Annotated in this window: 208 protein-coding genes, 5 tRNA genes and 1 other RNA gene; 75 read left to right on the forward strand and 139 right to left on the reverse strand. The window is 64.9% G+C overall.

Annotated elements, in window-relative coordinates; genetic code table 11:
- Positions 1-108 precede the first annotated feature (108 nt).
- The 5 genes from K7H93_RS00890 to K7H93_RS00910 form a co-directional block, all read right to left on the reverse strand.
- Positions 109-306 (reverse strand): hypothetical protein, encoded by a 198-nt coding sequence (locus tag K7H93_RS00890; RefSeq protein WP_230781969.1) that lies wholly within the window; start codon positions 304-306, stop codon positions 109-111.
- A gap of 59 nt (positions 307-365) precedes the next feature.
- Positions 366-1898 (reverse strand): acyl-CoA carboxylase subunit beta, encoded by a 1533-nt coding sequence (locus K7H93_RS00895; RefSeq protein ID WP_230781971.1) that lies wholly within the window; start codon positions 1896-1898, stop codon positions 366-368.
- Between the two features lie 139 nt (positions 1899-2037).
- On the reverse strand, positions 2038-3393 hold the full coding sequence (gene gorA, locus K7H93_RS00900; RefSeq protein ID WP_230781973.1) for a glutathione-disulfide reductase: 1356 nt from the start codon (positions 3391-3393) through the stop codon (positions 2038-2040).
- A gap of 76 nt (positions 3394-3469) precedes the next feature.
- A complete protein-coding gene (locus K7H93_RS00905) occupies positions 3470-4171 on the reverse strand; it encodes a CDP-alcohol phosphatidyltransferase family protein (RefSeq protein WP_054525806.1) in 702 nt (233 codons plus the stop codon).
- A 47-nt stretch (positions 4172-4218) separates the two neighbouring features.
- Positions 4219-5604 carry a DEAD/DEAH box helicase gene (locus K7H93_RS00910; RefSeq protein ID WP_054524070.1) on the reverse strand — a complete coding sequence of 462 codons (1386 nt, stop codon included), beginning with the start codon at positions 5602-5604 and terminating at the stop codon, positions 4219-4221.
- A gap of 260 nt (positions 5605-5864) precedes the next feature.
- Here K7H93_RS00910 and K7H93_RS00915 point away from each other — a divergent pair, with 260 nt between their 5' ends.
- Positions 5865-6992 (forward strand): mechanosensitive ion channel family protein, encoded by a 1128-nt coding sequence (locus tag K7H93_RS00915; RefSeq protein WP_230781974.1) that lies wholly within the window; start codon positions 5865-5867, stop codon positions 6990-6992.
- Here the strand turns inward: K7H93_RS00915 and K7H93_RS00920 are convergent.
- Complete coding sequence (locus K7H93_RS00920) at positions 6989-7471, reverse strand: TspO/MBR family protein (protein WP_230781976.1); 483 nt, start codon at positions 7469-7471, stop codon at positions 6989-6991. The genes K7H93_RS00915 and K7H93_RS00920 overlap by 4 nt on opposite strands.
- Before the next feature lie 68 nt (positions 7472-7539).
- On the opposite strand from K7H93_RS00920, the gene K7H93_RS00925 reads away from it, so the two are divergent.
- Positions 7540-8016 carry an MgtC/SapB family protein gene (locus tag K7H93_RS00925; RefSeq protein WP_230781978.1) on the forward strand — a complete coding sequence of 159 codons (477 nt, stop codon included), beginning with the start codon at positions 7540-7542 and terminating at the stop codon, positions 8014-8016.
- Positions 8017-8163: 147 nt separating this feature from the next.
- Here the strand turns inward: K7H93_RS00925 and K7H93_RS00930 are convergent, their stop codons facing one another.
- Together K7H93_RS00930 and pgi are read right to left on the reverse strand one after the other, a co-directional pair.
- Complete coding sequence (locus tag K7H93_RS00930; RefSeq protein WP_230781979.1) at positions 8164-8832, reverse strand: EF-hand domain-containing protein; 669 nt, start codon at positions 8830-8832, stop codon at positions 8164-8166.
- A 256-nt stretch (positions 8833-9088) separates the two neighbouring features.
- Entirely contained in the window at positions 9089-10630 is a 1542-nt protein-coding gene (gene pgi, locus K7H93_RS00935) for a glucose-6-phosphate isomerase (protein ID WP_230781980.1), read from the reverse strand.
- A gap of 51 nt (positions 10631-10681) precedes the next feature.
- Between pgi and lepB the strand changes: the two genes are divergently transcribed.
- From lepB to K7H93_RS00955, 4 genes are all read left to right on the forward strand, one after another.
- On the forward strand, positions 10682-11530 hold the full coding sequence (gene lepB / locus K7H93_RS00940) for a signal peptidase I (RefSeq protein WP_230781981.1): 849 nt from the start codon (positions 10682-10684) through the stop codon (positions 11528-11530).
- Between the two features lie 13 nt (positions 11531-11543).
- Positions 11544-12215, forward strand: a complete 672-nt coding sequence (gene rnc, locus K7H93_RS00945) for a ribonuclease III (protein WP_226660501.1) — start codon at positions 11544-11546, stop codon at positions 12213-12215.
- Between the two features lie 113 nt (positions 12216-12328).
- Positions 12329-13243 (forward strand): GTPase Era, encoded by a 915-nt coding sequence (era, locus tag K7H93_RS00950; RefSeq protein WP_230781982.1) that lies wholly within the window; start codon positions 12329-12331, stop codon positions 13241-13243.
- 141 nt (positions 13244-13384) lie between these two features.
- A complete protein-coding gene (locus K7H93_RS00955; RefSeq protein ID WP_230781983.1) occupies positions 13385-13822 on the forward strand; it encodes a hypothetical protein in 438 nt (145 codons plus the stop codon).
- 19 nt (positions 13823-13841) lie between these two features.
- Here the strand turns inward: K7H93_RS00955 and K7H93_RS00960 are convergent, their stop codons facing one another.
- From K7H93_RS00960 to topA, 3 genes are read right to left on the reverse strand one after another with little or no spacing between them, the layout of a single operon-like run.
- A complete protein-coding gene (locus K7H93_RS00960; RefSeq protein WP_230781984.1) occupies positions 13842-14279 on the reverse strand; it encodes a hypothetical protein in 438 nt (145 codons plus the stop codon).
- Between the two features lie 13 nt (positions 14280-14292).
- A complete protein-coding gene (locus K7H93_RS00965; protein WP_115492459.1) occupies positions 14293-14475 on the reverse strand; it encodes a hypothetical protein in 183 nt (60 codons plus the stop codon).
- Positions 14475-17063 carry a type I DNA topoisomerase gene (topA, locus tag K7H93_RS00970; protein WP_230781985.1) on the reverse strand — a complete coding sequence of 863 codons (2589 nt, stop codon included), beginning with the start codon at positions 17061-17063 and terminating at the stop codon, positions 14475-14477. The genes K7H93_RS00965 and topA overlap by 1 nt, the downstream gene beginning before the upstream one ends.
- Before the next feature lie 126 nt (positions 17064-17189).
- Here topA and K7H93_RS00975 point away from each other — a divergent pair, with 126 nt between their 5' ends.
- Positions 17190-17663: a hypothetical protein gene (locus tag K7H93_RS00975; RefSeq protein ID WP_230781987.1), complete on the forward strand. Its 474-nt coding sequence runs from the start codon at positions 17190-17192 to the stop codon at positions 17661-17663.
- 84 nt (positions 17664-17747) lie between these two features.
- Here K7H93_RS00975 and K7H93_RS00980 read toward each other — a convergent pair whose 3' ends face one another.
- From K7H93_RS00980 to plsY, 3 genes are read right to left on the reverse strand one after another with little or no spacing between them, the layout of a single operon-like run.
- Complete coding sequence (locus tag K7H93_RS00980; RefSeq protein WP_230781988.1) at positions 17748-18491, reverse strand: hypothetical protein; 744 nt, start codon at positions 18489-18491, stop codon at positions 17748-17750.
- A gap of 55 nt (positions 18492-18546) precedes the next feature.
- Entirely contained in the window at positions 18547-19638 is a 1092-nt protein-coding gene (dprA, locus tag K7H93_RS00985; protein ID WP_230781989.1) for a DNA-processing protein DprA, read from the reverse strand.
- Complete coding sequence (gene plsY, locus K7H93_RS00990) at positions 19635-20246, reverse strand: glycerol-3-phosphate 1-O-acyltransferase PlsY (RefSeq protein ID WP_230781990.1); 612 nt, start codon at positions 20244-20246, stop codon at positions 19635-19637. Before plsY ends, dprA begins: the two co-directional genes overlap by 4 nt.
- 123 nt (positions 20247-20369) lie before the next feature.
- On the opposite strand from plsY, the gene K7H93_RS00995 reads away from it, so the two are divergent.
- From K7H93_RS00995 to K7H93_RS01020, 6 genes are all read left to right on the forward strand, one after another.
- Positions 20370-21143 (forward strand): sigma factor-like helix-turn-helix DNA-binding protein, encoded by a 774-nt coding sequence (locus tag K7H93_RS00995; protein WP_230781991.1) that lies wholly within the window; start codon positions 20370-20372, stop codon positions 21141-21143.
- Positions 21144-21177: 34 nt separating this feature from the next.
- A complete protein-coding gene (gene murI / locus K7H93_RS01000; protein WP_230781992.1) occupies positions 21178-21972 on the forward strand; it encodes a glutamate racemase in 795 nt (264 codons plus the stop codon).
- 75 nt (positions 21973-22047) lie between these two features.
- A complete protein-coding gene (gene hemA / locus K7H93_RS01005; RefSeq protein WP_338080262.1) occupies positions 22048-23280 on the forward strand; it encodes a 5-aminolevulinate synthase in 1233 nt (410 codons plus the stop codon).
- A 56-nt stretch (positions 23281-23336) separates the two neighbouring features.
- A complete protein-coding gene (locus K7H93_RS01010) occupies positions 23337-24137 on the forward strand; it encodes a hypothetical protein (RefSeq protein WP_230781993.1) in 801 nt (266 codons plus the stop codon).
- 98 nt (positions 24138-24235) lie between these two features.
- The gene (locus tag K7H93_RS01015; RefSeq protein WP_230781994.1) at positions 24236-25456 is read left to right on the forward strand and encodes a cell wall hydrolase; all 1221 of its coding nucleotides are present in this window, start codon (positions 24236-24238) and stop codon (positions 25454-25456) included.
- A 76-nt stretch (positions 25457-25532) separates the two neighbouring features.
- Positions 25533-26231 carry a nitroreductase gene (locus tag K7H93_RS01020; protein WP_230781996.1) on the forward strand — a complete coding sequence of 233 codons (699 nt, stop codon included), beginning with the start codon at positions 25533-25535 and terminating at the stop codon, positions 26229-26231.
- Positions 26232-26270: 39 nt separating this feature from the next.
- Here K7H93_RS01020 and K7H93_RS01025 read toward each other — a convergent pair whose 3' ends face one another.
- A complete protein-coding gene (locus K7H93_RS01025) occupies positions 26271-26843 on the reverse strand; it encodes a glutathione S-transferase family protein (RefSeq protein ID WP_230781998.1) in 573 nt (190 codons plus the stop codon).
- A gap of 91 nt (positions 26844-26934) precedes the next feature.
- Here K7H93_RS01025 and K7H93_RS01030 point away from each other — a divergent pair, with 91 nt between their 5' ends.
- Positions 26935-27708, forward strand: a complete 774-nt coding sequence (locus K7H93_RS01030) for a helix-turn-helix transcriptional regulator (RefSeq protein ID WP_230782000.1) — start codon at positions 26935-26937, stop codon at positions 27706-27708.
- On the opposite strand, the gene K7H93_RS01035 is transcribed toward K7H93_RS01030, so the two are convergent.
- A complete protein-coding gene (locus K7H93_RS01035; protein ID WP_226660517.1) occupies positions 27654-28856 on the reverse strand; it encodes a type III PLP-dependent enzyme in 1203 nt (400 codons plus the stop codon). The two genes, K7H93_RS01030 and K7H93_RS01035, sit on opposite strands and share 55 nt — an antisense overlap.
- A 227-nt stretch (positions 28857-29083) precedes the next feature.
- On the reverse strand, positions 29084-30256 hold the full coding sequence (locus K7H93_RS01040; protein ID WP_230783136.1) for a carboxynorspermidine decarboxylase: 1173 nt from the start codon (positions 30254-30256) through the stop codon (positions 29084-29086).
- 127 nt (positions 30257-30383) lie between these two features.
- Between K7H93_RS01040 and K7H93_RS01045 the strand changes: the two genes are divergently transcribed.
- Positions 30384-31799 (forward strand): serine hydrolase domain-containing protein, encoded by a 1416-nt coding sequence (locus tag K7H93_RS01045; RefSeq protein ID WP_230782002.1) that lies wholly within the window; start codon positions 30384-30386, stop codon positions 31797-31799.
- 13 nt (positions 31800-31812) lie between these two features.
- Here K7H93_RS01045 and K7H93_RS01050 read toward each other — a convergent pair whose 3' ends face one another.
- The 5 genes from K7H93_RS01050 to K7H93_RS01070 all read right to left on the reverse strand — a co-directional run bounded on the left by K7H93_RS01050 (position 31813) and on the right by K7H93_RS01070 (position 35712).
- Positions 31813-33108, reverse strand: coding sequence for a S41 family peptidase (locus K7H93_RS01050; RefSeq protein ID WP_230782003.1), 1296 nt, complete (start codon positions 33106-33108; stop codon positions 31813-31815).
- Positions 33109-33212: 104 nt separating this feature from the next.
- Positions 33213-33560, reverse strand: a complete 348-nt coding sequence (locus tag K7H93_RS01055) for a DMT family protein (protein ID WP_082385048.1) — start codon at positions 33558-33560, stop codon at positions 33213-33215.
- Complete coding sequence (locus K7H93_RS01060; protein WP_230782004.1) at positions 33557-34078, reverse strand: O-acetyl-ADP-ribose deacetylase; 522 nt, start codon at positions 34076-34078, stop codon at positions 33557-33559. Before K7H93_RS01060 ends, K7H93_RS01055 begins: the two co-directional genes overlap by 4 nt.
- Before the next feature lie 99 nt (positions 34079-34177).
- Positions 34178-34501 carry a hypothetical protein gene (locus tag K7H93_RS01065; protein WP_230782005.1) on the reverse strand — a complete coding sequence of 108 codons (324 nt, stop codon included), beginning with the start codon at positions 34499-34501 and terminating at the stop codon, positions 34178-34180.
- Complete coding sequence (locus K7H93_RS01070; RefSeq protein WP_230782006.1) at positions 34501-35712, reverse strand: saccharopine dehydrogenase family protein; 1212 nt, start codon at positions 35710-35712, stop codon at positions 34501-34503. Before K7H93_RS01070 ends, K7H93_RS01065 begins: the two co-directional genes overlap by 1 nt.
- Before the next feature lie 250 nt (positions 35713-35962).
- Between K7H93_RS01070 and K7H93_RS01075 the strand changes: the two genes are divergently transcribed.
- Genes K7H93_RS01075 through K7H93_RS01095 form a run of 5 tightly spaced genes read left to right on the forward strand, consistent with a single transcriptional unit; the run spans position 35963 to position 39746 of the window.
- A complete protein-coding gene (locus K7H93_RS01075; protein ID WP_230782007.1) occupies positions 35963-36922 on the forward strand; it encodes a threonine ammonia-lyase in 960 nt (319 codons plus the stop codon).
- Positions 36923-36947: 25 nt separating this feature from the next.
- On the forward strand, positions 36948-38162 hold the full coding sequence (locus K7H93_RS01080; RefSeq protein WP_010237182.1) for a BtaA family protein: 1215 nt from the start codon (positions 36948-36950) through the stop codon (positions 38160-38162).
- Positions 38162-38824, forward strand: a complete 663-nt coding sequence (locus tag K7H93_RS01085) for a class I SAM-dependent methyltransferase (RefSeq protein WP_230782008.1) — start codon at positions 38162-38164, stop codon at positions 38822-38824. The genes K7H93_RS01080 and K7H93_RS01085 overlap by 1 nt, the downstream gene beginning before the upstream one ends.
- 50 nt (positions 38825-38874) lie before the next feature.
- Complete coding sequence (locus tag K7H93_RS01090) at positions 38875-39312, forward strand: MAPEG family protein (RefSeq protein ID WP_230782009.1); 438 nt, start codon at positions 38875-38877, stop codon at positions 39310-39312.
- A complete protein-coding gene (locus K7H93_RS01095) occupies positions 39309-39746 on the forward strand; it encodes an MAPEG family protein (protein ID WP_230782010.1) in 438 nt (145 codons plus the stop codon). Before K7H93_RS01090 ends, K7H93_RS01095 begins: the two co-directional genes overlap by 4 nt.
- A 54-nt stretch (positions 39747-39800) precedes the next feature.
- Here the strand turns inward: K7H93_RS01095 and trxB are convergent, their stop codons facing one another.
- Entirely contained in the window at positions 39801-40784 is a 984-nt protein-coding gene (gene trxB, locus K7H93_RS01100; protein ID WP_230782011.1) for a thioredoxin-disulfide reductase, read from the reverse strand.
- A gap of 63 nt (positions 40785-40847) precedes the next feature.
- Positions 40848-41633, reverse strand: a complete 786-nt coding sequence (locus K7H93_RS01105; protein WP_230782012.1) for a tyrosine-protein phosphatase — start codon at positions 41631-41633, stop codon at positions 40848-40850.
- Between the two features lie 130 nt (positions 41634-41763).
- Here K7H93_RS01105 and K7H93_RS01110 point away from each other — a divergent pair, with 130 nt between their 5' ends.
- Complete coding sequence (locus K7H93_RS01110; RefSeq protein WP_054524041.1) at positions 41764-42555, forward strand: enoyl-CoA hydratase-related protein; 792 nt, start codon at positions 41764-41766, stop codon at positions 42553-42555.
- 33 nt (positions 42556-42588) lie between these two features.
- Here the strand turns inward: K7H93_RS01110 and K7H93_RS01115 are convergent, their stop codons facing one another.
- The 8 genes from K7H93_RS01115 to K7H93_RS01150 all read right to left on the reverse strand — a co-directional run bounded on the left by K7H93_RS01115 (position 42589) and on the right by K7H93_RS01150 (position 52550).
- Positions 42589-43506, reverse strand: coding sequence for an HpcH/HpaI aldolase/citrate lyase family protein (locus K7H93_RS01115; protein WP_230782013.1), 918 nt, complete (start codon positions 43504-43506; stop codon positions 42589-42591).
- Positions 43507-43551: 45 nt separating this feature from the next.
- The gene (locus K7H93_RS01120) at positions 43552-43875 is read right to left on the reverse strand and encodes a hypothetical protein (RefSeq protein WP_010237169.1); all 324 of its coding nucleotides are present in this window, start codon (positions 43873-43875) and stop codon (positions 43552-43554) included.
- A gap of 194 nt (positions 43876-44069) precedes the next feature.
- A complete protein-coding gene (locus tag K7H93_RS01125; protein WP_230782014.1) occupies positions 44070-46988 on the reverse strand; it encodes a M10 family metallopeptidase C-terminal domain-containing protein in 2919 nt (972 codons plus the stop codon).
- 42 nt (positions 46989-47030) lie between these two features.
- Positions 47031-47411, reverse strand: a complete 381-nt coding sequence (locus K7H93_RS01130; protein WP_230782015.1) for a hypothetical protein — start codon at positions 47409-47411, stop codon at positions 47031-47033.
- 145 nt (positions 47412-47556) lie between these two features.
- Positions 47557-48996: an HlyD family type I secretion periplasmic adaptor subunit gene (locus K7H93_RS01135; protein ID WP_230782016.1), complete on the reverse strand. Its 1440-nt coding sequence runs from the start codon at positions 48994-48996 to the stop codon at positions 47557-47559.
- Positions 48993-50732: a type I secretion system permease/ATPase gene (locus tag K7H93_RS01140; RefSeq protein WP_230782017.1), complete on the reverse strand. Its 1740-nt coding sequence runs from the start codon at positions 50730-50732 to the stop codon at positions 48993-48995. The genes K7H93_RS01135 and K7H93_RS01140 overlap by 4 nt, the downstream gene beginning before the upstream one ends.
- The gene (locus K7H93_RS01145) at positions 50729-52111 is read right to left on the reverse strand and encodes a TolC family protein (RefSeq protein ID WP_230782018.1); all 1383 of its coding nucleotides are present in this window, start codon (positions 52109-52111) and stop codon (positions 50729-50731) included. The genes K7H93_RS01140 and K7H93_RS01145 overlap by 4 nt, the downstream gene beginning before the upstream one ends.
- Positions 52112-52367: 256 nt before the next feature.
- Entirely contained in the window at positions 52368-52550 is a 183-nt protein-coding gene (locus K7H93_RS01150; protein ID WP_054524035.1) for a helix-turn-helix domain-containing protein, read from the reverse strand.
- Between the two features lie 270 nt (positions 52551-52820).
- On the opposite strand from K7H93_RS01150, the gene K7H93_RS01155 reads away from it, so the two are divergent.
- The 3 genes from K7H93_RS01155 (at position 52821) to K7H93_RS01165 (ending at position 55366) form a co-directional block, all read left to right on the forward strand.
- Positions 52821-53159, forward strand: a complete 339-nt coding sequence (locus K7H93_RS01155; RefSeq protein WP_010237152.1) for a P-II family nitrogen regulator — start codon at positions 52821-52823, stop codon at positions 53157-53159.
- An 11-nt stretch (positions 53160-53170) separates the two neighbouring features.
- Positions 53171-54526, forward strand: coding sequence for an ammonium transporter (locus K7H93_RS01160; protein WP_054524034.1), 1356 nt, complete (start codon positions 53171-53173; stop codon positions 54524-54526).
- 105 nt (positions 54527-54631) lie between these two features.
- Positions 54632-55366, forward strand: coding sequence for a TorF family putative porin (locus K7H93_RS01165; RefSeq protein WP_054524033.1), 735 nt, complete (start codon positions 54632-54634; stop codon positions 55364-55366).
- Between the two features lie 98 nt (positions 55367-55464).
- Here K7H93_RS01165 and K7H93_RS01170 read toward each other — a convergent pair whose 3' ends face one another.
- Entirely contained in the window at positions 55465-57108 is a 1644-nt protein-coding gene (locus K7H93_RS01170; protein WP_230782019.1) for an acyl-CoA dehydrogenase family protein, read from the reverse strand.
- Positions 57105-58307: a CoA transferase gene (locus K7H93_RS01175; protein ID WP_230782020.1), complete on the reverse strand. Its 1203-nt coding sequence runs from the start codon at positions 58305-58307 to the stop codon at positions 57105-57107. Before K7H93_RS01175 ends, K7H93_RS01170 begins: the two co-directional genes overlap by 4 nt.
- Before the next feature lie 162 nt (positions 58308-58469).
- Between K7H93_RS01175 and puhA the strand changes: the two genes are divergently transcribed.
- The 3 genes from puhA to puhC are packed head-to-tail and all read left to right on the forward strand — an operon-like array spanning position 58470 to position 60410.
- Positions 58470-59249: a photosynthetic reaction center subunit H gene (gene puhA / locus K7H93_RS01180; protein WP_230782021.1), complete on the forward strand. Its 780-nt coding sequence runs from the start codon at positions 58470-58472 to the stop codon at positions 59247-59249.
- Positions 59250-59260: 11 nt separating this feature from the next.
- Positions 59261-59965: a photosynthetic complex putative assembly protein PuhB gene (gene puhB / locus K7H93_RS01185; RefSeq protein WP_230782022.1), complete on the forward strand. Its 705-nt coding sequence runs from the start codon at positions 59261-59263 to the stop codon at positions 59963-59965.
- Positions 59958-60410 carry a photosynthetic complex assembly protein PuhC gene (puhC, locus tag K7H93_RS01190; RefSeq protein WP_230782024.1) on the forward strand — a complete coding sequence of 151 codons (453 nt, stop codon included), beginning with the start codon at positions 59958-59960 and terminating at the stop codon, positions 60408-60410. The genes puhB and puhC overlap by 8 nt, the downstream gene beginning before the upstream one ends.
- A gap of 102 nt (positions 60411-60512) precedes the next feature.
- On the opposite strand, the gene pufC is transcribed toward puhC, so the two are convergent.
- The 5 genes from pufC to K7H93_RS01215 form a co-directional block, all read right to left on the reverse strand.
- The gene (pufC, locus tag K7H93_RS01195; protein WP_230782026.1) at positions 60513-61661 is read right to left on the reverse strand and encodes a photosynthetic reaction center cytochrome PufC; all 1149 of its coding nucleotides are present in this window, start codon (positions 61659-61661) and stop codon (positions 60513-60515) included.
- Positions 61658-62716, reverse strand: a complete 1059-nt coding sequence (gene pufM / locus K7H93_RS01200; protein WP_230782027.1) for a photosynthetic reaction center subunit M — start codon at positions 62714-62716, stop codon at positions 61658-61660. Before pufM ends, pufC begins: the two co-directional genes overlap by 4 nt.
- On the reverse strand, positions 62716-63564 hold the full coding sequence (pufL, locus tag K7H93_RS01205) for a photosynthetic reaction center subunit L (RefSeq protein WP_230782029.1): 849 nt from the start codon (positions 63562-63564) through the stop codon (positions 62716-62718). Before pufL ends, pufM begins: the two co-directional genes overlap by 1 nt.
- Positions 63565-63818: 254 nt before the next feature.
- Complete coding sequence (locus K7H93_RS01210; protein WP_338080264.1) at positions 63819-66419, reverse strand: YbcC family protein; 2601 nt, start codon at positions 66417-66419, stop codon at positions 63819-63821.
- A 14-nt stretch (positions 66420-66433) separates the two neighbouring features.
- Positions 66434-67996 (reverse strand): proton-conducting transporter transmembrane domain-containing protein, encoded by a 1563-nt coding sequence (locus K7H93_RS01215; protein WP_230782031.1) that lies wholly within the window; start codon positions 67994-67996, stop codon positions 66434-66436.
- 107 nt (positions 67997-68103) lie between these two features.
- Between K7H93_RS01215 and K7H93_RS01220 the strand changes: the two genes are divergently transcribed.
- Positions 68104-68994 carry a LysR family transcriptional regulator gene (locus tag K7H93_RS01220; protein ID WP_230782033.1) on the forward strand — a complete coding sequence of 297 codons (891 nt, stop codon included), beginning with the start codon at positions 68104-68106 and terminating at the stop codon, positions 68992-68994.
- Here the strand turns inward: K7H93_RS01220 and K7H93_RS01225 are convergent.
- Both K7H93_RS01225 and K7H93_RS01230 read right to left on the reverse strand, forming a co-directional pair.
- Positions 68982-70466: a PepSY-associated TM helix domain-containing protein gene (locus K7H93_RS01225; protein ID WP_230782035.1), complete on the reverse strand. Its 1485-nt coding sequence runs from the start codon at positions 70464-70466 to the stop codon at positions 68982-68984. The two genes, K7H93_RS01220 and K7H93_RS01225, sit on opposite strands and share 13 nt — an antisense overlap.
- Positions 70467-70537: 71 nt before the next feature.
- Positions 70538-71083, reverse strand: a complete 546-nt coding sequence (locus K7H93_RS01230) for a hypothetical protein (protein ID WP_230782037.1) — start codon at positions 71081-71083, stop codon at positions 70538-70540.
- Between the two features lie 113 nt (positions 71084-71196).
- On the opposite strand from K7H93_RS01230, the gene K7H93_RS01235 reads away from it, so the two are divergent.
- Together K7H93_RS01235 and K7H93_RS01240 are read left to right on the forward strand one after the other, a co-directional pair.
- A complete protein-coding gene (locus K7H93_RS01235; RefSeq protein ID WP_230782039.1) occupies positions 71197-73425 on the forward strand; it encodes a TonB-dependent receptor in 2229 nt (742 codons plus the stop codon).
- Positions 73426-73691: 266 nt separating this feature from the next.
- A complete protein-coding gene (locus K7H93_RS01240; RefSeq protein WP_230782040.1) occupies positions 73692-75452 on the forward strand; it encodes a DEAD/DEAH box helicase in 1761 nt (586 codons plus the stop codon).
- 50 nt (positions 75453-75502) lie between these two features.
- On the opposite strand, the gene K7H93_RS01245 is transcribed toward K7H93_RS01240, so the two are convergent.
- From K7H93_RS01245 to K7H93_RS01270, 6 genes are all read right to left on the reverse strand, one after another.
- A complete protein-coding gene (locus K7H93_RS01245) occupies positions 75503-77743 on the reverse strand; it encodes a TonB-dependent receptor (protein WP_230782041.1) in 2241 nt (746 codons plus the stop codon).
- Between the two features lie 175 nt (positions 77744-77918).
- Positions 77919-77995, reverse strand: a tRNA-Met gene (locus K7H93_RS01250).
- A 114-nt stretch (positions 77996-78109) separates the two neighbouring features.
- A complete protein-coding gene (locus K7H93_RS01255; RefSeq protein ID WP_230782042.1) occupies positions 78110-78631 on the reverse strand; it encodes a 2'-5' RNA ligase family protein in 522 nt (173 codons plus the stop codon).
- A 9-nt stretch (positions 78632-78640) separates the two neighbouring features.
- Positions 78641-79603, reverse strand: a complete 963-nt coding sequence (gene mltG / locus K7H93_RS01260) for an endolytic transglycosylase MltG (protein WP_230782043.1) — start codon at positions 79601-79603, stop codon at positions 78641-78643.
- Positions 79603-80862 (reverse strand): beta-ketoacyl-ACP synthase II, encoded by a 1260-nt coding sequence (fabF, locus tag K7H93_RS01265; protein ID WP_230782044.1) that lies wholly within the window; start codon positions 80860-80862, stop codon positions 79603-79605. The genes mltG and fabF overlap by 1 nt, the downstream gene beginning before the upstream one ends.
- Before the next feature lie 108 nt (positions 80863-80970).
- A complete protein-coding gene (locus K7H93_RS01270) occupies positions 80971-81207 on the reverse strand; it encodes an acyl carrier protein (protein ID WP_010239367.1) in 237 nt (78 codons plus the stop codon).
- Positions 81208-81464: 257 nt separating this feature from the next.
- Here K7H93_RS01270 and K7H93_RS01275 point away from each other — a divergent pair, with 257 nt between their 5' ends.
- Complete coding sequence (locus tag K7H93_RS01275) at positions 81465-82271, forward strand: CsgG/HfaB family protein (RefSeq protein ID WP_010239366.1); 807 nt, start codon at positions 81465-81467, stop codon at positions 82269-82271.
- A gap of 95 nt (positions 82272-82366) precedes the next feature.
- Here K7H93_RS01275 and K7H93_RS01280 read toward each other — a convergent pair whose 3' ends face one another.
- Both K7H93_RS01280 and aspS read right to left on the reverse strand, forming a co-directional pair.
- Positions 82367-83290: a tetratricopeptide repeat protein gene (locus K7H93_RS01280; RefSeq protein ID WP_230782045.1), complete on the reverse strand. Its 924-nt coding sequence runs from the start codon at positions 83288-83290 to the stop codon at positions 82367-82369.
- A gap of 78 nt (positions 83291-83368) precedes the next feature.
- Positions 83369-85189, reverse strand: a complete 1821-nt coding sequence (aspS, locus tag K7H93_RS01285) for an aspartate--tRNA ligase (RefSeq protein WP_230782047.1) — start codon at positions 85187-85189, stop codon at positions 83369-83371.
- A gap of 181 nt (positions 85190-85370) precedes the next feature.
- Here aspS and rnd point away from each other — a divergent pair, with 181 nt between their 5' ends.
- The 3 genes from rnd (at position 85371) to K7H93_RS01300 (ending at position 88609) form a co-directional block, all read left to right on the forward strand.
- Positions 85371-86546 (forward strand): ribonuclease D, encoded by a 1176-nt coding sequence (rnd, locus tag K7H93_RS01290; RefSeq protein WP_226660550.1) that lies wholly within the window; start codon positions 85371-85373, stop codon positions 86544-86546.
- A gap of 6 nt (positions 86547-86552) precedes the next feature.
- A complete protein-coding gene (locus K7H93_RS01295) occupies positions 86553-87449 on the forward strand; it encodes a hydrogen peroxide-inducible genes activator (RefSeq protein WP_230782049.1) in 897 nt (298 codons plus the stop codon).
- A 194-nt stretch (positions 87450-87643) separates the two neighbouring features.
- A complete protein-coding gene (locus K7H93_RS01300; RefSeq protein WP_230782051.1) occupies positions 87644-88609 on the forward strand; it encodes a division plane positioning ATPase MipZ in 966 nt (321 codons plus the stop codon).
- A 1-nt stretch (position 88610) separates the two neighbouring features.
- Here the strand turns inward: K7H93_RS01300 and K7H93_RS01305 are convergent, their stop codons facing one another.
- Positions 88611-89645 carry a GGDEF domain-containing protein gene (locus tag K7H93_RS01305; protein ID WP_230782052.1) on the reverse strand — a complete coding sequence of 345 codons (1035 nt, stop codon included), beginning with the start codon at positions 89643-89645 and terminating at the stop codon, positions 88611-88613.
- 238 nt (positions 89646-89883) lie between these two features.
- Entirely contained in the window at positions 89884-90453 is a 570-nt protein-coding gene (pgsA, locus tag K7H93_RS01310; RefSeq protein WP_054525867.1) for a CDP-diacylglycerol--glycerol-3-phosphate 3-phosphatidyltransferase, read from the reverse strand.
- Between the two features lie 126 nt (positions 90454-90579).
- Between pgsA and K7H93_RS01315 the strand changes: the two genes are divergently transcribed.
- The gene (locus tag K7H93_RS01315) at positions 90580-91893 is read left to right on the forward strand and encodes an MFS transporter (protein WP_230782053.1); all 1314 of its coding nucleotides are present in this window, start codon (positions 90580-90582) and stop codon (positions 91891-91893) included.
- On the opposite strand, the gene K7H93_RS01320 is transcribed toward K7H93_RS01315, so the two are convergent.
- Entirely contained in the window at positions 91890-92081 is a 192-nt protein-coding gene (locus K7H93_RS01320) for a hypothetical protein (RefSeq protein WP_010239351.1), read from the reverse strand. The genes K7H93_RS01315 and K7H93_RS01320 overlap by 4 nt on opposite strands.
- A gap of 137 nt (positions 92082-92218) precedes the next feature.
- Between K7H93_RS01320 and K7H93_RS01325 the strand changes: the two genes are divergently transcribed.
- On the forward strand, positions 92219-93898 hold the full coding sequence (locus tag K7H93_RS01325) for a thiamine pyrophosphate-dependent enzyme (RefSeq protein WP_230782054.1): 1680 nt from the start codon (positions 92219-92221) through the stop codon (positions 93896-93898).
- 77 nt (positions 93899-93975) lie between these two features.
- On the opposite strand, the gene K7H93_RS01330 is transcribed toward K7H93_RS01325, so the two are convergent.
- Together K7H93_RS01330 and K7H93_RS01335 are read right to left on the reverse strand one after the other, a co-directional pair.
- Positions 93976-94146 carry a CsbD family protein gene (locus K7H93_RS01330; protein ID WP_054524554.1) on the reverse strand — a complete coding sequence of 57 codons (171 nt, stop codon included), beginning with the start codon at positions 94144-94146 and terminating at the stop codon, positions 93976-93978.
- Positions 94147-94335: 189 nt separating this feature from the next.
- On the reverse strand, positions 94336-94728 hold the full coding sequence (locus K7H93_RS01335) for an EVE domain-containing protein (protein WP_010239348.1): 393 nt from the start codon (positions 94726-94728) through the stop codon (positions 94336-94338).
- Positions 94729-94930: 202 nt separating this feature from the next.
- On the opposite strand from K7H93_RS01335, the gene K7H93_RS01340 reads away from it, so the two are divergent.
- The 5 genes from K7H93_RS01340 to K7H93_RS01360 all read left to right on the forward strand — a co-directional run bounded on the left by K7H93_RS01340 (position 94931) and on the right by K7H93_RS01360 (position 100359).
- Positions 94931-96613, forward strand: a complete 1683-nt coding sequence (locus tag K7H93_RS01340) for a putative bifunctional diguanylate cyclase/phosphodiesterase (protein ID WP_230782055.1) — start codon at positions 94931-94933, stop codon at positions 96611-96613.
- 79 nt (positions 96614-96692) lie between these two features.
- On the forward strand, positions 96693-97502 hold the full coding sequence (gene dapF, locus K7H93_RS01345) for a diaminopimelate epimerase (RefSeq protein WP_230782056.1): 810 nt from the start codon (positions 96693-96695) through the stop codon (positions 97500-97502).
- Complete coding sequence (locus K7H93_RS01350; RefSeq protein WP_230782057.1) at positions 97499-98674, forward strand: MiaB/RimO family radical SAM methylthiotransferase; 1176 nt, start codon at positions 97499-97501, stop codon at positions 98672-98674. Before dapF ends, K7H93_RS01350 begins: the two co-directional genes overlap by 4 nt.
- The gene (gene ftsY / locus K7H93_RS01355) at positions 98671-99612 is read left to right on the forward strand and encodes a signal recognition particle-docking protein FtsY (RefSeq protein ID WP_054524005.1); all 942 of its coding nucleotides are present in this window, start codon (positions 98671-98673) and stop codon (positions 99610-99612) included. The genes K7H93_RS01350 and ftsY overlap by 4 nt, the downstream gene beginning before the upstream one ends.
- A gap of 90 nt (positions 99613-99702) precedes the next feature.
- Positions 99703-100359 carry an inner membrane-spanning protein YciB gene (locus tag K7H93_RS01360; RefSeq protein ID WP_230782059.1) on the forward strand — a complete coding sequence of 219 codons (657 nt, stop codon included), beginning with the start codon at positions 99703-99705 and terminating at the stop codon, positions 100357-100359.
- Between the two features lie 11 nt (positions 100360-100370).
- On the opposite strand, the gene K7H93_RS01365 is transcribed toward K7H93_RS01360, so the two are convergent.
- The 11 genes from K7H93_RS01365 to K7H93_RS01415 form a co-directional block, all read right to left on the reverse strand.
- Positions 100371-101606 carry a potassium/proton antiporter gene (locus K7H93_RS01365; protein ID WP_230782060.1) on the reverse strand — a complete coding sequence of 412 codons (1236 nt, stop codon included), beginning with the start codon at positions 101604-101606 and terminating at the stop codon, positions 100371-100373.
- A gap of 90 nt (positions 101607-101696) precedes the next feature.
- Positions 101697-103625 carry a potassium transporter Kup gene (locus K7H93_RS01370; protein ID WP_230782063.1) on the reverse strand — a complete coding sequence of 643 codons (1929 nt, stop codon included), beginning with the start codon at positions 103623-103625 and terminating at the stop codon, positions 101697-101699.
- Positions 103626-103746: 121 nt separating this feature from the next.
- A complete protein-coding gene (locus K7H93_RS01375) occupies positions 103747-104490 on the reverse strand; it encodes a tetratricopeptide repeat protein (RefSeq protein WP_010239332.1) in 744 nt (247 codons plus the stop codon).
- Positions 104487-104879: a cytochrome c-type biogenesis protein gene (locus K7H93_RS01380; RefSeq protein WP_230783138.1), complete on the reverse strand. Its 393-nt coding sequence runs from the start codon at positions 104877-104879 to the stop codon at positions 104487-104489. The genes K7H93_RS01375 and K7H93_RS01380 overlap by 4 nt, the downstream gene beginning before the upstream one ends.
- Positions 104880-104905: 26 nt before the next feature.
- Complete coding sequence (locus K7H93_RS01385; protein WP_230782064.1) at positions 104906-105433, reverse strand: DsbE family thiol:disulfide interchange protein; 528 nt, start codon at positions 105431-105433, stop codon at positions 104906-104908.
- The gene (locus K7H93_RS01390) at positions 105430-107391 is read right to left on the reverse strand and encodes a heme lyase CcmF/NrfE family subunit (protein WP_230782066.1); all 1962 of its coding nucleotides are present in this window, start codon (positions 107389-107391) and stop codon (positions 105430-105432) included. Before K7H93_RS01390 ends, K7H93_RS01385 begins: the two co-directional genes overlap by 4 nt.
- Entirely contained in the window at positions 107388-107870 is a 483-nt protein-coding gene (ccmE, locus tag K7H93_RS01395; RefSeq protein ID WP_010239323.1) for a cytochrome c maturation protein CcmE, read from the reverse strand. The genes K7H93_RS01390 and ccmE overlap by 4 nt, the downstream gene beginning before the upstream one ends.
- Positions 107867-108022 (reverse strand): heme exporter protein CcmD, encoded by a 156-nt coding sequence (locus tag K7H93_RS01400; RefSeq protein WP_156313776.1) that lies wholly within the window; start codon positions 108020-108022, stop codon positions 107867-107869. Before K7H93_RS01400 ends, ccmE begins: the two co-directional genes overlap by 4 nt.
- The gene (gene ccmC / locus K7H93_RS01405; protein WP_029140593.1) at positions 108022-108750 is read right to left on the reverse strand and encodes a heme ABC transporter permease CcmC; all 729 of its coding nucleotides are present in this window, start codon (positions 108748-108750) and stop codon (positions 108022-108024) included. The genes K7H93_RS01400 and ccmC overlap by 1 nt, the downstream gene beginning before the upstream one ends.
- Positions 108751-108864: 114 nt before the next feature.
- The gene (locus K7H93_RS01410; protein WP_230782068.1) at positions 108865-109929 is read right to left on the reverse strand and encodes a Leu/Phe/Val dehydrogenase; all 1065 of its coding nucleotides are present in this window, start codon (positions 109927-109929) and stop codon (positions 108865-108867) included.
- Positions 109930-110019: 90 nt separating this feature from the next.
- Positions 110020-110096: transfer RNA gene (locus K7H93_RS01415), tRNA-His, on the reverse strand.
- A gap of 195 nt (positions 110097-110291) precedes the next feature.
- On the opposite strand from K7H93_RS01415, the gene K7H93_RS01420 reads away from it, so the two are divergent.
- Together K7H93_RS01420 and K7H93_RS01425 are read left to right on the forward strand one after the other, a co-directional pair.
- A complete protein-coding gene (locus K7H93_RS01420) occupies positions 110292-110924 on the forward strand; it encodes a prolyl hydroxylase family protein (RefSeq protein ID WP_230782070.1) in 633 nt (210 codons plus the stop codon).
- Positions 110925-111038: 114 nt separating this feature from the next.
- Complete coding sequence (locus K7H93_RS01425; RefSeq protein ID WP_054525880.1) at positions 111039-111356, forward strand: TraR/DksA family transcriptional regulator; 318 nt, start codon at positions 111039-111041, stop codon at positions 111354-111356.
- 79 nt (positions 111357-111435) lie between these two features.
- On the opposite strand, the gene rpmE is transcribed toward K7H93_RS01425, so the two are convergent.
- The 10 genes from rpmE to pyrH form a co-directional block, all read right to left on the reverse strand.
- Positions 111436-111660 carry a 50S ribosomal protein L31 gene (rpmE, locus tag K7H93_RS01430; RefSeq protein ID WP_010239309.1) on the reverse strand — a complete coding sequence of 75 codons (225 nt, stop codon included), beginning with the start codon at positions 111658-111660 and terminating at the stop codon, positions 111436-111438.
- 101 nt (positions 111661-111761) lie between these two features.
- Positions 111762-112199 carry a 3-hydroxyacyl-ACP dehydratase FabZ gene (gene fabZ, locus K7H93_RS01435; RefSeq protein ID WP_230782071.1) on the reverse strand — a complete coding sequence of 146 codons (438 nt, stop codon included), beginning with the start codon at positions 112197-112199 and terminating at the stop codon, positions 111762-111764.
- 46 nt (positions 112200-112245) lie between these two features.
- On the reverse strand, positions 112246-112932 hold the full coding sequence (locus K7H93_RS01440; protein WP_010239305.1) for an OmpH family outer membrane protein: 687 nt from the start codon (positions 112930-112932) through the stop codon (positions 112246-112248).
- Positions 112932-115625, reverse strand: a complete 2694-nt coding sequence (gene bamA, locus K7H93_RS01445; protein WP_054525881.1) for an outer membrane protein assembly factor BamA — start codon at positions 115623-115625, stop codon at positions 112932-112934. Before bamA ends, K7H93_RS01440 begins: the two co-directional genes overlap by 1 nt.
- Before the next feature lie 165 nt (positions 115626-115790).
- On the reverse strand, positions 115791-116909 hold the full coding sequence (gene rseP, locus K7H93_RS01450) for an RIP metalloprotease RseP (RefSeq protein WP_230782072.1): 1119 nt from the start codon (positions 116907-116909) through the stop codon (positions 115791-115793).
- Entirely contained in the window at positions 116906-118060 is a 1155-nt protein-coding gene (dxr, locus tag K7H93_RS01455) for a 1-deoxy-D-xylulose-5-phosphate reductoisomerase (protein WP_230782073.1), read from the reverse strand. The genes rseP and dxr overlap by 4 nt, the downstream gene beginning before the upstream one ends.
- A gap of 5 nt (positions 118061-118065) precedes the next feature.
- Positions 118066-118791 (reverse strand): phosphatidate cytidylyltransferase, encoded by a 726-nt coding sequence (locus tag K7H93_RS01460; protein WP_230782074.1) that lies wholly within the window; start codon positions 118789-118791, stop codon positions 118066-118068.
- Positions 118778-119458, reverse strand: a complete 681-nt coding sequence (gene uppS / locus K7H93_RS01465) for a polyprenyl diphosphate synthase (RefSeq protein WP_156313775.1) — start codon at positions 119456-119458, stop codon at positions 118778-118780. The genes K7H93_RS01460 and uppS overlap by 14 nt, the downstream gene beginning before the upstream one ends.
- 121 nt (positions 119459-119579) lie before the next feature.
- Positions 119580-120137 carry a ribosome recycling factor gene (gene frr, locus K7H93_RS01470; protein ID WP_230782075.1) on the reverse strand — a complete coding sequence of 186 codons (558 nt, stop codon included), beginning with the start codon at positions 120135-120137 and terminating at the stop codon, positions 119580-119582.
- A gap of 29 nt (positions 120138-120166) precedes the next feature.
- On the reverse strand, positions 120167-120886 hold the full coding sequence (pyrH, locus tag K7H93_RS01475) for a UMP kinase (protein ID WP_010239297.1): 720 nt from the start codon (positions 120884-120886) through the stop codon (positions 120167-120169).
- Positions 120887-121103: 217 nt separating this feature from the next.
- Here pyrH and K7H93_RS01480 point away from each other — a divergent pair, with 217 nt between their 5' ends.
- Positions 121104-121901, forward strand: a complete 798-nt coding sequence (locus K7H93_RS01480; RefSeq protein ID WP_230782076.1) for a metallophosphoesterase — start codon at positions 121104-121106, stop codon at positions 121899-121901.
- On the opposite strand, the gene K7H93_RS01485 is transcribed toward K7H93_RS01480, so the two are convergent.
- From K7H93_RS01485 to rpsB, 3 genes are all read right to left on the reverse strand, one after another.
- Positions 121898-122326 carry a PAS domain-containing protein gene (locus K7H93_RS01485; protein WP_230782077.1) on the reverse strand — a complete coding sequence of 143 codons (429 nt, stop codon included), beginning with the start codon at positions 122324-122326 and terminating at the stop codon, positions 121898-121900. The two genes, K7H93_RS01480 and K7H93_RS01485, sit on opposite strands and share 4 nt — an antisense overlap.
- Positions 122327-122538: 212 nt before the next feature.
- A complete protein-coding gene (gene tsf / locus K7H93_RS01490; protein ID WP_230782078.1) occupies positions 122539-123465 on the reverse strand; it encodes a translation elongation factor Ts in 927 nt (308 codons plus the stop codon).
- Positions 123466-123554: 89 nt separating this feature from the next.
- The gene (gene rpsB, locus K7H93_RS01495) at positions 123555-124298 is read right to left on the reverse strand and encodes a 30S ribosomal protein S2 (RefSeq protein WP_054523990.1); all 744 of its coding nucleotides are present in this window, start codon (positions 124296-124298) and stop codon (positions 123555-123557) included.
- Positions 124299-124636: 338 nt separating this feature from the next.
- Between rpsB and K7H93_RS01500 the strand changes: the two genes are divergently transcribed.
- Positions 124637-124894 carry a hypothetical protein gene (locus K7H93_RS01500; protein ID WP_230782080.1) on the forward strand — a complete coding sequence of 86 codons (258 nt, stop codon included), beginning with the start codon at positions 124637-124639 and terminating at the stop codon, positions 124892-124894.
- A 14-nt stretch (positions 124895-124908) separates the two neighbouring features.
- Here K7H93_RS01500 and K7H93_RS01505 read toward each other — a convergent pair whose 3' ends face one another.
- The 3 genes from K7H93_RS01505 to K7H93_RS01515 all read right to left on the reverse strand — a co-directional run bounded on the left by K7H93_RS01505 (position 124909) and on the right by K7H93_RS01515 (position 127080).
- Positions 124909-125646 (reverse strand): phosphatidylserine decarboxylase, encoded by a 738-nt coding sequence (locus tag K7H93_RS01505; RefSeq protein WP_054525889.1) that lies wholly within the window; start codon positions 125644-125646, stop codon positions 124909-124911.
- A gap of 45 nt (positions 125647-125691) precedes the next feature.
- Complete coding sequence (locus K7H93_RS01510; RefSeq protein ID WP_230782082.1) at positions 125692-126849, reverse strand: beta-ketoacyl-ACP synthase III; 1158 nt, start codon at positions 126847-126849, stop codon at positions 125692-125694.
- Between the two features lie 145 nt (positions 126850-126994).
- A tRNA-Tyr gene (locus K7H93_RS01515) sits at positions 126995-127080 on the reverse strand.
- 127 nt (positions 127081-127207) lie between these two features.
- Between K7H93_RS01515 and rlmB the strand changes: the two genes are divergently transcribed.
- Positions 127208-128005, forward strand: a complete 798-nt coding sequence (gene rlmB, locus K7H93_RS01520) for a 23S rRNA (guanosine(2251)-2'-O)-methyltransferase RlmB (RefSeq protein ID WP_230782084.1) — start codon at positions 127208-127210, stop codon at positions 128003-128005.
- Between the two features lie 101 nt (positions 128006-128106).
- On the opposite strand, the gene K7H93_RS01525 is transcribed toward rlmB, so the two are convergent.
- The 4 genes from K7H93_RS01525 to K7H93_RS01540 all read right to left on the reverse strand — a co-directional run bounded on the left by K7H93_RS01525 (position 128107) and on the right by K7H93_RS01540 (position 133292).
- Positions 128107-128379 (reverse strand): HU family DNA-binding protein, encoded by a 273-nt coding sequence (locus K7H93_RS01525; protein WP_010239281.1) that lies wholly within the window; start codon positions 128377-128379, stop codon positions 128107-128109.
- 201 nt (positions 128380-128580) lie between these two features.
- Positions 128581-130977, reverse strand: a complete 2397-nt coding sequence (gene lon, locus K7H93_RS01530; protein WP_230782085.1) for an endopeptidase La — start codon at positions 130975-130977, stop codon at positions 128581-128583.
- A 147-nt stretch (positions 130978-131124) separates the two neighbouring features.
- Positions 131125-131466: a YbaB/EbfC family nucleoid-associated protein gene (locus K7H93_RS01535; RefSeq protein ID WP_010239277.1), complete on the reverse strand. Its 342-nt coding sequence runs from the start codon at positions 131464-131466 to the stop codon at positions 131125-131127.
- Positions 131463-133292 carry a DNA polymerase III subunit gamma/tau gene (locus K7H93_RS01540; protein WP_230782087.1) on the reverse strand — a complete coding sequence of 610 codons (1830 nt, stop codon included), beginning with the start codon at positions 133290-133292 and terminating at the stop codon, positions 131463-131465. The genes K7H93_RS01535 and K7H93_RS01540 overlap by 4 nt, the downstream gene beginning before the upstream one ends.
- A gap of 92 nt (positions 133293-133384) precedes the next feature.
- Between K7H93_RS01540 and K7H93_RS01545 the strand changes: the two genes are divergently transcribed.
- The gene (locus K7H93_RS01545) at positions 133385-133867 is read left to right on the forward strand and encodes a DUF4188 domain-containing protein (RefSeq protein WP_230782089.1); all 483 of its coding nucleotides are present in this window, start codon (positions 133385-133387) and stop codon (positions 133865-133867) included.
- On the opposite strand, the gene ffs is transcribed toward K7H93_RS01545, so the two are convergent.
- The 6 genes from ffs to K7H93_RS01575 all read right to left on the reverse strand — a co-directional run bounded on the left by ffs (position 133867) and on the right by K7H93_RS01575 (position 138364).
- Positions 133867-133961: signal recognition particle sRNA small type (gene ffs, locus K7H93_RS01550), an RNA gene on the reverse strand. The two genes, K7H93_RS01545 and ffs, sit on opposite strands and share 1 nt — an antisense overlap.
- Positions 133962-133990: 29 nt before the next feature.
- Positions 133991-134881: a class A beta-lactamase gene (gene bla, locus K7H93_RS01555; RefSeq protein ID WP_230782091.1), complete on the reverse strand. Its 891-nt coding sequence runs from the start codon at positions 134879-134881 to the stop codon at positions 133991-133993.
- Positions 134882-134885: 4 nt separating this feature from the next.
- Positions 134886-135164, reverse strand: coding sequence for an ETC complex I subunit (locus tag K7H93_RS01560; protein WP_029140583.1), 279 nt, complete (start codon positions 135162-135164; stop codon positions 134886-134888).
- Between the two features lie 15 nt (positions 135165-135179).
- On the reverse strand, positions 135180-137663 hold the full coding sequence (hrpB, locus tag K7H93_RS01565; protein ID WP_230782092.1) for an ATP-dependent helicase HrpB: 2484 nt from the start codon (positions 137661-137663) through the stop codon (positions 135180-135182).
- 51 nt (positions 137664-137714) lie between these two features.
- Complete coding sequence (locus K7H93_RS01570; RefSeq protein ID WP_226660593.1) at positions 137715-137933, reverse strand: helix-turn-helix transcriptional regulator; 219 nt, start codon at positions 137931-137933, stop codon at positions 137715-137717.
- A 26-nt stretch (positions 137934-137959) separates the two neighbouring features.
- Positions 137960-138364 carry a hypothetical protein gene (locus K7H93_RS01575; RefSeq protein WP_230782093.1) on the reverse strand — a complete coding sequence of 135 codons (405 nt, stop codon included), beginning with the start codon at positions 138362-138364 and terminating at the stop codon, positions 137960-137962.
- Positions 138365-138500: 136 nt separating this feature from the next.
- Between K7H93_RS01575 and K7H93_RS01580 the strand changes: the two genes are divergently transcribed.
- Entirely contained in the window at positions 138501-139265 is a 765-nt protein-coding gene (locus K7H93_RS01580) for a hypothetical protein (RefSeq protein ID WP_230782095.1), read from the forward strand.
- A 41-nt stretch (positions 139266-139306) separates the two neighbouring features.
- Here K7H93_RS01580 and K7H93_RS01585 read toward each other — a convergent pair whose 3' ends face one another.
- The 4 genes from K7H93_RS01585 to K7H93_RS01600 form a co-directional block, all read right to left on the reverse strand.
- A complete protein-coding gene (locus K7H93_RS01585; RefSeq protein WP_230782096.1) occupies positions 139307-140185 on the reverse strand; it encodes an IS1595 family transposase in 879 nt (292 codons plus the stop codon).
- Positions 140186-140273: 88 nt separating this feature from the next.
- The gene (locus K7H93_RS01590; RefSeq protein ID WP_230782098.1) at positions 140274-141467 is read right to left on the reverse strand and encodes an XRE family transcriptional regulator; all 1194 of its coding nucleotides are present in this window, start codon (positions 141465-141467) and stop codon (positions 140274-140276) included.
- Complete coding sequence (locus K7H93_RS01595; RefSeq protein WP_230782100.1) at positions 141451-142173, reverse strand: hypothetical protein; 723 nt, start codon at positions 142171-142173, stop codon at positions 141451-141453. The genes K7H93_RS01590 and K7H93_RS01595 overlap by 17 nt, the downstream gene beginning before the upstream one ends.
- 38 nt (positions 142174-142211) lie before the next feature.
- Positions 142212-143234, reverse strand: a complete 1023-nt coding sequence (locus tag K7H93_RS01600; RefSeq protein ID WP_230782102.1) for a polyprenyl synthetase family protein — start codon at positions 143232-143234, stop codon at positions 142212-142214.
- 192 nt (positions 143235-143426) lie between these two features.
- On the opposite strand from K7H93_RS01600, the gene K7H93_RS01605 reads away from it, so the two are divergent.
- Both K7H93_RS01605 and K7H93_RS01610 read left to right on the forward strand, forming a co-directional pair.
- Entirely contained in the window at positions 143427-143633 is a 207-nt protein-coding gene (locus tag K7H93_RS01605) for a hypothetical protein (RefSeq protein WP_010239259.1), read from the forward strand.
- A 213-nt stretch (positions 143634-143846) separates the two neighbouring features.
- Complete coding sequence (locus tag K7H93_RS01610; protein WP_010239258.1) at positions 143847-144074, forward strand: hypothetical protein; 228 nt, start codon at positions 143847-143849, stop codon at positions 144072-144074.
- A gap of 82 nt (positions 144075-144156) precedes the next feature.
- Here the strand turns inward: K7H93_RS01610 and K7H93_RS01615 are convergent, their stop codons facing one another.
- The 4 genes from K7H93_RS01615 to K7H93_RS01630 all read right to left on the reverse strand — a co-directional run bounded on the left by K7H93_RS01615 (position 144157) and on the right by K7H93_RS01630 (position 147564).
- Complete coding sequence (locus tag K7H93_RS01615) at positions 144157-145602, reverse strand: sensor histidine kinase (RefSeq protein ID WP_420840370.1); 1446 nt, start codon at positions 145600-145602, stop codon at positions 144157-144159.
- Positions 145603-145624: 22 nt separating this feature from the next.
- Complete coding sequence (locus K7H93_RS01620; protein ID WP_010239256.1) at positions 145625-146302, reverse strand: response regulator transcription factor; 678 nt, start codon at positions 146300-146302, stop codon at positions 145625-145627.
- Between the two features lie 104 nt (positions 146303-146406).
- Positions 146407-146742, reverse strand: a complete 336-nt coding sequence (locus K7H93_RS01625) for a PepSY domain-containing protein (RefSeq protein ID WP_230782104.1) — start codon at positions 146740-146742, stop codon at positions 146407-146409.
- A gap of 96 nt (positions 146743-146838) precedes the next feature.
- A complete protein-coding gene (locus K7H93_RS01630; protein ID WP_230782106.1) occupies positions 146839-147564 on the reverse strand; it encodes an SIMPL domain-containing protein in 726 nt (241 codons plus the stop codon).
- A gap of 101 nt (positions 147565-147665) precedes the next feature.
- Here K7H93_RS01630 and K7H93_RS01635 point away from each other — a divergent pair, with 101 nt between their 5' ends.
- Positions 147666-149465, forward strand: coding sequence for an ABC-F family ATP-binding cassette domain-containing protein (locus K7H93_RS01635; protein WP_230782108.1), 1800 nt, complete (start codon positions 147666-147668; stop codon positions 149463-149465).
- Positions 149462-150058, forward strand: coding sequence for a uracil-DNA glycosylase family protein (locus tag K7H93_RS01640; protein WP_230782110.1), 597 nt, complete (start codon positions 149462-149464; stop codon positions 150056-150058). The genes K7H93_RS01635 and K7H93_RS01640 overlap by 4 nt, the downstream gene beginning before the upstream one ends.
- Before the next feature lie 38 nt (positions 150059-150096).
- Here the strand turns inward: K7H93_RS01640 and K7H93_RS01645 are convergent, their stop codons facing one another.
- Positions 150097-150570: a DUF6456 domain-containing protein gene (locus tag K7H93_RS01645; protein WP_230782112.1), complete on the reverse strand. Its 474-nt coding sequence runs from the start codon at positions 150568-150570 to the stop codon at positions 150097-150099.
- A 97-nt stretch (positions 150571-150667) separates the two neighbouring features.
- On the opposite strand from K7H93_RS01645, the gene K7H93_RS01650 reads away from it, so the two are divergent.
- Both K7H93_RS01650 and K7H93_RS01655 read left to right on the forward strand, forming a co-directional pair.
- On the forward strand, positions 150668-151240 hold the full coding sequence (locus tag K7H93_RS01650; RefSeq protein ID WP_230782114.1) for a helix-turn-helix domain-containing protein: 573 nt from the start codon (positions 150668-150670) through the stop codon (positions 151238-151240).
- An 11-nt stretch (positions 151241-151251) separates the two neighbouring features.
- The gene (locus K7H93_RS01655) at positions 151252-152433 is read left to right on the forward strand and encodes a glycosyltransferase (RefSeq protein ID WP_230782116.1); all 1182 of its coding nucleotides are present in this window, start codon (positions 151252-151254) and stop codon (positions 152431-152433) included.
- 70 nt (positions 152434-152503) lie between these two features.
- Here the strand turns inward: K7H93_RS01655 and secF are convergent, their stop codons facing one another.
- The 3 genes from secF to yajC are packed head-to-tail and all read right to left on the reverse strand — an operon-like array spanning position 152504 to position 155434.
- Positions 152504-153481, reverse strand: coding sequence for a protein translocase subunit SecF (secF, locus tag K7H93_RS01660; protein ID WP_230782118.1), 978 nt, complete (start codon positions 153479-153481; stop codon positions 152504-152506).
- Between the two features lie 19 nt (positions 153482-153500).
- The gene (secD, locus tag K7H93_RS01665) at positions 153501-155099 is read right to left on the reverse strand and encodes a protein translocase subunit SecD (protein ID WP_010239241.1); all 1599 of its coding nucleotides are present in this window, start codon (positions 155097-155099) and stop codon (positions 153501-153503) included.
- A 20-nt stretch (positions 155100-155119) separates the two neighbouring features.
- On the reverse strand, positions 155120-155434 hold the full coding sequence (yajC, locus tag K7H93_RS01670; RefSeq protein WP_010239239.1) for a preprotein translocase subunit YajC: 315 nt from the start codon (positions 155432-155434) through the stop codon (positions 155120-155122).
- Positions 155435-155676: 242 nt separating this feature from the next.
- Between yajC and K7H93_RS01675 the strand changes: the two genes are divergently transcribed.
- Positions 155677-155753: transfer RNA gene (locus K7H93_RS01675), tRNA-Pro, on the forward strand.
- 283 nt (positions 155754-156036) lie between these two features.
- Here the strand turns inward: K7H93_RS01675 and K7H93_RS01680 are convergent.
- The 4 genes from K7H93_RS01680 to K7H93_RS01695 all read right to left on the reverse strand — a co-directional run bounded on the left by K7H93_RS01680 (position 156037) and on the right by K7H93_RS01695 (position 162102).
- The gene (locus K7H93_RS01680; RefSeq protein WP_230782120.1) at positions 156037-158370 is read right to left on the reverse strand and encodes a M16 family metallopeptidase; all 2334 of its coding nucleotides are present in this window, start codon (positions 158368-158370) and stop codon (positions 156037-156039) included.
- Between the two features lie 3 nt (positions 158371-158373).
- Positions 158374-158946, reverse strand: coding sequence for a M16 family metallopeptidase (locus K7H93_RS01685; RefSeq protein ID WP_230782121.1), 573 nt, complete (start codon positions 158944-158946; stop codon positions 158374-158376).
- A 68-nt stretch (positions 158947-159014) separates the two neighbouring features.
- Entirely contained in the window at positions 159015-159206 is a 192-nt protein-coding gene (locus K7H93_RS16055) for a hypothetical protein (RefSeq protein WP_338080266.1), read from the reverse strand.
- Positions 159199-162102 (reverse strand): TonB-dependent receptor domain-containing protein, encoded by a 2904-nt coding sequence (locus K7H93_RS01695; RefSeq protein ID WP_230782122.1) that lies wholly within the window; start codon positions 162100-162102, stop codon positions 159199-159201. Before K7H93_RS01695 ends, K7H93_RS16055 begins: the two co-directional genes overlap by 8 nt.
- On the opposite strand from K7H93_RS01695, the gene K7H93_RS16060 reads away from it, so the two are divergent.
- The 3 genes from K7H93_RS16060 to K7H93_RS01710 all read left to right on the forward strand — a co-directional run bounded on the left by K7H93_RS16060 (position 162056) and on the right by K7H93_RS01710 (position 164287).
- Entirely contained in the window at positions 162056-162937 is an 882-nt protein-coding gene (locus K7H93_RS16060) for an RNA polymerase sigma factor (protein ID WP_230782123.1), read from the forward strand. The two genes, K7H93_RS01695 and K7H93_RS16060, sit on opposite strands and share 47 nt — an antisense overlap.
- Entirely contained in the window at positions 162934-163896 is a 963-nt protein-coding gene (locus K7H93_RS01705; protein ID WP_230782124.1) for a FecR family protein, read from the forward strand. Before K7H93_RS16060 ends, K7H93_RS01705 begins: the two co-directional genes overlap by 4 nt.
- 97 nt (positions 163897-163993) lie before the next feature.
- Positions 163994-164287 carry a GNAT family N-acetyltransferase gene (locus tag K7H93_RS01710; protein ID WP_230782127.1) on the forward strand — a complete coding sequence of 98 codons (294 nt, stop codon included), beginning with the start codon at positions 163994-163996 and terminating at the stop codon, positions 164285-164287.
- Between the two features lie 107 nt (positions 164288-164394).
- Here the strand turns inward: K7H93_RS01710 and K7H93_RS01715 are convergent, their stop codons facing one another.
- From K7H93_RS01715 to K7H93_RS01730, 4 genes are all read right to left on the reverse strand, one after another.
- Positions 164395-167130, reverse strand: coding sequence for a TonB-dependent receptor (locus K7H93_RS01715; protein WP_054523963.1), 2736 nt, complete (start codon positions 167128-167130; stop codon positions 164395-164397).
- Between the two features lie 242 nt (positions 167131-167372).
- Complete coding sequence (locus K7H93_RS01720; protein WP_010239225.1) at positions 167373-168437, reverse strand: acyl-CoA dehydrogenase family protein; 1065 nt, start codon at positions 168435-168437, stop codon at positions 167373-167375.
- Between the two features lie 14 nt (positions 168438-168451).
- A complete protein-coding gene (locus K7H93_RS01725) occupies positions 168452-169663 on the reverse strand; it encodes an acyl-CoA dehydrogenase family protein (protein WP_010239223.1) in 1212 nt (403 codons plus the stop codon).
- Positions 169664-169773: 110 nt separating this feature from the next.
- The gene (locus tag K7H93_RS01730; protein ID WP_230782129.1) at positions 169774-170385 is read right to left on the reverse strand and encodes a response regulator transcription factor; all 612 of its coding nucleotides are present in this window, start codon (positions 170383-170385) and stop codon (positions 169774-169776) included.
- Between the two features lie 259 nt (positions 170386-170644).
- Here K7H93_RS01730 and K7H93_RS01735 point away from each other — a divergent pair, with 259 nt between their 5' ends.
- From K7H93_RS01735 to K7H93_RS01745, 3 genes are all read left to right on the forward strand, one after another.
- The gene (locus K7H93_RS01735; protein WP_230782131.1) at positions 170645-170791 is read left to right on the forward strand and encodes a hypothetical protein; all 147 of its coding nucleotides are present in this window, start codon (positions 170645-170647) and stop codon (positions 170789-170791) included.
- A gap of 152 nt (positions 170792-170943) precedes the next feature.
- The gene (locus tag K7H93_RS01740; protein ID WP_230782133.1) at positions 170944-171306 is read left to right on the forward strand and encodes a hypothetical protein; all 363 of its coding nucleotides are present in this window, start codon (positions 170944-170946) and stop codon (positions 171304-171306) included.
- A 15-nt stretch (positions 171307-171321) separates the two neighbouring features.
- Positions 171322-172626 (forward strand): SGNH/GDSL hydrolase family protein, encoded by a 1305-nt coding sequence (locus tag K7H93_RS01745; protein WP_230782135.1) that lies wholly within the window; start codon positions 171322-171324, stop codon positions 172624-172626.
- Between the two features lie 21 nt (positions 172627-172647).
- On the opposite strand, the gene K7H93_RS01750 is transcribed toward K7H93_RS01745, so the two are convergent.
- Entirely contained in the window at positions 172648-173058 is a 411-nt protein-coding gene (locus K7H93_RS01750; protein ID WP_230782137.1) for a DUF4915 domain-containing protein, read from the reverse strand.
- Positions 173059-173068: 10 nt separating this feature from the next.
- On the opposite strand from K7H93_RS01750, the gene K7H93_RS01755 reads away from it, so the two are divergent.
- Positions 173069-173209, forward strand: coding sequence for a hypothetical protein (locus tag K7H93_RS01755; RefSeq protein WP_230782139.1), 141 nt, complete (start codon positions 173069-173071; stop codon positions 173207-173209).
- On the opposite strand, the gene K7H93_RS16035 is transcribed toward K7H93_RS01755, so the two are convergent.
- The 11 genes from K7H93_RS16035 to K7H93_RS01820 form a co-directional block, all read right to left on the reverse strand.
- Positions 173202-176498 (reverse strand): FG-GAP-like repeat-containing protein, encoded by a 3297-nt coding sequence (locus K7H93_RS16035; protein ID WP_338080267.1) that lies wholly within the window; start codon positions 176496-176498, stop codon positions 173202-173204. The genes K7H93_RS01755 and K7H93_RS16035 overlap by 8 nt on opposite strands.
- Positions 176499-176682: 184 nt before the next feature.
- Positions 176683-177372: a YoaK family protein gene (locus K7H93_RS01775; protein WP_230782140.1), complete on the reverse strand. Its 690-nt coding sequence runs from the start codon at positions 177370-177372 to the stop codon at positions 176683-176685.
- Positions 177369-177767 carry a cytochrome o ubiquinol oxidase subunit IV gene (locus tag K7H93_RS01780; RefSeq protein WP_230782141.1) on the reverse strand — a complete coding sequence of 133 codons (399 nt, stop codon included), beginning with the start codon at positions 177765-177767 and terminating at the stop codon, positions 177369-177371. The genes K7H93_RS01775 and K7H93_RS01780 overlap by 4 nt, the downstream gene beginning before the upstream one ends.
- Positions 177764-178390 (reverse strand): cytochrome c oxidase subunit 3, encoded by a 627-nt coding sequence (locus K7H93_RS01785; RefSeq protein ID WP_230782142.1) that lies wholly within the window; start codon positions 178388-178390, stop codon positions 177764-177766. The genes K7H93_RS01780 and K7H93_RS01785 overlap by 4 nt, the downstream gene beginning before the upstream one ends.
- A complete protein-coding gene (locus K7H93_RS01790) occupies positions 178387-180492 on the reverse strand; it encodes a cbb3-type cytochrome c oxidase subunit I (RefSeq protein ID WP_230782143.1) in 2106 nt (701 codons plus the stop codon). The genes K7H93_RS01785 and K7H93_RS01790 overlap by 4 nt, the downstream gene beginning before the upstream one ends.
- Positions 180489-181430, reverse strand: coding sequence for a cytochrome c oxidase subunit II (locus K7H93_RS01795; RefSeq protein ID WP_230782144.1), 942 nt, complete (start codon positions 181428-181430; stop codon positions 180489-180491). Before K7H93_RS01795 ends, K7H93_RS01790 begins: the two co-directional genes overlap by 4 nt.
- A gap of 95 nt (positions 181431-181525) precedes the next feature.
- Entirely contained in the window at positions 181526-181945 is a 420-nt protein-coding gene (locus K7H93_RS01800) for a hypothetical protein (RefSeq protein WP_230782145.1), read from the reverse strand.
- Between the two features lie 70 nt (positions 181946-182015).
- The gene (locus K7H93_RS01805; RefSeq protein ID WP_230782146.1) at positions 182016-183731 is read right to left on the reverse strand and encodes a thiamine pyrophosphate-dependent enzyme; all 1716 of its coding nucleotides are present in this window, start codon (positions 183729-183731) and stop codon (positions 182016-182018) included.
- Between the two features lie 55 nt (positions 183732-183786).
- Entirely contained in the window at positions 183787-184593 is an 807-nt protein-coding gene (locus K7H93_RS01810; protein ID WP_230782147.1) for a class II glutamine amidotransferase, read from the reverse strand.
- 3 nt (positions 184594-184596) lie between these two features.
- Entirely contained in the window at positions 184597-185556 is a 960-nt protein-coding gene (locus K7H93_RS01815; RefSeq protein ID WP_230782148.1) for a mechanosensitive ion channel family protein, read from the reverse strand.
- Between the two features lie 7 nt (positions 185557-185563).
- Positions 185564-187189 (reverse strand): FMN-binding glutamate synthase family protein, encoded by a 1626-nt coding sequence (locus tag K7H93_RS01820; protein WP_230782149.1) that lies wholly within the window; start codon positions 187187-187189, stop codon positions 185564-185566.
- 269 nt (positions 187190-187458) lie between these two features.
- On the opposite strand from K7H93_RS01820, the gene K7H93_RS01825 reads away from it, so the two are divergent.
- From K7H93_RS01825 to K7H93_RS01850, 6 genes are read left to right on the forward strand one after another with little or no spacing between them, the layout of a single operon-like run.
- Entirely contained in the window at positions 187459-188754 is a 1296-nt protein-coding gene (locus K7H93_RS01825; protein ID WP_230782150.1) for an acyl-CoA dehydrogenase family protein, read from the forward strand.
- 4 nt (positions 188755-188758) lie between these two features.
- Positions 188759-190270, forward strand: coding sequence for an MFS transporter (locus K7H93_RS01830; RefSeq protein ID WP_230782151.1), 1512 nt, complete (start codon positions 188759-188761; stop codon positions 190268-190270).
- A gap of 13 nt (positions 190271-190283) precedes the next feature.
- A complete protein-coding gene (locus K7H93_RS01835) occupies positions 190284-191759 on the forward strand; it encodes an MFS transporter (RefSeq protein ID WP_230782153.1) in 1476 nt (491 codons plus the stop codon).
- Positions 191760-191807: 48 nt separating this feature from the next.
- Positions 191808-193016, forward strand: a complete 1209-nt coding sequence (locus tag K7H93_RS01840; RefSeq protein ID WP_230782155.1) for an acyl-CoA dehydrogenase family protein — start codon at positions 191808-191810, stop codon at positions 193014-193016.
- A gap of 32 nt (positions 193017-193048) precedes the next feature.
- A complete protein-coding gene (locus K7H93_RS01845) occupies positions 193049-194119 on the forward strand; it encodes an acyl-CoA dehydrogenase family protein (protein ID WP_230782156.1) in 1071 nt (356 codons plus the stop codon).
- 4 nt (positions 194120-194123) lie between these two features.
- Positions 194124-195437, forward strand: coding sequence for an MFS transporter (locus tag K7H93_RS01850; RefSeq protein WP_230782157.1), 1314 nt, complete (start codon positions 194124-194126; stop codon positions 195435-195437).
- Positions 195438-195448: 11 nt separating this feature from the next.
- Here the strand turns inward: K7H93_RS01850 and K7H93_RS01855 are convergent, their stop codons facing one another.
- The 3 genes from K7H93_RS01855 to K7H93_RS01865 all read right to left on the reverse strand — a co-directional run bounded on the left by K7H93_RS01855 (position 195449) and on the right by K7H93_RS01865 (position 199675).
- Complete coding sequence (locus tag K7H93_RS01855) at positions 195449-196681, reverse strand: TetR/AcrR family transcriptional regulator (protein ID WP_230782158.1); 1233 nt, start codon at positions 196679-196681, stop codon at positions 195449-195451.
- Positions 196682-196745: 64 nt separating this feature from the next.
- On the reverse strand, positions 196746-198497 hold the full coding sequence (locus K7H93_RS01860; protein WP_230782159.1) for a class I adenylate-forming enzyme family protein: 1752 nt from the start codon (positions 198495-198497) through the stop codon (positions 196746-196748).
- Positions 198497-199675, reverse strand: coding sequence for an acetyl-CoA C-acyltransferase (locus tag K7H93_RS01865; RefSeq protein ID WP_230782161.1), 1179 nt, complete (start codon positions 199673-199675; stop codon positions 198497-198499). The genes K7H93_RS01860 and K7H93_RS01865 overlap by 1 nt, the downstream gene beginning before the upstream one ends.
- A gap of 203 nt (positions 199676-199878) precedes the next feature.
- Here K7H93_RS01865 and K7H93_RS01870 point away from each other — a divergent pair, with 203 nt between their 5' ends.
- Positions 199879-201111: a serine hydrolase domain-containing protein gene (locus tag K7H93_RS01870; RefSeq protein WP_230782163.1), complete on the forward strand. Its 1233-nt coding sequence runs from the start codon at positions 199879-199881 to the stop codon at positions 201109-201111.
- Positions 201112-201126: 15 nt separating this feature from the next.
- Positions 201127-203163: a 3-hydroxyacyl-CoA dehydrogenase NAD-binding domain-containing protein gene (locus K7H93_RS01875; RefSeq protein WP_230782165.1), complete on the forward strand. Its 2037-nt coding sequence runs from the start codon at positions 201127-201129 to the stop codon at positions 203161-203163.
- 72 nt (positions 203164-203235) lie between these two features.
- Here K7H93_RS01875 and K7H93_RS01880 read toward each other — a convergent pair whose 3' ends face one another.
- From K7H93_RS01880 to K7H93_RS01890, 3 genes are all read right to left on the reverse strand, one after another.
- Positions 203236-204852: a carboxylesterase/lipase family protein gene (locus K7H93_RS01880; protein WP_230782166.1), complete on the reverse strand. Its 1617-nt coding sequence runs from the start codon at positions 204850-204852 to the stop codon at positions 203236-203238.
- A gap of 96 nt (positions 204853-204948) precedes the next feature.
- Positions 204949-207951: a TonB-dependent receptor domain-containing protein gene (locus K7H93_RS01885; protein WP_230782167.1), complete on the reverse strand. Its 3003-nt coding sequence runs from the start codon at positions 207949-207951 to the stop codon at positions 204949-204951.
- Between the two features lie 48 nt (positions 207952-207999).
- Complete coding sequence (locus K7H93_RS01890) at positions 208000-209349, reverse strand: carboxylesterase/lipase family protein (protein WP_230782168.1); 1350 nt, start codon at positions 209347-209349, stop codon at positions 208000-208002.
- Positions 209350-209773: 424 nt separating this feature from the next.
- Between K7H93_RS01890 and K7H93_RS01895 the strand changes: the two genes are divergently transcribed.
- Entirely contained in the window at positions 209774-210622 is an 849-nt protein-coding gene (locus tag K7H93_RS01895; protein WP_230782169.1) for a TetR/AcrR family transcriptional regulator, read from the forward strand.
- Here K7H93_RS01895 and K7H93_RS01900 read toward each other — a convergent pair.
- Complete coding sequence (locus K7H93_RS01900; RefSeq protein WP_230782170.1) at positions 210619-211212, reverse strand: TetR/AcrR family transcriptional regulator; 594 nt, start codon at positions 211210-211212, stop codon at positions 210619-210621. The two genes, K7H93_RS01895 and K7H93_RS01900, sit on opposite strands and share 4 nt — an antisense overlap.
- 129 nt (positions 211213-211341) lie before the next feature.
- Between K7H93_RS01900 and K7H93_RS01905 the strand changes: the two genes are divergently transcribed.
- Positions 211342-212847, forward strand: coding sequence for an MmgE/PrpD family protein (locus K7H93_RS01905; protein ID WP_230782171.1), 1506 nt, complete (start codon positions 211342-211344; stop codon positions 212845-212847).
- A gap of 60 nt (positions 212848-212907) precedes the next feature.
- Here the strand turns inward: K7H93_RS01905 and K7H93_RS01910 are convergent, their stop codons facing one another.
- Positions 212908-214086: an amidohydrolase family protein gene (locus tag K7H93_RS01910; protein WP_230782173.1), complete on the reverse strand. Its 1179-nt coding sequence runs from the start codon at positions 214084-214086 to the stop codon at positions 212908-212910.
- 243 nt (positions 214087-214329) lie between these two features.
- Here K7H93_RS01910 and K7H93_RS01915 point away from each other — a divergent pair, with 243 nt between their 5' ends.
- Both K7H93_RS01915 and K7H93_RS01920 read left to right on the forward strand, forming a co-directional pair.
- On the forward strand, positions 214330-215124 hold the full coding sequence (locus tag K7H93_RS01915) for an acyl-CoA thioesterase (RefSeq protein WP_230782175.1): 795 nt from the start codon (positions 214330-214332) through the stop codon (positions 215122-215124).
- Positions 215121-215522 (forward strand): VOC family protein, encoded by a 402-nt coding sequence (locus K7H93_RS01920; protein WP_230782177.1) that lies wholly within the window; start codon positions 215121-215123, stop codon positions 215520-215522. The genes K7H93_RS01915 and K7H93_RS01920 overlap by 4 nt, the downstream gene beginning before the upstream one ends.
- A gap of 45 nt (positions 215523-215567) precedes the next feature.
- Here the strand turns inward: K7H93_RS01920 and K7H93_RS01925 are convergent, their stop codons facing one another.
- Together K7H93_RS01925 and K7H93_RS01930 are read right to left on the reverse strand one after the other, a co-directional pair.
- Entirely contained in the window at positions 215568-217193 is a 1626-nt protein-coding gene (locus K7H93_RS01925; protein ID WP_230782180.1) for a carboxylesterase/lipase family protein, read from the reverse strand.
- Between the two features lie 18 nt (positions 217194-217211).
- Positions 217212-218357 (reverse strand): dihydrodipicolinate synthase family protein, encoded by a 1146-nt coding sequence (locus K7H93_RS01930; protein ID WP_230782182.1) that lies wholly within the window; start codon positions 218355-218357, stop codon positions 217212-217214.
- A 227-nt stretch (positions 218358-218584) separates the two neighbouring features.
- Between K7H93_RS01930 and K7H93_RS01935 the strand changes: the two genes are divergently transcribed.
- Positions 218585-220168, forward strand: a complete 1584-nt coding sequence (locus tag K7H93_RS01935) for a carboxylesterase/lipase family protein (RefSeq protein ID WP_230782183.1) — start codon at positions 218585-218587, stop codon at positions 220166-220168.
- 183 nt (positions 220169-220351) lie between these two features.
- Here the strand turns inward: K7H93_RS01935 and acs are convergent, their stop codons facing one another.
- The 6 genes from acs to K7H93_RS01965 all read right to left on the reverse strand — a co-directional run bounded on the left by acs (position 220352) and on the right by K7H93_RS01965 (position 226971).
- Positions 220352-222640: an acetate--CoA ligase gene (gene acs / locus K7H93_RS01940; RefSeq protein ID WP_230782184.1), complete on the reverse strand. Its 2289-nt coding sequence runs from the start codon at positions 222638-222640 to the stop codon at positions 220352-220354.
- Positions 222637-223671 (reverse strand): alcohol dehydrogenase AdhP, encoded by a 1035-nt coding sequence (gene adhP / locus K7H93_RS01945; RefSeq protein WP_230782185.1) that lies wholly within the window; start codon positions 223669-223671, stop codon positions 222637-222639. The genes acs and adhP overlap by 4 nt, the downstream gene beginning before the upstream one ends.
- A gap of 86 nt (positions 223672-223757) precedes the next feature.
- Positions 223758-225278, reverse strand: coding sequence for an aldehyde dehydrogenase (gene adh, locus K7H93_RS01950; protein WP_230782186.1), 1521 nt, complete (start codon positions 225276-225278; stop codon positions 223758-223760).
- A 139-nt stretch (positions 225279-225417) separates the two neighbouring features.
- Positions 225418-226365, reverse strand: coding sequence for a GAF domain-containing protein (locus tag K7H93_RS01955; protein WP_230782187.1), 948 nt, complete (start codon positions 226363-226365; stop codon positions 225418-225420).
- 117 nt (positions 226366-226482) lie between these two features.
- Positions 226483-226881 (reverse strand): autotransporter domain-containing protein, encoded by a 399-nt coding sequence (locus K7H93_RS01960; RefSeq protein ID WP_230782188.1) that lies wholly within the window; start codon positions 226879-226881, stop codon positions 226483-226485.
- Positions 226882-226971 (reverse strand) — tRNA-Ser (locus K7H93_RS01965).
- Positions 226972-227000: the final 29 nt, after the last annotated feature.

Raw genomic sequence — 227000 nt, forward strand, 5'->3', positions numbered from 1 at the left:
TCCTCCTGCAGTGCCCGCGCGTTCCCAAAGCTGGACCCTGAAACAATTTCAGGGTGACGGGATGCGGGGACTGTGTACCTGCGCAATGACGGTTGAGACTGCTGAGTTTCAATCGAGAAAACCGGTCAGTTCGAGGCCAATCGAGATGACAAAGAGTGCGGCGAAAAACCATGCCAAGACCGCCAAGATCTTTTGCCAGATCACCACATCCCGAAAACCCCTCTCGCCCAGAGAAACCGGCTGGGGCTCGGCTGCTTCTACCCAATCCTTGGGTATTTCACCGTTCGCCGACCAGCGATTTGCCATCCTCCAAAACCAGAGGCCCGTCGACACGAAGACCGCGGCAAGAAAGAGTTTAACGACAATCACAACGGAATATTATCGTGCTTCTTCCACGGGTTGCTCAGCTCTTTCCCACGCAGCTTGCGCAGCCCCAGCGCAATCCGCCGCCGGGTCGAGTGCGGGTAGATGACCTCGTCGATATAGCCGCGTGAGGCGGCGACGAAGGGGTTGGCGAAGCGGTCTTCGTATTCCTTCGTTTTCTCGGCGATCTTTTCGGGATCGTCGCGGTCCTGGCGGAAGATGATCTCCACCGCGCCCTTGGCGCCCATCACCGCGATCTCGGCAGTCGGCCAGGCGTAGTTGAGGTCGCCGCGCAGGTGCTTGCTCGCCATCACGTCATACGCGCCGCCATAGGCCTTGCGGGTGATGACGGTGATCTTGGGCACGGTCGCCTCGGCATAGGCGAACAGCAGCTTCGCGCCGTGCTTGATGATGCCGCCCAGTTCCTGGGCCGTGCCGGGAAGGAAGCCGGGCACGTCGACGAAGGTCACGATCGGAATGTCGAACGCATCGCAGAAGCGCACGAAGCGCGCGGCTTTCTTGGACGAGTTGATGTCGAGCACGCCCGCCAGCACCATCGGCTGGTTGGCGACCACGCCCACGGTGCGGCCCTCCACCCGGCCGAAGCCGCAGATGATGTTGCCCGCATGCTTGGGCTGGATCTCGAAGAAGTCGCCATCGTCGAGCGTCTTCGAGATCACCTCGTGCATGTCGTAGGGCTGGTTGGCGTTGTCGGGGATCAGCGTGTCGAGGCTGTCCTCGCGCCGGTCCCACGGGTCGTTGCTCGGCATTTCGGGCACCGGCTCGCGGTTCGACAGCGGCAGGAAGTCGAAGAAGCGGCGCGTGGCCATCAGCGTTTCGATGTCGTTCTCGAACGCGTCGTCGGCCACGCTGGTCTTGGTGGTGTGGGTGATCGCCCCGCCCAGCTCTTCCTGCGTGACGACCTCGTTGGTGACGGTCTTTACCACCTCGGGCCCGGTGACGAACATGTAGGAGCTATCCTTCACCATGAAGATGAAGTCGGTCATCGCAGGGCTATAGACCGCGCCGCCCGCGCACGGCCCCATGATGACGCTGATCTGCGGGATGACGCCGCTGGCGAGCACGTTGCGCTGGAACACCTCGGCATAGCCACCGAGGCTGGCCACACCTTCCTGAATGCGCGCACCGCCCGAATCGTTCAGGCCGATCACCGGCGCGCCGACCTTCATCGCGGTGTCCATCACCTTGCAGATCTTCTCCGCATGGCGTTTCGACAGCGATCCGCCGAAGACGGTAAAATCCTGGCTGAAGACATAGACCAGCCGGCCGTTGATGGTGCCCGACCCGGTGACGACGCCGTCGCCCATGATCTGCTGGTCTTCCATGCCGAAATCGGTGCAGTCGTGGACCACATAGGTGTCGAGCTCCTCGAAGCTCCCCTCGTCGAGCAGCACGTCGAGCCGCTCGCGCGCGGTAAGCTTGCCCTTGGCATGCTGTGCATCGATCCGCTTCTGACCACCACCCATGCGGGCGGCTTCGCGGCGCTTTTCCATTTCGGCAATATTGGCTGACATACGCGCGTGCGCTCCTGTGTTCCGCTTTGCCCAAGCGGTTAGGCATGGAGGTAACGCAGCGTCAAGCTGGGCGGCCCCGCAAGTCCGCTTCCCTGTCGAAACAGACAGTTCGATGAGGGAAGCGGACTTGCGGGCCGGATCAGCGCATCAGGACCAGTTCTTCGGCCATGGTCGGGTGGATCGCGACGGTCGAATCGAAGTCCGCCTTGGTCAGCCCGGCCTTCACCGCGATCGCGGCGGCCTGCATCATTTCGGGCGCTTCGGGCGCGATCATGTGGATGCCGACGATCCGGCCGGAATCGCCGTCGCACACCATCTTCATCAGGCTGCGTTCGTTGCGGCCGGCCAGCACGTTCTTCATCGGGCGGAAGTCCGACAGGTAGACCTTGACGCTGCCCAGCTGGTTCTTCGCCTCACCCTCGGTCATCCCGACGGCGGCGATCGGCGGGTGGCTGAACACCGCGCTGGGGACGCAGGAATGGTCGACCGCGACGGGATCCCCGCCGCCGAACACGGTGTCGGCAAAGGCTTGGCCCTCGCGGATCGCCACGGGGGTCAGCTGCACACGGTCGGTCACGTCGCCCACGGCGTAGATGTGGTCGACATTGGTCTTGCTGAACCGGTCGACCTTGATCTCGCCACCCTCGCCCAGTTCGACCCCGGCGTTTTCCAGCCCCAGACCCTCGGTGTTGGGAATGCGGCCGACGGCGAACATCACCAGATCCGCCTTCTCCTCGTCGCAATCGGACAGCTTCACGAAATAGCCGCCTTCGTCGCACGGCTTGATATATTCGAAGTGCGTGTTGAAGCGGAACTTGATCCCCTTCATCGTACTGATCTGCAGCAGACGGTCGCGCACCGCCTCGTCATAGCTGCGCAGCAGGCGGTCGCCCCGGTTGACGATGTGAACATCGCAGCCGAACTCGTTGAAAATACCCGCGAACTCGTTGGCGATATAGCCGCCGCCGGCGATGATGATCTTCTTGGGCAGCTCATCGAGATGGAAGGCTTCGTTGGACGAGATCGCGTGCTCCGCGCCCTGGCATTCGGGCATCCGCGGGCGCGCGCCGGTGGCGATCAGGATATGCTTTGCGGTGACCTGCCGCCCGCTCGCCAGCGTGATCTCGTGCGGGCCGGTGATTTCGGCGCGTTCCTTGAAGATCTCCACGTCATGGCTTTCAAGCGTGTTGGTATAAGCCCCCTCGATGCGGGTGACGTCGTCGAGCACGTTGTCGCGCAAGGTTTTCCAGTCGAACTTGCGCTCGCCGATGTCCCAGCCGAACCGCTGGCAGTCTTCCAGATCTTCCGCGAAATGCGCGCCATAGACGAGCATCTTCTTGGGCACGCAGCCCCGGATCACACAGGTGCCGCCGACCCGGTGCTCTTCGGCCACCGCGACCTTGGCGCCATGCGCGGCGCTGACCCGCGATGCGCGGACCCCGCCGGAGCCTGCGCCGATGGTGAAGAGGTCGTAATCATATTGGGTGTCGGGCATGTGCGCTCCTGCTTGCAAGAGCGCGGGATATGGCCCTGCGGATGGCGATTGCCAACCGGCAGCGTCCTGCGTTTGCCTAGCGCGGGTATCGAACCGGCGGTTCTTCCAGCGCAAGCTTGCGCGCCGTGGAGGCGGTCTGCGCCGCGAACAGGCCGATCAGCAGCACGCCTACTGCGCCCACGAACATGTCGAAACCCGTGAACACGCCGATCAGCGGAGTCGGCCCCAGGACGATCATGGCAAGCGTCAGCGCGATCAGGATCAGTCGCAGCTCGGTCGGCCCGGCCTTGAGGTAGGACAGGCGCAGTTCGCCCATAACCCTGACCGAAAGGAATGCGTGGATCGACATCAGCAGATACCCCGCCAGTGCCACCAGCGCGACTTCCAGCTGGACATAGCCCGACGCACCCAGCCCCAGCACGACCAGCGTGGTCGCCAGCCCGTCGCAACTATGGTCGAGAAAATAGCCGTAACGTGGCCGCTCGATCCGGCGAAAGCGCGCCAGGCTCCCGTCGAGCGAGTCGCCGAACCAGTGGACCACGTATCCGGCGATGGACAGCCACAGCCAGCCATCGCCAAGATTGCTGGCGGCATAGCCGGCAAAGATCGCCAGCGCGCCAACCATCCCGGTGAAGGTCAGCATGTCGGGCGTGACCCACCGGGGCATGCGGGCGCACAGGCGGTTGAGCACCCACCGCTCGCCGCGCGCGAGCATGTTTTGCTGCACGCGCTCGATCGGCTGCGCGTCGGCGGGAAGTCCGTTATTCTCTGGGTTCATCCCGAACGCCTATCAGCCAGCCGCGCGGTGCGTGCAAGCTAAGCAGTCTAGCCTTGGCCGCCCGAGCGGGCTCCGCCCGAACGGTTGTTGCGGCGGCGCTGGCCGCCACGGTTCTCGCCACCCGGACCGCCACGGCCCTGACCGGCACCCTGCGGCTTGCCCTTGCGTGCGGGATGCTTGGCCTTGGGCTTGCGCGCGCCGTCGCCGATCGGACGGGGCGTCACGCGCTGGCCGCGCTGCTGCTTGGGCGCAGGCTTGGTCGGGCCGACGCCTTCCACCACCGCGCGGAAATTATCCGGCAGCGGCAGACGCTCGAACTCGGCATCGGTCGTCTTGCGGATATCCTTGAGATACTGGCGCTCGTCCTCGGCGCAGAACGCGATGGCGATGCCATCGGCACCCGCACGTGCGGTCCGCCCGATCCGGTGCACATATTGCTCGGGCACGTTGGGCAGTTCGTAGTTGATGACGTGGGACACGCCCGGAATGTCGATCCCGCGCGCGGCGACATCGGTCGCCACAAGAACCGGAGTCTTGGCGCGCTTGAACTCGTCGAGCGCGCGTTCACGCTGCGGCTGGCTCTTGTTCCCGTGGATCGCGTTGGCGGGGATTCCGACCTGCGCCAGCTTCTTCACCACACGGTCGCAGCCATGCTTGGTCCGCGCGAAGACGAGCACACGTTCGAGCTTGCCAGGAATTTCATGGCGACCCGACAGGATTAGTTCGAGCAGACTCTGCTTCTCATCCTGCTGGACCATGAACAGGAACTGCTCGATCCGCTCCGCAGTGGTGCTTTCGGGGGTGACCGAAACCTGCGCCGGGTTGCGGCAATACTGGCTGACCAGATCCTTGATCGCCTTGGGCATCGTCGCGCTGAAGAACAGCGTCTGGCGATCCTTGGGCGTCAGTTCGTTGATCTTGCGCAGCGCGTGGATGAAGCCGAGGTCCAGCATCTGGTCCGCTTCGTCGAGCACCAGGATCTCGACCTTGTCGAGGGTGAAGGCGCGCTGGTCGATCAGGTCGAGCAGACGGCCGGGCGTCGCGACGAGGATGTCGGTGCCGCGGTGCAGCTTGTTGCGGTCCTTGTTGACCGAGGTACCGCCGACGATCGACTGCACCTTGAGGCCCGCGAGCGCGCCGTAATCCTTGGCGCTCTGCGCGATCTGCCCGGCCAGTTCGCGCGTCGGCGCAAGCACCAGCATGCGGCACGACTTGAACGGGGTCTGGTTTTCGGCCTCGCGCAGACGATCAATGCTGGGCAGCATGAACGCGGCGGTCTTGCCGGTGCCGGTCTGCGCGATGCCGAGCAGGTCGCGGCCTTCGAGAACGGGGGGAATGGCCTGCGCCTGGATCGGCGTGGGCTCGGTATAGCCCTTCATGTCGAGGGCCTGGAGAACGGGCTGCGACAGCCCGAGGTCTGTAAACTTGGTCATGTGAGGTATGTGACTCGCATTAAATGCGTTTCGCGCCGCACACCCGATACAAACGGAGTCCGCGCGCGATCGCAGGGGTTGTAACCGCCCGCGTGAAAAGGGAAGTCTGGAAATAATCGAAGCGCTGCCGGGGCCGCTCGCATCGCGCGGCGGACGCTTCACGCTGGCAGTTGCGCTTCGGTCTTGCGGCAGATGGTGCATCGCGGCAAAAAAGTCAATCGAAGACGTTGCCCGCGCGAAACGCTCGCACTGGCACCGCGTTGACAGGTCGAGACGCATCGAGGGAGGCGGGAGCCATCGGGTCCATCACCGACAGCATAGAGAACACGGTCGAACAAAGCGCCGGCCTGCTCGCCGATCCGCTCCACGCGGCGCTCGCCGCAGGCATCGCGGTGGCCGCTGCGCTGGGCCTGCACGCCCTGCTGTTTTTCGTGCTGCGCCGGATCGCGCGCCGGACCGACCAGTCGAGCGACGATATCGTGGTGCGGCACCTTTACCGCCCCACCCGGCTCGCCATCGTCGTTCTCGCGCTGATGGGCGCGGCGCGCTACGTCCCCGAATTGCGCGAGGTGTGGGCCGACATCGCGACCTTCGTTCTGCCCGCCGTGGTCGGCTGGATGGTGCTGGCGATCGTGCGTGCGCTGGTCGAGGCGGCGAAGCTGAAGGCGGATATTTCGGTCGCGGACAACCTCAAGGCGCGGCGCAAGCGCACCAAGCTGACGATGTTCAACCGCATCGCGACCTTCATCATCGTGTTCGTCACCGTCGGCCTGATGCTGCTGGCGATCCCCGGCGTACGCGATATCGGAGTGACGCTGGTTGCCTCGGCGGGTCTTGCAGGCCTCGCGGTGGGTGCTGCTGCCCAGCCCGCGCTGAAATCGCTGATCGCGGGCGTGCAGATGGCGCTGACCGAGCCGATCAATATCGACGACGCCGTGGTGCTCGAAGGCGAATGGGGCTGGATCGAGGATATCCGCACCACCTACGTGGTGGTGAAGATCTGGGACGAGCGGCGGCTGGTGGTGCCGACGAGCTATTTCCTCGAAAAACCCTTCCAGAACTGGACCAAGCAGACCGCCAACCTGCTCGGCACGGTGTTCCTCCATCTCGACCCCAAGGCCAAGATCGGTCCGATTCGCGAGGAGTTTTACCGGCAGGTCGAAGCGAACGAGCGCTGGGATGGCCGGGTGAAGGTGGTGCAGGTGACCGACACCACGCGCGATTCCAAGGAAGTGCGCCTGCTGATGAGCGCGAAGAACTCGCCCACTTTGTTCGACCTTCGCTGCGATATCCGCGAAGGGATGATGGAATGGCTGGCCGACAACCGCCCGCAGGATTTCGCCAAGCTGCGGCTGGTGGAGGCCGCCGACGACGCAGAGAACGCCTAAGCGGCAGCCTTGCGCCCGAATGGCCCGTTCAGCTTCACGATCTTCCAGTTGAGGATCGCCGCGAAGCTGACCCACACCAGATAGGGCACGATCATCCAGCTCGCCGCGACCGACCATTCGCGCAGGAAAATCGTCAGCGCGAGGACGGAGAGCCACAGGAACGGCACTTCGATCAGCGCCCAGTCGGGCCGCTTGGCAGTGAAGAACAGCGGCGACCACAGGAAATGGAACAGCCCGTTGGCAAGGTAGAGCCCGATCAGCAACGGGCGATCCGCCTCGGGCGCGCCATTCCAGCTCAGCACGAAGGCCCATGCGGCCAGCGCGAGAATGATCGTCCACGCAGGGCCGAACAGCCAGTCGGGCGGCTGCCAGCTGGGCTTTTCGAGGTTGTGATACCACTCGCCGATACTGGTCAGCAGCCCGCCGCCGCCAGCAAGGATCAGCGCCCAGACGACAGCGAAGATGATCGGGAAGGTCATGGACGCCAGCCTACGCCACATGGCGCAGGTTTGAAACCAAATGCGATGCAGCACGCTGGATAATCGTCATGGAGCTCAATACCCCCGTTCCCCTCGCCCTGCTCGACGCGGAGATCGTTCTTAGGCTTGGCGTCGCCGCCCTGCTCGGCCTGGTCGTCGGGTTCGACCGCGAATGGCGCGGTCATGCCGCCGGAATGCGCACGCACGGGCTGGTTTGCGTGGCCGCCGCCGGGATGGCGGTTTCGGTGATGGCGCTGCACAACCAGCTGGGCGGATTGCGGATCGATCCGCTCCGCATGTTCGAGGCTGCAGCGGGCTTCATCGGCATCGTCGGCGCGGGGCTGATCGTGTTCAGCCGGGGCAAGGTGCACAACCTGACCACCGCCGCGCACCTGTGGCTGGCGACCGTAATCGGGCTTGCGTGCGGGCTCGGCCAGTGGCCGCTGGTCGCGGTGCTGGCGATCATCAGCCTGGTGATGATCACGATCATGCGCTTCGTCGAAGGCTGGTTCGGCCACAACGACCGCACGCTCGACGGGGACTAGCCACCGCCACTCCCGGCGGCTGCACCAGGCAACCCGCCCCATGCAAAAAGGGCGCAGGTCATGAACCCTGCGCCCTCCTGTGTGGCCCGATGCGCCCGGTCGAAACCGAACTCACCGGACCCGGGGAAGCCCGTTATCGCATATCGCTTACGGCGTGCGCGCCGAATTGCGCGCGGCCTGGAATTCGGATTGCGAGAGGTAGCTGTCGCCGTCCTCATCGAAATAGAAGAAGGTCTGTCCCGCCTCGTTGATCTGGCTCTGCGTCAGATAGGGCGCCTTGGCATCGTTGCGCGCAGGCTCGCCCGGGTCGGTCGGCAGGGCCCAGATCGCGTATTCCGCGACGGAGAGTTCGCCATCATCGTTGCGGTCGAGGAAGGCGAAGTCCATTCGGCTGCGCGGCATCATCATTGACGCGCTGCCGGTGCTGCCCGAGGTGCCCGCATCGGCCATGTCGCCGCTGCTGTCACTGGCGTCGGCGCTGGTGCCACCGTCGGCCTGCCCGGCCATCGCGTCATCGCCCATCGAGCCATCGGCCATCCCGCCGCCCGCTTGCATTTCCTCGTTCATCGTATCGCGATTGCGGTCGTATTCGTCGCTGACCGCCTGACGGTCCATCTCGTCGTAGCGGGACTGCTGGTCCGTATCGAGATCCCCTCCGACCGGGTAGGCATCGTCGTCCATGCCCTGATTCGCGTCCTCGTCCACGATCTCGTCGATATCGTCGACTGGGGTGTTCTCGACATCCTCGGAATCGCACGCGGCCAGCGCGAGCGAGGCGGTGGAAATCAGCGCGGTGAGCGCAATACGATGCTTCATCGTGTCATCCTTCGAATTCGCTTGAGTACGTGCCCCCAACGCGCGGCACGCCAAGTCTTTCAAAAGATCACAATTATTAGGTTCTCCAGCGGTCGGTGCGATATCCCTGCTGAGCGCGTTTTCCTACCTCGGCATGATCCGCTAGGCCCTCTTCCGGCTCTTTGGATCGTCGAAAATCGCTCAGCAGAACCGCTGCCCAGGGTGCGGAGTTTTTCCTTCCCCTGGACAGTGTCTCAAGTGTGTCAGGCGCACGGCCTCACCCCAATCCGCTCGCCTCCAGCAGCGCCTTCGTGCTCGCATCGAACTCCGCCGCGCCGCCGTCGATGTCCTTGGCCATCTTCTTGCCCAGCTCGACGCCGAACTGGTCGAAGGGGTTGATCCCCATCAGCACCGCGTTGGCGAAGGTGCGGTGTTCGTGAAAGGCGATCAGCGCGCCCAGCGTCGCCGCGTCGAGATCGTCGCACAGTATCGTCGCGCTGGGGCGGTTACCGGGGAATTCGCGCGCGGGGTCTTTACCGTCGGCGCTCATGTTGCCGCCCGCCATCAGCGCCGCGCCTTGCGCGAAGCAGTTGGTCAGCAGGATGCGGTGATGCGCGGGGTTGAGCGCGTCTCCGGGCGCGATGCTGGCGATGAAGTCGACCGGGACCATGTGCGTGCCCTGATGCAGCAGCTGGAACACCGCATGCTGCGCGTCGGTGCCCACCCCGCCCCATGTGATCGGGGCCGTGGGCCCGTCGACCGGCTCGCCTTCGGAGGTCACCCGCTTGCCGTTGCTCTCCATCTCCAGCTGCTGGAGATAGCTGGGGAACAGCGCCAGCCGCTCGTCATAGGCGAACACCGCGCGGGTCTGGCAGCCGCGCACGCAGGCATAGTACTGGTCCGCGAACGCCGCACGCAGGCACAGGTTGTCGCGCCCGTCGGTATTGGCGAAATGCTCGTCGACCGCCGCCGCGCCGTCCAGCATCGCGGCAAACTCGTCCAGCCCGGCGGCCAGCGCGACGGGGAAGCCGATGCTCGACCATAGCGAGTAGCGCCCGCCGACGCTTTCCATAAACGGCAGCACGCGCGTTTCGTCGACGCCCCACTCGACCGCAGCTTCGGGATTGGCGGTCAGCGCGACCACCCGCCCGTGCGGATCGGTGACGCCGTTCTCGCGCAGCCAGGTGAGCGCGCTGTCGGCATTGGTCATCGTCTCGATCGTGGTGAAGGTCTTGCTGGCGACCGCGATCATGGTCGTCGCCGGATCGCACGCCTCGAACGCGGCCTCCAGCGCCACCCCGTCGATATTCGAGACCACGTGGCAATCGACATAGGACAGGTCGCGAGTCAGCGCATTGATCGCCAGTGCGGGGCCGAGCGCGGAGCCGCCGATGCCGATATGGATCAGGTGCTCGATCTGGCCCAGCGCACCTTCGCGGATCGCCTCGACCAGCATCTGCATCCGCGCGAGCAGCGCCTGCGCTTCCTCCACGCTCGCCTCGCTGCCGAAGCCGCGCTGTGCAGTATGTTCGGCGGCGCGGCCTTCGGTGACGTTGATCGGATCGCCCGCGAACAGCGCGGCGCGCTTGGCGGTGAAGTCGCTCGCCTCGGTCAGCTCCTCGAACCCTGCCAGCAGATCGTCGGTCAGGTGCGTCTTGGACCAGTCGAAGCGGATGCCCGCCGCGTCTTCGCCCTCGCCCCAGCCGATCCGGCCGGACAGGCGATCGACCCGCGCATCGTCACCGGCGAACAGATCGCTCAGGCTTTCCTGCGGCAAAGCTTCGATCTGCTGCCACGCTGCTGTCCTGCTATCGCTCATGTACTCAAAATCCTGTTGCCTGCCTGTCCGGCGGGACTAGGTGCTGGCGCGATGGTTGAAAAGGGCGAAGCAGGCGAGGCGCACCGGGCTGCGGACGACGCGGGCGCGGATAAACGTGGCTCGGATGGCGGGCTGGTCAGGCTGCTGCAACTGGTGCTCCTGGCAGTGATCGTCGCGCTGGCCCTGCGCACCTTCGCATTCTCCATGTTCACGATTCCCAGCGAGAGCATGATGCCCGGCCTGCTGCCCGGCGACACGATCATCGCCAAGAAATGGCCTTACGGCTATTCGAGCAACTCGCTGCCCTTCGACCTGCCGCTGATCCCCGGGCGCTGGTTCGCGCATCAGCCGCAGCGCGGCGATGTGGTGATCTTCAAGCACCCGGTCGACGGCAGCGATTACGTCAAGCGCGTGATCGGCCTGCCGGGCGACGAGGTGGAGCTGCGCAATGGGTACGTCGTCCTCAACGGCCAGATCCTGAGCCAGTCGGCGACCGATGATGCGATCATCCCGGTCACCCCCGATGCGCCATGCGGTTGGGGCGGACGCGAGGAGGCGAGGCCTGCCGGCGGCGCAGACTGCCGCTATCGCCGCAACCGCGAATATCTGCCGTCGGGCGTCAGCTACGAGGTGCTCGATTTCGGCCCCACCCCGCAGGACAACTGGGGCCCGCGCACCGTACCCTCAGGATCGCTGTTCCTGCTGGGTGACAACCGCGACAATTCGATGGACAGCCGCTTCCCCGCGCTGCCCGGCGGTGGGGTCGGCTTCGTCAGGCAGGATCTTTTGATCGGCCAGCCCGGCGCGGTGCTCTGGTCGACCGATGGCAGCGCGCGGTGGGCCGATCCGAGCAGCTGGTTCTCCAGCCTGCGAAGCAACAGGACCGCGCAAGCCCTATGAGCGTTGAGGCCGAATGACTGACTGGAAAGAGACGAAGGCGTGGCTGATCGCGAACGGTTTTGCCGCGCGCGACGAGGCCCTGTGGACCGAGGCGCTGACCCACGGCAGCCTGGGCGAAGGACGCGATTACCAGCGGCTGGAATTCCTCGGCGACCGCGTGCTCGGCCTCGCGATCGCCGAGTGGCTGTTCGAAAACCAGAACAGCGCGAGCGAAGGCACGCTGGCGCAGCGGCTGAACGCGCTGGTCAGCAAGGGTGCCTGCGCAAAGGTCGCCCGCAGCATCGGCGTGCCCGACCACCTGCGGCTGGGCCGGCAGGCGCGCGAGGATGGCGGGGCGCAAAGCAGCAATATCCTCGGCGATGTGATGGAATCGCTGCTCGGCGCGCAACTGCGCGAGGATGGCTTTGAAAGCGCGCGGGCGCTGGTGCGTGCGCTGTGGCGCGACGCGGTCGAAGGCGATGCGGGCCGGGCCAAGCATCCCAAGTCCGCGCTACAGGAATGGGCTGCGGGCAACCGCCGCCGCCCTCCCGAATACGCGCTGATCGACCGCTCCGGCCCCGATCACGCGGCGCGCTTTACCGTGCGCGTCTCGGTGAAGAATGTCGGCGATGCGGAAGCGACCGCTAACAGCAAGCAGGAAGCCGAGACGGCGGCGGCAAAAGCGTTTATGGAGCAGTATGGCTGACCGCTTCGACTCCCCTGTCTGTGCAGGAGATTGGCGGGGGTGGATATACCACCCCGCGAAGTGTGGGGCACACCTCCACCCGACCTCCCCTGAAGGGGAGCAGAAAAGGTTCTATGACTGATACATCTACCAAATGCGGCGTCGTCGCCGTGCTCGGCGCTCCGAACGCCGGCAAATCCACGCTGGTCAACGCACTGGTCGGCCAGAAGGTCGCGATCGTCAGCGCCAAGGCGCAGACCACCCGCGCGCGGATGCTCGGCATCGCCTTGCACGAGAACGACGACGCCAACACGCAGATGATCCTGGTCGACACGCCCGGCATCTTCGCGCCCAAGCGGCGGCTCGACCGCGCGATGGTCAGCGCAGCGTGGGAAGGCGCGGAAAGTGCGGATGCGGTGCTGCTGCTGGTCGACCCGATCAAGCAGCGCCGACACGAGCTGGAGCCGCTGATCGAACAGCTTGCCCAGCGGCCCGAGAAGAAGATCCTCGTCCTCAACAAGGTCGACATCGCCAAGAAGGAACCGCTACTGGCGCTGGCGCAGGAGCTTTCGACCAAGGTCGACTTCGCGGAGATCTATTTCATCTCCGCGCTGACCGGCGACGGGGTGACTGAGCTGAAAGACGCGCTCGCCGCCGAGATGCCCGAGGGTGAGTGGATGTACCCGGAAGACCAGGTCTCCGACGCCTCCGAACGCCTGCTCGCCACGGAAATCACCCGCGAGCAGCTCTATCGCCAGCTCCACGAGGAACTGCCCTACGACTCCATGGTGCGGCCCGAGAAATATGTCGAACGCAAGGATGGCAGCGTCGAGATCCACCAGCAGATCATCGTCGCGCGCGACAACCAGCGGATGATCGTGCTCGGCAAGGGTGGCAGCAAGATCAAGTCGATCGGTCAGGCGGCGCGCGAGGAACTCAGTGAGTTGCTTGGTCGCAAGGTCCACCTGTTCCTGCACGTCAAGGCGACGGAAAACTGGGCTGAGGACAAGGAAATGTTCGAGGAAATGGGGCTCGACTGGACCAAGTAGGGGCAGCCCCGCGCCTTGCCCGCGCGGAACAAAGGCATTCAGCTCTCGTCTCCGTCAGATCGGTATGAAAGCCATGACGTCTCGACCGGATGGACCGGGCGGGATAGCCATTGCTGCAATCCAGTTATTGGAGATCTGACCTTGCGCACCCTTGCTAGTCTCACCGGCGTTGCCGCCGCCACACTCTCGCTGTCGGCCTGTGCGCCCTACCCCGATGAGCCGGGCGATACGCCCCCGGCTGCGGGATGCCCCGCCTACAAGGCGCGCGACTTCAAGGCGTGGATCGATACCATGCCCGGACCCGGCGCGCGCCCGACGCTGCACATCACCGGCGAAGTCGACATGCCCACGCCCGGCTATTCGGTGAAGCTGGTGGCAGGCCCCGCCGACCGCATGCAGCCGCCCGGCTGGCGCTTCCAGCTGGATGCCAGGAAGCCCGACGGCATGGTGACACAGGTCATCACCCCCACCCCCGTGCGCTTCGACGGCCCGACCCCCTACCCCCAGATCCGCGAGATCATCATCACATGCGGCGGTGAGGCACTGGCGAGGATCGAGGATGTGCCGGTGGTGCAGTAAGGCGTCTCGGTCGCTCCGATTATCGGAGCGACCGGTCCTGCGCGTCTATGCGCGCTAAAAAAGCTTCTATCTCTGGATTGGTGAATTCCCTCACCGAATCTTCGGATCGACCGAAGTGATCAAATTCGCCCGCATCGAATGCATCATACACCTCCTGCCAGGCTTGGGGGGTATCGATGGTGGATGCGCCCGGCTGAAGTTGAATCATCAGCTCCAGCATATCGGTATCGATAGCGTTTGCGATCCAATCCGCAGTCTCGTAGTCGAGTTCGCCGGCGTGGTAGCGCCTCGCCAACAGCACCGCGACGGCATCGAAAGCAGCAATCGCGAAGTCTTTGGATTTCCTTAGTGGTTCGATCCGTCCCACATCGACGCCTCCGAACGCCGCGAGGTCACTTTGGACGCCAGCGAGGTACTCTTCCGCGACCGCTGTTGCTTCAGGGACCAGCACCACCACCCACCTCACCACGTTACCGCTTCTTCGCGATCGCGATCTTGTTCTTCTTCGCGAAATCCTTGGTCGATTCCTCGCTGCGGTTCAGCGCCTTGGCGATCTGCTTGAGGCCCTGGCCCTTGGAGGCGAGCGTCTTCAGCTGCCCCGCCTCCTCGCCCGTCCAGGGCTGCTTGTGCCGCTCGAACTTGTCCTTCGCCATCAGTCGTCCGCCTTCTTGGCGGCGGCTTTCTTAGCAGGTGCCTTCTTCGCTGCGGGCTTCTTGGCCGCCGCTTTCTTGGCCGGAGCCTTCTTCTTGGGCGCTGCCTTTTTCTTCTTCGCCGGTCCCTTGGCGGCGCGGGCGTTGATCAGTTCGATCGCCTGCTCCTCGGTCACATCCTCGGGCTTCACATCCTTGGGAATGGTCGCGTTGGTCGTGCCGTCGGTGACGTAAGGGCCGTAGCGGCCGGGCATCACCTTCATTTCGGCCTCGGAGGTCGGATGCTTGCCCAGCACCTTGATCGGCTCCGCCTTGGCGCGCCCGCGGCCGCCCTTCTGCGCCGCTTCGGCGAGCATGGTGACCGCGGCGTTCATGCCCGTTTCGAACACGTCGGCGGTGGTGGTGAGCTTGGCGTACTTGCCATCGTGCCGCAGATACGGGCCGTAACGCCCTATACTCGCTTCGATATCCTGACCGGTCTCCGGGTGCTGACCGACGATGCGCGGGAGCGAGAGCAGTTTGAGCGCCATCTCCAGGTCCAGCTCGGGCACATCCTTGGGAATGCTCGCGCGCTTGGCTTCCTTGCCCTCGCCCAGTTGCAGGTACGGGCCGAAACGGCCCGTCTTGCGCTCGACCGGCAGGCCCGTTTCCGGGTCGTTGCCCAGCACCGCATCCTCGGCGACTTCGTCCGCATCCGAACCCGGCTGCGCGAAGCGGCGGGTGAACTTGCACTCGGGGTAGTTCTCGCACGCCACAAACGCACCGAAGCGCCCGCCACGCAGGTGCAAGCGGCCACCGGCGCGCCCTTCCTGGTCGCACAGCGGGCAGAAGCGCGGGTCCTTGCCGTCGGCGCGTTCGGGGAAGAGGTAGTCGGACAGGAACGTGTCGAGCACCGCCGTGATGTCCGACGGCTTCTGCTCCATCACCTCGTCCGACTTGGGCTTGAAGTCCTTCCAGAACGCTTCGAGGATCGCCTTCCACTCGGCGCGCCCGCCGGACACGTCGTCGAGCTCTTCCTCCATCCCCGCGGTGAAGTCGTAGGCGACATAGGTGGGGAAGAAGCGTTCGAGGAAGGCGGTCAGCAGACGGCCCGATTCCTCGGCGAAGAAGCGGTTCTTCTCGATCCGGACATATTCGCGATCGCGCAGCGTCTGGATGGTGGAGGCGTAGGTCGACGGGCGCCCGATGCCCAGCTCCTCCAGCTGCTTGACCAGCGATGCTTCGGAATAGCGCGGCGGCGGCTGGGTGAAGTGCTGGTTCGCCTCGACAGACTTGCGCGCCGGGGCATCGCCTTCGCGCATGTGCGGCAGCAGGCCGCCGTCCTCGTCGTCCTTGTCGTCGAAGCTTTCCTGGTAGACCGCGAGGAAGCCGGGGAACTTCACCACCTGGCCGGTCGCGCGAAGCGAGTGCTGCCCGCTGCCCTCGGTCAGCGTGACCGTGGTGCGTTCGAGCTGCGCGGTCGCCATCTGGCTTGCGAGCGCGCGCTTGAAGATCAGGTCGTACAGGCGCGCCTCGTCGCCCGAGCCCGCCTTGTCCTTGCGGAAGTCGGTCGGCCGGATGGCTTCGTGCGCTTCCTGAGCATTCTTCGCCTTGGTCTTGTAATAGCGCGGTTGTTCCGGGCGATACTCGGCGGAGTAACGATCGGTGATCGCATCGCGGCAGGCGTCGATGGCGCTCTGGTCCATCTGCACGCCGTCAGTACGCATGTAGGTGATCGCGCCCGCTTCGTAGAGCGACTGCGCGCACCGCATCGTGTGGCTGGCGGAGAAGCCGAGCTTGCGCGCCGCCTCCTGCTGCAGGGTCGAGGTGGTGAACGGCGGCGCGGGATTGCGCTTGACCGGCTTGGTCTCGATCCCCTCGACCGTGAAGCGCCCTTCCTCGACCGCCGTCTTGGCGGCCATGGCGCCGCCCTCGTCACCCAGCGTCATCTTGTCGAGCCTCTTGCCGTCGAGCTTTACCAGCCGCGCGGTGAACGGCGTGCCGTCCTGCTCGAAATTGGCGATGATGCTCCAGTATTCCTCGGCCTTGAACGCCTCGATCTCACGCTCGCGGTCGACGATGATGCGCAGCGCGACCGACTGCACACGGCCCGCCGACTTCGCACCGGGCAGCTTGCGCCACAGCACCGGGCTGAGCGTGAAGCCGAACAGGTAATCGAGCGCGCGGCGCGCCAGATAGGCGTCGATCAGATCCTGGTCGAGCGCGCGCGGCTTCTTCATCGCCTCGGTCACCGCGCCCTTGGTGATCGCGTTGAAGGTCACCCGGTCGACCTTCGTGGGCAGGCTTTTACGCTTCTTGAGCATGTCCAGCACGTGCCAGCTGATCGCCTCCCCTTCGCGGTCAGGGTCAGTCGCGAGAACGAGGCGGTCGGCGTTCTTCGCGGCATCGGCGATCGCCTTGACCTGCGCACGCTTGCGCTGATCGGAGTAGATTTCCCAGTCCATCGCGAAATCTTCGTCCGGGCGCACGCTGCCGTCCTTGGGCGGCAGATCGCGGATGTGGCCGTAGGAGGCGAGAACCTTGAAGTCCTTGCCGAGATATTTCTCGATGGTTTTCGCCTTTGCGGGCGATTCGACGATGACCAGTTGCATAAGAGTGGGGGCGTTCCTTCACGTGTACGTACGCGCGAGAGTGGGAATCGGCTAGGCGGTTCGTCAAGGAGTGTTTAGGAATTGCTGGCCGCGCACTGGGCGGCGAGGCATTCAGGAGCGGGAGCGATGGGATTGGACCTGATTGGCATAGCGGCGCTAAGTTCAGTGACGACCGTGGCAGCGTTTATCGCGATTGCAAAAATCTTCGGAAAATCCCTTCTTGAAAACGCAGTGCGTCATCAATTCGATTTGGCACTAGAAGACTATCGAAATGAGCAAGAGATCAAGGCAAAAGCGGAGAAGATCGCCGAATATCTCGCTATCGCTTGTGACCTAAATGATAAGAGCTCTGAGGAAGATTATCGCGCGGCAACCCGACTCGCTTTCGAGCTCTATATTTATCTTCCCGCTGACATATATAGATCGCTAGTCTCCTCCCACCGACCCGGGGGAAACTTCTCCGACGCACTTATCAAGGCCCGGACCTACCTCTTGGATGAAAATGAACCGAGCTTAACTGCAGATGATCTCATGCGTCACGCCTCGCCAGAGGTTATTGCTGAGTTGCGAAGAGGGCCAGCCTCCCCGAGCAAGAATTGATCCGCCCCTTGATCGAATTTTGCTAAGCTAAGTATCTCACGACTTTATCTTTCAGCTCTTATCTTTGCGTTTCTGACACGTCCCCTACTCAAACACATCCGCCACGCTGGTGTCGGCAGGCGCGACGAGGTGGAACACCGCAATGCTGAAAGCGAAGCTGGCCGCGTTGTTGAATGCCTCGATCAGGCCGGACACGGTCATCGCAACCCCGAAGAGCGGCGAGAAACCGCCCGACGTCGTGAAGCCTGTCGCTGCGACGATGCCGACGACGATACTGCTCAGCACCGCGAGCCCGATCCACAGGACCAGCCCCGCGCCGAAGATCGACCAGCCGCGCCTGCCGGTCGCCTCCCAGCTGGCGCCCAGCGCGCCGGTAATGCCCTTGTAGCCGCTCAGCAGAAAGCCGTTGGCGGCCGACCAGCGGACCAGCAGGATCAGCCCGGGGATGACCAGCAGTACGAAGCCGATCATCAGCCCGATCATCGCGAGGACCGACATCGCAACATAGCTCAGCAGGTTGCCGCCGCGCGCTGGTCGCCCGATCTGCTCCAGCATCTGCCGCAGCAGGAAGAACGCCGCGACGACGTAGAGTACCAGCCCGAGCAGTTGATACAGCACGGCTGCAAGGCCGAGTGTTTGGGCATTCAGCACTCCGCTGCGGATGCCGACGGAGAAGACATTGTCGTCCATCTCGGCCAGCCCCGCGAGCCCGCCGATCCCGTTGAACAGCCCCAGCACCACCACGTAGATCAGCACTGCGCGGCCCGCCGCGCCGATCACGTCGACCGTCTGGCTCAAAATTCCACTTACGTCGGCTTCCCGTTCCATCGTCGCGTGCCCCCTTTCGCCCGATTTCGCCCGGGGCTTACCGCGAGGGGGAATGCTAGGAAAGGCTGACCTTGCCCCCGGCGTGCCGTTCCAGCCGCCCGGCGATCTCCAGCTCCAGCAGCGCCAGCTGCACGGCGGCGGAGCCTGCGCCGGACTGGCGGATCAGCTCGTCCACCGAAACCGGCGCGCTGGTGAGAAGCTGCGCGATTTCGGCAGGCTCTGCCTCGGCCAGATCCTCGGGCACGGCTTCGAACGCGGCGGAAGGTTCGCGGAAGGTGCTGCGCGGCGCGCCGTCGAAAGTGCTGAGCAGTTCGACCACGTCGGACGGCTCCTGCACGAGGACGGCACCCTCGCGGATCAGGTGGTTGCATCCATGGCTGCGCGCGTCGAGCGGGCTGCCGGGGATCGCCATCACCTCGCGCCCGTATTCGCCCGCCAGCCGCGCGGTGATGAGGCTGCCGGACTTGACCGCCGCCTCCACCACCAGCGTGCCCAGCGCGAGGCCTGCGATGATCCGGTTGCGGCTGGGGAAGTGGCTGCCGCGCGGCTCGGTGCCCGGCGGCTGCTCGGCGATCAGCAGGCCTTCGCTGGCGATCCGCTCCTGCAACTCGATGTGCTGCGGCGGATAGGCGATCTCGATCCCGCTCGCGATTACGCCGATGGTGTGCGGCATCGCGCCTTCATGCGCCGCCCCGTCGATCCCGCGTGCGAGCCCTGAGACGACCAAGAACCCTTCAGCAGACAGTGCCTGAGCGAAATCGCGCGCCAGCTTCACCGCCGCCGCGCTGGCGTTGCGCGCGCCGACCATCGCCACCACCGGCTTGCTCGCCAGCGACAGGTCGCCCTTGTAGGTGATGATCGGCGGCGCGCCGTCGCATTCGGCGAGCGCCTGCGGATAGTCCGGCTGGTCATGGAAGAGGTAACGCGCACCGTGGCGCTTCACCGCGTCGATCTCGCTTCGGACGGCGTCCTGCTTCGCGAGCGTATAGTGCCCGCCGCCCTTCTTCGCGATGCCGGGCAGAGCCTCGACCGCCGCCTCTCCGCTGCCATAGCGGGCGAGCAGTTGCGCGAAGGAAACCGGGCCGATGCGCGGGGATCGCAGCAGGCGGATGCGCGCGAACGCTTCTGCCTGCGACAGCGCGCTCATTTCTTGGCGCCGACCTTGGGTTCCTCACCCTTGGCGAGCCGCGCGATGTTGGCGCGGTGGAGCCAGATCACCAGCAGCGCGATCAGCACCAGCACCGGCACGAAGGCGGTGTAGCCCAGCAGCGCGGCGGCGATCGCGGCGCAGACCACCGCGCTCATCCCGGCGAGCGAACTGATCCGCAAGGTCGCGAGAACGCCGATCCAGACCAGCGCGTACGTCAGGCCCAGTGGCCAGGCGAGACCGAAGCACACGCCCGCATTGGTCGCCACGCCCTTGCCGCCCTTGAACTTGAGCCAGGCGGGGAAGCAGTGGCCGATGACTGCGAACAGCGCCGCGACAGGCACCGGACCGTAGGCCGCCTCCGGCATCAGATCGGGCTGGTCGAACAGCGAGCGCGCGATCAGCACCGGCGCGAGGCCTTTCGCCAGATCGAGCAGCAGCGTCGCCGCCGCCAGCTTCTTGCTGCCGGTGCGCAGAACATTCGTGGCGCCGATATTGCCGCTGCCCTGCGCGCGGACATCGCCCAGCCCCGCCGCGCGGGTGAGCAGGTAGCCGAAGGGAATCGAACCGAGGAGGTAGCCGAGCGCGGCAGCGAGCAAAACGTCCATGCCGGTTCCATAGCCCCTCGGCGCCGCTTGTCGAAGCCCACACCGCAACCACACCGGATAAATTCGGCGGTACCAGCCGACCGTACCTTGCCCTGAGCATCTCCAGCGGCAATCCTTCGCCCGATGCCAGCCGATCAGCCCTCCATCCCGACTTCCGCCATTGAGCGGCTGACCGAAAAGGAGCGCGAGTGCCTGCGCCTGTGGCTCGAACACAAGACGGCCAAGGAAATCGCGCTGCAACTCGATGTCTCGCATCACGCGGTGGAGAAGCGGCTGAAGATGGCGCGCACCAAGCTGGGCGTCGCCACATCGCTGGAAGCGGCGCGCGTTCTGGCCCGGGCCGAAGGGTACGACCGGCCCGTAACCGGCTCACCGGACCTTCCTCCGCCGCCCGTCACGCGCAAATCGAGGCAACTCCCAACCATTGTTTTTGGAGCTCTTGCCATGTTTGTCACACTCGTAGCCGCGCTCGCCCTCGCCCCGACCACCCCCGCTCCAGAAACCGTGGATCAGACCCGCGAGATCGAGCTGAACGGCAACTCGGAGAAGATTTTCGACGAGCTCGACAAGAACGGCAGTGGCTTTCTGGAAAAGCCCGAGTCGCCGTTCGTCACCCTCGTCTTCGAGGACCGGGACACGATGTCCGATGGCGGAGAGAGCACGACGGATGCAGCCGTTTTCACCGATGCCGAGCAGGGCGAGATGCTGACTGGCACAGCGACCTTGGGCGATGCGAGCGATCAGGTGCAGCTTGCCGAATTCTACGACGCTGCAGACACTGACAAAGACGGACGCATTTCCTTTCGCGAGTATACCAGCTGGAGCCGGGCGCGCCTGGCGGAACTCGGCATCGAGATCTCCACCGTGCTGAAGATCCAGAAACCTTCGGAGAATTGACCAAGAGGGCACGCGGGGCCATGCGATCCAGCGCATGAACCCCGCCGCCCCCATCCTGATCTTCGATTCCGGCGTCGGTGGGCTGACGATCCTCGCCGAGGTACGCAAAGCGCTGCCGCAGGCGCCGGTGATCTACGCCGCCGATTTCGCCGGCCTTCCCTACGGCACCAAGAGCGAGGCCGAGGTCGCCGCGCGCGTGTGCGGCCTGCTCGGCCGGATGGCGGAGCGCTATCAGCCGCGCCTGATCTGCATCGCGTGCAACACCGCCAGCACCATCGCGCTTTCGATGGTGCGCGACGTGTTGGAGGTGCCGATCGTCGGCACCGTCCCCGCGATCAAGCCTGCCGCGCTCGTTACGCAAACCGGCGTGATCGGCCTGCTCGGCACAGGCGCAACCGTACGCCAGCCCTATGTCGACCGGCTGGAGGCGGAGTTCGCTGCCGCCAAGCACCTGATCCGCCACCCCGCCGATGCGCTGGTCCCGCTGGCCGAGGCGAAGATGCGCGGCGAAACTCTGGCCGAAGGTGCGGTGGCGGAAGCTGTCGCTGGCCTTCGCGATGACCCGCAGGCGCAAGACCTCGATACGCTGGTGCTCGCCTGCACGCACTTCCCGCTGCTGGCGGACGAACTGCGCGCGGTGTTCGGGCAGGACATCCAGCTGGTCGACGGCGCACAGGGCATCGCCCGGAGGATCGCCTCGCTGACGCAGGGGCAGGATTTCGCCCGCGAGGGCAGCGATTTCGCGGTGGCGACGGGCAGCGCGGACAGCCTGACCACGCTCACCCCCATGCTCGAACGCCACGGACTGATGCACGCAGCGCAATTCTGATTGCAATATAACCGTCACCTTTGCGAATCACTCGCAAAGATCGCGCTGGAAACTGCCGTTTTTGACCATTAAACGGTGCCCACCGTGACGAACTACAGCCATATATTCGACAAGGCGATCGATCGCCTGCACGAAGAGGGCCGGTATCGGGTCTTCATCGATATCCTGCGCAACAAGGGTGCCTACCCCAATGCGCGCTGCTTCCATGGCCATAACGGCCCGAAGCCGATCACCGTGTGGTGCTCCAACGACTATCTCGCGATGGGCCAGCACCCCAAGGTGACCGAAGCGATGGAGCAGGCGCTGCACGATGTCGGCGCGGGCTCCGGCGGAACGCGCAATATCGGCGGCAACACGCACTACCATATCGAGCTGGAGGCGGAACTCGCCGATCTACACGGCAAGGAAGCGGCGCTGATCTTCACCAGTGGCTACGTTTCCAACGATGCGACGCTCTCCACGCTGGCCAAGCTGCTGCCTGGCTGCGTGATCTTTTCCGACGCGCTCAACCACGCGAGCATGATCGCGGGCATCCGCAATTCGGGCTGCGCCAAGCGCGTCTTCCGGCACAACGACCTCGAACATCTCGAGGAACTGCTGGCGGCGGAAGATCCCGACACGCCCAAGGTGATCGCCTTCGAAAGCGTCTATTCGATGGATGGCGACGTCGCCCCGCTTCACGCGATCTGCGACCTTGCGGAAAAGTACAACGCGCTGACCTATTGCGACGAAGTCCACGCGGTCGGCATGTACGGCGCACGCGGTGGCGGGATTTCGGAGCGGGACGAGGCCGCGCACCGGATCGACATTCTCGAAGGCACGCTGGGCAAGGCGTTCGGCGTGATGGGCGGCTATATCGCGGCGGACAAGCGGATCGTCGATTGCATCCGCAGCTACGCCCCGGGCTTCATCTTCACCACCTCGCTCTCGCCGGTGCTGGTCGCGGGCGTGCTCGCCTCGGTCAAGCACCTCAAGGCCAGCAGCGAGGAACGCGACGCGCAGCAGGCCGCCGCCGCCATGCTCAAGCAGATCATGCGCGATGCGGGCCTGCCGGTGATGGATTCCACCACGCACATCGTACCGCTGATGGTCGGCGATCCGGTCAAGGCGAAGCGGATCAGCGACATCCTGCTCGCCGAATACGGCGTCTACGTCCAGCCGATCAACTTCCCCACCGTCCCCCGCGGAACGGAGCGCCTGCGCTTCACCCCCGGCCCTGCGCACACCGAGGAAATGATGCGCGAACTGGTCGATGCGCTGGCCGAGATCTGGGACCGGCTGGAACTGGAACTGCTCAAGGCGGCATAGCTGCGGGCCAATTGCTGCATTGCGGAACCGAGCGGTTGTTTGATCGCTTGGCTACCATGGCAGAGATAACAAAAGTGAAGCCCGGAACTCTCACCGATTTCGGGAACGGGTTCTACCACATCCGCGGATCGTTCAAGCTGGGCGGCGTGGTCGACCTGGGCACGCATTGCGCGCTGGTCGAGCTGCCCGACGGGCGCTTCGTCTTCCTCGATAGCTACACGCTCGACGATGACCTGAAAGCGAAGGTCGACGCGCTGACCGATGGCGGCAAGAAGGTCGCCGCAATCATCAACGTTCACCCCTTCCACACGCTGCATATCGAGTGGATGGCAAAAGCCTACCCCGAAGCGAAGCTGTACGGCACCCGCCGCCATCACGAGAAGTTTCCCGGCCTGAACTGGGAAAGCGACTTCTGCGAGGCAGGCGCGCTCGACGGGCTGTTCGGCGATGCGCTGACCTTCTCCGTCCCCGAAGGCGTGCAGATGGTATGCGACGACGAGAACGTGCATTTCTCGTCCGTGCTGGCCTACCACCGGCCCAGCAAGACGATCTTCGTCGACGACACGCTGTCGTGCATCAAGGCACCCTTCCCGCTCTCGCTGCTGCCCTTCACCGGCAAGCTGGCGTTCCACCCGACGCTGGCCAAGGCGCTGGAGCCCAACCCCTATGCCGCCGACGCCTTCCGCGAATGGGCGATCGGGATGGCGCAGGACTGGGCCGATGCCCGCCGCGTTGCCACCGCACACAACACCACGGTGAGCTTTGCCGATGGCGAGTTTCCCGAAAAGATCGGCGCCGCGCTCGGCCAGGTATCGGGCACGTTGCAGAAGCATCGGGACCAACCCACGCAAAGCTAGGCAGATCGGCGCGACTGCCCGACGAAGTTCGTCGATGGATCGCGCAGGTTCGCACCATCGGCGATGGTATTGCCGTGGGCGCACTCTAAATAGGCGCAATGGATTTGCTGCGATCGGCTTGGTTTCGGGAGAATGTTCCGCTGGTCGGCGTGCTGGCGATCCTGCTGGCGACCTTTGCCGGTCTGGCACTGGCAGGCAGCCCCTCGGCTGAGCCGTCGCATGCGGTCGCACAAGCAGACGTCCCGCCGCCCGAGAGCGTCGAGGCCCTCCCCGCCAGCGGTGAAGAGGCGGACACGCTGAAATCGCAGCTCGCGCCCGACGATGCGCAGGCCCAGAATGCTGCGGTCGACATCGTCGAAGGCGGCCCGGGCATCGCCCTGCCCTTCCGCTTCACCGGCAGCGCCGCCGACCGCACGCGCGCGCGCGATTGCCTCGCGCTCGCCGCGATGGCGGAGGCGGGCTATGGCGATGCGGACCAGCGCGCGGTTATGCAGGTCATCCTAAACCGCACGCGCCACCCCGCCTTCGCCAACACGGTGTGCGGCGTGGTCTATCAGGGATCGCAGCGGCGCACCGGGTGCCAATTCACCTTTACCTGCGACGGATCGCTCGCCCGCAGCTACCCCGAAAGCCAGTGGCGCGCAGCGCGCCAGCGGGCGGAGGAAGCGCTCGGCGGACGGGTCGACAAAACCGTCGGCATCGCGACACATTACCACGCGAACTACGTCTATCCCTGGTGGAGCCCCAAGCTGGACAAGATCGCCACCGTCGGCCCGCACCTGTTCTTCCGCTGGCGCGGCTTCTGGGGCACCGGCACCGCGCTCAACGCGACCTATCGCGGGGGCGAGCCCGATCCGATGGCGCTGCGCAGCACGGCGCAGGCGGTCGTGCGCGACGAAACGCTGCTGCCCCACCTGCTGGGTGACGAGCGCGCGGTGCGCAGCATCACCGCCAAGCAGGATGTCGGCGGGGCGGACAAGACAGAGCTTTCCGCGAGCACCTCCGCCGCACCCGCACCAGCGGCCCCGCAAGGACCCGGCCCCGGCGCGCATTTCGTGCTGGTCGGCGCAGGCGACGATCCTGCGGCGATCGTCGCGCAGGCACGCACGCTGTGCCCGGGTGAAAGGTTCTGCCAGGTCTATGGCTGGAGCGAGGCGAGCGCGATCCCCAGCGAACTGCCGCTTTCGAACGAGGCACGCCGCCAGCTGCGCTTCAGCTACCTCGCGCCGCGCAACGGCAATCCGGAGGCGGTGTTCTTCGATTGCCGCCTGTTCGCCCAGCCCGCGACCGGCCGCTGCCTGCCCGCCGCGCGCCCCTGACCCGCGCTTCCGTAACGGATTTGCCGCGCCCTCACACCCGCGCTACCCGGACGGGCCGAAACAGGGAGAGACACGCGTGGGCGGCAATCGCAATCAGACGTATGACGAGGTCGTCACCGGCCGCCGAAGCATTCGCGGCTTTCTGGACAAGCCGGTGCCGCGCAATCTGATCGAGGAGATCGTCGCGCTCGCGACCCGCGCGCCGTCCAGCTACAACAACCAGTGCTGGAACTTCACCGTGGTGACCGGCGACCCGCTCGACGCGATCCGCCGGGGCAACACCGAGGGCATCCTTGCCGGCAATCCCGACACGCGCGAGTTCCGCCGGCCCGAGGGCGATCCGCCTGAGCATCATCGCCGCCGCCAGATCGACGTCGCCAAGCAGCTGTTCGGTGCGATGGGGATCGAGCGGGAGGACAAGGAGCGCAGGCAGGACTGGACGCTGCGCGGTTTTCGCCAGTTCGATGCGCCCGTCTCCATCGTGGTGACCTACGACCGCGCGATCCTCGGCAGCGACATTGCGCCGTTCGATTGCGGTGCGATCACCAATGCGCTGGTCAACGCGGCATGGTCGCGCGGGCTGGGCTGCGTGATCAACTCGCAGGGGATCATGCAGAGCCCCGTGGTGCGCGAGCATGCGGACATCCCCGAGGATCAGGTGATCATGATCTGCGTCGCGATGGGCTGGCCCGACCCGGATTTCCCCGCCAACGCGGTCGTCTCCGAACGCAAGCCGCTGGACGAAACCGTCCGCTTCGTCGGGTTCGACGGCTGAGGGGAGAGCCTGCCCGCGCAGGCCTTCCCCCCACCGATCCTAGGCGGTAACTTCGGCCATCTCGGCGGCGCAGCGCTCCACCCAGCTCTTCACCTCCGGCCCTGCGGGCAGCGCATCGCCGAACCACTGGAACGGCGAGCTCAGCAGCATGTCCGCCGCGCTGAACCGTTCGCCCAGCAGCCACGGGCCGACGCGCAGGGGAGTGGCGAGCGTCTCCAGCATCCGCTCCATGTCGCCGAGCCCGTCGGTGACGACCGGATGGTCGATGCCTGCCCACTGGAGGATCAGCAGCGGCTCCATGATGCCCTGATAGTAGGACAGCCACGAAAGATACGCCCCGCGCCCCGCCTCGCCCGGCAGCGGGCCCAGTTTCGCCTGCGGGTACTTGTCGGTCAGGTAGAGCATGATCGCCCCGCGCTCGCGCACACGCTCGTCGCCATCGACGAGGTAGGGCACCTTCTTTTCCGGGTGCGGATTGTCCGGGTCCGGCGCGCCAGAGCCATCCTGCCGCCGGATGGTGACCTCGCGAATATCGGCATCGGCGCCGAGCATGCGGACCAGATGGACCACCGTATCGGAGCGGCTCTGGGGCGAGTGATAGAGCGTAAGCATGTGCTTTTTCCTTTCCGTTTGCGATGACACAGGGATATGCCCGCCCTCCTGACAGAAAGAGGCAGCAGCGATGGCACGGCAGGACAGGTTGATGCGACTGCTCGCCGCGCTCAGGCGGCTGCCCTCGCCCGTCACGGGGGCGCGGCTGGCGGCGGAAACCGAAATCTCGCAGCGCCAGCTCTATCGCGACATCGCCACCTTGCGCGCCGGCGGCGTGCTGATCGATGGTGCAGCAGGCTTTGGCTACACGCTGACCGAAGACCCCGCGCTGCCGCCGCAAAGCTTCACGCGCCTGGAAACCGAGGCGCTGATGCTGGCGGTGGGCAGTCTGGACGAGCTGGGTGACGAGCGGCTCGCCAAGGCGGGCCGCGACGCAATGGCGCGGATCATCGCCACCCTGCCCGACCGTCAGGCGCGCCAGTCCATGCACGCGATCATGCGATCGTGGCGCATGCCCGCAGAGCGCCCGCAAATCGCGGTCGATGTCGATCTGCTACGCCAGGCCTGCTGGGACGAGATGAGCGTGACGATTACCTATCGCGACCGGCAGGACCGGCACTCGACCCGCGAAATCCTCCCGCTGGGCCTCTCCTACAGCCCGACGACGCTGATGGTCGTCGGCTGGTGCCTGCTGCGCGAAGGATACCGCACCTTCGAGGTCGCGCGGATGGAACGGCTGGAGCTGGGCGAGACGAGCTTCCGCCCCCGCAGGGTCGAGCTGCTGCGCCGCTATCAGGCGATGCGCATGGCGGAATGGGAAGCGCAGAAGGCGGCGGAGCGGCAGGCCATCCCACCGCCCCGCAGCACAAACTACCGCAGGTTGACCACGTTGTCCGTCTCGGGGCGCTCGCGGCGACCATCGTAGAGAGTCTGCATCGGATCGTCGCCGACCACGATCGCCATGTTCGCGCCGAAGCCGTTGAAGTCGGTCTTCATCGCCGCGCCATAGGCACCCAGCATGCCGATCTCGACATAGTCGCCCGCCTTGATGTCGGCCGGAAGCGCGAAGGGCCCTTCCATGTAGTCCGCATCGTCGCAGGTCGGGCCGTAGAGCGAGAAGTCTTCGCTAGCGGCATGCTCGTCATGGCCGAGCGCGCGGACCGGGAATTTCCAGCCCAGGTGCGCGGCATCGTACAATGCGCCATAGGCACCGTCGTTGATGTACAGCTCCGTCCCGCGGCGCTTTTCGACCTTCGCCAGCAGCGAGGAATATTCCGCGCACAGCGCCCGGCCGGGCTCGCACCACAGCTCCGCCGAATAGGAAATCGGCAGCGATTCGGATGCGCGGAAGATCACGTCGAAATAGTCTTCGAGCGGCGGCGGCTCCATCCCCGGGTAGATGCTCGGGAAGCCCCCGCCCACGTCGATGATGTCGATCACCACGCTGGACGAAGCAATCGCGGCGCGCGCGCGCTCGAGTGCCTGCACATAGGCAAACGGCGTCATCGCCTGGCTGCCGACATGGAAGCACACGCCCAGCCAGTCGCAATGCTGGCGGGTCTGCTGCAGCAGCACGGGCGCGTCGATCAGATCGGTGCCGAACTTGCTCGCGAGCGACAGCTCGGAGAATTCGGAAGAGACGCGCAGACGCACCAGCAGCTTGAGGTCTTTTGCCGGGCTGCCGTCGGGCGCGCGGCACGCATCGACGATCTTGGCCAGCTCTTCCTCGCTATCGAGGCTGAAGGTGCGGCAGCCGTGCTGGTGATACGCCTCGGCAATCGCGCTGCGCGGCTTGACCGGGTGCATGAAGCACAGCTCCGCATCGGGCAGCAGCCCGCGCACGAGGCGGACCTCGGCGATCGAGGCGACGTCGTAATGGGTGATCCCGTTGTCCCACAGGATACCGATCAGATCGGGCGAAGGATTCGCTTTTACCGCGTAGAGTGCACGCCCGCGAAAGCCGTCCACGAAGAAACGCGCAGCGCGTGCCGCAGCGTGCGGACGGTTCAGGATAACCGGTTCGTCAGGCGAAAGCGCCGCAACTACGGATCGAGCGTCGGGATAAGTGGCCAATTCAAGGGACCCCCAAAACGGTTAGGTTTCAGACAAGGGCTGCCTTGCGGTTAGAGTCCCCTTGGGGCAGCGGAGGCGCGCAAATAGGCGTTCCGCAGCATGATGCAAGAGAAATCGGTATGCGCAGCATCTGATGATTCAACGCTGCCCAGCCTAGGAGTTCCGAAGAGGGTTCCGCAACCCCGGTCGCCCCCGGCATGAGCGGGCAGGAAACCGCCCTTGTCGCGTTACGACAGGCGGTTGCGGAATTCCTCGTACCCGAAGCGTTTCACGCATTCGAGCACGTCGGTTTCGCTGTCCCACAGCCAGATCGAGGGAAGCGGAACGCCGTTGAAGGTGTTGGTCTTCACCATCGAATAATGCGCCTGGTCGAGGAAGGCGATCCGCTGGCCCGCCTCGTTGGGCACGGGCAGCGAATATTCGCCGATCACGTCGCCGGCGAGGCATGACGGGCCGCCGAGGCGCACGGGCGGCTCACCCGCTTTCTCGTGCAGCATGGCGGGCCGGTACGGCGCTTCGATCACGTCGGGCATGTGGCAGGTGGCGGAGATGTCGGTGATCGCAATCGGGCCGTCGTTCTCTCCGGTATCGAGGATCGTGCCCACCAGAATGCCGGCATCGAGCGCGACCGCCTCGCCCGGTTCGAGGTAGATTTCCGCGCCGGTATCGTCCTTCGCATCGCGCAGGAACTCGATCAGCTCCTCGCGCTCGTAATCGGCGCGGGTGATGTGGTGCCCGCCGCCCATGTTGATCCACTTGAGCTGGCCGAAATACGGCTCGATCGCGTCGAACACCCGGTCCCAGGTGCGGTGCAGCGGCTCGAAGCCCTGTTCGCACAGGTTGTGGAAGTGGATGCCCTCTACGCCCTCCATATGCTCTTCGGTGAGCTGGCTGAGCGGGAAGCCGAGGCGGCTGCCGGGCGAAGACGGGTCGTAGCGTGGCACTTCGCCGGTCGGCACCTGCGGATTGATCCTGAGGCCTACGTCGAACGCCCCGCCGCTTGCCCTCGCCTGTTCCAGGATCAGCGCGGCGCGCTGCATCTGGCCGGGCGAGTTGAAGATCACATGGTCGGAAAGCCGCGCGACCTCCTCCAGCTCCTCGGGCTTGTAGGCCGCGCAATAGGTGCTGATCTCGCCATCGTAGAACTCGCTGGCGAGCCGCGCTTCCCACAGGCCGGAGGTGCACACGCCATCCAGATATTCTCCGATGATCGGCGCTGTGCTCCACATGCTGAAGGCTTTCAGCGCGCTGAGCATCTTGATCTCCGCCTCGTCGCGAATCTCGGCAAGGATACGGCAATTCTCGCGCAGCTTCGCCGCATCCACCACGAAGGCGGGCGTATCCACGCGGTTGAGATCGAAATGGGCGAAGGCGCCCGGGTCACCGGCTTTTGTTTCCATGATCACCAGATAGGGAAGCTTTCGGGTGCTGTCATCGGGCGGCGTCATGCATCGATCGAGGATTTGTGACGCGCGCGCCGTGTGGTGCTAGACCAGCCTGGCTTTGGGGACCTGCGGGGGACGCGAGATGCTGCGCTTTTCGGCAATGCTGTTTTGCCTGCTGGCGCTGGTGGCATCGGCGGGCGCGAGCGCGGGCGAACTCGACACGTTCGTCGATGCGCAGATGGAGCGCACGCCTCTGCCGGGCGTCGCCTGGGCCGTGGTCGATGGCGACGCGATCACCACCGGCGCGCACGGCAAGATCGAGGCGGGCGGCAATGCCGCGGTGACCGAGGACACGCCGTTTCTGCTCGGCTCGATCTCGAAAAGCTTCACCGCGCTGGCGGTGATGCAGCTGGTCGAGGCAGGAAAGGTCGATCTCGACGCGCCGATCGCGCGCTATCTGCCAGAGTTTGCGGGCAAGCCTGCGGGGGCGATCACCGTGCGTCAGCTGCTCGGCCACATCAGCGGATACTCGACCCTGCAAGGCAACAGCACGCCGGATGACAGCGGCACAGGGGCCGCTACGATTGCCCACCGCGCGGCATGGTATGCAGACCAGTCGCCAGCCTACGCGCCGGGAGCGCGATGGGCCTATTCCAACGCCAACTACCTGATCCTCGGCCGTTTGATCGAGGTTGTCGGCCGCATGCCCTACCCCGACTATATCACCACGAAGATCTTCGGGCCGCTGGGGATGGAGCACAGCTTCGTATCGGGTGCCGGAGAGCGCCGCGCGATGGCCCGGGGGCATACGCCGTGGTTCGGGTCGATGCGCCCGGTTGCCGCGCAAGGCGCAACGCTGGCCTCGGCCCCGCAAGGCGGGATCGTCTCCACCGCAGGCGACACGGCGCGCTATCTGCGGATGATGATGAATGGGCGGGACGATATTCTGAGCGCGGCGGGTAAGGCGCGGATGTTGCAACCCGCGAGCGAGGCAACGCCCGGTTATGGCCTCGGCTGGATGCTCGATGGCGCGGAGGGCAGCGCCTATCACACCGGCACCAGCCCCGGCTTCGATACGATCGCCGCGATGATCCCGGCCAAGCGGCGCGGCGTGGTGGTGCTGACCAACGGCAGCAGCGGGATGGGGTTCGCCGAGAGCACCGACCTGCGCCTCGGCCTGATCGCCCGCGCGCTCGACCTGCCGCAGGCCGAGGATACCGGCGCCACAATGCGCAAGGCCAATTTCCTCGCCCTCGCCGCCGCGCCGGTGATCTTCCTGCTGGCGATCATCTGGGCGTGGTGGAAACGCGGCGCACTGCGGACGAAGCGAGCGAACCGCTTCGGCCTGTTCAGCCTGTGGTTCCCGCTGCCCGCGATGGCGGCGCTGGCGTGGGTCTGCATCGCGCTGATCCCGCAGCTATTCGGCGTCTCGCTATCGACACTGCGGGAGTACCAGCCCGATATGGCACTGCTGCTGCTGGCAACCGCGGTTCTCGGGCTGGTGTGGGCGGTGACACGGCTGGCAATAGGCTATAGCGGGCGTCCGCCAACCGGCTGACCAGTGGCCAGCGTCACCGCTTCTCCAGAACCTCCAGCGCACGTGTAATCGCGGGGTCCGAGCCATCGGCAGCCGTGCTCGCAGGCTCGATAGCAACATCGGCAACGTAGTCCTCTCGCGGGGTTCCGTCGACGTGGAACAGCGCCTCGCCGCCCAGATCGACGCGCGCGCTGCTCAGTTCGAGCTGCTCATTCCACAGCCCGCCCAGCAGATCGCCCATGTTGGAGCCGATCGTGGTCGCATCGCTGGCCGCGTCCATCCCGATGACGATCCCCTCGCCCATGCTGCCGGTCCACCGACCGTGGAGCACGACCACGGGGCCATCGAAGCGCGGCTCACGCGGGAAGACATATTCGACGAACTGGCGCGGCACGGTGAACTCGCGCTCCAGCGCAGGGATGCGATGCATCTGGTAGGGGCTCACCCGGTCGGTGAAGTGCCCGATGATCGAACGGCCGACCTCGGTGTTCCCGCCGCTGGGCGTCTCGCGCATGTCGAGGATGATCGCGCGCGCGCCGGCCCCGATGGCCTCTTTCATCGCCGTATCGAAGGCGGTGATCGTGCCGTTGTCGCCCAGCGAATTGAGCGGCGTGAGCACAGCAACATCGCCGCCGGTGCCGACGAAGGAGAGGTCGACCAGTTTCCGGTCGTTCAGCGAATTGGCCCAGTCGCGGGTAGAGGCCAGCTCAAAGCTGCGGACCTGCCCCTTGGCCGACCGAATCTCCAGCGTGCGATCGCCCTTGCGCCGCCCGTTGACCGCCAGCGTCAGCCCGTAGTCGAGCTGTGCGGCGGTGGGATCGGCCAGCACCTCGTCGAACGGAGCCTGTGCGGCAGTCTTCACCGGTTTGCCATCGACCGAGAGCACCTCGTCCCCCGGCCGCAACCCCGCGTCGAACGCGGGCGATCCACGCCGCACATCGACGATCACCGCCTTGCCATCCTCGAACCGGGCATCGAGATCGGCGGCGGTCATCACGATCGCGTAGTCGTCATCCTCGAACGGGCCGACGATCAGATGCGGGTCCATGAAGGTCAGCGCGGTACGGTGCATGATCCGCCGCAGCGCCGCCTTGTCGGGCGCCTTCGCGGCCAACGCGCGCGACCGCTTCAGCTGCGCCTCGACGTCGATGTCGTCGCGCTCGAGATAAGCGTATTTGTCACGCAGCAGCTGCTCGAACTCGTCCCACGCCGCAGCCGCATCGAAGGCAGCTACATTCGACGCGGACTCGCTCGCAGCGTCTTGCGCGGCAACGGGCATGGACGCGCCCAGCGAGGCGAGAAGCAGGCACCCGAGGGCGATCTTGCGCATGGTCTGAAAGTCTCCGGCTGTTTCGTTCGTTCGGCGGTCAGCCAAACGCAGTCGGCCAAGGGTGTGTCAACCGGCCCGAACCGGCCCGCCCACCGATTGCGCCATCACGGCTTGAAGATGAAGAACGACCCCGCGCCGATCAGCGCGAACCCGATCAGCTGGTTGAGACCGGGCTTCTCTCCGAACATGAAGAAAGCGACGATGACGAAGCCGACTAGCGAGAAGATAGTGGTGATCGTCTTGAGCTCGGCCAGCGAATAGGCCGCGATGCCGATCCGGTTCGCGGGAACGGCGAACACGTATTCGCCCAGTGCGATCAGCCACGACACGCCGATCGCCCACACCAGCGTTTTTTCCGGCGCCTTGAGGTTGGCGTACCACGCGACGTTCATCACGATGTTCGACAGCGCCAGCAGGGCGATCGGTGCCAGCAGCGCAAGTTTCGGGCTCACTGCACATTCTCCAGAGCAGTCTCGAAAGCGGCCAGCGCCTCGGCGTCGAAACAGACCAGCGCGATGCGGTCGAACGCGTCGGGTTTCTCCGCCACCACGTCCGCGACCGTTCGGGCCGCGACCTGCGCCGCGCGATCCAGCGGATAGCCGTAGATCCCGGTCGAGATGGCGGGAATGCCCACACTGCGCGCGCCGATCTCGACCGCGCGGGCGAGCGATTCCCGGTAACAGCTCGCCAGCTGCTCGGGCTCGCCATGATCGCCGCCGCGCCAGACCGGGCCGACGGTGTGGATGACGTGCGATGCGGGCAGGCGATAGCCCTTGGTGACTTTCGCCTGTCCTGTTTCGCACCCACCCAGCGAGCGGCATTCCTCCAGAAGGTCCGGCCCCGCCGCCCGGTGGATCGCGCCATCCACGCCGCCCCCGCCCAGCAGCGAGGAATTGGCAGCATTGACGATGGCATCGAATTGCATCGTGGTAATATCGCCCGCTTCAACGTCGATAGCGGTCAGACCCATAGCTCCGCCCATTGCAATTGCTCCCGTGCGAAGAGAGCAGGTTACCGGATTCGATCTGCGCGATCCATCCGCCGACCGGGTCAGCGAATGGTCTGTGCGTCACATCGCGCAGATCTCGCCGGACTGTTTCCCTTCATGCACGAGGTTGAAGCATCCCTGTGAAAAACCGTCAGAGGTGCAATAGCCATCGACCTCCTCGCCTATCTCCGCCGACGGATCGCGCGACCGACAAAAATGCTCGCAATCCGAACGGGATCGGCAACTCTTGTTAAAATCGGATGCCAGTCCGGCGCCAGGCATAGGTTCACCGGCCGGCGCCTGCGATGCTGGCGCCTGCTCGCTGAAGGTGGATGGCTGGTCAGGTGGATCGCAGGCCGCCAGCAGGAGGACCAGAAAAGCCGCCGCTGCCGACCTGCTGACCATCAGAATTTCACAGGCCCGTCCAGCTCCTTCACGTTCCACGGAAGGCCGTGCTGGTTCAGCATCTCCATGAAGGGATCGGGATCGAACTGCTCCATGTTGAACACGCCGTCGCCGTCCCACGTGCCCTGCACCATCATCGCAGAACCGATCATCGCGGGCACGCCGGTGGTGTAGCTGACCGCCTGGTTGCCGGTTTCCTCGTAGGCGGCTTCATGGCTGCAGATGTTGTTGATGTAGAACGTCTTCTCGCCGCTGCCGTCGAGCGCTTCGCCGGTCGCGATGACGCCGATATTGGTCTTGCCCTTGGTCGTCTCGCCCAGGCTTTCGGGCTTGGGCAACACGGCGGCGAGGAACTGCAGCGGGATGATCTCGCGGCCCTGATACTTCACCGGTTCGATGCTGGTCATGCCGACCGCCTGCAGCACGCTGAGATGCTTGATGTATTCATCGCCGAAGGTCATCCAGAAGCGCGCGCGCTCCAGCTCGGGGACGAACTTCGCAAGGCTTTCCAGCTCCTCGTGGTACATCATGTAGGCGTTCTTGGGGCCGACCTCCTCGAAGTCGAACTCGGTCTTCACCTGCATCGCGGGCGTTTCCACCCATTCGCCGTTTTCCCAGTGACGCGCGGGCGCGGTCACTTCGCGGATGTTGATTTCGGGGTTGAAATTGGTCGCGAAGGCCTGCCCGTGATCGCCGCCATTGCAGTCGAGAATGTCGAGCTGGCGGATGGTCTTCAGCTTGTGCTTCTTGAGCCACATCGTGAACACGCTGGTCACGCCCGGATCGAAGCCCGATCCGAGCAGCGCGGTCAGCCCGGCATCCTTGAAGCGGTCCTGATAGGCCCACTGCCAGTGATATTCGAACTTCGCCTCGTCCTTGGGCTCGTAGTTCGCGGTGTCGAGGTAATCGACGCCCGCCTCAAGGCACGCATCCATGATCGGCAGGTCCTGGTAGGGCAGCGCGAGGTTCACGACCAGTTTGGGCCCGATCTTCTTGATCAGGTTGACCATCGCGGGGACTTCCTCGGCATCGATCTCGTAGGTCGAAATCTCCACGCCCGTGCGATCCTTCACCGAGGCGGCAATCGCATCGCACTTCGATTTCGTGCGGCTGGCAAGGTGAATGTCGCTGAAGATGTCCTTGTTCATCGCCATCTTGTGGACGCAGACCGAGCTCACGCCCCCTGCCCCGATCACCAGAACCTTCGCCATGTGTGTCTTCCTTTCGAATACGAATCTTTGCGCGCGCCCTTAGCCAAACGGACGCGCGCCTCCAAACGATCCGGCGCGCATTGCGGCAAAGCGTGCTTTCCTAACCCGGTCGGGGGTTCTAACGGGGGCGCATGAGCGCGCCAAACCCCATCATCGACCTGCCTGAACCGGGGCGCCGTGACCCGGCCGGATTTTTCGCCTCAAGACACTGTGTCAGGTGTGTCAGCCGCCCCGCAGGAGCGACGAGCTGATGCCCGACATGCGCACCCCGACTCGCGATGGCGTGATCGCCGCTGCGCGCAGCATCGCGCAGATCCTGCCGCCCACCCCGCTGCTGCCGGTCGAGATCGGCGGCGTGCGCTGCTGGATCAAGGCGGAAAGCCTGCAACCGATCGGCGCGTTCAAGATCCGTGGCGGCTGGTGGCGGCTTTCGTGTCTGAGCGAAGAGGAACGCGCGCGCGGCGTGGTCGCGGTCTCCAGCGGCAACCATGCGCAGGGCGTCGCCTGGGCGGCGAGGAAGCTCGGGATCAAGGCGGCGATCGTGATGCCGCGCAATGCACCCAGAGTGAAGCTTGAAGCGACCAAAGCGCTGGGCGCGGAGATCATCCTCTATGATCGCCCCGGCGAAGACCGGGACGAGGTCGCCGCGCGCGAGATCGAAAAGCGCGGCGCAGTGCTGGTACACGCCTTTGCCGATGCCTGGGTGATCGAAGGACAAGGCAGTGCAGGGATCGAGTTTACCGAGCAGCTGGGCAAGCAGCCGCCGATGATCCTCGCCTGTTGCGGCGGCGGCGGGCTGACCGCGGGGCTGGCGCTGGCCTGCCCGGAAAGCAAGGTCGTGCCGGTCGAGCCCGAAGGGTGGGACATGGTCGGCCAGGCGCTGGCGCAAGGCGAGATCGTGCAGGTCGCGTCCGATGCGCCGACAACCATCTGCGATGCGCTCCAGCCGCCGGCGACCCAGCAGATCAACCTCGATGTGCTGCGCGGTCGTGCGCAGCCCGGCGTGACCGTTTCCGACGAAGACGTGCGCACCGCACAGCGCTTCGCCTTTGCGAAACTCGGCCTCGTGGCAGAGCCCGGCGGCTCGGCGGCCCTTGCGGCAGCCCTTGCCGGTAAGCTAGCGCTGGAAGATGATACCGTCATCATGCTGACCGGACGCAATGTCGACCCCACGGCCTATGCCGCGACCATCGCGCCCGACGCAGCCTGAACACCGCAACCGGAGACTACCCCCCATGCCGCAAGGCGATACCCACATCATCGACCGTTCGGTGGTCCGCAAGAGCTCGGGCCTCAAGGACACGCTGCTCGACAAGGCCTTCGCCACCGCGTTTCGCGGGCTGGTCTACGCGCAGATCTGGGAAGACCCGGTGGTCGACATGGAAGGCCTGCAGATCAACGAGGACAGCCGCGTGCTGTGCATCGCCAGCGGCAGCTGCAACGCGCTGAGCTACCTCACGGCGAACCCTGCCGCGATCACTGCGGTCGATCTCAACCGCGCGCATATCGCGCTGGGCCGGCTGAAGATCGCCGCGATCAACGCCCTTCCCAATTACGACCTGTTCCGCCGCTTCTTCGCGCATTCCGATTACAAGGAAAACGTGTCGATCTACGAAGACCGGATCGCCCCGCTGCTGGACGCGGAAAGCCGCAAGTACTGGGAGGGGCGCGACATTCGCGGCCGCCGCCGGATCACCCAGTTCCAGCGCGGGATCTACAAGCAGGGCCTGCTGGGCAACTTCATCGGCATGGCCCACCTGTTCGCCAAGCTGTACGGCGTGGACCTGCGCAAGGTGCTGGAAGCGCCCAGCGTGGAAGAACAGCGCGAGGTGTTCGAGAACGAGCTGGCCCCGGTGTTCGACAAGAAGTTCGTCCGCTGGGTGACCAACCAGCCCGCCTCTCTGTTCGGCCTCGGCATTCCGCCCGCGCAGTACGACGCGCTGGCAGGTGACGAGAAGATGGCCGAAGTGCTGCGCAAGCGGCTGGAGAAGCTGGCCTGCGATTTCGACGTGAAGGACAACTACTTCGCATGGCAGGCGTTCAATCGCGGCTATTCGAAGGACGAAAACGCCTCGCTGCCGCCTTACCTCCAGCGCGAGAACTACGCCGACCTGCGTGAGCGGGTCGCCCGGCTGAGCGTGCAGCGCGCCAACCTTTCGGAATTCCTCTCCTCGCAACCCGCGATGAGCCTCGATCGCTACGTCTTCCTCGACGCGCAGGACTGGATGGACGATCACCAGCTGACCGATCTGTGGCGCGAAGTCACGCGCACGGCACGCAAGGGTGCGCGGGTGCTGTTCCGCACCGCTGCCGAGCCCAGCCTGCTGCCGGGCCGCGTGCCGAACGAGATCCTCGACCAGTGGACCTATCACGACGAGCTGTCGAAAGATCTGACCCAGCGCGACCGCAGCTCGATCTACGGCGGCGTGCACCTCTACGAGCTGACGTGATGGCCGACGCGGGGGGCAACCACGATCACGCCGCGCTGATGGATTCGATCTATCGCGGGCAGAAGTACATCTACGACGTCACGCGCAAGTACTACCTGTTCGGGCGCGACGATCTGATCCGTGGGCTGAATTGCGCGTCCGGCGATGCGGTGCTGGAAATCGCCTGCGGCACGGGGCGCAACCTTGCCAAGGTGCAGCACGCCTACCCCGGCACCAAGCTGTTCGGGATCGATATTTCGGCGGAAATGCTCAGCAGTGCGCAGGCCAAGCTGGGTACCAACGCGATCCTCGCACCGGCCGATGCGCGCCAGTTCGATGCGCGCGCCATGCTCGGCCGCCCGACATTCGATCGGGTGATCCTGTCCTATTCGATCTCCATGATTCCCGACTGGGAGCGCGCGATGCGCCATGCGGCCACACTGGTCGCGCCGGGCGGGTCGCTGCACGTGGTCGATTTCGGCAGCTACAGCGCGCGCGACACGCTGGGCGCGCGGATCCTGAAGTGGTGGCTCAAGCAGTTCCACGTCTCCCCCAGGCTCGACCTGCCCGAGGTCGCGGAAGAAATTGGCGCACAGCCCGGCTGGCGGCGCGAGGGGCGCGACGGAATGGGCGGCTATTACCGGCTGGAGCGGCTGACCCGCGAGGCCGGGGCCACGGATTGACAGGCCCGCTGCCCAGCGCCACGCTCGGCGCAAAATCTCAGGGGGAATGAATGCAGGCTCAAATGCTCGCTCCGGGCGCGGTGCTCGTCGCTTGGTCGCTCGTGGTGCTGCTGTGGATGGCGGCGGTGCGCCTTCCCGCGATGGCGAAGATCGCGGACCAGGTGCAAGGTGCCAAGCGCGGTGGCCGGGGACAGGACCTGGAAGGGGTCATCCCCGACAAGGTCAACTGGAAGGCACATAACTACAGCCACCTGATGGAACAGCCCACGCTGTTCTACGCCACCATCGTGATCCTCGCGATCCTCGCCCCCAGCCCGCTCGCGATCCTGCTGGCGTGGATCTACGTGGGGCTGCGCATCGTGCACTCGGTCTGGCAGGCGACCGTCAACATCGTGGCGATTCGCTTCCTGCTGTTCATCACCTCTACCCTCGCCCTGATCGCGCTCGCGGTCATGGCCCTCATTGCAACTCTCGGAGCGCCCTCATGATCGGCATGGATATCCTGCAACCCGTCGTCGCGCTGATGATCTGGACCATGATCATGTGGGTCTGGATGTACGCGACCCGCATTCCGGCGATGCAGAAGAACCCCGATATCGACGCGAACCGGCTGGTCGGCGCGACCGGCGCGAGCCTGCGGGCGATGCTGCCCGAACGGGTCAACTGGAAGGCGGACAACTACAACCACCTGCACGAACAGCCGACGGTGTTCTACGCAGTCGGGATCGTGCTCGCGATTATCGGCGCGGGCGACGGCGTTCCGGCTCTGCTGGCATGGATCTACGCCGGTCTGCGGGTGATCCACACGATCGTGCAGGTCACTGCAAACCGCGTGCTGGTCCGCTTCGTGCTGTTCGCGGTGTCCAGCATCGTGCTGATGGCGCTGATCGGGATCGCCGCAGCGCGGGTGTTTGGAGGCTGAGAATCGGAAAGCTGGCGGGTGCGATCCTTTTCAGGAAGGCATCCGGCCCGCGCCCTACTCGGCTGCTTCGGCTTCCTCGACGTGGCCGTGCAGGTCGATCTCGATCCCTGACAGGAACCGCTCCGCATCCAGCGCAGCCATGCAGCCGGTGCCCGCAGCAGTCACCGCCTGGCGATAGGTGTGGTCCATCACGTCGCCGCATGCGAACACGCCGGGGATCTCGGTCTTGGGCGTGCCCGGCTCGACCTTCAGGTAACCGCCGTCTTCCAGCGGCAGCTGGCCCTGGAACAGCTCGGTCGCGGGGGCATGGCCGATCGCGACGAAGGCCCCGTCGACCTCCAGCGTAGATTCCTCGCCCGTCTGCGTGTCCTTGAGGACCAGATGATGCAGCGCGCCGTTCTCGCCCGGGACGAACCGCTCGACCGCCTTGTTCCACAGCGGCGTGATCTTGTCCGAAGCGAACAGCCGTTCCTGCAGGATCTTCTCCGCGCGCAACTCGTCGCGGCGGTGGATCAGCGTCACGTCGTCGGAGTGGTTGGTGAGGTACAGCGCCTCTTCGACCGCGGTGTTGCCGCCGCCGATCACCGCGACTTTCTTGCCGCGGTAGAAGAAGCCGTCGCAGGTCGCGCAGGCCGACACGCCCTTCCCGCCCAGCTCCTGTTCGCCCGGCACGCCGAGCCACTTGGCCGAGGCACCGGTCGCGATCACCACCGTGCTCGCGATATACTCGTCGCCGCTATCACCCTTGGCGCGGAACGGCGGGCCCGACTTGAGGTCGATCTCCACGATCGTGTCCCAGATCATCTGCGTGCCGACATGCTCGGCCTGCGCGCGCATTTGCTCCATCAGCCACGGGCCCTGAATCACATCGGCGAAGCCGGGATAGTTCTCGACATCGGTGGTGATGGTCAGCTGCCCGCCCGGTTGCAGGCCCTGGACCATGATCGGCTGGAGCATCGCGCGCGCGCCGTAAATGGCCGCGCTGTAGCCCGCCGGGCCGGAACCGATGATGAGCATCTTGGTGCGGTGCGTCGCCATGTGCGAAGCGTCTCCTGTCAGTCTAAAGTCTTGCGGCGAATATGGGGATCATGGCGCGCAGAGTCACGCCACGAAGCGCGCCTGAAGCTGGTCGCGCAGCGCGTCATCCACACCAATCGTCTGCGCCAGAAACGCATCGAGCGATCCCCAGCGCCGATCCACCGTCCCGATGAAGCGGTCGAAATAACTCTCGCGCACCTGCATCAGCGCGTCGATCGTCGGCCGGTCGAGCGGGCCGAGCCGCGCCTCGATCCCCGGCAGGGACTGCCTCTCGAGGATGTCGTAGGTGGGCGCGTCATTGGTGCGCAGGAACTCGGTGACCATGTCGGCACGCGATACGCCAAGGATATGGTGCAGCAACGCAGCCGCTATCCCCGTGCGGTCCTTGCCCGCGAAGCAATGGACCAGGCTGGCCCCGTCGCGATCCGCCAGAGTGCGCAGGTACTGCCCGAAAATCACCTGCATCGCCGGGTTCTCGGGCATACGGGTGTACAGCGTCAGCATCCGCTCCTGCGCGGTCTCGGGCGTAAGCTCGCGCTTCTCCTGTGGGACGTGCGGCGGGCTGGAGCTGGTTTCGCCATCGTAGAACACGACCTCGCCATCCCACAGATCGGGGCGGCGGCATGGGTGGCGTTCCCGCTCTCCATTGCCGCGCAGGTCGATCACGGTGCGGATGCCCAGATCGGCGAAGGTCCGCAGGTCCGCGTCACTCGCTTCGACATGCTGGCCAGAGCGATAGAGCAGCCCGCTCACCACGCGCCCCCCGCCCTGCGTGGGATAACCGCCATAATCGCGGAAATTGTGAATCCCCTCGGTGGCGAGGAAGGTGGCGTCGCTATCGGTGCTCATGCAGGATCGGTTGGCAGGAGCGCCGGGTGCGCGCAACCACCGACGACAAATTGCAAAGCGCAACCCTTGCCAAATCCGCTCATTTGCCCGAACCGATGGCCCAAACGAAAGCGGGATCGAGGAGCAAAGCATGGCAGACTACCAGACCATTCGCGTCGAACAGACCGACGGGATCGTGACCCTGACGCTGAACAAGCCGGACAAGCTCAATGCGATGGGGCCGGAGATGGTCGGCGAAATGCTCAAAGCGTTCGATGCGCTGCCCGCGATGGGCGCACGCGCGCTGATCATCACCGGAGAGGGACGCGGGTTCAGTTCCGGCGCGGAACTGGGCGGGCGCACCTTCGATGGCGGCAATCCGGGCGATGCCTCGCGCCGGTCGCTGCAGACCAGTTTCAACCCGCTGATGCTGAGCCTCGCCGGGCTAGACATTCCGGTGGTGACGGCGATCAACGGCGCGGCTGCCGGTATCGGCTGCACGCTGGCGCTGTCGGGCGACCTGATCGTGGCGGGCAAGTCCGCCTATTTCCTGCAGGCCTTCGTCAATATCGGCCTGGTGCCCGATGGCGGCGCGACCTGGGTGCTGCCCAAGGCGGCGGGCATCCCGGCGGCGATGGAGGCGATGCTGCTGGGCGAGCGCATTCCCGCAGAGCGCGCTTACGAACTGGGCATGGTCAACCGCTGCGTCGAGGATGCGGCGGTGATGGACGAGGCGCAGGCGCTGGCCACCAGGCTGGCCAATGGCCCGACCGTTGCGATGGGGCAGATCCGGCGGCTGGTCCGCAATGCGCAATCGCAAAGCCTGTCCGACGCGATGAATGCCGAGGCCGAGGCACAGCGGATCGCGGGCAATAGCGAGGATTTCAAGGAAGGCGTTCAGGCCTTCCTCGGCAAGCGCGAGGCGCAGTTCAAGGGGCGCTAGTCGCCGCGCGAGATATACCGCGCGGGCGGGTGTTTATTCGCCCGCCTGCGCCAGCAGCCCGCGCGCCTGTTTCAGGTGCGGAATGTCGATCATCTCGCCATCGAGCTGGAGCGCGCCTGCATCGGGGTTCTCCTCGAACAGGGCGACGATCCGGCGTGCCCGCTCAAGGTCCTCGTCCGAGGGTGTGAAGGCGCGGTTGGTCGGCCCGATCTGCGCGGGGTGGATGCACATCATGCCCCGAAAGCCGAGCGTGCGGGCCGCCTGCGCGGTGCGGTGCATCCGCTCTTCATCGCGGAAATTGGGGTCGATCGTCTCGATCGGGGCAATGCCTGCCGCGCTTGCCCCCGCGAGGCACAGCGTGCGCGCCAGTGCGAAGGGTTCCAGCAGATTGCCCTGCGCGTCGCGGTTGGCCGCCGCGCCGAAGGCCGCTGCGAGGTCTTCCGCACCCCAGGTCAGCGCGTCGAGCCGGGGCACACCGGCATAGTCGCCCAGCCGGAACAGCGCGGGCGCGGTTTCGGTCGCGACCACGATAAGGCGAATACTCTCCGCCTCCAGCCCGGCGGCGGCCTCCAGCGCGGTGAGGTAGTGGCCCAGCAGGCGCGTTTCGTCCGGCGTCGCCTTGGGCAGCATGATGCCGTCGGGGCGATGCTTCACGATCGCGACCAGATCGGTCAGCGCGTGGGCCGTATCCATCGGGTTGATCCGCACCCATAGCGGCTTGCCCCGCTCGCCCTGCTCCGCCAGCGCCCCGGCGACATGCTCGCGCGCGGCAGGCTTGGCGCTCTCGGCGACCGAATCCTCCAGGTCGAGGATGATCAGGTCGGCTTCGCCCGCCAGCGCCTTTTCAAACTTGCGCGGCGAATCTCCGGGCACGAACAGGAGCGAACGTGCGGTCCACGGGCGGATGGTCGCGGCGGGCATCGCGGCCGCCTTCAGTGCATGCGTGTTCATCCGCACGGCTCTAGCGCGGCCGCGGCCTAGTAACCAGAGCGCCCGCTAGAGGCGACAGCGCACGCTGATATTGCGCGCGATCGCCTTGCGCTTGTCCGGATGCGCACGGTCGCCCTCCGACCAGTCGACCTGATAATCGATCGATTCGTAGATCGTGGTGCGCGGCGTCCACGAATCCGCGCAGGCCATGCGCGCAGCCATCTCCACCTTCGCCGCCAGCTCTCGCCGCGCCTCGCTGGTGTCGCTGAAAAAAGCGCTCTCCACCCCGCGCTCGACCCGGACCAGCTCGGCCCTCTGCGGTTGTTGCGCCATCGACGGGCAGGCGCATAGCGCCGCCAGCACCGCAGCCGGTGCGATCTTGTGAGCCATTCCCATTCCCCCTTCGCGGCGGTTCGCAGCCCCCCCGCGCAGGAGAAAGTTTGCAACCCGCGCGCCGACCGTCAAGCCGCGACACCGATAGAGATGCGACCGGTCGAAGGGAGTTTGAGCGCGGCAGAACGAAACGACCTCACCGGTCGGCCTGCGCCAACCGGTGGGGTCGCCCCGAGAAATGGGATGCGGCTTTAGTAGATCAACACCGGATCGGGATCGATCATCCCGCCCCGGCCGCCGCCCATGAACATCATGCCTGGTGCCGCGAAATTGCCATCGGCAAACATAATGCCTTCGACCGCCTGCGAGGGCACATAGTCTGCCACAGGGTAGAAGACGTCTGCGGGGTTCTCCGCCACGAAGGCACCGTCACCCTCGCCCAGGTTCTGCAACGCGCCCACCGCATCGTCGTAACCATGGCTGCAGGAGCCCGCACCACAGGGACAACCGCTATATTGTTCGACCGGGATGGTGAGATCGGGCTCGATTTCGACTCCGCGATTGGCAAGGTTTGCGGCATTCGCCGCCGCCTCGGCAGCGAATTGCAATTCACCAGAGGTCGCTTGGACCTGGGTGAAGTCGGACCCGCCGTAGGAGACATAGGTGTAGTCACCCCCAAAGCCGACAATGTCGCCCAGACCGTCACCATCCACATCAGCGATGGTGCGCACGAAGCGATCATTGGAGGTCCAGCCACCTGCGGCATCGCTGGCCCCGTAAGAAGCGATCGCGAGGACCGGAGAGGCGAAGGTGCCGTCGCCCTGCGACAGCGAAACAAAAGCCCCGCCCGAACCGAAGCCGACAATGTCGGCATATCCGTCACCATTCACGTCGGCCACGCGGCGCGGATAGGTATCGTCGCTGGCCCAGCCACCACCGGCAGCGGAATAACCGAAGCCGGCAATGCCCAGGATCGTGGAGCCGAACGTGCCGTCGGCCTGACCCAGCGATACGTAGGCACCATTGCCGCCGAAGCCGACGATGTCGGCGCGGCCATCGCCGTTGACGTCGGCGATCTGCCGCGGGAAGCGATCGACCGACGACCAGCCGCCGCCGCTATCGCTCGCACCAAAGCCGTTGAGCGCCAGATTGGTTGCGCCGAAAGTGCCATTGGCCTGACCGAGCGAGACGTAAACGCCTGCAGCGCCAAAGCCGATCAGATCCGCACGACCATCGCCGTTCACGTCCGAGACCGTACGGGGATAGGTGGAGTCATTGGTCCACCCGCCGGCCGCATCGCTCGCACCGAAGCCGTTATAGACCAGCGCGACGTCACCGAAGGCAAGCTGTTGCCCACCCGACGGAGCTTGGCCGAGCGCCACGTACACGCCCGCCGAACCGAAACCGATCAGGTCGACACGGCCATCGCCATTCACGTCGGCAATGGTGCGCGGATAGACGTCGTTGCTGCTCCAGCCGCCACCGGTCTGGCTGGCACCGAAACTGTTATAGGCGAGAAAGGCATTGCCGAAGCCGCCCGAACCGTTCGACAAGGCGACGTACACGCCATCTCCGCCGAACCCGACCAGGTCGGCCCGGCCATCGCCGTTCATATCCTGCGCGATGCGCGGATAGGTGGTGTCATCGGACCAGGCACCGGCCGACTGGCTGTAGCCGAAGCCGGCATAGGCCTGCGTAGCGTTGCCGAAGCTGGAACCGCTGCGTGCGAGCACCATATCGTTGAACATCAACCGTTCGATACTGCTCAGCGTATCGGTGCCGTCGGCCCCGGACACCTGCACACGGCCACCGCTGAGGTTGGTGATCGTGTAGTCCGCCCGGTTGCCGGAGAACACCGCCGTATCGGTCCCTACGCCGCCGTCGATCGTGTCATTGCCTGCATTGCCGCGCAGGATGTTGTCCGCGCTATTGCCGATGATCGTGTCCGCCCCGGCCCCGCCGATCGCGTTCTCGATCACCGTGCCGCGCGCAATCACGAGGTTGCCGACGCGCCCGCGGGTGTTGCCGAACACCTCGGGATTGAGGTTGATCAGCTGGGTGTAGGAAGCATTGGTGAAGGAGTAGTCGAGCGTATCGATCCCGCCATGGTCGATGATCGCCACGGTCGCGTTGGCATTGACCGATGCGTCATACACCGCACGACCCGAGGTGTTGTTGAACCCGTAGGTCGTGTCGCCGGTGCGAGTGCCAGAATAGCTCGCGTAGAGCCCACCATTGGTGGAGATGATATCGGCCACCATCGGCGTGATGGTGTACTGATAGGTAAAGCCCTGCTGGCTGAAATAGGTGTTCTCGCCCGGCGAGAAGTACGACATGATCGTCGTGTTCCAGCTGTCGTTCTGGTACAGGGCGTCGGCCGGATAGTCGGCCGATCCGTTATAGTTGCCACCGTGACCAAGCCCCAGCGCATGGCCGATCTCGTGAATATAGGTCTGGAACGAATAGGTGTTCAGCGTGGTGCCGTAATTCGTCAGCCAATCGGTCGAGACATTGACCCTGCTGTTGCCGGTGAAGAACCCGTTGGACGTCGAGCCGCCGGCGAAGGCACCGGACTCGTTGTCGTCGAAGGTGATCTGCGCGCTGGTCGTGATCTCGCTGAAATTGATCCCGGTGACGTCGGTCCACAGGTTAAGCGCTTCGCGGGCAAGGAACTGCCCTTCCGTCGTCAGACCGGTCAGGTTGACGGTAATCGTACCGCCCGGGGCAACGTTCCAGCGGCGGGTGCTACCGCCCCAGTAACCCGAGGTCAGCTGATCCGAAATCTGGTCATTGGTGAAGATCGGCAGCGCTTCGGCAAGCGCGGTCGTGAGGGTATAGCCGCCGGTGCCGGTGCTGTAGGCGCCGACATCGAGATAATATCCGCCCGAAGTGGTCGCGGTAAACCTGATCTGCGAATAGGTATTTCCGGGATAGGCGATGTCGTCGTTGGTCGCGATCTGGTTGCCGTTGGCATCGCGCAAGGTCAGGATCGTATCGACACCGCTTCCGCTCTGCGGCGCGCTGGTGGTGAAGGAGTACGTCTGCCCCGCAGTCAGAAAGACCCGATACCAGTCATGGTCACCCGAAGTGTCGATCGCTTCCCCAGTATAAGACCCAGGCACCGAGACGTTGGTTGTCGTCGCACTGGACCCTTGCACACCATCGGGCATCTTACTCTCCCCTCAAAGAAAAACTGACCGTGGATAACACGGTTATCGATTCGCCGAAATGGCGTTGGCCCCCTGATCGGCCAGCTGATCGATCAGGTACCCGTCCGCCGGGCGATCCATCAACATGTACTCTATTTCCGGCAATTCGGTTCTGTCTCCGTCTTGGGACAGAACGATATTCAATCTGGAGATCCCGTTGGGAAAAAAGCTCGCGCTCGCCTGAACCCAGTTACCGCCGCCTGCGGCGGGCGCGCTGCCCTCGGCCATAACCGTCTGACGACCGAGCGCGGCATCCAGCCGATCCTTCAGCCGGGCGCAGACCTGGTCGCGGGTCATCCGCTGTTCGAACAGCTTGGCCCCCTCGACTGTGCAGTAGAAGCGGGTATCGCCCGGAAGCTTCGCGGCGGCGCAGCCGGTCGTCATAAGCAAGACCCCCAGAAAAAGCCCGGTCGCAAACAGACGCTGGCGGGCGATCCGTCTCGGCTGCCTGGATGGCCGCAATGTCCGCATAGCTATCCCACTCCCCGGGCCGATATCCGCCAATCAGACGAGCGCTGACGCCTCGGGTCTATTCGCGGAATGCACGGTCTCTCAGCCGCGTGATCGGGGTAAGGATATAGGACAGAACCGATCGCTTGTCGCCGAGTAAGTTTACGGAGGCAGTCATACCCGCAGTCAACGGCTGCTCGCGCCCCGTCTTCTCGCGTAGCTCGTCGAGATCGGCACGCAGCTGCACCGCGTAGAAACTCTCGCCCGTACGCTCGTTGACGGTGGCGTCCGGAGAGATCGAGATCACCTCTCCGTGGATCGAGCCGTATACCGCTGAATCATAGGCGCTGATGTCGATCGTCGCACGCTGGCCGAGCCGCACGGAGGCAATGTCCTGCGGTGCCACGCTCGCCTCGATCGCGAGCTGTTCGCTCGACGCGACGACCTCGACGATTTCCGCACCTGGCGCGACCGCCGCGCCGATCGTGGTCACCAGCACACGGTTGACCCGTCCGCGCACAGGCGATGTGATGGTCGAGCGTTCGACGCGGGCGACCAGCGCGGGCATCACCTCTTGCCGGCTCGCCAGTTCCGCCTGCGCGGTGGCGAGTTCGTCGCCCGCCTGTGCGCGCCACGAATTGCGCACCTGGGTCAGCCCGGCGCGCGCTTCGGACACCGCGTCGCGCGCCTGCGTGACCGCGGCCAGCGCCTGTTCTGCCTCGCTTTGCGCCATCGACGCCTGTGCTTCCGCCTGCTGCCCGGCGAGGCGCGGCTCGATGCCCTTCGCAACCAGCCCGGCGATCGTTTCCGCCTCGCTGCGGGCAAGCTGCGCCGCGGTGCGCCGCCCCGCCAGTGCCGCCTCGGCCTGCGTCACCGAGCGCTGCGCCTGGCCGATCCGTGCGCGCGCCACCGACTCGGCATCGGCCAGCTCTGCCAGCCGCGCGGCATGGAGCGATTGTTCGATCCGGATCTGGGCCGCGGTTTCGGGATTATCCGCCACCGGATAGACCGGCCGCCGCCCGGCGATCTCCGCCTCCAGCCGCGCGATCTTGGCGTTGAGCGCGTCCAGCGTTGCCTGCTTGCTTTGCAGATCGGACCCCGCTTCGGTCAGGTCGAGCAGGACCATCGGCTGCCCCTTGTCGACCAGGTCGCCGGTTTCGACCAGAATCTCCGAAACGATCCCGCCCTCCTGGTTGGAGACGACCTGCAACCGGCCCAGCGGGATGACGCGACCGGTGGCCCGCACGGTACGGTCGAGTTCGGTCACCGCAGCCCATGTCACCGCGGCGACGGTGAACAGCAGGATCATCACCAGCAGCAGGTTGGCCGCCCCACCCGGCCTGAACCGTTCGATCAGCGTTTCCAGCCCGCTCGGTTCCTGATCTTCAGGCGGCGCTGCGCCCACCTCGCGCACCTCGGGTCCGGGCGCAAAGGGGGACCGCAGCAGCTGTGCCGGCTCGGCTGCCGCGCGATTCTGGCCTGAGCCGTCTGCGGGAGGAGGAGTGGTATTCGCGTTCACGATGCGGATACCGTAGCCGACTTGGGCCGTTGCAGTTCTTTCAGGACAGCATCGCGCGGACCATCGACCGCGACCCGCCCGTTCTCGATCACCGCGACCCTGTTCACCAGCCGCAGCAGTGCGGGTCGGTGGGTGATGAGGATGAAGGTACGCCCTTTGATTTCCTGCTCCAGCCGGACGATCATCTCGTATTCGGTGGCATTGTCCATCGCGCTGGTCGGCTCGTCGAACACCAGCACCGGCGGCTTGCCCGCCAGCGCGCGGGCGATCGCGATCGACTGGCGCTGCCCGCCCGACAAGCTGTCGCCGCGATCGGCCAGCCGCAGATCGTAGCCATTCGCCATCCGGCCGAGGAAGTCGTGCGCGCCCGATACCTTGCACGCGCGCAGCACCTCTTCCATGTCGACCTCGGGCCGGCCCAGCGCGATATTCTCGCGCACGGTGCCGGTCAGCAGCGATGGGTCCTGCAGCACCACGCCGACATGGCGGCGCGCGGCCTTGGCATCGTACTGGCGCACGTCAGTGCCATCGACCAGCACGAGGCCTTCCTGCGGATCGTAGAGATTGAGCAGCAGCTTCGCGATGGTCGACTTGCCCGATCCCACGCGCCCCAGCAGCGCGATGTGGTCGCCCGGCTGGACCGTCAGCGACAGCCCGTCGAGCGTCTTTTCCGCAGCCCCAGGATAGGTGAAAGTGACATTGCGCAACTCCACCCTGCCATCCAGCCGGGCGGGCTGGAGCGCATCATCCCCGCCCGCCTCCGATTTCTGCTCCATCATCTCGTCGATCTGGCGATAGGCCAGCCGCGTGGTCGAGATGCGCGAGAGCAGCGAGGCGATCTGCGCCAGCGGCTGCATCGCTCGACCGCCGAGGATAGAGCACGCGATCAGCGCGCCCATCGTCATCTTGTCGTCCGCGATCTGGAACACGCCCACGATGACCACCCCGGCATAGGAGATGGTGTTGGCCGAGGCCGCGACGGTCACCGACATGGTCGAGATCAGGCGCTGGCGCGAGGAATAGTCGCCATGCATCTGGAGCGAGCGGAGCCAGCGTTCGGTCAGAAGACCGCCCGCACCCGCACTCTTGACCATTTCCAGCGAGCCGACCGTCTCGACCAGCACGGTCTGCTTGTCGAGCGCCTGGCCCAGCGAGCGCGCGGCGAGCCGGTCGAGCGCGGGGCTGGTGATCCAGCCCGCCGCGATCACGATCGGGATCAGCACCAGCGGCACGAACACCACCACCCCGCCGATCATCGCGATGATCACCAGCGTCAGCAGGATGAAAGGGATATCGACCAGCGCGGTCATCGTTGCCGAGGCGAAGAAATCGCGCAGCGTTTCCAGCTCACGCATCACCCCGGTGATCGCACCCGTCGAGCGGCGTTTGCCGTCGAGCCGCATGGTCAGCAGCTTGTCGAACACCTGCGCCCCGACTTTGGCATCGATATCGACGCCCGCGAAATCGATGAAATAGGCGCGCAGCACCCGCAGCACGAAATCGAACACGATCACTATGCCCAGGCCGATCGACAGCGCGAGCAGCGAATTGAACGCGTTGTTGGGCAGCACCCGGTCGTAGACCGTCATCGTGTAGAGCGAGGTGACGATCCCGAACAGGTTGATCATCGTCGCCGCCAGGCCGACCTTTATGTAGATCGCCTTGTTGGCCAGCATGGGCTCCATCAGCCAGCGCGCGAAACGCGGCTTGGGATCGGGGATCGCACTGTCGGTCATGGTGTGTCCGCGATCATCGCGCTGTCGATACCCAGTGCATCCTGAAGGCTACCGGTCCGGGCGAGAAAAACATAGCGCGCAACATCAAGCTCGGTGACGGTCTGCAGATAGCGCGTGGCGACATCGAAATAGTTCGACTCGGCGACCAGTACATCAAGCAATGCTGCGCGCGCCACCTGAAACCGCTCGAAAACAGCGCCCTTCGCGCGGCGACTGGACAGATAGCTCATCCGCACCGCCGCTTCGGCCTTTTCCAGCGCGGCCACGTCGGTCGCGGCAATTCGCGCATTGCGCAGCGCTTCGTCGCGCAGCCGGTCGAGCCGCGCCTGCGCCCCGGCCTGCCGTGCCTCGGCCTGGTCGGCGCGCTGCTTCTCACCACCGAACAGCCGGAAATTGAGGTTGACGGTGGCGCGAATGTCGTAGTCCCGCGTGCTCTCGATAATGTCGTAGCGCCCTGCATCGACCGACAGCGTCACCTTGGGCAGAATGTCGGCCCGGGCCGCCTTCGCCTCCCGCTCGGCAGCGCGCAGGCCCGCGCTGGCGGCGCGGACCTGGGGCAATGTGTCGAGCAGCGCGGCAGTCTGCCCACCCTCTGCGGTGACCGATCCGGCGAGCACGAAGGGCACCGGGGGGCGCCCCAGCCCAGGCGGCGCAGGGGTGCCGACCAGCTCGAAATAGGCGGCTTCGGCGGCGGCCAGCCCGCGCTCGAAATCGGCCTGCTGCGCCTCGGCCTGCGCGATGTAGCCATCGACCTGCGCCAGATCGACTTCGGAGGACACGCCTTCGCCGACCCGCTCGACCATCTTGGCGCGCAGGTCGTACAGGCTCGCGATGAAAGCGCTGCCCAGCTGCACCAGCGTGCGCCGGCCATGGACGTCGCTCTGGACGGAAACCGCGCGCAGGGCGGTCTGGTTGGCAGTGTCGTCGATCTGCGCGATGGCGACCTCGATGCGCGCATTGGCCGCCTCGATCCGCTGCACCGTCGCGCCGAAATCGAACAGGAGCTGGCTCGCGCGCAGCGTGGCATCAGTCCGCTTGGACGGACGCGAACGCTCGAGGAAGTTCTGCGGATCGTTGGAAAAATCGCGCGAGATCACGCGGAAGGAACTGACGCCGAGTTCGAGGGTCGGCGTCTCCTGCGTGCGCACCTCGTTGCGGCGCGCCTCCGCCTCGTCCCGCGCAGCCCGCGCCTCGCCCAGCGAACCGCTGCGCTCGATCGCGGAAAGCACCGCTGCGCGCAGTTCCTCAAGGTCCGATGCTTCGCGGGCAAAGGCAAGCACGGGATCGTCGGAATCGTCTGCAGCCGGCCCGACGATCGCGTCCTGCGCCGCTGCGGGCAGCGGTATGAACGCCACCAGCGCACAAGTCGCCAGCCACATGGCCGCGCCCCGCACCCTGCGGCACGTGCGTGGCGAATTGTCGCCCCGCCCTGCCTGGCGCCAGCGCACCCCTCGTCTCATTAACCGCTCCCGTCCGATGGAGGCCCTTGTTTCAATGGCATCCGTCGAGTGCGGACGAATACAGCACCCTACAGACCGGTAAACCCCCGGTGAGCCTACTTAGGTGAAGTGAGACCACCCCTGTGTGCGTTTGTGCGCACCGGTGAAGACGCACCTGACAGGCTAGCGATGCAGGTCAGAGCGCGCGCATCAGTCGCAGGAGCTTGGAAACCGGGCGCGGCACGCCGACCCGCCCGTCGAGCCACAGGCTGATCGTCGAACGGTCGACCCCGATCGCGGCGGCCAGCGCCGATTGCGTGGTGCATCCCAACGCCTCCATCGTCTCGCGCAGTTCCTCCGGATGCATCGACACGAGCATGGCGTCGCGTCCGCCCGTTAACTTCGCACCCGCAGCGATTTGTGCACTGCAATCGGGTCGTGTGAACATTTCACGCGGGTTTGGCGCTGCACTCATGCTCGATTTCCCCTTTTTTATCAGCCTTCTCGGCGCATTTACTCGACCGCTCATGAGCGATTGACGATCCACGCCCTGTTGTGCGATGCACCATAAATGACAAAGGAGTTACGTTTCAAGCAAGCTTTTTAGCTTTGTGAGAGCGGACACGAGGTTTTGTTGCGGAGGGAATCGATGAAGCTGATCATAGCAATCGTGAAACCGTTCAAGCTCGACGAGGTCGTCGAAGCTTTGACCGGTGTGGGGGTACAGGGATTGACCGTTACCGAAGCCAAGGGCTTCGGGCGACAGAAAGGCCACACGGAAGTCTATCGCGGGGCCGAATACTCGACCAGTTTCGTGCCCAAGGTGCGGATCGAAACCGTGGTCGACGACGCAGTCGCCCCCAAGGCGGTCGAAGCGATCTCCGCCGCTGCCAAGACCGACGCCATCGGCGACGGCAAGATCTTCACCATCGACGTTTCGTCCGCGCTGCGCATCCGCACCGGCGAAACCGACGACACCGCGCTTTGAGGGGGCCAGACATGATGGATAAGATAAAGTACTTTGCTGCAGCGGGGCTTACCGCGCTCGCTGCCTCTCCCGTCTTCGCGCTCGAAGCACCGGCACCGACCGGACCTGCGATGGCCGCGGCCGAGGCTGCCACGACCATCGCCAAGGGCGATACCGCTTTCATGATCATCGCCACCGTGCTGGTGATGCTCATGATCGTGCCCGGCCTTGCGCTGTTCTACGGCGGGCTCGCCCGGACCAAGAACATGGCCTCGGTCCTCACCCAGGTGCTCGGCGTCGCGTGCCTCGCGATGATTATCTGGGTCACCTACGGTTACTCGATGGCGTTCGGTGACACCGGCAACGCCTTCATCGCCGATTTCGGCAAGGTCTTCCTGAAAGGCGTCACCGCGGATTCCGGCGCGGCGACCTTCAGCGACGGCGTCGAGATCCCCGAATACATCTTCATCGCCTTCCAGATGACCTTCGCGGCCATCACCGCCGCGCTGGTCGTGGGCGGCACGATGGAGCGGGCCAAGTTCTCCACCATGATGGTGTTCACCGCCATCTGGCTGACGATCGTATACTTCCCGATCGCGCACATGGTGTGGGCGACCGGCGGTCTGATCTTCGAATGGGGCGCGCTCGACTTCGCGGGCGGCACCGTGGTTCACATCAACGCGGGCGTTTCCGCGCTGGTCGGCTGCCTGATCCTCGGCAAGCGTATCGGTTACCCGAAAGAGCCGATGCCGCCGCACTCGCTGACCATGACGCTGATCGGCACCGGCCTGCTGTGGGTTGGCTGGTTCGGCTTCAACGGCGGTTCCGAGCTGGAAGCCGATGGGGTCGCCTCGCTCGCAGTGCTCAACACCTTCGTGGCAACCGCTTCGGGCGTGCTCTTCTGGATGCTGGGCGAGAAGGTGACCGGCCACAAGGGCTCGCTGCTGGGCGGCTGCTCGGGCGCCATTGCAGGTCTGGTCGCGGTCACTCCTGCGGCGGGCAACAGCGGCCCGTTCGGCGCGATCCTGATCGGTGCCGCCGCCGCGCTGGTGTGTTTCTGGTTCGTCACCATGATCAAGCCCAAGCTGGGGCTGGACGATACCGCAGACGTGTTCGGCATCCACGGGATCGGCGGCATCGTCGGCTCGCTCGGCACCGCCTTCACCATGATGCCCGCGATCGGTGGACCGGGCGATGCGGAATACGACGCAGGTGCCCAGTTCATCATCCAGGCGATGGGTGTCGGCGTCGCGATCGGCTGGGCCGCTGTCGGCGCCGCGATCGCATGGTTCATCGCCAAACTGGTGACCGGCGGACGCGTCTCCGAAGAGAAGGAACGCGACGGCCTCGATCTCAGCGAACATGGCGAACGCGCCTATAATTACTGAGTGAGACTTAGGACCGGAGGGGTCCGCGATCCCGGCAAACCAGATCGGGACGCGGCCCCCACCGGATGAGGGGGGAGAGGGCGATTGTTCAAGGAGAAAAAGAAAATGCGTTTTTCCAGAATTGCCCCGGTGGCGCTGCTCGCCACCACGATGTTCGCCAGCCCAGCGCTGGCTCAGGACGAAGAGGCCGAAGCTGAGGAAAGCGGTCCGATCGAAATCAGCGCCAACGTCGCGCTGACCACCGACTACCGCTTCCGCGGCGTTTCCTTCAGCGGCGAAGACATCGCGATCCAGGGCGGTTTCGACGTCGCTCACGAGAGCGGTTTCTACGTCGGCGCATGGGCTTCCTCGCTCGAGGATAGCGCGCTGTACGGCAACTCGGAGCTGGACATCTATGCAGGGTGGTCGGGCGATGTCGCCACCGGGCTGAGCATCGATGCCGGTGTGCTCTACTATATCTATCCCAACGGCAACGACCTTGTCGGCGACAGCGACTACTTCGAACCCTACGCCTCGATCACTGCGGCGCTGGGTCCGGTCGAAGCAACCGTCGGCGCGGCCTACGCACCCGAACAGGGCAGCGCGCTGACCGACGACAATATCTACGTCTACGGCGATCTGGGCGCGGGCATTCCGGATACCCCGATCAGCCTCTCGGCGCATCTGGGCTATTCGGACGGCAGCCTGGACTACGGGTCGGGCGGCTATCTCGACTGGTCGCTGGGGGCGAGCGTGTCTTACGACATCCTCACCTTCGGAGTTGCCTATGTCGATACCGACCTGCCCGACATTGCGGGCCAGGATGGGGCCGTGGTGTTCACTCTGGCCGCGGCGTTCTGATCGGTTCGATCTGAATACGCAGACCACTTTGCAGGGGGCGTGTGCGGGACCGTGCGCGCCCCCTGTTCTGTGAGACGAGGGCAGCGCGGCCTGCACATTCAGGGCTGGCCGACCAGCAGCCCCCGCCCGATCACCTGCGCCTGAATTTCCGCAGAGCCTTCGAAGATATTGAGAATCCGCGCATCGCACAGCACCCGGCTGATCGGGTATTCCAGGGCATAGCCATTGCCGCCGTGGATCTGCACGCCGTTATCGGCAGCGGCCCACGCGACCCTTGCGGCGAGCAGCTTGGCCTGCCCCGCCTCGATATCGCAGCGCTTGCCCGCATCCTTGTGGCGCGCGGCGGAATAGGTCAGCTCTCGCGCCATCACCAATTCGGCGACCATCATCGCCAGCTTGTCCGCCACGCGGGGGAAGACGATCAGAGGCTTGCCAAACTGCCTGCGTTCCAGCGCATAACGCAGCGCGAGATCGAAGGCGTTCCACCCCACCCCGACTGCGCGCGCGGCAGTCTGGATCCGGGCGCTTTCGAAGGTTCGCATCAGCTGCTTGAAGCCGCGACCCTGCGCACCGCCGAGCAGACCGTCCGCAGCGACCGCGAACCCGTCGAACCCCAGCGCATATTCCTTCATCCCGCGATAGCCGAGCACCTCGATCTCGCTGCCCGAGAGCCCTTCGTCGGGAAAAGGATCGTCCTGCGTGCCGCGCGTCTTGTGTGCGAGCAGCATCGAGAGGCCGCCATAGCCGGGTGTGTCGGGATCGGTCCGGCACAGCACGGTCATCAGATCGGCGCGCGCGGCGTGGGTGATCCAGGTCTTCGCGCCGGTGATCTGCCAGCTACCGTCATCCTGCATGCGTGCGCGCGTCGCAACCGAAGCCAGGTCTGAGCCAGTATCGGGCTCCGTGAAGACGGCAGTGGGCAGGATCGATCCATCGGCAAGCCTGGGCAACAGCGCGGCCTTCTGCTCCGGCGTGCCGTTCTCTCCGATCAACTCGCCCGCGATTTCCGACCGGGTGCCGAGCGAGCCTGCGCATATCCACCCGCGCGACAGCTCTTCGGAGACGAGACACATCGCGGTTTTCCCAAGCCCGAGGCCGCCATATTCCTCCGCGATGCACACGCCGAAGACGCCCAGATCGGCCATCTGCTGAACCACCTCGATCGGGATCAGCGCATCCGCGAGGTGCCATTGATGCGCGTGCGGCGCGATCCTCTCGGCGGTAAAGGTACGGAACTGGTCGCGGATCATGTCGAGCGTTTCGTCGCCGAAAGCCTCATCGGGCAGCGTGCCCTCAGCAAGCAGCGCAGCCAGCTCGGCGCGAGTTTCAGCTGTGTTGCCGTGGGTCAGGAAATGCATGACCGCCGGTTCGGCGCGCATCGCGTCGGCAGCGGTGCCCGCGTCCAGATCGACCGGGCGCACGAACTCGCCCTGCCCCATCGGCAGGGCAGACGTCAGCTGGTGCAGATATTCGCCAAAGCCGATCCGCAGCGTCAGTTCCTCGATCGCACCGAAACGCCCAGCGCGCCGGGCCCGCGCGGCCCAGTCGGCAAGCGCCTCCAATGCAGCGAGCGTGGTTGCAGCCCATGCCAGACCGTGCACCCGGCGCTGCTCGCGCTCAACCAGCGATGGGTCGGGCGAGCCTTCCGGCGCGACGATCCCGGCGGTCGCAGCGCGCGCCGCTTCGATATAGCGCTGGCCTGCCGCACACGCCTCTCGCGAAAGGTCGATAATGTCGCTCACCCAACGATCCCCCGATCATGCAGCCGCGCAATCTCGCCGCTTCCAAGGCCGAGATGCTCGGCAAGAATCTGGTCGGTGTCGGCACCGATCGTGGGCGCGGGCTTAGCAGGCTCGCGCGGTACGGCGGGATCATACGCCGCCGCGCCGGGCGTCGGATAGGCTGCGCCACCGGCATGCTCGACCGTCGAGAAAACGGGATTGCCCGCCACCAGCCGCGCGTCCTGCGTCACCGCCTCGTGCAGGCTGCGATAGCGTGACCAGGTCACACCTGCGCGATCGAACCGCGCTTCCAGTTCGGAAGAGCTGAACCGGGCGCAGCCTTGTTCGATCACCGCATCGAGCTTGTCCCGATGCGTAAAGCGCGCGCCTTCATCCGCCGCGAAGTCGACGCCCAGCGCTCGCTCCAGCTGTATGATCTCATCGGCTATCTCCAGCGCGTCCACCATCCCTCGCCACTGCTTGGGCGTAATCGCGACGAGCATGAAACGCGCGCCATCGCTGGCGGAGAAATCGCGGCCGAAGGCACCGAACAGGTTGTTGCCCGTCTTCTCGCGATCATGCCCGAAAAGCATCACTTCGGCCACATTGCCCAGATGCGCGAGGCTGGTCGCGGCGATATCCGACAGCGCAACGCGCACTTCCCGCCCCTGGCCGCTCGCCTGCCGTTCCCGCTCGGCGGCGAGCAGTGCGAAGGCGGCGTAGGCTCCGGTGAGAAGATCCCACGCGGGCAGGACGTGATTGACCGGTCGATCGTCGTCCGGATGGCCTGTCATCAGCGGCAGTCCGACGGCGGCATTGACCGTGTAATCCACCGCAGGCGAGCCATCGGGCCAGCCCATCACGCGCAGGGTGATCTGGTCCGCGCGCAATGCCTGCAGCGCCTCGTGTGCGAAGAAGCCGTCGACCGGAAAATTGGTCACGAACAGGCCCTCCCCACCCGTGGCAATTCGCTGGGCAAGCTCGCGCCCCTCTGCGCTACGATAGTCGAGCGCGATCGACAGCTTGCCCTTGTTGAGACCCTGCCAATAGAGACTCTCCCCCTGAGGGCCGAGCGGCCAGCGGCGCGCGTCGGGCCCTCCGCCGATCTGGTCGATACGGATAACCCGCGCGCCCATCTGCGCGAGGTAAAGCGCACATGACGGGCCGGCGACGAAGGCCGCACCCTCGACCACGGTCATTCCAGCGAGCAGAGACATCATGCCCCGGCCCTATCGCGATCTGCGTGCGCCCGCCAGACCCGCATGTGGCGCGCACCACGAAATTGGAATGGCAGCCGGAATTCGCCGGGCGATCCTCCATTCTGACACTTTGCTATGTCCGTTTATATTTACACCCGAGTAGGGGTAGAGTATATCCGAGGCATGGAAAGCAACGTCGTCGGCAATCTGGATGTCGCCATCTTGTGCGTCATCGCCTTCGTGACCTTCTTTGTCGGTCTGGTCGTGTACCTGCGACGCGAGGACAAGCGAGAGGGATATCCTGTCGAGGGATCGGGCTTCATGGGCCGCACGTACTCCGCAGAAGGCTTTCCGGCAGTGCCCAGGCCCAAGCTTTTCTACCGCCCGCATGGCCGCGGCGTGGCGCAGGCCCCGCGGGTGGAGGAACCGGAAACGGTCCGCCCCGGGCAGACGCTGCCGCCGATGGCCTTCCCGCTCGATCCCGGGCCCGACCCGCTCGAAGAAGGGATCGGCGCTGCCGCCTATACGACCCTGCGCGAGGACGAGCCCGATCTCGACGTAGAAGGCGAACCCAAGCTGATTTCGCTCAACGATCACCCTGAATATTACATCCCGACCGGCGATCCCGACCCACGCGGCTGGGTTCTGATCTCCGCCGACGAGAAGATTGTCGGCAAGGTCCATGATCTGTGGTTCAACCGCGCCGAGTTCTTCCTGCGCTATTTCGAGGTCTCGATCGACGGAGCAGAGGGACGGCGGCTGATCCCATCCTTCTTCGCGGAGGCCCTGCCGCGCGACAGCGCCGTTCGGGCAACGACGCTGATCGCGCGCGATCTGCGGCGCGCGCCGATACGCGCCGACGACAGCTGCATCACCATGCGCGAGGAAGACCGGCTCAACGGTTTCTTTGCCGGTGGCCTCCGGTTCTCCACCGGTCACGGCCAGATACACGATCCCGTCTGATGGCAACGGTGATGCCTTTTGCGACGGCCACCAGTGGGACGCGCGAGACCGAGCTTTCGAGCAGTGACGATCCGAACGATCTGCCGATCGACATTGCTCTGGGCTTGCCCGGGCCGCTGCCCGATGGCGAGCAGATCCTGTGGCATGGAAAACCCGATCGCGCCGCGCTGGCACGCTACCTCTTTCGCTGGCCATGGCTGACCGGGTACTTCGCACTATTCGCCTTGCTGCCGATTGCCGCCACTGCCCGCGCTGGCGCCAGCGTCGCGCAGATCGCGTTCAGCCCGCTGCTGCTGTTGCCCGTCGCACTGCCCATCGCGGGCTTGGTACTGCTGTTCGCCTGGCTCATGTCGCGGACCACCACCTATGTCATCACCGACAGGCGGGTCGTCTTCCAGGTCGGCGTGGCCTTTACCCGTACGATCAACATTCCGCTGGCTCTGGTGACAGACGTATCCTCGCGGGAGCGCAAGCGCGGAATCGACATCGCGCTGACGCTGCGCCGGCCCAACAAGATCGCGTGGCTTGCCCTGTGGCCCCACGCGCGTAGCACGAAGTTGTCAGCACCGGTGCCGATGCTGCGCGCACTACCACCCGCAAGCCCGGCAGCAGCGATCCTTGCCGACGCAGTCAGGCGGGCGGGCGCAGGCGCTGTCCACGTTCCCCGCATTGAGCGAAGCCCCGTCGGGATAAACGCAAGGCCGGAGCATGTCTGAGATCACCGTTCCGCGCGGCGCGCTGATCGGTGCGGCGCTTCTGATCGGCTTTACCGTGACCGCGATCACCACCTCGCGGCATTACGATGTCGGACGACTGACCGTGCAGACGGCACAGGCAGGCGAACGCCGCATGCTGATCTTCGAGCCGCTTCCCAACGGCGAAATGATGGTTTTGAGCGAACGCCGGAAGCCGGTCGCGCATCTCGTGATCGAGGGAGACACCTTCGCGATGGCAGCCGTCCGCGCCCTCGCCATGCAGCGCGACGATCGGGAGTTCGCGCACGAGTTTCGCCTGCTCGTCCAGCGTGATGGTGCCGGGCATGTCGAGCTGGCCGATCCCGATACCGGGCGCACGGTTAAGCTTCAGGGCTTCGGCCAGGCGAGCGCCAGGGCCTTCGCCCGTTATCTCGACGCCGCCGACAGGCAGCACGCACCGGGCTGAGCGTGCCTGATCACTGTGGCTGGGCTCAGGTAACGACCCTTATCTCTCCAACCCGCTATACGCCCATGCCGTATTCGCGGCACTTGGCCGAGGGTTGGGCCGCTACTCGCCGTCCTGCTGCAAACCGGCGGGCGTTGGCGCGGGTTCGCTAATTTCGGCCTCGTACGGCTGTCGGGTTTCAAACGCCGTCTCCCGTGTGATCGCACTGCCCGAACCCGGACCCCGCAATCCCTCGTAACCGCGTGCCATTGGTGCCCCACCCAGCGGGCGCGACATGCCGTTATGGCAGGTGCCGCAATCGACCTTAGCGACGTCGCCGAGCGGACCGAGCCGATCGGCAGGAAACAGGTCATGCATCTGGACCAGGTAGTCGCGGTTGATCCCCCGCGTCATGCGGATGCCGTACCACGCGGTAATCCGCTTCGGCGTGCTCTGCGACCAGTCGGCGAAGGCGCGGCTGTTGTGGCAGAAGTTGCAATTGACCCCCAGCCCGTCGGACATCTGCATCATGAGAATGTAGATGTTCTCCAGATCGGCCAGATCGGTGACTTCACCGGATACGGAGCGCGCCTGTGCCCCCATGATCTGCTGATCGTCCAGCAGATAGTTTTCGAACGCAGCGCGCGGGAAGAAATCGCGCATGGTCTTGGCCGTTCTGTTCCACGGCGGGGGCTTACCGACGATACCACCCATCGGCGGCTTGGCCGCGACTGCCTTGAACCAGTGACGAGGCGGCACGCCCTGCCCGCGGTGGCAGGTGTAGCAGGTGACCCCGACATCGCCGATGTGCTTGGAATTCGCATTGATATCGCGGACCATCGTCAGCATCCGCCGGGCGACTTTCTTGGTGTACATGTCGTCCGCCGCGAAGCTCGCGTCAGGGTTGTGGCAATAGGCGCAGCCTTCCTCGGGCGCGACCCATTCGGTGATCGACAGCATCAGGTGATCGAATTGCGCAGCGTGCAGATCGCCCAATACCTGGACGTTCTCATACGCCTCTCCAGCGGATACTCCGCGTGCCTCGAACGGTTCGATCGATGCCGGGACGAGATTGAGCGGGTCGCTGCGGGTCCGTTCGGAGGTGAAGGTGTTCATCGCGATACCGCGCCAGCCCCATTCGCGCGATTCGATCGGATCCCAGGGCGCATCCCAGGTCGGCACCAGCAGGACGAACAGCAGCGTCGCGAATGCCGCAGCGAGCGCGAAGATGCCGAGGAGGCTAGACCGCGGGCGCTTTTCCAGAGGAGTCATTGGGATACCTCCGGCGAAGGAGCGGGCGCAGGTGCTGCGGACAGATCAAGCGAGGCGCTCGTTCCGCCGGTGGCCGCGCGAATCTGCTCTGCAATCTCGGGCGGAAGAGTCATGTCGGGATAGGTCGCAGGGTACTCGGGCGCGAGACCCCATTTGACGCCCCACAGATACCAGTTGTCGACCACGGTCCCGGTCAGCAGGATGCCGATCGCGCCCGAGAATGTCGTCAGGATGGCGAACCAGTAGGCCCAGCGATGGACGGACTCGAAGGTCGCGTTGAAGCCCATGGTCCAGCGCCAGAACAGCGCACCGCGCTCCGCCGCAGTGCCGCGATCGACGATTTCCTCCGTCTCCCGCTCGCCCCCGAAGCGCGACACTGCGAGGATCGTGCCGCCGTGCATCGCGAACAGCAGCACAGATCCGTACAGGAATACGATCGAGAAACAGTGGAACGGGTTGTAGTAGAAATTGCCGTAAAGGACGGAGAAAGAGGCGGTCCAGTTGAGGTGCGGGATGATCCCGAAAGGCGGTGCCTCGTGCCAAGATCCCATCAGCATCGGGCGAATGAAGCCGAGGCTGAGATAAAGGAAAATCGCACTGGCGAAGGCCCACGCGACATGCGTGCTCATCCCCAGTGCCTTGGCGCGCAGGTACATCCGGCACCACCACAGCAGGATCGAGGCGGTCAGGAAGAAGCCCGCCCAGATCCACCAGCCGCCTTCGGTCAGCGGAACGAAGGGGGTGAAGCCCCACTTCGCCTCCGGCGGATCAAGCCGGTGCCACGCCATCCCTTCGATGAAGGCGACCGGGTTCCAGTGGACCGATGCCCAGAAGTTGAGGCCGATGATCTCGATCGCGATAAAGCCGCAGATCAGCGAGGCGATACCGCAGAATCCCAGATAGGTCGGGCCGATCTGCGGGTCGCCGATCTTGCCGATCCATCGGTTGAGGACCGGCTTGATAATGCGCGGAGGCTCATGGCCCTTCAGCGGCAGCCCAGGGTCGTAAGGCCCGTGGATCTGGATCTGCGAATAGAGAGAGTGAAACGAAGCCATCAACCGAGTCCCCCCAGCCCCATGTCGTTCCAGAACGGCAGTTGCAGGTACCAGTCGTAGAAATAGGGCCAGCCGCTGACCCAGAACGGCCCGCTGATCAGGATGCAGATCGCACTCCAGAAGCCCGCATTGATCGCCGCGAACCAGCCGAGCCTGTGAATGCCTAGCGGCCCGATGGAATAGGCGATGGTGTCGCGGAAATACTGGTTCTCGTGCTGGCCGTGCTTGACCTCCTCACCATCGGGCGGATTGACAGCCGACAGGATGACGCCGCCATGCATTGCGAGCATCAGCGTGGTGCCGAAGAAGAACGTCACCGCCAGCATGTGCGCCGGGTTGTAATGGAAATGCAGGCCTTGGTAGCCGACGTTGGAGACCCAATCGAGATGGCTGAAAATGCCGTAGGGAAAGGCGTGGCCCCAGGCGCCCAGCATGATCGGTCGGAACACTTCGAGGCTGAGATAGGCGAAAATCGCGAAGGAAAACGCGATCGGGATATGGAAGCCCATGCCCAGCTTGCGGGATATTTCGACCTGCCGCAGCGCCCATGAAACAAACGCCCCGATCGCGCAGACGGTGATGATCTGCCACAGCCCGCCTTCGCGTAAGGGGGCTAGGCCAAGACCATACTCGATCGCGGGCGGCGCGATGTCGATCTGCCAGATATTCCACGTGCCACCGATAGCCGCACCATAGACGATCAAACTGGTGCCGAGCAGCGCGAAGAACGCGGTCGTGACACCGAAGAAGCCGACGTAGAACGGCCCGACCCAGAAGTCGAAGAGATCGCCGCCAACCAGCGTGCCCCCCGCGACGCGATATTTCCGCTCGAAACTGAGCATCGACACGGCACGACCCCTCGGCAAATGTACAACATATAAGACACAATATAGTGTCCATTTACATTTACGTCGCACAATATCACGAGCGCCGCAAGGTGAAAGCATCCGGGCCACCGGACAGATGCTCGCCCCTTCCTCGCCGCCGAAGGCGAACCCAGCGACAGAGCGTCACCGGATGTCCGAATGACGATGCGATGGGTTATTGCGACCGGCCGGGCAGTGTCTGCCCACCCTGTCGGAGCGACTCGGCGCGCATCGTCTCAGCCCTCTTGGCGTCGGCGCTCGCCCACTGCCTGACGACGTTGGTCATCAGTTCCAGATCGTTGAGCACTTCGACCGGGTCGCGCTGCCGCGCGCTTTCCAGGCCGCGCTTGACCCAATCGCTGACAGCAGGATGCCCCAGCGCCCAGGCGAGCCGATCCTTGACCAGCCTGACTTCCTGCGCGCACTAATCGACCGGCATCGTATGCCTCCTTGTCCGCGGGCAATGCCTCCCATCGCGAACCGCCGAGATAGCGATGGGTCAGGCCCTCCGCTCCCATCGCGAAGAGATGCAGCCAGCGCTTGTCGAACAGGCTGCGCACCCCATCGTGCCGGGAAAGGATATCGCTCATCGCCTCGCACGGTGCCTCGATGCACACCGACAGACGCAGCGGCTGATGGATCAGTTTTTCCCCATCATGCACGGATTGCCACGGCAGGCCTGTACGCAAGGGGCCGCCATTTCCCTCCAGCACGCCCACCCCGCCCACGACATTATGGAGCACCTTGTTACCCGCACCGAACGCCTGCGGAGCAACTGCCGAGCCATAATATTGTAGGCTTATCCAGCTCGCCACGACCACCGGTGCGGTCATGATCAGTTCGAGCACGGGGAAGCCGCGCTCCTCGTCCAGCCGCCAGTCGTAATCGTGCAGGAACGTGCGCCCTTCAAGGTTGCGGCCGGAGGTCCGCTGACGCGGCGCGGCGATGAACGCCTGGCATCCGGTGAGCCCCCATTCGGGCCGCACCTCGGCCCAGTTATGCGCGCGCGCAGACACATCCCGTGCCCGCTCTGCACCGGGAAGCCGCAGCGCGCGCTCGCCCCGCACGATCTCGCCAGCCGCCGCCAGCCACTGTCGCACCTGGTCGAGCTGAGCGTGATGCGGATCGCTCGACTGGTCTTGATCGTATAGCGTGACCCGGTCGGTGGTCGTATCGTGCAGCGCGGCGACAAACAGCGTATCGTGCGGGATGGCGATGCCTCGGTCGACCAGCGCTTCGCGAACCGCCGGATCGTTGAGGAGTTGCGCCAGCAGCCGCACGTTTACCTCACCCGAATAGCCGCCGCAGGCACCGCAGTGCAGACCGCTGGCGTGTGGATTGTTGACCACGTTGGCACCATGTCCTGCCAGAAGGACGATCAGCGCGAACCCGTCGACCAGTGACATCGCCCGCAGCACGGTTTCCGCCGCATCGACCCGCGCCTCGGGCGCAAGGTCGGGATCGAAGCGCGGGGCTGGATCATCGCGAGCCGAGGCCGAGGCGATGCCCAATCCGTCGCGCACCAGCTTGCCGATATAGACGGGGCCCATCGCCTCGACGAAGGCGAAGGAAGACACTGCAGCAAGCTTGAAGCGGCCCCAGGCGCGCTTAGCCCTGGCACGATAGCGTTGAGCCAGATCGCCCTCCGCATCCTGCACGCCGCCGGCGCGTGAGGTGACGGCAGGGTTGAGCAACACGGGCAGGCGATGCTCGTCGACATCGGATGCGAACCGCCGGTGTTCGGCAGCGACGCCGAAGAAGCCTGCGAAGCCCAGCGTGCGGATCGCGGGATCGACCGACTCCAGCGCGCGCCGGAAGACTTCGGAGCGCACGTCGATGCAGAACGCCGCCTGCAGTGCGGGGCGATCGGACGCGCGGCCAGGCAGCGGGGTGGCGAGCGTCGCGGCGAGCTTGCGCTGTGCGGCGCGTTCGGCGGCCTCCTGCAGGATCTCGTCCACCACCTGTCGGCGCGAGGGCCTGATGGGTGCGGAGTGCGCGGCGCGCATGGTCGTCCAGTCTTCGTCGATCTGATTTTCATGCTGGAGGAACAGCGCCTCTTCCCACAGGAGCCTGATCGCGAGCAGATCGATCAGCGTATTGTCGGTCGTCCCGGCAATCTCCGCGCGCCACAATTCGTAGCGCGCGAACTGCGCCCAGCCGCCCAGCGACATCAGCAGCTGATGGAACACCGTGTCGAGCGCCGCCTCGCCCAGCCCCAGCCGCGCGACCGAGCGGGCGATGGCGTGGCGCGCGTTCTCGGGCGCCTCCGCGACGAAGCGCGCGAACCCCTTCAGCCCCATGATTTCAGGGGTGAGATCGTGCGTCGCGTAGGCGCGCCACGCAGCCCATGCGGAGCGGTCGCGCGGGGCGGCCAACAGCGCCTGGCCGCGATCGAAATAGCCGCCGGCCCAGACGCCGATCCGCTCTGCGATAACGCCCGGCCAGTCTGTCCCGCTGCGCTCTGCGACGAGGTCCGCCACGGTCCGCAGCGCGTTGGGGATTGGAAGATCCTTGTCCAGCTCAGCCTCAAGCATAGCGAGATCGCGCGGCTTGCTCTCGTGCGGGGAGCTGACGAGCGCGGCGGCCAGATCGGTCTGCGCGATCTCGCCCGAAGCGATCCGCTCTGCATACCAGCCGCGCGGCATGACCACCGGCACCTCTCCGACCCGCGACAGGCGGGCTGCGGCCTGGGCCAGCGTGGCCTCGCTCTGGCCGAGGAAAGGATTGACCGCGACCGAGGACGACAGCGGCCATAGCGGAGGGATCTGCCGGGCAGCGGCCTCGGCCGCGCGGGACACGAGGGCCTCGTTCACGGGGTCTTGGCAGGACATCAGCATTGCTTTTCTCTCCTTCACCGCGGGCTGCGCGGGGTGGTCCAGTTGCCGATCAGACGATCGAACACGGCATTGGCGTAGAGCCCGTTGGACAGGTGGACGCGCAGGCCTGCTGCGGCAGGGTGGTTCGACCAGATAGGAAACATCGCCTGCGCCACCGCGACCACGCCGAAGCTGCACACGGTCAGTACCAGCAGCGCCCATTCGAGCGGCCCCGGCGCGGGCGTCGGCGGGAGCGCGCCCATGGGCAGCCACTCGGTGATGGTCTGGAGCGCGAAGTAGCTGATCGAGGCTGTCACGGCGGCAATTGCGGTGCGTCGGGTGAGCACGCGTGGGGCAGCATCGGCGAGCCCCTGCGCGAGCAGGTAAGCAACTCCGAAGATCAGGATCGCGCCCAGCGTTATCGCCTGGGGCGACTTGTGCCCGATACCGAAGACAAGGCCGATGGTGGCATAGATCGCCAGCGCGAGAACGAACGCACGCGCGACCGCCCATCCATCGGGGATCGCGATCGGCCCGGGACGGCGGATAGAAGCGACCACCTCCACCGCTCCGCCCGAGGACAGAAACGCGTGCGCCTTGTAGAGCGAGTGCGCGACGATATGCAGCAGCGCGAGCGGGAACAACGCCAGGCCGCATTGCATGATCATGAAGCCCATCTGCGCAATGGTCGACCAGGCGAGCGAGTTCTTGACCGCCGACTGGGTCAGCATCGCAAGCCCGCCAAGCAGGGCGGAAAAGCCGCCGATGATGACCAGCACCGCAAGCACGCCGGGGCTCAGCAGCATGACATCGGCGAAGCGCACCAGCAGGAACCCGCCGCCGTTGACCACGCCTGCGTGGAGCAGCGCGGAGACAGGCGTCGGCGTCTCCATCACCTCGGTCAGCCAGCCATGGACGGGGAACTGTGCGGACTTGAGGATCGCGGCGAGCGCCAGCAGCGCGGCTGCCAGTCCCGATCCCCCGGGGGCTACGCCCGCGCGGGCAGCGTCCGCGATCGCGGCAATATCGGCGGTGCCATAGCCGAAGAACAGCAGCGCTGCGGCTCCGATCAGCGCTGCATCACCGACCCGGGCGACAAGGTACTTCTTGCGGGCGGCGCGCACGGCCTGCACCCGGTCCGGGTAGAACAGCAGCAGGCGATGGAGGCACAGGCTGGTCGCGATCCAGGCGACCACGAAATGGAACAGGTTGCCGCCCTGCACCAGCAGCAGCACCGCCGCCAGAGTTGCGGCCATCCAGCCGAGGAATGGCCCACGCCGTGCCTCTCCATCGAGATAGGAGATGGAATAGCGCAGCACGATCCAGCCGACAAAGGCGACCAGCGCCAGCATGGTCGCGCTGACCACATCGAGCCGCGCCGCAAAGCCCAGACCGCCGATGCCCAACAATACCCCCGTCTGGGGGGCGTGGAGGACCAGCAACGCGAGAGCCGCCACGCTGATGGCCAGCGCACCGAGCGATGCGGCCTCGACCAAGCGTGGGATAAGGCCCCAGCGATGCCTTGATGCGAAGGGCGCGATCGCGGCGGCGAGCAACAGCAGCGCCGGCGCGCCAAGGAGCAGGAAATCGAGGATCATGAGCAGGTGGCTTCCCGTGGCTGTGAACTACGGGGCGGGAGCTATGCGCGCGTTGAGAATAAGAAAAATACATTGTTCTGAGTATTTCGTTCTGTTTAGAAGAACGAGTGGCCGAACTGAACTTCCATCACCTGCGCTATTTTCACATGGTCGCGCACGAGGGTAACCTGACCCGCGCCGCGCAGCGCCTCAACGTGTCGCAGTCCGCCGTTTCGACGCAGATCCGCCTGCTGGAAGAACGGTTGGGCCACCCGCTGTTCGAACGGCGCGGGCGTGCGCTGATCCTGACCGAGGCGGGGCGGATCGCGCTCGATCACGCGGACGCGATCTTCGAGACCGGGGATGAGCTGCTCAATACTCTGGGGGAGCGCGATTCGCGCCAGCGCCAAGTCCTGCGGGTCGGGTCGCAGGCGACGCTGTCTCGCAACTTCCAGATCGGTTTCCTCCAGCCGCTGATCGGGCGCGACGATGTCGAGATCGTGATCCGCTCCGGCGCGCTGGGCGAACTGCTTGCCGGGCTGGAGGCGCACCGGATCGATATCGTGCTCGCCAATATTGCCCCGCAGCGCGACGCGGCGACCCCCTGGATTACCCATACGATCGCGGACCAGCCGGTCAGCCTGATCGGAACCCCCGAGCTTGTCGGCAAGAATGCGCAACTGGACACGTTGCTGGCAGAGCGCCCGCTGATCCTGCCCACGATCGACACCAGCATTCGCTCGAGCCTCGACGCTCTGTTTAACCGGCTCGCCATACGCCCGAAGATCGCGGCGGAGGTGGACGATATGGCGATGATCCGCCTGCTTGCCCGCGAGGGTGTGGGCCTCGCCATCGTGCCGCCGATCGTCGTCAAGGACGAGCTGGAGAGTGCCGCGCTGGTCGAGGTCGACCGCCTGTCAGGCCTCGAAGAGATATTCTACGCCATCACGCTCAGGCGGCGCTTTCCCAACCCCCTGCTGGCGGGTCTTCTCCAAGGGGAGCACGATCAACCGGGTTGAGTGCCCGCAGCCACCCAGTGCGCGAATGAGTCGTCTCTGCGCCAACGACGCAAGGCAAACCCGGCAAGCATCAGCGCGATGACCAGCACTGCGATACTGACCACCGCCGGAAGGCCGGTCGTGGCACCACTTGTCACGGTCGCAATGCCTGCTGCCCCCAGCAGCAGCATTGCCGATGCGATCAGGCCAACCGGATAGAAGGTTTCCCAGCGGAAAGGCGCGAGCAGAAATGCTGCAATCGCAGCAATCCACGCTGCCAGACAGATTGGCAGGACAAGCTCGCCCACACCCGCCGCGCTGGCCAGCGTCGCACCCGCCAGGCCCAGCGTCAGCCCGGCGGTCATCCCGTGCCATGCCGCGCGCATTCGAGGGACCGCCCTCCCCTGCTGCTCGCGCCGGGAGAACCATATCTTCATCCCCGAACTGGTCACCCAGGTCAGCGCCAGCGCCATGGCGAAATAGAGAAACTTGATCGGGTAACCACCGAAGGTGCCGAAATGCAGCGGCTGGAGCATTGCTAGCGCGCGAAGTCCCGCCGGCGCGCCTTCACCGCCATAAGTCTCCACGAAAGCACCGCTGTTGCGGAAGATCAGCGAGTAACGACTGTCGAGAATGCTGTCGTCGAGCATGTTGATCGCGGTAATTCCGCCGGAATTGTGGGGTTCACGGACGATGATGAGTTCGATCGGGTGGCCGTCCTCGCGGACCTCGCGGATCTGGCGCACCATCTGCCCGACGGGCGGCAGCCCAGCCAGCTGTGCGCCTTGGATCGGCTGCGGGCCCTGAAGACTGACAAGCGCACGTTCCCGATCGCCATCGTAGGCGAGCATCGCAACCGCCCCGATGATCAGCCCGGCGAGCCCCAGAAACCCGCCGGTGAAGGTCAACACCAGATGGAAAGGCAGGCCCCAGACGGACAGCCGATTGTGCAGGTCCGTCCATGCGATCCGCCGGTTGCGATCGAAGCGTAGCTTGAAGGCGTCCTTGAAGATCGTCGGGTGCGCAAGGATGCCCGAAATCACCAGACTGAACATGCAAACGCCGAGCAGACCGACAAGGTAGCGACCCCACGGCGCAGGCAGGTGCAGCGCGACGTGCAACTGCTCGATCAAATGGGAGAGCGGCGTGTCGGCCTCGCCCAGCAGGGCACCGGTCCGCGGGTCTGCGATCCAGTCCGTATGCCGCTCTTCACCATTAGCGAGCGTCTCGTTGAGCCGGACCATCAAGGCCGGTGCAAACTCGGTCGGGCCGAAGGTCAACAGCGAGTGGATATCGCTTCCTTCGCCCCGCTCGCCGTAGGCGTTCTCCAGCGCCGCCTGATAGGCCTGAGCCGAGACGCGCTCTGCCATGGGCGCATCAGCGTTCTCCCACACCGCAATCTCTTCGACAAACAAGGTGAAGGCACCGGTCAACGAGACAATGTAGATCAGTGCTGCGAAGGTCAGACCGAGGATCGAGTGGGACTCGATCATTCGTGCCACGAAACGGCTGTTGCCCGCCCTTTTCGGAAGTCTGCTCGCTGGCTCGGGTGCTGTTGGATCGGTCACAGAAGATAGAGTCCCACGGTGACGAGAATGATGGCGATCGGGACCGCGAGAACGCGCCGCAGATCGAGGTCCGCAGTCGCGTGCAGCGCGCCGAGCGCCCACACCGCCGGGATAATGAGCCCGCCAAACATCAGCCGGTTGGCCTCTTCCCATGGCAGGCTCGTCGCGAAAGTCGTCCCCACGCCGAGCGCGGCGATCAGGTAGAGCGGTCCGGCACAGAGCAATCGAAGACCCAGTCCCAGCGCGCCGCCACGCCCCGCCTTGCTGCGAGGAGCGCGGGTGCGGCGGATGGGTCGACCAATCTCACCGGTGGTCACCAGGCGCGGTACGAACAGCGCATAGGCCGCTATCGACGCCGCCACCAGCGCCCAGCTGATGCCCAGACTGGTACCGAAGGCGGCAATCAACAGGGCGAGCGAGGCCACCAGCAGGGCAAGCCCCAGCCAAAAGAGCATCACCGGCGCATGCCCGCCCCTCGCCTGGCGCCATGCGGCAATGCCCAGAAGCTGGGCCCCAAAACCTGCAAAGGCGAACACATGCATCTCCCGAATCCCTATCGCGAAATGGCTAAAGGGAGAAGGTTTGCTTGTAAATGACATTCATTCGCAATACCGGATTGCAAACGATTCGCATTTGACCAGACAGGGAGGTATTTTTGCGCATCCGCTTCCTCGGCACATCCGTGCTCGCCATCGCCGCCACCACGGCGCCGCCAGCCCTTGCGCAGGACAAGGTATCTCCAGTCGACGCTGAAGATCGCGAGACGGTTAGCGAAGACGTCGTTCCGCTCGACGATAACGTGATCATCGTCACCGCTGAAAAGCTGGGCCGCACGCTCGACGAAACCAACTCCTCGGTGGTGGTCTATACCGGACAGCAGCTGGAAGAGCGCAGCATCGACGATCTCTACGATGTCGCCCTGCGTACCCCCAACGTCGTCCAGAGCTTTGGCGAAAAGGGCTTCGCGATCCGCGGGATCGACCAGCGGCTCGGCGCGGGCGCGGGCCTGCTGGTGACCACGGTGGTCGATGGCGCAGCAATGCCCAACAACCAGTCGACCTTCTTCGGCCCCTATTCGACCTGGGATGTCGCGCAGGTCGAGATTCTGCGTGGCCCGCAGGGCACCACACAGGGGCGCAACGCGGTTGGCGGCGCGATCATCGTCAACACTGCCGATCCGGTGCTGGGCGAATTCTCGGGCAAGGTGCGCGGCTCCTATGCAGAGCTGAACACCTACCAGGCAGCAGGCGCGATCAACGTTCCGGTGGGCGACAGCATCGCGCTGCGCTTCGCTGCCGATCGCCGTGCGAGCGATGGGTATGTCTACAATCCCACCCGGGACGAGGACTACGACAAGCGCGAATTCACCAATCTGCGCGGCAAGGTGCTGTTCGCCCCGGGAAGCAACTTCACCGCGATCTATACCCTCAACTACACCGACAACACGGGCGGCGAAGACCTGATCGACTACGCGCGCTTTCCGGAAGAACGCGTCAACCTCTCCAACGACCCCGCCAGAGAAGGAGCCGAAAGCTGGATCCACACGCTGGAACTGGGCCTCGACCTTAACGATGCGCTGTCGCTGACCTCGATCAGTTCCTATTACACGCAGGACTATCTGCGGCAGGAGGATTTCGACCTCAGCCCTGCCGATCTTGGCAATATCAACCGCACCCAGGACGACGAGAATTTCCAGCAGGAAATCCGCCTGAACTACGACGCGGGCGGACCGCTGAGGGCAGTGATCGGCGGATTCTACGGCCGCTACAGCAGCGACGTGGCCGACACGGTGCAGGTCCCGACCAGCTTCGTGAACCCGGCGCTGCCTGCAGGATCGGTCTTCCAGGATCGGCAGATCGCCAACGACGAAGAGAACTGGGCGCTGTTTGGCGAGGTCGAGTTCGACGTCTTCGAGCGCCTCACCCTGATCGCCGGCGCACGCTACGATAGCGAAACCCGCCAGAACTCCTCGCTCGCCTCGACCTCTGCGGTTGCTGACAACGCGGCGTTCCAGCCATTTCTCGACCAGATCATCTCGCGGCTCGCCCCCGACGTGTTGCTGGAAACCGATACGGATTACAGCGCCTTCCTGCCCAAGGCAGGGCTTCGCTATCGCCTTTCGGACAACGCGACGATCGGGTTCACTGCACAAAAGGCCTATCGCGCGGGCGGCAGCGGGATCAGCGCGATCTCGCAGACCGTCTACAACTATGATCCCGAACACACCTGGACCTATGAGGGATCGCTGCGCGTCCATACGCCCGACCGGAAGTTCAGCGTCACCGCCAACGTGTTCTACACCGATTGGTCGGACCAGATCGTCAACAAGCTGATCGATCCCAGCCAACCGAACGATTCCATCGCGGTGAACGCAGGTGCCTCGCGTTTCTACGGCGCGGAACTGCAGTTCGAGGCACGCCCGACCCGCAATCTGACGATCTATGGCGGGCTCGGCCTGCTCGACACCAAGTTTACCGACTACGTCACCGACGATGCCGAATTCGATGGCAACGCCTTCCCCTACGCACCACCGGTGACCGTTTCCGCCGGGTTCGACTATCGCCATCCAGCGGGTTTCCGACTGCTCGGCGACGTCAACCTCGTCGACGACCACTTCTCCGACTTCATCAACGATCCGGCCCGCTCGACAAGCGTGGGCGGCATCGAGACATGCACCGCAAGCCCGTGCAACAGCCGGCAGGTCGCGATTCCCTCCTACGTGGTGGCCAACCTGAAGGCGGGCTACGAAGGCTCGTTCTTCTCGGTCTACGCCTTCGCGCGCAATCTGCTGAACGAGCAGTACATCACCCAGCTCCAGCCGCAGGGCGACGCTCGCTCAGCCGAACCGCGGGTAGCAGGTATCGAAGTCAATCTGAGCTTCTGACCGGGCCCGGGAGGGGCTTTGCATGCGCCCCTCCCCGCCTCTCTCGCTCATCTCAAACCCTCACCAGGCACCGGTGCGTGGGCCCCCTCCCGCGCGCCCGAACCCCCGCGCAAGAAATCGCAAGCCAAAAGAACAATAATAGCGTAAGGGGCCTTCAACATCGCCGACCGGCAGACGCTCGACGATACCCCATCCCATATAGTCGATGGCCACTTTCAGCCGCATGAGGCGTCTGCCGCGCGTGCATTGCTTGCCAAGGTTTTAATATGAATTTCTCCGAACTCCCCGACACCCTGCAGACCGCCCTTACAGAGCGCGGCTATTCCGAGCCGACCGACGTGCAGGCCGCCGTCCTCGAGCCCGAAGCGCGCGGTCGCGACCTCGTCGTCTCCGCGCAGACCGGCTCGGGCAAGACGGTTGCCTTCGGGCTGGCCGTCGCCCGCCAGCTGCTCGACGAGAACGGCAAGGTGCCGTTCGCGGTCGCGCCGCTCGCGCTGGTGATCGCCCCGACGCGCGAGCTTGCCCTGCAGGTCAGCCGCGAACTCTCGTGGCTTTACGCCAAGGCGGGTGGCCGCGTGGCGACCTGCGTGGGCGGGATGAACCCTTCTGCAGAGCGCAAGGCGCTCCGCTCGGGCGCGACGATCGTCGTCGGCACCCCGGGCCGCCTGCGCGACCATCTGGAGCGCGGCGCGCTCGACCTCTCGGCCCTGAAGGCGGTGACGCTCGACGAAGCCGACGAGATGCTCGACATGGGTTTCCGCGAAGAGCTGGAAACGATCCTCGACGCGACGCCCGAAGGCCGCCGCACGCTGCTGTTCTCCGCGACTATGCCCAAGCCGATCGAAGCGCTGGCCCGGCGTTACCAGAACAACGCGCTGCGCATCTCGACCGTCAGTGCCGATCGCGGCCACGGCGACATCTCCTACGAAGCGGTCGTCGTCTCCCCGCCCGAGGTCGAGAACGCGGTCGTCAATCTGCTGCGCTATCACGAGGCCGAAACCGCGATCCTGTTCTGCGGGACGCGCGAAAAGGTCCGTCACATGCACGCGACCTTGCAGGAACGCGGCTTTGCGGTCGTCTCGCTTTCGGGCGAGAACTCGCAGTCGGAGCGTAACCAGGCGCTGCAGGCGCTGCGCGACCGGCGGGCCCGTGTGTGCGTCGCGACCGATGTCGCCGCGCGCGGGATCGATCTGCCCACGCTCAGCCTGGTGGTCCATGTCGAAATTCCCCGCGATGCGGAGACGCTGCAGCACCGCTCGGGCCGCACCGGTCGTGCAGGCCGCAAGGGTACTGCGGTGCTGGTGGTGCCGTTCTCGCGCCGCCGCCGGGTTGAGCAGATGCTGCGCAATGCAAAGATCGACGCCAAGTGGACCGACGCCCCCGATCGCGAGGCGATCAGGGCCAAGGACCGCGACCGCCTGATGCAGACCCTGCTGACGGCAGTGGAGCCCGATGAAGGCGATACCGAACTGGTCGACGCCCTGCTCGCGCAGCGCACCCCGCGCGAACTTGCGGCGATGCTGGTCGCCTCGCACCGGGCCAAGATGCCCGAACCGGAAGACCTGATCGCCAACACGCCCGAGGCACGGCGCGCTGCACAGGCGGAAAAGCACCGCCCCGGTTTCGAGGATACGGTGTGGTTCAAGATGGACATCGGCCGCCGCCGCAATGCCGACCCGCGCTGGATCCTGCCGCTGCTATGCCGCCGCGGGCACATCACCCGCAACGAGGTTGGCGCGATCCGGATCGGCCCGGACGAGACGTTCTTCCAGATCCCGCGCACGATAGCGGACAAGTTCTCCGCTGCCGTCGCCCGCACCGCCGATGACGGGGCCGATGGCGACGACATCCGCATCGAAGCATCGGCCGAGGCTCCGCGAGATGCCGCGCGCGCCAACCGCAAGGGTCCGCCTCAGGGCCGGCACAACGGAAAGCCCAAGCCGCATCGCAAGAACAACGACGCGGGCGCACGGCCCGGCCCGAAAGGCAAGGGCGCGCCGAAGAAGGCTCGCCCGCGGGATCGCTGAATTGGTGGCGAGCCGGATGACGGCGAGCCCCCTCGATCCAGCGCATTGACCTAGAACGTGATGGACACCGAACCTCCGAAGGTTCGGGGGTCCGAACGGAAGGTGTTGTAACCGATGAAGCCATAGCCCGAGACTGCGTAGTCGCGGTTGGTGAGGTTGCGGCCCCAGATGCTTATCTCGATCCCGGACCTCTCGAAGGCGAGGCTTGCACGGCTTGCCAGCGTGAGCACATCGTCCTGGCTGCGCTCGGGCAAGCCCGACGGATCGAGATAGAAGCGACTGCGGAAATTGGCGCTTCCACTGAGCCCAAGCCGGACGTCACGGCTCACCTGGGTCTGGTAAGCGACCCGGGCGTTGGCGGAGAATTCCGGTGCGAATGGAAGCGGCTGGCCATCATACAGGTCGGCATTCCCGCCCACCGCGCTATCCTGCCGGATACGCGCGCGGTTCCAGACCCCTCCCAGCTCAAGCTCGAGGCCAGACAGGGGCGCCCACCCCAGCTGCGCTTCGACACCATAGGACCGCGCCGCATCGAGGTTGGAGAGCGAGTTCGAAACGATGCTCGATCCGTCGGGCAATGCGAATTCGACGAAGATCCTCGCCTGAGGGTCCTGATAATCGCTGTAGAAACCCGCGAGGGAATAACGCAGCGTGGCCGCCTTGCCCTTCACTCCCGCCTCGATCGTCGTGACGGTCTCGGCAGCGAACAGCCCTTCGTCGGCGTAATGCAGTGCGTTGTTCGCGATCTCGCCGTTGAAGCCGCCCGATTTGTAACCATTGGCGATGGAGACATAGGCGTTTGCGTCTCCGAAAGCGTAGCTCAGCGCGGCGTTACCGCTAAGCCGGGTCTTCTCGATCACATTGCCGCCAATTGCTGGCCCCAAGCCATCGCGGTTGTTGAGCGCGCGCACCCCGTCGCGGAAGACATGCACACCCTCGCCCTGCCCGCGAATATCCTCGTAGGTCAGGCGAAGCCCCGCGGTGAGCGTCAGCCGCTCGGTCAGTTCGAGCGTGTTGTAGGTGAACGCGGCGAGCGACACGCGCTCCTGTGCAATATCGGTCACCAACGTCGAAGCGGGCGAAGTGCTGGCCGGTGTCGGCCTCACACGACCTGGTGCACCGACATAGTCGCACGAGCCGACCAGCGTCTGCGGATCGAGCTCGCCGCACCAGATGGTGTAGCGCTGGCTGAAGTCCTCCAGAGAGGCCGAGATGCCCAGCAGCACTGACCCGCCGGTAAACTGCCGGCTCAGCCGCGCTTCCTCGGAAAACTGCGCAAAGTCGCGCGCGTAGGAGAGGTTGGCGTTCAGCGAAGGGTCGCCGAAAGGCGCAGCCGTTCCGTCGAAGTCGAACCCGTAGTTCTGGCGATAGCCCTCGAACGCGGTGAGCGAGAATAGCTCCCAATCGCCCAGAGGCGCCGTGTACTCCGCCGACACGCCATAGAAGGCGTTGTCGCTGTCCTGCACACCATCGCCTGCGGATTCGATCTGATGCTTCCCGAGCTCGAGCGAGGAGTTGCGAGGCATCGTGTTGATGCCCCTGTCTTGCTCGTAGTGCCCGCGCAGCAGCAGGCTCAGCCCGCCGCGGTCGAGCAATGCCGAAAGGCGAATGCCGAACTCGTCGGTTTCTCCGCCAGCCTCGGCCGGACCGGCGACATTCTCCAGCACCGGGGCGCGACGCACATAAGTGGTCGCTAGACGCGCATAGGCCCCTTCGCCGATGCGTCCGCCGAACGCGGCATCGAGATCGACGCGATCGAAATTCCCGTATCCCAGACGCGCGTAATTCGCGCCCTCGGCATCGGGCCGACGACTGATGAGATTGACCGCCCCGGCAGACGCATTGCGCCCGTAAAGCGCGCCCTGCGGCCCCTTCAGCACCTCGACCCGTTCGAGGTCGTAAAGCAGCGCGCTGGTCTGGACATTCGTCGCCTGAAAGACGCCATCGGCATAAACGGCTGCCGCGGTCGGGGTCAGCGCCTGATGGTCGACCGCCCCGATGCCGCGAATCTGGAAGGCAACCTGCGTACCGTTCGCCACCGCAGCTTCGACCCCGGGGAGCAGTTCGGCGAGGTCTTCGGCACCTGTGGCCCCCTCCGCCTGCTCAAGCGCGGTTTCATCGAGCAGCAGGACCGAGCCGGGGACACGCTCGATCAACAGGGGCCGCCGCGTGGCAGTGACCACGATCGCCTCGTTGTCGGCGCGGAGCTCCTCGTTTGCCCCCTGCGCCATGGCACCAGCGGGGATGCCGCAGGCAACCAGCGAGAAGACGGCGTAACCGGAGGATTTCATAAGAAACTCGTCGATGAGGACACGCCGCGATCTGGCGCGCGAGCGCCCTAGTCCCTCATCACGAAAGGCGGAACACGGTTGTTTCAGTTCTGCACACCCGCTCGCCCGCAGCGTCGGAATACTGGCAACGGCGGACACTTCAACGCCATTGGGAGGGAAAATCAATCCGATCCAATGGTAGCGGAGGAGGGACTCGAACCCCCGACACGCGGATTATGATTCCGCTGCTCTAACCACCTGAGCTACTCCGCCCCAATCTTGCCATACCAAGTAAGGTATGAGGCCTGCCGGAGCGGTTAGCTCGACGGCAGGCGGCGCTCTTAGGGCGCGGTTGCGCGGCGGTCAAGGCGCTGTGTTGATGCGCGATCAGGCGCGTGCCCTTCCCCGGAAATTGACGTCCTCCACCAACTCCCACGGACCACCCAGATAGCGGTGCAGGCCAAGGCCGCGAAAGGCGAAGTCGCGCGGTTCGACCTGCGGGGCAAGCTCGGCCTGCAGCGCCTTCGCCTGTCTGCTGGAGACCTTGTTCTGCACAGTCACATGGAGACGCTTGCCGCCCTGGTCCTGCTCGGTCAGCAGACCGTGGAAATGCTCTGCCAGCATCGTACGAAGGCGCAGCATGCCCTCGCTTTCGAGCCGGATGGCAGTGCCCCCGCCGAGCGACATCACCCCGGCGATTCGGCCCTCCACCGGCGCAAATTCACCCGCAAGCTGACGCATGTGCTGGATCGCTTCGCCCTCGCAGAAGCCCGGCAGAGCGTGAAACAGCGTTACGTGCGCGGCGAGATAACTGCGCTCGGGCGGAAAATGCGCTGTCCGCAGCGCGGTCGCCCAACTTTGCAGGTCTGCGGGCAATTGCGCGGTCAGGATCAGCGGGGAATCGCCCATCGAGCGCGGCTACATTTCGCCTCGTTCGCGGCGGAGCCTGTACCACTTGGCGACATTGGCGTTGTGCTCCTCCAGCGTAGAGGAGAACACGTGCCCGCCAGTACCATCGGCGACCATGAACAGCGCGTCCGTCTCCGCCGGATTGAGTACCGCCGCGATCGCCTCGCGTCCCGGATTGGTGATCGGCCCCGTCGGCAGGCCAACCCTGGTATAGGTGTTGTAGCCGTTCACCGCCGCGATTTCCGACTGGCGGATACGGCGGCCAAGCGGCTTGCCCTTGGTGATCGGGTAAATGATCGTCGGATCGGCCTGCAGCAGCATCCCGTCCTTCACCCGGTTGGAATAGAGCCCGGCGACCATCCGCCGTTCTTCGGGGACGCCGGTTTCCTTCTCGACGATAGAGGCGAGCGTCACCGCATCTTCGATATTGTCGACCGCGATGTCCTTCGCGCGCCGCGGCCATGCTTCGGCGAGGTAATTGCGCATTGCCGCCTGCATGCGGGCGAGCACCGCTGCGCGATCTTCGCCACGCTCGAAATCATAGGTGTCGGGCAGCACGCTGCCTTCCTTGGGCACCGGGATTTCCCCGGTCAGCAGATCCTCCGCCATCAGCGTTTCGTAGACCAGGATCGAAGGCGTGCCTTCCGGAATGGTCACGAACCGGCGGATAACCTCGCCATGCTGTAGCGTGTCGAGGATCGTTGCAGGGCTGGCGGCGCCCGGCATCAGGAACTCGCCCGCCTTGATCGGATCGTCGCCGCCCATGATCTTCGCCCGCAGCAGGAAGGCTTCATGGCTGCGAATCAGCCCCTCGTCTTCCAGCTGCTGCGCGACGCCCGTCAGGGTAGAGCCCGAGCGGACGATGAACGACGTATCCTGCTGCGTGGGGCCGGCACCATACCAGCCCCACGCGAACCAGCCTGCGCCGAGCGCGAGCGCAATCAGCACCAGCGCTGCGAGCGCGCGAAACATCAGTCGATCTTCCGCATCACGAGGCTGGCATTGGTGCCGCCGAAGCCGAAGCTGTTGTTGAGCACGGCGTTCACTTCGCGCTTCTTCGCGGTGTGCGGCACCAGATCGACGCCCTCGGTGCCCTCGTCGGGATCGTCGAGGTTGAGCGTGGGCGGAACGATTTGGTCGCGCATGGCGAGGATGCAGAAGATGCTCTCGACCGCGCCTGCGCCGCCGAGCAGGTGCCCGATGGCGGACTTGGTGCTGCTCATCGAAGCGCCGCCCAGATCGTCGCCGAAAACGCGCTTGGCCGCGGCGAGTTCGATCGTGTCAGCCATGGTCGAGGTGCCGTGCGCGTTGATGTAGTCGATATCGGTGGGTTCGAGCCCTGCCTTGCGCAGCGCCATCCGCATCGAAAGTTCGGCACCCTTGCCTTCGGGGTGCGGCGCGGTGACGTGGTAGGCATCGCCCGACAGGCCGTAGCCGACCACTTCGGCGTAGATCTTCGCACCGCGCGCCTTGGCGTGCTCGTATTCTTCCAGCACAACCACCCCCGCACCTTCGCCCAGCACGAAGCCTTCGCGGTTGCGGTCATAGGGGCGGCTCGCCTGCTCGGGTCGGTCGTTGAAACCGGTGTTGAGCGCTCGTGCCTGCGCGAAGCCGGCAATGCCCAGCGGGTTGATGGTCGATTCCGAACCACCCGCGAGCATGATGTCGGCATCGTCATCGCGAATCATGCGGGCCGCGTCGCCGATCGAGTGCGCGCCGGTCGAGCACGCGGTGACCACCGCGTGGTTGGGGCCCATCAGGCCGTAACGGATCGAAACCTGGCCGCTGATGAGGTTGATGATACGCCCGTGGACGAAGTGCGGGCTGACCCGGCCCGGCCCACGCTCGTGCAGGTTGACCGATTCATATTCGATGCCCGGAAGGCCGCCGATACCCGCACCGATGGAGACGCCGGCGCGTTCCTTGGTGGCCTGGTCCATTTCGGTAAGGCCCGCATCCTCGATCGCCTGGCCTGCCGCATCGAGGCCGTAGATGATGAAGGGATCCACCTGGCGCTGGATCTTGGTGTCGACCCGCTTGTCGGGATCGAAACCCCATTCGTGATCCTTGCCCTTCACCTCGCAGGCGATGGTCGCCTTCTGGTTGGAAGCGTCGAAGCGGGTGATCGGCCCCGCCCCGCTCTTGCCGGCAATAAGGTTCTTCCACGAGGTTTCGACATCGCCGCCCAGCGGGGTGACAAGGCCAAGACCGGTTACAACGACGCGGCGCATACTTATCTCCAAAAACAGCACAGGCCCGGCCCGCTAACCGGGTCGGGCCTGCAAATGGCGGCGGCAGTTAGCCGCCGCAAGAGCATCAAGGATTTAGCCCCGAAGGATTTAACCCTTGTGCTCTTCGATATACTTGGTCGCATCGCCGACCGTGCTGATCTTCTCAGCCGCATCGTCGGGGATTTCGACACCGAATTCTTCTTCGAACGCCATCACCAGCTCAACGATGTCGAGGCTGTCCGCGCCCAGATCATCGATGAAGCTCGCATCCTGCGTCACCTTGTCGGCTTCCACGCCCAGATGCTCGACAACGATCTTCTGTACGCGCTCGGCGGTATCGCTCATTACCTATGTCCTCTCGACATCTTGCTGTTGCTAATCGCCAACCGCCCTATCCAAGCCCTCGACCCCGCGCAAGGGGGGCAATCCCCTCTACGCGCCCCGTCATGTGAAAAACTCTGTTAGGCCCAAATCCTTGCGTGGTGCAAAGCCCGCCGTGGTGTTATAGGCTGTTCATCAGGGTCGCACATTGAAGAAACGGGGGGCTGCGCTGGATCGCGTAGGGGCTCCCGTGTGATTTTTTGGATGGGAGCCTTAGAATTATGCGAAAGATTGTCATGGCCCTTGCGGCGGCCGCGATGCTGAGCGCGCCGGTGGCGGAAGCAAGCGCGCAGAGCAGGTCGTCGGGAGCGCAGAACCGCGACGGCACCACGCGCGGCGCCTCTTCGGGACGCAAGGAGCAGGAGCGCGGCCAGCAGCAGATTCCGCGGTGCAGCCGCAATCTCGGCACGATCGCGATCGTCGAGCCCGACGATCAGTGGTGGCGCGAATACAACCTCGGCAGCCCCGAAGCCATTTTGCGCCTGTTCGTGCAGCGTTCGGGCTGCTTCACGATGGTCAACCGCGGCCGCTCGATGCAGAGCCGCGCAATGGAACGCGCGCTGGCGGACCAGGGCGAGCTGCAGGAAGGCTCCAACCTCGGCCGCGGCCAGGTTCAGGTGGCCGACTATTTCCTCCAGCCGGATATCGTTTCGGGTAACTCCAACTCGGGCGGCAGCGCGGTGACCGGCATTCTGGGCGGCCTGCTGGGCGGCGCGATCGGCGGCATCGTCGGCGGGATCAATATCAAGAAGAAAGAGGCCAACGTCACGCTGGTGGTCGTCAATTCGCGCACCACGGTCGAGGAAGCGCTGGTCGAAGGTTATGCCCGCAAGACCGACCTCGGCTGGGCTGCCGGCGGTGGCGCAGGCTGGTGGGGCGGTCTCGCCGGTGCGGGTGGCGGCAGCTACCAGAACACGCAGATCGGTCAGGTGATCGTGCTCGCCTATCTCGACGCATACACCAAGCTGGTCGATGAGATGGGCGGCCTGCCCTACGACGCGGCAGAGGACGCGCCGCTCGCGCAGTAAGCCGGGTCCAAGATGACGAAAGAAGAGGCGGCTCGCACCGATGCGGGCCGCCTCTTTCTGTTTGTAGCTGCGGCAGGCCAGCCGGCTCTCGCCAATCAGTCGCCGTAGTGGATCGCCAGTTGCCGCTCGGCCTCCTGCCGTGCCCGAATCCGGTCGAGCCCCTCACCGGCATTCGACTTGGAGGGGTCCGCCTTGATTGCGCGGCGATAATATTCCTGCGCGCGCTCGAAATCGCCGCCGGCTTCCGCGCATAGTCCGATATTGAACAGCAGCGAGACATGCTCGCCGATGGTCGGCTCCAGCGCGGCGAAGGCATCGCATGCCATTTCCTCGTCGCGCTTGGTCATCGCGATCGCGTCACGGAACGCACGGCCGGGCTCCTTTTCCATGCCCTTGCGCGTTTCGAGCACGCGGATATCCTCCGCACGCTGCTGGGGTGCGAGCGCGTACCGCAGCCTTGCGGCAATCTCGTCCAGCACCTCGTCGACCATCGGGTCGATCGCCGGCTCGCTCTCGTCGGCGCAATAGCGCACCTGACGCTGGGACTCCGCATCATCGTCGTGGATCAGCGCGCCGTCATATGAGTACAGACGGATCGTCGGCCTGACCGACAGCGTCAGCTGCTCGCAGGGAACCTTCTCCTTGCGCTTTTCGAGGCACTTGTTCTTGTCGTCGCGCTTGACGCAGGTCTCCACCTCTTTGGGCGAGGCGCGGTAGACATCGACGTCGGTTGCCACGCTGCCACTCAGCACCGCGTCGCCATCGCGCATCACGCTTGCCGGGGCGATGCGAAAATAGGGTTCGCCATCGATCGACGCGCTGCGCAGTGCGTCGGCGGCCTTGATGGAAAGCGTGGGACCGTCGATCCCGCCGAACTGCTCGATCCCGATCGACTGCACTTCGGCAGCATCGCCATTATGCGCCGGGTACACCCCGACGACCCGCAATGTCTCCGCCGAAACCGGCATGGCAAGCGCGCCCAGGCCAAGCCCGAACACGACCATCTTCAAAGTCCGCATGAGTTCCCCTCCTCACCAGCTTCGCCCAACCTTACAGGCATCGGGCGAAGCGGCAAGATGGGGAGTAACCCGGCCCCGTCAGGCGTCGCCGGCGCGATCGACCCGGGTTGCTTCGGGCGCGTCCGGTTTCGGCTGCTCGACCGTGCGGATCGAAAGCTCACGCAGCTGCTTCGGGCTGACGATCGACGGCGCGCCCATCATCAGGTCCTGCGCGCGCTGGTTCATCGGGAAGGCGATGACTTCGCGGATGTTGGGCTCGTCCGCCAGCAGCATCACGATCCGGTCGATCCCCGGGGCCGAGCCACCGTGCGGCGGTGCGCCCAGCTTGAACGCCTCGATCATGCCGCTGAAGTTCGCGTCGACGTCTTCCTTGGAATAGCCTGCAAGCTCGAACGCCTTGTACATGATGTCCGGACGGTGGTTCCGGATCGCGCCCGAGCTCAGCTCGTAGCCGTTGCAAACGATATCGTATTGCCACGCCTTGATCTCGAGCGGGTCCTGGTTCTCCAGCGCGTCCATCTCGCCCTGCGGCATCGAGAACGGGTTGTGGCTGAAATCGATGCGCTTCTGATCTTCGTCGTATTCGAACATCGGGAAATCGACGATCCAGCAGAACTTGAAGCAGCCCTGTTCGATCAGTTCGAGCTGTTCGCCAACACGCGTGCGCGCGGCACCCGCCAGCTTTTCGACTTCCCTGGGCTTGCCTGCCGCGAAGAACAGGCCGTCGTTCTCGCCCAGGCCCAGCTCGTCATAAAGCTTGGCCATTTCGTCGGGCCCGTGGTTCTTGGCGATCGGTCCGCCGAACTCGCCGCCCTTGCGGGTGACGTAGCCGAGACCCGAATAGCCTTCACGCCGCGCCCAGTCGTTCATTTCGTCGAAGAACTTGCGGCTCTTCTCGTTGGTGTTCGGCGCAGGGATCGCACGCACGATGCCGCCACCGCCGACGATCTTCTCGAAGATACCGAAGCCGCTCTTCTCGAAGTGATGCGTGACGTCGGTGATGATGATCGGATTGCGCAGGTCGGGCTTGTCGCTGCCGTATTTCAGCATCGCTTCGGCATAGGGAATACGCGGGAATTCGCCCGCGGGCGTCACGCTCTTGCCGCCCGAGAATTCCTCGAACACGCCAGCCAGCACCGGCTCGATCGCCTGGAAGACGTCTTCCTGCGTGACGAAGCTCATCTCGAAGTCGAGCTGGTAGAATTCGGGGCTGCGATCGGCGCGCAGGTCTTCGTCGCGGAAGCACGGCGCGATCTGGAAATAGCGGTCGAAGCCGGCGACCATCAGCAGCTGCTTGAACATCTGCGGCGCTTGGGGAAGCGCATAGAAGCGGCCCGGGTGCAGACGGCTGGGCACGAGGTAATCGCGCGCGCCTTCGGGCGACGACGCGCCGAGAATCGGCGTCTGGAATTCGGAGAAGCCCTGGTCGATCATCCGGCGGCGCAGGCTCGTGATGACCTTGTTGCGCAGCATGATGTTGTTGTGAACCCGCTCGCGCCGCAGATCGACGAAGCGGTACTTGAGGCGGATGTCCTCGGGATATTCCTGCTCGCCCGCGACCGGCAGCGGCAGTTCTTCCGCCATCGACTGGACGGTGGCGGACTTGGCGAAGACTTCGATATCGCCGGTCGGCAGGTTGGCGTTGCGCGTTTCCTGCGAACGCGCCTTCACCACGCCGTCGATCGTAATGACGCTTTCGGACTTGAGCGAGTCGAGCAGCTTCAGCGCCTCGCTATCCTCGTCCGCGACGATCTGGGTGATGCCGTAGTGGTCGCGCAGGTCGATGAACAGGACACCGCCATGGTCGCGCTTGCGGTGGACCCAGCCGGACAGGCGAACGGTCTCGCCGACATTGCTTTCGCGAAGCTGTGCGCAAGTATGGGTGCGATAGGCGTGCATTGTGGAACTTTCCGGTTCGGGGATTAGGCGCTAGGGGCGTGCCGAAGCTGGACGGCGAAAGCCCTGAAAGCTTGCGCGCGCTAACACGCGAATGGCCCGGTTTTGTCAAGCCGGGCGCGCTCGATTGGAGGGGCCACCACGGCCCGAGGGCGGCACTCCGCCCGGCAAAGAAAGATCGAATATGAAAATCCACGACCTGATCACGACCACCGATGCACTGGCCGACCTGTGCGATCGGCTCGGCAAAGGCGACTTCGTCTGCGTCGATACCGAGTTCATGCGGGAAAACACCTATTGGCCCGAGCTGTGCCTGGTCCAGATCGGCGACGAGCACGAGGCTGCGGCGATCGACCCGCTGGCCGACGGGATCGACCTCAAACCCCTGCTCGACCTGCTGACCGAGAATGAGGACGTGCTGAAGATCTTCCACGCAGGCAGCCAGGACGTGGAGATTTTCTACAACCTCACCGGCAAGACCCCGCACCCGATCTTCGACACGCAGATCGCGATGATGGCGATCAGCCAGTCCGAACAGATCGGCTATGCCAATCTGGTCGAACACTGGCTCGACAAGACGATCGACAAGGGCGCGCGCTTTACCGACTGGAGCCGCCGCCCGCTGACCGACCGTCAGCTGGAATACGCGATCGGCGACGTGACCTACCTGGCCAAGATCTTTCCCCGCATCCTCAAGAAGCTGATGAAGACCGATCGCGGTATGTGGCTCAACGCCGAGATGGAAAAGCTCGCCGATCCGGAAAATTACGCGATCGAGCCCGACAAGGCGTGGAAGCGCATCCGCGCGCAGGGCCGCAACGCACAGGCGCTCGGGCGGCTGAAGGCCGTTGCCGCATGGCGCGAGGGAGAGGCGCAGCACAAGAATATCCCGCGCGGACGGATCATGCGCGACGAGACGCTGGCCGACATTGCTTCCCATCCGCCCAAGAAACAGGCCGACCTTGCCAAGGTGCGCGGCCTCTCCAACGCGTGGAAGGACAACGAGATCGGCAACCGCCTGATGGACGTGCTGGAGAACGCCGAGCCGCTGCCCGATAGCGAGATGCCAGCGCGCAATAGTCGCGGCGCACCACTGGGCAAGGAAGGGGCGCTGGTCGCCGACCTGCTCAAGCTGCTGCTCAAGATCCGCGCGCGCGAAATCGACGTCGCTCCGCGCCTGCTGACCCGCTCGGGCGAGCTGGAGCAGCTGGCGGCAGGCGTGCGCGACCTGCCGATCCTTGAAGGCTGGCGGCGCGAGGTTTTCGGCCGCGACGCGCTCGACCTGGTCGAGGGCAAGCTCGCCTTCGCGGTCGAGAAGGGCAAGCTGAAGATGACCCATATCGACGATGTCGAGGACTAGCCCGGGATGAGCACCTACCTGCCGACGATCCGTCAGCTGCAATATCTGGTCGCGCTGCACGAGCATGGCCATTTCGGTCGCGCAGCGGATGCGAGCTTCGTCTCGCAATCGACCCTGTCGGCAGGCATCCGCGAGCTGGAGACGCTGCTAGGCGTGACACTGGTGGAGCGCAGCCGGCGAGTGGTCCGCTTCACCCCGCTTGGCCAGCAGGTGGTCGAGAAAGCGCACGCACTCCTCAGGCAGGCGGAAGACCTGTCGGACCTGGTGCGCGCCGCTGGCCAGCCACTCACCGGCACACTGCGGATGAGCGTGATCCCCACGATCGCGCCGTTCATGCTGCCGCGCATCCTGCCACGCCTGCGCCGCGAACGGCCCGAGCTGGAACTGTTCCTGCGCGAGGAGACCAGCAGCGACGCGGTGGAATCGCTCCACCACGGGCGGGTCGATTGCGTGCTGCTCGCCCTCCCCTTCCCCACCGGCGAGGTGGAGCAGGAGATCATTGGCGAAGACCGCTTCTACGTCGCCTACCCCGGCGACGAGCCGCGAGATTTGCCGAAGGAAATCCGGCCCGAGTCGATCGAGGACGGGCGCCTGCTGCTGCTGGAAGACGGGCATTGCCTGAAGGAACACGCGCTGGCCGCGTGCAACCGGCCCGAATTGCGCGCCGCGACCAGCATGATCGGCACGAGTCTCCACACGCTGGTGCAGATGGTCGACAACGGTCTGGGGGTCACCATGCTGCCCGAGATGGCGCTGGAGGCGGGTATTCTTAAGGGCACGAACGTAATCGCGCGCCCGCTCGATGCGCCTGCTGCGGCGCGCGACATCGCCCTGATCTGGCGAAAGAACAGCCCTAGAGAAAATGACTTCCGCCTGCTGGCCGATGAATTACGGGCCGGCTGATCGACCGATCGGCGCACACTGAATGCCCGAAAAGTCCAGAAAAACCGTGACTGACGCGGGGATTTTATGGCAGGTGTTCGATCCGTCGGTGATCGGCAGGCGTTACAAATAGAGATTTCGGGCGGGTCGCAGCGCACCAGGATCACCGCACATCCGGACCACAGCAATCGGGGCGGGCGTACGGGATGACGGCAATGTGGAAAGGTTCAGGGGCCAAGCCACCCCTGGCAGCGCGGATCAACCCGCGCTGGTCCGACGAGGAAATTCCGCGTAACGTCGTCGCCGATCTGGCCATGCGCCCCAGACTGCATCCCCACGTCATCACCTTTGCGAACGAAAAGGGCGGCGTCGGCAAGTCGACCCTGGCCTTCCATGTCGCAGTCGCGCTCGCCCATGTTGGCCAGCAGGTCGTTGCGGTCGATCTCGACCGGCGCCAGCGCACGCTCGAACGCGGGCTGACCTATCGCGAGGGCACCGCCAACAACCTTGGCATCAGGCTGCCGACACCGCAGTTCGCCGTGCTCGAACAGCCGAGCACGGCGTCGCTTTTTCAGACCATCAACCGGTTGGGCGGCGACGCGGATTTCGTGATTCTGGACGCCGCCGGATCTGACTCGGCGATCTTTCGTCGGGCGGTCGCGCTTGCCGACACGCTGGTGACGCCAGTCAACGCGTCGTTCCTCGATCTCGAACTGCTCGGGCATCTCAACCCGGTCAGCGGGGTGCCCGAACGGGCCGGCTGCTTCGGCCAGACGGTCGCCTCACTGCGCGAAGAGCGATTGACGCAGGAAATGGGCCCGATCGAGTGGATCGTGGTCAAGAACCGCGTGCGCAGCGCAGAAAAGCGCCACATAAGCAGAGTCGACGACGCGCTGGAACGGCTCTCGATCGCGCATGATTTCCGGATCGGTCAGGGCCTGACGGAGAGGGTGGCGTTTCGTGAACTGTTCCAGTTCGGCCTGACCCATCTCGATCTCGGGCTGATCCCCGACATGATCCGGCCGCAGGAATCGAGCCGCAAGGAGATTGCGAGCCTGCTCGACGATCTCAACCTGTCGTTCGACAAGCGGGAGCGCACGTCTGTGAGCAACCGACCCACAGCGCGCGTGCTGCGCCGGACGCGGCAGGATTTCCGCGCGGCGATCAGCAACGCACTATAGCCTAGGCAGCGCGCGATTGCCCGCCTGCCAGGTGAATCCGGTTACGTCCGCTTCGCTTCGCACAATAAAGCGCCTGATCCGCAGCAGCGAGAGCCTCGCGCGGATCGGCGCACTGCAGCACATCGGCTATGCCGCCTGAAAAGGTCACCATGCCGAACGGCTTTTCTGTACGCCGATTGACCATTCGCCGCGATGCAAGCGCTTCGCGCGCTTCATCAAGCTGAGCGAGTGCCTCTTGTGGCTCCACGCCCCTGAAGAGCAGAACGAATTCCTCGCCCCCATGCCGCGCGATGTAGCAGTCTTTCGTGCAAAGACTCGACAGCGTCTCTGCAATCTCGCGAATGATGCGGTCGCCCGCTTCGTGGCCGTGTGTGTCGTTGATCGCCTTGAACTGGTCGATGTCGCAAAAGGCCACGCTCAGAGGCTCGCCCGTGTCCTGCGCCTCGAGATAGGATGTTTCCAGAACTTCTTCGAAGGCCCGGCGATTGGGCAGCCCTGTGAGATAATCGACCTGCGCATCGTGCCGAGCGCGGTCCAGATTCTTACGCAGCTTGGCCGTTTCGCGCTCGCTCGCTTTCAACTCTTCCTCGGTCTGGCGCGACCGCGCGATCATCGCCTCGGCAAAATTCGAGAGCGTGGAGATCAGCTCTGCAGTGTCGCAAGGCCCCTGCAGGTCATCGACCCGCCGCTCAAGCTCGTCGCCATAGTCGGAGGTCGCCCGGCGCATCGACGTGGACGTGCGCGACAGCTCGTCGATCCCGCGCTCCATATCCTTCGCCAGGTCCTCTATCGATTTCTTGCCAGCAAAAGGGTCGACCGCGGTCACCTCTTCGAGCCATGTCTGGGTGATCGGTTCGCCCTGTTCGCGACGCCACTCGATCCTGCGTGCCAGTCGTGGATTGATGCCCGAACAGGCTTCATGCGCCGCAAGCAGGTTGGACGGAGTGACCTCAAGATCACTCTCGATCAGGAAGTTGCTGATTTCGTCCAGCAACCGACGACGCGCACGCGGATCGAGTTGCGCAGATGCCGGCATTTCGGAGTTTTCTGCCACCAGACGCGGCCACCGCAGGCGCGGCAGCCCGATTCGCTGCAACAAGGTCGCTACAGGTTGGTTCGCCTCTATCGTAGGGTTCGTCGCCATGCCCCTTTATGGCGCGAAGAAGCTTTAATCGATGCTAACCGCACGAAGAATTTTTACCCGTTTTGGAACGGTCACTTAGACAAAACCGAAAGAAGTCGGGCTGTGAGTCGCACAATTTCTTGCGTGCGAATCACGTATCCATGTGGCGCAGCCCGACGCGCAGGTAATCGTAGCCGGTCACACAGGTCAGGACTGCGGCAACCCACAAGGCGCCCAGCCCGGCCCACCGGATCGGTTCGATCTCGTGGAACACCCCGGCCAGAATCAGCGTGCCCAGCGCGATCAGCTGCAGCGTGGTCTTCCACTTGGCGAGCTTGCTGACCGGGACCGAAACCTGAATTCCGCCGAGAAATTCGCGCAGACCCGACACGATAATCTCGCGCATCAGAATGATAAGCCCCGCAATAACGTGGGCGTCGCCGACGATCGGCCCCGTGAGCCCGCCTTTGGCGGTCAGGATCAGGATTACCGCCGCAACCATGATCTTGTCCGCGATCGGGTCCAGAAACTGGCCCAGCTTGGACACGGTCCCCTGCGAACGGGCGAGCATGCCGTCGAAATAATCGGTTATCGCCGCTGCGCAGTACAGCACGAAGCCCAGCGCATACCCGAGTTGCCAGTCCGGCCACCACAGGAACAGGACGAGCAAGGGCACGGCGAAAATCCGCGACAGGGTGAGCAGGTTGGGAAGTGTCAGCATCTCTTGGTGAATGCCCCTAGTCGATGCAGGCTCCCAGAAAAAGCGTCATCACCCTTTGCGCATGCCGCTGGCCTGTTCTAACGCGGCGCAGGCAAGTGGTGCGGCCAAGCGCGCCGGAGTGGATTTATGACGACGTTGAGATTGCTGCGACGGCGGCGCTTTCTGCCGCTGTTCTGCACACAGCTGCTCAACGCTTTCAACGACAATCTCTACAAGACCGCGATGGTCCTGTTCGTGGTTTACGCCGTTTACAGCGACCCCGAGACGGAAACCGTCTTCAGCGCGATCGCGACCGGGCTGTTCATCGGGCCGTTCATCCTGGTGTCCGCGATCGCCGGCCAGCTGGCGGACATGCGCGACAAGGCGAAGATCATCCGCACGGTCAAGCTGTGCGAGATCGGCATCATGACCATCGGCGCAGCGGGGCTTTTCCTGGCCTGGCAGGATACGCTGGTGCACAGCGTGGCGGTGCCCCTGATGCTGTTTGCGCTGTTTCTGGCAGGGCTGCAATCGACCTTCCTCGGGCCGATCAAATACGCGATCCTGCCCCAGCATCTGCGCAAGACCGAGGTGCTGGCGGGCACCGGCCTGGTCGAGGCGGGCACCTATGTCGCGATCCTGTTCGGCACGATCATCGCAGGCTGGATTCCGGTGGAGGCGGCGATGGTGGCCATCATCATGACCGCGCTGGTCGGTTACGCGATGAGCCGCCAGATTCCGGCAGCCCCGGCGCTGGGCGAGATCGAACCGATCGACTGGAACATCCTGCGCTCTTCCATCGCGCTCATCCGCTCGGTCCGGAAAGACCGGGTCGTCTGGCTGGCCACGCTTTCGATCAGCGTGTTCTGGATGGTCGGGGCGATCCTGTTCATCCAGTTCCCTCCGCTGGTGAAGAACGTGATCCACGCCAACAAGGAAGTCGCGACGCTGTTCATCGTGATGTTTTCGATCGGGATCGCGATCGGATCGGTGGTGATCAATCACCTGCTGAAGGGCGAGGTTTCGGCCCGCCATGCCCCCGCAGGGGTGGTGGCGATGGGATTTTTCCTCGTCCTGTTCTACGTGTTCGTGCGCCAGTGGCCGACCGGCCTCGAAGGCCCCTTCCTGACCGTGCCCGAGTTTCTGACCTACCCGCTGGCGTGGGTTTTGCTGGTCAACCTGCTGATGATCTCGGTCGCCGGGGGCATCTTCGTGGTGCCGCTTTACGCCTTCCTGACCACCCGGGTGGCAGGGAACATGGCATCGCGCACCATCGCTGCGACCAATGTGATCAGTTCCAGCTACATGGTGTTCGGATCGGTGCTGGCCTTGGTCATGACCTACCTCGGCATATCGATCGCAGAACAGCTGCTCGCCAGCGTGGCGCTATGCCTGATTACCTGCTGGATGGCCCGCAAGCTCCACGCCGAGGAGCATCTGCCGAGCGTCCACCTCGACTAGAAGATGAACATCAGCGCGCCAGCAAGGCACACGACATAGGCGCCGAGAAAGCCGGCCCAGTCGCTTCTCCCGAAGGACCAGCGCGTGCGCCGGACCATCAGGTCGCGCCTCAGATCGGGCCGCACGGGCAGCGAGGCGCGGAAAGGGTGCCGCGCCGATTCGTTGGTAAGGACAAGCGAACGTCTCATGCCAACGAGGCTTAACCTTTTGGTAAGGATTGGCGAGCGGCCCCTCCCACCCGTCCGCCGGTGGGACACTGCCCGCGTTGGAGCGTTAACGCGCCGGACGATTGCCCACCGCCGCAGCGCGCTCTAGACGCGGGCGGATGGCTGACCACAAAACTCCGCAGGCCGCGCGCCTGCTCGTCGATTGCCTTGCTGCGCAGGGTTGCGATCGCATCTTCACCGTCCCGGGCGAGAGTTTTCTCCCGGTGCTCGACGCGCTGGTCGACGTACCGCAGATCAATGTGACGACCTGCCGGCAGGAAGGCGGCGCGGCGTTCATGGCCTGTGCCGACGGCGCGATGAATGCTGCGGGATCGGGGCGGCCCGGCGTTGCCTTCGTCACCCGCGGGCCGGGCGCGACCAATGCCAGCATCGGGGTGCATGTCGCCATGCAGGACAGCCAGCCGATGATCCTGTTCATCGGCGACGTCGGGCGCGACATGCGCGATCGCGAGGGCTTTCAGGAGATCGACTTCCCGGCATTTTTCGCGCCGATCTCCAAGTGGAGCGCGCGGATCGACCGGGCAGACCGGATTCCCGAATATATCGCGCGTGCCTATGCCACCGCGATCTCCGGGCGGCCCGGCCCGGTGGTGCTCGCCCTGCCCGAAGACATGCTTTACGACGCGACCGAAGCGCTTCCCCGGGCGGCGGTGACGCGGCCCGCGCAGGCACCCTGCCCCGATGCGATGCAGGCGATGATGGCGCTGATCGGCGATGCCGCGGCGCCGCTCGCGATCATCGGCGGAGCGGGCTGGAACACCAAATCCCGCGAGTATTTCCAGCTGTTTGCCGAGCGTCTGGGCCTGCCCGTGGCGACAGCGTTCCGGCGGCAGGACGCGATTTCGCCGTCCTCTCCGGTCTACGCGGGGAATTTGGGCTATGGCCCGAACCCCAAGCTGGTCGAGCGGGTCAATGCGGCGGATCTGCTGCTGGTGGTGGGCGCTCGGCTGGGCGAGGCAACCACCGACGGCTACCGGATCCCGCCGCTGGAGGACAAGGAGCGCACGCTGATCCACGTCCATCCCGACCCCGCGGAAATCGGCAGCGTCTACCCAGCCGACCTCTCCATCTGCGCCAGCATGGACGAATTCGCAGAGAGCGCGGCGCTATGGGCGGGCGAGGATCCGCTGCCATTCGACGCGGGTGCACAAGCGCACCAGGAATGGGCCGAGTGGGCCACAGCGACACCGAGCGACACCTACCCCCTCGACCTCGCGGCCTGCGTGCAGTTCATGCGCGATACGCTGCCCGCCGATACGATCATCTGCAACGGTGCGGGCAATTTCGCCGGCTGGTGGCACCGCTACTGGCGTTACGAGGGCTATCCCAGCCAGCTCGCGCCGACCTGCGGCGCGATGGGGTATGGCGTGCCCGCAGCGGTCGCGGCGGCGCAGCGTTTTCCGGAGCGGACCGTGGTCGCCGTGGCGGGCGATGGCGATTTCCTGATGAACGGACAGGAACTGGCGAGCGCGGCGCAGGCGGGCTGCGATCTTCTGGCGATCGTGGTCGATAACAGCGGCTACGGCACGATCCGGATGCATCAGGAGCGCGAGTTTCCCGAGAGGGTTTCTGCGACCCGGCTGGTCAATCCGGACTTCGCTGCCTTCGCCGCGAGTTTCGGCGCGTGGAGCGCGAGTGCGACCACCACGGATGAGTTCAAGGACGCGCTGGTCGAAGCCAAGGGGCGCAGTGGTGTGCGGCTGATCCACGCGAAGATCGACATCGAGCAACTCGCCGCGAGCGGCGCGACCGTCAGCGGGCTGCGCGCCAAGGCCTGAGCGGACCGAATGAGCACAAACGAAAAGGACGGCACCGCGATGGTACCGCCCTTTTCTTCGTTTTCAGCACGTGACGATCAGATGTCGTCGCCGAGCGCGCCCTGGACTTCACCCTTGGCCTGCTGGGCCTTGCCCTTCACTTCCTGACCGCGGCCTTCGGCGCGCGTTTCGGGATCGTTGGACTGCTTCTTGGCCTTGCCAATCGCTTCGTTGACGTTCCCTTCGACCTTGCTCTTCAGTTCACCCATCATCTTTCTCCATTTCGTGCGTCGGCATCATCGCCGATGTAATAAAGAAACAGAGAAACAGGGGCTTACGTTCCCTTTAATAGTGCTGAATGCGCCCAAGCGAGTGCCACTTGCGACCAGAGCTTCGTAACGCTCCACCTATCATAATTTCGGAACCAATGGCGGCTGTCGGAATGAGCGGAAAGCGCCTCAGACTCCTGCCATGGAGAGGATCAGCGACCATTCGTCTGGCATCACCTCGGCCACCGACAGGCGCGAGAGCTTGACCAGCTGCATATCCGCCAGCTGGGGCTCCGCTTTGACCTGTTTCAGGGTCACGACGTTGGGCAGCTTGGTCTTCGGCTTCACGCGCACCGCAGCCCACTTGCCCGTCTCGTCGGTCGGGTCGGTCATGTGGGCCTCGACGATCTCCACGATGCCGACGATCTCGCGCCCGATATTGGAATGGTAGAAGAACGCCTGGTCGCCCACCTCCATCGCAGCAAGGTTGTTCTTGGCCTGATGGCTGCGGACACCGTCCCACACGCCGGTGCCTTCCTTTTCCAGATCGTCCCACCCGTAAACGTCGGGTTCCGATTTCATCAGCCAGTAGCGCAATGTCTGCTCCCTTGAATCTGTGGCGTCCTCTGGGAGAACGCATGATCGTGCCTAGGGTCCATGGCACGCCTGCGACAATCGGTGCGACTTTCGCACGGCGCATTTACCCGATTTTCAAGACCTGCTGCCAAAAGTGAGTCGAACCGGACGGGAAACCCCATTCTCAGGATGAAGATTGCCACGCCTCATGGGTGACAAGGTCAACGATCTGCCCCGCCTCGACAAGGCGCAGCGCGACGTGGTGATGCTGGGCATCGCCACGGCAGCCATTATCCTGTTCGTCGGCATCGGCGGCACGGTGATGCCGCAGGTTGCCCGGCACTGGCTCGACAGCAGCGCCGCACCGCCCGACACTGCACTGGTCAATGCCCTGCTCCTCAATATCGCGCTGATCATCTTCGGCTGGCGTCGCTATGTCGACCTGCGCAAGGAGATCGAGCAGCGCCGGGAAGCGGAAAAGGAAGCGCTCCACCTTTCGCAGATCGATCCACTGACCGGCTGCCTCAACCGACGCTGTGCGACCGAGAGGCTGATGGAAGCGCTCGCCGCGATGGCGGACACCCACCGGGCCGTGGCCTTCGTGATGATCGACCTCGACGGGTTCAAGGAGATCAACGACCAGAACGGCCACCAGGCCGGCGACGAAGTGCTGCTGGAAGTGTCGCGCAGGCTCAAGGCGATCGCCCCGTCGGAAGGGCACTGTGCCCGCCTGGGAGGCGACGAATTCGCCTTCATCATGCCGCTCGAGAACGAAGACCCGCACAGTCTCGAACTTTGGGCGTGCGAGATGACAGGCAATGTCGCGCGCCCGATCCAAACCGAAATGGGCGCGCTGGAGGTGACCATTTCGGCCGGCATCGCGGTGCACCGGCCGGACCAGAGGATCGACAATCTGGAAGGCGCGGCGCGCAAGCTCATGCATCGGGCCGACCTGGCGATGTACCACGCCAAGAAGGAAGGCCGGAACCGGTTCTGCTGGTTCGATCTGTCGATGGAGGCGGAGGCACGCCTGCGCCGCGAGATGGAGGTGGCGATTCGCGCCGGGCTGGAACGCGGCGAGTTCACCCCTCATTACGAACAGCAAATCGATCTGGAGACCGGCCGACTGGTCGGTTTCGAAATGCTCGCCCGCTGGAACTCGGCGGAACTCGGCGAAGTCAGCCCGGATATTTTCATTCCGATCGCGGAAAATTGCGGCCTGATCGGCCCGCTGTCCGAAATGCTGATCCGCCGCGCGCTGATCGACGCCCGGAGCTGGAGCCCCAGCCTGACCCTGTCGATCAATATTTCTCCGGTCCAGCTGCGCGATCCGTGGCTGCCGCAGAAATTGCTGAAGCTGCTGCTGGGCAGCGACTTCCCGGCCAACCGGCTGGACGTGGAAATTTCCGAAGCCTGCCTGCAGGAAAACCTCGCCGCGGTGCAGACGATGATCGTCAGCCTCAAGAATCTGGGCGTGCGCGTCAGCCTCGACGATTTCGGCACCGGCTTCGCCACCCTCACCCAGCTGCGCACCCTGCCTTTCGACAGGGTGAAGATCGACCGGAGTTTCGTCGGCGAGCTGCGCCGTGTCGCCCAGGCCTCGCCCGACCTCATCAGTGACCGTGCGCAGCAGGACCATATCGTCAACGCGCTGGTCTCGCTTGGTCAGGGCCTGCAGATTCCGATTACCGCAGAGGGGATCGAGGATGCCTCGATCCTCGAAACCCTGCGCGGCATGGGCGAGATGAAGGGCCAGGGCTATCTCTACGGCAAGCCGGAGGATGCTGCAGCCGTGGTCAAGCGCCTGAGCGAGCTCGACATGCTGTCCGAGAGTGCGAAAACCGCAGCCGCGCAACCCGCGCCCGACCCCGGCCATCGCAAAAGCGCCTGACGCTGACGCGGCTTCAGCCGGTGCACGATGCGCGCCCGGCCTTTACGCGGACCCCACCCCGCCATAAGTGCGCAGAACTATGCGCCTTCCCTTCATCAAGATGCACGGCCTGGGCAATGATTTCGTGATCCTCGACGGGCGCGAGATCGACCTGCCCTCACTCGACACCGCGCAAATCCGCGCGCTGGCGGACCGGCATCGCGGGATCGGCTTCGACCAGCTGATCGTGCTCGGCCCGTCGGACGAGGCGGACCTCGCGATGCGGATCCACAATGCCGACGGCGGCGAGGTGGAGGCATGCGGCAACGCGACCCGCGCGGTCGCGGTCCTGCATGGCCAGCCCGCCAGCATCGCCACCGCCGGCGGCACGCTGCGCGTGCGCCCAGGCGAGAACATGGCCGAAGCCGCGATGGGCCGCGCGCGGTTCGACTGGCAGGACATCCCGCTCGCCTACGCGATGGACACGCGTGAGATGCCGCTGGGCTGGGACAGGCTCGAACGGCCGAGCGCGGTGAATGTCGGCAACCCGCACATCGTGTTCTTCGTCGACGACGCGCGCGCCGTGCCGCTGGAGACGCTCGGGCCTGAGATCGAGACCGACCCGCTGTTTCCCGAACGGATCAACGTCAATGTCGCGCAGATCCTGTCGCGCAAGGCGATCCGGCTGCGTGTGTGGGAACGCGGTGCCGGGCTCACGCTCGCGTGCGGCACCGGGGCCTGCGCCACCGCGACCGTCGCCTATCGCCAGGGGCTGATCGATGCCGAGGTCGAGGTGACGCTGCCCGGCGGAACGCTGACCATCCGCCACGACGAGGAAGGCGGCATCCACATGGCCGGCCCTGCCAGCGAAGCGTTTCGCGGCACCTTCGAGCTGGACGATTATTCTTGAGCGAAACCCGTGTCATATCTCTCGGCTGCCGCCTCAATCATGCCGAGAGCGAGCGGATCGCCGCGCTGGTAGAGGCGCAGCCCGATCTGGTGGTGGTCAATTCCTGCTCGGTCACGCGCGAGGCGGTGCGCCATACGCGGCAGGCGATCCGGCGTGCGCGCAAGGCGCATCCGGCAGCGCGCCTGCTGGTGACCGGCTGCGCCGCGGAGACCGAGCGCGAGGCGCTGGGTGCGATGGAAGAGGTCGACGGGTTCGTCGCCAATGAAGCCAAGCTCGACGCGCGCAGCTGGAACGTTCCCGAGCCCCGCGTGGCGCTTCGCCAGCAGGGCACCCGCGCCTTCATCGGCGTGCAGAACGGCTGCGACCATGCCTGCACCTTCTGCAGCATACCGGCGGGGCGCGGCACCAGCCGGTCCGACGATATCGCCACCGTGCTGCGCGCGGTCGAGGCGCGGCTGATCGAGGGCACGCAGGAAGTGGTGCTGACCGGGGTCGATCTGACCTCCTGGGGCCACGATCTGCCGGGCGAGCCGCGACTCGGCGCGCTGGTCTCTGCAATTCTGGCTGAATTCCCGCAATTGCAGCGCCTGCGCCTGTCCTCGGTCGACGGGATCGAGATCGACGATGCGCTGTTCGATCTGATCGCAGACGAGCCGCGGGTGATGCCGCACCTGCACCTCTCGCTCCAGCATGGCAGCGACCTGATCCTCAAGCGGATGAAGCGTCGGCACCTGCGCGGCGACGCGGTGGATCTGGTCGCGCGGCTGAAGGCGCGGCGGCCCGAGATCGCGATCGGCGCGGATCTGATCGCCGGCTTCCCGACCGAGACCGACGCGCATCATGCGGACAATCTCTCGATCATTGCCGAATGCGGGATCGTTCACGGACATATCTTTCCCTACTCGCCCCGCGCGGGCACGCCTGCCGCGCGGATGCCGCAGGTCGATGTCGCCACGATCAAGGCGCGCGCTGCCGAATTGCGTACCGCCGTGCGCCGCAGCCGCGATGGCTGGCTCGCCAGCCTGATCGGCCAGCGCCACACAGTGCTCGCCGAGAAGGACGGCAGCGGTTACACCCCGCACTTCGCGCGCGTCGCCTTGCCCGAAGGCACCGCGCCGGGCACCATCGCCTCCATTACCCCCACCCGGATCATCGAAGGGATGCTCGCATGAGCGAACAGAGCTCCTCCAGCTGGAGCGACCGCCTGCTCGGCGGCTTTCGCAAGACTTCCGACCGCCTGAGCGAGAATATCGCGCCCGTCAGCCAGACGCGGGGCAACACGCGGCTCGACGACGCCACGCTCGACGAGATCGAGGATGCGCTGATCATGTCCGACCTCGGCCCCGAAGCCGCGGGCCGCGTGCGCGAGGCGCTGCGCGAACAGCGCTTCGGTGCGGAGATTACCGAACGCCAGCTGCGCGAGGCGGTGGCGGAGGAAATCGCCGCGATCCTGCGCCCGGTCGCAAAGCCGCTCGAAGTCACTGCCTTCCCGCGCCCGCAGGTGATCCTGGTGATCGGCGTCAACGGCAGCGGCAAGACCACCACCATCGCCAAGCTCGCGCACCTGTTCATGGAAGACGACTACGAGGTCATGCTGGCGGCGGGCGACACCTTCCGCGCCGCCGCGATCGGCCAGCTGCAGACCTGGGCGGACCGCGTCGGCGTGCCGCTGGTGCGCGGGCCCGAGGGCGGCGATCCCGCCTCCATCGTGTTCGACGCGGTCAAGCGCGGGACCGATGAGGGCACCGACGCGCTGATCGTCGACACCGCCGGCCGCTTGCAGAACAAGCGCGAGCTGATGGATGAACTCGCCAAGATCCGCAAAGTTCTGGGCCGCCTGAACCCCGAAGCTCCGCACGATGTCGTGCTGGTGCTCGATGCGACCAACGGCCAAAATGCGCTCAGCCAGATCGACGTGTTTCAGGAGGTCGCAGGCGTCACCGGCCTGATCATGACCAAGCTGGACGGCACCGCACGCGGCGGCATCCTTGTGGCAGCAGCGCAGAAATACGGCCTGCCGATCCACGCCATCGGCGTGGGCGAACAGCTCGACGACCTGCGCCCGTTCGACCCCGATCTGGTCGCGCGCGTGATTGCAGGGGTGGCCTGACAGGTCGTCATTGCGATTCGCTTTTGCGACCGACCTGAAGCATGGAATGCCGCGCGGCTGCGCCGCTCGCAACGACACGGGAAGACATTGATGACCGACACCCAAACGCCGCCCAAGAAGACCAGATCAGGCTGGCTCAACGTCGCGATCGACTACGGCCCGTTGATCGTCTTCCTGCTCTCGTTCTACCTCTTCCGGCCCGATGGCGATGATTCCGTCGGCACGCTCATCGCCATCATCAAGTCGACCGGCGCCTTCATCGTTGCCGCAATCGCCGCACTGATCGCAAGCAAGCTGCTGACCGGGCAGATTTCCAAGATGCTGATGCTGTCGACCGTGCTGATCGTCGGCTTCGGCGGGATGACGATCCTGCTGCGCGATCCGTTTTATGTGCAGGTGAAGCCGACCGTGCTCTACGCCTTCTTCGGTGTCGTGCTGCTGATCGGCTGGCTGCGCGGCAAGGCGTTCCTCCAATGGCTGCTAGAGGCCGCGTTCGAAGGGCTGAGCCAGGAAGGCTGGCTCAAACTGTCGCGCAACTGGGGCTTCTTCTTCCTGTTCCTGGCGGTGCTGAACGAAGTGCTGCGCATGAACCTGAGCTTCGAGGACTGGCTGTGGTCCAAGCTGTGGGTCTTCATGGGGCTCAGCTTCGCGTTCACCTTCAGCCAGATCCCGATGCTGCTGAGGAACGGCCTCGACCCCGAGCGCAAGGAAGGTCTGGTCGAGGAAGAACCGCCGACGGGCGCCTAGAAGACGGGCGCTTAGAGCTGCGCGTCATCCGCAGGCACGGGGCCGGCCACATCCTGCTCTGCCCGCAGGCCCAGTCGATTGGCCAGCCAGTTGATCGTCGGCCCCTGGATGACGCTCGACAGCAGGACCACGAAGAACACGATGTTGAAGATCGTGAACGCGCTCGGCACCCCCGCAACGATGGGAAACGTGGCGAGCACGATGGGCACCGCGCCGCGCAGCCCCGCCCATGACACGAACAGCTTGGCACGCCAGCCGAACTGGCGGAACGGCGCGAGGCACACGAACACGCTCACCGGGCGGGCGATGAACATCAGGATGAAGGTGATGGCGAGGCCGGGCACGATCACGCCGGTCAGGTTGGACGGCGTAATCAGCAGGCCGAGCGTGAGGAACATGACCACCTGCGCCAGCCACGCCAGCCCGTCCTGAAAGGTCGAGACGATCGTACTCGCGCGGTAGGTCCGGTTGCCTGCGGTCAGACCTGCGACATAGGCGGCGAGGAAGCCGTTTCCGCCAAGGACGGCTGCAAGCCCGTAGGCGATCAGCGCGGCGGCGATGGAAATCACAAAAGCCAGCCCACCGTGGCGGTATTGCGAGCGCTTGAGGATCTCGGGCAGCAGATATCCCGCGCCGAAGCCGACCGCCGCGCCCAGCACCATCTGGAGCAGGAATTGCGGGACCAGCGTGATCGGCGAGAAGTCCGGCACGGTGATGAACATCAGTGCCGCTCCGACGAGGAAGATCGCCATCGGATCGTTGGAGCCCGATTCCACCTCGATCAGCGCTGGGACGTCGCCATGCAGGTCGAGCCCGGTCGACCGCAGGATGGCGAACACCGCGGCCGCATCGGTCGATGCGATGATCGCCCCCAGCAGGAAGCCCTGATACGGGCTGAACCCCAGCAGCAGGTTCGCCGCGAGCGCCATGATCCCCGCACTGATCAGAACGCCGCCAGTGGCCAGCACCAGCGCGGGCGTGGCAACACGGCGCACATCGCGCCAGTCGGTGTCGATGCCGCCGGAGAACAGGATGAAGATGAGGCACGCGATGCCCACGCCCTGGGTCAGCAGGTAATCGTCGAACGCGATCCCGCCGGGTCCATCCACCCCGGCCAGCATGCCGAGGCACAGGAACCCGATCAGCGCGGGCAATCCGAAACGACTCGAAAGCGAGCCCGCGAACACCGTGGCGAGAAGGAGGATGCCCAGGACGAGGAGCGCGACTTCCGGGCTAAGGCTCAGCATAGGCCCGTGAAAGACGATCACCGGCAAGGTGACAAGGGGAAACCGTCGATGCCGTACACCCGCTACGTGCGGATGGCGTCTTGCAGAACTCTAGATCCGCACCTGAGAACCCAGCTCGACCACGCGATTGGTCGGCAGGCTGAAGAACTCCATTGCGCTCGCCGCGTTGCGCAGCATCCAGCTGAAGATCTTCTCTCGCCATACGGGCATGCCCGGCTTGTCTCCCGGCAGCAGCGTCTGGCGGCTGAGGAAAAAGCTGGTGTCCATCATGTCGAACTTGCCGCCGCAACGGCTCATGTGTTTCAGCCCTTCGGGCACGTTGGTTTCGTCCATGAAACCATAGCGCAGCACCGCACGGTAGAAACCGTCGCCGATCTCGGTGAACTCGCAGCGCTGCTCAGGATCGACATAGGGCACGTCCTGAATCTCGACCGTCAGGATCACCACGCGTTCGTGCAGCACTTTGTTGTGCTTTATGTTGTGCAGCAGCGCAGATGGCACACCGGCGGTGCTCGACGCCATGAAGATCGCGGTACCCGGTACGCGGGTGGCACTGTTCTGCGCGGATTTGGCGAAAATCTCGATCGGCAGGGCGACCTCGCCCATCCGTTCGCGCATCAGCTTGCGCCCGCGCGACCAGGTGGTCAGCAGCAGGAAGGCGAAGGCACCGACGACCAGCGGGAACCAGCCGCCCGAGGGCACCTTGGGCAAGTTGGCCGCGAAATATGCCCCGTCGACGAAGACGAACAGCAGGAACACCGGCACCATCAGCCACCATTTCCACTTCCACACCGCGATCAGCAGCACGCCCATCAGCAGCGTATCGATGAACATCGCGCCGGTCACCGCGATGCCATAGGCGCTGGCGAGGTTGGTCGAGGACTGGAACATCAGCACCAGCAGGATGACCGAAACCATCAGCACGTTGTTGACGAAGGGAATGTAGATCTGCCCGCGCTCGGTCGCGCTGGTGTGCTCGGTCGACAGGCGCGGGATGAAGCCCAGCTGGATCGCCTGGTGGGTGATCGAGAACGCGCCGGAAATGACCGCCTGGCTGGCGATGAAGGTGGCAGCAGTAGCGAGAATGACGAGCGGCAGGCGCAGCACGTCGGGGGCCATGACGAAGAACGGGCTCTTCATCGCCTCCAGCGTTTCCGCCGGGTCCATCGCCGCGATCATCGCCCCTTGCCCGAAATAGTTGAGCAGCAGGCAGGGCATCACGAAGCCGAACCAGCTCAGCCGCATCGGGCCGCGGCCGAAATGGCCCATGTCGGAATAAAGCGCCTCCGACCCGGTCACCGCCAGCACGACCGAACCCAGCGCGAGGAAGGCGATGTAGCCGTCGATGAGGAAGAACTGGACCGCATACCAAGGGTTGAGCGCCTGCAGGATATAGGGGTTCTGGACGATCTGGATCGTGCCCAGCACCGCAATCACGCTGAAATAGACGATCATGATCGGCGCGAACAGCTTGCCCACGGCGGCGGTGCCGCGTCGCTGGATCAGGAACAGCCCGACGAGCAGGACCAGCGCGATGGGAATGACCAGCGGTTCCAGCCCGGTGTTGACCACGGTCAAGCCCTCGACCGCCGAAAGCACGGAGATCGCGGGCGTAATCATCGAGTCGCCGTAGAACAGTGCGGTCGCGAACACGCCCAGCACGACCGTCAGGAAGCCCCAGCGCGACTTGCCGATATAGCGCGAGAGCAGCGCGACCAGCGCCAGCGTGCCGCCCTGCCCCTTGTTATCCGCGCGCATCAGGATGGTGACGTACTGGATCGAGACGATGAGCGTCATCGACCAGAAGATCAGGCTGACCACACCATAGATGTGCAGCTTGTCGATGGTGAGGCTGTGTTCGCCCAGAAAGGTTTCGCGGAAGGCGTAGAGCGGGCTGGTCCCGATATCGCCAAAGACCACGCCGACCGCGCCCACAGCGAGCGCCGCCTTCGAGCCGCTGGAGTGCGACTCGGTGAATTTTTCCGGTGCCAGGCCCGGCTGGACGGATGCTCCGCTCATAAAATCTTCGCGATGCTCAACCTGTTGCGGACCCGGCGTCGACGAACCAGTGCGTTTGTCGGGTGCGACGGGCGCGGTTAGCAGTGCCCGTGTGCAAGTGCAACATCGCGCGCGGTTGCGATCAGCGTGTCGGCTCTTGCCCCGGCTGAGCGGGGCCCATCTGCGGCTGCGACCCGGGTGGCTGCATTCCGGGCGCACCCTGCATCGCGGGGCGCTCCTCCATCGCACGTTCTCCGAGCACGCGGATCACGCCGTCCAGCCGCTCCAGCTGCGCAGCGACGTAATCGCGGCCGCGCGCACCTTCGGGTGCATCCTCGACCGCCTGCGCCCAGAACTCGCGCGCCTCGCCCAGTGCACCGCCGCGCATCGAGACGATGCCACGGAAATAGGACGGCGCGGGATTGCCCGGCGAAGCTGCGCGGGCACGCTCGAACGCGTATTCCACCGGCGGCGTGACCCGCCCCTTGGTCTGTTCGGCAAGAGCGAGCGCCAGCGCCAGCCACGCCTCCCCGTCCTCACTGTTTTCGTGCACCCCGTTGCGCAGCAGTCCAGCGGCGTCGCGATGCTTGCCCCGGCGCGAGAACGCATCCGCAGTCACCACGAAGCGCGCGGGCATGATGCCTTCGATATTGTAGAAGCTGCGCCGCAGATCGATCAGCGACTCCGATGTCGGTGAGACCTCGACCTTCGCGGAGCGCGGGCTTGCGGGCAGGTCGGGTGAGCCCTGCCACGCATAGCCCGCCAGCGCGAAGACCAGTGCGGAGGCGATCAGCGTCCACACGCGGCGTCCCTCGCCCGCCACCAGCCAGGCGACGCCGAACGCGGCGAGTGCAAGCACACCGATTGCGATCCAGGTGCCGATCATTCGCCGCGCCTCCCCAGCCGCCGGAACAGGATCGCGCCCGCCACCAGCAGGAACAGCACCGGCAGCGCGAAGAGCGGCCAGGTCGCCGAATCGAGCCCAGGGCGGTAGCTCACGTAGTCGCCATAGCGTTCGACCAGCCAGGCGCGGACCTGTTCGGGGCTTTCGCCCGCCGCAATCCGGCTACGCACCTGATGGCGCATGTCCCCCGCCATCGGCGCATTGCTATCGGCGATAGACTGCGACTGGCAGGTGAGGCAGCGCAGCTCTTCCATCAGCGCCTGTGCGCTCGCCTCCTGCTGCGGATCGGCAAGCTGGGTGTTCGCCAGCGGCGCGGCGGAGGTCATCTGCCCGGCCGGCGGCCCGGCGATGGGTGCGCTGAGCGAGAGCATCGCTGCGGCCAGAAGCGCAAATGGCGTCACTTTGCGGCCTCCCACTTGGCGTAAATGTCGTCGACGTCGCTCTCGCGAATATCGCCGATATGCTGGTGGCGGATGATGCCCTTGCCATCGATCACGAAGGTTTCAGGCACCCCGCTGGAACCGAGCGCCAGCTGCACCTCGGCAATATCGTCGCGCGCGATCGCGGCGTAGGGATCGCCATATTGTTCAAGGAACTGCGCGATTGCCTCAGGCTCGTCGCGGATCGCGATGCCGATGATCGGCACGCCGCGTTTCGCCAGTTGCTCCAACTGCGGAGCCTCCGCGATGCAGGGCACGCACCAGGTCGCCCACACGTTGAGCAGGCGCGGCTGGCCGTCGGCGAACAGGCCCGAGGCGACGCGCGGTGCGTCGTCGGTCGCGCCGGGCAGATCGAACGCGGGCAGCGGCTTGCCGATCATCGTGCTGCGGACCAGCGTGTCGCGCGGCTGGGTCAGCTGATAGGCCGCAACGCCCAGGAACAGGGCGAACAGCATCAGCGGAATGATGAGCCAGAGCTTTTTCACAGCAATGCCTTTTCCGCCCGGCGACGGGCCACTTCCTCGCGGATACGGCGCGAACGTGCACTGGCGCGCAGGTGGCCGAAGATCGACAGCAATCCGCCCAGCGCGATCAGCAGCGCGCCGTACCAGATCAGCGTGACGAAAGGCTTCCACCACAGCCGCAGCTGCCAGCGCCCCTCACCCGCCGCATCGCCGAGGATGGCGTAGAACTGCCCATCCCACCGGGTCAGCAGCGCGCTTTCGCTCGTACTTTGCGGGGGATCGGTGAAATAGCGGGCCTGCGGGCGGAGCACGGTGTCGACGCCGCCCCCGGTGATCGCCAGCCGCCCTTCCAGCGCGGTCCAGTTCGGGCCCGCCACGGGGTCCACTTCCTGCAGCGTGACCTGGTAAGGCCCGACCGCAACGCTCTCCCCAGCCTCGACCGCAACCAGTCGCTCGATCGAGAAGGCGGTTTCACTTGCCATGCCGGCAAGGCTCACCGCGACGCCGAAGTGCGCCAGCATCGATCCCCACAGCGCCAGCGGAACGCGTTTGAGCTTGCGCCCGCGCAGCGGCAGCCAGCTGGCCAGCGCCAGCGCAACCGCGATGGCAAGGCCGAGGACCGGCAGCACGCCGGCATCGGTGAACAGCACCAGCACGGTGACAGAGGCGGCCAGCAGCGCGCCGACGATCGCCAGCGGCACCGCAATGCGCGACAGGCTGTCGCGCTTCCAGCGCAGCAGCGGCCCGACCAGCAGGACCAGCAGCATCGGCACGGCGAAGATCGCGCTGACCGGGTTGTAATAGGGCGGGCCGATCGACACGCGCGTGCCCAGCGCCTCGGCCGCCAGCGGGTACAGCGTGCCCAGCAGCACCACTGCCAGAATGCCGCTCAGCATCACATTGTTGAACACCAGCGCGCCCTCGCGGCTGACCAAGGCGAAGCGCTTGCCCTCGGCCAGCGCACCGGCGCGCAGCGCGAACAGCCCGAAGCCACCGCCAACATAGATCGCCAGCAGGCCGAGGATGAAGGCCCCGCGCTCCGGATCGACGGCGAAGGCGTGCACGCTGGTGAGGATGCCGGAGCGGACCAGGAAGGTGCCGACCATGCTCATCGAAAAGGCGACCACGCCCAGCATGATCGTCCAGGTGCGCAGCGCGTCGCGTGCCGCCAGCACGCTGACCGAATGGAGCAATGCGGTCGCGGCGAGCCACGGCATCAGCGATGCGTTTTCGACCGGGTCCCAGAACCACCAACCGCCCCAGCCCAGCTCGTAATAGGCCCAGTAGCTGCCCGCCGCGATGCCGAGCGTAAGCGCGACCCACGCCGCAAGCACCCACGGGCGCATGACGCGCGCCAGTTCGGGGCCCGCCTGGCGCGTCACCAGCCCGGCGACGACGAAGCTGAACGCCACCGACAGGCCGACATAGCCGAGGTAGAGCGTGGGCGGGTGGAACGCGAGCCCGATGTCCTGCAGCAGCGGGTTGAGCCCGGCGCCGAAATCGGCGGGCGGGTTCAGCCGCGCGAAGGGGTTGGAGCTGAACAGCAGGAAGGCAAGGAAGCCGAGCGCGATGAACGCCTGCGCAGCCAGCACCGCCTTCATGAAGCGATCGTCCATCCGCCGCTCGAACAGCGCAACCAGCCCGCCCGACAGGCCCAGGATGGTCACCCACAGCAGCATCGAGCCTTCGTGGTTCCCCCAGGCGGCGGCCAGGCGATAGATGAACGGCTTGTCGACATGGCTGTTGTCCGCGACCAGCGACACGGACAGGTCGGTCACCGCGAACACGCGCAGCAGGCAGGCGAAGGCAACCAGCAACAGCAGGCCCTGCACCACCGCCGCAGGCCGCGCGAGCGCGCTGACCGGATGAACCGCGCCGTCCGCGCCCGCCTCACGCACCCCGAGAACCCCGGCGATGAATTGCAATGCGCAGAGCCCTGCGGCGAGCCACAGGGCAGCAAGACCGATCTCTGCAATCACGGCGTGCCTGCTGCGCTTTCTTCGAGCACTTCGTGCATGGCCTGATCGCTCAGCCCTTCGAGTTCGCGCGGGGTGTAATTCTCATCATGCTTGGCGAGCAGGGTCTCGGCCTCGAAAGTGCCGTTGGTAGCCAGCCGGCCGTTGGCGATCACGCCCGATCCTTCCACGAACAGGTCCGGCACGATCCCGCGATAGGTCACGGGGATCGCATTGCCTTCGCGCCCGGTCACCCGGAAGGCGATGGTCACGCCGTCCGACAGCGTGCGGATCGAGCCCTGCTGCACCATCCCGCCAAGGCGGATCGCGCGGCCCGGCTCTGGCGGGTTCTTGGCGATATCCTCGGGCAGATAGAAATAGTCGGCCTGGCTGCGCAGGCCCCACGCGGCGAGCATTCCTGCCGCGACCAGCACGAGCAGCGCGACGACCACCAGAATCAGCCGCTGATGCTTGGGAGCGAGGCCGGTCTTTTGCGTATTCATCCCTTGCGACCCTTCTGCCGCGCTTCGTCGCGCGCACGCTCTGCCCGGCGCATCCGCAGCCAGCTGAAGATCAGCAGCGCGGCAATCGCCGGGATCGCGATCGCATAGGCGGCGATCACATAGTCCCATTGGGAGAGGGCTTCACGAACCATCAGGCAGGCTCCGCTTCCATCGCGCGGCGGCGCAATCGCGCCTCCGCCTGCGCCTGCGCCAGCAGCGCGCGCATGTTCATCAGCACGGTCGCGGCGAACAGGCAGGTAAAGCCCAGCATCGCGATCAGCATCGGCCACAGAAACACCCCGTCGATGCTGCTGCCGCCGGTGGTGATGCTGGGCGGCTGGTGAAGCGAGTTCCACCACACGACCGAGCGGTTGATGATCGGGATATTGACCGCCCCGACCAGCCCGAAGATCGCGGGCAGGCGCGACGAGGCACCCTCGCGGTCGACCGCCTGGCTAAGCGCAATGTAGGCGAGGTAGAGGAACAGCAGGATCAGCATGCTGGTCAGCCGCCCGTCCCACACCCACCAGGTGCCCCAGGTCGGCCGCCCCCAGATCGACCCGGTGGCGAGGCAGATCGCGGTGAATACCGCACCTGGAATGGCGGCCGCGCGCGCGGCCAGAGCCGCGAGCGGGTGGCGCCAGACGAGCAGCGCAAGGCTCGACCCCGCGATCGTCATCCAGCCAGCCATGCCAAGCCACGCGGTCGGCACATGGATGAAGATAATCCGCACGGTTTCGCCCATCAGGCGGTCGGGCGGCACCATGACGAGCCCCCACACGATCGCGCCCGTCGAGGCCAGCAGGCCCACAACGAGGAGGATCGGTGTCAGCCTTTTCGCGAGACCGAGAAACCGGCGGGGATTAGCGAAACCATGCATGATTTTATCGCCTGCCCCTATGCCGCCCGCGCGGGGTGTGCGCAAGGATTCGTCGCGTTTTTTGCCCGCAGGCCGCGGGATCATCCCCCGGCCAATCGGGGCAGCCGGATCGGATCAGCCGCGGCCGATCAGCTTCTGCGCCATCGCATCGGCGACCTGGTCGGGTGAGGAGCCGCTCGCCTCGCTGTCCTGCCAGATTTTCGTCAGCCGCTCGGGGATCTGCGCGATGCGCTTGCGCACCTCGTTGATGTCGCACGGCGCGCTGTCGCGGCGGCACAGATACTCCATCGTGACGCTGATGATACCGCCCGCGTTGATCACGTAGTCGGGTGCGTAGAGAATCCCGCGCTCGGCCAGTGCGGCACCGTTTCCGGGCCCGGCGAGCTGGTTGTTCGCGCCGCCTGCAACGATCGCGCAGTCGAGCCGGGCAATCCCCTCGTCATTGAGGATCGCACCCAGCGCATTGGGGCTGAACACATCGCAGCCCAGCGACATGATCGCATCGGGAGCGACCACGTCGGCACCCAGTTCCTGCCCCAGCGCCTGCGCGCCGTCGGTATCGATGTCGGCCAGCGTCAGCTTCGCGCCATCCTTGGCGAGCAGGCGAGCGACGCCGCCGCCGACGCTGCCGACGCCCTGCATCGCAACATGCACACCCTCGACGCTGTCGCGCCCCAGCTTGTGCTGCACGGCGGCCTTGATGCCCAGATAGATGCCGAGCGCGGTGAACGGGCCGGGGTTACCGCCCGCCTCGCCTTCCGCGACCGGGAGGCCGGAGACGTAATCGGTCCGCTGGTTGACCGCGACCATGTCTTCCACGGTGATGCCGACATCTTCGGCGGTGACGTATTTGCCGCCCAGAGCGTCGACCGCATCGCCGAACGCGGCGAGCATCTCGGGCGTCTTCCTGCGTTCCGGATTGGCGAGGATCACCGCCTTGCCCCCGCCCATCGGCAGGCCGGCCATGGCGTTCTTGTAGCTCATCCCGCGGCTGAGGCGCAGCGCATCGCGCATCGCGGCGGCAGGCTCGGCATAATGCCAGAACCGCGTGCCGCCCGCTGCCGGGCCGAGATGGGTGGAGTGGAGAGCGATGATCGCGGTCAGCCCCCGCTTTTCGTCATGAACGAAGTGGACGACCTCGTGGTCGTCGAAATCGGGGTCGGTCCAGAAAGCGCTCATCGGCTTGTGCATCATCCCTGCAAGAGTGACCCGGGCTCGCACGAACCCGGCAGCGCCGGTTCTCTCGAACCCTAGACCCGCAGGGGAAAATGGGGCGATCGAGGGGTCTCGAACCCCCGACCTCCGGTACCACAAACCGGCGCTCTAACCAACTGAGCTACGATCGCCATATGCCCCGACGCGGCCACGCCAGGCGCAGGGCAGTTACGTACACGAATCGCCGCGTCAAGAGCGGAACTTGCGTGTGGAGGCTCGCTTGCACGCCGAGCGCGATTTGGGAAGTGAAAAACGCAAAATCATTGTCTTCACGCATCATTGTTGCGCGGCTTGCAAAATAGTCCACCGCTTCGCATGAGGCGCGCATGCGCGATCCGGGCGAATCCGATTCAGACGAACTCGCGGCGCGGGGCATGCAGCGCCTGCCCTTCCCCAAGATCGAGCTGTTGCAGATGCGGCGCTTCCTCGATCCGGATTTCTGCGGGGAGCTGATCGCGATGATCGATGCGGACCGGCGCCCCTCCACCCTCGCCGATCACGACGGCGACATGTATTTCCGCACCAGCGAGACCTGCGATCTGCCGATGGACGACCCGCGCACGCAGCGACTCGAGGCGATGCTGGCGGAACTCTCAGGCATCGACCCCACGCATGGCGAGCCCTTGCAGGGACAGCGCTATGCGGTCGGGCAGGAGTTCAAGGCGCATTGCGACTATTTCAATCCCGACGGGCAGGACTGGGAGAAGTATTGCTCCGTCGCAGGCCAGCGCACCTGGACCTTCATGATCTATCTCAACGAGCCCGAGGCGGGAGGCGCGACGCGGTTCAAGGTGCTCAAGAAGAGCTTCCAGCCCGAAACGGGCAAGCTGCTGTGCTGGAACAACCGCCGCCCCGACCAGTCGACCAACCCCAACACGATGCATCACGGGATGAAGGTGCGCAAAGGGACCAAATACGTGATCACCAAGTGGTATCGCGAGAAGCCGTGGGGCTGGTGAGGCGAAATCCGGAGTGAGGAAACGGCGCTCGACCGTGTGCAAGTTGACTGAGATCAATCTTCGGCCCGCCGCTTCCTGCTAGACCGTCGAAACAACGGTTACAGGAGAGTGGCAATGACCGACTATGGCGATCTGCGCGAACAGCTCGAGCAGCGGCTCGCGGACTTGCTCGAGCGGGCTGACGTGATCGAAGACGATCTGCGCCACCCCCTCGAAGCCGATTCGAGCGAGCAGGCGATCGATCTGGCCGACGACGAGGCGCTCGAGGGCGTCGATGGCGTCCTGCGCCAGGAAATCGCACAGATCCGCATGGCGCTCCTGCGGATCGAGAAAGGCACCTACGGCAGGTGCAGCCAATGCGGGAAACCGATCGCTCGCAAGCGACTGGAAGCGCGGCCCATAGCGACACGCTGCGTCGACTGCGCCAGCTAGATTGGGCCAATAAAAAAGGGCGGCCCCGTCGGACCGCCCTTCCCTCGCGGCACGAGGCCGCAAAGCGCGTAAAATCGCGTTACTTCTTGAGGCTGAGCCCACCGAAGCGCTTGTTGAACGCGGCCACGCGGCCACCTTCCTGAAGCTGCTGCTTGCCGCCGGTCCATGCCGGGTGGCTGGTCGGGTCGATTTCCAGCGTCAGCGTGTCGCCTTCCTTGCCCCAGGTGGAGCGGGTCTGGAATTCGGTACCATCGGTCATCTTGACCGTAATGGTGTGATAATCGGGGTGACCTTCGGCCTTCATGTCATGTCTCCATAGCCTCGGAACGGTTCCGACCGGTCCAGCTGTTGGGTGGGAAAGGCGCGCGGATAGTCGCAACGCGCCCGATTGGCAAGCCTGATCGCTTACTCGGGCGGATCGGCGATCATCGCGGTGAACTCGCACTCGCAGGTCATCTTGCCGTCAACGCTCGCCTTGCCGGCGAACTTGTAGACCCGGCTGCGCTTCTGCAGGAACGAGACCTTGAGATCGAGCAGGCAACCCGGCGTCACCGGCGCGCGGAACTTGGCTCCGTCGATGCCCATGAAATAGACCAGCTTGCCACTGCCGGCGAGTTCCAGCGTCTCGATACCGAGGATCGCGGCGGCCTGCGCCAGCGCTTCGATCTGCAACACGCCAGGCATGATCGGCGCGCCGGGGAAGTGGCCCTGGAAGAAATCCTCGTTGAAGGTCACTGCCTTCACCGCGTGGATTTCCTCGCCCTTGGTCAGGCTTTCGACCCGGTCGACCAGCAGCATGGGGTAACGGTGCGGCAGGGCCTTGAGGACCTGCCGCACATCCATTTTCCGCGTGTCGGCTGTTTCGCTATTATCCATGTCGGCGACGGTATCAGCGCCCGGACGGCTGCGCGGGGGCCTGCTGCTGCTGGCCCTGCTGCTGCGCGGCCTGCATCGCCTGCTGCTGCGCGAGGCCCAGCAGGATCTGCTGAATGCGCTGCTGCAGCGCGACTGCCTGACGGCTCGGCTGCCAGTTTGCCGGCGGCGCGGTCTGCACGCTGGGCATACGCTGGTCGAGCACGGTCAGGATGTCCTGCGTGACATTGGCGTTTTCCGGCGCATACTGAACCACATCCGGGCTCAGCAGCATCTGAATCTTCTTCTGCTGGATGACCTGATTCTGTGCGTTTTCGTAGTCGGCCACCAATTGCTCGATCGCATAGGCCTGCGCCAGCTGAATCGGCTGATAGATCTGCGCGATCTGCTGCTCTTTCTGCTGGATCTGGGCCACCACGGTCGGGTTAGCCTGGATTTCCGCGTCGCTCACCTGGTTGTCCGAATTGGTGTCGAGGCTGCGCTCGAGCTGCGAGGCTTCCTGACGGACCGTGCTGAGCTGCTGGAGCTGCGCCTGATACTGCTGGCTGATCTGCTGATAGGCGGCCTGACGCGCGGCGCTCTGCAGGATCACCGCTTCGGGGTTGCTGATTGCGATGCCGTTGACCTGAGCGGCGGCGGGCACGGCGGCCAGCGTGGCGCCCAGGATGGTCGCACCGGCGAGCATTGCTTTGGCGAGTTTCATCAGAATTGCGTCCCTACGTTGAATGAGAGTGTCTTGGTGTCGTCGCCCGGCTCCTTGCGCAGGGCATAGGCGAAATCGATGCGGAACGGGCCGAAAGGCGAGTTCCAGTCCACGCCTGCGCCGATCGACACGCGCGGGCTCGCGCTGTCGCCAAGGAAGACTTCGCGAACACGCGAGTTGGGCAGGATGTAAGGGGTGTTGGCATTGCCCTCGTCATCCAGCGGGTCGGTCACGATCAGGCCACCCTCGACATATTGCAGATTGCCGTCGGCATCGGTGCCTTGAAGCCCGTTGGGGTAATCGATCAGCGTCGGCGTCGTCACATTGAACAGAGCACCGACATCGACAAAGATCGACGGGCGCAGGCCAAGTTCACGCGCACCCGAGCCGAGCGGGATTTCGAGCTCCGCACGTCCCAGATAATAGGCGCTGCCACCCAGCGCATCGTCCCTGACGCGGTCGCGATCGGTGATCAGTTCCGGCCCGTTTTCTCCGTCCACATAAGGCTGGCGCAGAATGCGCGGACCGACACCCCGGATATCGAAGCCCCGGAACTGCGGCTCACCGAGGAAGAAGCGGTCGGTCAGGCGGACATCGTCCACGCCGGGCCCGCGATCCTCAAGCCCCTTGATGTAGCCACCTTCGGCCGACAGCGAGAAGATAAAGCCACCGAACACGGACCAGTATTTGGACGCATTGGCGGTGAACTTGGCATATTTCACGTCGCCGCCAAGGCCCGCATAGCTGGCACCAAGCGTAATCCGCTCGCCCCGGCTCGGGCGATAATAGCTGTTGAGCGAGCTGTAGACGTAGTTCAGGCCGAGGATCGAACTGACCCGGTCTCCGATCACATCGCACAGGAAGCGGCTCGCCTGCAGCGGGTCGCACTCGGTCGTGCCATCCCCGTCGAGATCGCGGAAATAGAGCCGCTCGTCGACGCTGACCTGATCGTAGTTGAGCGTATAGCTGCCGACGATGGTCGAATATTCGGTCAACGGCACGCCCAGCCGCAGCGAGCCACCGGTGGTCGCCTGCTTGAAGCTCGGCTCGCGATCATTGCCAAGGAAGTTAAAGCTGCTGACGTCGCGACGGTAGAGATCGACGCCGGCCGAGATGTTCCGATCGAACACGTAAGGCTCGGAGAAGCTCAGATTGAACGAGCGCGAATAGCGCGAGAACTGCGCCGACGCCCCGACGGTCTGACCGCGACCGCGGAAGTTGCGCTGCCGGATCGAGCCAGAGAAAAGGAAGCTCTCAAGCGAGGAGAAGCCAGCAGACAGCTGCAATTCGCCGGTCGGCTGCTCGACGACATTGGCTTCGAGGATGATCCGGTCGTCTTCACCGGTTTCCTTCTGCTCGACCTCGAAGCCTTCCTGGAAGAAGCCGAGCGAGTTGATGCGAGCGGTAGTTCGTTCCACCTGTAGCGAGTTGAACGGATCGCCTTCGGCGGACCGGAATTCGCGGCGGATCACCTTGTCCTGCGTCAGCGTGTTACCGTTGATGTCGACCCGCTCGATGTAAACGCGCGGTGCCTCGTTGATGACCAGCGTGACATCCATGGTCAGGTCATCGGGATTGCGGCGGAACTGCGGTCGTACGTCGGCAAAGGCGTAACCGAAGCGGCCTGCCAGCTCACTCAGCTGCTCGACCGTATCTTCGATGCGCTGCGCATCGTACCAGTCGCCGCTGGTGATCCCGAGGCCCTGGGTCAGCGTCTCGCCATTGAAATCGCGAATCTCGCTGGTCACCTCGACATCGCCGAACTTGTAGCGCTCGCCTTCCTCGACCACGTAGGTGATGATGAAGTCGCGCTTGTCCGGCGTCAGCTCGGCAACAGCCGAGACGACGCGGAAATCGACGTAGCCCTGCTTGAGGTAGAATTCGCGCAGCTTCTGCTGGTCGAATGCCAGACGGTCCGGATCGTAACCGGTGTTTCCGCTCAGGAAGCTGAACAGGCCGGTTTCCTTGGTGACCATTTCGCCCTTCAGATCACCATCGGAAAACTCCTCGTTCCCGATGATGTTGATCTGACGGACCTTGGACTTGGGCCCTTCGGTGATCTCGAACACAAGGTCGACACGGTTCTGGCTCAGCTGCACGGTCTTGGGCTCGACCGTCGCGGCGAACCGGCCCTGCCGCTTGTACAGCTCGATGATCCGGGCAACGTCCGCACGGACTTTCGAGCGGGTGAAGATCTGCCGCGGGGCGAGCTTGATCTCCGGCACGATCTTGTCGTCCTTCAGCCGCTCGTTCCCTTCGAGGATGATGCGGTTGATGACGGGGTTTTCCTCGACCTCGATCACGACATCGCCGTTATCGTTGCGAATCGAGAAACTCTCGAACAGCTCGGTCGCGGCGAGATCCTTCAGCGCCTGGTCGGCCGCTGCGGTGGTGTAGGTATCGCCCGGGCGCAGCCGTACGTAGCTGAGGATGGTGTTCGGCTCGAGCCGCTGGACCCCCTGAACGGAGATCGACCGGATCACGTCGCCCTGCTGAAGCGCCGCGACCGGGCCGGTCGTGTCCGCAGCCGGATCGGCCTGCTCGGCAGTCTGATCGGTCTGCTGCGCGTCATCCTCCGCTTGGGCCCAAGCCGCCTGGGGAAGCCCGGCCAGCGTGGTGCCGGCAAGAAGCGCGAACGCATAATTGCGAATATTGCAGCTGCGGCGCGATGCGCCCGTCTGAATGGCCGTCATTGGCGAAGTTGTCCCGTCAAAATTTCTGACCCCGGATCGGACCTTGCTTTGTCGTATCGACAACCGGACCAAACGATCCGGCGCCCTGTGCCCGATACGCGCGCCCCTTTCAAGCAGGTCGAAATCGCTGCTGGGTCCGCCTCTCTCATGCTTCCCGGATCGCCATCACCCGAAGGGCAACAGCTTCACCAGGTCGTTAACAGTCACGAATAGCATCAATGCCAGCACTAGGGCCACACCGGTGCGATACGCCATTTCCGTCGTCCGGGGGCCGACCGGTTTACGGCGGATCGCTTCCGCCGCGTAAAAAGCCAGGTGACCGCCGTCGAGCGCCGGGATTGGCAGCAGGTTAATGAATGCCAAATTAAGCGAGATCAGCGCAACAAAGCTGATGAACGCGAGCGGCCCGAGGCTGAGATGCTCGCCCGAGAACTTCGCGATCGAGATCGGCCCGCCCAGCTCCTGGACCGAGCGCTTTCCGGTGAAGATCTGGCCGATACCGGTAATCATCATGTCGACCGTCTTGATCGACTGGTCGACGCCTGCCCCGATCGCCTCTATCGGGCCGAGCGCGCGATAATCGTACTGGACCTCCTGCGGGGCCACACCGATCATCCCGATCCGCATTTCGTTGCCGAAACGGTCTTCGACCTCGGTGCTGCGGGTGGTCACATCGACCGTGCTCAGCGCCCCGTCACGTTCGATCTCGAAGGTCATCGTCTCTTCGGGACGCAGCATGATCGTATTCTGCAATTCGCTGAACGACTCGAGTTTTGCGCCATTGACCGACACCAGCCGGTCACCGACCTGCAGCCCCGCCTCGCGCGCCGCCGAATCCTCGGTAAAGCTCGCAATGGTCAGCTGGGCGTTGGGATCGACCGGAACCGGGCGCCCGATGAACATAAAGAAGGCGGCGAAAATACCCACTGCGATCAGGATGTTGGTCGCGGGCCCTGCGAACACGATAAGCGCGCGCCGCCACAGCGATGCGTGCTGGAACGCGCCGTCTTCGACCGGAGCATCGCGATCGGGCATGCTCGCCGGATTCATGTCGCCCTTGAACTGGACGTAGCCGCCTAGCGGCAGCGCGGAGATGCGCCAGCGTGTGCCATGCTTGTCGTTGAAACCGGCCAGTTCCTTGCCGAAACCGACCGAGAAAGCCTCTGCCTTTACGCCCAGCCAGCGGCCGATCAGCAGGTGGCCCAGCTCGTGCAGGGTCACCAGCGGCCCCAGCACCAGCAGGAAGCCGACTATCCACATCCAGAAGGGAGGCTGTTCGATCATGCGTTCTCCAGAATCGCCTGGGCCTGCCTGCGGGCAGCTTCGTCGATCGCCAGCACATCATCGAGCGTGGCGGGCCTTGGCGGCCGGTTCGACTGTTCCAGAACGTCTTCCACCAGTGCGGCAATCCGGGTGAACGGAATGTGACCGGCAAGGAAGGACGCAACGGCTATCTCGTTGGCGGCATTGAGAACCGCCGGGGCCGCCCCGCCCTCTTCACACGCCTCGCGCGCAAGGCGCGTTGCCGGAAAGCGCTTTTCGTCGGGGGCAAAGAAGCTCAGCTCGCCGATCTTCGCCAGGTCGAGCGGTTCGCATGGGCTTTCCATCCGCTCGGGCCAGGCGAGACACGAAGCGATCGGCACCATCATGTCCGACGGGCCGAGCTGGGCGAGCGTCGAGTGGTCGAGATATTCGACCATCGAGTGGATCACGCTTTGCGGATGGACGATAATACGGATCTTATCGAGCCCGACGGGGAACAGATGGTGCGCCTCGATCAGTTCGAGGCCCTTGTTCATCATCGTCGCCGAATCGACGCTGATCTTCGCGCCCATGTCCCAATTGGGGTGCGCGACCGCCTGATCCGGGGTGACCCGGTGCAATTCCTCGGCGCTGAGCAGCCGCAGCGGGCCGCCGCTGGCGGTCAGCGTGATCATCCGCACCTCGGACAGGCGATTGCCCGCGAGGCACTGGAAGATCGCGTTGTGCTCCGAATCGACGGGCAGCAGTGTCGCGCCGTGCCTGGCGACAGCCTCGGTCATCACCGGGCCTGCGGAAACCAGCGCTTCCTTGTTGGCCAGCGCGATCGTGCCGCCCTGCTCGATCGCGGCCATCACCGGAGCGAGGCCGGCACAGCCAACGATTGCGGCCATGGTGATATCGACCGGGCGCTTCGCCGCCTCGATCAGCGCAGCGCGCCCACCCGCAGCCTCGATCCCGCTCCCGCTGAGTGCCTCGCGCAGTTCGGGCAGGCATGCCTCGTCGCTGACCACGGCGATCTTCGCATCGAATTCGCGGGCCAGCTCGGCCAGCTTAGTAGCGCTGCAATGCGCGGTCAGCGCCTCGACCCGCCACTCGCTGCGGTGCTGGCGCAGCAGCTTGAGCGTCGAATCGCCAACCGATCCGGTGCTGCCGAGGATGGAGATGGAACGCATCGCGGTCAGATCGCGATCGTAGTCAGCACGCCGACCACGATCGCGACCGGGATCAGGCCGTCGAAACGGTCAAGAAAGCCGCCATGGCCCGGGATCAGGCGGCTGGAATCCTTGACCCCCGCCCGACGTTTGAGCCAGCTTTCGAACAGGTCGCCGGCCAGCGCGATGATCGCCAGCGCCGGGCCCGCAATTGCAGCGACGAGCAGGGCCTGCGTGTCAAGGACGCCCATGATGCGCGAAGAGAGATAGACTAGCGGGGTCAGCGCCAGGAAGCCGCCGAACATACCGCCGAGAAGCCCCGCCCAGGTCTTGTTGGGACTGACCCTCGGCATGATCCGCGGGCCGCCGATCAGCGTCCCGAACACATAGGCGAAGGTGTCCGCCAGGATCACCACCGCGAGCGAGATGTAGAACGACTGAATGTCGAAATCGATCAGGATTACCGCAGCAAGCCCGATATAGGCCGCACCCGCCAGAATTCCGGCAAGGCGAAAGGCGATATTGTCGGTCGCCTTGATGATCAGGAACAGCAGTTCGAAAAAGCAGATCGCGGCAACCACCCCGACGATGATGTCGAGCCCACGGTCGCCCAGCACCCAGTAGACTGCGACGGCGATCGCAATCATCACCGCTGCGGAGGCGGCCCTGATGCCCAGAGTCTTGCGCCGCGAATGCTCACGCACCTCTTCCAGCGTCGGCTCGTGCGTGCCTTCGCTCTCAGCGGCCTCCATAGCGCCTCTCCCTCTTCGCAAAGACGTCCAAAGCCTTGCGCAAATCTTCAGGGCCAAAGTCCGGCCACAGCGTATCGACGAAAATCATTTCCGCATAAGCCATTTGCCATAGCAGAAAATTCGACAGGCGCACCTCGCCGCTGGTGCGGATCAGCAGATCGACCGGCGGCAGGTCGGCGGTAAACAGGTGACGCTCGATCGCCTCGGGGGTGATCTCACCCTCTTTCGCCGCCGCACGCGCCGCGCCTGCGATCTCCTGCTGCGAGCCGTAATTGAGCGCGACCGCCACGGTGTGCGTGCCACCAGCGGTACGCTCCAGCGCATCCTCCAGCATCGCGACGATATCGGGATCGAGCGCGCGCCAGTCGCCGACGATCTTGAGCCGCACGCCGTTGGCCACGAATTCTTCAAGGTCGGAGCGGATGAAGCTGCGCATGAGGTTCATGAGGTCGGACACCTCTTCCTCCGGGCGCTTCCAGTTCTCGGAGCTGAAGGCGTAGAGAGTCAGGCACTCGATCCCGGTGCCCTCCAAGCTGCGGACCAGCTTGCGGACCGCCTCCACCCCGCGCTTGTGACCCATCGCGCGCGGCAGGCCGCGGCGCTTCGCCCAGCGTCCATTGCCATCCATGATGATGGCGACATGTCTGGCCTGGTTTTCTTCCGGCATCGTCAGAACCTGCCCTCGATCAACCGGTCGAAGCACAAGGGGCGAGCGCGGGCTGGCCCCTTGCAGTCGCGGACGGCGCACAGCGCCACCAGCACCGCACGACCGGTGGCTGGGCAGCCCATCACTGCGACAGGATTTCCTTTTTCTTGTGCTCGACGGCCGCATCCGTGTCGGCGACGTACTTGTCGGTCAGCTTCTGGACTTCGTCCTCCGACCGCTTGCGATCGTCTTCGGAGATATCCTTCTTCTTCTCGTCTTCCTTAAGCGCTTCCATCCCGTCGCGGCGCACGTTGCGGATCGCGATCTTCGCGCTCTCGCCATATTTGTCGGCGACCTTGGCAAGATCCTTGCGGCGCTCTTCGGTGAGGTCGGGCATCGGGATGCGCAGCGTCTGGCCGTCCTGCATCGGATTGAGGCCAAGGTTCGCGTGTGCGATACCCTTCTCTACCGCGCTGACATTGCCCTTGTCCCATACCTGCACGCTGAGCATGCGCGGTTCGGGAGCCGAGACTGTCGCCACCTGGTTGAGCGGCATCATAGATCCGTAGACCTCGACCACCACGGGATCGAGCAGGCTAGTGTTCGCACGGCCCGTGCGCAGGCCCGCCAGATCGCCCTTCAGGCTTTCCACCGCGCCCTGCATCCGGCGCTCGATATCGCTCTTGTCGTATTTCGCCATGATCGGCCTTCCTCGTACCCTTGTGAACTCTAGTCTTCCTGAACGATCGTTTGCACGCCTTCGCCTGCGAGAACACGGGCAAGATTACCCTTTTCGCGGATCGAGAAGACGACGATCGGGATGTTGTTGTCGCGGCACAGCGCCACGGCGCTCGCGTCCATCACCCTCAGATTGTCTGCCAGCACCTTGTCGTAGGTGACGCTGTCGTAACGCTTTGCCTGCGGGTTCTTCTTGGGATCGGAATCATAGACCCCGTCCACGCTGGTGCCCTTGAACAGCGCATCGCAGCGCATTTCGGCGGCACGCAGAGCGGCCCCGCTGTCGGTGGTGAAATAGGGTGCGCCGACGCCTGCGGCGAAGATCACGATGCGGCCCTTCTCCAAGTGCCGTTCCGCCCGGCGACGGATCACCGGCTCGCACACCTGATCCATCTGCACGGCGGACTGCACGCGCGTGGGCACGCCCAGCTGTTCGAGCGCGCTCTGCATCGCCAGCGCATTCATCACCGTGGCCAGCATGCCCATGTAATCGGCCTGCGCGCGGTCCATTCCCTGCGCAGCGCCGGCCATGCCGCGAAAGATGTTCCCACCGCCGATGACGAGGCAGATTTCCCACCCTTCGTCCTTCGCCTGCTTCACTTCCTGCGCCAGCTCGAGGACGAAGGCCGGGTCGATGCCGAATTCCTGTTCGCCCATCAGCACTTCGCCCGAGAGTTTCAGGAGGATGCGCTTGGCGTTCTTGATCGGCATGGGGATAGGTTCTCGACTCTACAGGCAGGCGTTTGCCCCTAACCCGCAAGCAGGCGGGTGGCAACGGCGGCGCACGCGGTTTTCATCGCGCGGGCATCGGCTTGTCGCCCGGCCAGCTTTAGGACAGATCGCACCAATGCCTGCTCTACCCGATCCGTCCGAGCCGATCTCTCGCCCACGTCTCCCGCGGCTGCGCTGGCTGTTATTGCCGCTAGCCGTGCTCGCAGCGATCACCGGCATCAAGGCGTGGCAGAACACGCTCGGCGATCCGGTCGTGCGCGCGACCACGGTGACCCTGCCCGACATGCCCGCAGACAGCGCGCCCGTAACCGTCGCGCTGATCTCCGACATTCACGTAGCCGGGCCCGACATGCCGCCGGAACGGGTGGAGCGGATCGTGGCGCAGATCAACGCGCTGCGGCCAGACGCACTGCTGATCGCGGGCGATCTGGTAAGCGAGAAGCGCAGCGCTTCGCATGTCTATCGCCCGGACCAGATCATCGCTCCGCTGGCCGGACTGAAGGCGCCGCTGGGTGTCTTCCTCGTCCCCGGCAACCATGATCACTGGTACGGCTGGCCCGCACTCAAGCGGGAGCTGGCCAAGACGCCAATCACCGTGCTGGAGAACGCAGCAGCGCAAGCCGGGCCGCTGCTGATCGGCGGGCTCGACGACGATTACACGGGCCGCGACGATATACCCGAAACGCTGGCCGCGATGGACCGGCTGGAGGGTGGCCGAATCATCCTCAGCCACAGTCCCGATCCGCTGCCGGACCTGCCACAAGACTCGATCATCCTCGCCGGTCATACGCATTGCGGCCAGATCAGGCTGCCGCTGGTCGGCGCGATCGCAACGCAGTCACGCTACGGCGACCGCTTTGCCTGCGGCAGGACCGACGATCCCGCCGGGACCGCCATCGTCGCCGCGGGGCTCGGCACCAGCCTGCTGCCGATCCGCTTCGGCACACAGCCCGAAATATGGCTGATAAAATTCCAGCCCCCTGGCAGGAGCTAAATCTGCCGCGAGGTAGCCAGAATGGAAACGACCGGCCCGTCGCGGGCCAGCATGGGTTTCAGGCTTACCGACCAGCGGCGCGGGGTGCCATTGAAGGTCGGGCAGGAGGCTTCGAAAGTCACCGGATCCCCCAGCATCGCTTTGCGGAACTGCTCCCGCACATAGCCCTGCGACTCCAGCGGCCACAGATCCCACCACAGCTTGCCAAGTACCCGTTCCGGGCGATCGATCTCCATTGCTCCAAGCCCGCCGCAATTCATGAACTCCAGATGGCCGTCCATGCTCAGCAATTTGATGCAATCGTCGCTCTGTTCGAGCAGGCTTATCGCGAGGTCGTCGCCATTGAGCCCGACCGCGTTGACCACGGTGATAGAATTGGCATCCAGTGAAGCGCCAGGAAAGGCGTCTTGAGGCGCGTTGAACATCGGTTGAGACCTTTCCCTTCATGCGCGTGTGACTTGCGGTGAACGAAGCCACAACAAGCCAGACTTGGCTTAACAAGCGTTTGAGAAAGGGTTCCGCAAAAGCCACAGCCCTGCGCGTCGACAGCCTACGCGCAGATGGTGCACAGATATGAAAACGGCCGCCGGGCAGAAACCCGACGGCCGCGAAATAAAGCGTCGATGACGAAGCGGCGTTAGCCCTTCACCGCCGCGGCGACTTCGGCTGCGAAGTCGCTTTCTTCCTTCTCGATGCCTTCGCCGAGCTGGAAGCGGACGTAGTCCTTCAGGACGATCGGCTTGCCGGCATCCTTGCCGGCCTGCGCGACGACCTGCTCGATCGGGGTCTTGTTGTCGTGCACCAGGATCTGGCTCATCAGCGCATTCTCCTTGGCGAACTTCGCCACGGCGCCTTCGACCATCTTTTCCTGCACGTTCTCGGGCTTACCACTTTCGGCAGCCTTTTCCTTGGCGATCGCACGCTCGCGCTCGATCAGCTCGGCGTCGAGACCTTCGGCGTTGAGCGCCTGCGGGAACGCCGCGGCGATGTGCTGCGCAAGCTTGGTGCCGAGCGTTTCGAGCGTGGCGGCATCCGCCTCGCTCTCAAGCGCGACGAGCACGCCGATCTTGCCGAGGTTCGGCGAGACCGCGTTGTGCATGTAGGGCACGACGAGGCCCTTCTCGACCGAGACGGACTTCATCCGGCGTACCTGCTGGTTTTCGCCGATGGTCGCGACATTGTTGGTCAGCTTGTCGCCGATCGTGCCGCCATCGGGGTGATCCATGCCCTTAAGCGCTTCCACATCGTCGCTGTTCGCGCCCAGCGCGACCTGCGTGGTCTTGCGCACGAAATCCTGGAACTGGTCGTTCTTGGCGACGAAGTCGGTTTCCGAGTTCACCTCGACCGCGACACCCTTGGTGCCGTCGACGGCCACGCCGACCAGGCCTTCGGCTGCGGTGCGGCTCGACTTCTTCTGTGCAGTGGCGAGGCCCTTGGCGCGCAGTGCGTCGACCGCGGCTTCGACGTCGCCATCGGCGGCTTCGAGAGCCTTCTTGGCGTCCATCATGCCCGCGCCGGTCTTCTCGCGGAGTTTCTTTACGTCAGCGGCGGTAAAAGCGCCCATCGATCGTATCCTTGAATTTGAATGTGGTCAGCGTCCCCGGAACGGGTCGATCCGCTCCGGGTCGCTAGTCAGCGATTGTGAAGCCGCGATTACGCGGTTGCTTCGGCTGCCTCGGCAGGCGGATTTTCCATCTCGCCAACGCCCGGATCGTTCGCGCCGTCGCGGCGCGCCGCTTCGCCGAAAGCATCGCAGTACAGACGCACGGCGCGTGCCGCATCGTCGTTACCCGGAACGGGGAAGGCGATGCCGGTCGGGTCGGTGTTCGAATCGAGCACCGCAACCACGGGAATGCCAAGCACGTTGGCTTCCTTGATCGCGAGATCTTCCTTGTTGGCGTCGATCACGATCATGACGTCGGGAATGCCGCCCATGTCGCGGATGCCGCCGAGCGAAAGCTCCAGCTTGTCACGCTCGCGGGTAAGGTTGAGCACTTCCTTCTTGGTCAGGCCGCTGGTGTCGCCCGAAAGCTGTTCTTCCAGCGTCTTGAGACGCTTGATCGAACCGCTGATGGTCTTCCAGTTCGTCAGCATGCCGCCCAGCCAGCGGTGGTTGACGAAGTGCTGGCCGCTCATGCGGGCCGCTTCCGCCACCGGCTCCTGCGCCTGGCGCTTGGTGCCGACGAACAGGACCTTGCCCTTCGCCTGCGCGGTCGCGGCGACGAAGTCGAGCGCACGCGCCATCAGGGGCACGGTCTGCGACAGGTCGATGATGTGGACACCGTTGCGCGCGCCGAAGATGTACGGCTTCATGCGCGGGTTCCAGCGGTGGGTCTGGTGGCCGAAGTGTGCGCCGGCCTCGATCAGTTGCTGCATCGTGACGGTAGGAGCCGCCATAGGTATTTCCTTTCCGGTTGAACCTCTGGAAGGCGGTAACCCGCGGCGGAGAGCCCGCCTTGAGCACCGGTTTATGATGCCTTCCATGTGGATTATCCCGCGAATCCTTCCGCGGAAGGCGCGCACTTAGCGATCACCGGATCGAAAATCCAGCCTCAATTCGGCGCACCTGTGGTGGCGATCGACCCGATTTGCCTTGACAGACGAGAACAAATGGAGAACATTGACGTTCATCAGCGGAACATCGTGAGTCGCTGATGGATTATCACCACGTTTTCCACAGCCGGTCCAGCTCTTTTGCACCGGCTCTCTGGAGAATGAAGGTCGGAGTACAAACCATGATCGCGTTCGCCATTACCTGCCTGCTTGTCGCCACTATCGTTGTTGCGCTGCTGTCGGCGACCGACAGCCTGCTGCGCGGCGCACGCCATTATCGTGCGCTCGCAGCGCAATTGCGGACCCTGCGGTGCGATAACGGCCAGGCAAGTGGTGCCGCAACGATCACGGGCGGCAACCGCCCCGCCCCTTCGCTTCGTACCCGTCGTAAGAACGCGCCGCATCGCGCCACGCCCGCAGGGCTGCGCGCCGCCGCCTGATCTGTTGCCGACTGTTACTGCTGGAGGCCTTCGAGCTCGGCGGAAACGCCCAGCCGCCCCAGCACGGTCTCGCCCGCGGTCACCCGCTGGCCCATCAGCACCTGGGGAGAAGTTCCTGCCGGAAGGTAGAGATCGACCCTGCTGCCGAAACGAATCAGGCCGAGCCTCTGCCCCGCCGCTACGATATCGCCCGGCTTGACGAAGGGCACGATCCTCCGCGCGACCAACCCGGCGATCTGCGTCATCCCGATCACCACGCCATCGCTGCGCATCACGACCAGATGCTGGCGTTCGTTCTCCTCGCTCGCCTTGTCGAGCTCGGCATTGACGAACTTGCCGGGAATATAGCTCATCCGCCCGATCGTACCCGCACACGGGCTGCGGTTGATGTGCACGTCGAAGACGCTGAGATAGATCGAGATCCGGGTCAGCGGCGCGTTACCAAGCCCGCCGTCATCACCGCGCATTTCCAGCGGCGGCTCGACCTGCGTAATCTGCGTCACGATCCCGTCAGCCGGCGAGACCAGTAGGTCGTCACCGCGCGGAACCACGCGTTCCGGATCGCGGAAAAATGCGAGGATGCAAAGGGACAGGAAAGCCAGTGGCCAGGCGATCGTCTCCCACGCGAGCAGCGCCGCAATCAGTGAAACCCCAGCGCAGATCAGCGCGTACTTGCGCCCTTCCGGGTGGACCGACGGCAGACCGCCGCGCGCTTCTCCGCGACCGCGATTGTCCATGATCTCACCAGCCAAGGCGTTTCGCCCCCGCTTCTGGTACAGACGCTTGCAGCAGGATCATCATGCCACCTTGCGCACGAACACCGTGCCCGCCGAATAGCCTGCGCCGAAGCTACAGATCAGCCCCGTATCGCCTGCAGCCAGATCGGAATTGTTGAGGTGGAAGGCGATGATCGAGCCTGCGCTGGAGGTATTGCCGTATGTGTCGAGCACGGTCGGGCTCTCATCCTCGCTCGCCTCGTGTCCCAGCACGCGTTGTGCGATCAGCCGGTTCATACCCGCATTGGCTTGGTGCAGCCACAGGCGGCGCAGCGCCGCCGGATCGAGCGATAGCCGATCGGCCTCGTCGACGATCATCTGCGCGACCATCGGCACCACTTCCTTGAAGACCTTGCGCCCTTCCTGAACGAACAGCTTGTCCGGCGTGCCGATCGTCTCCGGCTCCGCGCGGTTGAGGAAGCCGAAATTGTTGCGGATGTTGTTGGAGAACACGGTCTTCAGCCGCGTCCCCAGAATGTCCCAGTGTTCTGCCGGCGCGATGGAAGCATCTTCCACCAGCACGGCAGTCGCGACATCGCCGAAGATGAAGTGGCTGTCACGGTCGCGCCAGTTGAGGTGCCCGCTGGTGATTTCGGGGCTGACCACCAGCACGCTCTTGGCATTGCCGGAGCGAATATAGTCCGCCGCGGTCTGGATGCCGAAGGTGGCGGACGAGCACGCGACGTTCATGTCGAAGGCGAATCCGTCGATACCGAGCGCCTGCTGGATTTCGATCGCCATCGCGGGATAGGGCCGCTGCATATTGGAAGCGGCGCACAGCACCGCATCGACGTCGGCGGCATCACGCCCTGCCCGTGCCAGCGCGTCGCGCGCCGCGGCGACGCCGATTTCCGCCATCATAGACAGATCGTCGTTCCCGCGCGGCTCGTGGCGCGGCTCCATGATCGCCGGGTCGATCAACGGCGCCTTGTTGATAACGTGGCGGGCCTTGATCCCGCTCGCCTTCTCGATGAATTCGACCGAACTGTGGACCAGCGGCTCCACCTCGCCCGACGCGATCGCGTCGGCGTGCTCTGCATTGTGCCGATCTACGAAAGCGTTGAAGCTTTCGACAAGCTCGGCATTGCTGATGCTGTCGGAGGGCGTGAACAGCCCGGTGGCGGAGATGACGGGGCGACCGCCCGCCTGCTCGTTTTGCTGTGTGCGTTGCGCGTTCATTGAAGGGTGAGACCTAGCGGCGCTGGGTTGGCACGGCAAGCGGGATGGCAGGAGCTCGCGTCCTTCCGCTTTTCTGCAGATGTGGACAGCGACCACACCGCCCATCTGCGCGCCCAAGCGCGCTCCATCACGGAGCAGAGGAAAATGGTGGACAGGGCTGGATTCGAACCAGCGTACGCTTGCGCGGGCAGATTTACAGTCTGCTGCCTTTAACCACTCGGCCACCTGTCCACAGGGCTGGTATGCGTGAGGCATTGCAAGAAACGATGTACCGGAAGCGGCCATCGTCTGCCGAGGAGCGCCCCTTTGGAGAAGCCGCGCTTGCCTGTCAATGGTCGCGGTGGCAGGGCGTGCGGCAATGGCAAAACCGGAACGTAAAAGAGCGCTGCGCGGACGTGCAGGACGAATGAAGGGTGGCCGCGGAAGCGGGCGCGCGAGCACAGGACAGGTGCGCCTGTGGGGCCGCCACGCGGTCGAGGCGGCTCTGCTCAACCCCGAACGCAAGCATCGCAAGCTGTGGGCGACCCGCGAGGGAATCGAATCGCTCGACGGCGAGCTGCCCCCCGATTTCCCGGTCGAGTATGCCGATACTCCTGATCTTGACCGGCTGGTTGCGCGCGATGCGCCGCACCAGGGGCTGGTGCTCGAATGCGCGCCGCTAGAAGAGCGCGATCTGGCTGAAGTCATTCAGAGCGGCGAGCCGGGCCGCCCCATCGTGCTGCTGGACCAAGTCACCGATCCACATAATGTCGGGGCAATCCTGCGCTCTGCCGCCGCATTCGATGCAGCGGCGATCGTGACGCAGGACCGGCACGCTCCGCCGGAAAGCGGCGTGGTAGCCAAGTCTGCATCGGGCGCGCTTGAAACCGTGCCATGGGTGCGTGTGGTCAATCTGGCGCGCGCGCTCGACGATCTGGCCGAACGCGGCTTCTGGCGCATCGGCCTGGCGGGCGAGGCGGAGATGACGCTGGCAGAGGCGATTCCGACCGGGCCGGTTGCACTGGTGCTGGGTGCCGAAGGCGCCGGGCTGCGCCACAATATCGCGGGCCACTGCGATGCACTGGCAAAGCTGCCCATCTCGGACGCAATCGAGAGCCTGAACGTGTCGAACGCAGCGGCGATCGCGCTTTACGCGCTGGCCACCAGCGCCGACTGATTTCTCCCGAAAAAAGACAACAAAAAACCCCGCCGGTCCACCACCCGGCGGGGTTTCTTATTTCATGCGCCGATTGCTCGACGCACCAAGCCGAAAAAGGCTTAGTTTACAGCGTCCTTGAGGCCCTTGCCGGCCTTGAACTTCGGCTGGTTCGACGCCTTGATTTCCATCGGTTCGCCGGTGCGCGGGTTACGGCCAGTCGAAGCCTTGCGCTTGGCGACCGAAAACGTGCCGAAACCGACAAGCCGAACCTCATCGCCATTGGCGAGGGCCTTCTGGATCGCGTCGAAAACACCTTCGACGGCGTTCGAGGCATCGCTCTTGGAAAGGCCACAGGATTCGGCGACGGTGCCGATCAGTTCATTCTTGTTCATTCGGAAAAACCCCTCAGTCCCAGACATTCAAAGTGGTGATCCGCGATAGTGCGAATGGACCCACCTGATACCTTCGTCACGAGTCTGTCAAAGGCAAATTGCCGGAAAAGCCCCGATTTGTGCGATTTTTTGGTTCACATACGTTAACCTTGGGGAAAAACCCCGTCCCTGCGCGGCACAGACGAAGCTCTCCCCCCCGGATTAATGCGTAGTCTGCCCGCTTTCCGCAAACGGCGGTTCGCTGATCGGCTGGCTCGCAAGGTCGTCCGCCTCAGTCCACTCGATCGCTTCCGGCTTGCGGACCAGTGCGTGGGCCAGAACCTCGTCGACATGGGCCACTGGGACGATCTCGACCCCATCGGTGATGCGATCGGGAATTTCCGCCAGGTCCTTCACGTTCTCCTGAGGGATGAGCACCTTGGGAATACCGCCGCGCCGTGCGGCGAGCAGCTTTTCCTTCAGCCCACCGATCGCCAGCACACGCCCGCGCAGGGTAACCTCGCCGGTCATGGCGATATCCGGGCGCACCGGAATCCCGGCGAGCGTTGAAACGATCGAGGTGACCATGCCCACACCCGCACTCGGCCCATCCTTCGGCACCGCGCCTTCGGGCAGGTGGATGTGGATGTTCTTGCGGCGGAAGATCGACGGCTTGATGCCATAGGCGGGCGACCGCGCCTTCACGAAGCTGAACGCTGCGGCGACGCTTTCATTCATCACCTCGCCGAGCTTGCCGGTGGTCTTGATCTCGCCCTTGCCCGGCGTGGTAACGCTCTCGATGGTCAGCAGTTCGCCGCCCACCTCGGTCCACGCGAGACCGGTGACCGCGCCGATCTGCGCCTCTTCCTCGCCAAGGCCGTGCTTGTATTTGCGCACGCCTGCGAACTCGCCGAGGTTATCCGGCGTGATCGCGACCGTTTCGGCCTTCTTTTCGAGGATCTTGCGCAGGGACTTGCGCGCCAGCCGCGCGATCTCGCGCTCCAGCGTCCGCACGCCGGCTTCGCGGGTGTAATAGCGGATCAGGTCGCGCAGGGCGTCTTCGGCGAGCGAGAATTCGCCCTCCTCCAGCCCGTGGTCGGCGATCTGCTTGGGCAGCAGATGGCGCTGCGCGATCTCGACCTTCTCGTCCTCGGTGTAGCCTTCCAGCCGGATGATCTCCATCCGGTCGAGCAGCGGCTGCGGCAGGTCGAGCGTGTTGGCGGTGCACACGAACATCACATCCGACAGGTCGTAGTCGACCTCCAGGTAGTGATCCTGGAAGCGAGCGTTCTGCTCAGGGTCGAGCACCTCGAGCAGGGCCGAGGCGGGATCGCCGCGGAAATCCTGGCCCAGCTTGTCGATCTCGTCGAGCAGGAACAGCGGATTGCTGGTGCCCGCCTTGGTCAGGTTCTTGACGATCTTGCCCGGCATCGAGCCGATATAGGTCCGCCGGTGGCCGCGAATCTCTGATTCGTCACGCACCCCGCCCAGCGACTGGCGCACGAACTCGCGGCCAGTGGCGCGGGCGATCGATTTGCCGAGGCTGGTCTTGCCGACACCCGGAGGGCCGACGAGGCACAGGATCGGGCCTTTCAGCTTGTTGGTCCGCGCCTGAACGGCGAGATATTCGATGATCCGTTCCTTGACCTTCTCAAGCGCATAGTGGTCATCGTCGAGCACCTTCTCCGCATCTTCGATGTCGCGGTTGAGCTCGCTCTTTTCGCCCCAAGGCAAGTCTAGCAGCACATCGAGATAATTGCGGATCACGGTGGCTTCAGCGCTCATCGGCTGCATCGCCTTGAGCTTCTTGAGCTCGCTCTCGGCCTTGGCGCGTGCCTCGTCCGTCAGCTCCAGCTTCTCGATCTTTTCCTGCAGCTCGGCGATCTCGTCGCCTTCGCCGCCCTCGCCCGAACCGCCCAGCTCGTTCTGGATCGCCTTCAATTGTTCGTTGAGGTAATATTCACGCTGGGTCTTCTCCATCTGCCGCTTCACGCGGCCACGGATGCGCCGCTCCACCTGCAGCACGGAAAGCTCGCCTTCCATGAAGTTGAGCAGCATTTCGAGCCGCTTGCGAGGATCGGGCTCGGTCAGCAACGCCTGCTTGTCCGCAACCTTGATCGAGAGAGAGGCAGCCACCGCATCGGCCAGCGCGCCTGCATCGTCGACATCGCCCAGCTCTTCGGCTGCGCCTTCGTTCTTCTTGGAAAGTTTCGTGTATTCGGCAAACTGCTCGACCACCGAACGCATCAGCGCCGTCACTTCGCTGCCCGACACTGTCGTCGGCTGGATCCGGCGAACTTCGGCGATGGTCAGTTCGCCCTGATCGTGCAGCGCGCTCAGATGCGCGCGCTCGCGACCTTCGACCAACACGCGGACCGTGCCGTCGGGCATCTTGAGCATCTGGAGAACCTGCGCGACCACGCCGATGTCGTACAGGTCGGACCCGTCCGGATCCTCGCAAGAGGGGTCGATCTGGGCGAGCAGGAAAATGTCCTTGTCACCCTCCATCGCGGCTTCGAGCGCGGCGACCGAGCGGTCACGGCCCACGAAGATCGGTACGACCATGCCGGGAAAGACGACGATGTCGCGGAGGGGAAGCAGGGGAAAGCGCTGAGTCATAGATGTTCTTTGGCGCGCGGATTGGGCGCGCACCCGTCCTTGTCAATCAATATGGGTCGGACCCTGCAGGGCTGCAATGCCGGTGGTCCGAGGTGTATGGATACGGCGCAATCGGCGGCCGTGCTCCCTACGGCCGCCAGAAAACCCTTATCCCATGCCGGGCAGGTTGAAGCCCGGGGGCAGGCCCATGCCCGACTGGATGCGCTGCATTTCCTCGGAGGAAACGCGGTCGGCCTTGCCGCGCGCATCGTTGAACGCGGCGGCGACCAGATCCTCGACCATCTGCTTTTCTTCCGGCTTCATCAGGCTTTCGTCGATCGACACGCCCAGGATCCGCCCGCGCGCGGTGCACTTCACAGTCACCAGCCCGCCCCCGGCGGTGCCTTCGACCTCGATCGAATCGAGCTTGGCCTGCGCATCGCCCATCTGGCTCTGGATCGTCTCGGCAGCCTTCTGCGCGGCGGCCATCATTTCTTCCATCGACTTCATGCTTGCTTGCTCCATTGGCGGGCGTTGTTGGCGGCGGCCTGCTCTTTCTCGTCGAGTAGTTCCGCCTGGGGGAAGGCGGCGCGCGCCGCCTGCATAAGGGGATGTGCTTCCATCGCGTCGCGCAGCGCGGCAGCCTCTGCCTGCGCGGCTTCGGCCATGCTTGGCGGGGCAGCAGGGTCCTCGACCTCGGTCAGCACCCACGAACGCCCCGTTGCCTTGGCGAGAGCGCCGCGCAGTTCGGTTTCGATCTTGTCCCTGAACTCCGGCGCGCGCGCGAAAGTCAGCGCGCCGTCTTCCAGCGAGACAACCCGCAGCTGAAGCCGCATGATGCTCGCCGCGATATATTCACCCGCATCTTCCACCTTCGCCACCAGGCTGGCGAAATCGGGGCGTGCGAGCGAGGCTGGCCGGGTGCGGGTTTCGGGGCTGTCGCCGGAGCCAAGGGCGGGTGCGGGCGAGTCGGCGGAGGCTGCGGGGATGCCCTTGGCAAGTTCCTCCATCCGCTTGACCAGCGAGCCCGGGTCGGGCGCGTTGGCAGCGTGGATCAACCGCAACAGCGCCATCTGCGCCGACACCAGCGGATCGGGCGCGGTCTTTACCTCGTCGTACCCCTTCAGCAGCATCTGCCACAGGCGATGAAGCTGGCCGGGGGTGAGCCGCGCGGCCCATTCGGACAATTGCCCGCGCTCTTCCTCGCCCGCCAGATCGGGCATCGCGCCACCGATCTGCATCACGGTGATCCTGTGAACGATCTCCATCAGCGATCGCATCAGCGCGAGCGGCTCCACGCCGAGCGCATACTGGTCTGCCACCGTATCCAGCATCGTCTTGGGTTCGCCCTCGAGGATCGCGCCGAGCAGCCGACGCTGCGCGCCTGCATCGGCCAAGCCGAGCATGTCGCGCACGCGCGCTGCGGTAACCTTCGCATCGCTGTCCAGATCGGCGTGGGCGATCGCCTGGTCGAGGATGGAGAGCCCGTCGCGGACAGACCCTTCGGCCGCCGCTGCGACCAGATTGAGCGCTTCGGGCTCGGCTTCGACGCCTTCCTGGCTGCAGACCCAAGCGAAATGCTCGCCCAACCGCTCGGTCGGGATGCGGCGCAGGTCGAAGCGCTGGGTTCGGCTGAGCACGGTGACCGGCAGCTTGTCGACCTCGGTTGTCGCGAAGAGGAACTTCACGTGGGCGGGCGGTTCCTCAAGTGTCTTGAGCAAGGCATTGAAAGCATTGCGAGACAGCATGTGGACTTCGTCGATAATGTATATCTTATAGCGCGCGCTGACGGCCGCATAACGGACCGCCTCGATAATTTCGCGCACGTCATCGACACCGGTATGGCTGGCAGCGTCCATCTCGATCACGTCGATATGGCGGCCTTCCGCGATTGCCCGGCAGGGTTCGCACACGCCGCAGGGATCGATGGTCGGCCCGCCCTGCCCATCCGGCCCGATGCAGTTGAGCGCCTTGGCGATCAGGCGTGCAGTGGATGTCTTCCCCACCCCACGCACCCCGGTCATCAGGAAGGCGTGCGCCAGCCGGTCACGCCGGATGGCGTTGGCCAGCGTCTGCACCATCGGTTCCTGACCGATCAGCTGGCTGAACGTCTGCGGACGATATTTGCGCGCGAGCACGCGGTAGGGCTGCGCCGGGTCGGCGACGGCAGGCGGCGCGGGCTTAGGCGCAGCCTCGGCGGCCTCCGATGGGCCGGATTCGGGCGCGGATTCGGGCTTGGCTGGCTCGCCTCCGAACATCGCGCTCTGGCCCGCAGCCTCCAGTTCGGCGGCGGTCGGCGCTTCGGTTTCGCTATCGGGCAGATCGGTATCAGGCATGAGGACCCAATCTAGGCACGCAGAGCGGCTTTGTCGAAGCTTGACTTTTAAGTTTTAAAACGCAACTTAGTCCGTATCGGGGAGAACGGCACATGAGCATCATCGCAGGGCGCAAGACTGCCCAATTCAGTGGTCCGCTGGTGGTTTTCGTCATCGGGATGCGGATCAACCACTTCCACAAGGTCGGCAAGTGGCTGCCAGTTCTCAGGGCCATGCCGCCGATGCTGGAAGAACTGGCGAAGGACCCGGACAGCGGATTTCTCGGCTCCCAGAACATGCTTGCCGGGCCGCGACAGGTCTGCCTGCTGCAATACTGGCGCGATTTCGACAGTCTCGAAGCCTATGCGCGTTCGCGCGACAGGCAGCACTGGCCGGCCTGGGTCGCGTTCAACAAGGCGGTGGGCGGCGACGGGACAGTGGGTATTTTCCACGAGACCTATGCGGTCGACGCAGGTCGTCACGAAACGATCTACGCCAACATGCCCGCGTGGGGCCTCGGTAAGGTGTCAGGGGTCACCGACGCCGCGGGATCGCGCAGCGAGGCACGCTCGCGCATGAAGACATCGGCAGAATAGGAAAAGGAGCCGAGCGACCCGCCGCAATTCACCTGGGCTGCTTCCTTCCGGACCTGACCCGGTGAGCGAACGCAAACGTCCACCCGACTCCCGCTCGCCACATGGCGAACTCGGCTCAGGATTTCAAGCGCCGCTTTTGCGAATCCACTCGGCGACCGCGCGCGCTGCATCGGCAAGGACGGCATCCGCCTCGGCGCTGGTGCCTGTCGGACGGTCGAGAAATGCCGCCAGAACGTACCGTGCGCCGGTCGGCGTTTCGAACACCGCGATGTCGTTGAACTCGGGCTGCCCTTCCCCGCCGCAGGTTCCGGTCTTGTCGCCGGCGTTCCAGCCGTCCGGCAATCCGCCCCGCAGACGCGCCATGCCTGTGGATGTCTCCACCAGCCAGCCGTGCAGGATGCCGCGGTCGGTTGCGGAGAGCCGGTCGCCCCACAGCAGATTGCCGACCAGTTCGGCTTTAGCTTCGGGTGTGGTCGTATCGCGCGGATCGCCGGGCGCATTCTCGTTCAAGGTGGGCTCGTTACGATCGAGCCGCGTTACCCCATCGCCAGTATTGCGCAGCCATGCGGTGAACGCCTCCGGCCCACCGAGTCGGGCGAGCAGAAGATTGGCCGCCGTATTGTCGCTCAGCGTCACCGCGTGGTGCGCCGCTTCCAAACCGGACATCCAGCCGATCTGCGCGCGTTCTTTCGCATAGGGCGCGTAGGAGAGGATATCGTCCTCCCCGAAATCCAGCCGTTCCTCACGCACACCCGCCGTCTCCAGCGCCATCGCCGCAAGCGCGAGCTTGAATGTGGAGCACATGGCAAAGCGCTCCGCCCCGCGATGCGCGAAAACGAGGCCTTCATCCTGCGAGAACAGCGCCAGGCCGAGCCGACCGCCGGAAGCAGCCTCCACACCGTCGATCTGCGCGGCGAGCTGCTCGGTCGAAACCTCGGTCGGCTGTGACGGCGTCGAATGCGCAGCGCAGCCGGCCGTCGCCAGCGCAATCGCCCCGAGGAAGACTTTCATCATCCGCTCAGCGGAAATTATCGGCGTAGGACTGCAGCTTGAGCGTCTTGGGCGGAGTTGCATGGACGCGCGCGGCAATGCCGTATTTTTCGGCATAGGCTTTCGCCTCATCCTTGCTCGGGAAGGTCAGGATGACCTGCGCCTGCGTGTCGCCGCTGCCGGTCCAGCCCATCAGCGGATCGGGCCGCCGCGCTTCGGATTGCTCGAACTCGAGCACCCATTCGTCGATACGCGCCTTGCCGCTCTGCATCGCGTTCTTGGGTCGCTGGTAAATACGTGCTGCCATGGCGATCTCCCTAATTCAGCCTTGGCCGCGTGAAAAGGCATTCTTCGTCTTGAGGCTTGCGACCTCGGTCCACGGCTCGTCCGGCCAGCGATGTTTCGGATAGCGGCCCTTCATATCCTTGCGCACATCGGCCCAGCTACCGCGCCAGAAAGCGGGCAGATCGCGCGTCCCCTGGACCGGGCGGCCGGCCGGGCTGGTCAGCTTGAGCAGCAGCGGTGTGCGACCGATCATCGGATGGCGATCAAGCCCGTAAAGCGCCTGCACCCGCACCTCGACCGCGGGTGCATCCTGCCCCTCGTAATCGATCGGGTGGTGCGTACCTGCGGGCGAGACGAATTCGCGCGGTGCAGCTTCGTCCAGCCGCTGCCGCTCGTTCCAGTCGAGCTGAGCCAAGACTGCATCGACCAGCTTGCCCTTGCTTACCGCGAGATCGCGACGACCTGCCAGCAGCGGCGCGAGCCATAGCTCGACGGTTTCGCGCAAAGCCTCGGACGCAAGCCCCTCGATCCCCGCAAAACGCGCGCGGGCGAGCAGTGCGGCGGGGAGCAGTTCCCCCAGCTTGTCCAGAGCCTTGTCCACAAGCAGCGCCTGCACGGCATCCATGTCCGGCTCCTGGTCCTGCCCCTTCGACAGGACCAACGCCCCCAGCCGCTCCTCGCGCCGCGCCTCGACCCGTTCCCCGGTCCAGCGCAGCGTCCGATGGAGCGCAATCCGCTCACCCAGCCACTGGCGCAGATCCGCTTCTTCAAGCGCAGCGGCGGCGGTGATCCGCGCGCCCTGCGCCGAACCTTGCGCATCGCCGATCACGCAATATTCGGCGCGCGCGACCGAGGATGTCGGGTCGAGCCGGTAACCGCGACCGTTCGCCGCCAGCCAGTCCTCGCCCGAATTATCTCGGCGCTTTGCTATAAAACCTGGACGACCGGCGGCGAGGATGATGGCGAGTGGAACCTCAAGAACCGTTCGTGCTGAGCTTGTCGAAGCACGTTCGCGCCCACGCCCTTCGACAGGCTCAGGGCGAACGGAAGTTAGATTTTGAGCAGCCGCAGCCCATCGCCCCGCCAGCTTGCGGCTCGCGTCGGCACGCCCGCCCCGCTCGCCATTCCAGCGCGAGAGTCGCGCCTCCAAATCCTCTCCGCGACCGCCCAGCCCGCGCTCCTGCAACAGCAGCACGAGCCGCGCCGCGTGCTCGGTACAGCCATGCCGCGCGCCGAACAGCACCATCGCCGCGCCAGCGGGGTCGAGCGGCAGCTGCGCCATAGCCTCACCCTGCGGCGTGATTCGCCCCTCCTCATCGAGAGCACCGAGCGCCCGCAACTCCTCGCGCGCCGTCGCGAGAGAAGCTTCCGGGGGAGGATCGAGCCAGCGCAGATTGGCAGGCTCGCTCTCGCCCCACTTGGCCAGCGTCAGCACCAGCGGCGCGAGGTCGCTAGTGGCGATCTCGGGCGGCTCGAACGCGGGGCGACCGGCATGCGCGGCCTCGGCCCACAGGCGAAAAGCTACACCGGGAGCCTGCCGCGCCGCGCGCCCTGCCCGCTGGGTGGCGGAGGCCTGCGATGCCTGCACCGTCACCAGCCGGTTCCCGCCCGCTGCGCGGTCGTACTCCGCACGCCGAGACAGCCCGCCATCGACCACCACGGTCACACCGTCCAATGTCAGAGAGGTTTCCGCAATCGCGGTCGCCAGCACGATCCGCCGGCGACCCTCGGCATCGCGGCGGATCGCGGCGCGCTGGCCGGCGGGATCGACCTGCCCGTGCAGCGGCAGGATCACCGCGCCGCGCAAGCGCTCCTCCAGCCGTTCGCGCACCCGCTCGATCTCGCGCACGCCGGGCAGGAAGGCGAGGATGTCGCCCTCCTCCGCCCGCCACGCCTGCGCCACCGCATCGGCCATCGCATCCTCGAAGCGTTGCGTGCCGCTCGATCCCAGCCACTCGATCCGCAAGGGATGGCTGCGCCCCTCGCTCTCGATCACCGGGCACTCGTTCATGAGCCCGGCAAACCGCTCTCCGTCGAGCGTGGCGGACATCACCAGCAGGCGCAGATCTTCGCGCAGCACGCCTTGCGTCTCCAGCGCGAGCGCGAGGCCGAAGTCGCTGTCCAGATGCCGCTCATGCGCTTCGTCGAACAGCACGGCGGAAACGCCCGGCAGTTCGGGATCGGCAACGATGCGGTTGAGAAAAATCGCCTCGGTCAAGACGGTTACGCGCGTCTTTGCAGAGCGTTTCGAGTCGAGCCGAGTGAGGTAGCCGATGGTTTCGCCCGGCTTTTCCCCCAGCATCGCCGCCATCCGCTCCGCCGCAGCGCGAGCGGCAACGCGGCGGGGCGAGAGCAGCAGGATTTCGCCGGTGCACCAGTCCTCGCCCAGCAGCGCGGGCGCGACCGCGGTCGTCTTGCCCGCCCCTGGCGGCGCGACCAGCACCGCGTTGGGCCCGCCCGCCAGCGCGGCCTTCAGCTGCGGCAATACGGCGTGGATAGGGAGGCTGGAATCGTCGGGCATTCCCCCGCCTCTAACCCAGTCCGTCACCCCTGCGAAGGCGTCCTTCGCGGATCACTCCCCCTCCCAGCCGAACACGTCCTCCACCCCCACGCCGAACAGGCGCGCGATGCGGAAGGCGGTTTCCAGGCTGGGGGAGTAGCGCCCCTGTTCGATCGCGATGATCGTGTGGCGCGTCACCCCCACCGCCTCGCCCAGCGCGGCCTGGCTCATCTTGTCATGCTCCTCGCGCAGCTCGCGCACGCGGTTGGTGATCGGCGGGCGCTTACCCATCGGACCGGCCCATCAGACGCCTCCCATCAGATCGGCCTACGGAACAGGACGATCTGGAACACATATTCCGCCAGCTGCGCGACGATCAGCGCACCGATGATGTGGTGGAACAGCATCCCGCCACTGGGCAGCGCGACGTAGGTCGCGCAGGCGGCAACCGCCAGCACGCCCATCACCATGCCCGACCAGTGCCCCGCCCGGTCGATGACGATCTTCTCCCGCTCGTCCGCCGGGGCGTTTGCCTCCTTGGGAGAGGCAATCGCGAGCCCGATCTGCGCGACGACCGAGAACACGACCACCGCGAGCACATAGGGGATCAGCGGCTCGATCACCGGAGCCTGCGGTGCCCCCGCCACCAGCTGCGCGTAGAACACCCCGGTCGCGAGCATGATCGCCCCCATGACCCACGCGGATTTTTCCCTGAACGACATGATCGCAAATCTCCTCCGTTATGTAGAACATTTTCTACATAGGAGCGCGCGAGGCGGATGTCGAACATTTTCGACATTATCCCATTGCGACAAGTATCGCTCGACTCTTTCGGGAGCCCGGTGATATGAGGGGGGGATGGGAAACGCCGAACGAACGCCAACTGACATCGCGTTTGACATCATCAAAAAGCCGAAAGCCCTCGTTGGTTCCGGCTTCGTCGCAATCGCATTTGGGCCAACTCTCAAGAAACTTTGGGAGGGCGCTGGCATGATTGAGGCCCTTACTTCTAACGCCGAGTTTTTGTATTCGCTTCCCGACAAAAACTGGTTTCAGATTCTTTGCCTTTTCGCAGCAGGTTATTTTCTCTGGTCCGCAGCGCGCGAGGTCAAAGAGGATTACCAAAGGCAGCTATCGGAAAGTAAAAGAATAGCCCTTGAGGGAAGCACTCGGTCTCGCGAGTATATGTCCGACGGGTTCGACAAGCTTGATGCGCTTTCCGAACTCTATGTCTTGGAAACGAAACGAGTAGAATTGGACCGCGCTTTTGAAGATTTGCGCTATAGCCCTAATCGTTTAGAAAGTTTGGAAAAGCAAAGAGTTGCCGTTCCTGCGAAGGTGAAGCAGATGATTGCAGAAGGGGAGACGGGAGTTGATAAAGCGGGGATGGTCGGTTCCATTAATCTCGATGTTACATTAACTTGTCGAAAAATCAGCGAAACCCGAGAAAAGTTCGGGATAATGGGGGATTGGCAGGCCGACCCGGAGGTCGATGGCGTGAAACAGAAGATGGCCATTTGGACGAAAGCAAAAGCGGCAATTGAGCCGCTAGATGCCATGCGAGATGATCTTCGGAGAAAGATTGAAGACACCCGACAGAAGGCCTTTGGTTCACATGAATGAACGGACCCGCTTCGACCGCCTGCTTGCGGCCATGACCGGCGCTAACGCGGAAAAGCCAGCATCAACTCGTCAATCATCGTCTCAGGACGGTGGCGGCGATTGTGACGAAACTCGAACTCCCCCAGATACTTCGGAAGATGCTTCGCGCTGACATGAATATGCGTCCCGTTGATGCCGCGCTTTAGCTGCGACCAGAAGCCTTCAATCGACTGTACATGCGAGCCGGTGCTGCTGACGTACTGGCCCGCGTTGTGATTCACCCGCTCGTGCTTGTAGCCAAGCTCGCCCAGCACGCGGTAGCTGTGCAGGTGGTCGGTGTGAATGAGCGTTCCCTTACGCACTGCCGCCTCGATCTGCGGCAAGAGGGTTGCACGGCGCTGGTTCGGAACGACGCGGGTAATCAGGTTGCCGCCGCGCTCCACCATGCCCAGCACGACGATCTTGTTCGCAAGGTTCGGGCCTTGGCGACCGGTGCGGCTCTTGCCGCCGATGAACGTCTCGTCGATTTCGACTTCCGAGCCTTCGCCGCCCACCGGATCGTCACCGTCCACCATCGCCATATATTTGCGGATTTCATGGCACATGCGCCATGCAGTTTTGTAGGTGACGCCGATCTGGCGCTCGACTTCCTTGGCCGCGACACCGTTCCGCGTCGAGCAGAACAGGAACATGACGTAGAACCAATCGCGCAGGCTCGTGCGGGTGCGATGGAAGGGCGTTCCAGCGGTCGGATAGACTTGGTGGCCGCAATGCTCGCAAGCATACGAGCGGCGCTTCTTGACCCGATAGAACTTGGCCTCAACGCCGCACGCTTCGCAGTCGTGACGCTCGCCAAAGCGGACGATCTTTAGGTGTTCCAAGCAACTTTCCTCGGTGGGGAAGCGGTCTTGAAACTGGCGAAGGGTGGGCTGTTTGGGCATACCCATTATGTAGCAGATTGGCCTACTTGTCGCAAGGGGATAATGTCGAACATTTTCGACATCATTCGGTTCACATATGCAACGGAATTCACTTCAAGGTTGGAGAGACCCTTGGCTCGGAGGTTTGAGCGAATGTGCTTTCAGGAAGGCCCGAGAGCGCCCCAATCCAGTCAGGCGACAGTCGAAAACTGGTCTTCAGTTCATCCACAGAAAGCTTCCCTGACTGCAGCGCAAGATCCGCCACTTTTCGGAGCAGGAGAGGCTGCTCTAGCGGGATGCCCTCCGGTCCATCAAGCGGCTCTCTAGTGCGCCATTTCTTACGAGAAATCTCTTTATAAAGGTTGGTCACTTGGCGGTCGTCAAATATTCCCAAGTCCTTACAGCGATAAATCATTGCCTGAATCGCGACCTTCCAGCGCCGTTTTAAATCAACAAACGCCAAAAGGCGCGGAGAATATACTTCGTTGGGAAATGATTTACGAGGCAGCAAAAAGGCCGCTGAAAATCGATCCGCTTCTTTTTCAATAGCCTTTAGACTTGCCGGGTCCTCAATGTCTTCTTGTGTGATCCACCTGTGGGCGCACAGATGACCTAACTCATGGGCAATATCAAAGCGCGAGCGAACGGCACTTCCTTTATCGGAAGCCAAGAAAATGAAGGGACGATCACCGTGCCAAAAAGAAAATGCTTCAATGTTCTCTCCGGGTACCTCGACACGACATACGATTACACCCTTCGCCTCCAATAAACGAACCACGTTCGAAATCGGCCCGAGCCCTAGACCAAAGTGCGCCCTTACTCTTTCGGCCATTTCTTCGATTTCTTCCTCGGAATATCGCCCATCTGGCGCATCTGGTTCGAACGACGGCAAATCTACTTCTGGATAGTTGACCAATGGCTCGAAAGTATAAGCCAACTCGCCAAGCCACTTCGAGTAGATCGAACAAGCCATATTGCGGCGGTTCGTGTCCTGCCCAACCTTCCGGTAAAATAGCGCGCTTGACTCTCCAAAAGTGGGCAGTTCCTCGCGCGTAAAGAAGCTAATCGGCTGGCCGAGATTGTGTGCGATAGCAGACATCGTTTCTGGCTCAGGAAACTTCGCCCCGTTTTCGTAAGCTGAAATCGATTGGCGTTTTACGCCAACGAGATTTGCCAATTCTGTTTGGTTCAGGCGCTTCGCAAGCCGAGCTTCTTGAAGCCTTGCTGGAATCAATCGCCGCCCGGAATCAACTTCGCGGGCGGCGTTCGGGAAGCGAAGAATGTTGTCATTCGCTGCCGACATGGTCCCTCCTAAACTTTTCAACGTCTTGCTTTAGCTGCGCCAACGCATCAGCATCAAAATCTGTGTCTTCGAGGGGTGGGCCTTCCGGTTCTACCACATGTGGCACACCCATCAGGTTTGCCGTGCGATACCGGTAGTCTCGCCCGTGAACTGGATCAGGGATACATAGGTGGGCAAAATTCAAATTCTGATGCCCGTGTGTCAGCAGAATGTGTGGCTCGCCAGCAAGCACATGATCGTCTTCGAAGCCGGGCAAATCAAGAAATGGCTCATTCGCCAACCTCTTGTTTTGACGAAACAGCACATTCCGCGGTTGTTTTACGGGGTCCGCGACCTGACTGATCGTGATAATGGAGTGAGAGGCGCGCAAAGCAAGATAACGACCAGTGGGGCGCTCAAAATACTCCCACGACTTGTCGAACGGCAACGCACCAGTCTCAACAAGGCGGCTGAATGCCGCGTCCACCGACCAAGCGATGATACGCCCACTCTCTCCCCGCCTTACAGCTGACTCCAATAGGGGGTTGTCGGCGATAAGGTCTGCAGCCGCCCGATATGCAGTCTTCAAGGTCGACGGTATCAGGGGGCGCAGTTCCGTGGGAAATTGATCGTCAAGGAAAACGCGGGGGTTGGTCGGCATGGGGTCATCCGGATGCAGTTGGGCGTGCGCAACCAAATGCGATTTTTTTACGTTTTTGTCAACCACTCCTTACTGACCGTTGCTTCGTTGCAGCTTTCCCGCCCTCAAAACCCCCGCGCCACCGCGAAATGCGCGGCTTCGACCATCGCCTCGCGCGCCTTGCCGTCGGGGAAGATCGACAGCGCATCCGCCGCGCGCTGCGCGAAGTGCCGGGCGCGGTCGCGGGTGGCGGTGACGCAGTCGTGGCGTTCGACCAGCGATACCGCGTGGGCGAGGTCTTCGTCGGAGGTGCGGTGGCCGAGGATTGCGGCCTCCCAGAACTTGCGCTCCTCCGCGTCGCCGCGGGCGTAGGCGAGGATCACCGGCAGGGTCATCTTGCCTTCGCGGAAGTCGTCGCCCCGGTCCTTGCCCATCTCGGCCGCGTCGGACGAATAGTCGAGCGCGTCGTCGACCAGCTGGAACGCGATGCCGAGGTTGCGACCGTAATCGTCGAGCGCCTGCTCCTCCGCGTCGCTGCATTCGGCGACCACCGCCGCAATGCGGCTGGCGGCGGCGAACAGCGCGGCGGTCTTGGAGCCGATGATGTCGAGATAGCGCTGCTCGCTGGTGGTGATCTTGCGCTGCGAGGTCAGCTGGGCAACCTCGCCCTCCGCGATGATCGCGCTGGCCGAGCTGAGGATTTTCAGCACTTTCAGGCTGCCATCCTCGGTCATCAGCTCGAACGCGCGGCTGAACAGGAAATCGCCGACCAGCACGGTCGCCGGATTGCCGAAGATGATGTTCGCCGCCGCCTTGCCCCGGCGCATCTCGGAGCCATCGACCACATCATCGTGCAGCAGCGTGGCGGTATGGATGAACTCGACCGCGGCGGCGAGCTTGTGGTGGCGCGTGCCGTTATAGCCGACCAGCTCCGCCCCGGCGAGCGTCAGCATCGGGCGCAGCCGCTTGCCTCCGCCCGAGATCAGGTGACCCGCAAGGCTCGGGATAAGCGGAATTTCGCTCTGCATCCGATCGAGGATCACGGTGTTGACCGCGTTCATTCCCGACGCGGTGAGCGAGAGCATCGCATCGATCGAGGCTTCGGGTGCGCCAGACGCTTTACGGAGTGGGACGATCTCGGCGGTCATTACAGCGGGCCATGGCCAAGCCCCGCGATCATTTCAAGCGTCATCGCGCATCGCGCTCATGCCCGCGTCGCAATCACTGTGCCCTTTTCGCCGCAGGTCGGGCGCGATTGCCGCCTGTGCCGTCGCAAGGTTGCGGCTGGTGCAAAAACCGCATAGAATTCTCCGTTCAGGGAAGAACTTGGAGATTTACTGATGAAGTTTGGCAAAACCTTTGCCGTAGCAGCTGCTGCAACCCTCGCCGTCGCGCCGATCGCGGCGCAGGCCGACGTCCGCACCGCAGCGCCGGTTTCGGATGAGAGCGAAATGGGCGGCGGCTACACTCCGCTGATCATCCTCGCCATCGTCGGCCTGGGTATCGGCATTGCGGTTTCGGGCGACAGCGACAGCGTCAGCAACTAAGCCGACGCATTATTTGCCTTTTCAGGTAGGGGCGCGGGGCAACTCGCGCCCTTTTTCGTATCGGTTCTACGCGATATTGCCACAATTCGTCCTAAAATAGTCGCAAGAAGGGAACCTCCTTAAGGATGACACCTTCTGTACGTAAGGGCTGGTGACCGCTTGGTCTCTGGCCCTTTCGCTAATCGAGTTTCAATAGAAGGGGTTTAAAGACCTATGAAGTACGGAAAGCTTACCGCAGCGCTGGCCGGTGCCACGCTCGCCATCACCCCCCTCGCCGTGCAGGCGCAGACCCGCGATGCCGCGCCGGTCGAAAATGAAGACAGCCTCGCCGGTGGCGGTGCCATTGCAGGTATCGCCGCAGCAGCGCTGGTCGGCCTGGTCGTGGTTGCCGTCGTCACTTCTGATGACCGCGACATCAACGAACCGCCGCTGAGCGCCTGAGCCTAACGCACAGGATCGAATACGGAAAAGGGGCGCTTCGGCGTCCCTTTTTTGTTGGCTAAGTCTTGCTCGCCGCAGCGCATCAGCTACGCGGAAGCGACAGGCGAACAAGCAGGCCGCCCAGATCCTCGCTCTCCGCCAGGTCGACCGATCCGCCGTAGATTTCCGCCACGTCGCGCACGATGGCGAGGCCGAGTCCAGTGCCCGGTTTGCCGGTATCGAGCCGCGCACCCCGATCAAAAATCTCGACCCGCTTTTCCTCGGGGATGCCCATCCCGTCATCCTCCACCCAGATCACGCAGCGGCGATCGTCGGGCTCGGCATCGATCGTCACGAACACGCTGCCCCCACCATACTTCGCCGCGTTCTCGATCAGGTTGCCGAGGATTTCGTCGAGATCCTGACGTTCGATCGAGACCTGCGCGTCCTTCGATCCGTCGATGTCGAACCGCACGTCGGAATAGAGGCGCTCGATCGCACGGCGGACCGCTTCCGCGCTGTCGCGCACCGGGGTTCGCGCATGACCCACCGCGCGGCGTCCGACCGCGCGGGCGCGGGCGAGATGGTGGTCGACATGGCGGCGCATCGTGCGCGCCTCGCGGATCACCGTATCGGCCAGATCGGGCGCGTGTGCGGTCGCAGCGTTGTTGACCACGGTCAGCGGGGTCTTGAGCGCATGGGCGAGATTGCCCGCATGGGTGCGCGCCTCTTCCGCCTGCCGCTCCGAATGTTCGAGGAGCATGTTCAGCTCCTGCACCAGCGGCTGGACCTCCAGCGGCAGCGGGTCGGTCACCCGGTTGCTGCCGCTGGTGCGGATATGCTGGATCGCGGTGCGGATACGGCGCAGCGGGCGCAGGCCGACATAGGATTGCAGCAGCACGAGCACCAGCAGGCCCAGCCCCAGGATCACGAAGCTGAGCACCAGGATGCGGCGGATGCGGTCGATCTGTTCGTCGATCTCCGCGCGCGACTGCGCAACCGCGAAGGTCCACATCGTGTCTCTGCCGGGCAGGGTCGTATCGCGCTGGGCGATGCGCAGCGGCTCCCCGCGGAACTGCCTGCTGTCGTAATAGACCGGCTCGTCCTTCGCCGAAGTCCTGAGTTCCAGCGCCTCGTCCCACAGCGATCGTGAAGGCAGCACGTCGATATTGTTCAGATCGACCGGCTCTCCCGAGGGGCTGATCTGGTAATAGAGGCCCGAATTGGGCTCCATAAAGCGCTGGTCGCCCATCGGGCGGGTCAGCCACACCTCACCGCCGGGCTGGATCTCCGCCGAGGCTATCAGCGCGGTCAGGTTGTTGTTGAGCTGGGTGTCGAAATTGGTCTGGACCAGATTGGTCAGCGTGCGATCCAGCGCCAGCCCCCCGCCCAGCAGCAGGACGACGATCCAGATCGCGGAAATCGCGATCATGCGCCACGTCAGGCTGCCCGTATGGGGCGCGACGAAATCGCGCGGCGGCTCCTGATAGGCCTCCCCCGCCACCCGATCGGGCGCACGCGGATCGCGCCTGCCGGAGGGCCGCGTCAACGACCCGGCCGGCGGCGCGCCGTTACGCGCGGGGGGCGTCGGCGGGGTCGTCGAGGCTGTAGCCAAGGCCACGGATCGTTGTGATGACTTCCGCGCCCAGTTTCTTGCGGATGCGGGTAACGAAGACCTCGATCGTATTCGAATCGCGGTCGAAATCCTGATCGTAGATATGTTCGATCAGTTCGGTGCGGCTGACCACCTTGCCCTTGTGGTGCATGAGGTAGCTCAGCAGCTTGTATTCCTGCGCGGTCAGCTTGACCGGGTCGCCCCCGCGCGTGACGCGGCCCGAACGGGTGTCGAGCCGCACGTCGCCGGCAGTCAGTTCGCTGCTCGTATTGCCCGAAGCACGGCGGATCAGCGCGCGCAGGCGGGCGATCAGTTCCTCGGTCTGGAACGGCTTGGCGAGATAATCGTCAGCGCCCGCGTCCAGCCCGGCAACCTTGTCGCTCCAGCTGTCGCGCGCGGTCAGCACCAGCACGGGGAACCTGCGGCCTTCCTTGCGCCACATGCCGAGCACGGTCAGCCCGTCGATTTCCGGCAGGCCGAGGTCGAGGATCACGGCGTCGTAATCCTCTGTCGAGCCCAGATAATGGCCGTCTTCGCCATCGGTCGACAGGTCGACCGCATAGCCGTTCTGTTCCAGCGTCGACTTGAGCTGCTGGCCCAGCGTCGGCTCGTCTTCCACGATCAGGATGCGCATCGGCGTGTGGTCCTTGTCACTTGGCAAGTATCTTGAACAAGGCCGCTCCTTGAAGCGAATGGCGCGTCATCGTCAACAACGGGGCCTCTTTTTCCGCCGGACGCTTAGCGCGCGCGGCTCAGGACGCGGCCCGTGCGGGCATCGATATCGACAAAGGTCACGCGGCTGTTGCGCATGAACTTGAGGCGATAGGCCATCGCGCCAGGATCGTACGCGGGGCCCAGATATTCGTAGCAATCGCGCCCGCCGCCACTGTTGGAACAGACCGGCGCGTCGAGCGAGCGGAACACGATCGCCTCGATCTGGCGCAGTGGCAGCGCCCTGCCCGACTGGGTATCGCGCCGCGCCGCTTCCTGCGCGGGATTGCTCTGGGCAAACGCGGGCGCAGGTGCGGCGACGAGCGCACATCCCAGAAGGAGCGAGGCGAGGAGCGATTTCATGATGCGCACAGCGATAGGCGGAAACCATTGAATAGCCTGTGAATACGACACGCCACCATCCGTTCAGGTTTCCGCCTCAATTTGTGAACAATCGCCTTAATTGACCGCCTCGTAGGTCACGCTGACCGTCACGCCTGTTTCGACCATTCCGGCCTGGACCGGCGGCGCACCGCCGATGCGCGATCCGGTCACGCGAATTGCGTCGGCGCTGTATTCGCGCGCAGAACCCTGCACGCTTTCGGAGATCTGCAGAACCCGGACATTGGAGTACCCGGCGACGCGCGCATAATCCAGGGCCATACCGCGCGCACGTTCCAGCGCGCGCTTGCGCGCCTCTGCCTTGGGCCCGGTATCGTCGGAGACCGAGAAGCTGGGACCATTGATATCATTCGCGCCCGCCTTCACCAAAGCATCGAGCACCGCGCCGACTTCTTCGGTATCCCTCAGCTTCACGCGCACCTGATTGGATGCCTGATAGCCGCGAAAGACCTGCTGCTGGGTTTGCTGGTCGTAATCGAAGCGTGCGCCCAGATTGATCCGGGTGGTCTGAATGTCGCGTTCGGGGACGCCGAGCGATTTCAGCCGGTCGATGACTCGCTCCATCTGCGCGGAGTTCTGCGACAGCGCCTCCTGCGCGGTTTGCGCCTGGGTGGTCACGCCTGCGCTGATGGTCACCGTGTCAGGCTCCACCTCGACCTGTTCGTTGACCACCAGTTCGATCACCGGCCCGGTGGCCTGAACCTGAATTTCGGCAGCGATCGCGGGGCTTGTAGCCAGAGCTGTTGCGGCAAGGACGGTGGGTACGATGGCGGTGCGGATCATCGGCATTCTCCAGACGATTGCTGTTTTCCAGCAGTTACCCGCAAGCATGGGCTCGCGGAAGGCTTGTGAGTTAGCTCTTCGCGCCTTAACTCGCCGCAACAATGGCTCAGCCTCCAATTCTTTCCTGGGAAAATCTCGGCCTCCAGCAGGGCGGCCGGTGGCTGTTCGGCGGCCCGAACCAGGATAATATCGACTTGCACATCGGCCCGCGCGACCGGCTCGCGCTGATCGGGCGCAACGGCGCGGGCAAGACCACGCTGTTCCGGCTGATCGAGGACAAGCTCGATGCCGACCAGGGCCAGCGCAAGGTGAAGCCCGGCACGCGGATCGTGGTGCTGGAGCAGGATCCGGACGTCTCGGCTCACAAAACTCTCATGGACTTCGCACTCGGGGGCGAGAACCCGCCCGCCGAACACGAGGTCGAGGCGATCGCAGGCCAGCTCGGCATCGACATGAGCCGCGAGTGCAAGGGCGCGAGCGGGGGCGAGAAGCGCCGCGCCGCGATCGCCCGCGCGCTGGCGCAGGACCCGGACCTGCTGCTGATGGACGAGCCGACCAACCACCTCGATCTGGCCGCGATCGACTGGCTGGAGAGCTGGCTCGACCGCTACACCGGTGCCTTCGTCGTCATCAGCCACGACCGGACCTTCCTCAAGCGCCTGACCCGCGCGACGCTGTGGCTCGACCGGGGCACGATGCGGCGCAAGGAAGTCGGCTTCGGCGGGTATGAAGCTTGGGAAGAGCAGGTCTATGCGGAGGAAGCGCGCGCGGCGGAGAAGCTCGACGCGAAGTTGAAGCTCGAGGCGCACTGGCTCGAACGCGGGGTGACCGCGCGGCGCAAGCGCAACCAGGGGCGGCTGGAGAAGCTGTGGCAGATGCGCGCCCAGCGCGCCTCGATGATTGACACCAGCGGCACTGCAAAGCTGAAGCTGGCGACGGCGGAGGACTTCAAGAGCAAGTCGGTGATCGTCGCCGATCATGTCTCCAAGTCCTATGGAGACCGAACGATCATCCGCGACTTCTCGCTTCGCATCCAGCGCGGCGACCGGATCGGGATCGTCGGCGCGAACGGCGCGGGCAAGACCACGCTCCTGAAGCTTCTGACCGGCGAGATCGAGCCTGACAGCGGCACGGTCGACATCGCCAAGACGCTGACCGGGGTGATGATCGACCAGCAGCGCAGCCTGCTGGGCGAAGGCAAGACCGTGCGCCAGGTGCTCGCCGAAGGTGGCGACTGGATCGATGTGCGGGGCAATCGCAAGCATGTTCAGGGCTACCTCAAGGAGTTCCTGTTCGATCCCGGCATCGTCGACACCAAGGTCGATATCCTCTCGGGCGGCGAACGCAGCCGCCTGCTGCTGGCGCGCGAGTTCGCCCGTGCGTCCAATCTGCTGGTGCTGGACGAACCGACCAACGACCTCGACCTCGAGACGCTCGACCTCTTGCAGGAGGTCATCGCGGACTACGAGGGCACCGTACTGATCGTCAGCCACGACCGCGACTTCCTCGACCGGACTGTCACCGTCACGCTCGGCCTCGACGGGTCGGGCAAGGTCGATGTGGTCGCGGGCGGGTACGAGGACTGGGTCGCCAAGCGCCGCCAGCCCGTCGCAGGCAAGAGCAAGGCACCCGCTAAAGCGAGCCCGCCGCCTGCCCCGCCCCCGCCCAAAGCGGATAAGCTCTCCTACAAGGATCAGCGCGATTACGATACGCTGCCCGAGCGGATCGAGGAGCTGGAGCTGGCCATCGCCCGGGGGGAGGAAATCCTCGCCGATCCGGAGCTGTACAGCAAGGACCCGCAGCGCTTCGCCACGATCATGAAGGGCATCGAGAATGCGCGGAGCGAGAAGGACGAGGCCGAGGAACGCTGGCTGATGCTTGCCGAGCGGGTGGAGGGTTGAGCACAGAGACGCTGCACGCAGATATCGCCGCCTGCCGGGTGTGCGAGACCGCGCTGGGCTTTGCACCGCGACCGGTGGTCCAGTTCTCTTCCACAAGCCGCATCCTCATCATCGGGCAGGCACCGGGCAGCAAGGTCCACGCGAGCGGCATCCCATGGGACGATGCCAGCGGCGACCGGCTGCGCGAATGGACCGGCCTGAACCGCAACCAGATGTACGACGCAGAGCAGGTCGCGCTGGTCCCGATGGGCTTCTGCTACCCCGGCAAGGCGAGTGGCGGCGACCGGCCGCCGCGCCCCGAATGCGCACCGCTGTGGCACGAGCGCGTGCTCGCCGCCCTGCCCGACGACCGGCTGACGCTGCTGGTCGGCAGCTACGCCCAGGCGGCCAACCTGCCCGAGACGCGCGGCTGGACCATGGCCCGGCGGGTCGAGCATTGGCTGGAGACCGACGGCGCCGCCTTCGATGGCGCGATCCCCCTGCCCCACCCCGCCTGGCGATCGACCCTGTTCATGCGCAAGCACCCCTGGTTCGAAGCCGATCTGCTGCCGCGTCTGAGAGCGCGGATCGCCAGTCGGCTCGAGCATGCCTGACACACCTGACACACAGTCCAGGGGGTAAGAACGCACCCTCACCCGATGCGATAGAAATCGGCCACCCGCTCCAGCGCCAGCCTGAGCACCAGCTTGCCCGATCGCGCGGGCCAGTGCAGCGCGCGCTCCGCATCCGGCAGGTTCTCGCACGCGCACACCACCCGCCACAGCACGTCCGAGAGGCCGCTGCCCGCCGCCGCCAGCGCGCCGTCGAAGCGCTCCTTCGCTGCCATCTGCCGCTCCGTGGGGGAAAGCCCGGCATCCGGCCCGCCCTTGATTCGCACCGGGTCCCACCGCATCGTGACCGAGGGGCTCAGCTGCGCCTTCTCGTAATCGGCGCGCAGACGCTCGCCCGCATCGAACAGGCGGTCGCTCAGATGTCCCCGCGCGTGCAGCCAGGTGAGCGGACTTTCGGCGAGATTGACGGTGACAGATCGGCGCCTCGCACTGGGGCCACCGCTGCGGCGCGGCCCTTCGCTGGTCAGTTCACGTTCGGCAAGTTCGCGTCGCATGGCAGATAGTCTCCCCGGATTGATCGAGCGACGGCTTGCCAAGCGGGTGCAGGTGTAGGAAAGTGGTTTTTACCGATTTGGTGAAAGACCCACCCTGATGATAAACCGGATCCGCGATATTCGCAGGCAGAAAGGCTGGACCCTGGCCGATCTGGCGGAGGCCTGCACCCCGCCCACTACCGCGCAGACGATCGGCCGGCTGGAAACGGGCACACGCAACCTCTCGCTCAAATGGATGGAGCGGATCGGCAGCGCGCTGGGCGTCGATCCCGAAACGCTGGTCCGCTCGGACAAGGCGGAGCCGGTCGCGGTGGTCGCCGTGCTGGGCGACAGTGGCGCGCAGGCGCTGGAGACCCCGCGCGAGGCGATCCTGCCCGAGGCGATGGGAGCAACTGGCTCGCGGATGGTGATGCAGGTCAGCGCAAGCACCGGGGCGTATCGCACCGGCGACCAGCTATGGCTGCGTCAGATCGACCCGGCCAAGGCGGGCCAGGCGATCAACCGCGACGTGCTGGTGCCGCGCCGCGCGGGCCGCTTCGCCTTCGGCCGACTGGTGGATAGCGAACCGGGGCGGATCGCGCTGCTGCCCCCCGAACCGGGGCACAAGCAGGTTATCGTTGAGGACCCGGCGTGGATCGCGGTCGCCGAAACGCTGGTCCGGCCGTTGTGACGGGCACGCGCATGAAACGGCTGCTCTCGCTCGCGACGCTGTACCCTAACGCGGCCCGCCCGCGCTTCGGCACTTTTGTGGCCAGTTCGATGCAGGCGCTTGCCGCGCGGCCCGACTGGGAAGTGACGGTGATCAACCCGATCGGCCTGCCGCCGGTCAGGATGGGCGAATATCGCGCGCTGGAGGAGGCGGCGGTCGACGGGCGCAGCAATGGGCTGAGCGTGTATCGCCCCAGCTTCACCCTGCTGCCCAAGGTCGGCGGACGGCTGAACCCGGCGATGATCGCAAGAGCCGTGCTGCCGCTGGCGCGCAAACTGCACGCACGGCAGCCCTTCGACATGATCGACGCGCAGTTCTTCTACCCGGACGGCCCGGCCGCTGCCGCGATTGCCCGGGCGCTGGAGCTGCCGCTGGCGATCAAGGCGCGCGGCGCGGACATTCACTACTGGGGTGCGCGCGGCTTTGGACGGGCGAAGATGCTCGACGCGGCGCAACAGGCGGACCGGCTGCTCGCCGTGAGCGAGGCGCTGGCGCAGGATATGGCAGCTCTCGGGATGGATCGGGGCAAGATCGCGATCCACTACACCGGGCTCGACCGCGACCGGTTCCGCCCGCTGCAGAACGCAGGGCTGCGCAGGATGCTGGGCGAGCGGCTGGGCGTGGCGCTGCCCGAAAAAGGACCGCTGATTGCGACGGTCGGCGCGCTGATCGAGCGTAAGGGGCAGAAGATGGTCGTGCGCGCGCTGGCGCAGCTGCCCGATGCGCAACTGCTGCTGGTCGGCAAGGGCCCTGACGAGCCGCAGCTGCGCGCGCTGGCAGGCGAGCTGGGCGTGGCCGAGCGGGTCCACTTTTTGGGCCTGCTGGACCACGATCTGCTGCCGCTGGTGCTCTCAGCCGCCGATGCGATGGTGCTGCCCTCGGCCAGCGAGGGGCTTGCGAATGCATGGGTCGAGGCGCTTGCCTGCGGTACCCCGCTGGTGATCTGCGATGTGGGCGGTGCGCGCGAGCTGGTGCGCGGCCCGGCTGCCGGCGCGCTGGTTGCGCGCGACGGCGATGCGGTGGCCGAGGGTGTACGGGTGATCCTGCGCGATCCGCCAGCGCCGAGGGACACGGCGCAGATGGTCGAGCGGTTCGGCTGGGCCGAGCACGCCGAGGCACTCGACGCGATCTATTCGGAGATCATCCGGCGCTAGAAACAGCGAGGCCGCCCGCCCCTGTCGGGACGAACGGCCTCAATCTGTATGATGGGATGCAGGTGCGCGGTCAGGCTTCGCCGCGGGCGACCTTTTCCTGCTGCTCTGCCTTGCTTTCCTGGGGCACGAAGCTGGTGCCGGTCACCCCCATCCAGATCAGGATCGGTGCGGCCATGTAGATCGAGCTGTAGGTCCCGATAAAGATCCCCAGCGTGATCGCGGCGACCATGCCGAACAGGCTGGCAGGGCCGAACAGCAGCAGCGGGATCAGCGCGACGAGCAGCGTCAGCGAGGTCATGATGGTACGTGCCAGCGTCTCGTTGACCGACAGGTCGAGCAGTTCGGGCACGGGCATCTTGCGGAATTTCTTCAGGTTCTCGCGGATACGGTCGTACACCACGATGGTATCGTTCAGCGAATAGCCGATGATGGCGAGGATCGCGGCGATGATCTGCAGGCTGAATTCCAGCTGGGTGATCGCGAAGAAGCCCATGGTCAGCGACACGTCGTGGACCAGCGCGAACAGCGCGCCCACCCCGAACTGCCATTCGAACCGGACCCAGATATAGATCGCGATCGCGGCCATCGCTGCCAGCAGCGCCCACAGCGCACGTTCGCGGAATTCGCCCGCGACCTTGCCGGAAACGGTGTCGTTACCGTCGGTCCGAGCGTCGGGATATTGCTGGTCGATCGCGGCAATCACCTTGTTGCCGATCTCGGTCGCCGCGCCGGGCGTGTTCTCGACATCCTCGGGCAGCGGGACGCGGATCGAGACCTGGTTGGGCTGGCCGAATTCCTGCACCACCGGCTCGCCATAACCCAGATCGCCGACCAGATCGCGCAGCTGCGGGATCGGGGCCTCGTTCTGCTGCTGGAAGGTCAGGCGCACTTCCTGACCACCGGCGAAGTCGACCCCGTAGTTGAGGCCCATGGTGAACACCGCGACCCAGCTCAGGATCATCAGCACCACGCTGACGATGTAGAACGGCACGCGCCAGCGCAGGAACTTGATGTTGGTGTCGTCGGGAACGAGCTTGAGAAGTTTCATGATGTTACTCGATGCCCCGTCAGATGTTGATTTCGCGCGGACGCTTGGCCTTGAGCCAGCCCGCGACCCACATGCGGGTCATGGTCACGCCGGTGAATACGCTGGTGAACAGGCCGATGATCAGGACCACCGCGAAGCCGCGGATCGGGCCCGAACCGAACAGGAACAGCAGCACCCCGGCAATGAAGTTGGTGATGTTCGCATCGTAGATCGCACGGCTTGCCTCGCGGTAGCCGTTCTCCACCGCGGTCACCACGCGCCGCCCCCGCTTTCGCTCTTCACGGATGCGTTCGTTGATCAGCACGTTGGCGTCCACCGCCGCGCCGATCGTCAGCACGAAACCGGCGATACCGGGCAGTGTCAGCGTGGTGTTGAGCGCGGCCATGATGCCCAGGATCATGATCACGTTGATGACCAGCGCGCAGGTCGCATAGACCCCGAAGCGGCCATAGGTGGCGATCATCAGGGCGACGACCAGGATCGAGCCGATGCCCATCGCGAGCAGCCCGGCGCGGATCGAGTCGGCACCAAGATCGGGCCCGACGGTGCGTTCCTCGACGATCGAAAGATCGACCGGCAGCGCGCCCGAACGCAGGCTGATCGCGAGCGCGTTGGCGCTGTCGGCGGTGAACCCGCCCGAAATGCGCGCCGCGCCGCCACGAATAGGCTCGTTGATATTGGGCGCGGACAGCACTTCACCGTCGAGGATGATGGCAAAGGGCTTGCCCACATTCTGCGTTGTCAGCTGGGCGAAACGCTGGCCGCCCTGGCTGTCGAACTGGATGTTGACGATATTGCTGTTGTCCTGCGGGTCGACCCCGGCCTGCGCATTGACCAGGCTGTCGCCCTGAATACCGCCAAGCCGGCGAACCGCGAGGCTGGTGCCTTCGAAAGCGGACCCTTCCGCAAAGGGGAAGATCTCGCTGCCCGGAGGGGCGATACCCTCGGCAACGTCGCTCGGCAGGGCTTCCTGATCGACCAGCTTGAATTCGAGCTTTGCGGTCTGGCCGAGCAGTTCCTTGAGCTGTTCGGGGTCCTGCAGGCCCGGCACCTGCACCACGATGCGGGTGTCGCCCTGGCGCAGGATGGTCGGCTCGCGCGTGCCCAGCTCGTCGATCCGCCGGCGGACCACGTCGGTCGCGCTGTCCATCGCCTGGGTCACCGCCTCGTCGAGGCCCTGTGCGGTCGGGGTGAGCACGATCCGGCTGGTGTCGACCACGCTCAGTTCCCACTGGCGGGTCAGCCCGGTGCCGTTCATCAGCGGGGTGAGGACTTCGCGCGCCCGGTCGATCTCGCTCGGATCGTCGAGCATGAAGGAGAGGCGCCCGCCCCGGGTCGAAACGTCGCCGATGCGGATCTGCGGGCTCGCATCGCGCATCGCGGTGCGAACCGATTCCTCCAGATTTTCGAGCCGCTGCGCCGCGACCTGCGCGGGCTGCGCTTCCAGCAGGATGTGGCTGCCACCGGCAAGGTCGAGCCCGAGATTGACCGTCGGATCGGGCAGGCTGCGCGGAAAAGGAATGTTGGCGATGGAGAAGAACGAAGGGATGGCGCACGCGGCCACCACCAGGGTCAACGCCCACAACCAGATCTTACGCCAGCGCGGAAATTCGAGCATTGGTAGAAGCCTCTTCGCGCTCAGTCGTTGCTGGCTTTGGGCAGGATCACGTCGCCGATCGTGCTCTTCACGGCCTTGACCCGCACATCGCGTGCCAGTTCCAGCTCGACCTCGTCGTCGCGCACGGCGACGATCTTGCCGATCAGCCCGCCTGCGGTGACCACCCGGTCGCCCTTCTTGAGGCCGCCGATCTTTTCCTGGTGTTCCTTCTGCCGCTTCATCTGCGGGCGGATGATCAGGAACCAAAAGATGAGGATCATGCCCACGAAGGGCAGGAACTGGATCCAGGCCGGGGGCGCTGATGCGCTGGCCGCGGCGGTCATAAGGTCGAGCATGAGGGTACGGGTGCCTGTTGAAATCCGGATGTCGAAATGGAGCGTCGATGCGGCGACCGCAAGCCGGGCGGAAAGAATCCGTCCCCTGCCGCGTCACCGCCACTCCAGACCCGCGCGCCTAGCAGCCTTGGCAGACAAGAGCAATCGGCGGCGCACAGCGGCTTTGACGCGCGATTGGCAAACAGTGGCAAACGGGCATTGCCAGCTGCGAATGTCGCGCCTATAGGCCCCCTTCCACTGCTCGGGAAGTAGCGCAGCCTGGTAGCGCATCACACTGGGGGTGTGGGGGTCGCAGGTTCGAATCCTGTCTTCCCGACCAGTGGAATTACCCTCTCAAAACACATCCCGCACAAACCCTTGCCATATCGGCTGCGGCCGGGTTTCCGTCGGGAGTCCCCTTTCAGAAGAGCGCTCTGGCAGGCCTGCACAGGCGGTGCAGACGCCCTCCCCTCACCCATTTTGCCCAGGCGGGACGGCGCCACATACCCCGGCTCCGCCAGCGCACCGCTCTTCAGCAGCGCGTGGCAGCCAGACATGCAAAGAGCGGCAGACCAAGGCAGGCCTGCCGCTCTTTGCTGTCTCGGGGTCGCGCCTGTCGGCGATCAGTCCTCCAGCACTTCCGGATCGGTCGAGTCGCCGCTGCGGAAAGGCGGCAGCACGTCCTCGGGCTTGAGCACGGTGATCGGCAGGCCCAGCGGTTCGAGCTGCGGCTTGACGATATCGGCATCGCCCACCACGACCCACACCCATTGCGATGGCGCGAGCGCGGCCTTCACATCGGCGCGTAGCTCGTCCAGCTCCACCGTCTTGTACTCCTCGCCCAGCGTCGCGTAATAATCGTCGGGCCGTCCGCGACGCACGTTTTCCTGCATGCCCGCCAGCACGCCGCCAGCCGAACTGAACCAGCTGCTCATCGAACGCAGGCGGCTGTCGCGCACGAAATCCAGCTCTTCCTGGCTGATCGGGCGGGTGGTGACGAAATCGGTCACTTCCTTGCGCAGCTCGCCCACTGCAGGGCCGGCCTTGTCCTGCTGCACGCTGGTGGCGGCGACATAGGATGTCTCCTGCAGCTGATCGACGAAGCTGCCGCTCGCCCCATAGGCCCAGTGCTTGTCCTCGCGCAGGTTCATGTTGATCCGGCTGAGGAACCCGCTGCCCAGGACCTGGTCGGCGAGGTCCAGAGAGACGAGATCGTCGCTGGTCACGCCTTCGACCAGCTGGCCGCCCGCAATCGTGGTCTGGGCCGAATCCACCCGATCGATGAGGACGATCTGCGGCGGGGCCGGATCGGGCGCCGCGCGCGTGGGCATGGACGGCGCCGCACCGGCGACCTCCCAGGTACCGAATTCCTCTTCCAGTCCGGGCTGGAGCTTCGCCAGCGGTAGATCGCTGACCACGAAGATCCGGGCGCCTTCGGGCCGGACCCATTCGTCATGCGACGCGTCGAGCTGCGCGGGCGTGATGCTGGCGAGCACCGCGGGATCGCCCATGCCTTGATGGATCGCATAGGGCGAATTGGCATCGATCAGCCGCGGCAGGACCTCCTGCACCAGAGCGTCGGGCAGGATCCGGCTGTTGTCATAGCGGGTCAGATAATCGCGGCGCAGCCGGTCGATCTCTTCCTGCGGGAAGGTCGGCTCCTTCACCACGCTGCCCATCAGATCCAGCGCGGATGCGAGGTTGATCGACGGAGTCAGGACATAGACCGAGCTTTCATCGACCGTGGCCCCGCCGCCGAGCGAGAGGCCCAGCCGTTCCTTTTCGGCTTCGATCGAGGCGGAATCGCGACCGGGAATGCCCTGATCAAGCGTCGCCATCATCATCCCGAACAGCCCGTCCTCGCTGGGCGCGTCCACCGCGGTGCCGACCGGAAAATTGAGCGAGATCTGCGTGAAGGGCACGGTGTCCTTCTGCGCGTAGATCACCTCGATCCCGTTCGACAGCGTCGTGCGGGTCACTTCGGGGAAGCGTGTTCCGCTCGGCTCACCCAGCGGCGGCATCGGCATGCGCTGCTTGCGCACGACCCCAGTCGCCTCAGTGCTCGCCTCTGCGGACGGCGTCTGTGCCGACGGCGTTTCCGGCCGCGTCGCGGCGTCCTCTTCCACGATCCGCGCGCCTGGCACCACGGTCAGCGCGTAGACCGGGCGGGTCAGCCATTTGCGCGCGATGTCGAACGCATCCTGCGGGGTCTGGCGGGCGTAGAAGTCGATATCGCGGCGGTAGGCGTCGGTATCGCCGATCAGCACCTTGCCGTTGGCCAGCGCCTGACCGCGTCCGGCGAGCGATTCCTGCCCCATCGCATAGCCGACGACGAACCGCGTCACCCACCGGGTCACTTCGTCCTCGGTCGGCTTGCGCGACAGGAACTGTGCGATCGTCTCGTCCAGCGCCTTGCCTGCGAACTCGGGATCGACCCCCTCGGCCACCTGTCCACGGATGGTGAAGGTACCGCCCCGGGCGAGGGTCGAATTCTCGGTCCCGATGCCGTCGAACAGCTTGCGGTCGCGCACCAGCACCCGGTCGAGCAGCGCATTGTCGATCTGCCCCAGCACGCCCGCCACGACATCGAGGCCGAGGGCATCGGTATTGTCGTACCCCGGCACGGCCCACGTGCGCACGATGGTGGGCTGGGTGACGGGTGCGGTCACCGTCTCGTCGATCCGTTCGGGAAGGGTCGGCACGGGCGCGACGATTTCCGGATTTTCCGGCCCGCGCGGGATCGCGCCGAAATACTTCGTCACCACCCGGCGCGCCTCATCCTCGCCGATATCGCCGGCGAGCACGAGGATCGCGTTGTTGGGGCCGTAATGGCTTCGGAACCAGCCCCTCATATCGTCGAGATTGGCCGCATCGAGATCGGCCATCGATCCGATGACGCTGTGCCCATAGGGGTGGTCTGCGGGATAGAGCGTCGCGGTCATCCGGTCGCTGATCACCGACTAGGGGTTGTCCTCCCCCTGCCGCTTCTCGTTCTGGACGACGCCGCGCTGTTCATCCAGCACCTCCTGCGTCACCGCGCCGAGCAGGTAGCCCATCCGGTCCGATTCCATGAACAGCGCGCGCTCCAGCGCGGAGGCCGGGACGGTCTCGTAATAGTTCGTCCGGTCGTTACTGGTCGTGCCGTTGATCCCGGTCGCGCCTGCTTCTTCCAGCGGCTTGAAGAAGTCGCCCGGCACATTCTCGCTGCCGTTGAACATCAGGTGTTCGAACAGGTGGGCGAAGCCACTGCGGCCCTCGGGCTCGTTCCTCGATCCGACATCGTACCATACGCCGATCGAAACCTCGGGTGTGGTCCGGTCGGTGTGGACGATCACGGTCAGGCCGTTGTCGAGCGTGAACTCGGCATAGGGGATGTCGATCTGCGAAACGAAGGTTTCGAGCGGGGTCGTCGCCTCGACGGCATCCGCCGCTTGCGCAGCGGTGTCCTGCGCGGCTTCCTGTGCCTGGACCGCAACCGGGACGGGAAGCAGCGACAATGCGCAGCCGGCAAGGAAAAGGGCTTTGAGGTTCATGGTGTGGCTCCGGGGGAATGCGCGCAGGTGCGGGCCGGCACGCGATCGTGCCAGCCCGCAGCCACGGATCAGAAGGACTTGGTGAGCGTCAGATAGAAGTTCGTCAGCCGCGGATCGGCGTTGCGGCTGTAGAAGATCGGAGAGGCCAGCGTGTCGATCGGCGGCTTGCTGCCGAACACGTTGTTGATCCCGGCGCGAACCTTGAGCCCGCGATCGAAATCGTAGGTTGCCGCGATATCGTGATAGAATACGCTATCCACCTTGGCCGAGCCCTGGGTTGCGACGACGGACCGGTCCAGTTGGAGGTAGTAGCTGTCGACATAGCGGCCCTGCCACGCGATCGAGAGCGGCCCCTTGCTCCAGCGGGATGCTGCCATTGCCGCGCCAGCGCAGCGCGCCGTTTTCGCCATAGCCCTGCCCGTAACTCACCGTGTTCACACCGGCGTAGTCTTCCTCGGGCTGGCCGGGATAGGTCTCGACAGACAATTCGCGCACCCAGGTCGCCGAAGCGGAGAAATCGATCGTCCCGCCGAACAGTTCGTCGCTGTAGTCGAGCGCGAAATCGACCGCTTCCGCCGTCGACCCGACGAGGTTGGCCAGCGAGATATCGATCGAGGTGATCGGGCCGACGTCGTAGCCGTCCGACGCGGGGCCGCGCTCCACCCTGTCCGGATAGCGTTCGAGGAATATCTCCAGCGCCTCCTGCGTGGCGTCGTCATACGCATAGAGCAGGTTCGGCGTGAAGTAGTTGTCTTCCTTGCGGATCTGGGTCCAGTCGGCGGAGAACCGCAGGCCGGGCAGGAAGCGCGGCGTCAGGATCACGCCGATGGTCCAGGTCTCGGAGCTTTCCGGCTTCACGTCGGGGTTGCCGCCGTAATACCCCTGAATCTCATACCCGAACGCGGTCGGCATCCCGATCGGCTCCCCACCGCGCAGCGGATCGCGGGCCTCTACGCCCAGAATGCCCTGAAGCTTGGTCAGCTGGTCGAGCGTGGGCGGCAGGTAGCCGGTGGTGTAGGAGCCGCGGAAGGTCACGTCTTCGATCGGCGACCAGCGCACGCTGACCGACGGGTCGGTATGGCTGTTCTCGGTCGTCGCCAAGCCGAGATCCGCACCCTGCGGCGGGCAATCCTGATAAATGTCGTCGCTGGGCAGCGCGCCGAACCCGAACTGGCAGATGATATTGGCCAGCGCGCCTTCGCCCTTGTACTGCTCGTGCCGGGCGGCGATCCGCAGTTCGAGCGAGCGGATCAGCGGAACCGCGTTGTCGACCCCCACGATCGGGAAGGCGATCTCCGCAAACCCGGCGAGGATCGTCTGCTTGCGCTCGGGCGTGTAGGTCACGCTCGAAAACTCGCTATTGATCGCGGAGATCACGCTGCCGGCCACCTCGACCGAACGCTCGACATTGAGCGTCATACGCGGCTGCCCGCCGGGCAAATCGATCGGCACCGGCCCCGCCAGCCGCAGCGACTGGGTCGCGATGGTGGTGGTGGCGGGGGTGGTGATCGAGCCGAAATCGCTGTCGATATAGGTCAAGTCGAGCGGATCGAGCCGCAGGTCGCGCAGCACGTCCTGCGATCCCGACCCCAGCAGAAGGGTAAGGCCGGGGGTGTAGTTGGAAGGCGACTTGTCTGCGGTGTAACGGTTCTTGGCCCAGGAAAAGTCGGCCACCGCCTGCCAGTCATACGGCAGTTTGACGATCGCGCCGGCGACCCCGCGCAGCTGGTCGTTCCGGCTCGATACGTCGGCCTCGGCATTGCCCTGCGGCAGTGCGACGCTGATGTCCTGTGCGAAGGGATTGTTCGGCGCATCGGCAAGCAGCGTCACGCTCGACGGAGCGCGCGTGACCGTGGTGCGCGAAATCGCCCGCGAGGCCGCGCCCTCCACATAGACGCTCAGCCAGTCGTTGAACTCGCGCCGCACGGCGAGCGTGCCGGCGAGATTTTCCGCACCGTAGAGCAGCGGCGCGAGCTTGCCTTCGCCAACGGCGCTGATCGGCTGGTCGAAATTGTAACTGCCGATCGTCGCGATCAGCGGATCGACCCCGTCCAGCGCCACCCCGCGATAGCCGTCGGGCACATAGGCGATCGGGCTGTCGAACAGCGTGCCGCCATATTCAGGGTCGAGCTGGAGCGGGCTGCCGTCGATGGTCTGGATATTAGGGGTCGCGCCGGAAGGCGGAAACGCACCGTAGAAGAACGTGGGATCGTTTTCGAGAATGCGCTGGCGCCCGCGCTCGAACAGTTCCGAACGATCGCCGTAGAGCAGCGGGGCCTGCTTGCGCCAGCTGCCGGTGAACGAAATGTTGGTCCGCCCACCCTCGATCGTGGTCGCGCCGGTGAAGTCGATCCGGAAGTCGGGCTGCGCGAAATCATAGGTGTCGGAGTAGTTGGCGCTGATCTCCGCACCCTGATAGTCGCGGCGCAGGATGATGTTGATCACGCCGCCGCTCGCGCCGCTGCCGTAAAGGCCCGAGGCGGAGGAGGCGAGCACCTCGATCCGTTCGACCGCGGCCAGCGGGATGCCGGTGATTTGCGGCTGGTTGATCTGCCCCTGCCCCAGATTGATCCCCGGCTGCCTGCGCCCGTCGACCAGGATCAGCGTATCGCGCGAACCGAGACCGCGCAGGTTGATATTGCTGAGGCCGCGCTGGGTGTAATTGGTCCGCCCGCTCATATCGCTGGTCGAAGGGGCGGAATTCACGTTCAGCTGGTTGCGCAGGAATGTGTCGAGATCCGGCGCGCCGGACTCCTGAATGTCCTTCTGGGTGAGGACGATGAACGGCTGACTGTCGTCCTCGCTACGTTCGATGCCGGTGTTGAGCGACCAGTTGCGCTTTCCGGTGACGAGGATTTCGGGGGTGGCGTTTCCCCGCGCCTCCTGCCGGACGATCGCGATCGCGCCGCTCTCGTGGAAGGCAACGCCGAAGCCCGTCCCGTCGAGAATCCTCATCAGCGCCTCTTCCGGCGTGAACACCCCGGAGACACCCTGGCTGCGAACCTCTGCAATATCCGCCTCGCGATAGACCAGTTCGCGGCGCGACTGACGCGTCCAGCGGTCGAGCGCGCTCTTGAGCGTGCCTGCCGGAATGGCGAATTGCTGCTTGGTGGAGGCAACCTCTTCCTGCGCAACGGCTGCCGTCGGCATGGCCATGAGACCGCCTGCAACCCCGGCCAACAGCAGTGAGACGGATTTCGAAAATGACATAAGTAACCCCCCGGTTCTTTTCGCCGGCACGCGCTTTGGGCCGGCCTCGAACACTGGGACAAGCGAGCGTCATCGATCCGTAACGCCGATCTCAAAAAAATGTCACCGCCGTGAAATTTTCAAGCCGGGTGCAAAAAGATGTTACGGATTTGCCGCGTTCGATTGTCGTGGCATTCGTGACCGCAAAGGAAATGGCGTCGGCAGGGCAATGGTGGACGACACCCAGCTTCAGATATGGTTCTGTGAGGAGGTTCTTCCCCTCGAACCCTCGCTGACGCGCTATTTGCGCAAGAACTGGCGGACCGAGGAAGACGTGACCGATCTGCGACAAGACGTATACGAGGCCGCCCTGAACGGCGCGCGTCGCGGCTTGCCCGATCGCACGCAGGGCTATCTGTTCACGATCGCGCGCAATATTCTGATCAACCGGGCCAAGCGCGACCGGATCGTCTCCTTCGAACAGGTGGCCGATCTGGAAAGCGCGGCGAACGCGCACATCGATATTGAAGGTTCGGAGCGTCATCTTGCCGCGCGCGATGCCTTGCGCCGGGCCCAGGCGGGCATGGAAGGCCTGCCCCCGCGTTGCCGCGAAGTGGTCCGCCTGCGCAAGGTGGAAGGGATGTCGCGGATCGAAGCGGCCGAGGCGATGGGCGTCGGGCTCGACACGATCGACCGGCAATTGCGGCTCGGCATTCGTGCCATGGCCGATGCCATGCTCGGCGGATCGGGGCGGATCCAGCGCGAAGAGCCACAGCGTGCGCGGCGGAGCAAATTGCAATGAGCGCCGCAGAGATCGAAGATATCGCAGCCGGCTGGCTGATCAGACGCGAGGAACCCGGCTGGACCGACCAGGACGAGGCGGAGTTCGCCGCGTGGATGGACCGCTCTATGGCGCATAAGGCGGCCTATTGGCGGCTGGAGCACGGCTGGCGTGAGGCCGATCGCATTCCCGCATTGGGCGACACGCCGTCTTGCGTTGAGGAAGAGGAGGCTTCGGGCCCCCGCCGGACGGTTTTCGCGCTTGTCGGCGCGCTGGCCGCCTCGCTCGTTCTGGCGCTGACCGGGATTGCGATGTGGAGTCCGCCGGTCCCGACCGAGCCGCCTGCCCGGTACGAGACGGCGCGCGGGGCGCGCGAAGCGGTAAAACTCGCCGACGGCAGCACGGTGGAACTGAATACCGCAACCAGGCTGCGGGCCGCCAGCGGCCCGGACGCACGCGAAGTGTGGCTTGACGAGGGCGAGGCCTTTTTCGACATCGTGCACCGCCCGGATCGCCGGTTCATCGTCCATGCCGGACCCAGGCGGATCGTCGTTCTCGGCACGCGCTTCTCTGTCAAACGCTCCGGCGACGATGTGACCGTGGCCGTGGTTTCGGGACGGGTGAAGGTCGAAGATAGCGCCAGCGCGGAAAGCGCGGGTGCAGCGATCGTGTCGACCGGTGATGTCGCCTACATACGCAAGCAGAACACGCTGGTGGTCGGGTCCAACGGAGACGAGGTCAACGCGATGACCGCGTGGCGCGAGGGGTTGCTGGTGTTCGACAACACGCCGCTGCGCACCGCAGTGGCGGAATTCAACCGCTATTCCGGCAAGCCGATCCAGGTGGCCCCGGACATCCAGCAGATCAGGATCGGCGGCTCGTTCCAGACGCACAACGCCGATGCATTTCTCGACCTGCTGCAATCGGCCTACGGCCTGCATGTCGAGCGGCACGAGGATATGATCGAACTCAAGCGCTGATCCGGCGGCTTCTTCGTTCGACGGACAAGCTCGATCGGGATGGCCGCGGCGTGCGCGCTATTGCGCGCCGCGCGCTTTGCGGTAAGCCACCTTCATCATGAGCAGCATCACGATCACGCGTGTCGATAACGACACCAAGGGGCTCTACATGGCCCAGGTCGAAGGGGTCGACGAGGTCGGCGAACTGACCTTTTCGCGCGCCAGCCCCACCCTCGTCATCGTAGACCATACCGGCGTGCCCGATAGCCTGCGCGGCAAGGGCGTCGGCTCGGCACTGGCAGAGCGGGTGGTGGCAGACGCGCGCGCGGAAGGCTTCCGTATCGTGCCGCTGTGCCCATTCTTCAAAGCGCAGGCGATGCGCCATCCCGACTGGGCCGACGTCGTCCAGTAATCCGTCTCGCGCGGTCAGGCCGACCTGCTCTTCACCCGTACAAAGAGAAACGGCGCGAGGGTTGCCCCCCGCGCCGTCTCTGTTTTGCCTGTCCGGCGTGGTGCGGATCAGAAGCCCGCGCGCACCGTGATGCCGTAGGTCCGCGGTTCGGCGAGGTAGGCCGAATAGGTCTGCTGCGGAGCCACGAACGGCGTGTTGATCGCGACCTGGGTGTAGTCCTGATCGAACAGGTTCTGCGCCCACAGTTCGATCGCCCACTTCTCGTCCGGGCCACGGATACCGATGCGGCCGTTGACGAGGACATAACCGTCCTGCTCCTTGCCGTACAGCAGGTCGGAGCCGGTGTTATAGTCGCTGGTCATGCGGGTGTTGATGTAGAACAGACCGGTCAGACCGCTATTACCGATCGGCGGAGTGTACGAGAGCGATGCCGTCGCGGTGATCTCCGGCGCGTTCGACAGGTTGTCACCCGGCAGCAGACGCAGCGCCGGGTCCAGCGGTGCGCCAGTGTCGTTGCCGATCAGGTTGGTCTCGTAGCTGGTGTCGGCATAGGTCAGGCCGAGGTTGGCGTTGAGGAAGCGCGCCGGTCGCAGACCCAGTTCCAGCTCGACACCCTTGGCGATCACACCCGGCTGCACATCGTCGGCAGCGCAGGCACCGGTCGTGCCGCTCGCATCGCGATCCGCCCCGCCCAGGTCCGCACCGCACGAATTGACGTTCTGGACCAGGAAGACCGAGCCGTTGAACGTGTTCAGCTGGAAGTTGGAGAACCGCTGGTAGAAGGCGGCGGCCGTCAGCGTCCAGTCGCGGCCATCATACTTGCCGCCCACTTCGAATGCGTCGACGGTTTCCTGGCCGAACTGCAGGTTCGCGGTCGAACCGGTCACAGCAGGGTTACCCACCAACGGGCTCGCCTGCAGCGCAGAGCGGTCGAGGTTGAACCCGCCCGCCTTGTAGCCACGCGAATAGCTCGCGTAGGTCATCAGGCGATCGGTCGGTTTGAACGAGATGATCGCGGTGCCGGTGAACTCGTCTTCGTCGCGGCTGTCGGCAATCGAAACGCCGTTCAGCTCGCTGGTGCTGTTGCCCTGGCACGACAGCGAGATCAGGCCGCCGGCCAGACCCGCCAGCGCGGGCACGCCGAGCAGCGGCCCAAGCAGTGCCCGGTTGGTCGGGCAAGCCGTGTTGTCGTTGCCGAAGCTGGCCGAGAAGTCTTTGTTCTCGTTGGTGTACCGCAGGCCGAGCGTCAGGTTCAGACGGTCGGTGATGTTGATGATGTTGTGGGTGAAGAGCGCCCAGTTGGTGCTTTCCTGGTTGTACACGTCGCCCGTGCTGCCCCGGTCCCTGACGGTCGCGAGGTTGTTGATCCCCGCGATGATCAGCGGCGTGGCCGCCCCGAACGCGCCCGCACCGCCATTGGCCGCGGTCAGCGCACCAATATTGGCACCGAAGCAGTTGGCCGCCGAAGGATTGGCCAGTGCCGGGTTGATCGCCAGTGCGATGCGGCAGTTGGCGAAGGTGCCGTACTGCGTGCCGAAGCGCAGGTTGTCGCGGGTTTCCAGCTTTTCATTGGCGAAGTAGCCGCCAACCAGCCAGTCCAGCGTGCCGCCGAACGCTTCGCCCTGCAGACGCAGTTCCTGGCTGAAGGTCTTGAACTCACGCGCACCGGCGTTGGGGCCAGGCGCACGATAGAGGATGTCGACCTGGGTGTAGTCGGTGTCCGACCCTTGCGTGTTAGAATAGTCGCGGTAGCCGGTGATCGAGGTCAGCTGCGCACCGCCGAAATCCCAGTTCAGCTCGAGAGCGGCACCATAATCCTCGGTCTCGCCATCATAGCTGCGGCCCGGGGTCACGTAGATGTCGCGGTCGAACGTGCTCTGCGTCAGCGCGTTGGGGTTCTGACCCAGGCCGAGCAGGATGTTGACGATCGGGTTCTGCGTGCTCGTCAGCGCCGGGCCGCCATCGGGCCGGGCAAACGGATCGAGCCCCGGGCTGACCCGCGCGAGCGGAGCGAACTCTGGCTGCACGAAGGTCGCGGCACAGCACGCCTCATCCTTCTTCGAATAGTCGCCGGTCAGCCGGATGGAGAGCGTGTCGGTCGGCTCGAACAGCATCTGACCGCGGATCAGGTACCGGTCGCGATTGTTCACATCCACGTCGTTGACGACATCGTTGTAGAAGCCGTCGCGCCGGAAATAGACCCCGTCGAGGCGCGCCGCGACGGTGTCGCCCAGCGGCGCGTTGATCCCGGCTTCAACCTTGACCGCGTCGTAATTGCCGTAGGTGAAGGCACCATAGCCGGAAAATTCGAACTCGGGCGGCGCGGTGTAGATGTTGATCAGGCCAGCCGAGCTGTTGCGTCCCCCCAGCGTGCCCTGCGGGCCGCGCAGCACTTCGACCCGTTCGATCGGGCCCAGTTCGCTCAGCGCATTGCCCGAGCGCGAGCGATAGACGCCATCGACGAACACTGCGACCGAGCTTTCCAGACCGGGGTTGTCGCCGACCGTGCCGATGCCGCGGATACGGGCCGAGCCATTGGCTTCGTTACCGGTGGAGGAGACCAGCAGGGACGGCGCGACCTGGTTGAGTTCGCGAATATCGCTGGCACCCGAATTGCGCAGCTCTTCCGCGGAGACCACGTTCACCGCCACTGGCACATCTGTCAGTTCCTGCGTGCGGCCCTGCGCGGTAACAACGATCGTCGTTCCGCCGTCGAGCTCTTCCTGCAGTTCGGCTTCGGTATCTTGTGCATCGGTCGTCTGCGCCAGCGCGGCCACCGGCTGGAAGGCGAGGCCTCCGGCAAGTGCTCCGAGGGCGATCGAGCGTGTCAGAATGGCTTTCATAGGTCTCCCAATCCCAATGTTTTTGCGGAGAGAGACTGCGCCTTGACGCACCGCCAGCGGCGATCACGTGGTTGGTTTTAAAGGGGGCGCGCAGCTTTTGCCTGTCGCGCCCACCGATGCATGCTCTCCCAAGCCGCGCTATTCTGCGCGTGTTCTCGTCAAACTACAAGCGCGACCTGCGGTCGTCGTGCGACTGTGACAGTTGCGTAACACTGTGCGGCACGCGCTTGCATTCCGTAACGTCAGTAGCCCTTGGTCGTCGCATAGAGGTCACGCAGATGACTGCTCGCGCCCCATGCCGCCTCCAGCACCCGCGCGCGTTTAAGATAGAATCCGACGTTGTATTCGTCGGTCATCCCGATTCCGCCATGCAGTTGAATGCCCTCCTTGCTGATCAGGTGCAGCGCATCGTTCGCGCGCGTCTTGGCGAGCATCGCCGCCTCGGTCACCGCGAACCCGCTGTCGAGCGCCTGCAACCCGCCTTCGACCGCCGAACGGGTCATTTCCAGTTCGCTGTAGAGGTCTGCCATCCGGTGCTGCAGCGCCTGAAACGAGCTGAGCACCTGATTGAACTGCACGCGTTGCTTCAGATAGTCGAGCGTGGTGTCGAACACCGCCTGACACATGCCGAGCATTTCCGCAGCGGTCAGCACGCGTGCGCGATCGAGGATCTTCTGCGCCAGATCATCCCCGCCAGCGGCCAGTTTCTGCGCGGGCGCATCATTGAAATCGATCTCGGCATGGTCGCGCATGTCGGCCAGCGCGCGGCTCGAGAGCGTAACGCCCTGCCCCTGCTCGACCAGATAGACGCCATCGCTGGCCAGGACGACGAACAGCCCGGCACGGCTCGCTTCGTGGACGAAGGCCTTGGTGCCGGTCAGACGCCCGTCGTGCACACCGGCGCTCGCCTTCAGCCCAATATGACGCGGGCCTTCATCGAAGGCGAGCGTGCCGATCAACTCGCCCGAAGCGAGCCGGGGCAGGTATTCCGCCTTCTGTTCGTCGCTGCCGCCCAGCACGATCGCCGATGCGGCGAGTGCGGAGGCGATCAGCGGGCTCGCGGCGAGGCTCTTGCCCAGTTCCTCGACCACCAGGCCAAGGCTCATCCAGCCGAAATCGCTGCCGCCATGCTCTTCGGGGATGATGATCCCCGCCCAGCCCATCTCGGCCATTGCGCCCCATGCATCCGCGTCGAACGGCTCACCCGCGTCGCGCACCTTGCGCCAGGCACCCACCGGATGCTCGTTCTTCGTCCACTCGCGCGCCATGTCGCGCAGCATTTCCTGTTCGTCGTTGAGAACCGCCATGAGTCCCGCTCCCCTTACTGGTGGTCGAGCATCCCGAGGATGCGCTTGGCGATGATGTTGTTCTGGATTTCGGTCGAGCCGCCGTAGATCGTGGTCGCCTTGCCGAAGAGCCACGCGCGCGTGCCGTCCAGCTCCTTCTGCTCGAAGCCCTCGCCTTCCCAGCCGAGCCCGCGATAGCCCTGAATCGCGATCATCAGCTCGGCGCGTTCCTGGCCCAGCTTGGTGCCCGCCTTTTTGAGGATGGAGCTGATCTCCGACACGCCGCCTTGCGCCTTGCTTTCCTCCATCGCGCGCCGCGCGGTCAGCAGGAAGGCGTTCCAGCGCATTTCGAAATCGGCGATCTTCACGCGCAGTTCGGCGTCGGCCAACTTGCCGTTCTCGTCCAGCCCGATGTAGCGTTCCGCCACCTTGCCAAGCGGCTGCGAATTGAGCGCGGCCAGCGCGCCGCCGCCCGAAAGATTGGTCCGTTCGTGCTGCAGCAGCTTCTTGCCGATGGTCCAGCCCTGCCCTTCCTCGCCGACGAGGTTTTCCTTGGGCACCTGCACATCGGTGAAGAAGGTTTCGCAAAACGGGCTCATGCCCGAAATCATCTTGATCGGCTTCACCTCGACGCCGGGCGCGTGCATGTCGATCAGCAGGAACGAGATGCCCTTGTGCTTGTCCGCGCGGCTGGTGCGCACGAGGCAGAAGCACTTGTCCGCCCACTGCCCGCCGCTGGTCCAGGTCTTCTGCCCATTGACGAGGTAATGGTCGCCCTTGTCCTCCGCCATCGTCTGCAGGTTCGCGAGGTCCGACCCGGCATTGGGTTCCGAATAGCCCTGGCACCACCGGATCTCGCCCTTGCAGATCGGCGGGATATGCTCGTGCTTCTGTTCCTCGCTCGCGAATTCGAGCAGCGTGGGGCCGAGCATCATCACGCCCATCCCGCCGATCGGGTTCCACGCCCCGACCTTGGCCATTTCCTCTTCGAGCGCGCGGGCCTGCTTCTTGGTCAGCCCGCCGCCGCCATATTCCTTGGGCCAGGTGGGCGTGCCCCACCCCTTCTCGCCCATCGCGAGGCGCCATGCCTTCTCCGCGGGGCTTTCTTCGCCCGCTTCCTCGACACTGCTGAGGAGGTTGTTCTTGCCGCGCAGTTCGGGCGGAAAATTCTCTGCCAGAAAGGCGCGCACTTCCTCGCGGAAGGCGTCCAGGTCGGCTTTAGCTTCGGGTTCGGCGACGCTCGCCATGTTCACTCTCCCATACCGGCTGTTATGGGCACGACACTGGCGCAGGTTTACGCTCGCGTAAAGTGCTTTCTCGGTCGCCCGATGGACGAGCGCGCCCCTTCCCGGGCGCGTCACCCTTCGGGTCGCGCGGCCGCTCCGTTGAGCAGGTGTTCTTCGAAATACATCCGCAGCGCTTCGGTGGAGGAGCACGCCCCCAGCTTGAAGAGCATGTTCGCGCGGTGAATTTCGACCGTGCGCGGGCTGATCCCCAGTTCGATTCCGATCACCTTGTTGGAATGGCCGCCCGCCATGCGCGCCAGCACCTCGCGCTCGCGAGGGGAAAGGTGGGCCAGCCGGGTGCGGGCCAGGGCGGCACGCTGGCGCGCGGCGGCATAGGGGCCATTCCCGTCGCCCAGCTGGTCGATGCTGCGGAGCAATGCAGCGGTGTCGAGCGGGAGCGAGAAATAGTCGTACCCCCCGCCGCGCAGCACAGCGACCACCCGCCGCAGGCTGGGCCGGCTGGCGTAGGCGATCACTGCCAGCCAGCACCCTTGCGCGCGAAAGTGTTCACACACGCCAAGCGCCATCGGCGTATCGTCCCCCACCAGCACCACCTGTTCGTCGCCCGCGCGCCGCGTCACGAACTGTTCGAGCGTGTCGAATGGCTGTGCGATTACGCCCGCAGCCTCCACCTGTCGTCCAACCTGATCGCGCACTTGCTCGTCCGCGTCGATAACCGCCAATGTTCCCCGCATTTGGCACCCCTTTCTGCGTGTTAACCCTTAAGGGTCGACCGCAGTCATCCGCGTTTTCCCGGCTCGCAGAAATACGAGGTATTGCGGATGTGGAGCTATTTGAGGGGCTTGCTCCGTCCAAAAAGAGCCAAAGCCTAGGTATCCGCGCGTAGGGCAGCTGCTCGGTTTTGGAGAAAAATGTCCCGCAGGCTCTAGCCGGTGCCCAATTGCCCCGGTCCCGGGAGGGCGGCGCGCAGGCGACCCGGTGATGCTGATCGCGAACAGTGCCAGACTGCGCGCGATGTTGCTGTGGGAGCCGCGCTACGACCGGCTGGAAGCCATCATCCGTCATGCGCTGGCGTGGGAGGAAAAGCTCGCCACGCTCGACCGCGAGGATCACCGCAAAATCCGATGACCGATCCGCTGCCGCGCGAAAATCCTACAAATTATCGCTGTCCTACAAGGGTTTGTCGGACGTAGACGACGCGTGTCGCTGCCTGTTTGCCGTCCGTCGCATCGCCCCCGCGGTGCGGGCGCGGGTGCGCGATTTCCCTGTCGGAGATGCCCATGCCCCAAGCCCTTCCCCCGTCCCCGCCCAAACCGATTCAGACCCCCGCCCCTTACGTCACTCCCTCCGCCGTCGCTTTCGAGAAGGCGGGCGAGGCGATAACCGCCAGCGCCGCCAGCCCCCTGCCGATCGGCGAGGTCAGCTATCGCGCCGCGCGCCCTGCGGCGCTCGACAGCGTGCTGGAGCCCGGTCGCGCGCTGGCGATCGTCGCGCAGCAGACCGGCCAGCTAACGCTCGCGCTTGCGGGCGGCGGCGCGATCGATCTGCCGGTCGAACCGGGCCTGACCGTGCTGCCCTTCGCGGTGGCCGGGATCAGCGCCGGTGCCCCGGACTTCGCCCCCGCCCTCACCCTGCTCGACTGACGAAAGGCCCGCACCATGCTCCAGACGATCCAGCCTCGTCCCGCCGCCAGCGCGGCGCAAGCTCCGTCGATCGCCGCCGCCAACGGCTTCGGTCACATCAAGCACATGCTCGACCAGGGCCGCGATGTGTCTATCGTCAACTGGTCGGACAGCCTGTCCAACTCGCGTGAAAGCCCGCGCGAATTCATCTTCCGCCTCGCCGACGTGATCGCCACCCACCCCAGCCAGCCGACCGTGCTGGTCACGACCTGGGCCGACGGTGTCTATGGCGGCGCAACCACCGAAGCGGTTGGCAGCGGACCGACCGTGCGGATCCGCAACTTCGCCGTGGCGGGCGGGCAAATGGCCCACGGGCTCGGCACACTGTGGCGCGACAGCGGCCTCGCTGATGAGACGCCGGACCTGCTGACCATCTGCCACGGGCACAATCATGTGGTCGGCACCACCGACGAACAGGTGCTGGGCGAATTCCTCACCGCGCTGGAATACTACCGCCTCGCCCATCCCGGTGTGCCGATCGTCGCGCTGCTGCAGAACCCCCGCGCGGACGGCTCCGCGATGGACCGTGCGGTCGATGCGTGGCGGCGGGTTGCGCGACTGCGCGATATCGCGCTGATCGACGCGCACACGCCCTATCTTGCAGCGGGCAAGCCGTCCGCGTGGTTTGCCGATGGCGATCCGGTGCACCCCAGCGACGCGGGTATCGAAGCGGCATACCTGCCCGCGATCCGTGGTCTGTGGGATGCCGCCCCCGCCCGGGCAGCGCTCGGTCCGCCATCGACCCTTTGCGGGCTCGACCCGGCGCTCAACCTGATTCCAAATGGCGACTTCTCCCGCTTTGATGGCGCGCTGCCCGATGGCTGGGTGGCCGCATCCGGGGTGACCGCCAGCAAGGAGCCGGGGATCGTGCGCGACCGTGCGCTGGGCCATTCGCTCAAGCTCGCCAGCACTGGCGGCACTGTGTTCCTCAACCGCATATCCCATACCCTGCCCGATTACGGCCACGCACCTCTGCGCGGCAAACCGGTCTCGCTGTTCGGCTGGGTGTACAAACCAACGGGCGCGCCGCACACGCTGGGCGCAATCACGCTGGAGGCGCTGGCCCCTGCGGGCGGATCCGCCGCCTGCACGACCCGGCCGCTTGCGCAGGATCAGGGCAATGCCTGGGTGCCGTGGGCGATCTGCGGGCTGATGGTGCCAGCGGAGTGCTACGAGATCACCGTGCGCCTGCACCACGACACGGCGGCAGCTACCGCCAGCCAGCCCGTGTATTTCCAGGGAATCACGCTGGTGCCGGGCTACCTCCCGCGCGGGCTGTAGGACCTCCCGCGCGTCTCGGCCCTAGCCTTCGAAGTCGGCGACCTTGACGGTCCGCCGGATATCTTCCGAGGCGGGGCCGATCGCGGCGGGCTGGCGGATGCCGGGCCGCACGCACACATCGTAAAGCTCGGTCAGGATACCTTCAAAGTTCATCGAGTGGACGATGCTGCCATTTCTGGTGTCGATGAAATAGAGGCCGGTGCGCGGGGTCATCTTGCGCTCAGCCAGTTCCTCGTCGAGCTTGAGCCCGCTGAAGGTCTTGTTGTCGCGCGGGAGCGACATGCCGACCACCGCGATCTCGCGCATGAAGGCGAGCCTGCGCAGGTAGCCGGGGCAGAAGGCGGCCGGGACGAACGCGCCCTTGTCCATATCGACATAGCCGAAGTGCCCTTCGCCGCTGTGCAGCCACAGCCGCCCGTCGCGCCAGCGCAAAGAGTGCGGTATGAACAGGCCTTCCCCCAACCACCTTGCCGCCCTCGATCTCGATCACCACGCCACCGTCGCGCCGATGGCCGCGCCATCCGTCGAAGGTGTCGGACTGGCTGACGGCGGTGACGAAAGCGCTTCACCTTCGGCTACATGACATGCATCGCGACGAAGTCCATGTCCGGCCCCGCAGGCCCCGGGCCAAGAGGATGGAGGGTCGGCGCCCGGTCGGCAAAACCATGTGCTCCGTGCGAAACCGCGCCGGCCTCGACAGGCCCGGCGAAGAGCTCGGCCCATTGCGGCAGAGGAGAGCCTGCCTGCGATTGGGCGTCCTGCCCGATCTGCCGGCTCTGGCGCACCCACTCGACATTGGCGCGCGCCACATAGGCGCCCGCCCCGCCGAACCCGACCAGATCGGACAGTCCATCGCCGTCGATATCGGCGACGAAGCGGGGAAACCGGTCGTTGCTCGACCAGCTGCCACCGGCATCGCTTTGTCCGAAGGAATCGACCATCCGCGTGGTATCGCCGAAGGTGCCGTCGCCGCGCCCCAGCGCTACGTAGGTGCCGTCTCCGCCGAAGCCGATAATATCCGCCACCCCGTCGCCGTTCACATCGCCCAGCGTGCGCGGATAGCGGTCTGCGGTCGACCAGCCGCCGCCAACATCGGCATAGCCGAAGCCCGCTATGCCGAGCATCATGCTGCCAAAGCTCCCGTCGGACTGCCCCAGCGCGACGTAAGTGCCGTTGGCCGCGAAGCCGACGATATCCGCGCGTCCGTCGTTGTTTACGTCGGCAAGCACACGCGGGAAGCGATCGTCCGACGACCAGCCGCCGCCCGCATCCGAAGCGCCGAACCCGTTCAGCGCAAGCTGCGTCGCGCCGAAGCTGCCATCCGACTGGCCGAGCGCGACATACACGCCCGCGCCGCCGAAGCCGACCAGGTCGCCGCGCCCGTCGCCGTTCACGTCCGCCACGGTTCTGGGGTAGGTGTCCGCGCTGGTCCAGCCGCCCGCAGCATCGCTCGCGCCGAAGCCTGCGTAGGCGAGCGTGGCAGGCCCGAAAGCGACCGCCTGCCCCGAAGCCGGAGCCTGGCCGAGCGCGATCGACACGCCCGCCGAACCGAACCCGATCAGATCCTGCAGCCCGTCTCCGTTCACATCGGCAAGGGTGCGCGGGTAGAGATTGTCGTTCGCCCAGCCGCCCGCAGCATTGCTCGCGCCGAAACCGTTACAGGCGAGGAAGGTCTCTCCGAAGGTGCCGTCACCATTGGAAAGCGCCGCAAACAGCCCTGCACTGCCGAAGCCGATCAGGTCCGCCCGGCCATCGCCGTCGATATCCGCCACGCCGCGCGGATAGGTCGTGTTGTCCGCCCAGCCGCCTGCCTCAGGCGCGTAGCCGAAGCCTGCATAGCCCAGGCTCACCGAGCCGGTGGTTATTTCCTGCACATAGGTGCCGTCCGAAAACCGCAGCTGCTCGATACGAACCAAATCATCGGTCCCGTCCGGCCCGGAAACCTGCACATGCCCATTCGCGAGCTGTGTGATCGTGTAGTCGCTGCGCCTGCCGTCAAACCTTGCGGTATCCACCCCGGCACCGCCGTCGAGCACGTCATCGCCGCCCTCTGCGTGAATAGTGTCGTTGCCCGAAGTGCCGATGACGGTTTCGTTGCCATCCCCCAGGCGCAGCACCGAGACTTCTTCGATCCCGGTAATCGATGTGCCGTCGATGAGGGTTACGGTGCTGCCCGAAGTGATGGCCGCCAGGTCGATCGTGTAGTCGAGCCCACTTTCGCCCAGCCACAGCTCCAACGTGTCGTACCCGCTGCCGCCATCGATGATGTCGAGCGGTCGGCCGATGATGAGATCGTCACCGGCGTCACCGAAAAGCTGATCGACGGAGTAGTCATCGTAGCCCGGCGACACTTCCCCGCCGTTGAGGCGATCATTCCCATCACCACCGCGCAAAATGTCCGCTCCGGCACCGCCATAGATGTCGTCGTCTCCTCCCCCGCCGTCGATCGTGTCGTTCCCGCCAGGGAAGTTGTAGGAATCGCCCTGAAGGATATCATTGCCCGCGCCGCCGATGACGACGTCGTCGCCCGATCCGAAGGTGATGACGAACCTCTCGAAATCGGTCAGCGTGACCGCGAGGTTCCCGACCCCGCCGACATTGAGCACGACGGAGCCGGTGTCCGCTTGCGAAAGATCGACGTTCACTCCGAGGTCGTTGTGGGTGGTAAGAACCGAGCCGGCAACCCAGGGAACCCACATGATCCGCATATCGACATAGGCCGTGTCGAAGCCTGAGCCGCCGTCGGCGAGACTGTCGTAGCCGACGTAGATCCGATCATCGCCGCCTTCTCCGTAAAGGGCGTCTGGTCCGTTCTCGATCACGAAAGGACCGTGAAGCGCGGGGCGGGTGACTTCGGCACCTTCGGCGAAAAAGGCGCGCATGCCCGTATTGGTGCTGCCCGCAATCAGATCGTTCCCGCCCCCGCCATAGGCTGTGTCCGCACCCTCGCCGGTCAGAATGATGTCATCGCCATCGCCCCCGCGCAGCGTGTTCGGGCCATTGCCGCCTTCGATGAGGGTGCCGGTCGTGGCGGTCTGACGCTCGAACGGGACGAAGGTGTCGTAGGCGGATGACGGGGCGTAGAAGGCCGGCCCGTAGCCGTGCAGATCGTTTAGGGGCAGCGGCCCGCTAGCTCCGGTGGGAAAGCTCCCGTCCGACTGGACAACCAGGAGATGGTCCCCGAACACAGCGGCGGCCCGGTCGAGTGCGGCCTGGTTGGGCATATTGTCCAGCAGATACCAGTCGACCGCATCGCGATACTGGTCGGCGATCGCTCCGCTCGCACCCCCCGGCGAGTTGTCGGGCATATAGGGATCGGTCGATGCGATCAGCACCGCGTCCGGATTGATACTGTCCATCACGCCCCGAATTCGGGTGACGAACTCGGTCATCGCCTGTGCCTGCGCGGCAAGTTCGTCGCGGGCGGCAGCGGTGGCAGGCTCTCCGTTCAGCGAGACATATCGCTGGTAGTAAGTGTTCACATCGTCGAGAAAGATCGCGTTGAAGCCACGCTCGGTAAGCAGGAACGTGACCTGATCGACCACGATCTGCTGCCAGTCCGGATCGGTGAAATCGACCAGCCGCCCGTAGTCGTTGGTGGGTGCACCCTGAAGAAAGGCAGGCGCGGTGGCGGCAACGGGATTGAGATCGTCATCAGTCGAGTTACCCGCTGAAGTCCAGTCCGGATTCCAGTATCCGCGCGCAGTGTCGGTCACCCCGACATTGACGTAACCCGCGACCAAACGGCCCTGCGCGATCAGATTGGCTGCCTGCTCCGCACTTAGCTGCTCTGTTACCCGCGGCGAATCATCGCCATCACCCTCGGTGATGATGAGGTCGGCGTCGGCAGACAAAAAATCTGCGTAATTCACGTTTGAATACTGAATGATGAAGCTTGAAACTGGCATGGTCGCCTCCCCCGAGACCAACCCGATCACCCCCGGGTCCATCATCGCCCGTTTACCATACTTGGCTGCCGGCCGACGCGAAAAATGGTCCGGCGTGACCGACCGGGAAAACGCCGGTTTGGCGCAAAAAAGAGCTTTGCTGCGTGCGTCAGCCGTGCGTTTCGATGGTGTCCATATGACCGTCCCGGGCCTCGGCTGCCGGTTCGAGCCATCCCGCCGCGTTGGCCAGTGCCAGCAGGCTGACCGCAAACGCCGGGCCGAACAGAGCGGCGAACAGGCCAAGCTGCAGCGTCAGGATCGCGCCGACAAACGCGCCCGAGAGGATCGCGCCCCAGATGCTCAGCGGCAGCAGCGCCTGCTTCCACGCGCCGCGTCCCGAAATCGCGTCGGCAATGTCGGAGCCGATGGTCACCACCGCGCTACTGACGAAGGTGTGGACGGTGAACCCGTTGCTCCCCTGCAAGGCGCGGTTGATCATGCCCATGCCGAATGCCAGCAGGAGCAGCAGGGCGTAATCGCTCCAATGCGACACGGCACCAGCGCCAGCCAGCCAGAGCACCACGGCCACCGCCGCCAGCGCTGCGGTCTCGCGCAGCCGCGCGCCATTATTGATCAGGCGCGAGACGATCGTGCCGAGGATGAAGACGAGCACCACCGCCGCAACCATGCCGGCCAGCGCGGTCTTGCCCGAGACGAGATCGGTCACGACCTTGGTCGAGTTGCCGCTCATGAAAGAGGGAAACGCCCGGACCGGGCCGACCAGCGCGAGAAAGCCGACCGCGTCCACCCAACCGGCCACGAAGTTGAGCGCAAATACGGCCTGCTTGCGCGTGATCACTGCCGTGCGCCCGTCCCGTGCGCGGGAGCTTGATGCATCGGTGCATCGCCGCCGCTCGCCTGATGCATGCGCCCGCCAAGGTCGGACATGATGTACCACGTGCCGCCTGCCATGATCGCGAGCAGGCAGACGGAGAACAGCACCAGCAGCAGATCCTCCTCGGACTGCGCATCGGCGAGGCTGAGATGGAGGAAATTGCGCAGGTGCGCCACGATCTGGATCAGCGCCGCGCCGCAGATCAGGGCGATCTTCCATGTCGTCGGCAGGTCGGACAGCAGGGCGGCAAACGCGCCCACGGTCAGCAGCAGGCTGATGACGAAGCCGGTCGCATAGCTCCTGATCTCGCTGGCCGCGTTACCCTGCGGATCGAGTTCTCCAGTATTGGGCCTGGTCATGCGAGGGGCACCAGGAAAACGAGCGAGAAGATCCCGACCCAGATGAGGTCGAGGAAATGCCAGAACACGCCGAGCATCGACAGGCGGACCTTGACCACATCGTCGAGCCCGCGCGTCGCGATCTGTCCGATCGTCGCGAATATCCACAGAATGCCGGACAACACGTGGATGCCGTGCAGCCCGACCAGCGCCCAGTAGGAACTGAGCCAGCCGCTCGCCTGCGGCACGCCGCCCTCGCCCGCCTGGGCGATGAAGTCCTTCACTTCGAAGAACAGGAAGCCCGCGCCGAGCGATGCGCACACCAGCAGCCAGGCGATGATCTTCGCGCGGCCCTGATCGTATTTCAGCGCCAGCGACACGCCCGCATAGGCGATCCCGCCGACCAGCAGGAAAGCGGTCTGGATCGCCACGCTGGTCAGGTCGAACAAGTCCTTCGGCCCCGGACCGCCCACCATCCCGATGGGATCGAGATAGGAGGCGTAGGAGGCGAAAAGGATGCCGAAGATGATGAGGTCGCTCATCAGGAATACCCAGAAGCCGAACACGGTCTTCTCGGCGTCTTCGTGCGCCTCCCCATGCGTCGCGCCGAGGTTGAGACCGGGATAGAGGCCATTGCCGCTCATCCTGCGAACTCCGAAATATCGGGGACGCCGCGATTGCGCTCGGTCTCTTCGTCGGCGCGGGTGGCGGCAGGAAGGCTCGTCACCAGTTGACGGAAGCGCCTGTCGGCTTCGGCGACCTCTGCTGCCGGGATGATCCTGGGCTCGATAACGCGCAGTCCGCGCAGGGCGACCGCACAGGGAATGGCAAGCACGCTAAGGATCGCGAGCCACCAGATATGCCAGACCATCGCAAAGCCTAGCAGGAAGGCCGCGACCGCGATCAGGAGGCCGTGCGCGGTGTTGGCGGGCATTTCGATGTCGGTGTATTCTGTCGGCCCATGCCAAGGGTCGCCCGCGCGCTTCCTCTCACCCCAATCGTGGCGTGCGGAAACATGCGGGATGCATGGGAAGGTCCATTCGGGCACCGGCGCGGGGGTCGACCATTCGAGGGTCGAGCCGTTCCACGGATCGCCGCCCGGCACCGCCAGAGCCGCGCGGCCCCGGTAGCTGGTCCAGAACGTCCAGATAAGGCTGGCGAGCGCACACATCATCAGCACCCCGCCAAATGCGGCAATGTACATCCACGGCAGGAAGTCCGGGTTCTGGAACGTGGGCGAGCGGCGCGGCATGCCCATCAGGCCGAGCACATAGAGCGGCATGAAGGTGAACACGAACCCGCCGACGAACAGGAACGCGGTTCGCCGCCCCCACGTCTCGCTCAGCCGGAAGCCGAACGCCTTGGGGAACCAGTAGTGAATGCCCGCCAGCATGCCGAAGAGCACGCCAGGGATGATGACGTTATGGAAGTGCGCGACCAGGAAGGTCGAATTGTGCACCTGATAGTCGATCGACGGATTGGCGAGGATGATGCCCGATAGCCCGCCGATCACAAACAGCAGGAAGAAGCCGGTGAGGTAAACAATCGGCGTGGTGATGCGCACCCGGCCGCGCCACATCGTCGCCATCCAGTCGTAAATCTTCACGCCGGTCGGAATGCCGATGACCATCGTCGCGATACCGAAGGCAATGTTCACGCCCGCGCTCTGCCCCATAGTGAAGAAGTGGTGCAGCCAGACGGTGAAGCTGATCACCGCGATGCACATGCTGGCGATCACCAGCGAGGTGTAGCCATAGAGCCGCTTACCCGAGAAGGTGGAGCTGATCTCCGAGAACACGCCGAAAGCGGGCAGGATCAGGATGTAGACTTCCGGGTGGCCGAACATCCAGAAGATGTTGGCGTAGTTCATCATGTTGCCGCCCGCTTCGTTGGTGAAGAAGTGGAAACCGGCATAGCGATCGAGCGCCAGCATTGCGCTCGACACGGTCAGCGCCGGCATGGCGTAGATCAGCATGATGGCGACGCACAGGCTGGTCCAGCAGAACAGCGGCATGCGCATCAGGTGCATTCCCGGCGCGCGCTGCTTGAAGATCGTCACCGCGAAATTCATGCCCGTCAGCGTCGATCCCATGCCCGATATCAGGATCGCCCAGAGCCAATAGTCCACCCCCTCGCCCGGGCTGAAGATCTTGCCCGTATAGGGAGGGTACATGGTCCAGCCGCCGGTGCCGAAATCGCCGACCAGCAGCGAGATCATGACCAGCGCCGCACCCGCCGCGGTCAGCCCCAGGCTCACCTGATTGAGCACCGGAAACGCCATGTCGCGCGCGCCCAGCTGTTGCGGGAGAACGAAATTGATCAGCCCGATCAGCAGCGGCATCGCGACGAAGAAGATCATGATCGTCCCGTGCGTGCTGAACAGCTGCGCGAAGTGATCGGGCGCGACGAGGCCGCTTTCCGGCTCGGTCAGCGTGCCGAGCGCGCTCGCCTGATGGGCCCGCATGACAAAGCCTTCGATGATGCCGCGGGCCATCATGATCAGCGCGAGCGCGATATACATGATGCCGATCTTTTTCGCGTCGGGCGACGTCAGCCAGTTGCGGTAAAGCGGCCCCCACCAGCGCATGCGGGTGAACAGGGCCACCGCGGCGATCGCACCGAGGACCAGCACGCTCGCCGCAAAGGCTCCGATAATCGTGCTGGTGCCCGGATGCTGCAGCACTTCGGTAAAGGGCGTGACGTTCCAGTCGAGATTGCCGAAGATCGGGCTTGTCTGTCCGCTCATTCCGCGGCTCCGGTCATGCCCGTTTGTGGCAGCCCGGTGCCACCCCAGCGCTCGGCCTCGCCATCACCATGATACTTCGCGACGATCTCTCCGAACATGTCCTGCTGGCCCAGCGCCATGACGATCGGCTCGGCGCTTTTTTCCAGCCCAAGATCGCCGCGCGCATCGGCCAGCACGGTGCGTCGGCGCAATGTGGCGTAGGTCGCTTCATCGAGCGTCGGGCCGTTGTCGCCTCGCGCCGTCCACACAATGTAGTCCGCCGGGTCGAGCGCGCGGACGGTGAACTTCTGGCGGCCGAAACCGTCGCCGTTGAACTGTGTGTTCTCGCCCTCGGCCTGCCCGGTGCGGGTCGCGGCGAAGTTCAGCCTGGTCGTCATCCCCGGCATCGCATAAATCTGCCCGGTCAGCGGCGCGATCAGCAGGCTTTGCATCACGGTATCGGTGGTCAGCGTCAGTTCCACCGGGCGACCGACGGGCACGACCAGTTCATCGACCGTCGCAATCCCCTCTGCCGGATAGATAAACACCCATTTCCAGTCGAGCCCGATGGCCTGCACCTGCAGCGGGTCGGGGCCGAGCGGCTCGTAGGGGTCGAGCTTGTGCGTAGAATACCACAGCCAGCTGGCGAGCACGATCACGATCAGGACCGGAACGCCCCACAGGGCATATTCCAGCTTGCCGGAAAACTCCCACTCGGGCGCGTAGGCGCCGCGCGGCTTCGCATAGCGGTAGCGCCACAGGATCAGGGGCACCCCCAACAGCACCGGGAGGATCACGATCATCGTGATACCCACCACTCGCATGAGGTGGGTCGCCTGCTCCTGCGCGACGGGGCCCATGGGCTGGAGGAAGCTCTGCTGCAGCGCGCCGGACGCCAGCGCGGCGTCCGTGGCGATCAACGCAAGCAGACAGCCTGCGGCCAGTCTGGCCCACGACATAAAAACCTAGCCCCCGGCTTCCCCGTGAAAGCCGTCCAAATAAAGCCGCCCGAATTCAGGGACAGCGCGCCGCCACCATGACGGCGCGCCGTCGCTTACTGTGCCTCAGAACCCGTCGCAGCGTCGGAAAGCTTGTTCTGGAACTGGGTTGCCGCCTCGCGCATCCCCGCCTCGTCATCCGCTTCCAGCGCATCGCGCGCGGACTCGATATCCTCGGTCAGGGCCGGCCGCATATCTTCCGGGAAATCGGTCAGGTTTTCGCTGACGAGGTTGTCGAGATCTTCGAGCACCCTGACCGCTTCGTTCGGGTCCAGGTTGCCCGAGGAAAGCTTCGCTGCAAGCGAGTAGGCTTCGTCGCGCGCTTCGGAGGGCGTGGCGGCGGTGCCGTCGAAACCGGGCTGCGCGACCGTTTCGGCCTGCGCCTCTTCTTCCTGCTTTTCCGCCGGGCTCTCGCAGGCCGACACCGCGAGGGCCAGCGGCAGGGCGAGCAGGGCGTATTTCATCTTGAAGGTCATCATCGTTTTCCTGATTTGCACGGGCGCAGCCCGGCGTTGAATGGCGCGGCCAAACTAGCCGCATGGCAGGTCATCGCAAGAAATTGTTCCGCAGCAGATCGACGACCTCCTTCGTACGGCCATCGAGCACGGCTTTCACACCGAACATGGCGGTCGATGCAACCTGAGACACTTCGACCTTGGGCGGCATGACCAGCTCCATCTGGTTGACGTGAACGTCCAGCAGCGCAGGCCCTTCGTGGCGCAGCCAGGCATCCATCGCCGCTTCCAGCTCGCCCGCCTGCTCGACGTGCCATCCGGCAAAACCGCACGCCTCCGCCAGCTTGGCGAAATCCGGATTGTGCAGTCCGGTGAAGTGGTCGACCAGCCCCTCGACCCGCTGTTCCATCTCCACGAAGCCGAGCGTGTTGTTGTGGAAGACCACCAGCTTGAGCGGAATGTCCTCCTGCACCAGCGTCAGCAGGTCGCCCATCAGCATGGTCAGCCCGCCATCGCCGCACATCGCGATCACTTGCCGGTCCGGGTAAGCGAGCTTCGCCCCCATAGCCTGCGGCATCCCGCTCGCCATAGTCCCGTGCAACAGGCTGTTGAGGAAGCGCCGCTTGCCGTTCGCTTTGAGGTGGCGCAACATCCACACCATCGCAGTGCCGACGTCCGACACGAAGATCGCATCGTCCGCCGCCTTCGCGTCGAGCATGTTGGCGACGAACTGCGGGTGGATCAGATCGGGATCGTGCTCCTCGCCCTCATGGTCGTAACCCTTGAGGTCTTCGGCCCACTGCTTGAGGTGCGTCTGGAGATGGCTGTCGTCGCTCTTCGCCGCGACGAGCGGGGTCAACGCGGCGAAGGTCGTCTTCGCATCGCCGACCAGCCCCATGTTGATCGCCGACCGGCGGCCCAGATGCGTGGGATCGATATCGATCTGCACGATCTTCTTCGCCTCTGGGTAGAACTGCGTGTAGGCAAAGTCGCAGCCCAGCGAAATGACCAGATCCGCGTCTTCCAGCGCTTCCACGCCCGCCTTGTTGCCCAGAATGCCGTTCACGCCGACATTGTAGGGGTTGTTCGGCTCGAGGAACTCCTTCGCGCGGGTGGTGTGCACCATCGGTGCCTTCACCTTCTCGCAGAAGGCGATGATCTCCTCGCGCGCATCGCGGGCACCGATCCCGGCATAGACCGAGACCTTGCTGGCGGCATCGACCATCGCGGCCAGTTCGGCCATCTCGGCATCGTTCGGCCGGCTGACCGGCTGCGGGCGATAGACTTCCCAGTCCATCGCATCCTCGTCGGTCTCGGTGAACATGTCGCCGTTCACGATGACGACCGCCACGCCCTTCTTGGTCAGCGCAGCCTGCGCCGCCTTGGTCACGATCCGGCGCGCCTGCGAGGGGTGCGAGATATATTCGCAGAAGTGCGAGTGCTGCTCGTAAATCTTCTTCTGGTCGACCTCCTGGGGGAAATTGAAGCCGCTTTCGGTGCGCGCAACATCGGATGCGATCAGCACCACCGGGGCGCCGTTGCGGTGGCTCTCGTAGATGCCATTCACGAAATGGAGCGAGCCCGGCCCGCAGGTGCCCGCGCAGACCGAGAGTTCGCCGGTCATGTAGGATTCCCCGCCAGCGGCAAACGCGCCCACCTCTTCATGGCGGACGGTGATCCAGCGAAGGTCGCTCTTGGCGACGGCGTTGGTGAAATGATTGATCGTATCGCCGGGAATTCCGTAAATCCGTTTCGCACCCGCCTTTTGCAGGGCATCGACGACGATCTCCGCCACCTTCTTCGACATATTCTTCCTTTCGTTCGGGAGACCGGGGTCAGGCGCTTGCACTCGGCCCGCAGTGTCAGCTCACATAGTGTGATACGATTTTGCCGTCCTTCAGTGCCATCGCCGTACCGCGCGCCAGCGGCTCCCAACCTTCGGGATCGAGCGGCACCGAGGCGAAGAGATGCAGCGGGCCGGAAATCTCCTCGATGGTCGCGCCAGATGTCTGCCACTTGTGGCCGCGATGGCGTTCGTCGAAGCTGCGGATATTGAGCCCGGGTTCGCGCGGTTCGGTCAGGCCCGTTTCGGTTTCGAAGCGCCGCCGGTCTGCGTGGACGAACAGGTACTCGCCGTCCAAGAACAGGAAGTTGGAGCTGCCCAGTTCGCGCATCTCGGCGGCGAAACGCGCGAACACGTCGAGCCGGGCCTCCACATCGCTCGCGCCCTCCCTGCTCAACCGGTCGAGCAGCATCAGGAAGGCCAGTTCGGAATCGGTGTCGCCGATCCGGTGGGCAATCCATTCGCGCGCGTCTTCGCGATCCTCGATTCCCGGGAGGTCGCCATTGTGAGCAAAGGCATTCCGCCTGCCGTTCACCACCCGGTCGAAAGGATGCGTGTTGGCGAGCGCGGGCTTGCCCGCAGAGGCCCTCCGGACATGGGCCATCAGGTGCTTGCAGGGCCGCGCATCGCGGACGACCATGCGGCTTAGTTCGCTGGTCGCCGCAGGGTCGGGTTCGCGGAACAGGTAGGCATCGCGGTCCTGCGCGAAGAGGATGCCCCACCCGTCGCGATTGCGATGTTTCTCTCCCCCTTCGGCGGCGAACAGGTCGAGCTCGTAACGGACCGTGTGCGGGACCGACGCACTCATCGCAAACAGTTCACACATGCATCAGGCCTCGTCCTTGTCGCCTTCGCTGGCGCGCTTTTGTTCGGAGATCGCACCGCTCACGATCACGTTCTGGTAGGCGTAGGGAATCTCGATCCCCGCCTCGTCGAAGCGCGTCTTGATCTGTTCCAGCAGGTCGAATTCGACGCCTTTTGCCGATGCCGCATCGGCGCACCAGGCGCGCAGCGAGAGGTCCACACTCGACGCACCGAGGTTCACAACCGGGCAACCGACCACCTCCAGCACATCGTCGTGCGCATGCGCCAGTTCGAGGATGATCGCGCGCGCCTTCGCGATATCGGAATTGTAGCCGATCGAAATTGTCGGCGTCATCATCACCCTGAGATCGACCGAGGACAGGTTGATCATGATCTGGTTGGCGATGGTCCCGTTCGACAGGACGATGCGGCGATTGTCGAACGTCCTGAGCACGGTGTAGCCGAGCGAGAGGTCCTCGACGATGCCGGTCTCCAGCCCCGTGGGAGTCGTCAGCTGCAACCGGTCGCCGCGGCGGAAGGGCTTGTAGATCACCAGGCTGATGCCCGACACCAGATTGCCCAGCGTCGACTGCGCGGCAAACCCGATCACCACCGACACGATGCTGACCCCGGCCAGCAGCGAAGTCGTCAGCTTGTTGAGCGCGGGCACCGCGTGGCAGAAGACCAGCGCCAGCACGATCCACATCACGAACGTCGCGAGGTTCGAAATGAAGCTCAGCGTCATCCGGTCGAGATGCTCTTTGGGATCGTGATCGATCAGCGCATGGATCGCGCGGCGCAGCAGTCGGGTCAGCGCCAGCCCGAAGAGGAGAAACAGGACGCCGAGCGCCACCGCACCCCACAGGTGATTGGGATCGATGTAATGCGTCAGCTCGACCACCGCCTTGGGGGTGTCGGATGCTACGGGTGATGGCGTCGCGGTCGGCGTTGGACTGGCCTTGGCGTTCAGGAACGGCGTGATCATCGCGCGATCACAGCGTCGGTTTGAAGGTGTCCGGGTTCGCCATGCGCCAGTATTCGGCAAAGGGTGTGTCGTCGGGTTCGCTCAGCAGCTTGCCGGGCTCGACCTCGTGCACGATCTGCGACCACGGGATCATCTGCGCATTGTTCTTCCATTGGCGCAGATGACGCGGGGTGAATTCGTCGGGCGATTCCAGACCGCAGGCGACGACGATATCGTGCAGGCTGTCGAGCGTCTTCGACTGGAAATTGGCCACACGCTGCGCCTTCTCCGGGATCACCAGCCCGCGCTGGCGGGCGGGCGAGCTGGTCGCGACGCCCGTCGGGCAGGTACCCGTGTGGCAGCGCAGCGACTGCACGCAGCCGAGCGAGAACATGAAGGCGCGCGCCGCATTGCACCAGTTCGCACCCAGCGCGGCGTTCATCGCGATGGCGGAGCCGGAGAATACCTTCTCCGACGCGGCGAGCTTGATCTTGTCCTTCAGCCCGGTGCCGATCAGCGCGTTGTTCACGTAATAGAGACCAATGCGCAGCGGCAGGCCGACATGGTCGGACAATTCCAGCGGAGCCGCGCCCGTCCCGCCGCCGCCGCCATCGACGACGATGAAATCGAGCGTGATGCCGCTGTCGAGCATCGCCTTGCAGATCGCGAACACCTCGTGCGGCATGCCGACGCACAGCTTGATCCCGACCGGTTTGCCGCCCGAAAGTTCGCGCATCTTCGCGGCGAATTCCAGCATCTCGCGCGGGGTCGAGAAGGCCGAGTGGCCGGGAGGCGACAGGCAGTCCTGATGCGCGGGCACCTGGCGGGTCTCGGCGATCTCGTCCGTCACCTTGGCGGCAGGCAGCAGGCCGCCATGGCCGGGCTTTGCGCCTTGGCTCAGCTTGATCTCGGTCATCTTGACGGCATCGTGCTGCGCCTTGTCGCGGAAGCTTTCGGGATCGAAGTTTCCGTCCTTGTCGCGCGCGCCAAAGTACCCGGAGCCCAGTTCCCACACGACATCGCCGCCATGCTTGAGGTGGTATTTGGAGAGGCCGCCCTCGCCCGTGTCGTGATAGAAATCGCCGATCTTCGCGCCCATGTTGAGCGCCTCGATCGCGTGGTTGCCGAGCGCGCCGAAACTCATCGCGCTGATGTTCAGCCGCGCCGCATCATAGGGCTTGCTGCACTGGTCTGTGCCCACATGCACCCGCGTGCGCTTGGGTGCCTTGGGGTTCGGGTTGATCGAGTGGCACAGCGCTTCGTACTCGTCGGAGTAGACGTCCAGCTCGGTCCCGAAGGGATGCGCGTCTTCCTGCTTCTTGGCGCGGGCATAGACGAGCGAGCGGGAGACCCTGTCGAACGGGCGGCCTTCCAGCGGGCCTTCGACGATATAGCTGCGCAGGAACGGCCGCAGATCCTCGAACAGCCAGCGGAAGCGGGCGGTGAGAGGATAATTGCGCCGCAGCGAATGGTTGGTCTGCGCCATGTCCCACAGCGCGATCAGCAAAAGCGGGACGACCGCGACCAGGCCCCAGAAAAAAGCGTCGTGAACAAACAGGCCGAGAAGGACTAGAGCGACGGTGAGCGCCAGAGGGACCCAAAGACCCAGATTTCGCTCCAGGCCCTTGTCTGCAAACAAACCGCGCACCACCATCCAAAACGCCCTTTTCCGTAATCTTTGTTAAGGCCGTAAGGACGAAGTCTGTTCCGAGTAAAGGCGCGGGCAAGCGGCTTTTTTTCACCTCGTCGCCCCCCGGACATCGGCCGGACCCCGCCCGTGCAGCGGGCATGATCGCATCTTGCCCCACCTCCCCAAGCGCGAACTTCTGCTTGCCCGCAAAGCGATCCCTTGTTCCGTTCTGAAAACTAGGTATGCTCGCCTCGCAGAACGCACCAAAGTGCGTCGCGTGGGAGAGAAAAACGATGGCCTGGGATTTCGAGACCGAGCCCGGATTCCAGCAGAAGCTGGACTGGATGGAAGGCTTCGTGCGCGAGAAGGTCCAGCCGCTCGGCCTGCTCGGCATTCATCCCTATGACGTCAAAAATCCGCGCAGAAACGCGCTTGTTCGGCCTTTACAGGACGAGGTGAAGCGGCAGGGCCTGTGGGCCTGCCACCTTGGTCCTGAACTGGGCGGACAGGGCTACGGCCAGGTCAAGCTGGGCCTGATGAACGAGATTCTCGGCGGGGCCAGCTTCGCCCCGATCGTGTTCGGCTGCCAGGCACCCGACACCGGCAATGCAGAGATCATCGCCCATTACGGCACGCCCGAACAGAAAACGCGGTATCTGGAGCCGCTGCTGCAGAACGAGATCGTCTCCGCCTTCTCGATGACCGAGCCGCAGGGCGGATCGGACCCGACCAGCTTCGTGACGAGTGCGGAATTCGACGGCGAATGCTGGGTCATCAACGGCGAAAAATGGTTCTCCACCAACGGCAAGTGGGCCGATTTCCTGATCGTTATGGCGGTGACCGACCCCGACGCACCGCGCCACGAGCGGATGAGCATGTTCATCGTGCCGGTCGATACGCCCGGTGTCGAGATCCTGCGCAATGTCGGCGTCTACGGGCAGGAGAACGGCTCGGAGAGCTATATCCGCTACACCGACGTGCGCATCCCGGCGGACCATCTGCTGGGTGAGCGCGGGGGTGCCTTCGCCATCTCGCAGACCCGGCTGGGTGGCGGGCGCGTCCACCATGCGATGCGGACCGTGGGCAGCTGCAAGCGTCTGCTCGACGCGATGAGCCGCCGCGCGGTCAGCCGCAAGACGCGCACCGGCACCATCGCCGATTACCAGAGCGTGCAGATGCAGATTGCGGACAGCTATATCGAGCTGGAGCAGTTCAAGCTGTTCGTCCTGAAGACCGCGTGGATGATCGACAAGCACCAGGACTATCGCAAGGTCCGCAAGGACATCGCAGCGATCAAGGCGCTGATGCCCAAGGTCTATCACGACATCGCGCAGCGCTGCATCCACATCCACGGATCGCTCGGCGTGTCGAACGAGATGCCGTTCGTGGGCAACCTGATCGGGTCGATGGTGATGGGCATCGCCGACGGGCCGACCGAAGTTCACAAGGTGACCGTCGCGAAGCAGCACTTGCGCGCCTACCGCGACATCGAAGACCCGATGTTCCCCGACTATTCGCTGATCGAGCGGCGCGCGCGGGCCGAGCAGATGTACGATCCGATCGAGGAAATTACCGAGGCGGCGGAGTAGCGCGATGGCCACTACCGCCCCCTCGCCAGATTTGGCCCCCGCCTCCGCCCCGCCGATCACGCGTGTCCACCGGCTCAGCTTCGGCTTCGGCGCGGTCGCCAACGGGGTGAAGAACGCCGCGTTCTCGACCTACCTCCTGCTGTTCTACAACCAGGTTCTGGGCGTGCCCGCCGCGATCGTCTCGGGCGCGATCGCGCTCACGCTGCTGGTCGATGCCTTTGCCGACCCGTTCATTGGCCGCTGGTCCGACATGACGCGTTCGCGCATCGGGCGGCGTCATCCCTTCATCTTCGGCTCCGCGCTGCCGACGGCGGCCTTCTTCGTGCTGTCGTGGTTCCCGCCAGCCGGCCTCAGCGACATGCAGATGGGGCTCTGGATCTTTGCGCTCGCCGCGCTCACCCGCATGTCGATCAGCGCGTTCGAGATTCCGACCAGCGCGATGGCGGCCGAGCTGACGGACAATTATTCGGAGCGCACCGGCCTGTTCGGCCTGCGCTATTTCTTCGGCTATCTCGGCACTTTCGGCTTCGCCGCATTCTCGCTCGCGGTGTTCTTCGTCGCCACGCCGGAGATTTCGCGCGGACAGCTGAACCCGGAGGGCTACGTCAAGTTCGCGTGGCTCGGCGGCGCGCTGATCTTCATCGCGATTTTGGTGTGCGGCTGGGGCACGCTCAGCCGTGTGCCCTACCTGCGCCAGCGCGACGAGCCGGGCGAAGGGGCCACCCCCGCCTCGCACTTCAAGGAGATGTGGCAGGCGTTCCGCAACCGCGGCTTCCTTGCGATCTTCGGCTTCGGAGTGTTCAAATATACCGCCATCGGGCTGTATGCCGCGACGACGGTCTATTTCAGCACCTACGTCTTCAAGCTGAAGGCGGACCAGCTGGCATTGCTGACCTTCGACAGCCTGATCGCCGCTGTGCTGGCCGCCCCCCTCGCCCCGCGCTTCTCGCGCTGGCTGGGCAAGCGCAATACCTCGATGTTGATGGCGATATTCGGCATCGCGCTGGGCATTTCGCCGCTGCTGCTGACGCTGCTCGACAGCTTCTTCCTGCCCGGCGACCCGCGCCTGCTGCCCACGCTGTTCACGATCGGCGCGGTCTATGGCGCGATGATCGCGATCTCGCTGATCAACACCTCGTCCATGCTCGCTGACGTGGTGGAAGACCACGCTGTGCGCACCGGACAGCATACGGCGGGCGTGTTCTTCGCGGCATCCAGCTTCATGCAGCAATGTTCGGCCGGGCTCGGGATCATGGTCGCAGGGATCGTGCTGGAACTGTCGGACTTCCCGGCCAAGGCCGATGTCTCGCAGATCACCCCCGCGATGGAGGACAGCCTGATCGCCCACTACGTGCCCGCCTCGCTGGGCCTGTGGATCATCGGCGCGCTGTTCCTGCTCTTCTACCCCATCACCGAAGAAACACACCGCGAGAACGTGGAACGGCTGAAAGCGCGCGAGGCACAGGCGCGCGAACAGCAGATCCGCGACGGCTCCTTCGGCTCCCCGGCAAGATAGGAAGGATTACGCCATGGTAACCGACCCTACCGCACCGAAGCTCGGCTTCTTCACCAGGCTGCTCTACGGCACCGGCTCGATCGGCTACGGCGTCAAGGACGTCGCTTTCCGATCTTTCCTGCTGCTCTATTACAACCAGGTCGTGGGGGTGCGGGCAGAGCTCGTCTCCTTCGCGATCCTGGTGGCGCTGGTGGTCGATGCGATCTCCGACCCGATCGTGGGCCAGTGGTCGGATTCGCTCCGCACCCGGCTGGGTCGGCGGCATCCGCTGATGTTCGCCTCCGCCCTGCCCGCGTCTGCCAGCCTGCTGCTGCTGTTCTTCCCGCCTTCGGGCATGAGCGACGGCCAGATCTTCTGGTACATCCTGGTGGTCGGGTGCTGCGTGCGGACCTTCATCACCTTCTACGAAATCCCCAGCTCCGCCCTCGCGCCCGAGCTGACCAGCAATTACGACGAGCGGACCTCGATCGCGAGCTACCGCTATTTCTTCGCCTATCTCGGCGGCGTGGGTATGGCCTTCCTGACCCTGCTGGTGTTCCTTGCGCCGACCGAGGAATATCCGGTCGGCCAGCTGAACCCCGCCGGGTACGAGACCTTCGCGATCGTCGGTGCCGCGCTGATGCTGGGCGCGATCCTGCTGTCGAGCTTCGGCACGCTGCACCGGGTCAAGTATTTCAAGATGCCGCCTGCGCCCGAGAAGATCGGCGCGGTGAAGACGCTGGGCCAGATGGGGCGGACCTTCTCGAACAAGGGCTTCCTCGCGATCCTCTCCTTCGGGGTGCTCAAATACACCTCGGTCGGGATGACATCGGCACTGAACATCTATTTCGGCACCTATTTCTGGGGCTTCAATTCTGCCCAGCTGGCGGTGCTGACGGTGGACGCACTGGCGGGCGCGTTCCTCGCGCTGTTCTTCGCCCCGCTGGTGTCGAAGCGGCTGGGCAAGCGCAATGCCGCCTTCGTGCTCGCGATCGTCGCGGTGATGTTCGCCAGCGCGCCTTACCTGCTGCGCTTTGCCGGAGTGATGCCCGAAAACGGCGATCCCGGCCTTGTCGCCGCCGTCTTCGCATTCTCGATGCTGTTCCAGCTATGCGGCGTTTCCTCCGCCGTGCTGACGCATGCGATGATCGGCGACATCGTGGAAGAGAGCCAGCTGCGCACGGGCCGCCGGTCCGAAGGGCTGTTTTACGCGGCCAATACGCTGATGCAGAAATCGACCTCGGGCCTAGGCGTCTTCGCCGCCGGGATGCTGGTTGCGCTGGTGGGCATCGTCCCCGGTTCGGACCCGCGTACGATCGACCCCGAAATTCCTCGGATGCTGGCGCTGGTCTATGTGCCCACGCTGATCGTCCTTTACATCGGCGGGGCTGGCTTCCTGTTCGCCTACCGGATCGACCGCGCGAGCCACGAAGCGAACGTGGAAGAGCTTGCCCGGCGAGACCGTGCGAGCGCCGTCAACGCGGACGAGGTTCCCGAACCGGCGGAATAGCCGCCCTCGCCACTCTCTTCCAAACCATAGACCGACCAAGGAGCAAACATGGCTACCCAGCTTGAACCCGAGGCGCGCGACAGCGTCGACGTCTTCCGCGAGGAAGTGCGACAGTTCATTGCCGAAAATTTCCCCGCCGAGTTGAAGGGCAAAGGCCTCTCCATGGGCGGGGTCGAAGGCGCGACGAAGGAAACCCCGGCGCAGAAGGCCTGGCGCGAAGCGATGGGCCAGCGCGGCTGGGGCACGCCCACTTGGCCCAAAGAATACGGCGGCGGCGGGCTGAACCGCAAACAGGCGGCGATCCTCAACGAGGAGCTGGCGCGCGCAGGTGCCTACAACCCCATCGGCGGCATGGGCGTGATGATGTTCGGCCCCACCCTGCTCGAATATGGCAGCGAGGCGCAGAAGCAGGAGCATATCCCGCCGATCTGCCGCGGCGAAATCCGCTGGTGCCAGGGCTATTCCGAACCCAACGCCGGCTCCGACCTCGCCAACTTGCAGACCATGGCGGAGGACAAGGGCGACCACTACCTCGTCAACGGACAGAAGACCTGGACCAGCGGCGGTCAGTGGGCGGACAAGTGCTTCGCCATCGTGCGCACCGATCGCAGCGACAAGCACAAGGGCATCTCCTTCCTGCTGATCGACATGGATTCGCCCGGCGTCGAAGTGCGCCCGATCACCATGATCAGCGGCACCAGCCCGTTCTGCGAAACCTTCTTCACCGATGTGAAGGTGCCCAAGGAAAACCTCGTCGGCGAGGAAGGCCAGGGCTGGACCATCGGCAAGCGGCTACTGCAGCACGAGCGCACCAATCTGTCGGGCGCGGCACCCGGCGGACGCTCGGGAGCGAGCCTTGCCGACATCGCGAAGAAATACGGTCGGACCAACACAGACGGCACGCTGGCCGACCCCGTGCTGCGCGACCGGATCGCCGATTTCGAAATCCGCTGGACCAGCTTCCTCCACACCGCGCGCCGCGCGGTCGAGGAAAGCAAGGCGGCTGGCGGCGTCTCCGAAATCAGCTCCGCGCTCAAGAAACTCGGCACCAAGCTGGGGCAGGAACGCGCCGAGCTGACGATCGAGATCATGGGCCTGCAGGGTCTGGGCTGGGAAGGCGACAACTTCAGCCCGGTCGAACTGCAGGGCGTGCGCGCGTGGCTCTACGGCAAGGCCACCACGATCTACGGCGGTTCAACCGAAATCCAGAACAACGTCATCGCCAAGCGCGTGCTCGGCATGCTCGATCATCAGTAAGATACTCGCTGCAAGATACGGAAAACAAAGACATGGCAGTTCTCAACGAAGAGCAGGAAATGCTGCGCGACATGGCGCGCGAATGGGCGACCAACGAAAGCCCGGTGACCGAATTCCGCAAGGTGCGCGCGAGCGGTGAGCCCGAAGCGTTCGACCGTACGGCCTACGCCACGATGGCCGAAATGGGCTGGGCCGGGATCATCATTCCCGAAGAGCACGGCGGTTCGGATTTCGGCTTCATGTCGGTCGGCCTCGTGGTCGAGGAACTGGGCAAGACGCTGACCGCCAGCCCGCTGATCGCCACCACGCTCGCCGCGAGCGCGATCATCCTTGGCGGGAGCGAGGAGCAGAAGGCGAAGTGGTTGCCGAAACTCGCCAGCGGTGAAGCCATCGCCACGCTTGCGATCGATGAAGGCCCCCATCACGCGCCTGAAGAGATCGAGGCCAGCGTCTCGGGCGGCAAGCTGACCGGGACCAAGGCCTTCGTCGCCGAAGCGCACGGGGCGGACCTGTTCGTGGTCGCCGCGAAGGACGGGCTCTACCTCGTCGAAAAGGGCGACGGCGTCACCCTGACCACCCGCCGCCTGACCGACCAGCGCAGCCATGCCGATATCGCTTTCGACGGCGCTGCGGCAGACAAGCTCGTCAATGGCGGCGACGACCTGCTCGACAAGGTGCTGGACCGTGCGCGCGTGCTGACCGCGGCCGAAATGCTCGGCATGGCGCAGATCGTGTTCGACACGACGCTCGCCTATCTCAAACAGCGCGTGCAGTTCAATCAGGTGCTCAGCTCGTTCCAGGCGCTCCAGCACCGCATGGCGGACCTGTTCGCCGATCTGGCGCAGATGCGCTCCGCGGTCGAGGCAGGCCTGCAGGCGATCGACAGCGGCGCCGGTGTCTCGCGTGCGGCGATCGTTGCCAAGGCGGAGGCGAACCGCGTGATGCACACGATCAGTAACGAGGGCATCCAGCTGCACGGCGGGATCGGGATGACCGACGAATACGACATCGGCCTGTATCTCAAGCGTGCGCGCGTGCTGGAGGCTGCGTGGGGCACGCGCAGCTACCTCAAGAACCGCTTCGCAACGCTGGGCGGCTACTGACGCCTTGGATCCGCTGGAGGATCCCGAAGGACTGGACGAGACGGCCGGCGCGCAGCGACGCGCGCTGGCCGAACACGCGCGCTTCGTCGATGAAAACCTGAAGCGCAACTATACCGCCAATTTCATTCACGGCGTGCTGGGCATGACCGGCTTCCGCCTGATCTACGCGCCCACGATCATCCCCGCCTACCTGCTGCTGCTGACCGGCAGCACCGCCGCCGTCGGGCTAGGCACCGCGCTGCTGCAGCTCGGCGCGACGATCAGCCCGATCGCCAGCGGATCGCGGATCGAGCATCGCAGCCACATCCTGCCCTACGCGATCGGCGTCGGCTCGATGATGCGCCTGATGATCCTCGGGCTGGCGCTGACCGGCTATTTCCTCACCGGCAATATCCTGCTGGTCGCGACCTTCGCCTGCTTCGTGCTGCTGGGCTTCTTCACCGGCGCGCAGCGGGTCGCGTTCCAGATGCTGATGAGCAAGCTGATCCCGATCCGCAAACGCGGGCGGCTACAGGGCTATCGCAATTTCGCAGGCGGACTGATCGCCGCGGTGCTCGCATGGGCGGCGGGCAATTACCTGATCGCGGACAAATGGCTGGGCAATGGCTACGCCACCACCTTCCTGTTCGCCTTCCTGCTGACCAGCGCGGGGCTGGTGGTGCTCAAGACCATGATCCGCGAGCCTGCCGCGCCCGTCAGCCGCCCGCAAATGCCGATGATGCAGCGCATCCGCCAGTTTCCCGAGCTGTTGCAGGATCGCGATTTCGCGTGGTTCCTGGCGGTCCAGTGCTTCTCCACGATGGCCCGCGTGGGCGCTCCGTTCTGGACGATCTATGCAGGCTCACAGCTCGGCCTCGACGGCGCGCTGATCGGTGGCCTCAGCTTCGTGTTCCTCGGCTCGGACACGCTTTCCAACGTGCTCTGGGGCCCGCTGGGCGACCGCTTCGGCTTCAAGATCATCTACGTGCTGGCGCTGTGCAGCTCGGTCGCGGGGGTCACGCTGCTGATTTTTGGGAGCACTGCCGTGCCGATTTATGCCGCCTTCGTGCTGCTGGGCGTCGGCGGATCGGGCTGGATGCTCGCCTCGACCACGATGGTGCTCGAATTCGGGGAGCCGCAGGACACGCCGATGCGGCTCGCCTTCGTGACCACGCTGGAGGGCGCGATCGCGGCGAGCGGTCCGGTGATTGCAGGCCTGCTGGTGGCGGTAAGCGGGTTCCAGCCGCTGTTCTTCATCGTGCTTGCGGCACAGATTGCGGCGCTGGGGCTGCTGATCGTAAAGGTGCGCGAGCCGCGTAACCGGGTGGCGGCAGTCTAGCGAACGGGCCGCTAGCTGCGGTCCGCCAGCATCCCTTCGCTCAGCACCGAGAGATAGGTTTCGACCGCCTCTTCCTGATCGTCGAACCGGGCCGCCCAGCGCCGCGCCTCATAGGCACCGTTGAGCGTGGACATGATGATCTGGCTGGCAACCAGCGGGTCGATCGCCCGCACCGACCCGTCGGCGAACCCGTCGATCAGGAAGCCGGCAAAGCGCCGAGCAAGGCGATTGGAGCGCATCACGACGTCCACCTTGGTCTCGCTGTCGAGCGCCTGCAGCGCGGTGGTGCGCAGCAGCGGCATGGAATCGAAGAACTGCAATTGCAGCAGCTCGTTCAGGATACTCGACAGGCGCGTCCAGTACGATCCTTCGAGATCGTACCCCGCCATCTGCACCTTCGACAGGCGATCATAGCTGCGCTGGAAGCACTTCAGCACCAGATCGTCCTTCGCGTCGTGGTGGTGGTAGAAGCTGCCCTTGGTCACGTTGAGCGCTTCGGCAATCCGGTTTACCGACGCCCCGCGATAGCCGCGTTCGTTGATCATCACCGTCGCCGCGCGCAGGAACTCGTCGTTCTGCTGCAGCGGGCGATCCTCGCGAACGCGCCAGCCGTCATCTTCGAGGGCCACCGGGTTCCACTCGCCACGCTGCGCGGGGATGCCGAAACACAGGATATCGACGATCTTGGTCTCGACCCGCGGGAAATCGAGCACCGAATAGCGCCGCGACCACACCGGCCACCACAGCATCGCTTCGATCAGGATGTGCGCGCGGGCAGAGAAGAGCGCGCGCTGCTTCTCATCCGCAGGCTCGCCGAAGAAGGCGCGCACGTCGTTGACCACCTCGCGGTAGGCGAACAGCAGTTCGTCCTGCTGCTCCTGATCCAGCGAGCGGATTTCGGACAGCGCAGCCATCAGCCCCTGCTCGCCCCGCCGAATGCGGTCGCGCAGCGCGACGTGCAGCTGGACGAACCTGGCGATACGTTTTTCGAGCGTATCTTCGGCCAGCGCCTCCTCCGCCATTGCCTTCAGCAGCGCGATGGTTTCGGCATAGACCGAGACGATCAGCTGGTCCTTGCGCGGGAAATAATAGGTGACGCTGGTCGCGTTCAGGCCGATCGCGCGCGCCACCTTGGTGAGCGTAGTCGCCTGAACGCCGGTTTCGTTGATCAGCACCGATGCGGCGCGCACGATGGCGGTGCGTTTTTCGCCGAACTTCTTCGTGACGTCAGGCTTCTTCGCCATCCGCTTCCCCCAGCATCCGTACCCGTCCCCTGTAACCCACGTTCGAAGCGCGCGGGTACAGGGTTCAGAAGAAGCTCGAAAGCTCCTTCTTCAAGATCTTGCCATTGGCATTGCGTGGCAAGGTCTCGTTTGAAAAGGCTATTTTCACCGGCACCTTAAACTTGGCCAGCCGGGCCGCGACCCATTCCTGCAATTCGGCCTCGCTCGCGCTAGTCCCGGGTGCCAGATGAACGACCGCAGCAGGCTCCTCTCCCAGCTGCTGGTGCGGGATGCCGACCAGCGCCGCATCGGTCACCGCCGGGTGATCGTAGAGAACATTCTCCACCTCGGACGAATAGATGTTCTCGCCCCCGCGGATGATCATGTCCTTCGCGCGGTCGGCGATGTAGCACCAGCCTTCCTCGTCCAGTCGGGCGAGGTCGCCGGTGCGCACCCAGCCGTCGATGAAGGTCTCGGCAGTGGCTTCGGGATTGTTCCAGTAGCCTTTCACCACCATCGGCCCGCGCGCCCACAACTCGCCGATCTCGCCGGTCAGCAATTCGCGGGTGCCGTCCTCGCTCATGATCTTGAGGTCGGCGACCGCGACGGGAGGCCCGCAGCTGTCGGGGCGGTTGAGGTAATCTTCCGAGGAATGGCCGGTGACGGTCGCCATCGTCTCGGTCATCCCCCAGCCATTGCCGGGCAGTGCGCCGAATTCCTCGCGGATCTTGCGCACCAGTTCGGGCGCGGCGGGCGCGCCGCCGTACGCGATCGCCTCGATGCTGGAGAGGTCGTAGTTCTTGCGTTCGGGATGTTCGAGCAATTGCCAAGCAATGGTCGGCACCCCGCCGGTGGAATTGACCTTCTCGCGCTCGATGATCTGGAAGGCTTCGACCGGGTCCCAGCGATACATGAAGATCAGCGTGTTGCCCGCAGCGATCGCCCCCATCAGCCCGGCGGAACACGCGGTGACGTGGAACAGCGGGATGACGGTGAGCGTCGTCTTGGGCTGCGGTAGAGGGATTTCCTCGCCCCGGCGCAGCACCGCGCAGGCGGCTCCGAAGCCGCTCGACATGATGTTGGTGCACAGGTTGCGGTGCGTGCCGAGCGCGCCCTTGGGCTTGCCGGTGGTGCCGCTGGTGTAGAAGATCGTCGCGTCGTCTTCGGGCAGGATCTCCACCTCGGGCAGCGCGCGGGACGGCAGATCCTTGTAAGCGGTCGGAGTGCCGATCACGTCTTCCAGCCGCGATGCGCCGTCCAGATCGCCGTCGTGACGGGTGACGAGCACTGTCTCCAGCGCCGGGCACTCGCCGCGCAGTTCGGCAATCCGCTCCCACCGCTCCTCGTCGCACACCAGCAGCTTGGTGCCCGAATTGGCGAGGCCGTAGGCCAGCTCGCCACCGGTCCACCACGCATTGAGCGGGACGCAGATCGCGCCGATGGTGACTGCGGCGAAGAACACCACCGGCCATTCGGGCAGGTTGCGCATCGCCAGCGCGACCCGGTCGCCCTTCTCTACACCCAGAGACTGGAATTCGTGGGCCAGCGTGGCGACCGCGCGGAACCACGCGTCATAGGTCACCCGCTCGCCCTGGTAGATCATGAACTCGCGCTCGCCGTGCGTCTGACCGAGCAGCGCGATCGCTCGCAGGTTCGGCGGGGCGTTCTTCCACACGCGGGTCGGGACGCCGCGGATATCGACTTCCTCCATCTCGAACCGCATCCCCGGCGCGGTCAGGATCGCCTTGCACTCGGCACGGCTGCGCGCGGGCCAGTTTTCGGGCGGGGTCCAGCCGATCGCGGAGGCGAGGTCTTTGGGTTTGGCCGTGCTCGCCATCACAGCACCTCGAACAGGCCGGCCGCGCCCATGCCGCCGCCGACGCACATCGTGACGACCACGTATTTGACGCCGCGCCGCTTGCCCTCGATCAGGGCGTGGCCGACGCAGCGCGCGCCGGTCATGCCGAAGGGGTGGCCGATCGAGATCGAGCCACCGTTGACGTTGAGCCGGTCATCCGGGATGCCCAGCTTGTCGCGGCAGTAGAGCACCTGCACCGCGAACGCCTCGTTAAGCTCCCACAAGCCGATATCGTCGATCTTGAGGTCAAACCGCTCGAGCAGCTTGGGGATCGCGAAGACCGGCCCGATGCCCATCTCGTCGGGCTTGGTGCCCGCGACCGCCATGCCGACATAGCGGCCCATCGGGGTGAGCCCGCGCGCCTTGGCGACCTCCGCCTCCATCAGCACGCTCGCCGCAGAGCCGTCGGCCAGCTGGCTGGCATTGCCCGCGGTGATCGTGTGCCCCTCGCCCATCACCGGATCGAGCTTCGCCAGCCCCTCCAGCGTGGTGTTCGGCCGGTTGCAGTCGTCCATCGCGATGGTGACTTCGTGCTGCGAGACCTCTCCGCTCTCGCGGTCCTTCACGTCCATCACCGTGGTGACTTCGACGATCTCGTCCGCCAGCTTGCCGCTCTCCTGCGCCGCAGCTGTGCGTTGCTGCGACTGGAGCGAGTAGGCGTCCTGATCCTCGCGACTGATGCCGTAACGCTTGGCGACGACCTCCGCCGTGCCGATCATCGGCATGAAGATGTCGGGATGCATCTTCAGCAGCTCTTCGTCGCGCGCCGGTGGATTGAGGTTGCTGCGGATCGCGGTGATCGATTCCACGCCGCCCGCGACGCAGATATCCATCCGGTCGACGATGATCTGCTTGGCGGCGGTAGCGATCGCCATCAGCCCGCTGGAGCACTGGCAGTCGATGGTCATCCCTGCGACGTCCACCGGCAGGCCTGCGCGCAAGGCAATCTGGCGGCCGATGTTGAAGCCCTGGGCCCCGCCCTGGCTGGCGGCACCGAAGACCACATCCTCGATCTCCCCGCCATCGAGCCCGGCGCGTTCGACCGCAGCCTCTACCGACCATGCCCCCAGCTGCACCGGATGGGTTGCGTTGAACGCCCCGCGAATCGATTTCGCAAGCGGGGTACGGGCGGTGGACACGATGACTGCGTCGCGCATTTTCTCAGACATTCCTTATCCCTCGTGCCGACTCGTCGCGGCTTGGCTGCGATCTTGCCCGCCCCGCACCGATCAGGCAAGCGCGTCGAGAATTTTTCTGAAAGAAGGGTATGAGCCTTCACATCGCCGTAAAATCCGTTACCCCGGCACCGATAAAGATCAGGTACGGCCTAAATGGACCGGCCAGCAAAGGAGAGCATTGGATGAAGCTGGGCAATCCGGAAGACCGGGGTTTCGACAGCGAAAGACTGCAACGGATCGACCGTTTTCTGGACGAGACCTACCTCGAAACCGAGCGGCTCGCCATGATGCAGCTGCTGGTCTCGCGCGACGGGCAGCCCGTGCACTATTACCACGGCGGCACCTTGCGCGACGACGGCACGCCGATGCGCGAGGATGCGCTGTTCCGCATCGCCAGCATGACCAAGCCGGTCACCTCGATCGCGTTCATGCAGCTGGTCGAGCAGTGCAAGGTCGCTCTGGAAGATCCGGTATCGCGAGTCCTACCCGAATTCGAAGGCCTGGGGGCCTATGCGGGCGGCGGGGGCGACCTGCCCTTTGCGCCGACCAGGCCGGGTCAGCCGATGCGCTTCGTCGACCTGATGACGCACATGGCGGGGCTCACCTACGGCTTCCAGAACCGCACCAGCGTGGACGCGGCCTACCGCAAGGCGCGGCTCGACCTGTCGCGCGGCGCGATCACCTCGGATGAGTATATCGCCACGCTCGCGAAGATCCCGCTCGAGTTCGAGCCGGGCACGCGCTGGAACTACTCGGTCGCGACCGATGTGCTGGGCGTGTGCGTCGAGCGCATTTCCGGCATGAGGCTGGGCGATTACTTCCACGAACACATCTTCGCGCCGCTGGGAATGGAGGACACCGGCTTCGATATCGACCCGGGAAAGCAGGACCGGCTGGCGGACGCCTATCTCTATCGCCCAGGCAATACTCCGCGGCTGACCGACAAGGGCGCGGAGTCGCGCCTGATGGAGAAGGCGACGTTCCACTCGGGCGGCGGCGGCCTGATCTCTACCCTTGCGGACTACGACCGGTTCTGCACGATGCTGGTCAACCGTGGAGCCTACGAAGGCGCGCAGATCGTCTCGCCCAAGACGCTCGACCTGATGACCGCGAACCACCTTCCGGGCGGAGCCGACCTCACCCAAATGAGCCAGAGCCTGTTCAGCGAGGCGAACAATGCGGGCACCGGCTTCGGCCTCGGCTTCGCGGTGGTGACCGACCCGGCGCGCACGCTGATGCCTGCGAGCAAGGGCGAGTTCTACTGGGGCGGCGCCTATTCGACCGCCTTCTTCGTCGATCCGGTAGAGCGGATCACGATGGTCTTTATGACCCAGCTCTACCCGTCGTCCATCTATCCCATCCGCCGACAGCTCAAGACGCTGATCTATTCGGCCCTCACCCACTCGAACGCCTGAAGGAGTATCGACCCGATGACCTCACCCATTAGAACCGAACGCCACGACAACGTTCTGGTGATCATTTCCGACAATCCGCCCGTCAACGCGCTGGGCCAGGCGGTCCGCGCGGGGCTGGTCGACGGGATCACCGAGGCACTGTCCGACGATAGCGTCGAGGCGGTGGTGATCCGCTGCGACGGGCGTACGTTCTTTGCCGGCGCCGACATCACCGAGTTCGGCAAGCCGCCGCAGGGGCCGAGCCTGCCCGAAGCGCTCGACAAGCTGGAGGCGAGCGACAAGCCGGTCGTCGCCGCGATCCATGGCACCGCCTTGGGCGGCGGCTGCGAAGTCGCCCTCGCCTGCCACTACCGCGTCGCCGTGCCAAGCGCGAAGATGGGCCTGCCCGAAGTGAAGCTGGGCCTGATCCCCGGCGCTGCGGGCACGCAGCGCCTGCCGCGGCTGGTCGGCGCTGAAGCCGCCCTCCCCCTCGTCGCGATCGGCAATCCGATCTCGGCCAAGAAGGCCAAGGAGATCGGCCTGCTGGACGAGCTGGTGGGCGAAGACAGCCTTGCCGCCGATGCCATCGCCTTCGCCAAGTCGAAGATCGGCCAGCCCGTCCCCCGCTCCAGCGAGGGCGACGCCAACCAGGACGGGATCAAGAACCCCGATATCTTCGACGAATTCCGCGCCAAGAACGGTCGCAAGATGCGCGGCTTCGACGCGCCCAACGCCGCAATCGCGGCGGTGAAGGCGGCGGGCGAGCTGTCCTATGCCGAAGGCGTGAAGAAGGAACGCGAGCTGTTCGGCAAGCTGATGACCGGTACGCAGTCCAAGGCGATGCGGCACTATTTCTTCGCCGAACGCGCGGCCAACAAGGTCGACGACATTCCCGCCGACACCCCGCTGATCGATATCAGGAAAGTCGGCATCATCGGCGCGGGCACGATGGGCGGCGGGATCGCGATGAACTTCCTCTCCGCAGGCATCCCGGTCACCATCCTCGAGATGAAGCAGGAAGCGCTCGACCGGGGCACCGCCACGATGCGCAAGAACTACGAAGCGACCGCGAAGAAAGGCCGCATGACCGCCGAACAGGTCGAACAGGCGATGGGCATTCTCACCCCCACGCTCGAATACAGCGACCTCGCCGATTGCGACCTCGTGATCGAGGCGGTGTACGAGAGCATGGACGTGAAGAAGGACGTGTTCGGCAAGCTCGACGAGGTGGTGAAGGACGGCGCGATCCTCGCGTCGAACACCAGCTATCTGAACATCGACGAGATCGCGACCGCGACCAAGCGCCCCGGCTATGTGCTGGGCCTGCACTTCTTCAGCCCCGCCAACGTGATGAAGCTGCTTGAAGTGGTGCGCGGCGAGAATACGCGCGACGATGTGCTGGCGACCGCGATGAAGCTGTCGAAGAAGATCGGCAAGGTCGCGGCAGTCTCCGGCGTGTGCCCCGGGTTCATCGGCAACCGCATGCTCTCCAAGCGGCAGGAGCAGGCGAACCAGCTGATCCTCGAAGGGGCGAACTACTGGGATGTGGACGACGTACTGCTCGAGTTCGGCTTCCCCATGGGGCCGTTCCAGATGGGCGACCTCGCCGGGATCGACATCGGCTGGCACCGCGACCCGAGCAAGGTCACGACCATCCGCGAGGCGCTGTGCGCGGTGGGGCGCTTCGGCCAGAAGGCGGGCAAGGGCTTCTACGACTACGACGAAGCGCGCCAGCGCACTCCGTCGGACGAGGTGAAGCAGATCATCGCCGACTTCGCGGAGAAGGAAGGCAACGAACAGCGCGACATCTCGAAGGACGAGATCCGCGAGCGGCTGCTTTACCCGATGGTCAACGAAGGCGCGAAGATCCTCGATGAAGGCATGGCGCAGCGCGCGAGCGACATCGATGTGGTGTGGATCAACGGCTATGGCTGGCCGCTCTACACCGGCGGCCCGATGTTCTGGGCCGACACGATCGGGCTGGACACCGTGGTTACCGGGCTGGAGAAGCACGGCCTGCCGGTGAGCGATTACCTGCGCAAGAAGGCCGAGGCCGGCGAGAGCTTCAACTAGGCTCTCCCTCACCCGGACACGAAAAGGCCGGCACCCCACGCGGTACGCCGGCCTTATCTTTTTTGGAAGCGATCAAAGCTCGCTGGGCAGTTCGCGGATGTCCTTTTCGGGATCGTCGACCAGCTGGGGCTCGACGTTCAGTTCCATCACGTTGCGGGCCGAGGGCGTGTAGGCTTTCCATTCGGGCAGCAGCGCGCTCGACGGGGTGCCGGTCTTGGCGAAGGCGATCCACGCGTCGCTCATCATGTCGGCCATTGTCTGCGCGTCCTCGCCGGTGCCGACCAGCGCCGCGCTTTCCTTCGCGTTGTCGAACATCAGCGGGATGTCGAGCGTGTGCGGCGTGCGCAGCATCCCGCCGCCGATCGGCGTCTCCCACGTCAGGCGATAGACATAGACCGGCGCGCTCGCGGTCTTCGCCTGCTGGTCCGCCAGCAGGTAGGTGCCGCGCGCGAAACGCGTGCCCATCGCGATCGCCGCGAGGTGCGTGGGCGAGTAGTCGGGATAGCGCTTGCGATAGGCGGCGACCGCCGCAACCGCCTGTTCGCCCATCGCCCCGGTCATCGCGGTAAGCGTGCCCTCGGTCAGCCGCCCGAACCATGGTTGCGCGGCGACGAACAGGGTCATCTCGTCCTTGTTGTAGCCGATCAGCACCGGGATATCGCGCGCCAGCTCGGGCGCGGCGGGCAGGAAGGGATCGCGCGGAATGATCGTGCCATCGGCGATCGGCCCGAATTGCGGCCCGCGACCCATCGCGCTGCCTGCCGGAGTGGCCTTGCGCACCGCCTCGACGATCTCGTCGCTGCGCACGTAGCGCAGGTCTTCGAGCGTCTCGACACCTGCCGCATCGAGAATCTTGGCCGCGTAATCCGCTGCCTCGGCAGGCTTGCCGCTGAATACGCCGGGCCCGGACTGGATCACCGCCTTGTCGAACAGGCCATCCGCGGCGGGCATCGCCATCAGGTGGCTGACCTTCGATCCGCCGCCGGATTCGCCCATGATCGTGACATTGTCCGGATCACCGCCGAAGCCAGCGATATTGTCGCGCACCCATTCGAGCGAACGGACGAGGTCGAGATTGCCGACATTGCCCGAGGCGGCGAAATCCTCGCCGAACTTTTCCGCGAGGTTGAGATAGCCGAAGGCGTTGAGCCGGTGGTTGACCGTGACGACCACAACGTCGCCCTTCTCCGCCAGGTTGCGCCCGTTATAGGCGGGCCAGTTGCCCGATCCGTAGGCGTAGCCGCCGCCGTGGAACCAGACCATCACGGGCCGTTTCTTCCCGTGGCCCGCCGCCGGGGCCCAGACATTGAGGAACAGGCAATCCTCGTTGTCCATCTTCGCTTCGGTCGAGGTGGGGAAGATCGCCTGGATGCGGCGGGTCATCTCGGACTCGTTGGGGCCACTCGCCGAATAGAGCTGCATGCACGGCGCGCCGTAGCCCGTCGCATCGGCGATGCCTTCCCATGCCTCCGGCTTCTCGGGCGGCTGGAAACGCAGATCGCCCAGCGGCGGCGCGGCGTAACGCACGCCGAGGAAGGCATCGATTCCGCCCTGTTTCAGGCCCTGCACCGAACCCGCCTCGGTCTTCACCACCGGGGTCGCTGCGGGCGGCCCGGCATCCTGCGCGGCGGCGGGCGCACTCAGCGCGAGCCCGGCGATCGATGCGAGCATCATGGCATTTCGTGTCATGTAAGGTTCCTCCCCTGGATGTGTCGTCGCGCGTGAAGGGGCGGAAAGCCGTCCACGGCCCCCGCCCCATCGCACGACTGGTTCAGTCGCTGACGATTAGAAGCGCAGCTTCACGCCGACCTTGAAGGTGCGCCCCTTGGCGGTGCCGATGAACGGGTCGTAGCTGTATTCGAGCCGCGCGGCCGGAGGATCGGTATCGAAGAGGTTCTCGATCCCGCCCTGCAGTTCCGCCTCGACCCCTGCCAGCGTCAGGTCGACCGTGGCGAAGAGATCGTGGACGAAGAAGTCGCCGATCTCACGGCCGAAGTTCGTCCCGCCGAACTCGGGCGTTTCGGCGCAGAACTGCAAGCCGTCGCAACGGTTGTCCGTCACTCCGCCGATATAGTTGCTCGACCAGGTCACGCTGACCGGATCGAACTGCAGGTTGACGTATCCGCTCGCCCGCCATTTGGACACGGTGCCCGGTGCGCGGTCGTAATTGGCATAGCCCGCCGCATCGTAGCCGGGGCTGAACAGCAGCCCGTTGAATTCGAAATCGCTGAATTCGTACTTGAGCGTGTAGGTCGCGTTCGCGCCCAGATTCAGCCGCACCGGGCCGAGGTTGGTGCGGTAGTTGACGCTGAAGTCGAGACCGCTGGTGGTCACGTCGGGGCCGTTCACCGTCTGCGTCTGCAGTCGGCTGATGTCGTTCCCGATGGTCGTGCCCTGTGTGCAGACTCCGCCCGCGAAGACCACGTAGTCCACGAAAGGACTGGAGCAGTCGACCAGCTGGGTGCCGTCCTGCCCGCCGGGCGCGACGTTGGCCGCGATCGCCTGGATCGGCAGGTTGGTGAACCGCCCTTCGAATTCGTAGGTCCAGTAGTCGACGCTGAAGTTGAACCCGCCGAATTCGAGGATCGCGCCCATATTATAGGTCAGCGCGGTTTCGGGCGCGAGCGCGGGATTGCCCACGGTGTCGGTCGCCTTGAAGTTGCCACCGAGCACGTTGATCCCCGCCACCGCGCGAACCCCGGCGGTGCCCAGATCGGCCGGCAGCGGCCCGCGGAACGTATCGCCCACAGACCCGCGCAGGGCGAGGAAATCGGTCACCTGCCAGCGGGCCGAGAGCTTGGGATTGACGGTCGAGCCCACCAGCCCGCCGTAATCCTCGAACCGGACCGCGCCGGTCAGCTCGAACCCGTCGAACACCTCCATCTGCGCCTCGGCAAACAGGGCGTAGACATCCTGCGACAGGCGCGCATCGGGATACTGGCCGAGGAAGGTGAACGCGCCGACCGGGAAGTTGGTGTCGTTCGGATCGTCGAGGCACGAGCGGTCGCCATCGATCGCACATGGATACGCTTCGGGATCGCTGAACCGGTTGAGCGGATCGGTCGCGAAATTGGTCTGCCGGAACTGGCCGCCGAAGGCATAGCCCAGCCTCCGCCCGAACACCTCGAAATCGCCGCTGAACACCGCATCGACGATAAACTGCTCTTCGGTCGCACGCGTACCACTCTGCTGGGAGAGGTAGTCGATCACTTCCTGCGAGTTCTCGTTCCCCGGAACATAGGCCGGATTGGTCAGGCCCAGCGCCGGATTGCCCGGCGCAGCATTGATGAACGGGTTGAAGTACAGGCACCCGTTCGCACCCGGCGTGGTGCCGGTGCAATTGTCGCCACCAAAGCCGTTGAGCGCGCGCTGCAAGCGGTCGCTGACGATGTCGTAGGAGAAGGCGAGGCGCGAGCTGCGGATATAGGTGCCGAAGGTTTGCAACGACAGATTGTCGGTCAGGTCGAAGTCGAACCCGGCGGAAACCCGCCACGCATCGTTGATCGCCTGCCCCCGCCCGGCTCCGCGCTCGTCGAGCGGATTTCCGCCCAGCGCAAAGGGCCGGAACAATACGATGGACGCAAGCACCGGGGTGAACAGGCGCGGCGGGGTGCCCGGCGCGAAGGTCTGTTCAAGAAAGGCCGCATAGCCCGGGTTGCTGGCGGGCACGGTGAACGCGCTCGCGCTGCCCGGGCCGTTGGGGCCCTGGGTGATCGGATAGCTCGGCGAATAGCCAAGTTCCTTCAGCTCGGTATGCGAATAGAGCGCTTCGGCGGTGAAACGGACCGTGTCGGACAGGTCGACCAGCAGCTGGCCATAGAACTGATAGCGGTCTTCTTCCTCGATCAGGTTGACGAAGGGGATGTAGCTGTAGCGGCAGACCGGGAGCGGCGCGCCGACCGCGCGGGGGAACGCACCTTCGATTCCGCCCAGCGATTCACACGCATCCACGCGATTGCCGTCGACCGCGAGGCCCAGCGAAGTCACCCCGCGTCCGGGGATGAACCCGAGCGGTGCATAGAGGCCCGGATTGCTGAGGAAGGAATAGCCGGTGGGATTGTCCGCGTAGGGCACCTGGGTGAAATCGCGTGCGGTCGTGGGCAGTTCGGATCTGTGCTGCCAACCGGCCCCGATCATCAGATTGGCCGCGCCCAGATCGAACCCGGCGAGCGCGCTGAGGCGATAATTATTGTCCGACCCGTCGACGAATTCGTAATCGCCGGCCAGCTCGACGCCGGTGAAATCGCGCCGGGTGACGAAGTTGGCGACGCCTGCGATGGCATCCGAGCCATAGGTGGAGGCGGCACCATCCTTGAGCACCTCGATCCGGTCCAGCGCGAACAGCGGGATCAGGTTGGTGTCCGCCGCGCCGTCGCCCGGCTCGGTTGCGAAGCGGCGGTTGTTGAACAGCACCAGCGTCCGCTCGCGCCCCAGGCTGCGCAGGTTGATCGAGCCGACGCCCTGGCTGCCGCCCGCGCCGTACTGGTTGGAATCGCCGAGCACCGGGCCGACCGAGGGGAGGCTCTTGATGAACTCCAGCGGGCTGTCGATCCCGCGCGCTTCCAGCTCCGCCTGACCGAACACATCGACCGGCTGCGCGCCGTCTTCGCGCTGGCCCTTGATGTAGGATCCGGTGACCACGATCGTCACATCGGGTTCGGACTCGATCTGCTCGGCAAGCTCGGGCTGGTTCTGCGCGTCGCTGTCCGGGGTGGTCTGCGCCATTGCCGCAGGCGCGAACGCCAGGGCGCACGCGGTCCCCACCATGAAGTGCGATTTACCAATCATTTCTCTCTCCCCAACATCGCCGTTTTCCGGCGTTTTTATTCGGTCGGACTATTCGTCCTTTTTGGTGGCATCCTCCTCGGGGCCGTCCGGCAGCGCGTCCGCCGGGGCCATCCGCAGACCTGCGGTTTCGATCAGCGCCGCCGAGCCACCCGGCTGATAGGCCTGCCATGTGAAGCCGTCGGCGCATGCGAAGTCTTTCGCGCCGGGCGCCATCTTCACGAAGGCGACCCAGCAGCCGTTGACCGTGTCGGCCAGCGCACGGTCGGCGGCGTCGGCGCGCTCCCCGCCCCAGCTCGACCGGTCGATCGAATCGAAAGTGAACATCAGTTCGGCCGAGTGGATCGGCCCTTCGCCCCATTCGCTCGCGCGGAAGGCGGGCGTGTGGTCGAAGCGGTAGAGGAAGGCCGGTGCGCCGGTGTCGCCCGCCAGCGCGGCGAGCGTGCGCGCGGCGGCAAAGCCCTTCTCGCCCCTGTTGGTGCCGACCAGTACCGGCACGTCGGTTTCCTTGCCCGCCCGCAGTGCGGCGATGGTCGATGTCGGCTTGAAAGCCGGGTCCGGCGTGAAGAAGAAGCCCGCGCGCAGCGGCTCCGAAGCGGCGAAGGTCTGCGCGGAAATGCTGCGTAACTCGTCCGCTGTCACGTCCGGGCCGATGCCGATCGTCTCCAGCGCCTCGATCGCCATGCGCTCAGCATCCGCCTCCGGGCGGTCCGGCAGCAGCAGGCTGCCCGACTGCACGATGGCCTTGTCGAACAGACCCTTTGCCGAAGGCAGCGACAGCAGGTTGACGACGATCCCGCCCCCGGCCGACTGGCCCGCGACGGTCACCTGTTCGGCATCGCCGCCAAAGGCCGCGATATTGCCCCGCACCCATTCGAGCACGGCGACCGCATCCTGCAGCGCGTAATTGCCCTGCGGCTCATCCGGGTGCTGCGCATCGAGCGCGGGATGGACGAAGTTCGCCAGCGCCCCCAGCCGGTAATTGACACTGACCGTGATGACGCCCTGCTGCGCGTTGGCCGTCCCGTCGTAAGAGCCGAGACTGCCCGCGCCGAGGAAGAACGCACCGCCGTGGAACCAGACCAGCACGGGCGCGCCCTGCGCATTCTCCGGTGCGGTAATGGTGAGGTAGAGGCAGTCTTCCGACTGGGCCCCGTTCACCCCGCCGAAATTCGCGACCGTGGTGTCGGTATCGACCGGCTGGGCGCAGGGCGGTTCGTGAGCGGTCGCTGCGCGAACACCCGCCCACGGCTCCACCGGCTGCGGAGCGCGCCAGCGATTTTCGCCTGTCGGGGCAGCGGCATAGGGCACGCCTCGAAAAACCTGTACGCCGTTTTCGCGCGATCCCATGAGGGTGCCCGCGTCGGCATCGACCTCCACACCGTCAATCGGGTCTGGCATTTGAGCGCCAAGAGCCTGCGGAACCAGGCCGGTGGCAACAACGGCCAAAGCCGCCAAAAACCGCGCCATTCTCCCCTCCACATCCTTATTTCCAGCTGTCATAGCGCACCGTTTACAATCTAACAACAAGCATATTTGAATATCGGGTACGATATCGAGACGGATTTTTTACAAGCCTGCACACACTTTGACGCCCACCCGCGGCGTGCGCGTGCAGCGGAGCAACCGGGGCGCTGTCCTACAGCTCGCCATTCGCGCTAGGACGGGTGCACCGGATGGCCCCGGGATCGGGTTCGAAAGGCGCGGCCCGGGAAGGGGACGTTTTCTCGCCCTGGACAGTGTGTCAGGTGTGTCAGGCTGGCGATCGGCGCGCAGCGCTCCTGCGGCTGGACACACCGGTGATGAAGGGAATATCCAAGCGAGGATGGAACTGACCCGCGCCGAGCTGTTCGAACGAATCTGGTCCGAGCCGATGGGCGCGGTCGCCGGCCGCTATGGCCTGACCGGCAATGGCCTCGCCAAGATCTGCGACCGGCTCGACATTCCGCGCCCGCCGCGATCGCACTGGACCCGCAGCGCGTCGGCCCGCGACCCGCGCCCCGACCTGCCCCCCGCCCCGATCGGCCTGAGCGAGACCTTCGCCCTCGGCCAACGGCAGCCGCGCAAGTCGCCCGGCACCCGAACGCGCATGTCGGCCGAGGAGCGGCGGCAGCACCTGATGGACACTGCGAGCGAGCTGGCGCTCAAGGAAGGGCTGTCGGCGGTGACGATCCGCGAGGTCGCGCGGCTTGCCGGGATCAGCGAGACCCAGGTTCACAACTGCTTCGGCGGACGGACCGAGCTGCTGCTGGCGCTCGCGCGGCGTGAGATCGCGACCCAGGAAACCCAGCGGCGCAAGCGGATCGCGCGCGGCACGAACCATCAGACCCGCGTTATGCTCTCGACCATCGGCTATCTGCACGAAGCTGCGCAGCGCGGCCCCTTGCTGCAAATGCTGCTGCGCACGCCCGAGGTCCGCGACGCGCTGAAGCCCGAATGGGTGGCGCAAAGCAATGCGGCGCGCGCGCCGATCCTCCAGCAGCTTGTCGGAAAGGGCAAGATGGACCTGCAGAGCGCACGCGCATCGACCGCCGCACTGGCTGCGGTCAGTCTGAAAGCGGGCGGTATCGTCGCCAGCAGGCGCGCGCCCTTCGCGATGGTCGAGGAAATCTGCCTCACCGTGATAATGGCCGGGGTCCACAGCGGCGACACCCTCGCCGCGGAAGCCGGTTAAGTCGTCGGGGCGACAGCGAACCCGTCTACCGAGGCGGTGACCAGCCGGCGGCAGGTCGCATGCGCGGTCTCGCGATCGATCTCGCCACCGCGCACCAGACGCGCCAGTGCCTCGGGTATCCCGGCGGTGAGTTCGAGCAGGACGAATGCCTCGCGCGGCGCGAGGCTGAGCGCACGGCGCGTATCCTCGGCAACGCGCCGCAGCAGGCGGCGAAACTGCCGCTGGCTCTCCGCGCCGAGCGGACTGTCCTGATGCCGTTCGCGCAGGATCAGCTGCAGGATCGGCCCGCTCTCGATCAGGTAGTCGAGATAGGCAGCATAGGCCGCGCTGGCACGCTCACGATAGCCCGCCTCCCCGGAAGCCAGCTCGGGCAGGATACGCGCGGCCAGCCGGTCCAGATGCTGAAGGAACAGCGCGTCGATGATCGCGGGAACACCGTCGAAATAGACGTAGAGGAGGCTGCGGCTGACCCCAACCCGGTCGGCCACCTCGCCGAGCGAAATGTTGAGTGTCCGGCCTTCGCGGATCAGCGTCTGCGCTGCGTCGAGCAGCTGCTGCTCGCGATCACCCTCTGCCGGCATGGCTTCCATGCCCCCGCTGTGCCGCGCACTCACGAAATTGGCAAGGTCGCCACCCGCACTCTCCCACGCTTTATCACTATTGGTTTGACTGTCAGAGGCCGTCTCGGCACCCTGAACGCCATGAGAGGGAGAACCGGGGTGAGCGAGGGCAGGGGCATGACACGGCGCGGGCTTATGAAGGCGGGATCGGCGGCGGGTGCGCTGGCAGTTACGGCCCCGGCGCTGGCCGCTCGCCAGGCGACCGCCGCACCGGTTGCCGAGGCATCGGAGTGGCGCGAGATCACCCCCGCTCTGACTGGCTACATCGCCGGAGCGCGGGGACACCGCATACCCGCCGCGATCCGCGAGCGCGCGCGGCTCCACATCCTAGATACGCTGGCCGCGATCGTGGCGTGCCAGCCGCTCGAAGCGGCGAAGCTTGGGCGCAGCTATGCCGCCGCCATGTCGCCGGGCGGCCAGAGCCCGATCATCGCCTCGCGCCAGACCGCCTCGCCCGTCGATGCTGTGTTCGCCTCGGCGATGACGGCACATGCGGCGGAGATCAACGACTTCATCCCCTCGGCCTATGTCCAGCCCGGCCCGGCCATCGTGCCCGTTGCGCTGGAAGCATCTCGGCTGAACGGCAGGACCGGAGCCGATCTGGTCGGCGCAGTGACGGCGGGCTACGAGATTGCGGGCAGGCTCCCCAAAGCGATCGGCACGCGCAATCTCTACCTCGCCGGGCTCGCAAACCACGGCGTTGCCCCCACTTTCGGCGCGGCGGCGGCAGCGGCAGCGCCGATGGGGCTGTTGCCCGAGCAGGTCGACCACATGCTCGCTTACTGCGCACAGCAGGCATCGGGATCATGGCAATGGCTGCTCGACGTGCGGCATGTCGAAAAGGCGTTCGTCTTCGGCGGCATGGGCGCGCGCAACGGAATGCAGGCTGCGCAGATGGCGAAGCTGGGCTTCACCGGCGTGCCCGCGAGCTTCGACAACGAGAATGCCTGGTTCCGCTGGCGCGCGTTCCAGGGCGAAGGCGCGGACCACGCGTCGCTGGTCGAGGGCCTGCACGAGCATTACGAATTGTCGCTCTCAGCGATGAAGCGCTACCCGGTGGGTGGCCCGACACAGCCCGCGGTTCGCGCGCTGCTCGACCTGCGCAAGAGTGTGATGCCCGGCGAGGTGGAGAGCATCACCGTCGCCATGCCGGGCGAAGCTGCCACGTTCGAGCGCGCCAACATGCCTGCGCTCAACATCCCCTATCTCGCCGCGATCATCATGCTCGACGGACGGCTCGATTTCGTCTCCGCGCAATCGCTCGAGCGGCAGGAGAGCGACACGACGGCGCAGGCCTTCGCACGCAAGGTCACCGTGGTGCGCGACGAGGCGCAGGAGACCGGCGAAGGCGAGGATCGCACCGAAAGCGCGCGGGTCACACTGGTCCGCAAGGACGGGACGCGCGAGGAACGCTACGTGGCCTACGTCCCCGGCTTCCCCACCCACCCGCTCTCTAAAGCCGAGGTGGAAGTGAAGGCCCACGAACTGGTCGAGCCGGTGCTGGGCACGAGCAAGGCAGACCGCCTGGTCGCGCTATGCGACGGACTGGACAGTGCCGAGAGCGTCGATCCGATCATCGAGCTGATGCGCTTCGAGAGCGCCTGACCACGGACAAAAAAGGGGGAGCACCGCGCGGATGCTCCCCCAGTCGACATGAGAGGAAGCTTACTCGGCCGCTTCGGCCAGCGCTTCGCTCTTGCGGTACATCATGTGGTCGTAGTTGGTGCGGTAGAACATGTCCTTCACCTCCTCGTCGAACCCTTCGAGCGAGGCTTCGAACTTGCCGTAGGGATCCTTCGTGCCTTCGGGGTGCGGATAGTCGCTCGAGAACAGGTAGAGCTCGGGCGCGGAATCGCGGATCATGTGGCCCACGTCCTCGTTCGGGAACGGCGTGAAGCGGACCGCGCGCTTGAGGTACTCCGAAGGCATCAGGTCCATGTCCTTCAGGTACTGGTCGGTCTTGTTGAACGAGTACCAGCCGTGGTCGAGCATGCGCAGGAACTCGGGCACCCAGCCCGCCCCACTTTCGATCACGCCGCCGCGCAGATCGGGGAAGCGCTGGAAGACGCCGTCATAGACCATCGCGGTGAGAAATTCCTGCGGCGCGTACCACAGGCACATGAAGTCGGGGAAACGCAGGTTCTCGCCCCCGCCGTGCAGATCCGCCGCGCGCTCGCGCCCGTTGTTGCGGAACTTGGTCGGCTGGGTCTTCGTGCCCGGTCCGATGTGCAGCATGAAGGGGATCTTGTTGTCCTGCAGGAACTGCCAGAACGGATCGAAATCGGGGTGCCCGGGGCTCTTGTCGCCCGCCGGCCCTGCGCTGAACATCACCGCCTTCGCACCGGCGCCGACCGCGCGCTTTGCCTCCGCGAGGCCGCGCTCGGGATCGTCGAGCGGAGTGAACGCGACGCAGTCCATCCGCGGATCGACATCGCAGAATTCCTGCTGCGCCTTGTTGAGAGCGGTAGCCGCGGCATAGCGCTGGTCGTCGCTCTCCGCCTTGGTGATCGCGCCTAGCCCGAAGGTCGGGAAGACCAGCTGGCGCTCGAAGCCGAGCCAGTCGAGCGCTTCGACGCGTTCCTCCTTGTCGAACCCGCCATAGCCGAGCCAGCCTTTGGCACCTTCAATGGGGTTCTCCAGCGCCTTGGCACGCGCCTCGGGATCGCTTTTCCGCGCTTTGGCCGCGTCGATCATCTTGACGATCCGATCACCGCCCTCGCGCTTCGAGTACACCTCCGAGTACATCTCCTTATACTCGCCTTCGAGATGGGCGGCGAGCCAGTCCTGCGTTTCCATCGTGTGTGAATCGGCGTCGTTCACGATCCGGCCCTTGGTATAGGTCATCAGCTTCTCCCTGCGTTGCCCGGCGCACATTGTCACACTAGTTGTTATGGTGTCAACGGTTGTGAATGAAAGCGCCTGCAAAGCGAAGTTTGGCACATTTCGCCGCAGCGGCTTGCTATCGCGGGCGCGGCTGAATATCCGGTATGGAGAACTTGGGGGAGGCTCAACATCGTCGATCTTGTCAAAATCCTTGCGCTCGAAGCGGTCGATACCGCGACCTTCGAAGGGCGCTCCGGCCCGGCCATGGGGCCGCGCCTGTTCGGCGGCCACGCCATTGCGCAGGCGCTGCTCGCGGCATCGGCGGTGGAGGATGGCGCCCGCCTGCCCCATTCCCTGCATGCCCATTTCCTGAAGGCCGGATCGAGCGCGCATCCCGTGCGCTACACCGTCACCCAGCTATCTTCCGGACGCAGCTTCGCGGTGCGCCGGGTCGATGGCTTTCAGGACGACCGGCTGATCTTCACCATGACCGTGTCGTTCCATGTTGAGGAGGCCGGCTTCGAACACGCCGCCCCAGCCCCCTTCCCGCTGGATATCGACGCCGCACTGGCCGGGCTGCAAGCTTGGCGCGCGGGCAATACTCAGGCGGCGAGCGCTCCGATCGTCGAGCGGCTGCAGAAGCGCCCGATCGAGATCGTACCGATCGATCCGGGTCTGCTGTTCGGTTCCGAAGGCCGCGAAGCGAAGACCGCGGTGTGGATGCGGATGCGCGAGCCGACGGGGGAGGACCCGCTGCTCCAGCGCGCGCTGCTTGGCTATGCGTCGGACATGATGTTCCTGCGCAATGCGCTGCTGCCACATGGCATCCGGCCGGGGAGCGATCGCGTCCAGGCCGCCTCGCTCGACCATGCGGTGTGGTTTCATGAGACGCCCGATTTCGACAAGTGGCATCTGTTCGCGACCGAGAGCCCGTGGGCAGGCCACGCACGGGGCCTCAATCGCGGGCATTTCTACGATCTGGATGGCCGGATGGTTGCCACCGTCGCGCAGGAGAGCCTGATGCGACCCAGAAGTGATGCACGAAAGGACTCTCAATGAGCACGACCGAGCCCGCCCTCTTCACCTTCGTCAAACTGACGGTGGCGGATATCGACGCCGCGACCGCCTTCTTCGAAAGCGGCTTCGGCCTGACCCATGCCGACACGGTCGACACGCCGACCTTCCGCGAACACGTGATGACCGGCGCGAAGGGTTCGACCACGATCGTGCTGTTCTACTGGAAGGATGGCCGCGCGATCAACACCGGCAACGGCTACGGCCCGGTGGGCATGGTCTCGCGCGATCTCGATGCCGACCTGGCCCGCGCCCTCGCCGCCGGAGCGAAGCAGAAGGGCGAGACCGTTCAGTTCGGCCCCGCCCGCATCGCATTCGTTCGCGCGCCCGAGGGTCATGAGATCGAGATCATGCAGATGACCGCAGCAGCCACCGCGGGCTGAGGAGAAGCGCGGCGCGCAAAGGCGGCGCTCCCCAATCGCCAGGCCCTAAAGCCCGCGTCCCTCGGGCAGCAGCCGCTGAAGCAGTTCGCGCTCTTCCCCGTCCGGGTCCTGCACCACCTGCGGATCGAGATCGAAGATCATCGTCGCGCGGGTCTGCATGTCGTAGGTCGGCCATTGCGGCAGCGCCGGGGTGTCCGGATTGCCGGTGCGCGCGAAAGCGATCCACGCATCGGCCATCAGGTCGGCCATCCGCTGCGTCTCCGCCGTATCGGGCCCGGTATAGCTGGTCGAGCGCGCGACATTGTCGAACACGAAGGCGATATCGAGCGCGTGCGGCGTCTCCAGCCGCCCACCCTCGACCGGGGTCTTCCAGTCGAGCCGGTACATGTAGACCGGAGCGGACTGCTCGCTCTTGCGCTCTGCCTGAAGCAGCGCCGTGCCGCGATAATTGCGGAAGGTCGCGACTTGGAAGAACACGTCGCTGGCGTCGTAATCGGGGTGCGCCGCGCGCATGCCTGCGATCACCTCATCGACATCGGCACCCCCGGTAAATGCCTTGAGCTTCGCCGGAAGCTGCTCCCATGTCAGCGCGAAGTTCTCCGGACTGCCGAGGCCGCCCTGCAGGCGCATCTCGTTGTTGTTGGTGCCGACCAGCAGCGGGATGTCGGCGCTCACCGGGTTGGCATCGGGCGCGTAAGGCTGACGGGTCAGCGATCGGCCATCCACCACCGGGCGATAGAACGCGCCGCGGCTGCGCGACTTCATCATCGCGGCGATGAAGTCCTCGATCGGCATGGCAGCAAGTTCTTCCACGCTGGAGGCACCGGCAGTGGCCATCAGATCCTTCGCCAGCGGCGTGCCCACGCGCGGGGTAAAGCCTGAGAGCGACATCGAACCCGACTGCGCAATGGTGCGCTGGAACAGCCCGCGCGCACCCTCCATCGCCATCAGCGTGGAGACCTTGGCGGCACCGCCGGACTCACCGAAGATCGTTACATTATCCGGATCGCCGCCGATCGCGTCCGCATGGTCGCGCACCCATTCGAGCGCCTTGACGATGTCCAGACTGCCGAGGTTGCCGCTGTCGGCATATTTCGGATCGTCGGTCAGCCCGCCGAGGTAGGAATAGCCCAGCGCGTTCAGCCGATGGTTGAGCGTGACGACGACCACATCGCCCCGCTCGGCCAGTCGCGACCCGTCGTAGCCATTGCTCGAGCCGGAACCGGTGACGTAGCCGCCGCCGTGAAGCCAGACCATGATCGGGCGCTTCTTCCCGTCGCCAAGGCCCCGCGTCCACACGTTGAGGAACAGGCAGTCTTCGCTGGTGCCGACCGTGTTCGCCCACGAGGCGAATACGGGCACGTCGGGCGAAGGGATCTGCGGGCATTCGCTGCCGAACCGGGCGGCCTCCAGCGGCTGCGACCACGGCTGCGGGTCCGCCGCGCGCTGGAAGCGCCGTCCCTCGGTCGATGCCGCGTAGCGAACGCCGCGGAAGACGTTGACCGTGCCGCTTGCGCCTTCGCGCGAGCCGACCACCGGGCCGTAACTAGTCCGAAGGAGCGGTGCGCCGCCCGCCTGCGCAGCGGGCGCGTCTGCACCCGTGGTCGCGCAGGCCGACAGCCCGAGCGCAGCGGCGGTGGCAAGGCCCGCCCAAAGTTTGCGGATCGTCATTCCCCTCTCCCTCTTGTCTCAATCTTGCGAGTAATATGGCAGCGCGGTCAGGTCGGAGGCGCGCACGCCGCGCGCCCATGCCGCGCGCCCGACCAAGAATTGCTCCTCCGGCGCATCGGTCGGCTCGAGGCCCGACGCGCGGTAGGCCGCACGCATCGCGGCGCGCGCCCTGGCATCGAGCACGGGGATCGCTCCGTCCGGCGCATGAGGATCAGGCGGCAGCAGCCCGCCATTGCCGCCCGAGAGCCACTGGTAATAGCGGTTGTGCTGCCACGGATGCCCGCCCGCGCGGATGACCGGAGCCTGCATCGCGAAGAAGTGCGACAGCGCAGGCTGTATCTGCCGGGCCAGCGCATCGACCTGCGCCATGTCGCCTGCGGCAGAGGCGGCGAGCCAGCGGTTGCCGATTGGCTGCGCAGGGGTCTGCACTGCTTCGGCATTCCATTGCCCGCTCCAGTTGATGTCGAAATGACGCGCGAGCAGTGGCAGGAAATCGAGATTGACCGGCCCCATCGAAAGACGGTCGCCCAGCCGCTGGCACAGCTGCATGGTCGATGTCAGCGATACCGGCTGCGAGATCTTCACCGCCACCACGTTGTCGAGGTCGGCAATCCGGTCGTACACGTCGAGCGGCTGGCCAGCGGGCCCGAGCGCCGGAAACGCGCGCCGCCCGGTTGCGGCATAGAGCATGACCGGAAGCTGCGTGGCGGTGATCCGTTGCGCCATCAGATCGTGCAGCTGGTCGGCGCTGCTATCGGTTGGAAAAGTCGAGGCGAGCAGCACGAGTTGCACGCCCATCTCCTCCAGCGCGCCAAGCAGGCGGAGGTCCGACTCCACCTTGCCGCTGGCGATAATGCCGTGGACCGGCAGGTCATCGCCCGCCTCGTCGATCAGGATGCGATGGAACTCCGCCCATCGTGGATCGCCGGGGAGCGTCCAGTTGATCATCGGCAGCGTGCCGGAAAAGCCCTGCGCGATCGCATGGCGCACATCGTGGCGGATCGCGTCCTCGTCCAGCGTGCGCCCGTCCTCGCGGAAGGTCGGCAGGAACAGGTTCATCAACCCGCGCAGGTTCGCCTTCGCCCACACCCGCTGGGGCGAATCGGCTCTGGGCGCGAGCCGGCCGCCAGCCGGATGCTGCGCACGCAAGGTCGACGCCGCCATCAGCGCAGCCGCCCCGGCAAGCGCACTTCGCCGCGTGATGCGCAATCGCTCCAAGTCCTGCCTCTCCCACTCATCGAACCACACATATCAAGGAACCGGGCATTTGAACGAAAACCATTCACCTTACTTACCCGGACCTTGCAGGCATACCGCATTTACGAAAAGGGCTTAACACGCAAGTCCAATTGGTTCTAGTGTCAGCGCAAACGACAAAGGGAGACTCGGGGATGATGACGCGGCGACAGACACTCGGATCGGCACTCGCGCTCGGCGCTACCGCCATGGCGCGGCCAGCATTCGCGGCGGGCATGTTCCCGATCGTGGAGACGGCGCAGGGCAAGCTGCGCGGCCTGGAATCGGGCGGGGTCTCGATCTTCCGGGGCGTGAGCTATGCTGCCGACACGAGCGGCGCGAACCGCTTCATGCCGCCGCAACCGGTCGAGCCCTGGGCGGGCGTGCGCTATGCGCTGCACTGGACCGACGTCGCCCCGCAAATCCCGGGCGACCGTCGTCATGTTTATGCCGACCTGATCATGGTCGATCGCAATCCCTCAGGGATGGGGGAGGACAACCTCTCGCTCAACCTGTGGTCGCCCGGGCTCGATCCCAATGCGAAGAAGCCGGTGATCGTCGTGCTGCACGGGGGCGGGTTCTACTCCGGCTCGGGCAACTCGGTCGGCATGGACGGGGAGGCGATGGCGCGCTTCACCGACAGCGTGGTTATCGCGATCAACCATCGCCTCGGCGCGTTCGGCTTCCTCCACCTCGCCGAGTTCGGGGGCGAGGAGTTCGCCACCTCGGGCACGGTGGGGATGCAGGACATCGTCGCCGCGCTGGGCTGGGTGCGCGAGAATGTCGCGGCGTTCGGCGGCGATCCGGACCGCGTGCTCGTCTATGGCCAGTCGGGCGGCGGGGCAAAGACCAGCGTGCTGATGGCGATGCCCGGCGGCAAGGGCCTGTTCCACCGCGCGGGCGTGATGAGCGGCTCCGCCCTGCGGATGATGCCGCCCGAAATGGCGAGCGCGACCGCGAAACGGCTGATGGGCGCGCTCGACATCGCACCCGCCGATTTCCGCAAGCTGCAGGAGGTGCCGTGGACCACCCTCCTCGAAACGCAGGCCAAGCTGGAGGCCGCGGACCGCGCCAAGGGCGAGGCACCGCGATCCTTCGCGCCAGTCGTCGACGGGATCGCCCTGCCCCGGCACCCGTGGGACCCGGATGCGCCGGATGTATCCGCCGACGTCCCCATGATCGTGTCCTCCGTGCTCGACGAGCGGGCCTACCGCATGGGCGACTTCGCGATGGACGAGGCGCGTCTTACGGAGTTCGCCCGCAAGCACCTGGGTGACAGGGCCGCCGAAGCGGTTGCCGCCTATCGCGCGGAAGACCCGGACGCCCCGCCCTTCCTGCTCGCCGCGCGGCTCGAATCCGACCTTACCTTCCGCAAATCGGCCTTCGCGCAGGCCGAGCTCAAGGCGAAGCAGGGCGGCGCGCCGGTCTGGACCTACCTCTGGACCCAGCCGAGCCCGGCGGCGGACGGCCGCTTCGGCGCGGTCCACGGGATCGACGTCGCGCCCAGCCTCTACAACACACGCGGCGCGCTCAACGGCTCGAGCAAGGAGGCCAACACGCTCGCCGCCGCCATCGCATCGAGCTGGGCGGCCTTCGCTGCCAATGGCGACCCGAACAACGAGCGCATGCCCGAATGGAAGCCCTACTCCCCGCCCGAGCGCACGACGCTGATCTTCGACGAAGACCTCCGGGTGGAGAGCGATCCGCGCGCCAGCTTCCGCCAATACTGGAAGCCCTGAAGCCCTTAGCCTGACACACCTGACACACTGTCCAGGGGAGAGAAAACTGTCTCTCCCCACGGGCAGGCCGGGGAACCCTGGCGGCATGTCAAAGAGCAGCTTCGGCTCTAGCGCGACGAGGCGATGTAGGACAGCGTCCCACCCCGCCCGGAGGCAAACTAGCCGGCATCGATCGTCAGGCCATCATGCGGGACTGCGCTCACGAAGCGCATCGACGACGCCGGGATCGGCGAGGGTCGAGATGTCGCCAATCTGATCGGGCTGCCCCTCGGCGATTTTTCGGAGAACCCGGCGCATGATCTTGCCCGAACGTGTCTTGGGCAGGTCGGGCGCGAACTGAATGACATCGGGCGTGGCGAACGGTCCGATCTCGCTGCGCACCAGATCGCGCAGTTCCTGGCGCAGGGCATCGCTGCCCTCCTCGCCGGCCTTCAGTGTCACGAAGGCATGGATGCCCTGCCCCTTGATATCGTGGGGCATCCCGACGACGGCGGCCTCTGCCACCAGCACATGCTCGTCGAGCGCGTTTTCGACTTCGGCGGTGCCCATGCGGTGCCCCGACACGTTGATGACATCGTCGACCCGGCCGGTGATCCAGTAATAGCCATCCTCGTCACGCCGCGCGCCGTCGCCGGTGAAATAGGTGCCGGGGAAGGTGCTGAAATAGGTCTGGAAGAAGCGATCATGATCACCGAAGATGGTGCGCATCTGGCCCGGCCAGCTGCGGGTGAGGACCAGATTGCCCTCCGTCGCTCCAGCCAGCACATGCCCTTCGCCATCGACCAGTTCGGGGTGGACGCCGGGAAGTGGCAGGGTCGCGCTGCCAGGCTTGGTCTCGGTCGCTCCGGGGACCGGCGCGATCAGCGCCCCACCGGTTTCGGTCTGCCACCAGGTATCGACGATCGGGCACTCCCCGCGCCCGACGATGTCATGATACCATTCCCACGCTTCGTGATTGATCGGTTCGCCCACCGTGCCCAGCAGACGGATCGAGGACAGGTCATGGCGGATCACCCACCGGTCGCCCTGCCGCATCAGCGCGCGGATCGCGGTGGGCGCGGTGTAGAAGATCGTCACGCCGAGGCGCTGGCTGGTCTCCCACAGACGCCCCGGATCGGGGTAGTTGGGCACACCGTCGAACATGACCGTGCGCGCGCCGTTGGAGGGTGGGCCATAGACGACATAGGTGTGGCCGGTGATCCAGCCGACATCGGCGGTGCACCAGAACAGATCGTCCGCCACATCCTTACCTTCCTCAGGGCCGAACAGCAGATCGTAGGTCAGCGTCGACCACAGCAGATATCCCCCAGTGGTGTGCAGCACGCCCTTGGGCTTGCCGGTCGATCCGGAGGTATAGAGGATGAAAAGCGGATCTTCCGCGTTCATCGCTTCGGGCGGGCAATCGGCGGCGGCATCTGCGCAGGCCTCCTCCCACCAGATGTCGCGCCCCTCGCGCATCGCCACATCGCCACCCGTCCGCTGCATGACGATGACCGTATCGATGCCGCTCGCCCGCTCCAGCGCGCTATCGACATTGGCTTTGAGCGAAATACGCTTGCCACCGCGCGTGCCTTCGTCGGCGGTGACGACCAAGGTGGCACCGCAATCGGCGATCCGGTCGGCCAGGCTGTCGGGCGAGAAGCCGCCGAAGACGACCGAATGGACCGCGCCGATCCGGGCGCAGGCGAGCATCGCAATCGCCGCTTCGGGCACCATCGGCATGTAAAGGATCACCCGATCGCCCTTGCCGATCCCGTAGGCTTTCAGAACATTGGCGAAGCGGCAGACCTGCCCGTGCAGCTCACGATAGGTGAGCGTTCGCCCTTCGCCCGGCTCGTCGCCTTCGAACACGATCGCCGGCTGGTCGCCGCGCGTATCGAGGTGGCGGTCTAGGCAATTGACCGAGACGTTCAGCGCGCCATCGGCAAACCAGCGAATGCCGAAATCGGCCTTGTCGAAGCTGCTCTCGTCCGCCTTCGCCGGGAAGACGCTCCAGTCGAGCCGGTGCGCTTCGTCCAGCCAGAAGGCGTCTGCATCGCTGTCGATCGATGCCTGCATGGCGCGAAGCCTGTCTGCCTTGTGCAACATGGCGATTTCTCTCTCCCCATAGGCCCGGCTTCGCACGAGGAAGCGTCGGCCCGTTCCATTATCGAGGCTGAACATGCCGCCTCGCCCTTCCACCACATCAAGGATAAGCTGCGTGTGTTTACACGCCGCGAATTGCGCCGCGCCGATATAGACCGGCGTGGTGCCGATCGTGCCCAGCAGCACGTCCGACCCGCCGAGGCGGAACTCATCGCGCGGATAGACCATCGGACTTGAGCCGTCACAGCACCCGCCCGACTGGTGGATCAGCACGGGGCCGTGACGTTCGATGATCTGGCCCAGCAGGGCCGTGGCCGCGTCGGTGGCGACCACGCGGCGGACCACGCGGCGGACCACGCGGCCCTCCGGCGCGGCACTTTGCATCATTGGGTCATGTCGAGGACGACGCGCCCCTCGATCTGGCCCTGCCGCATCCGGTCGAACACCGCATTGATGTCGTCCAGACCGGCGGTCGAAATCGTCGCCTTGACCTTGCCATCGGCGGCGAAGTCGAGCGATTCCTGAAGGTCCAGCCGCGTGCCCACGATCGAGCCGCGCACCGTGATGCCGTTCAGAACCATGCCGAAGATGTTGAGCGGGAAATCGCCCGGCGGCAGACCATTGAGCGCAAGCGTACCACCGCGCCCGACCATGCCGACCGCCTGTTCGAACGCTTTCTCGCTCACCGCGGTCACCAGCGCGCCACGCGCGCCGCCGCCGGTCAGACGCTTTACCGTCGCTGCAGGGTCATTGTCGGTCCGCGCGTTCACGGTCTCCACCGCGCCGAGCTTGCGCGCCAGTTCGAGCTTGGCATCGTCCACATCGACCGCGACCACGTTCATCCCCATCGCGACTGCATATTGCACCGCCATGTGGCCGAGCCCGCCGATGCCGGAGATCACCACCGCATCGCCCGGCTTGGTCTCGGTCATCTTCAGGCCCTTGTAGACCGTCACGCCCGCGCACAGCACCGGCGCGATCTCGTTGAAGCCGACATTGTCGGGCAGGTGGCCGACATAGTTGGGGTCGGCCAGAACATAGTCAGCGAACCCGCCATTGACCGAATAGCCGGTGTTGAGCTGGCTCTCGCACAGCGTTTCCCACCCGCCGAGGCAGTGGGTGCAGTGGCCGCAGGCGGTGTAGAGCCAGGGCACGCCGACCCGGTCGCCTTCCTTCACGTGGGTCACGCCCTTGCCCACGGCAGAGACGAAGCCCACGCCTTCATGGCCTGGAATGAAGGGCGGCTCGGGCTTAACCGGCCAGTCGCCTTCGGCGGCATGCAGATCGGTGTGGCACACGCCCGAGGCCTGGATCGCCACCTGGATCATGCCTGGCGCGACTTCGGGCACCGGCACTTCCTCGATCCGCAGCGGCTCGCCAAAGGCGCGGACAACCGCGGCTTTCATGGTCTTGCTCATGACAATTCTCCTGAGTCTTCACTTCTGGAGGGCGCTGCGAAGGGCATGCGTCGCAGCGCCCGAGGGGGGAGGGAGAGGGAAGCGCCTCAGAAGAAGCCGAGCTTCTTCGGGCTATAGCTGACCAGCATGTTCTTGGTCTGCTGATAGTGGTCGAGCATCATGCGGTGGTTTTCGCGCCCGATGCCCGACTGCTTGTAGCCGCCGAACGCCGCGTGCGCCGGATAGGCGTGGTAGCAATTGGTCCACACGCGCCCGGCCTCGATCGCGCGGCCGAAGCGGTAGCAGGTGTTGGCATCGCGGCTCCACACGCCCGCGCCGAGGCCGTAGAGCGTATCGTTGGCGAGGTTAAGCGCCTCGTCATGGTCCTTGAAGGTGGTGACCGAGAGGACCGGGCCGAAGATCTCCTCCTGAAAGATGCGCATCCGGTTGTTGCCCCGGAATACGGTCGGCTTGACGTAGTAGCCGTCCGCGATCTCGCCTTCGAACCGCGCCGCTTCGCCGCCGGTCAGCAGCTCGGCACCTTCCTGCTTGCCGATATCGATGTAGGAGAGGATCTTCTGCTGCTGCTCGGACGAGGCCTGCGCGCCGATCATCGTCTCCATGTCGAGCGGATTGCCCGCCTTGATCGCCTCGACGCGCTTAATCGCCTTGTCCATGAAGCGGTCGTAGATGCTCTCGTGAACCAGCGCGCGGCTGGGGCAGGTGCAGACCTCGCCCTGATTGAGCGCGAACATCACGAGGCCTTCGATCGCCTTGTCGAGATAGTCGTCGTCCTCGCGGCAGACGTCCTCGAAGAAGATGTTGGGGCTCTTGCCGCCCAGTTCCAGCGTGACCGGGATCAGGTTTTCGGTCGCATATTGCATGATGAGGCGGCCGGTGCTCGTCTCGCCGGTAAAGGCGATCTTGGCGATCCGGCTACTGCTGGCGAGCGGCTTGCCCGCTTCGACGCCAAAGCCGTTCACCACGTTGACCACGCCGGCAGGCAGCAGGTCGCCGATCAGCTCCATCAGCACCATGATCGAAGCCGGGGTCTGCTCAGCGGGTTTGAGCACCACGCAGTTGCCCGCCGCCAGCGCCGGGGCGAGCTTCCACACCGCCATCAGGATCGGGAAGTTCCACGGAATGATCTGGCCGACCACGCCGAGCGGCTCGTGGAAATGGTAGGCGACCATATCGTGGTCGATTTCCGAAATGCTGCCTTCCTGCGCACGGATGCAGCCCGCGAAATAGCGGAAATGGTCGATCGCCAGCGGGATATCGGCGGCCATGGTCTCGCGCAGCGGTTTGCCATTGTCCCAGGTTTCCGCGATCGCCAGCTTCTGGAGATTGTCGTCCATCCGGTCGGCGATCCGGTTGAGGATCAGCGCGCGTTCGCCCGCGCTGGTGCGGCCCCATGCGTCTTTCGCGGCATGCGCTGCATCGAGCGCGGCTTCGATATCCGCCGCCTGACTGCGCGCGACCTGACCCACCGCTTTGCCGGTGATCGAGGAGATATTGTCGAAGTAACGCCCATCCTTAGGCGCGACCCACTTGCCGCCGATGAAGTTGTCGTAACGCTCCGCGAACGGGGCGGTCATCGATGCGGCGGGGCTGGTTTGCATGTCCATCAGTTGATCCTCTCGAAAGTGCCGGGTGCTCCCGGTCGTGAGGATGATGGTTCCTTGAAAAGCCCGTGCTGGAAAGGGCGGGCGGGCGGATCGTCGGCGCAACTGTCTCGCTATCGAGACAGTTCTGGAGCTGGCTGTGTCAGCCGCGTGCCAGCCCCACCTTTTCCATCCGCCGATAGAGCGTCGCGCGCCCGATGCCGAGCGCCTTTGCCGCCCGTGTGGCATTGCCATCGGCCTGCGCCAGCGCGCGCCGCAGCACCGCACGCTCCGAGTCGCGGAACGATGCGGAGTCCTCTCCGCCGAGGATTTCCGCCGCGCTGCGCGATCCGGTCAGGCAGTCGTCCGACAGGTTGAGGCGATGGCGTGCGGCATAGGTCGCGCCGATCACCAGATCGTCGCGGTCGACCGCCAGCAGCGCCGCATCGCCGCCCGGCAGGTTGGCATCGATGATCCGGTGCCCTTCGAAGAACTTGCGGAACACGCCGCTTTCGATCCTGCGCGCGGCATCCTGCACGATCTTCTGGACCAGCGCGCCCATCGCCGCGCTGTGATCGTCGCGGCAATTGGAGATGTCGAGCGCGCCCACGAGCCGTCCCGCCGCATCGCGCACCGGCGCGTCCATGCAGCTGATGCCGATATTGCGGGAGGCGAAATGTTCGTCGCGGTGGATCGTGACCGGCCGCCCTTCGACAAGACAGGTGCCGATCCCGTTGGTCCCTTCGCGGCTTTCGCTCCACACGCCGCCCGGGGTCAGCCCGACCTGGTCGAACATTGCCCGGTCGCCCGTCTGGCTTCGCGATTCGAGGATGACGCCGTCCTTGTCCGACAGCATGATCGCGCAGCCGGTGGCGGCGACGGTCTGGAACAGCTGGTCGAGCAGCGGCCGCGCCACCTCCAGCATCAGGCCGTGGCGTTCGCGCCGCTGCGTAAGCTCGCTGCCGGAAACAAGCTCCCGCCCCTGGTCGGCCCCCGCATCGAGCCCGTACTTGAGGCCCGAACGACACCAGCTGGCCGCAACAAACGATTGCGCGGCGCTGGAAGAAGAGTGCAGGACCTTCTCGACCGAGTCTTCGTGCTCGACTGCCATGGCGCACACGTACCGCATTTCGATCGCCTTGGCGACTTATGACGTTGTCATGAACCTCGGATAGGGCGGAGGAATGGGGTTCGAGTGCGCCCCCATATCTTCATGGTGCCGCTGCCCCTACCTAGAACCGCACTTCGACATGCACGTCCACCGATGGCTGCGCTGCGATTGCGACCCGATGCTGGTGCGGTAGCCCGTCCCGATTTTCCAGCCACCAGCCATTTGCAGATCGAGCAGCAGGCTGACTTCGAGATTGTGCCGCGCGGTGCGTCCGGCGAGGGTCGAATAGCTCCGCCATCCGAGGTTCGCATATCCGAGCAACATGCTTGAGCGGCCTGCTAAGTCATAGCCGTACTCCCCGCGCAATTCGGGCCGCAGCAGACCGATGGGCAGCTCTATCGTGTCGCACGCCCGCAGCCCCAGATTGGCGGAGAGACTGTCCACCCGCTGGTCGCCATAGGCGAGGCTGTAGGCCCCGGCGTCGAATTCGGTGAAATAGCCAGTCGTCTTGGCCAATGGCGGAGAGGGTGGGATTCGAACCCACGGTACGGTTGCCCGTACACCGCATTTCGAGTGCGGCGCATTCGACCTCTCTGCCACCTCTCCGCAAAAAAGGGGTGCACGGCAGCGCAGGC

Origin of the sequence: Citromicrobium bathyomarinum (assembly GCF_021021475.1) — a bacterium.
Classification (GTDB): Bacteria; Pseudomonadota; Alphaproteobacteria; order Sphingomonadales; family Sphingomonadaceae; genus Alteriqipengyuania; species Alteriqipengyuania bathyomarina.

Bases quoted from the DNA above. Each gene is read 5' to 3' on its own strand.
- K7H93_RS01535 (WP_010239277.1), bottom strand. From the start codon at position 131,466: ATGAAGTCGATGGAAGAAATGATGGCCGCCGCGCAGAAGGCTGCCGAG.
- puhB (WP_230782022.1), top strand. From the start codon at position 59,261: ATGCCTTTTGCGACGGCCACCAGTGGGACGCGCGAGACCGAGCTTTCG.
- K7H93_RS01360 (WP_230782059.1), top strand. From the start codon at position 99,703: ATGACCGACACCCAAACGCCGCCCAAGAAGACCAGATCAGGCTGGCTC.
- K7H93_RS01095 (WP_230782010.1), top strand. From the start codon at position 39,309: ATGATCGGCATGGATATCCTGCAACCCGTCGTCGCGCTGATGATCTGG.
- K7H93_RS01040 (WP_230783136.1), bottom strand. From the start codon at position 30,256: ATGGAAACAAAAGCCGGTGACCCGGGCGCCTTCGCCCATTTCGATCTC.
- K7H93_RS01230 (WP_230782037.1), bottom strand. From the start codon at position 71,083: ATGCATGTGTTCGCCTTTGCAGGTTTTGGGGCCCAGCTTCTGGGCATT.
- K7H93_RS01255 (WP_230782042.1), bottom strand. From the start codon at position 78,631: ATGGGCGATTCCCCGCTGATCCTGACCGCGCAATTGCCCGCAGACCTG.
- K7H93_RS01325 (WP_230782054.1), top strand. From the start codon at position 92,219: ATGGCTGACCACAAAACTCCGCAGGCCGCGCGCCTGCTCGTCGATTGC.
- K7H93_RS01215 (WP_230782031.1), bottom strand. From the start codon at position 67,996: ATGATCCTCGATTTCCTGCTCCTTGGCGCGCCGGCGCTGCTGTTGCTC.
- K7H93_RS01895 (WP_230782169.1), top strand. From the start codon at position 209,774: ATGGAACTGACCCGCGCCGAGCTGTTCGAACGAATCTGGTCCGAGCCG.
- K7H93_RS00905 (WP_054525806.1), bottom strand. From the start codon at position 4,171: ATGAACCCAGAGAATAACGGACTTCCCGCCGACGCGCAGCCGATCGAG.
- K7H93_RS01065 (WP_230782005.1), bottom strand. From the start codon at position 34,501: ATGGTCAGCAGGTCGGCAGCGGCGGCTTTTCTGGTCCTCCTGCTGGCG.
- puhA (WP_230782021.1), top strand. From the start codon at position 58,470: ATGGAAAGCAACGTCGTCGGCAATCTGGATGTCGCCATCTTGTGCGTC.
- K7H93_RS01605 (WP_010239259.1), top strand. From the start codon at position 143,427: ATGAAGTTTGGCAAAACCTTTGCCGTAGCAGCTGCTGCAACCCTCGCC.
- K7H93_RS00890 (WP_230781969.1), bottom strand. From the start codon at position 306: ATGGCAAATCGCTGGTCGGCGAACGGTGAAATACCCAAGGATTGGGTA.
- K7H93_RS01045 (WP_230782002.1), top strand. From the start codon at position 30,384: ATGCTGCGCTTTTCGGCAATGCTGTTTTGCCTGCTGGCGCTGGTGGCA.
- fabF (WP_230782044.1), bottom strand. From the start codon at position 80,862: ATGCGCCGCGTCGTTGTAACCGGTCTTGGCCTTGTCACCCCGCTGGGC.
- pufC (WP_230782026.1), bottom strand. From the start codon at position 61,661: ATGACTCCTCTGGAAAAGCGCCCGCGGTCTAGCCTCCTCGGCATCTTC.
- K7H93_RS01725 (WP_010239223.1), bottom strand. From the start codon at position 169,663: ATGGCGAGCGTCGCCGAACCCGAAGCTAAAGCCGACCTGGACGCCTTC.
- bamA (WP_054525881.1), bottom strand. From the start codon at position 115,625: ATGACGGCCATTCAGACGGGCGCATCGCGCCGCAGCTGCAATATTCGC.
- K7H93_RS01790 (WP_230782143.1), bottom strand. From the start codon at position 180,492: ATGAGCGGACAGACAAGCCCGATCTTCGGCAATCTCGACTGGAACGTC.
- K7H93_RS01920 (WP_230782177.1), top strand. From the start codon at position 215,121: ATGAGCACGACCGAGCCCGCCCTCTTCACCTTCGTCAAACTGACGGTG.
- puhC (WP_230782024.1), top strand. From the start codon at position 59,958: ATGTCTGAGATCACCGTTCCGCGCGGCGCGCTGATCGGTGCGGCGCTT.
- K7H93_RS01625 (WP_230782104.1), bottom strand. From the start codon at position 146,742: ATGAAATCGCTCCTCGCCTCGCTCCTTCTGGGATGTGCGCTCGTCGCC.
- K7H93_RS01315 (WP_230782053.1), top strand. From the start codon at position 90,580: ATGACGACGTTGAGATTGCTGCGACGGCGGCGCTTTCTGCCGCTGTTC.
- K7H93_RS01080 (WP_010237182.1), top strand. From the start codon at position 36,948: ATGCCGCAAGGCGATACCCACATCATCGACCGTTCGGTGGTCCGCAAG.
- K7H93_RS01410 (WP_230782068.1), bottom strand. From the start codon at position 109,929: ATGAGCGCTTTCTGGACCGACCCCGATTTCGACGACCACGAGGTCGTC.
- adh (WP_230782186.1), bottom strand. From the start codon at position 225,278: ATGGACATGCAAACCAGCCCCGCCGCATCGATGACCGCCCCGTTCGCG.
- K7H93_RS01330 (WP_054524554.1), bottom strand. From the start codon at position 94,146: ATGGGTGAACTGAAGAGCAAGGTCGAAGGGAACGTCAACGAAGCGATT.
- K7H93_RS01510 (WP_230782082.1), bottom strand. From the start codon at position 126,849: ATGAACGCGCAACGCACACAGCAAAACGAGCAGGCGGGCGGTCGCCCC.
- secF (WP_230782118.1), bottom strand. From the start codon at position 153,481: ATGAAACTTCTCAAGCTCGTTCCCGACGACACCAACATCAAGTTCCTG.
- K7H93_RS01580 (WP_230782095.1), top strand. From the start codon at position 138,501: ATGGGAAACGCCGAACGAACGCCAACTGACATCGCGTTTGACATCATC.
- K7H93_RS01380 (WP_230783138.1), bottom strand. From the start codon at position 104,879: ATGCTCTCGCTCAGCGCACCCATCGCCGGGCCGCCGGCCGGGCAGATG.
- K7H93_RS01105 (WP_230782012.1), bottom strand. From the start codon at position 41,633: ATGAGCACCGATAGCGACGCCACCTTCCTCGCCACCGAGGGGATTCAC.
- K7H93_RS01275 (WP_010239366.1), top strand. From the start codon at position 81,465: ATGCGAAAGATTGTCATGGCCCTTGCGGCGGCCGCGATGCTGAGCGCG.
- K7H93_RS01875 (WP_230782165.1), top strand. From the start codon at position 201,127: ATGACCTCACCCATTAGAACCGAACGCCACGACAACGTTCTGGTGATC.
- K7H93_RS01860 (WP_230782159.1), bottom strand. From the start codon at position 198,497: ATGGCGAGCACGGCCAAACCCAAAGACCTCGCCTCCGCGATCGGCTGG.
- ccmE (WP_010239323.1), bottom strand. From the start codon at position 107,870: ATGAATACGCAAAAGACCGGCCTCGCTCCCAAGCATCAGCGGCTGATT.
- K7H93_RS01175 (WP_230782020.1), bottom strand. From the start codon at position 58,307: ATGATGTCTCTGCTCGCTGGAATGACCGTGGTCGAGGGTGCGGCCTTC.
- K7H93_RS01300 (WP_230782051.1), top strand. From the start codon at position 87,644: ATGTGGAAAGGTTCAGGGGCCAAGCCACCCCTGGCAGCGCGGATCAAC.
- fabZ (WP_230782071.1), bottom strand. From the start codon at position 112,199: ATGGATGTGCGGCAGGTCCTCAAGGCCCTGCCGCACCGTTACCCCATG.
- rnc (WP_226660501.1), top strand. From the start codon at position 11,544: ATGACTGACTGGAAAGAGACGAAGGCGTGGCTGATCGCGAACGGTTTT.
- secD (WP_010239241.1), bottom strand. From the start codon at position 155,099: ATGCTCGAATTTCCGCGCTGGCGTAAGATCTGGTTGTGGGCGTTGACC.
- K7H93_RS01635 (WP_230782108.1), top strand. From the start codon at position 147,666: ATGGCTCAGCCTCCAATTCTTTCCTGGGAAAATCTCGGCCTCCAGCAG.
- K7H93_RS01145 (WP_230782018.1), bottom strand. From the start codon at position 52,111: ATGTGGCTGGCGACTTGTGCGCTGGTGGCGTTCATACCGCTGCCCGCA.
- rnd (WP_226660550.1), top strand. From the start codon at position 85,371: ATGAAAATCCACGACCTGATCACGACCACCGATGCACTGGCCGACCTG.
- K7H93_RS01085 (WP_230782008.1), top strand. From the start codon at position 38,162: ATGGCCGACGCGGGGGGCAACCACGATCACGCCGCGCTGATGGATTCG.
- K7H93_RS01705 (WP_230782124.1), top strand. From the start codon at position 162,934: ATGAGCGCCGCAGAGATCGAAGATATCGCAGCCGGCTGGCTGATCAGA.
- K7H93_RS01500 (WP_230782080.1), top strand. From the start codon at position 124,637: ATGATCGCGTTCGCCATTACCTGCCTGCTTGTCGCCACTATCGTTGTT.
- acs (WP_230782184.1), bottom strand. From the start codon at position 222,640: ATGATGCAAAGTGCCGCGCCGGAGGGCCGCGTGGTCCGCCGCGTGGTC.
- K7H93_RS01575 (WP_230782093.1), bottom strand. From the start codon at position 138,364: ATGTCGTTCAGGGAAAAATCCGCGTGGGTCATGGGGGCGATCATGCTC.
- K7H93_RS01685 (WP_230782121.1), bottom strand. From the start codon at position 158,946: ATGAACCTCAAAGCCCTTTTCCTTGCCGGCTGCGCATTGTCGCTGCTT.
- adhP (WP_230782185.1), bottom strand. From the start codon at position 223,671: ATGAGCAAGACCATGAAAGCCGCGGTTGTCCGCGCCTTTGGCGAGCCG.
- K7H93_RS01915 (WP_230782175.1), top strand. From the start codon at position 214,330: ATGGGGCCGCGCCTGTTCGGCGGCCACGCCATTGCGCAGGCGCTGCTC.
- K7H93_RS00995 (WP_230781991.1), top strand. From the start codon at position 20,370: ATGCCAGCCGATCAGCCCTCCATCCCGACTTCCGCCATTGAGCGGCTG.
- K7H93_RS01305 (WP_230782052.1), bottom strand. From the start codon at position 89,645: ATGCCGGCATCTGCGCAACTCGATCCGCGTGCGCGTCGTCGGTTGCTG.
- K7H93_RS01590 (WP_230782098.1), bottom strand. From the start codon at position 141,467: ATGTCGGCAGCGAATGACAACATTCTTCGCTTCCCGAACGCCGCCCGC.
- dprA (WP_230781989.1), bottom strand. From the start codon at position 19,638: ATGAGCGCGCTGTCGCAGGCAGAAGCGTTCGCGCGCATCCGCCTGCTG.
- K7H93_RS01110 (WP_054524041.1), top strand. From the start codon at position 41,764: ATGGCAGACTACCAGACCATTCGCGTCGAACAGACCGACGGGATCGTG.
- K7H93_RS01715 (WP_054523963.1), bottom strand. From the start codon at position 167,130: ATGAAAGCCATTCTGACACGCTCGATCGCCCTCGGAGCACTTGCCGGA.
- K7H93_RS01025 (WP_230781998.1), bottom strand. From the start codon at position 26,843: ATGCTTACGCTCTATCACTCGCCCCAGAGCCGCTCCGATACGGTGGTC.
- K7H93_RS00895 (WP_230781971.1), bottom strand. From the start codon at position 1,898: ATGTCAGCCAATATTGCCGAAATGGAAAAGCGCCGCGAAGCCGCCCGC.
- pgi (WP_230781980.1), bottom strand. From the start codon at position 10,630: ATGAGCGATAGCAGGACAGCAGCGTGGCAGCAGATCGAAGCTTTGCCG.
- K7H93_RS01560 (WP_029140583.1), bottom strand. From the start codon at position 135,164: ATGGCAGCACGTATTTACCAGCGACCCAAGAACGCGATGCAGAGCGGC.
- K7H93_RS01075 (WP_230782007.1), top strand. From the start codon at position 35,963: ATGCCCGACATGCGCACCCCGACTCGCGATGGCGTGATCGCCGCTGCG.
- K7H93_RS01525 (WP_010239281.1), bottom strand. From the start codon at position 128,379: ATGAACAAGAATGAACTGATCGGCACCGTCGCCGAATCCTGTGGCCTT.
- K7H93_RS01160 (WP_054524034.1), top strand. From the start codon at position 53,171: ATGATGGATAAGATAAAGTACTTTGCTGCAGCGGGGCTTACCGCGCTC.
- K7H93_RS01900 (WP_230782170.1), bottom strand. From the start codon at position 211,212: ATGGAAGCCATGCCGGCAGAGGGTGATCGCGAGCAGCAGCTGCTCGAC.
- K7H93_RS01165 (WP_054524033.1), top strand. From the start codon at position 54,632: ATGCGTTTTTCCAGAATTGCCCCGGTGGCGCTGCTCGCCACCACGATG.
- K7H93_RS00930 (WP_230781979.1), bottom strand. From the start codon at position 8,832: ATGAAGCATCGTATTGCGCTCACCGCGCTGATTTCCACCGCCTCGCTC.
- K7H93_RS01820 (WP_230782149.1), bottom strand. From the start codon at position 187,189: ATGGTGGTGCGCGGTTTGTTTGCAGACAAGGGCCTGGAGCGAAATCTG.
- K7H93_RS01340 (WP_230782055.1), top strand. From the start codon at position 94,931: ATGGGTGACAAGGTCAACGATCTGCCCCGCCTCGACAAGGCGCAGCGC.
- K7H93_RS01830 (WP_230782151.1), top strand. From the start codon at position 188,759: ATGGCCACTACCGCCCCCTCGCCAGATTTGGCCCCCGCCTCCGCCCCG.
- K7H93_RS00925 (WP_230781978.1), top strand. From the start codon at position 7,540: ATGGAGCTCAATACCCCCGTTCCCCTCGCCCTGCTCGACGCGGAGATC.
- K7H93_RS01815 (WP_230782148.1), bottom strand. From the start codon at position 185,556: ATGATCACGCCGTTCCTGAACGCCAAGGCCAGTCCAACGCCGACCGCG.
- rpmE (WP_010239309.1), bottom strand. From the start codon at position 111,660: ATGAAGGCCGAAGGTCACCCCGATTATCACACCATTACGGTCAAGATG.
- K7H93_RS01320 (WP_010239351.1), bottom strand. From the start codon at position 92,081: ATGAGACGTTCGCTTGTCCTTACCAACGAATCGGCGCGGCACCCTTTC.
- K7H93_RS01425 (WP_054525880.1), top strand. From the start codon at position 111,039: ATGACCGACTATGGCGATCTGCGCGAACAGCTCGAGCAGCGGCTCGCG.
- K7H93_RS01010 (WP_230781993.1), top strand. From the start codon at position 23,337: ATGGCAGAGATAACAAAAGTGAAGCCCGGAACTCTCACCGATTTCGGG.
- K7H93_RS01295 (WP_230782049.1), top strand. From the start codon at position 86,553: ATGAGCACCTACCTGCCGACGATCCGTCAGCTGCAATATCTGGTCGCG.
- K7H93_RS01400 (WP_156313776.1), bottom strand. From the start codon at position 108,022: ATGGTTCGTGAAGCCCTCTCCCAATGGGACTATGTGATCGCCGCCTAT.
- K7H93_RS01845 (WP_230782156.1), top strand. From the start codon at position 193,049: ATGGCAGTTCTCAACGAAGAGCAGGAAATGCTGCGCGACATGGCGCGC.
- K7H93_RS01585 (WP_230782096.1), bottom strand. From the start codon at position 140,185: ATGCCCAAACAGCCCACCCTTCGCCAGTTTCAAGACCGCTTCCCCACC.
- K7H93_RS01540 (WP_230782087.1), bottom strand. From the start codon at position 133,292: ATGCCTGATACCGATCTGCCCGATAGCGAAACCGAAGCGCCGACCGCC.
- K7H93_RS01125 (WP_230782014.1), bottom strand. From the start codon at position 46,988: ATGCCCGATGGTGTGCAAGGGTCCAGTGCGACGACAACCAACGTCTCG.
- K7H93_RS01050 (WP_230782003.1), bottom strand. From the start codon at position 33,108: ATGCGCAAGATCGCCCTCGGGTGCCTGCTTCTCGCCTCGCTGGGCGCG.
- K7H93_RS01695 (WP_230782122.1), bottom strand. From the start codon at position 162,102: ATGGCCATGCCGACGGCAGCCGTTGCGCAGGAAGAGGTTGCCTCCACC.
- frr (WP_230782075.1), bottom strand. From the start codon at position 120,137: ATGGCGAAATACGACAAGAGCGATATCGAGCGCCGGATGCAGGGCGCG.
- gorA (WP_230781973.1), bottom strand. From the start codon at position 3,393: ATGCCCGACACCCAATATGATTACGACCTCTTCACCATCGGCGCAGGC.
- K7H93_RS01600 (WP_230782102.1), bottom strand. From the start codon at position 143,234: ATGACCGCCGAGATCGTCCCACTCCGTAAAGCGTCTGGCGCACCCGAA.
- K7H93_RS01120 (WP_010237169.1), bottom strand. From the start codon at position 43,875: ATGGCTCACAAGATCGCACCGGCTGCGGTGCTGGCGGCGCTATGCGCC.
- K7H93_RS01630 (WP_230782106.1), bottom strand. From the start codon at position 147,564: ATGATCCGCACCGCCATCGTACCCACCGTCCTTGCCGCAACAGCTCTG.
- K7H93_RS01780 (WP_230782141.1), bottom strand. From the start codon at position 177,767: ATGACCAGGCCCAATACTGGAGAACTCGATCCGCAGGGTAACGCGGCC.
- murI (WP_230781992.1), top strand. From the start codon at position 21,178: ATGAACCCCGCCGCCCCCATCCTGATCTTCGATTCCGGCGTCGGTGGG.
- K7H93_RS01800 (WP_230782145.1), bottom strand. From the start codon at position 181,945: ATGACCTTCAAGATGAAATACGCCCTGCTCGCCCTGCCGCTGGCCCTC.
- K7H93_RS01370 (WP_230782063.1), bottom strand. From the start codon at position 103,625: ATGAGCGGAGCATCCGTCCAGCCGGGCCTGGCACCGGAAAAATTCACC.
- K7H93_RS01655 (WP_230782116.1), top strand. From the start codon at position 151,252: ATGAAACGGCTGCTCTCGCTCGCGACGCTGTACCCTAACGCGGCCCGC.
- hrpB (WP_230782092.1), bottom strand. From the start codon at position 137,663: ATGCCCGACGATTCCAGCCTCCCTATCCACGCCGTATTGCCGCAGCTG.
- pyrH (WP_010239297.1), bottom strand. From the start codon at position 120,886: ATGCCGATCAAGAACGCCAAGCGCATCCTCCTGAAACTCTCGGGCGAA.
- K7H93_RS01825 (WP_230782150.1), top strand. From the start codon at position 187,459: ATGGCCTGGGATTTCGAGACCGAGCCCGGATTCCAGCAGAAGCTGGAC.
- plsY (WP_230781990.1), bottom strand. From the start codon at position 20,246: ATGGACGTTTTGCTCGCTGCCGCGCTCGGCTACCTCCTCGGTTCGATT.
- dxr (WP_230782073.1), bottom strand. From the start codon at position 118,060: ATGCGTTCCATCTCCATCCTCGGCAGCACCGGATCGGTTGGCGATTCG.
- K7H93_RS01795 (WP_230782144.1), bottom strand. From the start codon at position 181,430: ATGTCGTGGGCCAGACTGGCCGCAGGCTGTCTGCTTGCGTTGATCGCC.
- lepB (WP_230781981.1), top strand. From the start codon at position 10,682: ATGGTTGAAAAGGGCGAAGCAGGCGAGGCGCACCGGGCTGCGGACGAC.
- K7H93_RS00965 (WP_115492459.1), bottom strand. From the start codon at position 14,475: ATGGCGAAGGACAAGTTCGAGCGGCACAAGCAGCCCTGGACGGGCGAG.
- aspS (WP_230782047.1), bottom strand. From the start codon at position 85,189: ATGCACGCCTATCGCACCCATACTTGCGCACAGCTTCGCGAAAGCAAT.
- tsf (WP_230782078.1), bottom strand. From the start codon at position 123,465: ATGGGCGCTTTTACCGCCGCTGACGTAAAGAAACTCCGCGAGAAGACC.
- K7H93_RS01810 (WP_230782147.1), bottom strand. From the start codon at position 184,593: ATGTGTGAACTGTTTGCGATGAGTGCGTCGGTCCCGCACACGGTCCGT.
- K7H93_RS00910 (WP_054524070.1), bottom strand. From the start codon at position 5,604: ATGACCAAGTTTACAGACCTCGGGCTGTCGCAGCCCGTTCTCCAGGCC.
- K7H93_RS01090 (WP_230782009.1), top strand. From the start codon at position 38,875: ATGCAGGCTCAAATGCTCGCTCCGGGCGCGGTGCTCGTCGCTTGGTCG.
- K7H93_RS01545 (WP_230782089.1), top strand. From the start codon at position 133,385: ATGAGCATCATCGCAGGGCGCAAGACTGCCCAATTCAGTGGTCCGCTG.
- K7H93_RS01365 (WP_230782060.1), bottom strand. From the start codon at position 101,606: ATGCTGAGCCTTAGCCCGGAAGTCGCGCTCCTCGTCCTGGGCATCCTC.
- K7H93_RS01805 (WP_230782146.1), bottom strand. From the start codon at position 183,731: ATGTCGAAGAAGGTGGCGGAGATCGTCGTCGATGCCCTGCAAAAGGCG.
- K7H93_RS01935 (WP_230782183.1), top strand. From the start codon at position 218,585: ATGATGACGCGGCGACAGACACTCGGATCGGCACTCGCGCTCGGCGCT.
- K7H93_RS01650 (WP_230782114.1), top strand. From the start codon at position 150,668: ATGATAAACCGGATCCGCGATATTCGCAGGCAGAAAGGCTGGACCCTG.
- K7H93_RS01930 (WP_230782182.1), bottom strand. From the start codon at position 218,357: ATGGCGGCGTCGACCTTGCGTGCGCAGCATCCGGCTGGCGGCCGGCTC.
- K7H93_RS01620 (WP_010239256.1), bottom strand. From the start codon at position 146,302: ATGCGCATCCTGATCGTGGAAGACGAGCCGACGCTGGGCCAGCAGCTC.
- lon (WP_230782085.1), bottom strand. From the start codon at position 130,977: ATGACTCAGCGCTTTCCCCTGCTTCCCCTCCGCGACATCGTCGTCTTT.
- dapF (WP_230782056.1), top strand. From the start codon at position 96,693: ATGCGCCTTCCCTTCATCAAGATGCACGGCCTGGGCAATGATTTCGTG.
- K7H93_RS01745 (WP_230782135.1), top strand. From the start codon at position 171,322: ATGCTCCAGACGATCCAGCCTCGTCCCGCCGCCAGCGCGGCGCAAGCT.
- K7H93_RS01570 (WP_226660593.1), bottom strand. From the start codon at position 137,933: ATGGGTAAGCGCCCGCCGATCACCAACCGCGTGCGCGAGCTGCGCGAG.
- K7H93_RS01890 (WP_230782168.1), bottom strand. From the start codon at position 209,349: ATGCCAGACCCGATTGACGGTGTGGAGGTCGATGCCGACGCGGGCACC.
- K7H93_RS01460 (WP_230782074.1), bottom strand. From the start codon at position 118,791: ATGGAGGCCGCTGAGAGCGAAGGCACGCACGAGCCGACGCTGGAAGAG.
- pgsA (WP_054525867.1), bottom strand. From the start codon at position 90,453: ATGCTGACACTTCCCAACCTGCTCACCCTGTCGCGGATTTTCGCCGTG.
- K7H93_RS01210 (WP_338080264.1), bottom strand. From the start codon at position 66,419: ATGCTGATGTCCTGCCAAGACCCCGTGAACGAGGCCCTCGTGTCCCGC.
- K7H93_RS01865 (WP_230782161.1), bottom strand. From the start codon at position 199,675: ATGCGCGACGCAGTCATCGTGTCCACCGCCCGTACCCCGCTTGCGAAA.
- era (WP_230781982.1), top strand. From the start codon at position 12,329: ATGACTGATACATCTACCAAATGCGGCGTCGTCGCCGTGCTCGGCGCT.
- K7H93_RS01885 (WP_230782167.1), bottom strand. From the start codon at position 207,951: ATGATTGGTAAATCGCACTTCATGGTGGGGACCGCGTGCGCCCTGGCG.
- K7H93_RS00920 (WP_230781976.1), bottom strand. From the start codon at position 7,471: ATGACCTTCCCGATCATCTTCGCTGTCGTCTGGGCGCTGATCCTTGCT.
- K7H93_RS01130 (WP_230782015.1), bottom strand. From the start codon at position 47,411: ATGACGACCGGCTGCGCCGCCGCGAAGCTTCCGGGCGATACCCGCTTC.
- trxB (WP_230782011.1), bottom strand. From the start codon at position 40,784: ATGGCGACGCACCGCACCAAGATGCTCATCATCGGTTCCGGCCCGGCG.
- yajC (WP_010239239.1), bottom strand. From the start codon at position 155,434: ATGCTCGACCTTATGACCGCCGCGGCCAGCGCATCAGCGCCCCCGGCC.
- K7H93_RS01270 (WP_010239367.1), bottom strand. From the start codon at position 81,207: ATGAGCGATACCGCCGAGCGCGTACAGAAGATCGTTGTCGAGCATCTG.
- rseP (WP_230782072.1), bottom strand. From the start codon at position 116,909: ATGATCGAACAGCCTCCCTTCTGGATGTGGATAGTCGGCTTCCTGCTG.
- K7H93_RS01855 (WP_230782158.1), bottom strand. From the start codon at position 196,681: ATGGCGAAGAAGCCTGACGTCACGAAGAAGTTCGGCGAAAAACGCACC.
- K7H93_RS01420 (WP_230782070.1), top strand. From the start codon at position 110,292: ATGCGCGATCCGGGCGAATCCGATTCAGACGAACTCGCGGCGCGGGGC.
- K7H93_RS01245 (WP_230782041.1), bottom strand. From the start codon at position 77,743: ATGAAATCCTCCGGTTACGCCGTCTTCTCGCTGGTTGCCTGCGGCATC.
- K7H93_RS01835 (WP_230782153.1), top strand. From the start codon at position 190,284: ATGGTAACCGACCCTACCGCACCGAAGCTCGGCTTCTTCACCAGGCTG.
- K7H93_RS01785 (WP_230782142.1), bottom strand. From the start codon at position 178,390: ATGAGCGGCAATGGCCTCTATCCCGGTCTCAACCTCGGCGCGACGCAT.
- K7H93_RS01735 (WP_230782131.1), top strand. From the start codon at position 170,645: ATGCTGATCGCGAACAGTGCCAGACTGCGCGCGATGTTGCTGTGGGAG.
- K7H93_RS01740 (WP_230782133.1), top strand. From the start codon at position 170,944: ATGCCCCAAGCCCTTCCCCCGTCCCCGCCCAAACCGATTCAGACCCCC.
- K7H93_RS00975 (WP_230781987.1), top strand. From the start codon at position 17,190: ATGGGATTGGACCTGATTGGCATAGCGGCGCTAAGTTCAGTGACGACC.
- ftsY (WP_054524005.1), top strand. From the start codon at position 98,671: ATGAGCGAACAGAGCTCCTCCAGCTGGAGCGACCGCCTGCTCGGCGGC.
- K7H93_RS01720 (WP_010239225.1), bottom strand. From the start codon at position 168,437: ATGGCGGTTCTCAACGACGAACAGGAAATGCTGCGCGACATGGCGCGC.
- bla (WP_230782091.1), bottom strand. From the start codon at position 134,881: ATGATGAAAGTCTTCCTCGGGGCGATTGCGCTGGCGACGGCCGGCTGC.
- K7H93_RS01910 (WP_230782173.1), bottom strand. From the start codon at position 214,086: ATGACCTATACCAAGGGCCGGATCGTGAACGACGCCGATTCACACACG.
- K7H93_RS01280 (WP_230782045.1), bottom strand. From the start codon at position 83,290: ATGCGGACTTTGAAGATGGTCGTGTTCGGGCTTGGCCTGGGCGCGCTT.
- rpsB (WP_054523990.1), bottom strand. From the start codon at position 124,298: ATGGCGGCTCCTACCGTCACGATGCAGCAACTGATCGAGGCCGGCGCA.
- K7H93_RS01840 (WP_230782155.1), top strand. From the start codon at position 191,808: ATGGCTACCCAGCTTGAACCCGAGGCGCGCGACAGCGTCGACGTCTTC.
- ccmC (WP_029140593.1), bottom strand. From the start codon at position 108,750: ATGCATGGTTTCGCTAATCCCCGCCGGTTTCTCGGTCTCGCGAAAAGG.
- pufM (WP_230782027.1), bottom strand. From the start codon at position 62,716: ATGGCTTCGTTTCACTCTCTCTATTCGCAGATCCAGATCCACGGGCCT.
- K7H93_RS01710 (WP_230782127.1), top strand. From the start codon at position 163,994: ATGAGCAGCATCACGATCACGCGTGTCGATAACGACACCAAGGGGCTC.
- K7H93_RS01225 (WP_230782035.1), bottom strand. From the start codon at position 70,466: ATGATCGAGTCCCACTCGATCCTCGGTCTGACCTTCGCAGCACTGATC.
- K7H93_RS01070 (WP_230782006.1), bottom strand. From the start codon at position 35,712: ATGGCGAAGGTTCTGGTGATCGGGGCAGGGGGCGTGAGCTCGGTCTGC.
- uppS (WP_156313775.1), bottom strand. From the start codon at position 119,458: ATGCCGGAAGAAAACCAGGCCAGACATGTCGCCATCATCATGGATGGC.
- K7H93_RS00980 (WP_230781988.1), bottom strand. From the start codon at position 18,491: ATGGAACGGGAAGCCGACGTAAGTGGAATTTTGAGCCAGACGGTCGAC.
- K7H93_RS01155 (WP_010237152.1), top strand. From the start codon at position 52,821: ATGAAGCTGATCATAGCAATCGTGAAACCGTTCAAGCTCGACGAGGTC.
- K7H93_RS01060 (WP_230782004.1), bottom strand. From the start codon at position 34,078: ATGGGTCTGACCGCTATCGACGTTGAAGCGGGCGATATTACCACGATG.
- K7H93_RS01240 (WP_230782040.1), top strand. From the start codon at position 73,692: ATGAATTTCTCCGAACTCCCCGACACCCTGCAGACCGCCCTTACAGAG.
- K7H93_RS01335 (WP_010239348.1), bottom strand. From the start codon at position 94,728: ATGAAATCGGAACCCGACGTTTACGGGTGGGACGATCTGGAAAAGGAA.
- K7H93_RS01880 (WP_230782166.1), bottom strand. From the start codon at position 204,852: ATGACACGAAATGCCATGATGCTCGCATCGATCGCCGGGCTCGCGCTG.
- K7H93_RS01030 (WP_230782000.1), top strand. From the start codon at position 26,935: ATGCGACTGCTCGCCGCGCTCAGGCGGCTGCCCTCGCCCGTCACGGGG.
- K7H93_RS01115 (WP_230782013.1), bottom strand. From the start codon at position 43,506: ATGAACACGCATGCACTGAAGGCGGCCGCGATGCCCGCCGCGACCATC.
- K7H93_RS01955 (WP_230782187.1), bottom strand. From the start codon at position 226,365: ATGGCAGTCGAGCACGAAGACTCGGTCGAGAAGGTCCTGCACTCTTCT.
- K7H93_RS01645 (WP_230782112.1), bottom strand. From the start codon at position 150,570: ATGCGACGCGAACTTGCCGAACGTGAACTGACCAGCGAAGGGCCGCGC.
- K7H93_RS01925 (WP_230782180.1), bottom strand. From the start codon at position 217,193: ATGACGATCCGCAAACTTTGGGCGGGCCTTGCCACCGCCGCTGCGCTC.
- K7H93_RS01015 (WP_230781994.1), top strand. From the start codon at position 24,236: ATGGATTTGCTGCGATCGGCTTGGTTTCGGGAGAATGTTCCGCTGGTC.
- K7H93_RS01440 (WP_010239305.1), bottom strand. From the start codon at position 112,932: ATGAAACTCGCCAAAGCAATGCTCGCCGGTGCGACCATCCTGGGCGCC.
- K7H93_RS01140 (WP_230782017.1), bottom strand. From the start codon at position 50,732: ATGACCGACAGTGCGATCCCCGATCCCAAGCCGCGTTTCGCGCGCTGG.
- rlmB (WP_230782084.1), top strand. From the start codon at position 127,208: ATGGCAAAACCGGAACGTAAAAGAGCGCTGCGCGGACGTGCAGGACGA.
- topA (WP_230781985.1), bottom strand. From the start codon at position 17,063: ATGCAACTGGTCATCGTCGAATCGCCCGCAAAGGCGAAAACCATCGAG.
- mltG (WP_230782043.1), bottom strand. From the start codon at position 79,603: ATGTTTCGCGCGCTCGCAGCGCTGGTGCTGATTGCGCTCGCGCTCGGC.
- K7H93_RS01610 (WP_010239258.1), top strand. From the start codon at position 143,847: ATGAAGTACGGAAAGCTTACCGCAGCGCTGGCCGGTGCCACGCTCGCC.
- K7H93_RS01870 (WP_230782163.1), top strand. From the start codon at position 199,879: ATGAAGCTGGGCAATCCGGAAGACCGGGGTTTCGACAGCGAAAGACTG.
- K7H93_RS01485 (WP_230782077.1), bottom strand. From the start codon at position 122,326: ATGTTCAACGCGCCTCAAGACGCCTTTCCTGGCGCTTCACTGGATGCC.
- K7H93_RS01150 (WP_054524035.1), bottom strand. From the start codon at position 52,550: ATGCTCGTGTCGATGCATCCGGAGGAACTGCGCGAGACGATGGAGGCG.
- K7H93_RS01755 (WP_230782139.1), top strand. From the start codon at position 173,069: ATGAACAGGCCTTCCCCCAACCACCTTGCCGCCCTCGATCTCGATCAC.
- K7H93_RS01375 (WP_010239332.1), bottom strand. From the start codon at position 104,490: ATGATCGGCACCTGGATCGCAATCGGTGTGCTTGCACTCGCCGCGTTC.